The sequence below is a fragment of the Bradyrhizobium sp. WBAH42 genome, assembly GCF_024585265.1.
Taxonomy (GTDB): Bacteria; Pseudomonadota; Alphaproteobacteria; order Rhizobiales; family Xanthobacteraceae; genus Bradyrhizobium.
This window is the reverse complement of record NZ_CP036533.1, coordinates 4,648,869-4,868,984: the sequence shown is the minus strand read 5'-3', so window position 1 is coordinate 4,868,984 and position 220,116 is coordinate 4,648,869. Positions and strand designations below refer to the sequence as shown.

At 64.8% G+C, this 220,116-nt stretch carries 241 protein-coding genes and 3 pseudogenes (2 of these 244 running past the window's edge); 114 read left to right on the top strand and 130 right to left on the bottom strand.

The window, feature by feature from the left end; all coding sequences use genetic code 11:
• Positions 1–157 carry the final stretch of a calcium-binding protein gene (locus tag DCG74_RS22740; RefSeq protein ID WP_172788637.1) on the top strand. 1,046 nt of this gene lie to the left of the window's left edge, so the window shows 157 of its 1,203 coding nt (coding positions 1,047–1,203); its start codon lies beyond the left edge, outside the window; its stop codon occupies positions 155–157.
• Between the two features lie 21 nt (positions 158–178).
• Complete coding sequence (locus DCG74_RS22735; RefSeq protein WP_246709001.1) at positions 179–1,027, top strand: phasin family protein; 849 nt, start codon at positions 179–181, stop codon at positions 1,025–1,027.
• 141 nt (positions 1,028–1,168) lie between these two features.
• On the opposite strand, the gene DCG74_RS22730 is transcribed toward DCG74_RS22735, so the two are convergent.
• The gene (locus tag DCG74_RS22730) at positions 1,169–1,459 is read right to left on the bottom strand and encodes a hypothetical protein (RefSeq protein ID WP_172788636.1); all 291 of its coding nucleotides are present in this window, start codon (positions 1,457–1,459) and stop codon (positions 1,169–1,171) included.
• 236 nt (positions 1,460–1,695) lie between these two features.
• Between DCG74_RS22730 and DCG74_RS22725 the strand changes: the two genes are divergently transcribed.
• The gene (locus DCG74_RS22725; RefSeq protein ID WP_246709000.1) at positions 1,696–2,730 is read left to right on the top strand and encodes a hypothetical protein; all 1,035 of its coding nucleotides are present in this window, start codon (positions 1,696–1,698) and stop codon (positions 2,728–2,730) included.
• A 189-nt stretch (positions 2,731–2,919) separates the two neighbouring features.
• Here the strand turns inward: DCG74_RS22725 and DCG74_RS22720 are convergent, their stop codons facing one another.
• The 5 genes from DCG74_RS22720 to DCG74_RS22700 all read right to left on the bottom strand — a co-directional run bounded on the left by DCG74_RS22720 (position 2,920) and on the right by DCG74_RS22700 (position 6,093).
• A complete protein-coding gene (locus DCG74_RS22720; protein ID WP_172788635.1) occupies positions 2,920–3,426 on the bottom strand; it encodes a hypothetical protein in 507 nt (168 codons plus the stop codon).
• A gap of 321 nt (positions 3,427–3,747) precedes the next feature.
• Positions 3,748–4,029, bottom strand: a complete 282-nt coding sequence (locus DCG74_RS22715; RefSeq protein WP_172788634.1) for a hypothetical protein — start codon at positions 4,027–4,029, stop codon at positions 3,748–3,750.
• Positions 4,030–4,272: 243 nt separating this feature from the next.
• A complete protein-coding gene (locus DCG74_RS22710; protein ID WP_257187398.1) occupies positions 4,273–4,809 on the bottom strand; it encodes a helix-turn-helix domain-containing protein in 537 nt (178 codons plus the stop codon).
• Between the two features lie 128 nt (positions 4,810–4,937).
• On the bottom strand, positions 4,938–5,573 hold the full coding sequence (locus tag DCG74_RS22705; RefSeq protein WP_172788561.1) for a cell envelope biogenesis protein TolA: 636 nt from the start codon (positions 5,571–5,573) through the stop codon (positions 4,938–4,940).
• A 115-nt stretch (positions 5,574–5,688) separates the two neighbouring features.
• Positions 5,689–6,093, bottom strand: coding sequence for a VOC family protein (locus tag DCG74_RS22700; protein WP_172788560.1), 405 nt, complete (start codon positions 6,091–6,093; stop codon positions 5,689–5,691).
• Between the two features lie 402 nt (positions 6,094–6,495).
• On the opposite strand from DCG74_RS22700, the gene DCG74_RS22695 reads away from it, so the two are divergent.
• A complete protein-coding gene (locus DCG74_RS22695) occupies positions 6,496–6,846 on the top strand; it encodes a zinc ribbon domain-containing protein YjdM (RefSeq protein WP_100234511.1) in 351 nt (116 codons plus the stop codon).
• 22 nt (positions 6,847–6,868) lie between these two features.
• Here DCG74_RS22695 and DCG74_RS22690 read toward each other — a convergent pair whose 3' ends face one another.
• Positions 6,869–7,072: a hypothetical protein gene (locus DCG74_RS22690; RefSeq protein ID WP_172788559.1), complete on the bottom strand. Its 204-nt coding sequence runs from the start codon at positions 7,070–7,072 to the stop codon at positions 6,869–6,871.
• A gap of 243 nt (positions 7,073–7,315) precedes the next feature.
• Here DCG74_RS22690 and DCG74_RS22685 point away from each other — a divergent pair, with 243 nt between their 5' ends.
• Entirely contained in the window at positions 7,316–8,638 is a 1,323-nt protein-coding gene (locus tag DCG74_RS22685) for a hypothetical protein (protein WP_172788558.1), read from the top strand.
• A gap of 4 nt (positions 8,639–8,642) precedes the next feature.
• On the opposite strand, the gene pdxY is transcribed toward DCG74_RS22685, so the two are convergent.
• Complete coding sequence (gene pdxY / locus DCG74_RS22680; RefSeq protein WP_172788557.1) at positions 8,643–9,461, bottom strand: pyridoxal kinase; 819 nt, start codon at positions 9,459–9,461, stop codon at positions 8,643–8,645.
• A 58-nt stretch (positions 9,462–9,519) separates the two neighbouring features.
• Positions 9,520–10,152, bottom strand: a complete 633-nt coding sequence (locus tag DCG74_RS22675) for a TetR family transcriptional regulator (RefSeq protein WP_172788556.1) — start codon at positions 10,150–10,152, stop codon at positions 9,520–9,522.
• 98 nt (positions 10,153–10,250) lie between these two features.
• On the opposite strand from DCG74_RS22675, the gene DCG74_RS22670 reads away from it, so the two are divergent.
• Both DCG74_RS22670 and DCG74_RS22665 read left to right on the top strand, forming a co-directional pair.
• Positions 10,251–10,916: an O-methyltransferase gene (locus tag DCG74_RS22670; protein ID WP_172788555.1), complete on the top strand. Its 666-nt coding sequence runs from the start codon at positions 10,251–10,253 to the stop codon at positions 10,914–10,916.
• A 148-nt stretch (positions 10,917–11,064) separates the two neighbouring features.
• Positions 11,065–11,409 (top strand): multidrug efflux SMR transporter, encoded by a 345-nt coding sequence (locus DCG74_RS22665; RefSeq protein WP_025035970.1) that lies wholly within the window; start codon positions 11,065–11,067, stop codon positions 11,407–11,409.
• Positions 11,410–11,418: 9 nt separating this feature from the next.
• Here DCG74_RS22665 and DCG74_RS22660 read toward each other — a convergent pair whose 3' ends face one another.
• The 5 genes from DCG74_RS22660 to DCG74_RS22640 all read right to left on the bottom strand — a co-directional run bounded on the left by DCG74_RS22660 (position 11,419) and on the right by DCG74_RS22640 (position 15,649).
• Positions 11,419–11,718, bottom strand: a complete 300-nt coding sequence (locus tag DCG74_RS22660) for a hypothetical protein (protein WP_246708992.1) — start codon at positions 11,716–11,718, stop codon at positions 11,419–11,421.
• 47 nt (positions 11,719–11,765) lie between these two features.
• Complete coding sequence (locus DCG74_RS22655; RefSeq protein WP_018322958.1) at positions 11,766–11,972, bottom strand: hypothetical protein; 207 nt, start codon at positions 11,970–11,972, stop codon at positions 11,766–11,768.
• A 129-nt stretch (positions 11,973–12,101) separates the two neighbouring features.
• The gene (locus DCG74_RS22650; RefSeq protein ID WP_246571636.1) at positions 12,102–12,329 is read right to left on the bottom strand and encodes a hypothetical protein; all 228 of its coding nucleotides are present in this window, start codon (positions 12,327–12,329) and stop codon (positions 12,102–12,104) included.
• A 222-nt stretch (positions 12,330–12,551) separates the two neighbouring features.
• A complete protein-coding gene (locus tag DCG74_RS22645; protein WP_172788554.1) occupies positions 12,552–13,583 on the bottom strand; it encodes an SH3 domain-containing protein in 1,032 nt (343 codons plus the stop codon).
• A 143-nt stretch (positions 13,584–13,726) separates the two neighbouring features.
• Positions 13,727–15,649 (bottom strand): FAD-binding monooxygenase, encoded by a 1,923-nt coding sequence (locus DCG74_RS22640; protein WP_172788553.1) that lies wholly within the window; start codon positions 15,647–15,649, stop codon positions 13,727–13,729.
• Positions 15,650–15,752: 103 nt separating this feature from the next.
• Between DCG74_RS22640 and DCG74_RS22635 the strand changes: the two genes are divergently transcribed.
• Positions 15,753–16,217, top strand: coding sequence for a MarR family winged helix-turn-helix transcriptional regulator (locus DCG74_RS22635; protein WP_172788552.1), 465 nt, complete (start codon positions 15,753–15,755; stop codon positions 16,215–16,217).
• Between the two features lie 118 nt (positions 16,218–16,335).
• Positions 16,336–16,764 (top strand): hypothetical protein, encoded by a 429-nt coding sequence (locus DCG74_RS22630; RefSeq protein ID WP_172788551.1) that lies wholly within the window; start codon positions 16,336–16,338, stop codon positions 16,762–16,764.
• A gap of 47 nt (positions 16,765–16,811) precedes the next feature.
• Here DCG74_RS22630 and DCG74_RS22625 read toward each other — a convergent pair whose 3' ends face one another.
• A complete protein-coding gene (locus DCG74_RS22625) occupies positions 16,812–17,408 on the bottom strand; it encodes a L,D-transpeptidase (protein ID WP_172788550.1) in 597 nt (198 codons plus the stop codon).
• Positions 17,409–17,751: 343 nt separating this feature from the next.
• Between DCG74_RS22625 and DCG74_RS22620 the strand changes: the two genes are divergently transcribed.
• Together DCG74_RS22620 and DCG74_RS22615 are read left to right on the top strand one after the other, a co-directional pair.
• Complete coding sequence (locus tag DCG74_RS22620) at positions 17,752–18,813, top strand: hypothetical protein (protein ID WP_172788549.1); 1,062 nt, start codon at positions 17,752–17,754, stop codon at positions 18,811–18,813.
• 481 nt (positions 18,814–19,294) lie between these two features.
• On the top strand, positions 19,295–19,525 hold the full coding sequence (locus tag DCG74_RS22615; protein ID WP_025035960.1) for a hypothetical protein: 231 nt from the start codon (positions 19,295–19,297) through the stop codon (positions 19,523–19,525).
• Position 19,526: 1 nt separating this feature from the next.
• Here DCG74_RS22615 and DCG74_RS22610 read toward each other — a convergent pair whose 3' ends face one another.
• A complete protein-coding gene (locus tag DCG74_RS22610) occupies positions 19,527–20,309 on the bottom strand; it encodes an SDR family NAD(P)-dependent oxidoreductase (protein WP_172788548.1) in 783 nt (260 codons plus the stop codon).
• Between the two features lie 127 nt (positions 20,310–20,436).
• On the opposite strand from DCG74_RS22610, the gene DCG74_RS22605 reads away from it, so the two are divergent.
• Positions 20,437–20,829: a hypothetical protein gene (locus DCG74_RS22605; protein WP_172788547.1), complete on the top strand. Its 393-nt coding sequence runs from the start codon at positions 20,437–20,439 to the stop codon at positions 20,827–20,829.
• A 113-nt stretch (positions 20,830–20,942) separates the two neighbouring features.
• Complete coding sequence (locus DCG74_RS22600) at positions 20,943–21,221, top strand: hypothetical protein (protein WP_246708991.1); 279 nt, start codon at positions 20,943–20,945, stop codon at positions 21,219–21,221.
• On the opposite strand, the gene DCG74_RS22595 is transcribed toward DCG74_RS22600, so the two are convergent.
• The 5 genes from DCG74_RS22595 to DCG74_RS22575 form a co-directional block, all read right to left on the bottom strand.
• Complete coding sequence (locus DCG74_RS22595) at positions 21,212–21,397, bottom strand: hypothetical protein (RefSeq protein WP_172788546.1); 186 nt, start codon at positions 21,395–21,397, stop codon at positions 21,212–21,214. The two genes, DCG74_RS22600 and DCG74_RS22595, sit on opposite strands and share 10 nt — an antisense overlap.
• Positions 21,398–21,571: 174 nt before the next feature.
• Positions 21,572–21,853 carry a cell division topological specificity factor MinE gene (gene minE / locus DCG74_RS22590; protein ID WP_172788545.1) on the bottom strand — a complete coding sequence of 94 codons (282 nt, stop codon included), beginning with the start codon at positions 21,851–21,853 and terminating at the stop codon, positions 21,572–21,574.
• Positions 21,850–22,665 carry a septum site-determining protein MinD gene (gene minD / locus DCG74_RS22585; RefSeq protein WP_036022837.1) on the bottom strand — a complete coding sequence of 272 codons (816 nt, stop codon included), beginning with the start codon at positions 22,663–22,665 and terminating at the stop codon, positions 21,850–21,852. Before minD ends, minE begins: the two co-directional genes overlap by 4 nt.
• Positions 22,666–22,686: 21 nt before the next feature.
• Positions 22,687–23,385 (bottom strand): septum site-determining protein MinC, encoded by a 699-nt coding sequence (gene minC / locus DCG74_RS22580; protein WP_172788544.1) that lies wholly within the window; start codon positions 23,383–23,385, stop codon positions 22,687–22,689.
• 237 nt (positions 23,386–23,622) lie between these two features.
• Complete coding sequence (locus DCG74_RS22575) at positions 23,623–24,639, bottom strand: ABC transporter substrate-binding protein (RefSeq protein WP_172788543.1); 1,017 nt, start codon at positions 24,637–24,639, stop codon at positions 23,623–23,625.
• 100 nt (positions 24,640–24,739) lie between these two features.
• Here DCG74_RS22575 and DCG74_RS22570 point away from each other — a divergent pair, with 100 nt between their 5' ends.
• From DCG74_RS22570 to DCG74_RS22545, 6 genes are all read left to right on the top strand, one after another.
• Positions 24,740–25,387, top strand: coding sequence for a TetR/AcrR family transcriptional regulator (locus tag DCG74_RS22570; protein WP_172788542.1), 648 nt, complete (start codon positions 24,740–24,742; stop codon positions 25,385–25,387).
• 83 nt (positions 25,388–25,470) lie between these two features.
• Positions 25,471–26,241, top strand: a complete 771-nt coding sequence (locus DCG74_RS22565; protein WP_172788541.1) for an ABC transporter permease — start codon at positions 25,471–25,473, stop codon at positions 26,239–26,241.
• Positions 26,242–26,258: 17 nt separating this feature from the next.
• A complete protein-coding gene (locus DCG74_RS22560) occupies positions 26,259–27,296 on the top strand; it encodes an NAD(P)-dependent oxidoreductase (RefSeq protein ID WP_172788540.1) in 1,038 nt (345 codons plus the stop codon).
• Positions 27,283–28,104 (top strand): GNAT family N-acetyltransferase, encoded by an 822-nt coding sequence (locus tag DCG74_RS22555; RefSeq protein WP_172788539.1) that lies wholly within the window; start codon positions 27,283–27,285, stop codon positions 28,102–28,104. Before DCG74_RS22560 ends, DCG74_RS22555 begins: the two co-directional genes overlap by 14 nt.
• Before the next feature lie 6 nt (positions 28,105–28,110).
• Complete coding sequence (locus DCG74_RS22550; RefSeq protein WP_172788538.1) at positions 28,111–29,166, top strand: dihydrodipicolinate synthase family protein; 1,056 nt, start codon at positions 28,111–28,113, stop codon at positions 29,164–29,166.
• Positions 29,154–29,936, top strand: a complete 783-nt coding sequence (locus DCG74_RS22545) for an ABC transporter ATP-binding protein (RefSeq protein ID WP_172788537.1) — start codon at positions 29,154–29,156, stop codon at positions 29,934–29,936. The genes DCG74_RS22550 and DCG74_RS22545 overlap by 13 nt, the downstream gene beginning before the upstream one ends.
• A 131-nt stretch (positions 29,937–30,067) precedes the next feature.
• On the opposite strand, the gene DCG74_RS22540 is transcribed toward DCG74_RS22545, so the two are convergent.
• From DCG74_RS22540 to DCG74_RS22530, 3 genes are all read right to left on the bottom strand, one after another.
• Complete coding sequence (locus DCG74_RS22540) at positions 30,068–31,159, bottom strand: TRAP transporter substrate-binding protein (protein WP_172788536.1); 1,092 nt, start codon at positions 31,157–31,159, stop codon at positions 30,068–30,070.
• A gap of 121 nt (positions 31,160–31,280) precedes the next feature.
• Positions 31,281–31,538 carry a hypothetical protein gene (locus tag DCG74_RS22535; protein WP_172788535.1) on the bottom strand — a complete coding sequence of 86 codons (258 nt, stop codon included), beginning with the start codon at positions 31,536–31,538 and terminating at the stop codon, positions 31,281–31,283.
• Between the two features lie 66 nt (positions 31,539–31,604).
• Positions 31,605–32,555: a DUF2778 domain-containing protein gene (locus DCG74_RS22530; RefSeq protein WP_246708995.1), complete on the bottom strand. Its 951-nt coding sequence runs from the start codon at positions 32,553–32,555 to the stop codon at positions 31,605–31,607.
• Positions 32,556–32,748: 193 nt separating this feature from the next.
• Here DCG74_RS22530 and DCG74_RS22525 point away from each other — a divergent pair, with 193 nt between their 5' ends.
• Positions 32,749–33,189 (top strand): DUF1810 domain-containing protein, encoded by a 441-nt coding sequence (locus DCG74_RS22525; protein ID WP_172788533.1) that lies wholly within the window; start codon positions 32,749–32,751, stop codon positions 33,187–33,189.
• An 85-nt stretch (positions 33,190–33,274) separates the two neighbouring features.
• A complete protein-coding gene (locus DCG74_RS22520; RefSeq protein WP_172788532.1) occupies positions 33,275–35,356 on the top strand; it encodes a methyl-accepting chemotaxis protein in 2,082 nt (693 codons plus the stop codon).
• Positions 35,357–35,363: 7 nt separating this feature from the next.
• Here the strand turns inward: DCG74_RS22520 and DCG74_RS22515 are convergent, their stop codons facing one another.
• Positions 35,364–35,954 (bottom strand): NADPH-dependent FMN reductase, encoded by a 591-nt coding sequence (locus tag DCG74_RS22515; protein WP_172788531.1) that lies wholly within the window; start codon positions 35,952–35,954, stop codon positions 35,364–35,366.
• A 50-nt stretch (positions 35,955–36,004) separates the two neighbouring features.
• On the bottom strand, positions 36,005–36,952 hold the full coding sequence (locus DCG74_RS22510; RefSeq protein WP_172788530.1) for an AraC family transcriptional regulator: 948 nt from the start codon (positions 36,950–36,952) through the stop codon (positions 36,005–36,007).
• A 297-nt stretch (positions 36,953–37,249) separates the two neighbouring features.
• Here DCG74_RS22510 and DCG74_RS22505 point away from each other — a divergent pair, with 297 nt between their 5' ends.
• The 3 genes from DCG74_RS22505 to DCG74_RS22495 all read left to right on the top strand — a co-directional run bounded on the left by DCG74_RS22505 (position 37,250) and on the right by DCG74_RS22495 (position 39,878).
• Complete coding sequence (locus DCG74_RS22505; RefSeq protein WP_172788529.1) at positions 37,250–38,359, top strand: DUF2336 domain-containing protein; 1,110 nt, start codon at positions 37,250–37,252, stop codon at positions 38,357–38,359.
• Entirely contained in the window at positions 38,359–38,688 is a 330-nt protein-coding gene (locus DCG74_RS22500) for a PilZ domain-containing protein (RefSeq protein ID WP_172788528.1), read from the top strand. Before DCG74_RS22505 ends, DCG74_RS22500 begins: the two co-directional genes overlap by 1 nt.
• 68 nt (positions 38,689–38,756) lie before the next feature.
• A complete protein-coding gene (locus DCG74_RS22495; RefSeq protein WP_172788527.1) occupies positions 38,757–39,878 on the top strand; it encodes an HD-GYP domain-containing protein in 1,122 nt (373 codons plus the stop codon).
• Between the two features lie 27 nt (positions 39,879–39,905).
• Here the strand turns inward: DCG74_RS22495 and DCG74_RS22490 are convergent, their stop codons facing one another.
• A complete protein-coding gene (locus DCG74_RS22490; protein ID WP_257187392.1) occupies positions 39,906–40,064 on the bottom strand; it encodes a hypothetical protein in 159 nt (52 codons plus the stop codon).
• A 559-nt stretch (positions 40,065–40,623) separates the two neighbouring features.
• On the opposite strand from DCG74_RS22490, the gene DCG74_RS22485 reads away from it, so the two are divergent.
• Positions 40,624–41,586 carry an alpha/beta hydrolase gene (locus DCG74_RS22485; protein WP_172788526.1) on the top strand — a complete coding sequence of 321 codons (963 nt, stop codon included), beginning with the start codon at positions 40,624–40,626 and terminating at the stop codon, positions 41,584–41,586.
• A 6-nt stretch (positions 41,587–41,592) separates the two neighbouring features.
• Here DCG74_RS22485 and DCG74_RS22480 read toward each other — a convergent pair whose 3' ends face one another.
• The gene (locus DCG74_RS22480) at positions 41,593–42,057 is read right to left on the bottom strand and encodes a cupin domain-containing protein (protein ID WP_172788525.1); all 465 of its coding nucleotides are present in this window, start codon (positions 42,055–42,057) and stop codon (positions 41,593–41,595) included.
• A 203-nt stretch (positions 42,058–42,260) separates the two neighbouring features.
• On the opposite strand from DCG74_RS22480, the gene DCG74_RS22475 reads away from it, so the two are divergent.
• Complete coding sequence (locus DCG74_RS22475; protein ID WP_172788524.1) at positions 42,261–42,509, top strand: hypothetical protein; 249 nt, start codon at positions 42,261–42,263, stop codon at positions 42,507–42,509.
• Positions 42,510–42,533: 24 nt separating this feature from the next.
• Here DCG74_RS22475 and DCG74_RS22470 read toward each other — a convergent pair whose 3' ends face one another.
• Positions 42,534–42,893, bottom strand: a complete 360-nt coding sequence (locus tag DCG74_RS22470) for a hypothetical protein (protein WP_172788523.1) — start codon at positions 42,891–42,893, stop codon at positions 42,534–42,536.
• Between the two features lie 12 nt (positions 42,894–42,905).
• Between DCG74_RS22470 and DCG74_RS22465 the strand changes: the two genes are divergently transcribed.
• Positions 42,906–43,958 carry a type II asparaginase gene (locus DCG74_RS22465; protein ID WP_172788522.1) on the top strand — a complete coding sequence of 351 codons (1,053 nt, stop codon included), beginning with the start codon at positions 42,906–42,908 and terminating at the stop codon, positions 43,956–43,958.
• 255 nt (positions 43,959–44,213) lie between these two features.
• Here DCG74_RS22465 and DCG74_RS22460 read toward each other — a convergent pair whose 3' ends face one another.
• Positions 44,214–45,836, bottom strand: a complete 1,623-nt coding sequence (locus tag DCG74_RS22460) for an ABC-F family ATP-binding cassette domain-containing protein (RefSeq protein ID WP_172788521.1) — start codon at positions 45,834–45,836, stop codon at positions 44,214–44,216.
• A gap of 208 nt (positions 45,837–46,044) precedes the next feature.
• On the bottom strand, positions 46,045–47,049 hold the full coding sequence (gene pyrF / locus DCG74_RS22455; RefSeq protein WP_246708994.1) for an orotidine-5'-phosphate decarboxylase: 1,005 nt from the start codon (positions 47,047–47,049) through the stop codon (positions 46,045–46,047).
• 525 nt (positions 47,050–47,574) lie between these two features.
• Here pyrF and DCG74_RS22450 point away from each other — a divergent pair.
• Positions 47,575–47,847, top strand: a complete 273-nt coding sequence (locus DCG74_RS22450) for a hypothetical protein (RefSeq protein ID WP_172788520.1) — start codon at positions 47,575–47,577, stop codon at positions 47,845–47,847.
• Positions 47,848–48,024: 177 nt separating this feature from the next.
• Here DCG74_RS22450 and DCG74_RS22445 read toward each other — a convergent pair whose 3' ends face one another.
• Positions 48,025–48,267 (bottom strand): hypothetical protein, encoded by a 243-nt coding sequence (locus DCG74_RS22445; RefSeq protein ID WP_172788519.1) that lies wholly within the window; start codon positions 48,265–48,267, stop codon positions 48,025–48,027.
• Positions 48,268–48,397: 130 nt separating this feature from the next.
• Here DCG74_RS22445 and DCG74_RS22440 point away from each other — a divergent pair.
• Positions 48,398–49,128: pseudogene (locus DCG74_RS22440) on the top strand (DUF3750 domain-containing protein).
• Between the two features lie 106 nt (positions 49,129–49,234).
• Here DCG74_RS22440 and DCG74_RS22435 read toward each other — a convergent pair.
• The 3 genes from DCG74_RS22435 to DCG74_RS22425 form a co-directional block, all read right to left on the bottom strand.
• On the bottom strand, positions 49,235–50,065 hold the full coding sequence (locus tag DCG74_RS22435; RefSeq protein ID WP_246708990.1) for a hypothetical protein: 831 nt from the start codon (positions 50,063–50,065) through the stop codon (positions 49,235–49,237).
• A 336-nt stretch (positions 50,066–50,401) separates the two neighbouring features.
• The gene (locus DCG74_RS22430) at positions 50,402–51,682 is read right to left on the bottom strand and encodes an amidohydrolase family protein (protein WP_172788518.1); all 1,281 of its coding nucleotides are present in this window, start codon (positions 51,680–51,682) and stop codon (positions 50,402–50,404) included.
• Positions 51,683–52,638: 956 nt separating this feature from the next.
• The gene (locus tag DCG74_RS22425) at positions 52,639–52,989 is read right to left on the bottom strand and encodes a PilZ domain-containing protein (RefSeq protein ID WP_172788517.1); all 351 of its coding nucleotides are present in this window, start codon (positions 52,987–52,989) and stop codon (positions 52,639–52,641) included.
• A gap of 2,606 nt (positions 52,990–55,595) precedes the next feature.
• On the opposite strand from DCG74_RS22425, the gene DCG74_RS22420 reads away from it, so the two are divergent.
• Entirely contained in the window at positions 55,596–55,934 is a 339-nt protein-coding gene (locus DCG74_RS22420) for an H-NS family nucleoid-associated regulatory protein (RefSeq protein ID WP_172788516.1), read from the top strand.
• On the opposite strand, the gene DCG74_RS39025 is transcribed toward DCG74_RS22420, so the two are convergent.
• Positions 55,881–56,243 (bottom strand): hypothetical protein, encoded by a 363-nt coding sequence (locus tag DCG74_RS39025; RefSeq protein ID WP_172788473.1) that lies wholly within the window; start codon positions 56,241–56,243, stop codon positions 55,881–55,883. The genes DCG74_RS22420 and DCG74_RS39025 overlap by 54 nt on opposite strands.
• Positions 56,244–56,459: 216 nt before the next feature.
• Between DCG74_RS39025 and DCG74_RS22410 the strand changes: the two genes are divergently transcribed.
• The 9 genes from DCG74_RS22410 to DCG74_RS22370 all read left to right on the top strand — a co-directional run bounded on the left by DCG74_RS22410 (position 56,460) and on the right by DCG74_RS22370 (position 63,066).
• Positions 56,460–57,587 (top strand): TRAP transporter substrate-binding protein, encoded by a 1,128-nt coding sequence (locus DCG74_RS22410; protein ID WP_172788515.1) that lies wholly within the window; start codon positions 56,460–56,462, stop codon positions 57,585–57,587.
• A gap of 39 nt (positions 57,588–57,626) precedes the next feature.
• The gene (locus DCG74_RS22405) at positions 57,627–58,322 is read left to right on the top strand and encodes a TRAP transporter small permease subunit (RefSeq protein WP_306557873.1); all 696 of its coding nucleotides are present in this window, start codon (positions 57,627–57,629) and stop codon (positions 58,320–58,322) included.
• The gene (locus DCG74_RS22400) at positions 58,319–59,842 is read left to right on the top strand and encodes a TRAP transporter large permease subunit (RefSeq protein ID WP_172788514.1); all 1,524 of its coding nucleotides are present in this window, start codon (positions 58,319–58,321) and stop codon (positions 59,840–59,842) included. Before DCG74_RS22405 ends, DCG74_RS22400 begins: the two co-directional genes overlap by 4 nt.
• A 34-nt stretch (positions 59,843–59,876) precedes the next feature.
• Positions 59,877–61,262 carry an amidase gene (locus DCG74_RS22395; protein ID WP_172788513.1) on the top strand — a complete coding sequence of 462 codons (1,386 nt, stop codon included), beginning with the start codon at positions 59,877–59,879 and terminating at the stop codon, positions 61,260–61,262.
• The gene (locus DCG74_RS22390; protein ID WP_172788512.1) at positions 61,259–61,429 is read left to right on the top strand and encodes a hypothetical protein; all 171 of its coding nucleotides are present in this window, start codon (positions 61,259–61,261) and stop codon (positions 61,427–61,429) included. Before DCG74_RS22395 ends, DCG74_RS22390 begins: the two co-directional genes overlap by 4 nt.
• Before the next feature lie 270 nt (positions 61,430–61,699).
• A complete protein-coding gene (locus DCG74_RS22385; RefSeq protein WP_172788511.1) occupies positions 61,700–61,915 on the top strand; it encodes a dodecin family protein in 216 nt (71 codons plus the stop codon).
• A gap of 143 nt (positions 61,916–62,058) precedes the next feature.
• Entirely contained in the window at positions 62,059–62,370 is a 312-nt protein-coding gene (locus DCG74_RS22380; protein ID WP_172788510.1) for a hypothetical protein, read from the top strand.
• A 144-nt stretch (positions 62,371–62,514) separates the two neighbouring features.
• A complete protein-coding gene (locus tag DCG74_RS22375) occupies positions 62,515–62,700 on the top strand; it encodes a hypothetical protein (RefSeq protein ID WP_172788509.1) in 186 nt (61 codons plus the stop codon).
• Positions 62,701–62,739: 39 nt separating this feature from the next.
• Positions 62,740–63,066, top strand: a complete 327-nt coding sequence (locus tag DCG74_RS22370) for a GcrA family cell cycle regulator (RefSeq protein ID WP_172788508.1) — start codon at positions 62,740–62,742, stop codon at positions 63,064–63,066.
• A gap of 195 nt (positions 63,067–63,261) precedes the next feature.
• Here the strand turns inward: DCG74_RS22370 and DCG74_RS22365 are convergent, their stop codons facing one another.
• The 7 genes and pseudogenes from DCG74_RS22365 to DCG74_RS22340 form a co-directional block, all read right to left on the bottom strand.
• Positions 63,262–63,666 carry a VOC family protein gene (locus tag DCG74_RS22365; protein ID WP_172788507.1) on the bottom strand — a complete coding sequence of 135 codons (405 nt, stop codon included), beginning with the start codon at positions 63,664–63,666 and terminating at the stop codon, positions 63,262–63,264.
• 136 nt (positions 63,667–63,802) lie between these two features.
• Positions 63,803–64,111: pseudogene (locus DCG74_RS22360) on the bottom strand (GrlR family regulatory protein); the annotation flags it as partial.
• 63 nt (positions 64,112–64,174) lie between these two features.
• Positions 64,175–64,807 carry a hypothetical protein gene (locus DCG74_RS22355; RefSeq protein WP_172788472.1) on the bottom strand — a complete coding sequence of 211 codons (633 nt, stop codon included), beginning with the start codon at positions 64,805–64,807 and terminating at the stop codon, positions 64,175–64,177.
• 170 nt (positions 64,808–64,977) lie between these two features.
• Positions 64,978–65,301, bottom strand: coding sequence for a hypothetical protein (locus tag DCG74_RS22350; RefSeq protein WP_257187385.1), 324 nt, complete (start codon positions 65,299–65,301; stop codon positions 64,978–64,980).
• A 289-nt stretch (positions 65,302–65,590) separates the two neighbouring features.
• Positions 65,591–65,812, bottom strand: coding sequence for a hypothetical protein (locus tag DCG74_RS22345; RefSeq protein ID WP_172788506.1), 222 nt, complete (start codon positions 65,810–65,812; stop codon positions 65,591–65,593).
• Between the two features lie 27 nt (positions 65,813–65,839).
• Positions 65,840–66,100 carry a hypothetical protein gene (locus tag DCG74_RS39020; protein ID WP_373569492.1) on the bottom strand — a complete coding sequence of 87 codons (261 nt, stop codon included), beginning with the start codon at positions 66,098–66,100 and terminating at the stop codon, positions 65,840–65,842.
• A gap of 124 nt (positions 66,101–66,224) precedes the next feature.
• A complete protein-coding gene (locus DCG74_RS22340; RefSeq protein WP_175421754.1) occupies positions 66,225–66,383 on the bottom strand; it encodes a hypothetical protein in 159 nt (52 codons plus the stop codon).
• 528 nt (positions 66,384–66,911) lie between these two features.
• Between DCG74_RS22340 and DCG74_RS22335 the strand changes: the two genes are divergently transcribed.
• The gene (locus tag DCG74_RS22335) at positions 66,912–67,238 is read left to right on the top strand and encodes a hypothetical protein (RefSeq protein WP_172788505.1); all 327 of its coding nucleotides are present in this window, start codon (positions 66,912–66,914) and stop codon (positions 67,236–67,238) included.
• Between the two features lie 9 nt (positions 67,239–67,247).
• Here the strand turns inward: DCG74_RS22335 and DCG74_RS22330 are convergent, their stop codons facing one another.
• From DCG74_RS22330 to DCG74_RS22310, 5 genes are all read right to left on the bottom strand, one after another.
• A complete protein-coding gene (locus tag DCG74_RS22330; protein WP_172788504.1) occupies positions 67,248–67,952 on the bottom strand; it encodes a GrlR family regulatory protein in 705 nt (234 codons plus the stop codon).
• A 321-nt stretch (positions 67,953–68,273) separates the two neighbouring features.
• Positions 68,274–69,095 carry a tetratricopeptide repeat protein gene (locus tag DCG74_RS22325; RefSeq protein WP_172788503.1) on the bottom strand — a complete coding sequence of 274 codons (822 nt, stop codon included), beginning with the start codon at positions 69,093–69,095 and terminating at the stop codon, positions 68,274–68,276.
• A 32-nt stretch (positions 69,096–69,127) separates the two neighbouring features.
• The gene (locus DCG74_RS22320; RefSeq protein WP_172788502.1) at positions 69,128–69,811 is read right to left on the bottom strand and encodes a substrate-binding domain-containing protein; all 684 of its coding nucleotides are present in this window, start codon (positions 69,809–69,811) and stop codon (positions 69,128–69,130) included.
• Positions 69,812–69,829: 18 nt separating this feature from the next.
• Positions 69,830–70,531, bottom strand: coding sequence for a GrlR family regulatory protein (locus tag DCG74_RS22315; RefSeq protein ID WP_172788564.1), 702 nt, complete (start codon positions 70,529–70,531; stop codon positions 69,830–69,832).
• A 195-nt stretch (positions 70,532–70,726) separates the two neighbouring features.
• Positions 70,727–71,761 (bottom strand): glutamine synthetase beta-grasp domain-containing protein, encoded by a 1,035-nt coding sequence (locus DCG74_RS22310; RefSeq protein ID WP_172788501.1) that lies wholly within the window; start codon positions 71,759–71,761, stop codon positions 70,727–70,729.
• A gap of 539 nt (positions 71,762–72,300) precedes the next feature.
• Between DCG74_RS22310 and DCG74_RS22305 the strand changes: the two genes are divergently transcribed.
• Positions 72,301–72,504, top strand: a complete 204-nt coding sequence (locus DCG74_RS22305) for a DUF2735 domain-containing protein (protein ID WP_172788500.1) — start codon at positions 72,301–72,303, stop codon at positions 72,502–72,504.
• Between the two features lie 111 nt (positions 72,505–72,615).
• On the opposite strand, the gene DCG74_RS22300 is transcribed toward DCG74_RS22305, so the two are convergent.
• Positions 72,616–72,942, bottom strand: a complete 327-nt coding sequence (locus DCG74_RS22300) for an MliC family protein (protein ID WP_172788499.1) — start codon at positions 72,940–72,942, stop codon at positions 72,616–72,618.
• A 70-nt stretch (positions 72,943–73,012) separates the two neighbouring features.
• On the opposite strand from DCG74_RS22300, the gene DCG74_RS22295 reads away from it, so the two are divergent.
• Positions 73,013–73,771, top strand: coding sequence for a tyrosine-protein phosphatase (locus tag DCG74_RS22295; RefSeq protein ID WP_172788498.1), 759 nt, complete (start codon positions 73,013–73,015; stop codon positions 73,769–73,771).
• Positions 73,772–73,786: 15 nt separating this feature from the next.
• On the opposite strand, the gene DCG74_RS22290 is transcribed toward DCG74_RS22295, so the two are convergent.
• A complete protein-coding gene (locus DCG74_RS22290; RefSeq protein WP_257187383.1) occupies positions 73,787–74,407 on the bottom strand; it encodes an SGNH/GDSL hydrolase family protein in 621 nt (206 codons plus the stop codon).
• A gap of 218 nt (positions 74,408–74,625) precedes the next feature.
• On the opposite strand from DCG74_RS22290, the gene DCG74_RS22285 reads away from it, so the two are divergent.
• The 3 genes from DCG74_RS22285 to DCG74_RS22275 all read left to right on the top strand — a co-directional run bounded on the left by DCG74_RS22285 (position 74,626) and on the right by DCG74_RS22275 (position 76,485).
• Entirely contained in the window at positions 74,626–75,306 is a 681-nt protein-coding gene (locus DCG74_RS22285; RefSeq protein WP_172788497.1) for an SDR family oxidoreductase, read from the top strand.
• A 98-nt stretch (positions 75,307–75,404) separates the two neighbouring features.
• Positions 75,405–76,091, top strand: a complete 687-nt coding sequence (locus DCG74_RS22280) for a DUF2161 domain-containing phosphodiesterase (RefSeq protein WP_172788496.1) — start codon at positions 75,405–75,407, stop codon at positions 76,089–76,091.
• A gap of 94 nt (positions 76,092–76,185) precedes the next feature.
• The gene (locus tag DCG74_RS22275) at positions 76,186–76,485 is read left to right on the top strand and encodes a hypothetical protein (RefSeq protein ID WP_172788495.1); all 300 of its coding nucleotides are present in this window, start codon (positions 76,186–76,188) and stop codon (positions 76,483–76,485) included.
• 85 nt (positions 76,486–76,570) lie between these two features.
• On the opposite strand, the gene DCG74_RS22270 is transcribed toward DCG74_RS22275, so the two are convergent.
• From DCG74_RS22270 to DCG74_RS22240, 7 genes are all read right to left on the bottom strand, one after another.
• Positions 76,571–77,176 carry a GNAT family N-acetyltransferase gene (locus DCG74_RS22270; RefSeq protein WP_172788494.1) on the bottom strand — a complete coding sequence of 202 codons (606 nt, stop codon included), beginning with the start codon at positions 77,174–77,176 and terminating at the stop codon, positions 76,571–76,573.
• A 150-nt stretch (positions 77,177–77,326) separates the two neighbouring features.
• Positions 77,327–77,725, bottom strand: a complete 399-nt coding sequence (locus DCG74_RS22265; RefSeq protein ID WP_172788493.1) for a PaaI family thioesterase — start codon at positions 77,723–77,725, stop codon at positions 77,327–77,329.
• Between the two features lie 171 nt (positions 77,726–77,896).
• On the bottom strand, positions 77,897–79,099 hold the full coding sequence (gene kynU / locus DCG74_RS22260; RefSeq protein WP_172788492.1) for a kynureninase: 1,203 nt from the start codon (positions 79,097–79,099) through the stop codon (positions 77,897–77,899).
• An 8-nt stretch (positions 79,100–79,107) separates the two neighbouring features.
• Entirely contained in the window at positions 79,108–79,947 is an 840-nt protein-coding gene (gene kynA, locus DCG74_RS22255; RefSeq protein WP_172788491.1) for a tryptophan 2,3-dioxygenase, read from the bottom strand.
• 34 nt (positions 79,948–79,981) lie between these two features.
• Positions 79,982–80,791 (bottom strand): alpha/beta hydrolase, encoded by an 810-nt coding sequence (locus DCG74_RS22250; protein WP_172788490.1) that lies wholly within the window; start codon positions 80,789–80,791, stop codon positions 79,982–79,984.
• 346 nt (positions 80,792–81,137) lie between these two features.
• Positions 81,138–82,415, bottom strand: coding sequence for an ArgE/DapE family deacylase (locus DCG74_RS22245; RefSeq protein ID WP_172788489.1), 1,278 nt, complete (start codon positions 82,413–82,415; stop codon positions 81,138–81,140).
• A gap of 54 nt (positions 82,416–82,469) precedes the next feature.
• The gene (locus DCG74_RS22240; protein ID WP_172788488.1) at positions 82,470–83,195 is read right to left on the bottom strand and encodes a pyridoxamine 5'-phosphate oxidase family protein; all 726 of its coding nucleotides are present in this window, start codon (positions 83,193–83,195) and stop codon (positions 82,470–82,472) included.
• Positions 83,196–83,270: 75 nt separating this feature from the next.
• On the opposite strand from DCG74_RS22240, the gene DCG74_RS22235 reads away from it, so the two are divergent.
• Both DCG74_RS22235 and DCG74_RS22230 read left to right on the top strand, forming a co-directional pair.
• The gene (locus DCG74_RS22235; RefSeq protein ID WP_172788487.1) at positions 83,271–84,740 is read left to right on the top strand and encodes a PLP-dependent aminotransferase family protein; all 1,470 of its coding nucleotides are present in this window, start codon (positions 83,271–83,273) and stop codon (positions 84,738–84,740) included.
• 66 nt (positions 84,741–84,806) lie between these two features.
• Positions 84,807–85,052, top strand: coding sequence for a DUF6719 family protein (locus DCG74_RS22230; protein ID WP_172788486.1), 246 nt, complete (start codon positions 84,807–84,809; stop codon positions 85,050–85,052).
• A gap of 12 nt (positions 85,053–85,064) precedes the next feature.
• Here DCG74_RS22230 and DCG74_RS22225 read toward each other — a convergent pair whose 3' ends face one another.
• Both DCG74_RS22225 and DCG74_RS22220 read right to left on the bottom strand, forming a co-directional pair.
• The gene (locus DCG74_RS22225; protein ID WP_025035902.1) at positions 85,065–85,427 is read right to left on the bottom strand and encodes a hypothetical protein; all 363 of its coding nucleotides are present in this window, start codon (positions 85,425–85,427) and stop codon (positions 85,065–85,067) included.
• A 31-nt stretch (positions 85,428–85,458) separates the two neighbouring features.
• Entirely contained in the window at positions 85,459–85,623 is a 165-nt protein-coding gene (locus tag DCG74_RS22220) for a hypothetical protein (protein ID WP_172788485.1), read from the bottom strand.
• Between the two features lie 413 nt (positions 85,624–86,036).
• Between DCG74_RS22220 and DCG74_RS22215 the strand changes: the two genes are divergently transcribed.
• Positions 86,037–86,249 carry a hypothetical protein gene (locus DCG74_RS22215; protein ID WP_172788484.1) on the top strand — a complete coding sequence of 71 codons (213 nt, stop codon included), beginning with the start codon at positions 86,037–86,039 and terminating at the stop codon, positions 86,247–86,249.
• Positions 86,250–86,259: 10 nt separating this feature from the next.
• Here DCG74_RS22215 and DCG74_RS22210 read toward each other — a convergent pair whose 3' ends face one another.
• Complete coding sequence (locus tag DCG74_RS22210; RefSeq protein ID WP_172788483.1) at positions 86,260–86,808, bottom strand: CreA family protein; 549 nt, start codon at positions 86,806–86,808, stop codon at positions 86,260–86,262.
• A 209-nt stretch (positions 86,809–87,017) separates the two neighbouring features.
• On the opposite strand from DCG74_RS22210, the gene DCG74_RS22205 reads away from it, so the two are divergent.
• The 4 genes from DCG74_RS22205 (at position 87,018) to DCG74_RS22190 (ending at position 90,988) form a co-directional block, all read left to right on the top strand.
• The gene (locus DCG74_RS22205; protein WP_172788482.1) at positions 87,018–88,580 is read left to right on the top strand and encodes a L,D-transpeptidase; all 1,563 of its coding nucleotides are present in this window, start codon (positions 87,018–87,020) and stop codon (positions 88,578–88,580) included.
• Positions 88,581–88,670: 90 nt separating this feature from the next.
• A complete protein-coding gene (locus DCG74_RS22200) occupies positions 88,671–89,240 on the top strand; it encodes a glutathione peroxidase (RefSeq protein WP_172788481.1) in 570 nt (189 codons plus the stop codon).
• A gap of 166 nt (positions 89,241–89,406) precedes the next feature.
• On the top strand, positions 89,407–90,429 hold the full coding sequence (locus DCG74_RS22195) for a polysaccharide deacetylase family protein (RefSeq protein WP_172788480.1): 1,023 nt from the start codon (positions 89,407–89,409) through the stop codon (positions 90,427–90,429).
• A gap of 7 nt (positions 90,430–90,436) precedes the next feature.
• Positions 90,437–90,988, top strand: a complete 552-nt coding sequence (locus tag DCG74_RS22190) for a dihydrofolate reductase (protein WP_172788479.1) — start codon at positions 90,437–90,439, stop codon at positions 90,986–90,988.
• A 206-nt stretch (positions 90,989–91,194) separates the two neighbouring features.
• On the opposite strand, the gene DCG74_RS22185 is transcribed toward DCG74_RS22190, so the two are convergent.
• Positions 91,195–91,647 (bottom strand): DoxX family membrane protein, encoded by a 453-nt coding sequence (locus DCG74_RS22185; protein WP_172788478.1) that lies wholly within the window; start codon positions 91,645–91,647, stop codon positions 91,195–91,197.
• 356 nt (positions 91,648–92,003) lie between these two features.
• A complete protein-coding gene (locus DCG74_RS22180) occupies positions 92,004–94,313 on the bottom strand; it encodes an NADP-dependent malic enzyme (RefSeq protein WP_172788477.1) in 2,310 nt (769 codons plus the stop codon).
• A gap of 246 nt (positions 94,314–94,559) precedes the next feature.
• On the opposite strand from DCG74_RS22180, the gene DCG74_RS22175 reads away from it, so the two are divergent.
• Positions 94,560–96,533, top strand: coding sequence for a hypothetical protein (locus DCG74_RS22175; RefSeq protein ID WP_172788476.1), 1,974 nt, complete (start codon positions 94,560–94,562; stop codon positions 96,531–96,533).
• A gap of 138 nt (positions 96,534–96,671) precedes the next feature.
• Here the strand turns inward: DCG74_RS22175 and aspS are convergent, their stop codons facing one another.
• Positions 96,672–98,444 (bottom strand): aspartate--tRNA ligase, encoded by a 1,773-nt coding sequence (gene aspS, locus DCG74_RS22170; protein WP_172788475.1) that lies wholly within the window; start codon positions 98,442–98,444, stop codon positions 96,672–96,674.
• 197 nt (positions 98,445–98,641) lie between these two features.
• Between aspS and DCG74_RS22165 the strand changes: the two genes are divergently transcribed.
• A complete protein-coding gene (locus DCG74_RS22165; protein ID WP_172788474.1) occupies positions 98,642–100,114 on the top strand; it encodes a YdiU family protein in 1,473 nt (490 codons plus the stop codon).
• Between the two features lie 361 nt (positions 100,115–100,475).
• On the opposite strand, the gene DCG74_RS22160 is transcribed toward DCG74_RS22165, so the two are convergent.
• Positions 100,476–101,009, bottom strand: coding sequence for a transposase (locus DCG74_RS22160; RefSeq protein ID WP_172786499.1), 534 nt, complete (start codon positions 101,007–101,009; stop codon positions 100,476–100,478).
• 191 nt (positions 101,010–101,200) lie between these two features.
• On the opposite strand from DCG74_RS22160, the gene DCG74_RS22155 reads away from it, so the two are divergent.
• Genes DCG74_RS22155 through DCG74_RS22140 form a run of 4 tightly spaced genes read left to right on the top strand, consistent with a single transcriptional unit; the run spans position 101,201 to position 105,216 of the window.
• Positions 101,201–102,052 carry a phosphodiesterase gene (locus tag DCG74_RS22155; protein ID WP_172786498.1) on the top strand — a complete coding sequence of 284 codons (852 nt, stop codon included), beginning with the start codon at positions 101,201–101,203 and terminating at the stop codon, positions 102,050–102,052.
• A gap of 1 nt (position 102,053) precedes the next feature.
• Positions 102,054–103,004 carry a carbohydrate ABC transporter permease gene (locus DCG74_RS22150; protein ID WP_172786497.1) on the top strand — a complete coding sequence of 317 codons (951 nt, stop codon included), beginning with the start codon at positions 102,054–102,056 and terminating at the stop codon, positions 103,002–103,004.
• On the top strand, positions 103,001–103,870 hold the full coding sequence (locus DCG74_RS22145) for a carbohydrate ABC transporter permease (RefSeq protein WP_172786496.1): 870 nt from the start codon (positions 103,001–103,003) through the stop codon (positions 103,868–103,870). Before DCG74_RS22150 ends, DCG74_RS22145 begins: the two co-directional genes overlap by 4 nt.
• Before the next feature lie 11 nt (positions 103,871–103,881).
• Complete coding sequence (locus DCG74_RS22140) at positions 103,882–105,216, top strand: ABC transporter substrate-binding protein (protein ID WP_172786495.1); 1,335 nt, start codon at positions 103,882–103,884, stop codon at positions 105,214–105,216.
• A gap of 157 nt (positions 105,217–105,373) precedes the next feature.
• Here DCG74_RS22140 and DCG74_RS22135 read toward each other — a convergent pair whose 3' ends face one another.
• Complete coding sequence (locus DCG74_RS22135; RefSeq protein WP_172786494.1) at positions 105,374–106,363, bottom strand: zinc-dependent alcohol dehydrogenase family protein; 990 nt, start codon at positions 106,361–106,363, stop codon at positions 105,374–105,376.
• A 103-nt stretch (positions 106,364–106,466) separates the two neighbouring features.
• On the opposite strand from DCG74_RS22135, the gene DCG74_RS22130 reads away from it, so the two are divergent.
• Together DCG74_RS22130 and rnd are read left to right on the top strand one after the other, a co-directional pair.
• Complete coding sequence (locus tag DCG74_RS22130; RefSeq protein WP_172786493.1) at positions 106,467–107,366, top strand: LysR family transcriptional regulator; 900 nt, start codon at positions 106,467–106,469, stop codon at positions 107,364–107,366.
• Between the two features lie 356 nt (positions 107,367–107,722).
• Positions 107,723–108,871: a ribonuclease D gene (gene rnd / locus DCG74_RS22125; RefSeq protein WP_172786492.1), complete on the top strand. Its 1,149-nt coding sequence runs from the start codon at positions 107,723–107,725 to the stop codon at positions 108,869–108,871.
• A gap of 116 nt (positions 108,872–108,987) precedes the next feature.
• Here rnd and DCG74_RS22120 read toward each other — a convergent pair whose 3' ends face one another.
• The 5 genes from DCG74_RS22120 to DCG74_RS22100 form a co-directional block, all read right to left on the bottom strand.
• Entirely contained in the window at positions 108,988–110,370 is a 1,383-nt protein-coding gene (locus DCG74_RS22120) for an aspartate aminotransferase family protein (RefSeq protein ID WP_172786491.1), read from the bottom strand.
• A gap of 197 nt (positions 110,371–110,567) precedes the next feature.
• Complete coding sequence (locus tag DCG74_RS22115; RefSeq protein WP_172786490.1) at positions 110,568–110,738, bottom strand: hypothetical protein; 171 nt, start codon at positions 110,736–110,738, stop codon at positions 110,568–110,570.
• A 30-nt stretch (positions 110,739–110,768) separates the two neighbouring features.
• Entirely contained in the window at positions 110,769–111,332 is a 564-nt protein-coding gene (locus tag DCG74_RS22110) for an isochorismatase family protein (protein ID WP_172786489.1), read from the bottom strand.
• A 25-nt stretch (positions 111,333–111,357) separates the two neighbouring features.
• Positions 111,358–111,978, bottom strand: coding sequence for a GNAT family N-acetyltransferase (locus DCG74_RS22105; protein WP_172786488.1), 621 nt, complete (start codon positions 111,976–111,978; stop codon positions 111,358–111,360).
• A complete protein-coding gene (locus DCG74_RS22100; RefSeq protein WP_172786487.1) occupies positions 111,965–112,582 on the bottom strand; it encodes a hypothetical protein in 618 nt (205 codons plus the stop codon). Before DCG74_RS22100 ends, DCG74_RS22105 begins: the two co-directional genes overlap by 14 nt.
• Before the next feature lie 71 nt (positions 112,583–112,653).
• Between DCG74_RS22100 and DCG74_RS22095 the strand changes: the two genes are divergently transcribed.
• Complete coding sequence (locus DCG74_RS22095) at positions 112,654–113,694, top strand: LysR family transcriptional regulator (protein ID WP_172786486.1); 1,041 nt, start codon at positions 112,654–112,656, stop codon at positions 113,692–113,694.
• Positions 113,695–113,712: 18 nt separating this feature from the next.
• On the opposite strand, the gene DCG74_RS22090 is transcribed toward DCG74_RS22095, so the two are convergent.
• Positions 113,713–114,870, bottom strand: coding sequence for an autotransporter outer membrane beta-barrel domain-containing protein (locus DCG74_RS22090; RefSeq protein WP_172786485.1), 1,158 nt, complete (start codon positions 114,868–114,870; stop codon positions 113,713–113,715).
• Between the two features lie 379 nt (positions 114,871–115,249).
• On the opposite strand from DCG74_RS22090, the gene DCG74_RS22085 reads away from it, so the two are divergent.
• Positions 115,250–115,456 (top strand): cold-shock protein, encoded by a 207-nt coding sequence (locus tag DCG74_RS22085; RefSeq protein ID WP_024338088.1) that lies wholly within the window; start codon positions 115,250–115,252, stop codon positions 115,454–115,456.
• Positions 115,457–115,675: 219 nt separating this feature from the next.
• Here the strand turns inward: DCG74_RS22085 and purN are convergent, their stop codons facing one another.
• A complete protein-coding gene (purN, locus tag DCG74_RS22080) occupies positions 115,676–116,329 on the bottom strand; it encodes a phosphoribosylglycinamide formyltransferase (protein WP_172786484.1) in 654 nt (217 codons plus the stop codon).
• Entirely contained in the window at positions 116,329–117,402 is a 1,074-nt protein-coding gene (purM, locus tag DCG74_RS22075) for a phosphoribosylformylglycinamidine cyclo-ligase (RefSeq protein ID WP_172786483.1), read from the bottom strand. Before purM ends, purN begins: the two co-directional genes overlap by 1 nt.
• Positions 117,403–117,557: 155 nt before the next feature.
• Here purM and DCG74_RS22070 point away from each other — a divergent pair, with 155 nt between their 5' ends.
• From DCG74_RS22070 to ppx, 4 genes are all read left to right on the top strand, one after another.
• The gene (locus DCG74_RS22070) at positions 117,558–118,100 is read left to right on the top strand and encodes a CDP-alcohol phosphatidyltransferase family protein (RefSeq protein WP_172786482.1); all 543 of its coding nucleotides are present in this window, start codon (positions 117,558–117,560) and stop codon (positions 118,098–118,100) included.
• 91 nt (positions 118,101–118,191) lie between these two features.
• The gene (locus DCG74_RS22065; protein WP_172786481.1) at positions 118,192–118,869 is read left to right on the top strand and encodes a chromosomal replication initiator DnaA; all 678 of its coding nucleotides are present in this window, start codon (positions 118,192–118,194) and stop codon (positions 118,867–118,869) included.
• Between the two features lie 144 nt (positions 118,870–119,013).
• Positions 119,014–121,203, top strand: a complete 2,190-nt coding sequence (locus tag DCG74_RS22060; protein ID WP_172786517.1) for an RNA degradosome polyphosphate kinase — start codon at positions 119,014–119,016, stop codon at positions 121,201–121,203.
• Between the two features lie 15 nt (positions 121,204–121,218).
• The gene (gene ppx / locus DCG74_RS22055) at positions 121,219–122,721 is read left to right on the top strand and encodes an exopolyphosphatase (protein WP_172786480.1); all 1,503 of its coding nucleotides are present in this window, start codon (positions 121,219–121,221) and stop codon (positions 122,719–122,721) included.
• 61 nt (positions 122,722–122,782) lie between these two features.
• On the opposite strand, the gene DCG74_RS22050 is transcribed toward ppx, so the two are convergent.
• A complete protein-coding gene (locus DCG74_RS22050; RefSeq protein WP_172786479.1) occupies positions 122,783–123,643 on the bottom strand; it encodes a TerC family protein in 861 nt (286 codons plus the stop codon).
• Between the two features lie 41 nt (positions 123,644–123,684).
• On the bottom strand, positions 123,685–124,107 hold the full coding sequence (gene ndk, locus DCG74_RS22045) for a nucleoside-diphosphate kinase (RefSeq protein WP_025035862.1): 423 nt from the start codon (positions 124,105–124,107) through the stop codon (positions 123,685–123,687).
• A gap of 315 nt (positions 124,108–124,422) precedes the next feature.
• Here ndk and DCG74_RS22040 point away from each other — a divergent pair, with 315 nt between their 5' ends.
• The 3 genes from DCG74_RS22040 to DCG74_RS22030 all read left to right on the top strand — a co-directional run bounded on the left by DCG74_RS22040 (position 124,423) and on the right by DCG74_RS22030 (position 126,970).
• A complete protein-coding gene (locus tag DCG74_RS22040; protein WP_172786478.1) occupies positions 124,423–124,677 on the top strand; it encodes a sulfur globule protein precursor in 255 nt (84 codons plus the stop codon).
• Positions 124,678–124,890: 213 nt separating this feature from the next.
• Complete coding sequence (locus DCG74_RS22035) at positions 124,891–125,064, top strand: hypothetical protein (protein ID WP_172786477.1); 174 nt, start codon at positions 124,891–124,893, stop codon at positions 125,062–125,064.
• Positions 125,065–125,110: 46 nt separating this feature from the next.
• The gene (locus DCG74_RS22030) at positions 125,111–126,970 is read left to right on the top strand and encodes an ABC-F family ATP-binding cassette domain-containing protein (protein WP_172786476.1); all 1,860 of its coding nucleotides are present in this window, start codon (positions 125,111–125,113) and stop codon (positions 126,968–126,970) included.
• Between the two features lie 134 nt (positions 126,971–127,104).
• Here DCG74_RS22030 and DCG74_RS22025 read toward each other — a convergent pair whose 3' ends face one another.
• Both DCG74_RS22025 and DCG74_RS22020 read right to left on the bottom strand, forming a co-directional pair.
• Positions 127,105–128,070 carry a tripartite tricarboxylate transporter substrate-binding protein gene (locus DCG74_RS22025; protein ID WP_172786475.1) on the bottom strand — a complete coding sequence of 322 codons (966 nt, stop codon included), beginning with the start codon at positions 128,068–128,070 and terminating at the stop codon, positions 127,105–127,107.
• Positions 128,071–128,231: 161 nt separating this feature from the next.
• Positions 128,232–128,702, bottom strand: a complete 471-nt coding sequence (locus tag DCG74_RS22020) for a MarR family winged helix-turn-helix transcriptional regulator (RefSeq protein ID WP_172786474.1) — start codon at positions 128,700–128,702, stop codon at positions 128,232–128,234.
• A 97-nt stretch (positions 128,703–128,799) separates the two neighbouring features.
• Here DCG74_RS22020 and DCG74_RS22015 point away from each other — a divergent pair, with 97 nt between their 5' ends.
• The gene (locus DCG74_RS22015) at positions 128,800–129,168 is read left to right on the top strand and encodes an antibiotic biosynthesis monooxygenase (RefSeq protein ID WP_172786473.1); all 369 of its coding nucleotides are present in this window, start codon (positions 128,800–128,802) and stop codon (positions 129,166–129,168) included.
• Positions 129,169–129,192: 24 nt separating this feature from the next.
• Positions 129,193–129,666 carry a hypothetical protein gene (locus tag DCG74_RS22010; protein ID WP_172786472.1) on the top strand — a complete coding sequence of 158 codons (474 nt, stop codon included), beginning with the start codon at positions 129,193–129,195 and terminating at the stop codon, positions 129,664–129,666.
• A 93-nt stretch (positions 129,667–129,759) separates the two neighbouring features.
• Here the strand turns inward: DCG74_RS22010 and DCG74_RS22005 are convergent, their stop codons facing one another.
• The 3 genes from DCG74_RS22005 to DCG74_RS21995 all read right to left on the bottom strand — a co-directional run bounded on the left by DCG74_RS22005 (position 129,760) and on the right by DCG74_RS21995 (position 132,356).
• Entirely contained in the window at positions 129,760–130,248 is a 489-nt protein-coding gene (locus DCG74_RS22005) for a hypothetical protein (RefSeq protein ID WP_172786516.1), read from the bottom strand.
• Positions 130,249–130,397: 149 nt separating this feature from the next.
• Positions 130,398–130,850 (bottom strand): DNA polymerase III subunit chi, encoded by a 453-nt coding sequence (locus tag DCG74_RS22000; RefSeq protein WP_172786471.1) that lies wholly within the window; start codon positions 130,848–130,850, stop codon positions 130,398–130,400.
• A gap of 6 nt (positions 130,851–130,856) precedes the next feature.
• Positions 130,857–132,356, bottom strand: coding sequence for a leucyl aminopeptidase (locus DCG74_RS21995; protein WP_172786470.1), 1,500 nt, complete (start codon positions 132,354–132,356; stop codon positions 130,857–130,859).
• A 338-nt stretch (positions 132,357–132,694) separates the two neighbouring features.
• On the opposite strand from DCG74_RS21995, the gene lptF reads away from it, so the two are divergent.
• The 9 genes from lptF to DCG74_RS21950 all read left to right on the top strand — a co-directional run bounded on the left by lptF (position 132,695) and on the right by DCG74_RS21950 (position 142,604).
• A complete protein-coding gene (gene lptF / locus DCG74_RS21990; protein ID WP_172786469.1) occupies positions 132,695–133,861 on the top strand; it encodes an LPS export ABC transporter permease LptF in 1,167 nt (388 codons plus the stop codon).
• Entirely contained in the window at positions 133,858–134,955 is a 1,098-nt protein-coding gene (lptG, locus tag DCG74_RS21985) for an LPS export ABC transporter permease LptG (RefSeq protein ID WP_172786468.1), read from the top strand. Before lptF ends, lptG begins: the two co-directional genes overlap by 4 nt.
• A complete protein-coding gene (locus tag DCG74_RS21980; protein ID WP_172786467.1) occupies positions 134,955–137,441 on the top strand; it encodes an LPS-assembly protein LptD in 2,487 nt (828 codons plus the stop codon). The genes lptG and DCG74_RS21980 overlap by 1 nt, the downstream gene beginning before the upstream one ends.
• 61 nt (positions 137,442–137,502) lie before the next feature.
• Positions 137,503–138,438 carry a peptidylprolyl isomerase gene (locus tag DCG74_RS21975; RefSeq protein ID WP_172786466.1) on the top strand — a complete coding sequence of 312 codons (936 nt, stop codon included), beginning with the start codon at positions 137,503–137,505 and terminating at the stop codon, positions 138,436–138,438.
• Positions 138,438–139,475 (top strand): 4-hydroxythreonine-4-phosphate dehydrogenase PdxA, encoded by a 1,038-nt coding sequence (gene pdxA / locus DCG74_RS21970; RefSeq protein ID WP_172786465.1) that lies wholly within the window; start codon positions 138,438–138,440, stop codon positions 139,473–139,475. The genes DCG74_RS21975 and pdxA overlap by 1 nt, the downstream gene beginning before the upstream one ends.
• A complete protein-coding gene (rsmA, locus tag DCG74_RS21965) occupies positions 139,475–140,332 on the top strand; it encodes a 16S rRNA (adenine(1518)-N(6)/adenine(1519)-N(6))-dimethyltransferase RsmA (RefSeq protein WP_172786464.1) in 858 nt (285 codons plus the stop codon). The genes pdxA and rsmA overlap by 1 nt, the downstream gene beginning before the upstream one ends.
• Before the next feature lie 23 nt (positions 140,333–140,355).
• Positions 140,356–141,414, top strand: coding sequence for an alcohol dehydrogenase (locus DCG74_RS21960; protein WP_172786463.1), 1,059 nt, complete (start codon positions 140,356–140,358; stop codon positions 141,412–141,414).
• Between the two features lie 74 nt (positions 141,415–141,488).
• Entirely contained in the window at positions 141,489–141,725 is a 237-nt protein-coding gene (locus DCG74_RS21955) for a hypothetical protein (RefSeq protein WP_172786462.1), read from the top strand.
• A 159-nt stretch (positions 141,726–141,884) separates the two neighbouring features.
• Complete coding sequence (locus DCG74_RS21950; RefSeq protein WP_172786461.1) at positions 141,885–142,604, top strand: Crp/Fnr family transcriptional regulator; 720 nt, start codon at positions 141,885–141,887, stop codon at positions 142,602–142,604.
• 10 nt (positions 142,605–142,614) lie between these two features.
• On the opposite strand, the gene DCG74_RS21945 is transcribed toward DCG74_RS21950, so the two are convergent.
• A complete protein-coding gene (locus DCG74_RS21945; protein WP_172786460.1) occupies positions 142,615–143,352 on the bottom strand; it encodes a Crp/Fnr family transcriptional regulator in 738 nt (245 codons plus the stop codon).
• A 157-nt stretch (positions 143,353–143,509) separates the two neighbouring features.
• On the opposite strand from DCG74_RS21945, the gene DCG74_RS21940 reads away from it, so the two are divergent.
• Together DCG74_RS21940 and DCG74_RS21935 are read left to right on the top strand one after the other, a co-directional pair.
• Positions 143,510–143,749, top strand: coding sequence for a hypothetical protein (locus tag DCG74_RS21940; protein WP_172786459.1), 240 nt, complete (start codon positions 143,510–143,512; stop codon positions 143,747–143,749).
• Positions 143,750–143,766: 17 nt separating this feature from the next.
• A complete protein-coding gene (locus DCG74_RS21935; RefSeq protein ID WP_172786458.1) occupies positions 143,767–144,468 on the top strand; it encodes a Crp/Fnr family transcriptional regulator in 702 nt (233 codons plus the stop codon).
• Here DCG74_RS21935 and DCG74_RS21930 read toward each other — a convergent pair.
• The 3 genes from DCG74_RS21930 to DCG74_RS21920 all read right to left on the bottom strand — a co-directional run bounded on the left by DCG74_RS21930 (position 144,456) and on the right by DCG74_RS21920 (position 145,984).
• Positions 144,456–145,067: a cupin gene (locus DCG74_RS21930; protein ID WP_172786457.1), complete on the bottom strand. Its 612-nt coding sequence runs from the start codon at positions 145,065–145,067 to the stop codon at positions 144,456–144,458. The two genes, DCG74_RS21935 and DCG74_RS21930, sit on opposite strands and share 13 nt — an antisense overlap.
• Positions 145,068–145,184: 117 nt before the next feature.
• Positions 145,185–145,670, bottom strand: a complete 486-nt coding sequence (locus tag DCG74_RS21925; protein WP_172786456.1) for an SRPBCC family protein — start codon at positions 145,668–145,670, stop codon at positions 145,185–145,187.
• The gene (locus tag DCG74_RS21920) at positions 145,667–145,984 is read right to left on the bottom strand and encodes a helix-turn-helix transcriptional regulator (protein WP_172786455.1); all 318 of its coding nucleotides are present in this window, start codon (positions 145,982–145,984) and stop codon (positions 145,667–145,669) included. The genes DCG74_RS21925 and DCG74_RS21920 overlap by 4 nt, the downstream gene beginning before the upstream one ends.
• Positions 145,985–146,251: 267 nt before the next feature.
• Here DCG74_RS21920 and DCG74_RS21915 point away from each other — a divergent pair, with 267 nt between their 5' ends.
• Positions 146,252–147,475: a hypothetical protein gene (locus DCG74_RS21915; protein ID WP_172786454.1), complete on the top strand. Its 1,224-nt coding sequence runs from the start codon at positions 146,252–146,254 to the stop codon at positions 147,473–147,475.
• On the opposite strand, the gene gmk is transcribed toward DCG74_RS21915, so the two are convergent.
• From gmk to DCG74_RS21870, 9 genes are all read right to left on the bottom strand, one after another.
• A complete protein-coding gene (gene gmk / locus DCG74_RS21910) occupies positions 147,408–148,067 on the bottom strand; it encodes a guanylate kinase (RefSeq protein WP_172786453.1) in 660 nt (219 codons plus the stop codon). The two genes, DCG74_RS21915 and gmk, sit on opposite strands and share 68 nt — an antisense overlap.
• Positions 148,068–148,070: 3 nt before the next feature.
• The gene (locus tag DCG74_RS21905; protein WP_172786452.1) at positions 148,071–148,958 is read right to left on the bottom strand and encodes a YicC/YloC family endoribonuclease; all 888 of its coding nucleotides are present in this window, start codon (positions 148,956–148,958) and stop codon (positions 148,071–148,073) included.
• A 117-nt stretch (positions 148,959–149,075) separates the two neighbouring features.
• Complete coding sequence (gene mltG, locus DCG74_RS21900) at positions 149,076–150,359, bottom strand: endolytic transglycosylase MltG (RefSeq protein ID WP_172786451.1); 1,284 nt, start codon at positions 150,357–150,359, stop codon at positions 149,076–149,078.
• A 127-nt stretch (positions 150,360–150,486) separates the two neighbouring features.
• On the bottom strand, positions 150,487–151,752 hold the full coding sequence (fabF, locus tag DCG74_RS21895) for a beta-ketoacyl-ACP synthase II (protein ID WP_172786450.1): 1,266 nt from the start codon (positions 151,750–151,752) through the stop codon (positions 150,487–150,489).
• A gap of 107 nt (positions 151,753–151,859) precedes the next feature.
• A complete protein-coding gene (locus DCG74_RS21890; protein WP_008551805.1) occupies positions 151,860–152,099 on the bottom strand; it encodes an acyl carrier protein in 240 nt (79 codons plus the stop codon).
• A 311-nt stretch (positions 152,100–152,410) separates the two neighbouring features.
• Complete coding sequence (gene fabG, locus DCG74_RS21885) at positions 152,411–153,148, bottom strand: 3-oxoacyl-[acyl-carrier-protein] reductase (protein ID WP_172786449.1); 738 nt, start codon at positions 153,146–153,148, stop codon at positions 152,411–152,413.
• Between the two features lie 11 nt (positions 153,149–153,159).
• The gene (gene fabD / locus DCG74_RS21880) at positions 153,160–154,119 is read right to left on the bottom strand and encodes an ACP S-malonyltransferase (protein ID WP_172786448.1); all 960 of its coding nucleotides are present in this window, start codon (positions 154,117–154,119) and stop codon (positions 153,160–153,162) included.
• Between the two features lie 201 nt (positions 154,120–154,320).
• Complete coding sequence (locus DCG74_RS21875) at positions 154,321–155,346, bottom strand: fatty acid desaturase family protein (RefSeq protein WP_172786447.1); 1,026 nt, start codon at positions 155,344–155,346, stop codon at positions 154,321–154,323.
• A gap of 3 nt (positions 155,347–155,349) precedes the next feature.
• Entirely contained in the window at positions 155,350–156,054 is a 705-nt protein-coding gene (locus DCG74_RS21870) for a TetR/AcrR family transcriptional regulator C-terminal domain-containing protein (RefSeq protein WP_172786446.1), read from the bottom strand.
• Between the two features lie 332 nt (positions 156,055–156,386).
• On the opposite strand from DCG74_RS21870, the gene rpsF reads away from it, so the two are divergent.
• The 4 genes from rpsF to rplI all read left to right on the top strand — a co-directional run bounded on the left by rpsF (position 156,387) and on the right by rplI (position 158,859).
• On the top strand, positions 156,387–156,854 hold the full coding sequence (rpsF, locus tag DCG74_RS21865; RefSeq protein WP_025035823.1) for a 30S ribosomal protein S6: 468 nt from the start codon (positions 156,387–156,389) through the stop codon (positions 156,852–156,854).
• A gap of 5 nt (positions 156,855–156,859) precedes the next feature.
• A complete protein-coding gene (gene rpsR, locus DCG74_RS21860) occupies positions 156,860–157,099 on the top strand; it encodes a 30S ribosomal protein S18 (protein ID WP_007592020.1) in 240 nt (79 codons plus the stop codon).
• A gap of 131 nt (positions 157,100–157,230) precedes the next feature.
• Entirely contained in the window at positions 157,231–158,208 is a 978-nt protein-coding gene (locus DCG74_RS21855; protein ID WP_172786445.1) for a DUF2232 domain-containing protein, read from the top strand.
• Positions 158,209–158,259: 51 nt separating this feature from the next.
• Complete coding sequence (gene rplI / locus DCG74_RS21850; RefSeq protein ID WP_172786444.1) at positions 158,260–158,859, top strand: 50S ribosomal protein L9; 600 nt, start codon at positions 158,260–158,262, stop codon at positions 158,857–158,859.
• A gap of 74 nt (positions 158,860–158,933) precedes the next feature.
• On the opposite strand, the gene DCG74_RS21845 is transcribed toward rplI, so the two are convergent.
• From DCG74_RS21845 to DCG74_RS21835, 3 genes are all read right to left on the bottom strand, one after another.
• Positions 158,934–159,401, bottom strand: a complete 468-nt coding sequence (locus tag DCG74_RS21845) for a PaaI family thioesterase (protein ID WP_172786443.1) — start codon at positions 159,399–159,401, stop codon at positions 158,934–158,936.
• Positions 159,402–159,412: 11 nt separating this feature from the next.
• Positions 159,413–160,009 carry a TetR/AcrR family transcriptional regulator gene (locus tag DCG74_RS21840; protein WP_172786442.1) on the bottom strand — a complete coding sequence of 199 codons (597 nt, stop codon included), beginning with the start codon at positions 160,007–160,009 and terminating at the stop codon, positions 159,413–159,415.
• Between the two features lie 105 nt (positions 160,010–160,114).
• Complete coding sequence (locus DCG74_RS21835; protein WP_172786441.1) at positions 160,115–161,014, bottom strand: hypothetical protein; 900 nt, start codon at positions 161,012–161,014, stop codon at positions 160,115–160,117.
• A gap of 276 nt (positions 161,015–161,290) precedes the next feature.
• On the opposite strand from DCG74_RS21835, the gene DCG74_RS21830 reads away from it, so the two are divergent.
• On the top strand, positions 161,291–162,541 hold the full coding sequence (locus DCG74_RS21830) for a cyclopropane-fatty-acyl-phospholipid synthase family protein (RefSeq protein WP_172786440.1): 1,251 nt from the start codon (positions 161,291–161,293) through the stop codon (positions 162,539–162,541).
• A gap of 9 nt (positions 162,542–162,550) precedes the next feature.
• Here DCG74_RS21830 and DCG74_RS21825 read toward each other — a convergent pair whose 3' ends face one another.
• The gene (locus DCG74_RS21825) at positions 162,551–162,757 is read right to left on the bottom strand and encodes a transcriptional regulator (protein ID WP_175424030.1); all 207 of its coding nucleotides are present in this window, start codon (positions 162,755–162,757) and stop codon (positions 162,551–162,553) included.
• Positions 162,758–163,308: 551 nt separating this feature from the next.
• Between DCG74_RS21825 and DCG74_RS21820 the strand changes: the two genes are divergently transcribed.
• Together DCG74_RS21820 and alr are read left to right on the top strand one after the other, a co-directional pair.
• Complete coding sequence (locus DCG74_RS21820; RefSeq protein ID WP_061876691.1) at positions 163,309–164,820, top strand: replicative DNA helicase; 1,512 nt, start codon at positions 163,309–163,311, stop codon at positions 164,818–164,820.
• A gap of 46 nt (positions 164,821–164,866) precedes the next feature.
• Positions 164,867–166,141, top strand: coding sequence for an alanine racemase (gene alr, locus DCG74_RS21815; protein WP_172786515.1), 1,275 nt, complete (start codon positions 164,867–164,869; stop codon positions 166,139–166,141).
• A gap of 135 nt (positions 166,142–166,276) precedes the next feature.
• On the opposite strand, the gene DCG74_RS21810 is transcribed toward alr, so the two are convergent.
• Positions 166,277–166,492, bottom strand: coding sequence for a hypothetical protein (locus DCG74_RS21810; RefSeq protein ID WP_172786439.1), 216 nt, complete (start codon positions 166,490–166,492; stop codon positions 166,277–166,279).
• Positions 166,493–166,532: 40 nt separating this feature from the next.
• Between DCG74_RS21810 and DCG74_RS21805 the strand changes: the two genes are divergently transcribed.
• Positions 166,533–167,303, top strand: a complete 771-nt coding sequence (locus tag DCG74_RS21805; protein ID WP_172786438.1) for an exodeoxyribonuclease III — start codon at positions 166,533–166,535, stop codon at positions 167,301–167,303.
• 3 nt (positions 167,304–167,306) lie between these two features.
• On the opposite strand, the gene DCG74_RS21800 is transcribed toward DCG74_RS21805, so the two are convergent.
• Together DCG74_RS21800 and DCG74_RS21795 are read right to left on the bottom strand one after the other, a co-directional pair.
• The gene (locus DCG74_RS21800) at positions 167,307–167,675 is read right to left on the bottom strand and encodes a GFA family protein (RefSeq protein WP_172786437.1); all 369 of its coding nucleotides are present in this window, start codon (positions 167,673–167,675) and stop codon (positions 167,307–167,309) included.
• Between the two features lie 161 nt (positions 167,676–167,836).
• Positions 167,837–168,613 (bottom strand): potassium channel family protein, encoded by a 777-nt coding sequence (locus DCG74_RS21795; protein WP_172786514.1) that lies wholly within the window; start codon positions 168,611–168,613, stop codon positions 167,837–167,839.
• Positions 168,614–168,832: 219 nt separating this feature from the next.
• Between DCG74_RS21795 and DCG74_RS21790 the strand changes: the two genes are divergently transcribed.
• On the top strand, positions 168,833–169,558 hold the full coding sequence (locus tag DCG74_RS21790) for a sulfite exporter TauE/SafE family protein (RefSeq protein ID WP_172786436.1): 726 nt from the start codon (positions 168,833–168,835) through the stop codon (positions 169,556–169,558).
• A gap of 12 nt (positions 169,559–169,570) precedes the next feature.
• Here DCG74_RS21790 and DCG74_RS21785 read toward each other — a convergent pair whose 3' ends face one another.
• Positions 169,571–171,640, bottom strand: a complete 2,070-nt coding sequence (locus DCG74_RS21785; RefSeq protein ID WP_172786513.1) for a bifunctional diguanylate cyclase/phosphodiesterase — start codon at positions 171,638–171,640, stop codon at positions 169,571–169,573.
• The gene (locus DCG74_RS21780; RefSeq protein WP_172786435.1) at positions 171,640–172,788 is read right to left on the bottom strand and encodes an ABC transporter substrate-binding protein; all 1,149 of its coding nucleotides are present in this window, start codon (positions 172,786–172,788) and stop codon (positions 171,640–171,642) included. Before DCG74_RS21780 ends, DCG74_RS21785 begins: the two co-directional genes overlap by 1 nt.
• A gap of 190 nt (positions 172,789–172,978) precedes the next feature.
• Between DCG74_RS21780 and radA the strand changes: the two genes are divergently transcribed.
• The 5 genes from radA (at position 172,979) to DCG74_RS21755 (ending at position 179,143) form a co-directional block, all read left to right on the top strand.
• On the top strand, positions 172,979–174,424 hold the full coding sequence (radA, locus tag DCG74_RS21775; protein ID WP_172786434.1) for a DNA repair protein RadA: 1,446 nt from the start codon (positions 172,979–172,981) through the stop codon (positions 174,422–174,424).
• 167 nt (positions 174,425–174,591) lie between these two features.
• Positions 174,592–175,221, top strand: a complete 630-nt coding sequence (locus DCG74_RS21770) for a CvpA family protein (protein WP_172786433.1) — start codon at positions 174,592–174,594, stop codon at positions 175,219–175,221.
• Between the two features lie 28 nt (positions 175,222–175,249).
• Positions 175,250–176,770: an amidophosphoribosyltransferase gene (gene purF / locus DCG74_RS21765; RefSeq protein ID WP_172786432.1), complete on the top strand. Its 1,521-nt coding sequence runs from the start codon at positions 175,250–175,252 to the stop codon at positions 176,768–176,770.
• 141 nt (positions 176,771–176,911) lie between these two features.
• Positions 176,912–177,652 carry an SDR family NAD(P)-dependent oxidoreductase gene (locus DCG74_RS21760; RefSeq protein ID WP_172786431.1) on the top strand — a complete coding sequence of 247 codons (741 nt, stop codon included), beginning with the start codon at positions 176,912–176,914 and terminating at the stop codon, positions 177,650–177,652.
• Between the two features lie 267 nt (positions 177,653–177,919).
• Positions 177,920–179,143 carry an ABC transporter substrate-binding protein gene (locus DCG74_RS21755; protein ID WP_172786430.1) on the top strand — a complete coding sequence of 408 codons (1,224 nt, stop codon included), beginning with the start codon at positions 177,920–177,922 and terminating at the stop codon, positions 179,141–179,143.
• Positions 179,144–179,323: 180 nt separating this feature from the next.
• Here DCG74_RS21755 and DCG74_RS21750 read toward each other — a convergent pair whose 3' ends face one another.
• The 8 genes from DCG74_RS21750 to DCG74_RS21715 form a co-directional block, all read right to left on the bottom strand.
• A complete protein-coding gene (locus DCG74_RS21750; RefSeq protein WP_172786429.1) occupies positions 179,324–180,580 on the bottom strand; it encodes a TCR/Tet family MFS transporter in 1,257 nt (418 codons plus the stop codon).
• Positions 180,577–181,959, bottom strand: coding sequence for a ribosome biogenesis GTPase Der (gene der, locus DCG74_RS21745; protein WP_172786428.1), 1,383 nt, complete (start codon positions 181,957–181,959; stop codon positions 180,577–180,579). The genes DCG74_RS21750 and der overlap by 4 nt, the downstream gene beginning before the upstream one ends.
• 51 nt (positions 181,960–182,010) lie before the next feature.
• On the bottom strand, positions 182,011–182,550 hold the full coding sequence (locus DCG74_RS21740; RefSeq protein ID WP_172786427.1) for a hypothetical protein: 540 nt from the start codon (positions 182,548–182,550) through the stop codon (positions 182,011–182,013).
• A gap of 31 nt (positions 182,551–182,581) precedes the next feature.
• Positions 182,582–183,235 carry a tetratricopeptide repeat protein gene (locus tag DCG74_RS21735; RefSeq protein ID WP_172786426.1) on the bottom strand — a complete coding sequence of 218 codons (654 nt, stop codon included), beginning with the start codon at positions 183,233–183,235 and terminating at the stop codon, positions 182,582–182,584.
• Positions 183,236–183,400: 165 nt separating this feature from the next.
• Positions 183,401–184,993, bottom strand: a complete 1,593-nt coding sequence (locus tag DCG74_RS21730) for a class I adenylate-forming enzyme family protein (protein ID WP_172786425.1) — start codon at positions 184,991–184,993, stop codon at positions 183,401–183,403.
• Positions 184,994–185,136: 143 nt separating this feature from the next.
• Positions 185,137–185,721: an NnrU family protein gene (locus DCG74_RS21725; protein ID WP_172786424.1), complete on the bottom strand. Its 585-nt coding sequence runs from the start codon at positions 185,719–185,721 to the stop codon at positions 185,137–185,139.
• Between the two features lie 68 nt (positions 185,722–185,789).
• Positions 185,790–186,368 (bottom strand): hypothetical protein, encoded by a 579-nt coding sequence (locus tag DCG74_RS21720; RefSeq protein ID WP_172786512.1) that lies wholly within the window; start codon positions 186,366–186,368, stop codon positions 185,790–185,792.
• Between the two features lie 248 nt (positions 186,369–186,616).
• Positions 186,617–188,239, bottom strand: coding sequence for a peptide chain release factor 3 (locus DCG74_RS21715; protein WP_172786423.1), 1,623 nt, complete (start codon positions 188,237–188,239; stop codon positions 186,617–186,619).
• 174 nt (positions 188,240–188,413) lie between these two features.
• Here DCG74_RS21715 and sugE point away from each other — a divergent pair, with 174 nt between their 5' ends.
• Positions 188,414–188,728 carry a quaternary ammonium compound efflux SMR transporter SugE gene (sugE, locus tag DCG74_RS21710; protein WP_172786422.1) on the top strand — a complete coding sequence of 105 codons (315 nt, stop codon included), beginning with the start codon at positions 188,414–188,416 and terminating at the stop codon, positions 188,726–188,728.
• On the opposite strand, the gene DCG74_RS21705 is transcribed toward sugE, so the two are convergent.
• The 7 genes from DCG74_RS21705 to DCG74_RS21675 form a co-directional block, all read right to left on the bottom strand.
• A complete protein-coding gene (locus DCG74_RS21705) occupies positions 188,721–189,725 on the bottom strand; it encodes an inorganic phosphate transporter (protein ID WP_172786421.1) in 1,005 nt (334 codons plus the stop codon). The two genes, sugE and DCG74_RS21705, sit on opposite strands and share 8 nt — an antisense overlap.
• Before the next feature lie 9 nt (positions 189,726–189,734).
• Positions 189,735–190,379, bottom strand: a complete 645-nt coding sequence (locus DCG74_RS21700) for a DUF47 domain-containing protein (RefSeq protein WP_166816744.1) — start codon at positions 190,377–190,379, stop codon at positions 189,735–189,737.
• Positions 190,380–190,534: 155 nt separating this feature from the next.
• The gene (locus DCG74_RS21695; RefSeq protein ID WP_172786420.1) at positions 190,535–191,503 is read right to left on the bottom strand and encodes a branched-chain amino acid ABC transporter permease; all 969 of its coding nucleotides are present in this window, start codon (positions 191,501–191,503) and stop codon (positions 190,535–190,537) included.
• 1 nt (position 191,504) lies between these two features.
• Positions 191,505–192,368, bottom strand: a complete 864-nt coding sequence (locus DCG74_RS21690; RefSeq protein WP_036000843.1) for a branched-chain amino acid ABC transporter permease — start codon at positions 192,366–192,368, stop codon at positions 191,505–191,507.
• A gap of 75 nt (positions 192,369–192,443) precedes the next feature.
• Complete coding sequence (locus DCG74_RS21685) at positions 192,444–193,664, bottom strand: ABC transporter substrate-binding protein (RefSeq protein WP_172786419.1); 1,221 nt, start codon at positions 193,662–193,664, stop codon at positions 192,444–192,446.
• 55 nt (positions 193,665–193,719) lie between these two features.
• On the bottom strand, positions 193,720–194,466 hold the full coding sequence (locus DCG74_RS21680) for an ABC transporter ATP-binding protein (RefSeq protein ID WP_172786418.1): 747 nt from the start codon (positions 194,464–194,466) through the stop codon (positions 193,720–193,722).
• On the bottom strand, positions 194,459–195,214 hold the full coding sequence (locus DCG74_RS21675) for an ABC transporter ATP-binding protein (RefSeq protein ID WP_172786417.1): 756 nt from the start codon (positions 195,212–195,214) through the stop codon (positions 194,459–194,461). The genes DCG74_RS21680 and DCG74_RS21675 overlap by 8 nt, the downstream gene beginning before the upstream one ends.
• A gap of 339 nt (positions 195,215–195,553) precedes the next feature.
• On the opposite strand from DCG74_RS21675, the gene DCG74_RS21670 reads away from it, so the two are divergent.
• Positions 195,554–196,201 (top strand): hypothetical protein, encoded by a 648-nt coding sequence (locus DCG74_RS21670; RefSeq protein ID WP_172786416.1) that lies wholly within the window; start codon positions 195,554–195,556, stop codon positions 196,199–196,201.
• Positions 196,202–196,204: 3 nt separating this feature from the next.
• Here the strand turns inward: DCG74_RS21670 and DCG74_RS21665 are convergent, their stop codons facing one another.
• Positions 196,205–196,564 (bottom strand): ArsC family reductase, encoded by a 360-nt coding sequence (locus DCG74_RS21665; RefSeq protein ID WP_172786415.1) that lies wholly within the window; start codon positions 196,562–196,564, stop codon positions 196,205–196,207.
• A gap of 106 nt (positions 196,565–196,670) precedes the next feature.
• Here DCG74_RS21665 and DCG74_RS21660 point away from each other — a divergent pair, with 106 nt between their 5' ends.
• The gene (locus DCG74_RS21660) at positions 196,671–197,042 is read left to right on the top strand and encodes a tRNA-binding protein (protein ID WP_172786414.1); all 372 of its coding nucleotides are present in this window, start codon (positions 196,671–196,673) and stop codon (positions 197,040–197,042) included.
• A 7-nt stretch (positions 197,043–197,049) separates the two neighbouring features.
• Here DCG74_RS21660 and DCG74_RS21655 read toward each other — a convergent pair whose 3' ends face one another.
• Positions 197,050–197,754 carry a glutathione S-transferase family protein gene (locus DCG74_RS21655; protein ID WP_172786413.1) on the bottom strand — a complete coding sequence of 235 codons (705 nt, stop codon included), beginning with the start codon at positions 197,752–197,754 and terminating at the stop codon, positions 197,050–197,052.
• A 386-nt stretch (positions 197,755–198,140) separates the two neighbouring features.
• Here DCG74_RS21655 and DCG74_RS21650 point away from each other — a divergent pair, with 386 nt between their 5' ends.
• Positions 198,141–198,344 carry a hypothetical protein gene (locus DCG74_RS21650; RefSeq protein ID WP_172786412.1) on the top strand — a complete coding sequence of 68 codons (204 nt, stop codon included), beginning with the start codon at positions 198,141–198,143 and terminating at the stop codon, positions 198,342–198,344.
• Between the two features lie 6 nt (positions 198,345–198,350).
• On the opposite strand, the gene DCG74_RS21645 is transcribed toward DCG74_RS21650, so the two are convergent.
• Positions 198,351–199,022, bottom strand: coding sequence for a DUF429 domain-containing protein (locus tag DCG74_RS21645; protein WP_172786411.1), 672 nt, complete (start codon positions 199,020–199,022; stop codon positions 198,351–198,353).
• A 1,164-nt stretch (positions 199,023–200,186) separates the two neighbouring features.
• Between DCG74_RS21645 and DCG74_RS21640 the strand changes: the two genes are divergently transcribed.
• From DCG74_RS21640 to DCG74_RS21630, 3 genes are all read left to right on the top strand, one after another.
• Positions 200,187–201,512 carry a TROVE domain-containing protein gene (locus DCG74_RS21640; protein ID WP_172786410.1) on the top strand — a complete coding sequence of 442 codons (1,326 nt, stop codon included), beginning with the start codon at positions 200,187–200,189 and terminating at the stop codon, positions 201,510–201,512.
• A 108-nt stretch (positions 201,513–201,620) separates the two neighbouring features.
• A complete protein-coding gene (locus DCG74_RS21635; RefSeq protein WP_246708875.1) occupies positions 201,621–202,784 on the top strand; it encodes an RtcB family protein in 1,164 nt (387 codons plus the stop codon).
• A gap of 21 nt (positions 202,785–202,805) precedes the next feature.
• A complete protein-coding gene (locus DCG74_RS21630; protein WP_246708874.1) occupies positions 202,806–202,961 on the top strand; it encodes a hypothetical protein in 156 nt (51 codons plus the stop codon).
• Between the two features lie 70 nt (positions 202,962–203,031).
• Here DCG74_RS21630 and DCG74_RS21625 read toward each other — a convergent pair whose 3' ends face one another.
• From DCG74_RS21625 to DCG74_RS21595, 7 genes are all read right to left on the bottom strand, one after another.
• Positions 203,032–203,553 (bottom strand): RNA polymerase sigma factor, encoded by a 522-nt coding sequence (locus DCG74_RS21625; protein ID WP_172786409.1) that lies wholly within the window; start codon positions 203,551–203,553, stop codon positions 203,032–203,034.
• Positions 203,550–203,759 carry a DUF2892 domain-containing protein gene (locus DCG74_RS21620; RefSeq protein WP_172786408.1) on the bottom strand — a complete coding sequence of 70 codons (210 nt, stop codon included), beginning with the start codon at positions 203,757–203,759 and terminating at the stop codon, positions 203,550–203,552. The genes DCG74_RS21625 and DCG74_RS21620 overlap by 4 nt, the downstream gene beginning before the upstream one ends.
• 94 nt (positions 203,760–203,853) lie before the next feature.
• Positions 203,854–205,038 carry a serine hydrolase gene (locus DCG74_RS21615; protein ID WP_172786407.1) on the bottom strand — a complete coding sequence of 395 codons (1,185 nt, stop codon included), beginning with the start codon at positions 205,036–205,038 and terminating at the stop codon, positions 203,854–203,856.
• Between the two features lie 69 nt (positions 205,039–205,107).
• The gene (locus tag DCG74_RS21610) at positions 205,108–205,800 is read right to left on the bottom strand and encodes a GNAT family N-acetyltransferase (RefSeq protein ID WP_172786406.1); all 693 of its coding nucleotides are present in this window, start codon (positions 205,798–205,800) and stop codon (positions 205,108–205,110) included.
• 4 nt (positions 205,801–205,804) lie between these two features.
• Positions 205,805–206,152: a Lin0512 family protein gene (locus tag DCG74_RS21605; protein ID WP_172786405.1), complete on the bottom strand. Its 348-nt coding sequence runs from the start codon at positions 206,150–206,152 to the stop codon at positions 205,805–205,807.
• Between the two features lie 174 nt (positions 206,153–206,326).
• Positions 206,327–207,991: an acetolactate synthase large subunit gene (locus tag DCG74_RS21600; protein WP_172786404.1), complete on the bottom strand. Its 1,665-nt coding sequence runs from the start codon at positions 207,989–207,991 to the stop codon at positions 206,327–206,329.
• A 79-nt stretch (positions 207,992–208,070) separates the two neighbouring features.
• A complete protein-coding gene (locus DCG74_RS21595) occupies positions 208,071–208,283 on the bottom strand; it encodes a hypothetical protein (protein WP_172786403.1) in 213 nt (70 codons plus the stop codon).
• A 58-nt stretch (positions 208,284–208,341) separates the two neighbouring features.
• Between DCG74_RS21595 and DCG74_RS21590 the strand changes: the two genes are divergently transcribed.
• The 6 genes and pseudogenes from DCG74_RS21590 (at position 208,342) to DCG74_RS21565 (ending at position 215,647) form a co-directional block, all read left to right on the top strand.
• Complete coding sequence (locus DCG74_RS21590; RefSeq protein WP_172786402.1) at positions 208,342–209,730, top strand: SWIM zinc finger family protein; 1,389 nt, start codon at positions 208,342–208,344, stop codon at positions 209,728–209,730.
• Positions 209,723–211,153 (top strand): DUF5691 domain-containing protein, encoded by a 1,431-nt coding sequence (locus DCG74_RS21585; RefSeq protein ID WP_172786401.1) that lies wholly within the window; start codon positions 209,723–209,725, stop codon positions 211,151–211,153. Before DCG74_RS21590 ends, DCG74_RS21585 begins: the two co-directional genes overlap by 8 nt.
• Positions 211,150–212,226 carry an AAA family ATPase gene (locus DCG74_RS21580; RefSeq protein ID WP_172786400.1) on the top strand — a complete coding sequence of 359 codons (1,077 nt, stop codon included), beginning with the start codon at positions 211,150–211,152 and terminating at the stop codon, positions 212,224–212,226. Before DCG74_RS21585 ends, DCG74_RS21580 begins: the two co-directional genes overlap by 4 nt.
• Positions 212,227–212,242: 16 nt before the next feature.
• Positions 212,243–212,746: pseudogene (locus tag DCG74_RS21575) on the top strand (DUF5682 family protein); the annotation flags it as partial.
• Between the two features lie 61 nt (positions 212,747–212,807).
• A complete protein-coding gene (locus DCG74_RS21570; protein ID WP_246708873.1) occupies positions 212,808–214,469 on the top strand; it encodes a DUF5682 family protein in 1,662 nt (553 codons plus the stop codon).
• A complete protein-coding gene (locus tag DCG74_RS21565) occupies positions 214,466–215,647 on the top strand; it encodes a VWA domain-containing protein (RefSeq protein ID WP_172786399.1) in 1,182 nt (393 codons plus the stop codon). Before DCG74_RS21570 ends, DCG74_RS21565 begins: the two co-directional genes overlap by 4 nt.
• A gap of 53 nt (positions 215,648–215,700) precedes the next feature.
• Here DCG74_RS21565 and DCG74_RS21560 read toward each other — a convergent pair whose 3' ends face one another.
• Both DCG74_RS21560 and DCG74_RS21555 read right to left on the bottom strand, forming a co-directional pair.
• The gene (locus tag DCG74_RS21560; protein WP_257187375.1) at positions 215,701–216,444 is read right to left on the bottom strand and encodes a 2-keto-4-pentenoate hydratase; all 744 of its coding nucleotides are present in this window, start codon (positions 216,442–216,444) and stop codon (positions 215,701–215,703) included.
• An 80-nt stretch (positions 216,445–216,524) separates the two neighbouring features.
• The gene (locus DCG74_RS21555) at positions 216,525–216,983 is read right to left on the bottom strand and encodes a MarR family winged helix-turn-helix transcriptional regulator (protein ID WP_172786398.1); all 459 of its coding nucleotides are present in this window, start codon (positions 216,981–216,983) and stop codon (positions 216,525–216,527) included.
• Positions 216,984–217,131: 148 nt separating this feature from the next.
• Between DCG74_RS21555 and DCG74_RS21550 the strand changes: the two genes are divergently transcribed.
• The 4 genes from DCG74_RS21550 (at position 217,132) to DCG74_RS21535 (ending at position 219,390) form a co-directional block, all read left to right on the top strand.
• Positions 217,132–217,533 (top strand): Ohr family peroxiredoxin, encoded by a 402-nt coding sequence (locus tag DCG74_RS21550; protein WP_172786397.1) that lies wholly within the window; start codon positions 217,132–217,134, stop codon positions 217,531–217,533.
• 77 nt (positions 217,534–217,610) lie between these two features.
• Positions 217,611–218,024 (top strand): cupin domain-containing protein, encoded by a 414-nt coding sequence (locus DCG74_RS21545; RefSeq protein WP_172786396.1) that lies wholly within the window; start codon positions 217,611–217,613, stop codon positions 218,022–218,024.
• 54 nt (positions 218,025–218,078) lie between these two features.
• Positions 218,079–218,951: a bifunctional helix-turn-helix transcriptional regulator/GNAT family N-acetyltransferase gene (locus tag DCG74_RS21540; RefSeq protein ID WP_172786395.1), complete on the top strand. Its 873-nt coding sequence runs from the start codon at positions 218,079–218,081 to the stop codon at positions 218,949–218,951.
• Between the two features lie 52 nt (positions 218,952–219,003).
• Positions 219,004–219,390: an ester cyclase gene (locus DCG74_RS21535; protein ID WP_172786394.1), complete on the top strand. Its 387-nt coding sequence runs from the start codon at positions 219,004–219,006 to the stop codon at positions 219,388–219,390.
• A 21-nt stretch (positions 219,391–219,411) separates the two neighbouring features.
• On the opposite strand, the gene DCG74_RS21530 is transcribed toward DCG74_RS21535, so the two are convergent.
• Positions 219,412–220,116, bottom strand: partial view of an MFS transporter gene (locus tag DCG74_RS21530; protein WP_172786393.1) — the 3' portion only. The gene runs 519 nt beyond the window's last position; 705 of the gene's 1,224 nt are visible here — the last part of the coding sequence; its start codon lies off the right edge, out of view — the gene reads right to left on this strand; it ends in the stop codon at positions 219,412–219,414.

The window sequence follows — 220,116 nt, the reverse complement described above, 5'->3', positions numbered from 1 at the left end:
CGTGCACGATTACGGCTTTGCTGACTGGACGGCGCTGTCGAGCCAGATCAACGACAATGCCGCCGGCGATGCCGTGGTTCACCTCTCGGCGAACGACACCATCACCCTCGACGGCGTCCACGCTGCGAGCCTGCACGCGACCGACTTCCTCATCTGAGCGCGCAGGTTGGATTTCGCCATGCAGACGCGCGAAGCGCGTCTGCTCGGCGTAGCCCGCCTCCGCAGAAGCAAGAATGGTGGATTACGCGTTCGGCAAAAGAGCTCGTGGGATGTGGCAACAAAGGCGGCCATCCGCAGGTATCGCGATCGGCGACTCTTTGCCGGATGCACCAAAAATGCAGCGGCAAAATCTCACCACATGGCCGCCACGCAAGCGACAGCCCACAATCGCGATTTCAGCGCAAACGCGACGGAGGCTCGCGGCTTCATCGATATTCGGGAGCCATTTGCAATGTTGAGTGCGGTGGACAACAAGCCAAAAGGAAAATCCGGCCGGCGCGGCGGTAAGAAAAAGGCCGGACAACGGACCGGGGCCGGCGAGCAACGCGCAAGTTCAGCGCATCAATTGCCGGATGCCTCGGTGGAGGACCGGCAAGAGACCGAGCAAAAGATCGAGCAAGTGACCGAGCAAGAGCCGAGCCGACCGATCAGTGCGGAGATACCGTCGGCTGTAGCCCTGCCCGACGAGGCTTCCGGGATGCAGATCGCTGCAAGCCCGCCCGTCGCACCGGTCGAACCCTTGGAGGCCAGCACGCAGGCGATTGCCGACGCCTATAGCGACTACGTCAGGACGTCGCTCGAGCAAGCCTGGAACTTCCTGGGAAAGCTCGCGACGGCGCGCTCACCCGTCGAGGCGTTTGAGCTTCAGATGGCGTATGCGAAACAGGCATGCGACTCGTTTGTCGCCGAATCCCAGAAGATCACCGAGTTGCATGAACAATTGACCAGACAAAGGGTCATGCATCTTGAGGGGTTCGTGGCCAGGCTCACCCAGACGACGCTCGAAATCCGCGCGCTACGTCACTAAACGCTAGCTGCGTATTGCGGCGCCGGCGTAACCCTCCGGCTCTCCGCGCGCCGAGATGAATGAGGTGGGTTACGCTACGCGACTGCCCTTTGCGCCGTCGCGGAGCTAACCCACCCTACCCGCTTGAGGACGGCCTGGAGTTCAGTACCCCGACTTCGTGCCGGTGGTCGGCCTCGTGCTCGCGCCGGTGGTTTGACCTGTGGTTTGTCCTGGAGCGTAGCTCGACGCGCCGGGTTTGGTGCTCTTCGAGGCCTTCGCCTGATGCTTCTTCTTATGCCCAGGAGCGTAGCTGGAAGCGCCCGGCTCGCCCTTCTGGGAACCCATTTGCTGCATCTCCTGACCTGGCGTCTTGCTCGATACACCCTGAGCAAATACGGCTGGGGCTGTAGCCATGACAACGGCAGCCGAAAGCGCGATGATCCTTGCTTTCATGTTGTCCTCCTCGAACAAGCCCCCTCAAAGAAAACGGAATGGACCAGCGCCCGTTCCTCTCAGCGAACGCTCATGGTGAGACCAGCAAGGCGATCGCACGACACCGCCCTGTCGCGCATCATGTGCCGGGCCCGCCATAATTTCTCCTTTGCACACGCGTTGTGTCGGACAGCGGCGAGACCTATCCTTGATCGGACTGCCTCCCATTGACGCCCGACCGGATGGAGAGCGCATCGATGCCTGACACGAACGACCCCAAACCTGAGACCGGCAAGGCCGATGACGCCAAGCCCGATGCAGCGAAGCCGGACGAGACACGTGCCGACAGCGGGCTGACTCGGGCCTACGACCGGATCAAGAGCGCAGAAGAAGACCTTGCGCGGCTGGACCGGCTGGTTTCCGGAATGGAACGCAGCAGCGAAGCCCCGCGGACCTCGCACGCAAGCGCCGCCGCCACGGCAGCCGCCACGTCCGCAAACAAGGCGGCGGCGCCTGATGCCAAGCCGCCAAACACCAAGCCGCCAAACACCAAGCCTCTCAACACCAAGCCTCTAAGCACCAAGCCTCGCGATCAGGGCCTGAGGGGAGACAAGGCCATGATGCGCGCTTTGGTCATTCTCGTGCTGGCGATCGGCCTGCTCGGTGCCGCCGTCGCCTCGCAATATAGCGACGAGGCGACATCGATCGGCAAGTCGATCATGGCGCGATGGGCTCCGCCGGCCGCGAGCACACCCCCACAGGCGTCCGCGGCGGACAATCCGGCGCAGCCGGCGACGGTGCTGCTGGCGGCCGCGGATGAGTCGAGCCCGGTGCCCGCGCCGCCGGGGCCCAAGGACGCGGAAAGCACTTCCAGGCCTGCCGCCGCGGCGGCCGATCCGTCAGCGTCCGAGCTCGCGCAATCGCTCAAGACCATCACGAGCGAGCTTGCGAACATCAGCGGCAAGCTCGAGCAGCTGAAGAGCCGCAACGAGCAGACCCTGCGCGACCAGGCCGCCACCATCGAACAGCTCAGGGGCGCGCAGGAGAAAGATGCGGCGGACAATGCGCGCCTCGCCGCGCAGGTCCAGGCGCTGCAAACGCAACTGAGCGCGTCATCGGCGTCATCCGCCTCTGCGACCGCCAAGCCCGTCGTGCGCAGCGTCGTGAACAACGATGCGCGTGCCCGGGCGCACGTACCAGAGGCCGCGCCACGGCGCGCCAGGCCACCGCGAGGCCCCTGGATGCCGCCGCCTTATATGGCCGGCCCCTATTACGGCGATCCGGATTGGTGAGCCCGTTTCGCGAAGGGCGCGATTGGATTTGAAGTGCCGTAGGGTGGTTAGCCTGCGGCGGCGCGATGCGCAGTCCGCTGGCGTAACCCGCCTCCTTGATTTCCGCGGAGGCAGATGGGGTGGGTTACGCCGAGTGATTGCGCTTCGCGCAATCACAGGGCTAACCCACCCGACGGACCTACGCTCCCCTCACCGGACTTCGCTCATCGTCACCTTGGCCGCGATCCCCGTCAGCTCGGGCTCTTGCGGCGCCAGCTCCTCATCGGAAGATGGGCCGAACGAGACGTCAGTCATTCTGCGTTTGACCTGTTCGCAGGTCTTGCGAACGTCTTCGGTGAACAGCGCGCATTCTTCGATACGCTTGAAGATCTTCCGTCCCTCTTCACGATAGCCGGCCGCCGTTTCCCGCATGAAGGCGATCGCATCATGAACCTGCGCCGTCAGCGCCTCGCATTTTTGCGCGGCGTCGATCAACTCGGTGCCCATGGCCTCGATCTCTTTCGCAGCGGACTCATAGTCGCGAATGACCGCTTCGGCACTGAGCGCACCGACGCGCGACACGCCCGCGGTGTGCTCGACGTAATCAGGCAGATTAATTGAAGTAATGGAGCTTCCCGACCGGATCGAACTGATATCGGCTTCGAGTTGGACCAAGTTCACTCCGTCCCGTCTGTGCAATTGTTCGACACTTGCCATGACTGTTCTCCCAATACGCGCCCAGAACCCCAAGCAGCATTGGGTTTATTACGGGGATAAGTGCCGTTCTACCTCTATGTATTCTTGACAGTCTCCACTTTGCCATTTTTGCCCAATCGCAATCCCTGCACGCAGAGATGGGCAGGCATCAAACTTCAATTTGTCCGCGTACCAAATGACGTGGTGCCGTAGGGTGGGCAAAGGCGCCCTTGCGCCGTGCCCACGTACTCTCACCAATCACACGCAATGGTGGGCACGCTTCCGCCTTCGCTCTTCGAGCTACGGCGGACAAGTCGCTTTGCCCACCCTGCGAATCGTCGGCTACCACCAATACGGCCAGCGCCATCCCTCATAGCGCACGTAGGACGGCACGAAGGGCGGGCCGTAGGGATCGACCTTGTCGTCCTCGGGGCGATAGCGATAGCGCGGGACGATGTTGTAATCCCACGGCGTCGGCCTCAGCACGGGCGCCGTGACGATGAGCCGCTCTTGTGGGGCGCGAACGACGACGGCTTTCCGCGCCCTCGCCTCCGCACCCGATGTTGCAAGGCTGCTCAGCACGAGCGCCGTTCCGAGCGCAAAGGCGGCGGTCATCTTTGTCATGCGTTGGTCTCCTTCGCTCAAAGAGTGCAAAAGGATGCCACGCAAGGCAAGCAAATTTCGCGCGAGGTGCGGACATCATGGCTGTCGGCTTTGGCGCTCCGACCTCTCCCCGTCATTGCGAGGAGCTCTTGCGACGAAGCAATCCAGAAATATTTCCGCGGAGACAGTCTGGATTGCTTCGCTTCGCTCGCAATGACGGGGATAGAGCGGCGAGCGTAGCGCAGACGGCGCCGCCACGAAGCCCTACACCGCATCCACCTCCTCCGCCGCCGCCCCCGCCACCGGCCGGTAGAGGCCGACCATCAAGAGATCGGCGATGTGCATCAGCTGATACAGCGGAATGTCCGCCTCGCCCTGCTCGGCCGACGCCACGAAGGCCGGCGTGATACTGAGGTGCTCGGCGAGCTGGGCCGTGGTGTAGCCGCGGGCCTCGCGCGTAGCCTTGACGCGGGCGCCGATGCCGCGGCGGTGCCGGGCCTGCTCCTCCGTCGTCATCATCACCGCCTGCTCGTCCGCGCTCGCATAGCCGTCCGCGAACGCGCTGCCGATCAGCCGGCCCTTGCGCCAGGCGACGCGGCAGCCCTTGCGCAGGCCGCTCATGAAGATCAGCGTGAACTGCTCGGCGACCCACAGCGACGAATTGAGCTCCAGCCGCGCGCCGGTGCCAGAGACGTCGCGGATCGTGCAGGGCACGCTGACGGTGCCGCCGCTGCCATTGTCGAATTCGACGATGCCGGTCCTCAGCGTGTGATGCCTGACTGCGGCGCGATGATCACCCATGACGGCTCCCGAAGCGCAATTCCTATCGGGGCGAAGATAGCGCGGAATTTTGGCTCAACTCCTAAACGTCGGGCGAAACGGCGGGGACCGGACGGCATGGTAAAGAAATTCCTCCCCACCTGCGAAAGTCACTCGCGCGCGCGTCGCAGGGCCTCTCCCAGCTTCTTCCTCTGCTTGTCCCAGCGCTCCTGCTCGGCCTCGGCGCGCGCATCGAGCGCGGCGCGCTCGGCTTCGATCGCCTCGGCCTTAGCGTCGTGCTCGCGCCTTGCCTTGTCGAGCGCGGCTTCCGCAGCAGTAACCGCCTTGTCGCGGCGTGCGCGCTCCCTGGCGCGGGCGGCCTCTTCCTTGGCACGCTCTGCCTCGCGCCGTCGCTCCTCCTTCTCGAACGCCGCCGCGGCCTTGCGGGCCGCCGCATCATCGATCGCGCGCGATGCTGTCCGGGCCGCCTTGGCCGGACGCTTCTGCGATCCCGATTTGATCTTCGACTTTCTCCTGGGCCTCGTCTCGCCCTCGCCGAGATCGGCCGGCAGCTCCGCGCTTTCGGTGAACGGGCCATCCGAGCCGACCGGACGCCTGAGCACGACACCCGGCTTTGCCATGGTCGCGGCGACGATGTCTGGGTCGTCCGTCTCCTTCGCAACGCCCTGATGGAACAGATTGGAGCTGGCGCCCCAGGCGGCAAGCGCCGCCTTCATGGAGGGCGCGGCGATCGCCTGATCGTAGAAGCCGAGCGAGGTCTGGTAGGTCTTCAGTTTCTTTGGCATGTCGCTCCGATGCCGGCGCAGCTTTCCGCGCGCGAGCGTAACCCGGGTGGAGCAAAGTGCAATCCGGGCTGGCGCAGCACGCTCGGCCCCGGATTACGCTCACGCACTATCTGGGCTACTCACGTCCCAGCAGCGCATCATAGCCTTGCGCGCTGAACGCCAGCAGACAGAAGCCGTGCCCGAACGGATCGGCCAGCATCGCGATCCGGCCATAGGGCGCATCGCGCGCGCCCACCTCGAGGATCGCACCCGCAGCGAGCGCACGCGCGACGGCTGCGTCGACATCGTCGACGACGACGTCGATATGCACCGGCGTCCAGTGCCGCTCATAGCGGCGACGATCGCCGCCGGCGCCGACCGTGCCGGCCTGCTTGGTCAGGAGATACACCGGCGCCGGCCAGCCGTTGAGCTCGACGAAGTCGGCGCCGAAGCGACGGCCGACCGTGAGGCCAAAGGCTTCGGTGTAGAACGTCGTGGCTTTGGCCACGTCGGGAACATCGATGTTGAGAAGGAAGCTCATGAGGGGCTCGTCGCAGATTGCGAAGCGAGCCTAGCCCGGATGGAGCGCAAGCGTAATCCGGGATGGTGCCGCACCTGACGGCCCTGATGAATCCCCCCGCAACGGACGAACGCCACCATGGCATCATGCCATTGTTTTGCCCGACGGGTCAAATGTTCGTTCGGGATTACCGAATATAAACAAAGCCCCAGGATTCCAAAGGCATGTCTACTGTGCATGGGGTTGTTTTTCGAAAAACTTCTTGCTTGGCCGCGCCCTCACTCGCCACGTTCGTCGCGCGTTTCTCGGTGATATCGCACCGGCAGGTAACCCTCGGCCCACGCCGTTGGCAGCTTTTCCTTGCTTTCCCGGTTCCCGCCTCTACGGTCGCGCCGCGAACGAACCCGCGAGACAAGACCCGTCATGACCGACACGATGAAATGCCCGACCTGCAATTCCGAGCACGCCTATCAGGACCGCGATCTCTGGGTCTGCCCGGAATGCGGCCATGAATGGAGCGGCGCAGCGGAAGCGGCCGCAGACACGGCGCAGGATGCGGGCGTGCGCGATGCCAACGGCAATGTGCTTGCCGACGGCGACAGCGTCATCGTGATCAAGGATCTCAAGATCAAGGGCTCGTCCTCGGTCGTCAAGGGCGGCACCAAGGTGCGCAACATCCGCCTGCAGGACGCCAGCGATGGCCACAACATCGCCTGCAAGATCGACGGCATCGGCGCGATGAATCTGAAGTCGGAGTTCGTGAGGAAGGCGTAGCTCGCGCTCCAGCGGGCGGTGCTCAGCCACCGAGCACGTTGCCCCAGCCATCGAACAGATAGGTCTTCCAGGCCACGGTCCCATCCGCGCCGGGCCGGCTGGCGCGCCGGTAGTCCTCGGCCTGATCGGCGGTCCAGGTAATGATCGTGCCCGAAACACGATCGTGCAGGATGGCGGGCTCGGTGGGATCGAAGGCGTCCATGGGACGAAGCGAGGGATGCGTCATGGCGCCTCCAACGCACCAGCAGCAACAAAGTTGCGGCAATGCCGCATGGAACCGGGCGTTGCACCTGGGCAACACCTGCCTCGAAAAGCCCGCAACCGCCGATTTGCGCCATTGCGCCGCCACAACGTGGCCCGAACAATGGGCGTGCTGCGTGCCTTTCCGTGCAAGACTGTTTCGTCAGACTGTTTGCATCACCACTGTTCGAGCCAGATGCTTCGAACAGACCGTTTGGAGGCAGGGATCATGAACGATCGGCGGTCTCTTCTGGTGGCGGTGTCGTGTCCCTCGGCCGTTCTCGCCGGCTGGCTCGCATTGTCTCTCTCGGCCTATGCGCCTGCGCTGATCGAGAACAGCGGTGCCAATGCAGCCGCCATCTCGCGCGCCAAGGATCACGCCAAGGATCACGCCAAGGATCTCGGCCGCATCGACCTCGCCGACGTGCCGCGCGCTGCGACCATCGAGGATGGCCTCGCCTTGACCGCCGACATCGCTGCCGCCGTCGCTGCCACCCCTGCTACGCCAGCAGAGGCAACGCCCGAGCAGCCCGCCTCCACCGTCAAGCTTGCCTCGGCCGACCCGGTGCTGATCCTGCCGGCGGAACCTGCTCCCGCGCCGCAGATCTCCCCCGAACCGGAGCCGATCGTCAGCGAGATTGCCCCCGCCCCTCTGCCCGACCCCGTCAAGCTCGCATCCGCCGATCCCACCGAGATCGTGACGACGGACGCATTGTCGCCCGCGGCGATCGCGAGCGGTCCTGTCGCGCCTGCGAGCAAGGCGTCTCCGCCCGCCGACACCGTCGCCGTGCTCGACGAATGCTTCGTCATGGATACCTGCATCGACCGCTATCTCTGGGCGCTCTATCAGCGCACCGCCAAGGAAGACACGATCAAGGTTCAGGAGCGGCGCGCGGTCACCATCAAGCGCAAGGGCAAGACCGTCACGGTGATGCGCAGCTTCACCAAGCTGGTCGATCAGGACTTCACCTGGAAGGATCCGAACGCGGCCGAGCGCGCCGGCATGTCGATGATGGACTACGTCATCGGCGGCATGGACAAGAGCTTCAAGCAGAAGCTGTTCCGCATGATGCTCGCGGCCGAAGCCGCCGGCCTGTCGCCGGGCATCACCAGCGCGTTCCGCGACGATTATCGCCAGTCGATCGCAAGCGGCCTGAAGGCCGCGTCCAACCGCTCCTATCACGGCGGCAGCACGCGCGGCGGGTATGGCCACGGCATGGCCGCCGATATCGTCAGCACGCAAGGCAATAACCGGGCGCAGCGCTGGGTCTCGACCGAAATCCTGTGGAAGTGGGTCGATGCCAACGGCAAGGCGTTCGGCATCGGCAGGCCCTATCTCGGCCGCGATCCGCCGCATGTCGGCCCGATCGACGGCAAGGAATATATCTCGAAGCGCGGCACCTCCGATCGCAAGGACGTTGCCAGCGCCAAACCGAAGAAGCCGCGCGCCATCGCCAGCGCCAAGCCGCCGAAGGCCCACGCCGCGCGCGAGCAGAAGAGCCCGGCCAAGCCGCAGAAATCGGCGCAATCGGCCGTCAAGCGCGCGACCTGACGGTTTACGGCTTGCGCTCCGCCGTCGGCAGCGGCACCAGCCGCATCTCGGCCGAGCCGGCGTCCTGCGTCCGCACCAGCACCGCAAAAACCGTGTCGACCGCGCGCCGCACGGCCGAGCCCATCGCTTCGCCCTTGGCCAGATGCGCCGCGATCAGCCCGGTGAGGAGATCGCCGGTGCCGTAGGGGCGGATCGGCAGGCGCGGCGTCGCAAAGCGCGACAATCGCCCGTCGCTGCAGAGGATCGTCTCCACCTGCCCGGCCGCCGTGTCAGCGAGGGTGCAGCCGGTGGCGACGACGTCGGTGCGGCCCGCCCCTGCCAGCATCGCACACGCCGCACTCAGGCCCTCGGCATCTGCAATCGTCGCTCCAGAGAGCAGCTCGAGCTCGAACTGGTTCGGCGTCGTCAGGTTCGCCGCCGGCAGCAGCCGGTGCCGGACCACGTCCAAAATGCCGTCCGCGACATAGACGCGGCCGTCGTCACCGATCACGGGGTCGCAGAGATAGACGAGCTTCGCATTCCGCGTGCGCGCCCGCTCGACGAAATCGGCGATCACGGCGGCATTGCCGGGCGAGCCGAGATAGCCGGTGACGAGCACCGCAGCCTCGTCGACCAGGCCGCGCTCCTCGACACCCTTCAGGAGATCGGCGACCAGCTCGGTCTCCAGCACACGTCCGCGCAGGCTCGGATAGCGCGGATGGTTGGACAGCAGCGTCGTCGGCACCGCCGCAACGTTCACGCCCTCCGCCTGCATGGCATACGCGGCCGCGCTGTTGCCGACATGGCCGTGGACCACCTGGCTCTGGATCGAGATGACGAGCATGAAGGAGGTCCGTACGGACAAACGCGGGGCGATGCAAGTGTCGCCCGGATCTCGCGCTTCAGCGTCGGGCCAATTCCCCGAGATAGGCGCAGAACATGTCGGCCAGCCCGTCGGCATGGCGCGCAATCTCGGCCTCGCTGCGCCGGGTCTCCGAAAATCGCTTGCCGGCCTCGCTGAGCGTGGTCGTGATCAGCTCGCCGGCGAGGCCGCGCGTCGCATTGGAAGCTTTGGGCAGCGCCTCTCGCATGAAGACATCGACGATGCCCCTGCTGGCCGCCCGGGCCTCGCGCGCTTCGGGCGCGTCACGATAGAGCGGCGCGGCGTCGTTGAGGGCCGTGCGCATCGCAGCCTCCTCGCACTCGGAGCGGATGAAGGCATGGACCAGCGCGCGCAACCGCGCCGGTGGCGGCTTGGCGCGATCCGCGAGGATACCGCGCAGCAGCTCGCTCGTATGCCGCCACTCGTCGCTCTGGAGACGAAACAGGATCGCGGCCTTGTTTGGAAAATATTGATAGAGCGACCCGACGCTCACCCCGGCCCGCTCCGCCACCCGCGCCGTGGTGAAACGCTGCGCGCCCTCCTTCGCTAGAACCTGAACAGCCGCATCCAGAATGGCCGCCACCAGCTCCGTCGAGCGAGCTTGCTGCGGCTGTTTTCGTGAGGAAATTGAACGGCTTCGACGGTCGGCCATGGCTCGCTCGGGCAATGCGAATAGGAAACGCGACGAATTAGTCGTATTTCAATCGGCGCGCAAGCACGCGCTTCTTTCGCCAAACTCTGGAGACTTCGATGACCATCCCGACCATCACTTCGCTTGCGCCGCTGCTGGATCGTCTGTTCGGCGAAGCCGAGGCAGCAGGCGAAGCAACGGAAGCCGCAGTCGCAGACCTGTCCGACGCAGAGCGGGAGCGGATGATGCGGAGCAAGACCGAATATCGCAATCTCTATGGACGCCTGAAGGACGCACCGCTTCCGGTCTCGCGCGAGACCGGAGCGCTGCTCTACATCCTGACACGTAGCTCCCGCGCCCGGTCCATCGTCGAGTTCGGCACCTCGTTCGGCATCTCGACACTGCACCTTGCCGCAGGCCTGCGCGACAATGGCGGCGGCCGCCTCGTCACCAGCGAGTTCGAGCCGTCCAAGGTTGCCCGGGCGCGAGACAACCTCTCGGCCGGCGGCTTGATCGATCTCGTCGACATCCGCGAAGGCGACGCGCTGAAGACGCTCAGCACCGGCCTGCCCGAAACGATCGATCTCGTACTGCTCGACGGTGCCAAGGCGCTCTACCCCGAGATCCTGGATCTGGTCGAAGGCCGTCTGCGGCCGGGGGCGATCATCGTCGCCGACAATGCCGACGACAGCCCTGACTATCTGGCACGGGTGCGCGCGCCCGGCAGCGGCTATATGTCCACTCCCTTTGCCGAAGACGTCGAGCTCTCGCTACGGATCAGTTAGGGCCGGGTCGAAGAATCGGGCCATCTCGAGCCGCCGCACGATCGTCGCGCGGCGGCCTCCCGTCAGCCCGTCGGCCATGTCGCAGGTTCGTCATTCCCACGTGATATTCGCGACAGCCGCGCGGTATCTTCCTCACGCCGAGAGGCTCATGACCTCCGCCTTCAACGCCTATACGGCTCTCGCCCTCGCCATCGTGTTCGAGGTCACCGCGTCGGCGTTCCTGCAGCAATCCGCCCAGTTCACCCGTCCCTGGCCGACGCTGGCGATGGTGCTGTTCTACGTCGCCTCGTTCTATGCGCTCTCGGTGGCGATCCGGGTCATCCCGTTGAGCATCGCCTATGCGATCTGGGGCGGGGTCGGCATCATCCTGACCGCCACCGTTTCCTTCGTGCTGTTCCGTCAGATCCTGGACGCCGCAGCCTTCGTCGGCATTGCGCTGATCGTCTCAGGGGTCGTGATCATCAACCTGTTCTCGGAGACCACGGTGCGTTGACGCGCGCGGTTACCGGCTCGGGGCGGGCGTGGGCGGACGCGGGGCGGACCGGGGCGCCTTGGCACCGGGCTTGGCCGCCCCCCTGGGCGGCGGCTCATCAACCGATGCCAGGTAAGCGGCGAGCGCTTTCGCCGAATCGGAGCTGGTCACGTAATGATCCCTCAGAAACCAGGACAGCGTCAGGCTGAAGCGTCCCTTGGCCAAGCCGCGCGGGCTGCGGTGGCAGGTCGCGCAGCCTTCGGCGAACAGCTTCGCGGGCGACTTGCCGGCATCCAGATTTTGCGCGACGGCGGCCGTCGCCGGCAGCATGGCAGCCGCTAGAATGAGCAGAGGCGCAGTCAGGCCCCGCCCCACCATCACGCTGCGGACAGCTGATCGAATTCGGGTGGCGCGTAGGCCTTGCCATCCTGGTCGGTGATGACCACCCGCCATCCTTCGCTCGCCCACACTTTCGCCTTCGCCACGATGAGCAACCGGCTCTCGCGGGCGAAACTGTACTTCTCGTTGTCGCGTTCTGCGACCATCTTGTAGGCCAATTCGCATCCCCTTGCGTCGCCCTGCACCCGGCCTTCTCGTGGCAGCGGGCTTTGGCGGCAATTCGCCGGGAGCGTGGCAATTTGGTGCCGTCCACGAGGCCTGTGGCCGGCCCCGTGCCGTCGCAACAGAGCCGATCTCGTGACCTCGGATCGGCGCTAGTGCACGCGGATAATATGAGGGCGGCCGAGATTGATCAGGCCCTGCACCGCCGAGAGGCGGTCATTGAGGGCTGCGATGGTGAGCAGCAGATTGTTGCGACGCTCATCCAGTAGTCCCATTTCTGCGCCCGAGAGCTTGGCACCCGCCCGCTCCTTGTGGATCTCCTCGAGGGATTCCCGCAGTCCGGCAATCAAGCCGGCCAGCTGCTTGGCCTCCTTGGTCATCGACCGCTTCGCGACATTTTGCTGACGGCGCGTCTCCGCTTGGTTCTGTCTCATCGTCATCCTCCGGTGCCCCCGCTGCCCCGAGTGGATGCTTACAGCTTTGGATAGACATCTTACGATCGATGAAATCTGCCCGCGAAGAACTTTCTTAAATTGTACGCGCACGGAACCGGAGGGCGCGCAAGCGGAAAGCCCGGCACGAGGGCCGGGCTTTCGTGGGAGCTAGTGCTTCTGGTGCCCGCCGGGCCCGCCCGCCGGTGCACCGCCGCCATGCGGCGCGGCATTGACGCGCGGAGCGCCGCCACCGCCGTGCGGCATGGCAGGCGCAGCGGCACGCGGCGCCGGCGTCTGCGCATGCGCGTTCATCGGCGAACCATGGCTGACGCTCGGCTGCGCCGCATGCGGCATCGAGGGCCGCGCGGCCGGCGCGGCCGACACGCGCGGTGCTTCATGCGCGCGCGGCATCGGCTGGGTGCGGACGGCAGCACGGCCTGCAGCCTGCTCGTGCATCATGCGCGCCTGTGCATCGCGCGGATTGCGGCTCTGCACATTGACCCGCTCGTGCGCGATGCGCTCGCTGCTGCCGGCGCGCGTCCGGTCGGTTGCTACTCCAGCGTCGCGCTTGGCGATCGCAGCGTCGCGCCTTGCGATCGCGCCGTCGCGCTTTCCGATCGCAGCATCGCGTTTTGCGATCGCAGCGTCCGGCCGCGCGGTGACGGCGTCACGTCCGGAGATGGCGGCCTCGCCCTTGCCGCGCACGCCGCTGCGCTCGAGTGCGACAGCCGCATCGCGCGTCGCCGCGCGACCGATGCGGGCTGCGCGCGGATCGAGCGTCAGCCGCGTCGCAAAGCGCTCGTGCGAGCTCCAGTAATTATTCCAATAAGCGTGGCGGCGGTACCAGGGCCGTCCCGCATAGTAGCTCGACCAGTACGAGGTCAGCACGAACGGCACGACGGGCACGTCAATCTCGTCGACATAGTCGGGGAGATAGACGTAGCGATTGCGGTAGAGATATTCGAGATATTGCGACGACACCCAGCCGCGATCGTCGGAGAAGCTGACGTCGCACCAGGCCTTGCCGCGCAGGCAGCCATGGATGTTGACGCGGGCGCCTCCGGGGATGCGATCGACCAGGGGAAAGCCCGTGCCCGGCCCGGCCCGCAAGCCGGTCGAGACGGTCACTATGCCCGGCGCGGCCAGCGCGGCTGTCGGGACGAGTAGCAATGCGGCAACCAGAACGCTTCTGAATTTCATGGCGTGTTCCTCCTCTTTCGACGGAACGCGCAGGCGGAACGAGCGTTCCGCCCGTCATCATCGCATCAGCAGAAAGATTGAGAACGCGCGCACGCGCGAAGTTCAATATTCATCCATCGTTCATCGGCACGGCGCTTTCGGCGTCACTCCACCGGCAGCATGAAGGCGTCGAAGAAGGAAGCGAGCCCGGCAAAATCGTCGAGCCGCAGCACGGTCGCGACATACTGGTCGGGCCGCACCACGACCATGCAGCCGGCCGTCCGATCGATGCCGCGCATCGTGAAAACGTCGTGGCCGCTCTTGAGGTCAGGGCAGAACATCTTCTCGTAATCGTGCAAGCCGTAACGGCCTTTGCTCGGGAGCAACATCGCCGGCATCGCCTCGATGGCAAGCTCGCGATGGTCCTGCTGAAACACCGCGCGCAGATCGATCACGCTGTCGATGTCGGCTCCAACAGGAGTATACCGACGGATCGGTGATTTCCGGGACTCCGCGAGAAAATTGCACAAGGCGCGAATGGCCGAGCCCGACGCAACCGGGTTCTCAGCGGGCGAGAATGCGTAGATGCGGAAGCGTCCGTCGGCCTGCGCCGCGTGGCCGAGATGCACCGGCTTGGCGTCCGCCAGCCGGATCACCGGCGCGGAATGGAAGCGCTTGCCGACGATAAAGCCCTGCGCGAGATGCTGATGCGTGGCCGCGCCTGTCAGCACTGAAGGCCTGTAATGCGTTGCCGTACCCGCCGTGTAGCGTCCGTGCCGGACGAAATAGTCCTGCGTCTTGGCGGCATCGGCGCCGCCGGCCTTGGCGGCGGAGGCGAGGATCCCCGCCCACTCGCGATCGAAATCGATCAGCTCCTTCGCGACCGCCTGGCGCTCGGCCGAGTAGGAATGCAAGAGGCTCGGCGCACACTGTCTCCGCAGCACGGCCGCGAGCTTCCAGCCGAGATTGAAGGCATCCTGCATCGAGACGTTCATGCCCTGCCCCGCCTTCGGGCTGTGGGTGTGGCAGGCATCGCCGGCGATGAAGATGCGCGGCAGGCGCGCAGCGACCTCGCCTTCCGGCACGTCATCGAACTTGTCGGTGAGGCGCTGGCCGATCTCGTAGACCGACCACCAGGCGATTTCCTTCACCTCGAGCCGATGCGGCTTCAGGATCCGCTGCGCTTTCGCGATCACGTCGTCGGCCGTGATGTTGCGATTGGCAACGCGTTCGCCGGCATCAAGCTTGGCGAGCTCGACATAGATGCGGACCATGTAGCCGCCTTCGCGCGGAATGATCAGCAGGCTGCCGTCCTTCGCCGACTGGATCAGCGACTTGAAGCGGATGTCGGGAAAATCAGTCACCGCCAGCACGTCCATCACGCCCCAGGCGTGATTGGCGGAATCCCCGTGCAGCTCGCGACCGATTGATTTGCGCACCGTGCTGCGGGCGCCGTCGCAGCCGACGACGTAGCGGGCCCTGATCGTCTCGACATTGCCCTCGTTTGCGGCATCGACGCGTTCGAGGCGCACGGTCACGGCATGATCGTCGGCAGCGGCGGCGGGATCGACATTCAGATCAAGCACACGTCGGCTATAATACGGCGCGAGCTTCGCCGGCGATTTGCGCATGACGTCGAGAAAGCAATCATGGACGCGCGCCTGGTTCAGGATGAGGTGCGGGAATTCCGACAGCCCGTCCTCGACGTCCTGCACCCGGCCGCTGCGGACGATCTTCTCCGGCGTCCCTTCATCCGGCTTCCAGAACGTCGTCTCGTTGACCCAATAGGCCTCCTTCAGCACGCGCTCGCCGAAGCCATAGGCGTGGAACATCTCCATGGTGCGGCAGGCAATGCCGTCGGCCTGGCCGACCAGCAGGCGGTCCGGCTTCTGCTCGACGATGCACGTCTTGATGTCAGCGAATTGCGCGAGTTGGGCGGCGAGCGTCAGGCCCGCCGGCCCGCAGCCGACGATGAGGACATCGACCTCGCCAGGCACGGCGCCCGCCGCCCCCGATGCCTGAACGCGCGCGGCAGGATCGGCGATTTCAGGGTCGCCCGGCTGAAATCCATTGAGATGGAATTGCATGAGCACCTCTCCCGCCAGTTTCTGCTTGAATATTGCTCAGTATGCTGACTATCAGTATGCTTGTCAACGACCCGCGGCGCCCCTGCCCGCAGAGGAGATTTCGGTGAAAGACAACAACGACATGCCCGGCCATCTGGCGCGCCGCTTTCAGCAGATCGCAGTCGCGGTGTTCCTGGCCGAGGTCGGGGACGCCGGATTCGATCTCACGCCGGTGCAGTACGCTGCGCTTGCGACCATCAAGGCCAATCCGGGGCTCGACCAGGTGACGCTCGCCGGATTGATCGCCTACGATCGCACCACCATCACCGGCGTGATCGATCGCCTCGTCCAGAAGGGCCTCGTGGAGCGTCGTCCGTCCAGCCGCGACCGCCGCGCGCGCGAGCTCGAGATCACCGACGAGGGCCGGCGCACGCTGCGCAAGATCACCCCGGCCGTTGAATCTGCGCAGCGTATCATGCTGCGCGGCCTCAGCGCGAAAGAGGGCGAGGAGCTGATGCGGCTGCTGCGCAAGGCCATCGCCGCCGGCAACGAGCTCAGCCGGGCGCCGCTGCGCGATGCGCAGCTCTGATCTCGGACCATGTCCGTAATTGTCGCAGCGCACGAAACCAGGAACTAACCTTCGGCTGCTAACGTCGGCGCGCATTGGGCGCTTAACGCGCGATTAACTTTGCGGGGCGGAGTTTCGGATGTTCAGGTTCCTCGTTGTAGCCGCGGCCATCGCGCTCTCGACCGGTCACGCGCTCGCCAACGGCCATGGCGGCGGCGATGCCCCGCCGCCGAAGCCCGAGGCGACGACTGCGCCGGCGAAGGTGGTCCTGACCAAGCAAGGTCCCAAGCTCGTCGATCTCAAGGGTATGACGCTCTACTATTACGAGCGCGACACCACCGGAAAGACGTCGAACTGCAACGGCAAGTGCACCGAGAGCTGGGTCCCGCTGCCAGCGACCGCAGACGCCAAGGCCGTCGGCGATTTCACCGTGATCAGCCGCAACGACGGCAGCAAGATGTGGGCGTATCGCTATCGCCCGCTCTATACCTCGCCCGCCGACAAGGCGCCGGGCGACGCCAACGGCAATGCCACGACGCTGCAATGGCGGGTCGCCCGGCCTGAGTAGCCGCGCACAAACAATCCCCGAGAACGCGAGCAGCCGGTCGGGCGGCCTTACCCTCGCCAGCGTCCGCCCGCCTCGGCCTGCGCGCTCTGCCCCGGCGGCAGCACTACGACCATCGAATTGAGCTTCACCCGGTCGTAGAGATCGATGACGTCCTCATTACGCATCCGGATGCAGCCGGACGAGATCGCCTGCCCGATATATTCGGGTTGGTTGGTGCCGTGGATTCGATAGAGCGTGTCCTTGTTGCCGACAAAGAGATAGATGCCCCGCGCGCCCAGCGGATTGGCGGGACCGCCGGGAACGCGCGCCGGATACGGGCCGAGTCGCGCCTGGATATCCGCGGTCGGAACCCAGTCCGGCCATTCCGCGAGGCGACCGACCCGCGCCACGCCGGAGAACGCCATGGCTTCCTCGCCGACGGCAACGCCGTAGCGGATCGCCTTGCCCTCGGGCAGCACGTAATAGAGATAGCGCGCGTCGGTATCGACCAGGATCGTGCCCGGCTGCTCCTTGCGGTGGTAATCGACGATGTGACGCAGATATTGCTCAGGCACGTTCGCCTTCGCGTAAGGCGCGTGCGCGAGCAACTGACGGTCGCGCGGCGTCATGCTCGCATCCGTCGATGGCGAAAGTGTCGTCTGCATGCAGCCGCCCAGCGGCAACAGGGCTGCGACGAACAAAACGAGTAGAGATCTTGGCACCGCCGGCCCCCCAATAGCGGAACAACAGCGCCCCCAGCAGCGCCAGATATTGCCAAAATCATGCTGAAAACAAGGCGGTGCGGGAACACATGCGCGTGTTCGGCAAATTGGGTTCCATCACCACAAAGGGCGGAAGACTGTCGCATCATCTCCATCCCCTCGCCTTGCTTTGGTCAAACCCGGCTGGACTCGTGCGTCATGGGGACCGGCATGGGCTCACCTCGGATCAGCCCCGCGCCAATGCGGATGACTTAAACCTCGAACACTGCGCTTCAAAGGAGCTGCGATGCTCGCGACGCTGAACGCCAAGCAAATCGTCGATGAGATCGTGAAGGACACGGTCAAGGACAACGATCCGCACGACGCGGTCCAGATCTCGCCCGAGATCGTGCTCGCCTCACGCCCCACCAGCGTGTCGCCTGCGCTGGCGCCGGAGATCGCGCGGCGTCCGGAGCCCAAGTTTGCCCCGGAGCCCAAGCTCATGCCGAAATTCACGCTGGAGCCCCCGCGCGCGCCCGAGCCCACCATCAACGTCGTCTACGGAAAATCCGCCGCGGCCCCTTCGATCGATACAGCTGTCCGCATCACCTCCAGCGATGGTCCCGTGATGAAGAAGCGATCCTCGGTCCGCAAATGGCTGCGCGGCGCGTTCGTCACGTTCCTGCTTGCCGGCGCCAGTGTGGCCGCCAGCGTCGCCTGGGAGAAGCACGGCGACACGGCAAAGCAGTTGCTGGCCGAATGGACGCCGGCGCTGACCTCGCTGCTCCCGACGACCTCGTTGCTGTCTGCGACACCGCAGCAAAGCGCGCCGGTCGCCGCCGCCGAGGCCGCGCCGCCGGCAGCCCAAGCCACACCCAACCAAACGGCGGACCAAGCTGCGCCCCCGCCCGAGACTCAGCTTGCTGCGGCCGCGCCTGCAGCGACACAGCCTGTCGATGCAGCGCAGGTGCAATCGATGACACGCGATCTCGCCGCGATGGCGCAGCAGATCGAGCAGCTCAAGGCCAACATCGCCGAGTTGAAGGCCGGACAGGAGCAGATGGCGCGTGAGATGGCCAGGCCTCCTGCACCGAAGCCGGTCACCGAAGCGCGGCCGCCGGTCGATCCGCGCGCACGCGCAGCTGCACTGCCGCCGCAGCCTGCAGCGCCGCAGCCTGTCGTGCCGCCGGTTCGCAAGCCCAAGCCGCCTGTGACGCGGACCTACATGCCGGCCTCTTCGCCCTCGCCGCTCGCACCTCCGCCGCCGCCATCGCAGGCCGCTGCCGCGCCGCCGTCAGCTGCGCCGACGACGCAAGCCGTTGCCGATGACGACGGACCGATCGTGCGCCCGCCGATGCCGCTGCGTTAGAGCATGATCCGGACCCGAAGGGCCGCGTTAGCGCAAAGCGCGTAGCGGTTTTCCGAAGAGATCATGCTCAAACACTAACCTGAGGCGCGATGACGATTCATCGCATCGCGCTTTAGAGCAACGCCGCGGCCTCGCTGTCGTGCGCTCGCGTACGCTGTCCGAGTCGATGCGATGCGTTAACTCCGGGGAATTACGGGAAGCGATCTCACGCTCAAGAGAAAAGGCCGTCGGGATCTATGCCGGCGGCCTTCTCTTGCAGCTCCCGGTTCCCGGAGCCCGGTTCTGCTGCAATTCCATGCCTTAATGATTGCGCAGGCATATTTAATAAATTCCTAACGACCCCGCACACTGCACATCATTTCTGCGCCATAAGCTCAGAGATTGCGCGCTCTGTTCGTTCGATAGATATCGACTCAGTGGTATCATCCGATATGCGTTGAGACTTGCACTGAAGCTCAGATCGTCACACCGGGGAATTCGGATGCCCTACTACTATTTCGATCTCGTGGTTGGTGAAGAGTTCAAGAACCAGGGTGGAATCATCCTCGAAGACATCGAGGTTGCCTCCGATCGCGCCGATCAATTGGCTTGCGAGCTGTCGCAGGTGAAGCCGGAGCTGCAGCAGAAGGGCTGCGCGGTGCGCGTCACCGATCGCGATCACAACGAGCTGTATCGCACGCCGCTCGATCCGGTGCCGGCTTGGCAGCGCTAGGCTAATCCAGCGCCGGCGCCTCGAACCAGTTCGTCAGCGACAATCCACCGTCGACGACGAAGGCTGCGCCGGTGACGTAAGCGGACAGCTTGTTCGACAGCACCGTGAGCGCCATCGGTGCGAGGTCATTGGCCTCGCCGAGCCGCCCGAGCGGAATGTGCCGCGCCAGCGCGGGATCGGCGACGAACCCGCCGGCTGCGATCGCGCCGGGCACCAGTGCGTTGACGCGGATGTCGTAACGTCCGAGCGTCTTGGCCAGCTCCTTCGCCAGCATCGCCATGGCGGCCTTTGCCGTCGAATAATGCGGCAGGTTGCGCGGCGTGCCCGCATGCAGCGACGTCAGAAACAGGAACGAACCCGGCCGCTTCGCCGCGATCAGCCGCTTTGCCAGCGCGCGAGCGAGGTGAAAGCCGGCATCGAGATTGACGGCATGCATCTCCTGCCAGGTCTTGCGATCGACCGCGAGCGCATGATCGGCCTCGCGTCGCGGCGGCGAGGCGCTGTGGACGAAATGCGTGACCTCGCCGAGCGCGGCGTGTGCGGCCGTCAGCAGCTCATCGCAGGCCTCGAGGCTGGCGAGATCGCCGACCCAGGGCACGGCGAGACCAGGCCTCTCGCTCGCGCCGATCGCGGCGCGCACCCGCTCCGCGCTCACATCCGCGAACACGGTGCGGACGCCCTCGCCGACCAGGCCGAGCGCGATCGCGCGGCCGATGCCATTGCCCGCGCCGGTGACGAGCGCGGTGTCGCGTGCGGGATCGAACGGCGTGCTGAACAGGCTCATGTCGCGCTCCGATGCTGGGAAGCAGCAGGTTAGCCCACCGCCCCGACGGACGACAATCGCACCGCGCACCATTGCGGAGCGGCGCGCGGGACGCTAGCCTCTCGGAAAAACGGAGGAGGTCCCAAGGATGCGCACCGGTTTTCTGATGACGGCCCTGTTGCTGTTGGCCACGCCGGCCCTCGCGGGCGAGGCGCCACCGCGGGCGACCTATGTGACGATGGTGTTGCAGGCCTTCGCCGCCAAGGTCGAGTGCCCCAACACCGATCTCGTCTATCAGGACCTCGTGCAGAGGGCGCAGCAGATGCAACTGCCCGACGGCACCACCGAGAAGGTGCGCAAGGCGATCGCCTGGATGCACACCGGCGGCAAGATGGGCGAGAAGCAGGACGACGATCTGATGGCGGAAGTCGCGGTTGCGACCCAGGCGACCGACATGGACCAGCGCCGCCTCGGCATGTCCGGCTGGTGCGAAGCCCAGAAGACCAATCTCGCCGGCCTGATCCGGAGCAAGGGCGGCTAGCGCCCCGGCGTTGCCGCGTTAAGCACGCCGCGACGGAACCTCTGCCGCGGCCCAAAATCGTCACAATCCGCGAAAGCATGCGGCCTCTTTCCGAATTCGAACAGGAGGTCCTGATGCGGAATATCCATTTCGTTTTCGCCGGCGCGATTGCTGCCGCCGCGGTGCTGACTGCGCCCGCCCTGGCGAGGAATTCCGACGCCCAGAGGGCCGCGGAAAAGTCCACCTCGCCGTCCTGCAGTGCCTATCAGCAGGCGCCGGACGGCACGTGGGAACCGCTGCCTGCAGGGAATCGGGCGAGCGCGCGCAGCCACAGACACAAAATCGCACGTCGCAGCAAGGCGCCGATCGCGAGGAGCGTTGAAGACGTTCGCGCGTGCGAATGTCAGCTCTGATGCGGGCCGCGCATGATCTTCATGGCGTCCACGATGTGACGCCATTCCCTCGCCTCGTCGGCCTCGCCGCGGCCCTCGCAGGCCTGGGCCTGCTCCGCGGCCTTCGCGATCGCAGCAAAGCCGTGCTTTTCGAGCATCTGCCTGGCAACGGTATGGACCTGGACCTCGGACATCATGGGCGCTCTCCCGTTCTGACCGGCCGCGGTGCAACGCTGCCGCGGGTTGATACAACGGTCGAGGCGCGGGGCGCGTTCCGTCCCATCGATGTGAGCGGCAAGACAAAGGCGGCCCGCCATGCCCGGCGGACCGCCTTCTCACCCACCCCAAGACGGGAGGCTGCGGCCGCGTCCCTACGCGACCGCCACCTTTTTCCGCTCGATGTCGTTGGGCACCTCAATATCGACCTCGAGGGTCGAGACCTCGTCGCCGCGCTCGAGCCGGACGATGACCTTGGTCGGGTCCAGCGTCACATGCTTGGACACGACGGCGAGAATTTCCTCACGCAGCACACCGAGCAGATCGGGCTGGCCGCGCATTCCGCGTTCATGGGCAAGCAGGATCTGCAGGCGTTCGCGCGCGACGGGTGCCGAGGCCTTCTTGCCGCGGAGAAGTCGAAGCAGACCCATGCTCATGCAGCCCTCCGTCGCAGCAGGCGGTCCATAAATCCTCTGCGCTCGGCAGGAACGTGCATCGTCACGTTCTCGCCGCAGAGGCGCTTGGCCGCGTCCATATAGGCTCGTGCCGGCGCTCCATCGGCATTCGACAGAGTCACGGGCGTGCCGACGTTGGAGGCCTTCAACACGTCCTGGCTCTCGGGGATGATGCCGAGCAAGGGCGTGGCAAGGATCTCCAGGATGTCATCGATGGTCAGCATCTCGCCGCGCGCGGCGCGCGAGGGATCGTAGCGGGTGATCAGGATGTGCTTCTCGACGCGCTCGCCCTTCTCGGCCCGCACCGTCTTGGAATCGAGCATGCCGATGATGCGGTCGGAATCGCGCACCGAGGAGACTTCCGGATTGGTGACGATCACGGCCTCGTCGGCAAAGCGCATCGCCATGGAGGCGCCGCGCTCGATGCCGGCCGGGCTGTCGCAGATCACCCAGTCGAACCGGCTGCGCAACTCGGCGATGACCTTGCCGACGCCCTCTTCCGTCAGCGCGTCCTTATCGCGGGTTTGGGAAGCCGGCAGCAGCCATAAATTCTCCAGCCGCTTGTCCTTGATCAGCGCCTGCGGGAGTTTGGCGACGCCCTGCACGACGTTGATGAGATCGAACACGACGCGGCGTTCGGCCCCCATCACGAGGTCGAGGTTGCGCAGGCCGACGTCGAAATCGACGACGACGACCTTGTCGCCGCGCTGCGCCAAGGCAGCTCCCAGCGCGGCGGTCGTCGTGGTCTTGCCGACCCCGCCCTTGCCTGATGTCACGACCAGTACCTTACTCATCTGAAATGTCTCCTTTGCTGGTCAGTTCAGTGCTGTAATTCGCATGGTATTCCCCTGCAGCCAGGCCTGCGCCGGCTTGCCGCGCAAGGCGGCGTCGATGTCGTCCGCAGTCTGGTAAAACCCGTCGATTGCAAGCAGTTCGGCCTCGATCTTCTGGCAGTAGATGCGCGCGCTGGTGTGTCCGTTGACGCCGGCCATGGCGCGGCCGCGCAGCGCGCCGTAGACGTGGATGGAGCCGCCGGCGACGACCTCGGCGCCGGAGCCGACCGAGCCGAGGATGGTGACGTCGCCGTCCGGGAAGATCACGGTCTGGCCCGAGCGCACGGGGCTATCGAGCAGCAGGGAGGTCGGCTTGGTCTCGGCCTTCACGTCGGCCTTCTTCGGCGCGCTCGGCTCGACCACGCAGCTGCGCCCGCCCGACAGCAGCGGCGGCATCGTCGGGGTCAGCCTCGCCTCCTCTACGCCCTCGATGCCGAGCACGCGGATGTTGCGGTCCTGCAGACTGGTGAGCAGATGGCCGATACCGACCTGGCTGAGATCGACCGAGGACAGGTCGATCACCACGGGCCGGCCGGCGAAGAAGCCCGGCGAGCGCGCAATCGTGGCGTCAATCTCGTGCAGCCAGTCCTGGACCGGAACCGTCGGCGTGAACACGAAAGCCACATAGGAGCGCCCCCGCAGGCGCACCATTTGACGTTGGACCTTTGCTGCAGCCTCCATGGCGGCCGACTCGTTCCCTGTTATTGAATGGTTAACGATGCGGCGGATATGGTTAACGGCGGGTTAATTTCTCCGCGGGCTCACGGTATTAGGAGCGCGCTCCCCCCAGCACAGCCGTCATCGCCCGGCTTGACCGGGCGATCCAGTACTCGAGACCGTTGTGATTGAATCGATGGGCTGCGGCGTACTGGATGCCCCGGTCAAGCCGGGGCATGACTCCGTCCATGGGCAAACGCCCTACTTCTTCACCTTGCTCGCGTCCATCTTGATGCTCTGGTCCAGCATCCTAGTCGTGAACGCCGTCGTCACGTCGAACGGCTTCTCCATGCCGAGATAGGTCTGGACCAGCTCATAGTCCTTCTTCATCCGCTCGCCGTCGATCCAGCCGAGCCCCTTGCTCGTGGTGAACTCGTCGGTCATCAGGAACTTGATGCGCTCCCACTGGCGCTCCTGATTCTCCTTGTCGAGACCGGAGACCTGATCGAGCAGCGCCTTCAGGCATGGCGCGACGTCGGCGACACAGGCTGCAAAGGCCTTCTGCGTGACGCGCACGAAGTCTTCGACGACCTTCGGGTTCTTCTGCAAGTAAGCGCCGTTGACGATCAGCGAATTACCATAAGGGTTGAGCCCGATGTCCTTCCAGTTGACGTAGCCGAGGTCCTGGCCGAAATCGATGACCTTGAGGTCGTGCTCGTTGTAGAAGTCGCTGATGATGTCCACCGTATGGCTCTTCAGCGCTGCGATCTTCGCGGTCGGTCCGACATTGACGAAGCCGACGGAGTCGGGCGCAAGGCCTGCGGCCTTGGCGAAGGCAGGCCACATCACGCGCGAGGCATCGCCCGGCGGATTGCCGATCTTGTGCCCGGCAAAATCCTTCACCCCGTTCACGCCGTAGCTCTTCAGCCAATAGAAGGTCTGGCCGGTATTGGCATAGACGCTCATCACCGCAACGGCGTCGGCGCCCTTGCTCTTGGCCACCAGCATGGTGGCGAGATCGGCGACGCCGAACGGCGAGCCGCCCGAGCCGACCTTGGCGGCGGAGACGCCGGAGCCCTTGCCGGTCTCGATGGTGAGGTCGATGCCGGCCTTCTCGTACCAGCCCTGCGCCTTGGCAAAATAATAGGGCGAGTGGTCGGCCGTCGGCGTCCAGTTCAGGATCAGATTGACGGCTTCTCCCGCATGCGCGGGCGCGACCGACACACCGAGCCCCAAGGCCAAGATCAGGGCAGAGCCCGCCGCCTGCAAACGCTTCATCGCATCTCTCCTCGTTGCCGCGACCCGGCTTGTCGCTCTCCCCTTGTGAGGATACCAATGCAACAAGCCCGCCCTTCACTTGTCAACTGTTTGGTTGGAAATGCCCGCAAAACGATCTGGCGACACCGTGCCGCAGCGCCGCGACCCCGTCGCCACCCGCAGGAAGCTGCTGACCGCGGCGCGCCAGGAATTCGCCCGGCACGGATTTGCAGGCGCCCGCGTCGACGAGATCGCCGAGCGCGCCGGCGTCAACAAGCAGCTCGTCTATCATTATTTCGGCGACAAGGACGCTCTGTACCTCGCTGTGCTCGAATGGGTCTATGAGGACATCCGCGCGCAGGAGCGCAGACTCAATCTCGAGGGTCTGGCGCCGGAGAAGGCGATCCGCAAGCTGATCGAAGCTTCGTTCGATCACCTGGCGGCGAACCCTGATTTCATCGTGCTTTTGAACGACGAGAACCGCGGCGGCGCCCGCCACGTCCGCGGCTCGACCCGGCTGGAGGCGATGCACTCACCGCTCGTGAAGAGTGTTTCGCACATCCTCCACGAAGGGGTCCGCGTGGGCGTGTTCCGCAAGGGGATCGACCCCATCCAGCTCTATATCTCGATAGCGGGCCTCAGCTATTTCTTCTTCTCCAACACGCCGACGCTGTCGGCGATCTTCGGCAAGGACCTGTCGAGCCGCAGCGCACGGCGCGCCCGGCGACGGCATGTCGCGGATCTCGTGCTGCAGTCGCTCCGGCCATAATCAACCAACTGGTTGAAACTTCCCTGGAGGACGGCTAGGCTTGCAGCCGGCGGCAGGGTGACTGCCGACAACGGGAGCAATCGGTGGCAGGAGACAGCGCACGCAGCTGGCGCAGCTTTGCGATCATCCTGATCGTGCACCTCGCCGTGCTCGTGCTGTGGCAGGTCGCGGTCGACGCCTTCCACGTGCCCAAATTCATCCTGCCCTCCCCGCTCGCGACGATCCAAACATTGGGAACCACAGGCTATGCCTGGGGCGCCAACACGCTGGTGACGGCGATCGAGATCCTCGGCGGCTTCGCACTGGGTGCGTTCGTCGGCGTGGCGCTCGCGGTGATCTTCAGCTGGGCGCCGTTGCTGAGCCTCGTGCTGCTGCCGCTGTTCGTGACGCTGAACATGATTCCGAAGGTCGCGCTCGGCCCGCTCTTCATCGTCTGGTTCTCCTACGGCATTGTGCCGAACATCCTGATCGCCTTCAGCATCTGCTTTTTCCCGATCCTGCTCACCACCGCGCGCGGCCTGCGCGAGGTCGAGCCCGACCTGCTCGACCTCGTCAAATCGCTCCGCGGCTCGCGCTGGACGCTGTTCCGCAAGATCCAGCTGCCGGGATCGCTGCCTTACGTGTTCTCCGGCATGAAGGTCGGCGCCATCCTGGCGGTCGCAGGCGCCATCGTCGGCGAGTTCATCGCCTCCGAGCGCGGGCTCGGCTACCTCATGATCCAGGTGCAGTCCTCGCTCGACACGCCCGCGATGGTGATGGCGGTCGTGCTGCTGACGCTGCTCGGCGTCGCTCTCTACGGCCTCGTGCTCGCCCTCGAACGCATGTTCGTGGTCGGCGATGCGAGACAGACCTGAAGACCAAGGACGAATCCATGCTCCTGACCCGCCAGACGTTGCCGAAAACCATCCCCGATGTCGCAGCCCTCGACGATCTCCTGTGCCGGCCGAGCCAGGCGCTGATCGACGACCTCGCCAAGGTCGAGGGCGACATCATGATCCTCGGCGTCGCCGGCAAGATGGGTCCGACGCTGGCGGGGCTCGCGAAAGCCGCCGTGCCGGATCGCCGCATCATCGGCGTCGCCCGCTTTAGCGACGCGAGCGTCAAGGATTGGCTGCAGGCGCGCGGGGTCGAAACCATCAATTGCGACCTGATGGACGAGAAGGCGATCGCGGCGCTGCCGAAGGCGCCGAACATCGTCTTCATGGCAGGCCGCAAGTTCGGCGCCGAGGGCGATCTGTCGCTGACCTGGGCGATGAACGCGCATGTGCCGGCGCTGGTCGCGCAGGCGTTCCCGTCCTCGCGCATCGTCGCGTTCTCGACCGGCTGCATCTATCCGTTCGTTCCCGTCGACGGCCAGGGCTCGACCGAGGACATGGCGCCGAACCCGCCCGGCGAATACGCCCAGTCCTGCGTCGGCCGCGAGCGCATGTTCGAACATTTCTCCCGCAAATTCGGCACGCCGGGCCGCCTGTTCCGCCTCAATTACGCGATCGACATGCGCTACGGCGTGCTGCACGATATCGCCACAAGAGTGCTGACCGGCACGCCGATCGATGTCAGCCTGGGCCACGTCAACTTCATCTGGCAGGGCGATGCGTCCTCACAGGCGCTGCGCTGTCTCGCTTATTGCACGACGCCGACCTCGCCGATCAATGTCAGCGGTCACGAGATCCTGGCGGTACGCGATCTCGCCGAGAAATTCGGGGCAAGGTTCGGCTGCGCGCCGGTGCTGACGGGCAAGGAAGAGCCGACGGCGTGGCTGACCGACACGTCAAAGGCGGTCGAGCTGTTCGGCCTGCCCGTCGTCGATACCGAGCAGTTGATCGCCTGGACCGCGGATTGGGTCTCTCGTGCCATGCCGAGCCTCGGCAAGCCCACCAAATACGAGGTGCGCGATGGACGCTACTGACGCTCCACCCATCCTCAAGCTCGGCGTCCAGGATGCGATCGCCGCTCTGGCGCTCTCGACGGAAGCGCAGTGGAACCAGACCGAAGAGGACTGGCGCATCTTCCTGCGTGATGGTGTCGTGTTCGGCATCCGCGACGGCGCGCGATTGGTCGCCACCGCAGCACTGCTGCCCTATTCCGGCAACAACGCCTGGGTCAGCATGGTGCTGGTATCAGGCACGCACCGCCGCCGCGGCCTTGCAACGCGCCTGGTCGATGCCTGCCTGGAAACCGCGCGCAAGAACGGCCTGACGAGCTGGCTCGATGCCACGCCCGACGGCGCCGCCGTCTATGGACCGCTCGGGTTTACGCCGACGCTGCAATTGCGCCGCCTGAAGCTGGCGAGGCCCGGACGTGCCGAAGCGGCGCCATCGTCATCCGCAACACTCGATGCGCTTTGTGCGCGCGACCGGCGGGCCACCGGCTTCGACCGAACCGCCCTTCTTTCTGCCTTCGCCCAGCGTCCTGGCTCGCGCATCCTCGCCGCGAATGGCGCCATTGCGCTGGTCCGCGACGGCCGCACCGCCCGCCATATCGGCCCGCTATTGGCCGACGATGCCGCAGCAGCTCTGGCTCTGGTCGAGGCGATCATGCGCACCGAGACCGGCCCGCTGCTGCTCGATGCGGTCGCCTCGCAAACCGCGTTGCTGGACGGCTTGACCGCCTCCGGCTGGACCATCGAGCGCCCGTTTCAGCGCATGCGGTTCGGCCCCACTACCATCGCTGCGGACGAAACGCCGTTCGCCGTCGCCGGCCCCGAATTCGGATAGGACATCATGCACCACAGCCAGATCAATGGCGAAATCCGCAAGCTGATCGCCGAAGGCACCGTGCTGCCGGCACATCCCCTCGCGCTGACCGCCGAGCGCCAGCTCGACAAGACGCACCAGCGCGCGCTGACGCGCTATTACATCGACGCCGGGTCCGGTGGCCTTGCGGTCGGCGTGCACACCACGCAATTCGCGATCCGCGATGTCGGCCTCTACCGTCCCGTGCTCGAGCTCGCCGCCGAGACCGCCGCGAACTGGACCACGCGGCCGCTGGCGATGGTCGCCGGCCTCGCGGGTCCGACAAAGCAAGCGGTCAGCGAGGCCCGCACCGCGCGCGATATCGGTTACCACGCCGGCCTGCTCAGCCTCGCCGCGATGAAGAGCGCCTCCGAGGACGAGATCATCGCGCATTGCACGGCCGTTGCCGCAGAAATCCCGCTGGTCGGCTTCTACCTCCAGCCGGCGGTGGGCGGCGTCATCCTGTCCAGCCGGTTCTGGCAACGCTTTGCTTCGATCGACAATGTCATTGCCATCAAGGTCGCGCCGTTCAACCGCTACCGCACGCTCGATGTCCTGCGCGGCGTCGCGGCGGCGAGCGCGCTCGACCGCGTCGCGCTCTACACCGGCAATGACGATCACATCCTGCTCGACCTGGTGCTGCCGTTCGATCTTCGCGACAAAGGCGTGACCACCCGCACCTATTTCAAAGGCGGCCTGCTCGGCCATTGGTCAGTATGGACGGCCGAAGCGATCAAGCAGTTCGAGCGCTGCAAGGCGGCGCGGCACAAGGACAGCGTACCCGCCGACCTGCTCGCGCTCGATGCCCGCGTCACCGATTGCAACAGCGCCTTCTTCGATGTAGCCAACAATTTTCACGGCTGCATCGCCGGCTGCCACGAAGTCTTGCGGCGCCAGGGCCTGATGCGGAGCCTGTGGTGCCTCGATCCGAACGAGGGCCTCAGCCCAGGCCAGAAGGAGGAGATCGACCGCGTCACGCGCGAGCACGCCGACCTCAGCGATGATCAGTTCGTCGCCGCCAACTTGAACAAATGGCTGGCATGAGCTCAGACCCGTTCATCAGCCTGCAAGGCGTCCGCAAGGTCTATCGGAGCGGCGGCGCCGAATTTCTCGCCGTATCCGACGTCACCATGGACGTGGCTGAGGGTGAACTCGTCTCGTTGGTCGGCCCGTCCGGCTGCGGCAAGACCACGGTGATGAAGATCCTGGCCGGCCTGCATGGCGCCGACGGCGGCACCGTCAGGATAGGCAATGCCAACAGCCCGTTCGATCCGACGCGTGACATCGGCATGGTGTTCCAACAGGCGCTGCTGCTGAAGTGGCGGACGATCCTGGACAACGTGCTGCTGCCGGCCGAGATCGTCGGCCTGCCGATGAAGGCCGCGCGCGAGCGGGCGCGCGATCTGCTCAACCTCGTCGGGCTCGCCGGCTCCGAGCAGAAATATCCGCAGCAGCTGTCCGGCGGCATGCAGCAGCGCACCGCGATCGCGCGTGCCTTCATTCACGATCCAAAACTGATCCTGATGGACGAGCCGTTCGGCGCCCTGGACGCGCTGACGCGCGAGCAGATGAATCTGGAGATGCTGCGGATCTGGCGCGAGAGCGGCAAGACCATCATCTTCGTCACGCATTCGATACAGGAGGCGGTGTTCCTGTCGTCGCATTGCGCCGTGCTGACCGCGGGCCCGGCGAAGATGGCCGACTATTTCGCGATCGACCTGCCCTTCCCGCGCGACCTTCCGCTGAAGACCACGGACGCGTTCGGCGCCTATGCACGGCGAATCTATGCGAAGCTGGGCCTGGGCGCGGCGTAGGCCGCTCGCTCAGATCTCGTAGTCCCGTAGGGTGGGCAAAGCGAAGCGTGCCCACCACCTCTATCCGATTCCCGGAAAGATGGTGGGCACGGCGCAAGTGCGCCTTTGCCCACCCTACGAGAGCTGTACGCTCAGCTCTTGTTGCGCATCTTGCTCAGCAGATAAATGTCGTAAAAATTCTCCGCGATCTGCGTGTAGAACAACAACTCCTTCATATACGCGTCGTGACTGTCCTTGGTGCGCTTGAACAGGTCGCTCTTGGCGGCGAGCTCGTTCAGATGGTCCTGCGTCGCGTTGTAGCAGGCCTCCAGCACGGGTTGCGGGAACGCCTTCAGCTCCGCGCCGCCTGCGAGCAGGCGCTTGAGCGCCGCCGGATTCACACTGTCGTATTTTTCGAGCATCCAGGCCCCGGCCGCCGCGCCCGCCTGGTTGACGATCGCCTGATAGTGCTTGGGCAGCGAGGCCCATTTCTCGTCGTTGACGACCATGTGCAGCATCGCGCCGCCTTCCCACCAGCCGGGAAAGTAATAGTACTTGGCGACCTTGTGGAAACCGAGCTTCTCGTCGTCATAGGGACCGACGAATTCGGCGGCATCGATCGTGCCCTTCTCGAGGGCCGAATACACATCGCCACCGGCGATCTGCTGCGGCACGACGCCGAGCCTTGCCAGCACGTGGCCGCCCAAGCCTGCGATGCGGAATTTGAGACCCTTGAGGTCGTCGACGGTCTTGATCTCCTTGCGGAACCAGCCGCCCATCTGGGTGCCGGAATTGCCGCAGAGGATGGCGTGCGCCTTGAACGGCTTGAGCGCCTCGTTGGTGAGATCGGCGCCGCCGCCGAAATGCCACCACGATTCCTGGTGGCGATGGTTCATGCCGAACGGCGCGCCGGTGGCATAGGCCAGCGCCGGCTCCTTGCCGATGTAGAAATAGAGCGGCGTCTGCGCCATCTCCACCGAGGCGGTGCTGACCGCATCCAGCGCCTGCAGGCCGGGGACGATCTCGCCGGCGGCAAAAGTCTGGATCTGGAATTTGTTGTCGGTGGCCTCGGCAATATATTTCGCAAAGGTCTGCGCCGTGCCGTAGATGGTGTCGAGCGACTTCGGGAAGCTCGAGGTCAGGCGCCATTTGATCTCGGGCGCGCTCTGCGCGATCGCAGGTGCAGCAACCAGCGTCGTCGCGCCGGCAACCGCGCCGCCTTGCAGGAATGTACGGCGTTTCATGATGAGGACTCTCCCTTGAAGTAAGTTTCAAACATGCGGCTGCACGGCGACGGCCTTCGCGGACCGTTTGCCCGTTCCCAAAGCGGAGTTCAAGATGCGACAGAACGGCCTGTAGCTCGCTTCAAAGCAGCTTGGCGCTGACGAACAGCGCGCGCACGGCGTTGGTTGCCTGCACCGCCAGCATGGCGTTACCGGCAGCGCCTTCCAGGGCCGCGACGGCATCCTCGTGCAGCGAGCGAAATTCCATCCACTCGACCGACTTGAAGTTGGTGAGGAACTGATAGGCCTGGCCGACGGTCGCGATCGCCAACGTGTCGCCGTTCAGCTTGATCTTGAACGTCGTGCGCAGCGGGGTTTCGGAACTGGATGCATCACTCATGGGCTGCTTCTGGACGAGGACGGCTTAACGAAGGGGAAACGGCAGCCCCGCCGTCGCAGGCGAATTTCAGGAATCGGTGCTCGCGCGCTGCGAGGCGGTCGCCGCTCCGCGCAGGTTCGGCACCACGACCAGGCGGTTGAACTCGCCATTGTCGTAGGCCTTGATGAACCGATCATAGTCCTTGATCGAGACGCAGCCGTTGGAATCGCCGCGCGGCCCGAGCAAGTAGTTGTGGGTGAGCAGCCCGACGCGGCCGAGCGCGCTGGTGCCTTCGACCGGGGTCATGCGCAGCGCACGGACGCCGTGGAACGGCTTTTCGCGCGGCTTGAGGTCGTAGGTCGCCGGCGGCGTCGCGCCGACCATCCGGCGGTCGACATGTTCAGGGTCGTCCATCAGCGCGCCCAGGCCGGAATGGGCCTCCAACGCCACGCCGCTCGGCAGGTAAACCGCCTTGGCCGAGATGTCATAGACCGCCGTGCGCGAATCGTAGCCGAGAGCGGCGAGATCCGGCGCCTTGCTGAACAGGCCGTCGCCGGGCGTCAGCGAGGCCAGCCTGATCTTGTCGGTGAATTTTTCGAAGAAATTGCGGTTGTCGACCCTGAGGTTGGTGTCCGCATAGGCTTGGCTGGAGGCGATCTGGGCGGAGAAGTCCGCCTGGACCGGACGCGCGCGCGGCATCGGGATGGCGTCGGCGCGCTGCGAGGACCTCGCCTCCTCGGCCGCGGACCGGTCGTCCTCGGTCAGGATCGAGCGCCAGTCGTCGCCCTGGAGCTTCTGGGCGAGCATCGCCTTGGCGTCCCGCAGCTTGAGCTGGACCGCATTCACCGCCGAGCGCTCCAACACCCGCAGGCCGAGCTCGCGCGGCGACGAGTTGGCGGAGGCCGAAGCGAAACGGTCCTCGAATGAGGGGGCACTGGCCGGCGGCAACGCGGCGGAGACAAGCGGGGTCGAATCGCTGATGTCGGCGACCCACGCGGCGGCGCCAAGCGCCAGCGCGACCCCTGCCAGAGACAGCAGAATCGTTTCAGCCCGCCCGACACGGCGGCGCGACAACAGCCTTTCGGCGTGTGCTGCGTCGGAAACCATCAGATCCCCAAATCGACCCCCGGGGGACCCAACCCCCACCCGGAGAGACTCTATACCAGCTACCACATTGGGAGCCAAAAGTTAGGCATAATCGCGGCCGGTGAGACACCTCTGGGGGTATCCAATGACCGATACTTTCGACCTAGAACGGTTCGTCCAGGCCCAAAACCCGGTTTTTCGCGATGTCCTGGGCGAGCTGACCCGGGGCCGGAAGCAGACTCACTGGATGTGGTTCATTTTCCCCCAGGTCGCAGGTCTCGGCGCCAGCGCCATGTCGCAGCGTTACGCCATCAGCTCCCGCGCGGAGGCTGAGGCCTATCTCGCCCACCCCATCCTGGGCGGGCGCCTCATCGAATGCACCAGGCTGGTGCTCGCGGTCGAGGGCCGGACCATCAACGCGATCCTCGGCGCGCCGGATGACGCCAAATTCCGCTCGTCGATGACGCTGTTCGGCGCGGTATCCGACGAGCCCGTCTTCGATCAGGCGCTCGCCCGATATTTCGCAAGCGAGCCTGACGGCGCCACGCTGGAGATCCTTGCCAGGCTCGATCGGACATCCCCCTAAGCCGGCCAGGTAGCGTAAACCGCAGATTAACAGGACCACCCTATCGTCCGGGCAAAATAATTCTCCGTTATTTGCCGGACTGACCATGAAAATCGGTACGCTCCTGACCAGCGCCATCGTCTCGCTCTCGACCGTCGGGGGCGGCCTCGCCGTCTACGTCGCCGTGACGAAATACCAGACGATGGAGCGGATCACCGAGGCGCAGGGGCGGCTCGCGATCGTCCGTGCGGTCAGCGACATCCCGCGCTATCTCAATCCGGAGCGCGGCTATTCCACCAACATCCTGTACGGGCCTGCGGCCATCGACCCCGCGCTGCTGGCCGAGCAGGACAAGCTGCGCAAGCAGACCGACAGCGCCCGCGACAAGATGAACGCACTGCGCAAGGAGCTGCCCGGCCCGTTCGACGACGGCACCACGATCGGAAGCAACATCGACGGCATCAACGCGAAGTTCACCGGCTTGCGCGAGGCCATCGACAAGGCGCTGGCAGGTCCCGCCGAGGCGCGCAAAGACGCCGCCAAGAAGATCGTCGCAGACAATGCCGTGCTCAACGGCGGCGTGACCGCGCTGCTCAACGAGCAGGTCCGCCGCATGGCGATCCTGAACGGTGACGCCTACCGGCAGGCCAGCTACGCCAATATCGCGATGACGCTGCGCGACGTCGGCGGCTTCAACTCGAGCCTGCACAAGAATCTCGTTGGCGGGAAGAAGCCGGCGACCGATGCCGAGAAGGCCGACATCAGCCGCTCGCAGGGCCGCAACGACCAGCTCGTGATGGCGCTGCTGGAATTGCGCGGCAATCCGGCAACGCCCGCCAACGTCGCCGCGGCGCTGGAGAAGTTCAATTCGGTTTATGTCGAGGAGTTCGGCCGCGAGCTCAAGCTGGCGAAGGACGGCGCCGTCACCGGCAAGTACGAGCACGACGTGGATACCTACTACGCCGCCACTCAGCGCGGCCTGTCCACCGTCATCGCGGTCCGCGACGCCTTCTACGACAACGCGGAGCAGATCCTCGCCGGCGCCTCCTCCGCCGCGCGCACCAGCTTCACGATCGCCCTCGTCGGCCTCGTCGCCGTGCTGATGGCCAGCGTCGGCCTCATCGTGACGGTTCGCCGCCGCGTCTGCGCGCCGATCGTCGGCCTGACGACGCGGATGTCGCGGCTCGCCGACGGCGAGGTTGCGGAAGAGATTCCCGGCGCCGCGCGCTCCGACGAGATCGGCGCGATGGCCGCGGCCGTTCGGATCTTCAAGGACAACATGATCCGGGCCGACCGGCTCGCGGCCGAGAAGCAGGCCGAGAACGACGGCAAGATGCGCCGCGCCCAGGCGCTCGACGATCTCACCCGCGCCTTCGAGGCCAAGGTCACCGAGCTGGTCGGCGGCCTCTCGCGAGCCTCGGCGGCGATGGAAAGCACCGCGCAGTCGATGACCTCGACGGCTGCGCAGACCAACAGCCAGGCCGCCGTGGTCGCCGCCGCCTCCGAGCAGACCTCGACCAACGTGCAGACCGTCGCGAGCGCCACCGAAGAGCTGACCTCCTCGATCGCGGAGATCGGTCGTCAGGTCGCCCAAAGCACCGAGATCGCGGCCCGTGCCGTCGACAACGCCCGCCGCACTGGCGACACCGCGCGCACGCTCGCCGAGGGCGCCCAGAAGATCGGCGACGTCGTGACGCTGATCCAGAGCATCGCCGAGCAGACCAACCTGCTTGCGCTGAACGCGACCATCGAGGCTGCCCGTGCCGGCGAAGCCGGCCGCGGCTTTGCCGTGGTCGCCTCCGAAGTGAAGTCGCTGGCCGGCCAAACCGCCAAGGCCACGACCGAGATCTCCGAGCAGATCACCGCGATCCAGTCCGCGAGCGACGAGACGGTGGCGGCGATCCGCAACGTCGCCGACGTCATCGCCGAGATCGACCAGATCGGCACCGCGATCGCGGCGGCGATCGAGGAGCAGGGCTCGGCGACCAAGGAGATCGCCCGCAGCGTTCAGGAGGCCGCCCGCGGCACCCAGGAGGTCAACAGCAACATTTCCGGCGTGCAGCGCGCCGCCGACGACACCGGCGCCGCGGCGCGAGAGGTGCTGGGCGCGGCCGAGCAGCTCTCGACCCAGTCGCGCGATCTCGCCGGCCAGTTCGAGCGCTTTCTCGGCGAGGTCCGGACGGCGTAGCGCGACGTCAATACGGCGGTGCCTTGCGCGTCCGTTGTGCTTTCGCCGCCTCGATCCACCAGGCCAGATCGTCGGCGAAGCGCGGGAAGGAGCGCTCCAGGGCCTTGCCGCCGTCGCCGATCGGTTCGCCGGCCTCCGACAGCGTCTGCGCGATCGGGCCGACGCCGATGGTGCTCGACACCACCACCATGCCCATCTCCGAGAGCGTGCCGTGCCAGGCCGTCGCCGCACGGGCACCGGACAGCCGGCCGGCCGAATAGCTCACGATCGCGGCCGGGCGCCAGAACCATTCCTCCAGGAAGTGGTCGGTGAGGTTCTTCAGGCCGGGCTGGATGCCCCAATTGTACTCGCCGGTGACGAAGACGAATCCGTCGGCGTCGCGGATCTGCCCGGCCAGCTTCTCCAGCGCCTCCGGCGCCGAGCCCTTGGGATATTCCTTGTACATGCGGTCCAGCATCGGCAGCCCGATCGCCTTGGCGTCGATGAACTCGACGTCCTCGCCGCGGCCGCGCAGCCGGTCGATGACGAAATTCGCAAGGCGGATGCCCATGCGGTCGGAACGGTAGGAACCGTAGAGAACGAGAATGCGATTGCTCATGGCCGAACGGTAGCACGAAACCGGCGCCCAGCCCTACTCGATTTGTCGCGCTACCTTCTGCGACCGCGGTCCAGCGTTTGCGACGGCGTCTCGCCGAACTGGTCGCGATAGCCTCTGGAGAAATCGCTGAGATGCCAGAAGCCATACGCCAGCGCGACTGCCTTGACGCTGTCGGCGCCGGCGAGAAGGCGCCGGCGCACCAGCCACAGCCGGTGCAGACGCAAGTAGCGGTGCAGGCTCATGCCGCGGTAGCGGCGAACGATGTCGTGCATGGTGCGAACGGACAGCCCGAGCTTGCGCGCGATCTCATCGCTATAAATCGGCTCCGACAGGTCCTCAGACAGCAGTGCGCGGATGTCCTGGAACATCCTGAAATTCCGTCCGTCGTTGGGACCCAGGGTCCAGCGGGCCGAAACGATGGTTGCAAAGGCGTCGTCGACGGCTCCGAGCAGGGACTCCTTCATCGCCGCGCCCTTCAACAAGAGCTCCCGTGCGTCGACCGGGCCGGACGCCTCGGCCAGCACTTCGCGAACCACGCCGCGCAACCGCTGCAAGCCGACCGGGGAGATTTCAAAAATCTTGAAGCTCGAGAGCGTGAGCGGCCAACCACGATCCCTCACCTCGGGCCGGAAAATCACCGAGGCGATTTGCCGCTGCACCTCCTCGATGGTGGTGTAGGCCGCTCCGCCGTTGCCAATGACCACGACCGGTCGCGCACGTTGCGAGCCGTTGAAGCGAATCGGTACGTTGAGATCGTCCATCGTGAAGCCGATCGCAGTGCAATTCTCCACGAGTTGTGCGTCAACCACCCGCGGAAACGCGCGCGTCAAATTCACGTCGCAGCCGGGCAAGGCGAGGATTGTCTGCTCAGCCGAAATCTTCCGCACAAAAGGGGTGAATTCGAAGTTCAGCCCGCGTATGGCGTTTCGAAATTCGTCGACGTCTGAAAAGCGAAATGTTTTGAGTGCCGACCTCGGCACATCGTCAATGCTGTTCATGGAAACAAGAAAATGCCGCGCCGCTCTGGATCTGCGTCCGGCCGCGGGGTGCCGGTTCGCTTCCTCCTTCGATTATTTCGTCAGAATCGATCGTAACTGTGGCCTGATTAAATGGAGAGGGGTCGGTTGAAAGAACAATCCGGGACAACCCGGTCTCGCCGAATTTCGATAACGTTTCCTACAAGGCCGGCGGTGCGCCAATACCCGAGCCTTCGAGGATTAAAATTCAAATTAACGCCTTTGAGGCGGAATGACCGTCGTTTGATGGTTCAATTTATTTAATTTCAGGCTCCTGCCATGATGGCAAACTCGCCTGCTGATAGTCTGGTCGATCTGGAGAACGCGGTTGCAACATGTCCGCTGGACCGGTGTGCTCGCATCCTCTCAGGCATATTGCAACTGCTCACAAGCAGCCGCGACCGATCTCAGGAATTACTCGCCGACATGGCCGACGGCGTCCTGCTACGGCTGGTCGAGCGGGTTGAGGCCAGCACGCTGATTGATGTCAGCGCGGCGCTCGCAGAGCTCAAAGTGGCTCCGCCGAAGACCGTGCGACGTCTCGCCTCGCACCACGATCCGGAAGTCGCCTGCCCTGTCTTGCTCCGCTCGCAATCACTGTCCACGGCCGATCTCAAGTCGGTCGCAGCCGCGAGCGGCGAACGACAACAATGTGCGATCGCCGGCCGCGCGCCGATCGATCCACTGGTGATCGAGACGCTGATCAAGTGTGGCGCCCCCAGTGTTTGTCTCGCACTGATCGGCAACAGGGAGGCAAGATTCTCCGATGCCGCCTACGTTGCATTGATTGAGAAGTGCCTGTCGGATGACGAACTGACCAAAGCTCTGGCGCTCAGGCCGGACACGCCCGATAGGGTCATGCGGGAGTTGCTGTCGGCCTTGCCAGCGCCGAAATCTGGCACAGGGCCGAAGGCCATCGGCTCGCATCAGACCGCAACGGCCGCGCCGAACGTCGCGAGGCTGCCCTGCGCCGCCGCTTATGCACGCGCGCGGCCGGAAATCGTCGCGCTCAACCGCACCGGCAAGCTCAACGATTCCACGGTAAACCGCTTCGCCATTCGCGGCGAGACTGCCAACCTCGTTACGGCGCTGTCGGTGCTGTCGGGCACTCCCATCGAGATCGTCGAGCATGTCATCACCGACGAGGATTGCGAGGGTCTCGTCATGGCCTGCCGCGCCTCGCGGCTGAATTGGCAGACCACGCTCGCCATCCTGAGCAACCGCTGCGGCACGCGGCTTTCCTTCGCCGAGCGCGGACGCGCACAGCACATTTTCGAGACGTTGCTGCTGTCGACCAGCCAGTGGACGGTGCGTTGGGGCGAAATTGCCGCAAACGCCAAGGAGAGCGGTCGGGGTCATCGGGACGCAAAGAACATGGGGGTTAGCTGATGAAGTTCGACGGTCGAAAAGCCGCCCGCGTGAAGCTGGACCACAGGCAGCCGGTCAATCTCATGGGGTCCGACGGCACCTGGCGGCGCAGCTGCGTCCTGCTCGACGTATCGCAGACGGGCGCGAAGGTCGAGGTCGAGGGCACGCTCGACGTGCTCAAGGCCAAGGAATTCTTCATGGTGCTGTCGTCGACAGGCCTCGCCTACCGGCGCTGCGAGCTGGTCTGGATCGACGGCACCACCGCCGGCGTCCATTTCATTACCGTTGACGGCAAGAAGAAATCTGCCGGCGCACCAGCGCCCGGGCAGAACGCGGTCCAGGTCAAATAGAGGCAAATAGAATTCGAAGATTCCACCCGCAGTTTTCACATCCAGATAGTCGCAATCCAGGTCAGACCGTGCAAGACGCGCGAACCAGATCCGGCTCCGTCAATGGTGACGCCGGCATCCGAACGACGGCAACGGCTCGTCCCCTCCTGCACGTGCTGGCCGACACGTCCGACAAGCTCTCGGGCATCTGCTCGATCCTCCAGGAGAGGTTCGCCATTGCAGGCGAGCGGCTCGATGCCGATTCCAGGCTGTCGCAGACACCGGTCGCCATCGTCATTCGCGCGGAGCTGCGCGACGTCGACAATATCGCCGCCATCAAGCAGCGGGCTGCCAAGTTGGCGAAGGTCGGGAAGCGCATCTTCCTGCTCGAGCACACCTCCCACGTCTGCATTTCCCAGGCCTATGCGCTCGGGGCGACGCTGGTCCTTCCCAGCACGGTCGGCCGGACCAAGCTGCTGGCGGCACTGGCCGATCCGGCCGACGGGCCGTCCGCTTCGTCAGGCGATACGCTGCAATCCGACAACGCCGTCGAGACCGCAGCGACCGCGATCGCATCGATGTTCGCGGCTGTCACCTTGGGCCAGCCGCTCGATGTCGATGGTGCCAAGGAGGCCGGTCGCCAGATCGCCGAGCGCATCACCCGGCAGGGCCTGACCGAGTGGCTCATGACGGTGCGGCGCCACCACGAAGGAACCTATCAGCACTGCCTACTGGTGACCGGTCTCGCCATCGACTTCGGACTGAGCCTTGGCGTCGGCAGGGCCGACCTGGAACGTCTCTACTCGGCGGCCATGTTCCATGACATCGGCAAGGCGCAGATTCCGCTCGCGGTGCTCGACAAGCCTGGTCGCCTCGATGCCACGGAACGCGCGCTGATCGAAACGCATCCGGCCGCTGGCTACGACTTTCTCAAGGACCATGACGGAATCTCGCGGGAGATCCTCGATGCCGTTCGCCACCATCACGAGTATCTGGACGGGAGCGGCTATCCCGATGCGCTCTGCGGCGAGAGCATTTGCGATATCGTCAGGATTCTAACGATCTCGGACATCTTCGCAGCGCTGATCGAGCACCGGCACTACAAGCCGACCATGCCGCGCGCGGAGGCCTACGACGTTCTGTGCGGGATGAATGGCAAGCTGGAAAAGGCGCTGGTCCGCTCGTTCAAGCAGGTCGCGCTCACACGATGAGCGCTGTACCCCGTCTCGAACGCCGCCTCAATGCGTCGCACGATAGCTGGCGCGACGCGGGATGGAGCGGCAGGCCAGCCCGTCGGCCAGCAGCTTCATGTCCTCGTGCCGGCCGCTGCGAATCAGTCGGCCGAACTCTTCGGGTGTGAAAGGAAGACTTGGATCATCATCGATCTTGTGCCGCAATCGCGGACCGAAGAACCGCCGAACCAGGCTAGCCAGCCGCCGCATGTCAATTCCCTCGCGCCAGCAACAAACCTCTCAGTCCGCATATTGTTCCTCCCGCAACTTCGAGATTGCAAGAGGCCACTCGCGACGCCGCACCAAAAAAATTTCCGCCAGAGAATAATCTCCTCTTGCTCGCGCTAATCGGCAAAACCCACGTGACGCACGAACTCGTGGTTGTGCTCGCGGTCCGAGCGAACTGCGTTCGCGGCAAAGCTGTCGTCGGGATAGCCCATCGCGACGCTCATGATGACCTCGTCCTTCCCGGAATCTTGGCGACCTCGCGCACAATGTCGGAGCGCATGGCGATGTCGACCTGCCGGGTGCGATCACCGCGCGCGGCACCGGCGTGTTTTTGAAGCCACGCACGTTGCGGCGCGACTGGACCAGCGTCTCGAATTCCACCTCGTGAACCTCCCTGCCCGCTCGTCCGGCGTTGCGACAGACCACCGGTTGCCGATGCGGCGCGCAAAACCTATGCTAATGACCAAGCAAGACCAAGAACCCTGTGAGGAAGTCCATGGCCGCACCGCTCGATCCCGTCATCGCCCAGATCATTCCGCTCATGCCGATGCGCGATCCCACGGGCATGACGCCACAGAGCGCCCGCGATTCCTTGCGCGCACTCGCTGCCTCGCGCGCGGCCATTCCGCCGCCGCCCGTCGATAGCGTCGAGGATATCAAGGTGAAAGGCGGCGCCGGTCCGCTTCCTGCACGGGTCTACCGGAACGGCAGCCCGCCGGCACCGACCGTGGTGTTCTTCCATGGCGGCGGCTGGGTTGCGGGCGATCTCGAAACCCACGACCGGCAGGCGCGCAACCTTGCGATCGAGACCGGCGCGGTCGTCGTCTCCGTCGACTATCGACGTCCGCCCGAGACGCGCTTTCCCGGCGCCTTCGAGGATGCCTTCGCCGCGGTGAGCGACGTGTTTGGCCGCATCGCGGAATTTGGCGGTGACGCAAAGCGCTTCGGCGTTGCCGGCGACAGCGCCGGCGGCAATCTCGCTGCGACGACCGCGATCGCCTGCCGCGATGCCGGCATCAAGCTCGCCGCGCAGCTCCTGGTCTATCCGGTCACCGACGTCGTCGGCGCTTATGCCGATGCGGGCGAGAACGCACGCTATCCCTCGCGCGCGGAGAACGCCGACGGCTACTTCCTCACGCGCGCGACCATGGAATGGTTCTGCGGCCACTATCTCGCCGATCCCGCGCACGCCGGCGACTGGCGCGTCTCGCCGCTGCGGGCCGCATCGCTGGCCGGCGTCGCGCCGGCGGTCGTGACCACCGCGTGGTTCGATCCCCTGCGCGACGAAGGCGCGGCCTATGCGCGGGCGCTGGAAGCGGCCGGCATCCGCGTCAAGCATCATGAGGGCCCCGGCCTGATCCACGGCTATTTCGGCATGGGCGACGCCTCCGACGCCGCGCGCGCCGAAGCCCAGCGCGCGCGGGCCGACTTCAAGGCGCTGCTCGTGCGCGGCGTGTGAAGGCGATCAGGCGCTCTGCGCCCGCTGCGCCGCGGTGTGCCCCCAGACCTCGTCCCAATCCTGGCCGGCGGCATCGACCACGCGGCCGTCGGCCTCGAAGAACTTGTTCGGCACCTGGAAGATCGCCAGGATCAGCGCGCCGTCCGGGCACCAGGCGGCGTGCCGGCTGCCCGCCTCGCGCCAGATGAATTCGCCGGCCTTGCAGGCAATGCCCTTGGCCGGGCCCTCCTTGTCGACGAGCGCACCTTCGATGACCCAGCTCTGCTCGATGCCGACATGCTCGTGATCAGGCAGCACCGATCCCGGCGCAAAGCGCATCAAGGCGGTCATCAGCCCCGTGCCGCGATCGAACAGCAGCGTCTTGGCCTCGCAGCCCGGAAAGCGCGTCTTCTGCCAATCCATGTCATGGGGGCGAACCAGGTGCGAATGCCGCTCAGCGGCGCCCTGGTCGTGCGGGATCGCGGCGTCCATCACGATGCTTCCTCTCCATCTCGAGGGACCGACGCTAGCAGGATCGCCCGATGAGGTCAGCGAGCAGTGCAACAGAGGCGACATCTTCCGCGCTCGAAGCGCAAAAATCAGCGGGGCGAGCGGGCGGCCGGTGCTCATCCTGCTTGATTGCGCCACGATTTGCGGCTCCAATCTCCCGGCCATTTCTGGCTTAGGAGACCCCCATGATGAAGCGGATTTTCCTCGCTGCGATCGTTGCCAGCTTTGCAGCGGGCTCGGCCCTTGCGCAAGAAACCTGCGAAAGCAAGGCTGTCGGCAAGGACGGCAAGCCGCTGGCCGGCGCCGCCAAGACCTCGTTCCTGAAGAAGTGCAAGGAAGATGCCTGCGCCCCCAAGGCCGTCGGCTCCGACGGTAAGCCGCTCGCCGGCGCCGCCAAGAACAGCTTCATGAAGAAGTGCGAGACCAGCGCGTAAGCGCGCAGTCCGTTCCCGGCTTTTTCAGCGAGCCATCACAAACGAAATGCCGTCATGGCCGGGCAGAAGCGCGTCTTCGCGCGAGAGCATGATCCGGAAAAGTGCGAAGCGGCTTTCCGAGAAGATCATGCTCAAACAATAAGCTAAAGCGCGATGACGATTCATCCCGATCGCATCGCGCTTTAGACCTCCCGGCCATTTGGTTCTTGTGCCTTCCCCGCCGCCAGTTTTCTGGCACGCGCCGTGCGCGTAAAGCAAACTCCTCGCGACCCTAGACAGAACGCAGCGGCTGACGGATGATGCAACGCTGAGCGAACCGGGGCGCATCGACGAGGCTTCCAGCAAAGGATGGGCGAGATGTTGCAGTTCCGCGTGCGTGATCACATGATGGCGACCATGAGTGTGCTCTTTGCGCTGCTCATGATTGTTGACGTTGCCGACGCCAGAGGCCCTGGCCTGCCCAACGTCATGGTTCTCGCAACCGGCGGCACGATCGCCGGCAGCGGGGCGAGCAGCACCACAGTCGTCGGGTATACCGCAGCCACGGTGGGCATCGAGACCCTCTTGAACGCCGTCCCCGAGTTGAAAACGGTGGCCAACGTCAAGGGCGAGCAGGTCTTCCAGATCGCCAGCGAGAACATGAACAATGATTATTGGCTGAAGCTCGCCAAGCGCGTCAATACGCTCCTCGCACAGGACGACGTGGACGGGATCGTGATCACGCACGGGACCGATACGATCGAGGAAACCAGCTATTTCCTGAATCTGGTCGTCAAGAGCAAGAAGCCTGTGGTCGTCGTCGGCGCGATGCGGCCATCGACAGCGATCAGCGCGGACGGCCCGATCAACCTCTTCAATGCGGTGATCCTCGCAGGCAGTGAAGAAGCCGTCGGCAAGGGCGTGCTCGTCGCCCTCAACGATCAGATCAACGCCGCGCGCGACGTCACCAAGAACAACACGTCCACGGCAGACACCTTTCGCACGCCTGAACTCGGCTTTCTCGGCTACATGCAGGGCAACAAGCCGTATTTCTATCGGCAATCGACCCGCCGGCACACGGCGGATTCCGAATTTGACGTGTCCAACCTCGATGTCCTGCCTCAGGTCGACATCGTCTACGGCTACGCCAACATGAACCGGGTTGCGATCGACGCCTTTGTCGCCGCCGGCGCCAAGGGGGTCGTGCATGCCGGCGTGGGTGACGGCAGCCTGGCCCGCCCCGCGGTCGAGCCGGCGCTGGACGAAGCCCGCAAGAAGGGCGTTGTGATCGTTCGCAGCAGCCGTGTCGGCAACGGCATCGTCGCGCGCAATGGCGAGGCCAAGGACGATGAGCACGACTTCGTCGTCTCGGATACGCTCAATCCCCAGAAAGCGCGCATCTTGCTGATGCTGGCGTTGACCAAGACGACCGACACCAAGGACATTCAGCGGATGTTCTACGCCTATTAATTTAGAACCTCGGCTAGTCCCGCTTGAAGCAGCGGTCATCACAGACCGCACGGCGTCGATGGCGAAGTGCTGCGCGAGATCTTGCGGTAGGCGATCGCGCGAAATTCGGGCTACGCGGTCGGATCTCGTAGGGTGGGCAAAGCGGAGCGTGCCCACGATCTGCCGCAGATCAGAACGAGATGGTGGGCACGGCGCGATTTGCGCCTTTGCCCACCCTACCAGAGCTCCGTCATTGCAAGGTCCGCGGCCCCCTCACTAGCTCCGCAACCCCGGAGCCTCCTGCCCGGTGCGCGCGACATATTCGGTGTAGCCGCCGCCATATTGGTGGATGCCCTCCGGCGTCAGCTCCAGCACGCGGTTCGACAGCGTCGCCAAAAAATGCCGGTCGTGGGAGACGAACAGCATGGTGCCCTCGAAATCCGCCAGCGCGTTGATCAGCATTTCCTTGGTGGCGAGGTCGAGATGGTTGGTGGGCTCGTCCAGCACCAGGAAGTTCGGCGGATCGAACAGCATCTTGGCCATGACGAGGCGCGCCTTCTCGCCGCCCGAGAGCACGCGGCAGCGCTTCTCGACATCGTCGCCGGAGAAGCCGAAGCAGCCGGCGAGCGCACGCAAGGAGCCCTGCCCCGCGGTCGGAAACGCGTCCTCCAGCGACTGGAACACGGTGCGCTCGCCGTCGAGCAGATCCATCGCATGCTGGGCGAAATAGCCCATCTTGACGCTGCCTCCGAGCGCCACCGTGCCCTGGTCCGGCTCGCTCGCGCCGGCCACCAGCTTGAGCAGCGTCGACTTGCCGGCGCCGTTGACGCCCATCACGCACCAGCGCTCCCGACGGCGGATCATGAAGTCGAGCCCGTCATAGATGCGCTTTGAGCCATAGCCCTTGTGCACGTTCTTGAGCGCGACGACGTCCTCGCCCGAGCGCGGCGCCGGCAGGAAGTCGAACGCGACGCTCTGGCGGCGCCGCGGCGGCTCGACGCGCTCGATCTTGTCGAGCTTCTTGACCCGGCTCTGCACCTGCGCCGCATGCGAGGCGCGCGCCTTGAAGCGCTCGATGAACTTGATCTCCTTGGCGAGCATGGCCTGCTGGCGCTCGAACTGCGCCTGCTGCTGCTTCTCGTTCTGCGCCCGCTGCTGCTCGTAGAATTCGTAATCGCCGGTGTAGGTGGTGAGCGAGCCGGAATCGATCTCGATCACCTTGGAGATCACGCGGTTGATGAACTCGCGGTCGTGCGAGGTCATCAGCAGCGTGCCTTCGTAATCGTGCAGGAATTTTTCCAGCCAGATCAGGCTTTCGAGGTCGAGATGGTTGCTCGGCTCGTCGAGCAGCATGACGTCGGGGCGCATCAGGAGAATACGCGCCAGCGCCACGCGCATCTTCCAGCCGCCGGAGAGTTTGCCGACGTCCCCGTCCATCATCTCCTGGCTGAAGCCGAGGCCGGAGAGCGCTTCGCGCGCGCGGCCGTCGAGCGCATAGCCGTCCAGCTCCTCGAACCGGTGCTGCACCTCGCCATAGCGGGCGATGATCTCGTCCATCTGGTCGGCCTTGTCGGGGTCGGCCATATCGGCCTCGAGCGCGCGCAGCTCGGCCGCGACCTCGCTGACGGGACCAGCTCCGTTCATCACCTCGGCCACCGCGCTGCGGCCGGACATCTCGCCGACGTCCTGGTTGAAATAGCCGATGGTGATGCCGCGATCGGTCGAGACCTGCCCCTCGTCGGGCAGTTCCTCGCCGGCGATCATCCGGAACAGCGTGCTCTTGCCGGCGCCGTTCGGTCCGACGAGACCGATCTTCTCCCCCTTGTTGAGGGCCGCGGAGGCTTCGATGAACAGGATTTGGTGGCCGGCTTGCTTGCTGACGTTGTCGAGGCGGATCATGAGTGTCTTTGGGGGGATTTTTGCGTTGCAGCGTCATAGGGCATGCGGGGCGTGAGGGGAAGCCCGGCGGGGTACGGATCGGCGACCGGCTTCGGCCACCCACTCGCTATGGGCAAGAGCCTGCCGGCGCGCTGGTGGAGGCCTGGATGGCAGGTGGGGCGCGCGCTGCCGGCGTGAGGAACCGCGTGCGGACCTCCTCCCGTGGGCTTCAACCCGTTGCACTAAGCTTCGATGGAGCCGCGATCACGGCCTTGAACAGCTCAAGACGTTCTTTGATGAGTTGTTCGTATTCGTCCAGTGCAATAGACCGATCGTCCACCCGAAGCAGACCACGAGAGACCGGTACTAGAAGATCTCCCGGATGAGAGCCCCGCAATGCATTCAATGCTGTCACATCTCCTCCCTGCGGCCCGAGCCCTGGAGCTAGAATGATGGCGTTCGGCAGCAGGCTACGAAGCCGCTTTCCTTCTTGTGGAACTGTCGCGCCTATCACGGCCCCGACCGGATTGAGGCGCGCCCCCTGATTGCAATCCTTGCCGACAGTCGCGATCAAGTCAGCGAGCCGATCGGAAATAAAACGGTTTCCCGTCATCCGGTCTTGTAACCAGCCTGCACCGGGATTCGAGGTACGGCAGAGGACGAACAAGCCCTTGCCATACCTGCGAACACAATCGAGGAATGGCTCCAAAGTGTCTGGTCCCATCATCGGATTAACGGTTAGGCAATCCGCCTCAAAGTCGCCGCTGCCACCAGCAGTCCCAGGCGTGAGGTAGGCTCGCCCATACGCCGCGGCGGTCGATCCGATATCACCGCGCTTCGCATCAAGAATCACGCCCATACCCGCACTCCGAGCCCGCTTCATTGCCAACGACAAGGCATTGAGCCCTGCAAGGCCATATGCCTCGAAGTAGGCAGATTGGAATTTCACGAAGCCGACCCGACCAATGGTCCGGTCCAGGACGAAATCAAGGTATCGGGGCAGCCAATCGAGGCGCCCGCCCTCGCTCTCGAAAGCCGCGGGAACATCTGGCAGATATGGATCAATGCCTACGACGATGCCCCCGTAGCTCGACGCATTCGCTTGAACGATGTCAGTCCACGCCTCGGCTCGCATTCCGTCTTCCTCCACCCATTTGGCAACACATAGCCGATCAGCGATTGAGTATCCATCGCAGCCGAGACCTTCGAGCGCCGGCGCGTTGCCGCGGCGCATCCGCGCCACGATGGACTTCCTCGCAGCACGTCTGTCGGCCCTGCGGATATGAGTTGCGGCTCATGATGCAGGGCCGGCGATGCACCCGTGCATCACGATCGCCAACTCGATGACAACGGAGTTACGACGAGCAGCACCGCGCTCTACCCACCCTACGAGCTGAGCATAATAACGACGACAGCGAAGCTCTACGCCAATGATCATTGCGATGATCGAGATGGCATGAACATCGTCTTTCTCTAGTTGCGGTCTTTGCAGCTAAGCGATTGGACGTGCTTTACGAAAAAGACCGTCCAGACGACTATGCGCCTAGAGTGATCTGGATCTGGGAGCCCCCTGCACAAGATCCGGCAACGGAGCGGAAAACCCGAACATCCTGATGCTGTGCAGCAAGGGGTGGTCCATCAATTTTCCGGGTTGGCGTCCAGCTCCCTGAGAGGAGCGGACTGGGGCCGGTCACACTTGACATGCCACGACAACCTAAGGGAGCATCTGGCGTTTTTTCATCATTTGGAGATTGCCGCGATGACTACCATCCACATGGACTCGTCCGTAAGCCAGACTGTCACCCGCGCCGTTTTGAACGGGGGAGTTCTGGTCTGCACCAAGTCCAGCGACAAGGACGTTTACTCTCATTCGATTTGGGCGACCGAAAGCAACATTCGGCAGTTCACGATGCACGAAGGTGACAGTATCGTCATCCCACCGGGTTCGACATTGACCATCTGGATATTCCGCAAGCAGCCAGGAAATTCGACTTGGACCATGGATTTTGAACTCAAAGAAAAGGCTGCTTGATGCGCCTTACGAAAAGGCCGCTCTCGGGCAATCCGTGAGCGGTCCCTTGACCGGAGTCTCCGGCATTCTGGAAGGCGGCCCTCCCAGCGCCGCCATCCTCGCGATCATCTCGCCGCTTACCAGCCAGTCATAAATCGCCGCAGTCTCCTTGTCACGAAATGCGCAAGCTCACAGCTCCTACCGCCGGCGAGCGATCCACACTCCGGCCAGGAAGGCGACAAACAGCGACCGTAGAGGCGCTTTCATCGTGACCTCTCGCAACCGGTCAGCCCATCGCCTGGCGGAATCCAGCGAAGGCGAGTCGGGTTGTGGCTTGGCCGCTCCGGAACCTGGCCGCGGGCTTGAGATCTGCTCCAAGCCGTCCTGATTGGCTGCCAAGCCGGAGGCTTCCGTCATCGCCGCAGCTTCCTTCATGTCCATGCGCGTGCTCCAATCCTGCTGCGGTTGGGGAACAACCACCTGATCTCAGCGCCTTCGGCTCTGGCGGCGGCATTCATGCGAACTATATGGTTTGTCAAACGTCCGCCGCATCACTCCCTTGAAGAAGCCCTTGCTGATCTTTCTGTTCCTTGTCTTGGCACCGCTGGCCGCGTCGGCGGTGAGATATTTCTGGCTGGGCGATGGCCGCCAGAATTGGCAAACCGCCGATCGGTCGAGCGCAGGTCTTCTGCTTCCCGCTGCCGATCATCCCGAAGCCGTCATACGGGTGTTCGGGGCGCGAACGGTGCGGTGGCGCAGCATCTTCGCGGTTCACACCTGGATCGTCGTCAAGGAGAAAAATGCCCCGACCTACACCCGCTATGACTACACGGCGTGGGGCGAACCGATCCGCACCAACGGCTTCGCTCCGGACGGGCGGTGGTTTGGCGCTGCGCCAGAAACCATTGTGGCCGTCAACGGAGAGCGCGCCGAGGTGCTGATCCCAAAATCCGATACGTGATCGAAAACTACCAGTTTCGGTCCTATGGAGATTATAGCGTCTGGCCCGGTCCCAACTCGAACACCTTCGTGCAGGCGGCCCTCGATGCCGTCCCCGAGCTCAGGGCCGTGCTGCCGCCGACCGCGATCGGCAAGGACTTCCCGTACACGGGTAGGTGGGTCGGCCTGACGGCGTCCGGCACGGGTATCTATGCTTCGCTTGCCGGATATGTTGGCTTTTCCGTCGGCTGGGTCGAAGGCTTGGAGATCAATTTCTTCGGCGCCGTGCTCGGTCTCGATATCCGACGCCCGGCGCTCAAGCTGCCTGGGCTTGGCCGCTTCGGGGTGACGCCTGGGCTCTAGGAGGCAGAGATCCCATGATGCCTAACAAGCTGGCCATTTTTAGGAGCATCGAAACTCGCCAACGGATCATAAGCCGTCATTCGACACTAAGGCGGCCTCAATCCGTTCACGGCGGCAAAAATGCTGCGACTGATCCGACGACTTCGCTGCTAGCTGCCGGTTGATGGGATCGGACGAAAATGAAACGAGAGGTCACGGGTATATCCGCTTCGGCTCGACCATCCTGGCCGATTAGGATCAATCCGGCGCCGCCATTTGCCACATTCAGAATAATCGGCTCGCCGCTCCATGTCTTGATCGGCTCCATTCCGATGATGAGAAATTCGCCGACAGGTTGGTCGAAATATTGGATGCGCAATTGCGGGCCGACTTCGGCCGCAGCAAGCTTAAGGCCGACCTGCTGGGCGCGTGCGTATACGTTAGCCAGGGTCACGGTGTCGAAGGTAAACCCAAGCTGCGCAGGTGATAAATGGACGAGCTCGACATTTGTCTTCTGAGAGCTAACGGTGAACGCCGGCCGAGCAAGGATTTCTGCAGCCTGACCACCGACACTGCAGCCCTTGCTAGCGAGCTCGTTGCGCAAGGTAAGTGAGTTGGCGAAGGTACCTATCGTGATCGTCTTCCAGGTCGCAACGTCACGAGCGGACCTGATAGGCTGTTCGGACGCTGGGGCCGAGTGCGTCTTGGGCTTCAGCCGGTTCTGCAAGACATCGCGGGCTGCGCATTGCGCGGACGCGGTACTCGCGAAAGGAACGACGCAGGCGGCTTGGAGTATGCAAGCCAAAAAGTAGCTGCAAACTCGCCTTGCGCTTGAACGGCCACTACCTGCCGCGCACCGGGCTCGGCTTCTGAAAGTAGACATGGCGATGGCTTTTTCTAGTTGAACAAAAAAGCCCGCCTCCGAGTCAATGGGAAGAACGGAGGAAAATGACGTCAATCAACATTCTCCGGCCGACTTTGAAATGCGTCCGGAGGCGGGGCCTATGGCTAGAATATTCCAGTTTCCAAATTGGCAGGCGGCAGTCCGTAAGCCTGATAACCCGCCCGTCCCATCAGCCCTAAGGGCAATGATGTCGCTCGAACATAGCACCCGGAACAAATCGGCTCAACGCCAAAGTCGGCTATCGCTCAAGGCTGCCTCAGCAGTTCCGCCCCGGCGAAATCGAAACTGCCGCCGCCATGCCCGACGGCGAACAGTACGCCGCGCTGAGCGGCGGCTTCCCGTCCTCGACGTGCAGACATTTCCCGAAGCGGCTCGAGACCGGCGCCGACTCTATCTCACCGAGAACGGCGCCTGATAAGGCCGCCCGAAGGGCACGCCGTTGATGACGGTCTGGATCGGCTTGAGCTGGGCTTTCCCTTCCCTCCTGTTGTTGCGCGTGTCGACGAAGCTGACCGGTCCCTCCACCAGCTCCATGATCGCGACGTCGGCGGGCGCACCGACCTGCAGCGTTCCGATCTTCGGCGCGCGATTGATGATCTTCGCCGGCGCCGTCGTCGCCATTGCGACGACCTGCTCCAGCGTGAAGCCAAGCAGCATGAACTTGCTCATCACGTTGGGCAGGAAGGGAATGCCCGGCGAATTGCCGGAGAAGACGTGGATATCGGACGAGATGGTATCAGGAGCGCATCCGCCGGGGATCGCCACTTCCGCCACGGTGAAATCGAAGCTGCCGCCGCCATGTCCGACGTCGAACAGCACGCCACGCTGCTTGGCTGCCAGGGCCGCAGGCAGCAGCTTGCCGTCCTGGACGATATTCGTGAAGACGCTCGACATGTTCGGGGCACCCGAATAGGCGTGCGTCAGCACGTCGCCCGGGCGCATCAGGTCGAGGATCTGCGACATCAGCTCCTTGGACTCGACGCCGCCGATATGCACCATCATCTTCGCCGGCCAGCCGCACATCTCGCAGGCCTGGATGCCGCGCTTGAGCGGCTCGAGCCCGTGCTTGAAGATCACGTTTTCCGACATGCGCACTTTGACCCCGAGGAGGAAGTCCGAATTCTCGGCCAGCGCCATCGCGCAGGCTTCGGTCTGCGCGGTGTCGATGTTGTAGAGCTCGGCGACGGGGAACGCGGACAGGCCGTTATTGGCGATGTGGACGAAGGCGTACATCCGAGCCCGCGTCTGGGCCACGATGAAACGGCGCAACGCCGCCAGATTGTTGACGCCGGCATCGCCCGCCGACACGACGGTCGTCGTGCCCTGGAACTGGACCAGCTCGTCGGCGGGAATGCCGATGGCCGAGCCGTAGGGATAGACGTGACAATGCAGATCGATCAGGCCGGGCATCACGAGCTTGCCCGAGGCGTCGATGCTCTTCAACGCGCGCTCGGCGGGGATCGTCTCCTGGACGGCCTCGATCACGCCCCAGCGGATGCCGATATCGCGCCTGGCGCGCAGCGACTGGCTCGGGTCGAGCACCTCGCCGCCGCGGATCACCAGGTCGTACTTGTCGTTCGGCCCCATCGTCCCGCGCGCGGGCGCGGCGAGCCCGACGGCTGCGGCTGATGTCGAGAGTGCCAGGAAATCGCGGCGTGACAACGCAGGCATGATGGTCCCCCCTCTGTGCTTTTGTTGGTAAAGGCAAACCTTGACGCGCGGATCGGCGACCGGCGCCGCGTCCGAAACCAAAAAGGATGCCGTTGGAGCTCGGGCCTCGTCGCCCGGGTGATCCAATCCTATGACCACACTCCCGCGTTGAGGAGCTGCGAAATTTTTCTATCCTCAGATGAACCTTCTTCGACAAGCATCGACTAAGCGAGCGCTCGCACCGGGGCCTAGTCATTTCGTCGATCCGGCGGAGGTCAGGCATGGACCACGAGGCGACATGCAGGCGGATGTTACTCTATGAACAGCAGCCCCTCTTCTTATCGCCGTCAAACGCATTTACAGCGTCGAACAGCCGCTTCCCTGGACTAGCCATGGCTGGAAATCGAAAGTGACGTCGAGCACGAAACGAGGTCTTCGGCTTCGAAATAACCCAATGGTGTCCACTACCGGCACCCAATGTTTGAGCGCGACTGCTGATGCTTGCGCGGTGCCGTCGCTTCAAGCAGCAGCTCTACTCCATTCTGGCTGAGGCGGTCAGAAGCACTGGCTAAGAGCTCACCACGAATGTCCTTGCGCTCCCGTCAATCCCAAGGCCCCCTCGATGGGCTCGGCCCTCGGGTACCCTTCCAAGCCTTCGTCTGCTTCGGGTCGAAATCGGCGATACAGAGTCGCAGAAGTGTGTCTTCCGACTGGGGCCGAGGAGAGCTTAACCTGCATCAGGGAGTCTTCACCGGCGGTGGAACCCCGCAACCGTAGAGGAACGACGAGGAATACGCCTCATTGTCGGAGATCGATGGCGATCCTTGCTCTCCTCCCAAGTTGACTTACCCGGTCAGCACTGCTGGCCGGTTTTTTTCGGAGCCGAATATCCGCCGTGGTCACGAGCGGCGCCTTGGGACGATTGATCGAGACTAAGCCTTCTCAAGTCCGAAAGAGGCGTGCTGTGCAGCGCAACGCTAAAGGTGAGCGGAAACGGGCCCATTGCCGCACACCATCCGGGGGCCAAGTCGCGCTGCGAGTGCAGTGATGCTGGAATCATTCTCTAAGTTCGGCGAGCAGTGTCGCAGAAGAAAGCGGACCCCGCAAAGCGTCTCCTTCCTCCACACAACGCGACAGACGAATATCCCGGAGTGACTGTCGAACGACAGCGCAAATTCGTTCGCGAATATGTAGTACGGCGTGGAGATGCAGGCTCCCAAGGCGCTGATGTCCCGCACCATGCAGGGATGAGTCCCAATGATTTCACCGAATGACAGCCGCGCCGCCCGGTTGATCGCTATCCGCTTCATTGCACGACGTTCGATCATGGCGAGACTCCGAATGAAGAAGCCAACCTAAAATGCGCTTTCTCGCGCGACGTCGGGACCTGCAATTAAATCACATCCGGCTGACTTCGGCATTATTTAATTGATTAAATAATTTGTTGAGCCGCTCGCACTTGACCCGCGCAATGATGCGAGTTCCAATCTAAATGCTGATTTGTGATGAGTCGGGGATTGCCGTGGGTATTTACTTGCTCTCACTCGCGGCGTGCGTTGTCGGGGTTCTTCTGTTCATGGCATTCCATCGATAGGGCCGACAACGGACGCAAGCGTTACCGTGAATCCTCAGCCCAAAGCCGAAATTAATAATCTCGGCCGGTTGATTTTGACTGTGCACGAATGAGCGCGTTCAATTCCAGACATTGGAGGCGAACGTGTTATTCACTCTTTTGCTCGTCGTTCTCATCGGCGTCAGTGCAGCGGTCCTAATCGCCCATGCGATCGACGCCATGCGTTCGTGAGGTTGGGCTTGCGATTGGATCCCTCGCAGGTCCAAGTCAAACGGCTCGCGCGTGTCAAAGTCTCCGATTTCGCTGTCCAAATGGTTTCAGGCCATGGAGCAGTGGAACGCTTCCGCAAACCTCCGGACTCGGGATTTTCGGGAGGCTTCTGGCCAGGGCCGCTCTGGCGGCGTGGCATTGAGCTGACGAGGGTCGGCTAATTTGGAGTACTTTGTTCCGGTGCCCGACCTGAGGTCCCACTCTCCTCGCCTCGCCGCTGTCTGAGAACTCGCGCAGACCCGACCGATATTCTGATCAAACACAATTGTGTTGTTGCGCCACAGGCTCCTGACGAGCGCACAATCGCGTGGCGAGGCGCTTCAACTCGCAACGCGAACGCAGCACGTCGCATTCGAAACCGATCTGAACTCCGAACCGAAACAAATGCCCGTTAATTCGCCTGAGGAACCCTAGTTGACTGCCCTTAAACGATAATTTTGATTATGACCGATAATGATGATGACTCCAGCACAACATTAAACAATATGTTGAAAACAAAATATAATGGGAGGTTGGAATGGAAGTTGCCCGCCGGTTTCGCGCAATGGCGTTGCTTTGCCGACAGAGTGCCGCGCGCTATCCCGAGAGAAGCTGGAAGCTGCTCGCAGAGGCGGAGTATTGGGAACATTTGGCGGCCACTGCTCTGACTCACTGAACTTCGGCCGGCTGAATTTTGTCTTTTCTCTTTTTATGAACTGCCTCGAGGCGTGCCATGTCCAGTATGCGTCAAGTTTATACTTGTGCTGTTTTGAGCGAGCGACTCCACGCACTCGTGGCGGAGCTTAGAGAGGTTGAAAAGCTTCGAAGCAAGCTCCGACGCGTAGAGGCCAGAACACTCAGAAGGCGGCGTGTCGGACTAGGTCGCGGAGCAAGGGCCGCAAGCTAACTCGGCGGCGAGATCCGCCGTCTATTCAGGATGGAGCGGTCGTACGGATTCCCGTTCGACTTCGAACTCCTGAATTCATGGATCTCGTGACGGCGCGTCAGGTAACGTGCCCGGCGTATCGCACTCTCGGTGGGCGCAATCGCACCGCGTCCCGAAGTATGCGGCTCGAGCTTAAGACTGACAGGCCCCCCAGCGCCATCAGCAGCACGCCTAACCAGGGCAGCGCCGAGCTCCGCTCCTCCTCGACCACGCTGATCGCGATAGCCGGCGGATTCGACGAAGGCCCTGCGTCAGCGACGGGCCCCGCCGCGAGAGGCTGCTTTACATCGGCTTGGCCAGGCACTGAATGTTCGGGCGCAGCGAGCTCCGCGATGGAAGCCGCCCAGGTCGGGGCGGCGCGCGTACTGAGCTCCGAAGCGGCATCAGCTACCTTGAGTTCGAGCGCCGGCGGCGTCGCCGAAGTCCCCTCGGCCGGTGCCGACCTCGGTAACTCCGCGCGCGCATCAATCACCGGGCTTTGCCTGTGCCGCCCAGCCTCATTCCTGTCGGGACTGGCGCCGCCTTTCGCCGCGCGATCACGAACCGACTTTCGCACGACTGCGATGCCCTCGGCCAGGAACCAGCACTTGCGATGGCCGTCCCGCCGATACATCCAGCGCTGGCGTGGGCCAGACGAGTTGCCGGGCCGCAGCAAGCATTCTGGTTGCACCGGCGACGTTGCAGCGGGCTCGCGAGGACCAGTATTGAACAGGTCGGTGATGGGATTGGCGGACGCAGGTGCCGCCGAAACAGCTCCAACAAGAACCAAACTGGCAAAGCAGAATCGCAAATGACCGGACATCGAAAACTCCCGGTGTTGCCCCCATCCGGCACAAGCCTTCGCGGCAAGATGGGCTCTCATGCGGCTTAAATTGGGCGATGCGATGATTAATTTTGCGCTCGGCTATCCAAATTAATAGGTCGGTCCAGCTCTAGCAGGCTGCAAAAGCGACGAAATCGAGCCACCCGCGAGCGCCGAGCGTCGCCCGCGTCCTTGTCCTCACCCAATTAAATGTTCCGCCACGATATAACCGCCGTCGCGCCTTTCTCCCTGCTACCTCGCACTTTAATGTGGATTGTACGGCTAATTTTTAAATGTCGGGTTGTCTGTCCCTTCATTTTACGGCTTGTGTGACTGGCCTTCTCACCAGAACCGGATCTGTGCCATGAATGCCGCGCAATTCAACTCGCTCTCGCTTGACGAGCTCTGGATAGTTCACCAGCAGGTTACGGCCAGCCTTACTGAGAAAATCCTGGTGCAAAAAGCACGATTGGAGGAACGGCTCCACAAGATTGGACTCGCCAACGAGACCATACGGTTCGATCGTAAGCGTCGTCCCTACCCGCCGGTCCGGCCCAAATATCGTAATCCGAACAACCCCGCAGAAACGTGGTCGGGTCGCGGTAGGCCACCTCGCTGGCTGCAACCGCAGCTTCGATGCGGCCGGAAATTAGACGACTTCTTGATCGAGCGGTCTTCGCTCAAAGGCGGCAGACGAATTTAGCGCCGCGGTCTCGTGCGCTGAAAAACGGCTAGCGCAAAGAAGTACTGCTTCTTCAGCCTTGCGCCTCCGAAAGTCGCCTATCGACTTTCGGCCTTTAATGCGCCCAGCGTGCCCCAGCGCGTGCTGGACCTGATTTGCCGTGAGCGAGGCTGTCAGGCGCAAGCCTCGCTTCCCCGCGAGCGCGATGCCTTCGAGCTCGCCGCTGTCTTCATTGCAGGTTCCTGAAAATCCGATGCCGACCTCGAGGCCGCCGAACGCGGGGGTTCTCGCCTTTCGCCGGCCGCGCCAATGGCGGACGTCCGGCTGCATCTTTGCTGCGCTGCGACAAGCGCGAGGATATCGGCTGCCAACAGATCAAATGGAGCCGCCTAAGACCAATTGTGCGACACCGGTGCGCTTGTCGGACGCCGGCCATGCGTCCAAACTGTGATCAAAGTCGCTGGAATGCGGCATACCTCCAGCGGTTAACAACGACAAGCGCGCTGAAGCGCGTTCGAACAACCAGGCCGCCAGGGAGGGACGTCCATGAGCTCAAAGGCTGAGAAGACCAGATCCACTCGTCGCAAATTCTTGCTGACGGCCGGCGCGGCCGGCGCCGCCACCGTTGCCATGCCGCAAGTCAGTCGGGCGCAAACGGTGGCCCTGAAGATGCAGGGCTCGTGGGGCAAGGCCGATGTCTTCAACGAGATGGCCGAGGATTATGTGAAGCGCGTCAACGAGATGGCCGGAGGTCGGCTGCGCATCGACTATCTCGTCGGCGGTTCGGTCGTGCACCCGTTCCAGGTCTTCGATGGCGTTCATGGCGGCCAGCTCGACGCTGCACACACGGTCACTGTCTACTGGTACGGCAAGCACAAGGCCGCCTCGCTGTTCGGTACCGGCCCGGTGTTCGGCTTCAACGCCAACGAAGGCCTCGGCTGGATCCACAACGGCGGAGGCAAGGAGCTGTTCGAGGAGCTCCAGACCAAGATCATGAACGTCAACATCAAGAGCTTCTTCGCCATGCCGATGCCGACCCAGCCGCTCGGCTGGTTCAAGAAGCCCATCACCAGCGCCGATGACCTCAAGGGTTTGAAGTATCGCACGGTGGGCCTGGCCGCCGACCTCTTCCAGGCGATGGGTGCATCCGTCGCGCAGCTGCCCGGTGGCGAGATCGTGCCCGCGATGGAGCGTGGCGTGATCGACGGGTTCGAGTTCAACAATCCGACCTCCGACCGGCGCTTCGGCGCGCAGGATGTCGCCAAGAACTACATGATGGGCAGCCATCATCAGGCGACCGAATATTTCGAGATCATGTTCAACCGGACGAAGTTCAACGCGCTGCCGAAAGAACAGCAGGCGATCCTGCAATACGCCGCCGAAGCCGTGTCCTCCGCCAACGAATGGAAAGCCATGGATTACTATTCGAAGGACCTGCAGGAGCTGATCAACAAAGACAAGGTCAACGTCCAGCGGACGCCGAAGTCGGTGTTCGACGCCCAGATCAAGGCGTGGGACGGTCTGATCGCCCAGCTCGGCTCGGATCCGTTCATGAAGAAGGTCATGGACTCGCAGAAGGAATGGGTGCGCCGCGTGGTCTACTACAACATGAACAACGCGACGGACTACCGCGGCGCCTTCGAGCATCACTTCCCGGGGGTTCTCAAGGCGTGACGACCTCGGCGGCGCAGCACTGACGCTGCATGATGACGGGTGGCGCTGTGCAAGCGCCGCCCGGGCACCAAATTGGTTGGGGGACATCCGGATGTGCTACTCGCCGCGGGCCAAGCTCGCATGAGAAATTTCCTCTTCTTCATCGACGAACTCAGCACCTGGGTCGGCAAGGCATTCGCCTGGCTGATCCTCATTCTCAGCATGTCGGTAACCTACGAGGTCTTCGTCCGCTATGCCTTGAACGCACCCACCACATGGGCTTTCGATTTCAGCTACATCACCTATGGCGGTCTCTTCCTGATGTCGGGTGCCTATGCGCTGGCGCGCAACAATCACGTGCGCTGCGATTTCATCTACAGGACGTGGGCGCCACGCACCCAGGCGACGATCGATCTCGTTCTTTTCGTCCTGTTCTTTCTTCCGGGCGTTCTCGCGCTGGTCTATGCTGGCTTCAACTACGCCTCGATGTCGGTTCGCTTTCGCGAAGTGAGCGTCTTCAGTCCGGCTGGCATCCCGGTCTTTCCGCTCAAGGCACTGATCCCCCTCGCCGGCACGCTGCTCCTGATCCAGGGCGTCGCCGAGATCATCCGATGCATCCTTTGTATCCGCGACGGCCAATGGCCTCAGCGACTGCATGACGTCGAGGAAATGGAAACGGTCATCCTGCACCAACAGCAATATCTGGCCGAGCATGACCGGCAGGCTCCGTCCGTCCGCACAGGGGGCTCGGCATGACCGATCCCCAACTCGGCATTTCGATGCTGATCATCTTCATCTTTCTGATCGTGCTGGGATTCCCGATCGCCTTTACGCTGATGGCGATGGGCGTCAGCTTCGGTTTCTACGCCTACTACGTGCCAGGCCAGGAGCTCACGTCCAATCGCGTATTTACGCTGCTGGTGCAGAAGGCCTTCGAGGTTTCGTCGAACGACGTCCTGATCTCGGTCCCGGTCTTCACCTTCATGGGCTACATCATTGACCGGGCGAATATTCTCGATCGCATGTTCCGCGCCCTCCAGCTTGCGATCGGCGGTCTGCCCGGCTCGCTTGCCCTTGCGACCATGGTGGTATGCGCCCTATGGGGCATTGCCTCCGGAATCGTCGGTGCGGTGGTCGTGTTGATGGGCCTGCTGGCGATGCCGGCAATGCTGCGCGCAGGCTATGACAACAAGCTGGCGTCGGGCGTCATCTGCGCCGGCGGCACCCTGGGCATCCTGATTCCGCCGAGCGTGATGCTGATCCTGTATGCCGCAACCGCAGGCATTTCTCCCATCAAGCTCTATCTTGCCGCCTTCATTCCCGGCTTCGGCCTGACCGCCGCCTACCTCGTCTACATCATGGCACTTGCGACGTGGAAACCGGAGCTCGCGCCGAAATTGCCGAAGGAGGAGCGTAGCGCGCCGCTTGGCACCGTGCTTTACGAAGTGCTGGTATCGTTCATGCCGCTGACGATCCTGACTTTCGTCGTGCTCGCGGTGATCTTTGCAGGACTGGCCACTCCTACCGAATCGGCGGCGATCGGCGCCTTCGGCGCGCTGCTGCTCGCGATCGGCTATGGCGCTGACTATTCCAAGCGCCACAACCTGCTCATCCTGCGCAGCTACGCCGTGATCATGACGGCCGTTGTCGTCTGGCTGATCGGCGTTCGCTACTTCGGCCTGCCGCGCTTGAACGCAGTCCCTATCGCCGCCGCGGCCCTGACGATCCTCGTCATGTGCGCGCTGCTTCCGAACAACGCGTTTACCATGGATAAACTGCGGGAGTCGGTTTTCCTCACCGCCCGCACCACGGCAATGGTCTGCTGGCTGTTCGTCGGCTCGGCGATCTTCTCCTCGGCATTCGCGTTGCTGGGAGGGCAGGCCTATATCGAGCAATTTGTCGTCGGCCTCGGCCTTTCGGCGTGGCAGTTCATGCTGGTGGCCCAGCTGATCATCTTCTTGCTTGGCTGGCCACTGGAATGGACGGAGATCATCATCATCTTCTTGCCGATCTTCCTGCCGCTCCTGAAGCAGTTCGGCATCGATCCGCTGTTCTTCGGCGTCATGGTCGCGTTGAACCTGCAGACTTCGTTCCTGTCGCCGCCGGTGGCAATGGCACCGTTCTACCTGAAGGGTGTCGCGCCATCGCACGTAACGATCAACCAGATCTTCTCGGGCGTGATGCCCTACATCTGGATCGTGGTGGCGTTCATGGTGCTCATGTACATCTTTCCGGGCATGGCGCTTTGGCTGCCGAACTACTGGTCCCGGCTATGAGAACGAGCTTCCGCAGAATTGAGGACGAAGCGAGATGAGTCTCTGCGCACTGCGTCTCACCGAAGCTGCGGCCGGCATCCGCGACGGCCGGTTCAGCTCGGTGGAACTTGTCGGCGACTGCCTCAAGCGCATCGATGAGGTTGATCACGACATCCATGCGTGGGCGTTCCTCGATCGCGACCACGCGATGCGGCAGGCCGAGGCTGCCGACGATCATCGCAAGCACGGCAAGGCCGTAGGCCCGCTGCATGGCGTGCCCTTGGGCATCAAGGATATCTTCGACACTGGCGACATGCCGACGGAATTCGGATCGGACCTGTGGGCCGGACGCACGCCGCGTCGCGATGCGGCGGCCGTGGCGCGTCTGCGGGCGGCAGGAGCCGTGATCCTCGGCAAGACGGTGACCACCGAATACGCGTACTACAATCCCGGCAAGACGCGAAATCCGCACAATACGGCTCACACGCCGGGCGGATCGTCCTCGGGCTCCGCCGCGGCCGTTGCGGCGCTGATGGCACCAGGTGCCATCGGCTCGCAGACCAACGGCTCCGTGATCCGTCCTGCCGCCTTCTGTGGCGTGGTCGGCTTCAAGCCCACGCATGGCCTGATTCCGCGCAGCGGCGCGCTCGAATTGTCGCGCACGCTCGATCATGTCGGCGTGTTTGGGCGCAGCGTCGAGGACGTGGCCCTGCTCGCCGAGGTCCTGGTCGGCTTCGACCAGGAGGATCCGGACACCCGGCCCGTTGCGTGTCCGCCATTCACCGCCGTAGCGGCGAGCGAGCCGCCGTTACCGCCGCGATTTGCCTTCGTGCACTCTCCGGTCTGGGATCAGGCCGAGCCGGTGACGCGGGATGCCTTTGCCGAGCTCATCGAGATTTTGGGTGACGCGTCGAGCGAAGTCGAGCTTGGCCCTCGCTTCGCCAAGGCCGTCGATATGCATGGCATCATCATGGAAGTCGACATGGCGCACAATCTGCGGCGCGACTACGAACGAGGCGGCGACAGACTGAGCACCCGGCTGCGCCAGGCGATCGAGCGCGGCCGCACGCATCTCGCGGTGGATTATTGCAACGCACTGTCCGGGATTGCGCCGCTCAATCAGGCGCTGGACCATATCTTTGACGAATACGACGCCATCCTGACGCCCGCAGCCCCCGGCGCGGCGCCCGGAATTGAGACGACCGGCAACCCGATTTTCTGCACGCTCTGGACCTATCTCGGCGTGCCCGCCATCAGCCTGCCGTTGATGAGCTCCGAAACCGGCCTTCCGCTGGGCGTTCAGCTTGTCGGCCGCCGCGGAAACGATGCCCGCCTCTTGCGCACGGCGCACTGGCTTGTCAGGGCTAGTGGCACTCGGTGCAAGGTCCCGAGCGCCGGGGCGAAATCGGCTCCCGGTGCGGCGAAAAGGAAGATGCGATGACCAACGTGATCACCGGGATCATCGGCCTTGCGCTTGTCCTGGCGTTTCTTGGAATCCTGGTGGCCTGGATCAAGGCCATCCCGCTCATCATCATTGTTGTCAGCGTCATGGCGCTGGCAGTGATCGATTTCGTGCGATCCTTGCGGATGAACGGCGGTCTCCGCTGACTGCCGGTCTGGCCGGCGCGTAGGATGGTGGAGCGCCGGCGAAACCCATCGCTCCCACCATACGACGAAGCATGATGGGTTTCGCAAGGGCTCACCCCATCCTTCGAGCTGAAATGCGAACGCAATCCCCGACAGGACAACCCGAGTTCTTCCTTGGGTCGAACAGGAAAGTGACAGACAGTCGGACCTTTTCCGCGGCATCCCTTGGGCGTATCAGCGTCGATTTCCTGATGCTACACTTCCTGCTCCCTGCCGATTAGGAGGACGAACATGCCCGATAGCATCTACAAGGTCATTGAACTGATCGGTACCAGCACCGACTCATGGGAGAAGGCGGCCGCCAATGCGGTCGAGCAAGCTGCTAAATCTCTCCGGGATCTTCGCGTTGCAGAGGTCATCAAGCTCGATATGCAACTGGATGACAAGGGAAAGGTCGAGGCCTATCGCGCCAAGCTCAACGTATCGTTCAAGTTCGAGGGCTCCTGAGCCTCAGCACCGAGGATGGCTCGTTGGCAAGGCGCGTTGCGCGGTCCGCCCGGCCGGACGCGAGGTCCATCGCGGAAGTTGGCACTAGTCCGAGCGCGACCGAAATGCTTTGATGCGATTGGGCGTATGGCACGTGGTGCCCCATGTACATGGTCATTCGCAAGTACAGCAAGGTTCGTTCGGTAGCGGACGCCGCTCGTCGCGCAAAGAGCGGCGTTGGTGAGATCCTGAGGCAATCGCCGGGATTCAGATCTTACCATGTGCTGGATGCGGGCGACGGTGTCGGCATCGCCGTCATGATATTTGACGACCGCGAAAGCGCCAACGCAGCGAACGCCAAGATACTGGCATTTGTTCAAGCCAGTCTACCCGACCTCGATCTTGGAGTTCCCGAAATCTCTGCCGGCGAGGTTTTGGTGAACATAGAGCCCAATGGGTCCTCGGGCATCAAGTAGCCGAAAACGCTGCCGGCTAGCCTGACGCCCGCTGATGGTGCAATCAACCTGATCTGCATCGCGCTTGCGGCGATCGAGCCCTGCCACCTGAATGAGCCGGCCAAGAATTTGCGAGCGCACGTATTTGTCGAGGAGCACAAAGGCATGAAGCAACACACCTCCGAAGCAGTTTCCACCAGAGCGATCGGCTGGACACTACTCACGCTGATGCACATCGTGATGCCGCCCCGGGATCCCGATGAAGACGATGAAGACGATGAAGACGAGGACGACGAGGACGAAGACGATGATGATGGACCGGCGGTCGTGCGCGAGCCGGAAGAAGACTAGACTGGCCCGGGTCCGGCAGTCGGTGTTATAATATGTTTCATGGGATGGGATGCGAAAGACATAGCGCTTCTGAAAAGGCTCTGGTCCGCAGGACAGAGCGCGGCGCAGATTGCGCGCCATCTCGGCTGCAGTCGTAACGCGGTTTGCGGTATGCTGAATCGTCTGGGCCTGAAGCGCGGTCACAAGCCGCCCACAGCACGGCCCCAGATCAGGCCGGCCCCGAAGCTGAGGCCGTCGTCGGCAGCCTGCGCCCGTCCAATCGCGCAGAAGGTGTCATCGAATACAGCAGAGAGGAAGCAGACAAAGGAATTCAGCAGGCAGCAGCTTTACGCCGTTCTGGCTGAGGCGGTCAGAAACACTGGCTAAGAGCTCACCACGAAGTCCTTGCGCTCCCGTCAATCTCCGGCCCGCCGCAGCCACCAACGACGCGTTCTGCGAACGCTCGGATCAATACCCACCGCGAGATTGGCCAGGCTTGTTGGATAGGCCATCGCGCCCTTCGTTGAAGGCAGCGCTCGCGCTGCCGATCGCCTGGAGCGCCAGCGACGCCCCAGCCGCCCGTCAGGAACGTATTGGCTGACCGATCCCAAGAAGATTGCCTTCGCTGTCGCGGAACCACGCATCTCGCTCACCGGTGCCCTTGCTGGGGTAGTTCCCGGTTATTTGGGCAATCCCCTCGACCGTCTTCAGACCAGGCAGATCATATTCCTCGAATTTGACTCCTCGCGCGCGAAGCTCGCGCACTGTTGCTTTGATATCCTCGACTTCCCAGCCCATTTGCGTATGCGTGCCGGATTGCGTGCCAGCTGAGACGAATATCGCAAACTCGCCATTTGCGCAGACATAGCGCAATCCGCCTTCGCGCTGTTCGATCGGCTCAAGGCCGAGTTTTTCGGAATAGAACGCCCGAGCCCGATCCAGATCCTTGGCTGGAAGGCGGGCGGCCACTTTCGCTTTCAATAGCATCCTTCTCTCCTAAGCTCAGTCGATCTCTCAATTAGGCCGAACTTGGCATCGGACCGCTTGCTGACATTGGCGAGGGCGACCCATCAGGCCTGCTTCACCTCACGACGCCGGCATCCGACGTTCGTGAGCACTTGCCCTACGCCCGTCGCATCAGCTTGAGCGAGGCTGCCAGCCGCAAGCTTCGCTTCCCTGCGAGCGCGATGCCTTCGAGCTCGCCGCTGTCTTCCGTGCAGCTCCTGGAGACTCCGATGCCGACCTCGAGGCCGCCGAACACGGGGTTCTCGCCTTTCGCCGGCGTGTGCTCCAGGTTCAGCATCTCGCCCTTCCAGCGGCCATCCGCCGGGGAATAGGAGCCGAGGTAGTGGAAAAACGCATCGCCTCCCAGGATGCGCCCGTCGATCAGCAGCATCACGCCGGACAATCCGGCATCGACGCACCTGTTTAGGCGACGGGTAGGTCTCCCGAAACCTCAAAGGCACGATCAGCGTCAACAAACTCAGGGAGGGCTTCACGCGGGTTTTCGGAGCTGTCGTGAGGAAGCCATCTCGACCTCAGCCTCTTTTATTGTGTTGAGAACGTTTCTCACGGACGCTTCCCAATTAGATTCAAGATCGGGATCGGCTTCGATCCGCGGTGGACACAGTAAGTAGACGGGGCGAGCATCGTCGAGCCGTGCTTCGGAGCGACGCGTCGCAGCATAGGCCAACACGCGTCGGGCATCCTTATGGTGAAGGAGCAATGGGATACCAAGTGCGACGAGTGCCATCATCATCGCTACCAGGGCGTCGAGTGACAGCGTTGTCGACGCGTCGTACTGTTCAATAACGGAGGGCGGGTTGACTTGAGCGACATCCGCCGAGGCATCTACGAATGCCGCGCCGATCGTTTGCTCGCTTTCGCGCTCGATCGCGGCTGGCGGGGTGATCTTGACCACATCCGCCGACGCATCTACCGGCGCCGCCCCAGTCGTTTGCTCTTCCTTACGCTCGATCAAGGATGGCGGCGCTACCTGTACTTCGACTCGTGAACGATTTACCGGTCGGCGGGCAGCCGTCGCATCGCCCTCCCCGCGACGCGCGTCCAATGAGGTTCGCGTCCCGAACGATTGCACAGATTTCTGGCCCGACAGAATCTTCCGCATGTCGTGCGGCCCGACCCTTGTTCGCTGAGCCTTGTGAAGCCTGTGGAGGTCAGACACGGGCGCCGCGTGCCTCCACATATCCCACCGCAGCCGGGGCGCGGGTCCGCGGAACGGATAAAAAGTATCCTCACGAATCCAGCCACCACCAGACCGGGCCTTGCTCCTTTGAATCAGCTGCATGTTCGTGCCGAGCCGGCTGGAATAGGGCAAGCTGGATGCACCAGCATCATGATGGCCCCCGCCATAACTGCCACCAGCACCACCGGCACTACCGCCGCCAGCTCCAGCACCACCGGCGCCGCCGGCACCACCGCCGCCAGCTCCAGCACCACCAGCGCCGCCGGCACCACTGCCACCAGCTCCAGCACCCCCAGCGCCGCCGGCACCACTGCCCCCAGCTCCAGCACCACCAGCGCCACCGCCACCACTGCCACCAGCTCCAGCACCACCAGCGCCACCAGCCCCACCGGCACCACCGCCAGCTCCAGCGCCACCAGCACCACCGCCGGCGCCCCCGGCACCCCCCGGCACCACCGCCGCCACCACCACCACCACCGCTCCCGTGGCCAAAGGCCTGGGTGATGACCGGCGGGCCAATCAGGGTGATCAACAACGTTGCTATGACCGTAGACTTGATCACCGACCTGAGCATATCTGCCTCCAATGCGCCCTACTCTTTGGCGCGGCAACACTCTTCAGAGGCCAATAGGTCGCCAGAAGCTGAAAGTGGCCGAGTTCATTATGCGCTAAACGGCGCTTACTGATGCCCGGGCCAGCCTTTCATCAGATCAATTTCGGGTCGTGCTTCTGCTCAGCCTCAAGCACTCGTACGCGAAGCGCTTCCAGTTCGGCGAGCTGAGAAGCGAGCGCTTCGAAACGGTGACGAAGAAGAGCAGCAGCGGCAGCAGCATCCGCCCAGGGATTGCCCGCAGGCACCTTGGCCGATTTGAAGAGATCGGCCCGCGGGGCCGACGAGGAAGTCTGGATATGGTGGAGACCACCCATGGCCGGGTCCTCCGCGTGGCGACGTACCTAGGGTTCGACCCTGAGCACGTTCCCCACTGATTTCGTCGCGAGAAGAGATGGAGCGGCAAGCCGCGCCCCGGAGCGACCCTCAGCTAATCTCACCGTGTTTGTGATGATGGTGTTCGTGGGACCCCGCGCCCTCCCCGCCAGACGCCGCGACCGAGTTGATGTCGACATCAGCATGGTCACGGCAGGAGGAGTTACGGCGGCGAATTTTCCGCAGGTCTTCAAAAACTCGCGCCGGTCGTCGTGTTCGTATGAGGACATCGCGCCTCCTCATGACTCTTGCAATTAAACACGTCCGCCAATCTGAGTAAATTAAATAAAGTTAATCGAGTTCAATCACTAAATATAACAAACCCCGAGTCCCGCTAAAAACCGGCTTCGCGTCCTAGTGCTTCGCCGGGGAGTTCTTCGCCGGTTCGTTCGAGTTTGCTCCTTGGCCGAGCTGATCGAGCCGCCGTTCGAGCTCGCGCTTTTCTGCAACGAGTCTCGCCGCGAGGATCTGATCGACCTGCGTGTGCAGCGCCCACAATTCATCCATGGACAACGCGTCAAGGTATTCTCGATCCATGCCAGCCAGCTCCGTACGGATAGAACGAGTTTGGGCCCTAGGGCCCTTGCATGCGCAACGCCCTGGCCAAAAGTTCCTCGGGTATGCTCGTGATTTACCGTATTTAATATTTCCAATAATTAACCTGTATTAAATCTAGGATAATGAATTCTTCCCGTGAAGTGCTTTTGGGGCGAGAATTAAACCAACGAGCAGCCCGAAAAACGACGTGCTGGACAGAGAGGCGACGACAAAGGATGCCTTGCGGTGTGCATGACGCCACTGCTCACCTCGGAAGCGGACAATGCGACGAGCAGAGCGGAGGTCAGCCACCAGCCAAGGGGAGACGTCAGTTGATGGCTTCGGCGCTCACAAGGACGGACGGCGGGATGGTGATACCAAGCGCGCCCTAACCGAGAAAGTCCGCGCGACAGCAGAGCCGCAGGGGTCGGTGGTCTCTCCATGCAGGAAAAACCCGGTCAGCAGTGCTGGCCGGGTTAGTCGAGGGAGGGACATGTGTCATCGATGTCGGGCAACAAGGCTTATTCGGAGCCGTTCCTTGCGAACTGCTGCTTTCCTTCCATTCTTGAAGAGTTGCTGATGCAGGTTAATCGCCAGTCGAGCAAGGAATTGCCACTGCACTGGACCCTTGACCTTGAAAGAGCAGTTGCCTTCGATCGGCTTGCTGCCGTTGAGAACGACGCCGTTCTGAAAGCTGATCTAGCAGCTGATCTGGGACGCCAGGCAAGGCATACCGACAGCTTGCTGCGATACGGGCGGAAGGAATGGGTCTACCCGCACCTAGCCAACCCGAGGCATGCAGCTCACGAAGCGGACATCCGATGCCAATGAGTGTGCGCCCTACGCCCTTCGCATCAGCTTGAGCGAGGCTGCCAGCCGCAAGCTTCGCTTCCCTGCGAGCGCGATGCCTTCGAGCTCGCCGCTGTCTTCCGTGCAGGTCCCGGAGAATCCGATGCCGACCTCGAGGCCGCCGAACACGGGGTTCTCGCCTTTCGCCGGCGTGTGCTCCTGGTTCAGCATCTCGCCCTTCCAGCGGCCGTCCGCCGAGGAATAGGAGCCGAGATAGTAGAAGAACGCATCGCCCCCGAGGATGCGTCCGTCGATCAGCAGCATCACGCCGGACAATCCGGCATCGACGCCGTCGAGCGCGCTCAGCTTCATGCCATAGAGCCCGTTGGCGATGCCGCCCGGTCCGACCGCACCGCTCGGCGGCAAGCCCTCGTCGTCGAGGCGCGTGAGATTGGCCCAGAACCTGGCACCAGGCATGGTGTCCGCGCCGCCCTCGAGACGGATCTGGTTGCCGTAGAGCCGGCCGCGCGCCCGGATCGAGGCGACGTCGGCACCCATCAGCGGCTTGTAGCCGGGGTCCAGGTTGTGCCGCTCGGTGATGACCTGGGCGATGATCTCGCCGTCGCGCTCGACATAGGTGCCGAGATGCGCAAAGCCCGAATTGCCGCCCAGCATCTTGCCGTCATGCAAGCACATGATGCTGCAGCCGAACGCATCGTTGACGCCGTATTCAACCTTGTAGAGCCCGTCCAGCAATGCAATTCGCCCGCAAAATCAATATGGAATCGAGGGCTACCTAGCACCGCTGCCGCACCGATTCCATCCGGCCTTTCCGCGCAGGGGCCCTGCTCGAAAACGTCGGTGGCCATGATACTACTATACCCCTGTTTTGCCCGACGGGTCAAACGAACTTCGTAAAATCCGCAAGCGCGAATTTCGCTGTGATTTCAGCGGGGGCCCTACTGTGCATGGGGTTGTTTTCGGAGTTTTGTTTTTAGCGGCCCGGATGAGGGCCGATGTTCACCTGCCCGATGCGCGCCCATTGCGACTGGCCGCTCTTGAAGGGAGCGGGATCAATCAGAAGCACAGCGTGGTGACGAGCTTGCCCTGCTTGTCCTTGATCGCATAGGGACAGCGAATGCGCTCCAGCGCCTTCTTGGCGTCCTCGTCGCCGAGCGCGGCGGCGCGCTCGTAATAGGCCTTGGCGGCGTCCTTGTCCTTCGGACCGCCGCGGCCTTCCTGCGCGAAGGCCCCCATCCGCTCCAGCGCGCCGGGATGGTTTTGCGCCGCCGCCTTCTCGAACAGCGCGCGCGCCGCGACGTCGTCCTTTGCCCCGCCATCGCCTTCAGACAGCATCAGGCCGAGCTGGTACTGCGCCTCCGCATTGGTCTCGGCGGCCTTGCCGAGCAGCGCGCGGGCCTGGGCGGGGTCGGCCGGCGCCGCGCCGCCTGCACTGCCGAGCGCGGCAAGGTTGCTGACGCCGCGCGGGTTGCCGGCCTGCGCCGCCTTCTCGAACAGCTTTCGCGCCTGCGCCTCGTCCTTGGCGACACCGGCGCCGGTGCCGTAGAGCACGCCGAGCTCGACCATGGCCGCACTGGATCCCTTGTCGGCCGCCTTGCGCCAGGCGGCGATCGCCTCTGCCGTCTGCCGGTTGGCCGCGTAAGCGCGCCCGAGCTCGAACATCGCGCGACGCGAGGCGTTGGCCGCCTGCCTGCAGAATTTGACCGCGGTTGCGATGTCGGCGGACGCGATCTCCGCGACGCCCTTCACGTCGGCCGGCTTGTCGGGATCGCTGGGATCGGCGGCGAGACGGTCGCACAACACGAGATCGGCCGATTGCGCCTGCGCCGTCTGGGGCGCGGCGAAGGCCAGCAGCATGGCAAGGAGGAAAATCCGCATGATCGTCACGTTGCGTCTGTGGCTCGGCAAATTCAAGGCTCGAGTCCCGACTGGCGCAGGACGGGGGCGACCTCGGGCGATGCCAGATAGCGCAGCAAGCGGTCCGCGGCGCCGGCATGTTTCGCATTCGCCATGCGGCCAGCGGAGAACACGGCCGGCGTCTGCAGCTCGCGCGGGATCGGGCCGACCACCTCGATGCCGCCGACCTGCTTCAGCTCGCTGATCTGCTGCACGGCGAGGTCAGCTTCGCCCGTCACGAGCCGCTCGGCGGTAAAGCCCTGCTCGACGATGCTGGCCTTGGCGTTGATCTCTGCCGCGATGCCCATCCGCACGATCAGCTGGGCGAAGTACACGCCGCTTGCGCCGAGCCGCGAATAGGCGACGGACCGCGCGGCGAGCAACGCCTGGCGCAGCGCGGCTTCGTTGGCGACGTCGGGGTGCGCTTGCCCTGCCCGCACGGCGATGCCGACGAAGGAGCGCGCCAGATCCGCTGCGCTCGCGGCGACCACTTGGCCTTCGCCGATCATCTCGTCGAGGCCTTCGCGGGTGAGGATGACGAGGTCGGCGGCCTCGCCCGCGCGCAACCGCTTGAGCAGCGCCAGCGTCGGCGCGAAATCGGCATCGACATGGATGCCGCTGATGACCTCGAAGGCGGTGGACAGGCTCCGCATCGCGCCCATCAGGCCGAGCGTCGAGAGCATGCGGACATTTTCCATTGATAGCTCCCGACGCAATCAGGCGCGATGCATCAGCTTGAGCGCAGCGGTCAGACGCAAGGATCGCTTGCCGGCCAGCGCCGCTGCCTCCAGAACCGCCTGCTCCGCGTCGTAGCTGCCGGAGAAGCCGATTCCGACCTCGTGGCCGCCGAAGATCGGATCGTCCTTGGCCGGCGTGTGCTCCTGGTTGAGGATCTGGCCCTTCCAGCGGCCCTTCGCGGCGGTGTAGCTGCCGAGATAGTAGAAAGCCGCATCGCCGCCGAGGATGCGGCCCTGGTTGAGCAGCATCACCCCGGTGAGCCCGCCGTCGAGGCCGTCGAGCATGCGCAGGTGGATGGAGTAAAGACCGTCGCTGATGCCGGCTTCGCCGACGCCGCCCGCGATCGGCACCTCCTCCTCGGTGATCGGCGTCATGAGCGACTGGAACGGCACGCCCGGCAGCTCCTTGAGCTCGCCCTTGAAGCGATAGAGATCGCCGTCGGCCCAGCCCTTCGCGATCAGGGTCGCATCGTCGGTGCCGGCCATGGCGCGGTAGCTCGGATCGGGATTGTGGCGGACGGTCTTGATGACGACGTCGACGCCGCTGTCGGTCTTCTCGTAGCTGCCGATATGGGCGAAAGCCGAATTGCCGCCGAGCATCTTGCCATTGCCGGCATGCATCACGCTGCGGCCGACGGAATCGCCGAGCTGAAATCTCACCTTGTAGAAGCCTTCAAACACCAGCCGTGTCCCCGGCTCTGCGCGCATCCGGACGCACTCTATCCCGCTTTCGGCGGCGATGGACAAGTTTCGCGGCGCCGGGGCCGACAGGCAGAGGAACAGCTGTCATCACAATGCAAAAATCCGCCGGAGCTTGTCGCTCCGGCGGATTGAATGCCAACCCGGGCCAGCCCCCAAGCCCGGGCCGGGAGGATCTTAGGCCGCGGCCTTTTTGTCGGTCGGCACGGACGAGATCGTCTTCAGGATCTGCGAAGCGATCTGGTAGGGGTCGCCTTGCGAGTTCGGACGGCGGTCTTCCAGATAGCCCTTGTAGCCGTTGTTGACGAAGGAGTGCGGAACACGGATCGAAGCGCCGCGATCGGCAACGCCGTAGCTGAACTTGTTCCACGGCGCGGTCTCGTGCTTGCCGGTCAGACGCTTGTCGTTGTCCGGGCCGTAGACGGCGATGTGGTCCATCAGGTTCTTCTCGAAGGCGGCCATCAGCGCCTCGAAATACTCCTTGCCGCCGACTTCGCGCATATAGGCGGTCGAGAAGTTGGCGTGCATGCCCGAGCCGTTCCAGTCGGTATCGCCGAGCGGCTTGCAGTGGAATTCGATGTCGATGCCGTACTTCTCGGTCAGGCGCAGCATCAGGTAGCGGGCCATCCACATCTGGTCGGCAGCGGTCTTGGAGCCCTTGCCGAAGATCTGGAATTCCCACTGGCCCTTGGCGACTTCCGCGTTGATGCCTTCATGGTTGATACCGGCGGCCAAGCAGAGGTCGAGATGCTCTTCGACGATCTTGCGGGCGACGTCGCCCACATTCGAGAAGCCGACGCCGGTGTAGTACGGGCCCTGCGGCGCGGGATAGCCCGATGTCGGGAAGCCGAGCGGACGGCCGTCCTTGTAGAAGAAATACTCCTGCTCGAAGCCGAACCAGGCGCCGGCGTCGTCGAGGATGGTGGCGCGCTTGTTGGAGGCGTGCGGGGTCTTGCCATCGGGCATCATGACTTCGCACATCACCAGCACGCCGTTGGTGCGCGCACCGTCCGGGAACACGGCGACCGGCTTCAGCACGCAATCGGAGCTGTGGCCTTCGGCCTGCTGGGTCGAGGAGCCGTCGAAGCCCCAGAGCGGAAGCTGCTCGAGCGTCGGGAACGACGCGAATTCCTTGATCTGAGTTTTGCCGCGCAAATTCGGAGTCGGCGTATATCCGTCGAGCCAGATGTACTCGAGCTTGTACTTGGTCATTGAGCCTCTCTGTAGATGATGCGAAAGGTTGGGGGCCTGGCGGCCCCCGCACGTTTTGTACCCGGCCATCATCGGCCGGCCCTTCCCAAGCATTTTGCGTGCCAAAAGGCCGCAGAACGGGCTGTTTTCCACTGCTTCCGGCTCCTCCTCGCCGCGGGCGAGGCCTCCACGGCACCGTGCGTCATAGCCGCGCACCTTGACGTGAAGCTGCACTGCAAAAATCCCGCGGAAAACGCCCGATTCAGAAGCAGCTGACACCGCCCCGCGCGTTGCCGATGAAACGCGCATCAACGTCCGGTAACTTTCGCAAACTCCCCCACCCCTCCCCAGCAACCTTCGGAATGGCCCACGCGTTGGTCAGCGGCAGCGTGCCTTGGAGGATGCAGAAGGCTGCCTGCCTACAAATTGGGCGGAAACTGATTTCCTTTTCAGCACTTTCCAATCCGGGACGAGGGGCCGATATGGGGATTCCAGTAACCACAATCGAACGAGTCGGGCGCACCATGGAGGCCAAGGCGCTTCGACCAAGGAGAATCGCAATGATGAACAATGGTCTGAGTCACGGATCTGCAAAGATCTATCAATTCCCCGTCGGCGGCCGTGCGGCCCTCGCCGGACGCCGCTATGGCGAGACCCGCTTTCCCGCCGATCAGGCTTCGCTGCCAGCGAACGTCTCGATCTGCAGCGATAGCTGGTACCACCAGGACGCGGTCGACGAAGCCAAGCCCAAATGGGAACGCTGATGCCAGCGGCTGGTCCGACAGTGCCAGGCTCTCGCAACCGGCCGGCGACAGTTTGAACAAGGGTCGAAACAACGGCGTTTCGGCCCTTTTCGATTCCAGGCGGCCCCCGGGCTAGATCCCGGGCTTTTCGACCACCGCGCAGGCCGTAACCGGCCGCTTCAGGTGCTTGACCGTGGTGGGCCCGGACTTGGGAATCCTCAGCGTAACTCCCGCCCCCGAATAGCGCGCCCCCGAAACCGCCAGCCGCTTGGCGAGCGCGACCGGCTCGCCGTCGATCTGGAGAAAGGCGCGCTTGTCGCCGTCATAAAACCCGACGATGAACTGCGTACCATCGGCGCAGCGATAGGTTTGGAAGGTCTGCGCATCGGCCTGCCGCCCACCGAGCATTCCGCCCGCCAGCATGCTGACCGTCAAAACAATGGCCTTGTGCCGGCCCATGATCGCCCCCTGTAATAGACCGCAAGATGCCGAACGTGCATCCGGTGGAACCATAACCCAAGCTGATCCCATGCAAGACTCCTCTCTCAAGGACTCCCCTGCCCGTCATCTCGCCCTCCAGGGTGCCAGCAATTTCCGCGACCTCGGTGGCTACCCGACCGCCGATGGCCGCACCACGCGCTGGCGGCACATTTTCCGCTCCAACCATCTCGGCCAACTCACCGCGGCCGACGTCGAGATCGTCCGCGCGCTCGGCGTGCGCAGCGCCTTCGATTTCCGCGGTGTCGAGGAGCGCGCGGCCGGCATCTGCGTCGTGAACGAGATCACGGTGCATTCGCTGCCGATCGAGCCGACCGTCGTGGCCGCGCTGCGCGCCGAGCTCGCGAAGGGCACGCTGACCGCGGCCGTGGCGCTCGAGCTCATGCGCGAGTCCTACCGCAACTATGTCCGCCACAACACCCACAGTTACCGCGCGCTGTTCGGCCATCTGCTGGAAGACCGCGCGCCGCTCGTGATCCACTGCACCGCCGGCAAGGACCGCACCGGTTTTGCCAGCGCGCTGATCCTGCACGCGCTGGGCGTGGCGGACGATGTCATTGCGGACGATTACCTCTTGACCAACCGGCACTACAAGCGCGACCCGTCGAACGCCTCCGATCTGCCCGCCGATGTCCTTGACGCGATCGGCAGCGTCGAGGCCTCTTACCTGGCGGCCGCTTTCGAAGCGGTCGGCAGCGAATATGGCGATCTCGAAACCTATTTGCGCGACGGGCTCAAGCTCGGCACGGCAGAGCGCACCGCACTGAAGGAGCGTTATCTGCAGGCGTGACCCGCGGCGGTAGCCTCAGGCCATCGGCCCGAGGGCTTTGATGATGGCATTCTTGAGCGCCAAGGAAAGTTGTTGGGTGCTCCAATCGTTCTGGTGCAGCTTGTCGGGATCACTCGTGTCGATCAACTGATCGAACGAGACATTGTTCTGCACGTGCCAGTGCCGCATCAGCGACCAACGCCGAAACAAGTTCACACTTGCCTCATTGGCAGCTTCGCGGATCAGCCGGACCATCTTGTCAGCGAGCTCGGCGCGGTCATCCCAAAGCATCTTCGTCACGTATTGCGGATCGATCACCAGAACCTCGAAGCCGCGAGCGCGTAATTGCGCCAGGCCCTTCCTGATGTCCCCGGCAACGATATCCACGTCATACTTGTCGTTATGAAAGACCGCGTTGGTTCCGACCTGCCAGATGACCAATGCCGGATCATCACGAAAAATATCGACATCGAAGCGTCCAAGCTCTTCGGTTGCCTCTTCGCCGCCCTTGCCCCGGTTCAGGACGTCAATCCGGATGTCCGGCCGCGGCACCACATCCTTGAAATACTGCCGCAAATACATCTCCAGCCTATAGGGATACGGGACGACGTCGGCTCGTCCGGCTGTTGACGACGAGCCCATGGCGACGATGCGCACTGGTCCCTTGTCTCCCAACGCCTGTCGGAGCCGCATCAGCGGATATGTCAGGTCGACGATCGCAGCGGGAAATTCGACGGTTGGCAAAATTGTCAGACATGAAATGACCTCCTCAACGATCTAAAGTTGCATTTGTAGCCCAGTCTTGATGTTGCCGCCATTGCAAGCGCAATCCACCCCGCGCAATAGTCAGTGAAGGATAACGATGGAGAGCAATCGTGCAGGGGAAAGTAGTTGTCGTGACTGGCGCGCTCGGCGCACTCGGCAGAGTCGTCGCGGAGATGGCACGGTCCCGCGGCGCGCGGATCGCCGGCATCGATCATGCGCCCTCGCAATTGTCAGAGACACCCCAACGCATCGTGATGGGCGGTGTCGACCTGTCCGACGCGGGGCAAGCGAAGAATGCCGTCGATGCGGCGGCGAAGCATTTCGGCCGGCTCGACGCGTTGATCAACATCGCCGGCGGCTTCGCCTTCGAGACCGTCGGCGACGGCGACATCGCGACGTGGCAGCGCATGCACGCGCTGAACGTCCTGACGGCGCTCAACGCCTCGCGCGCGGCGCTGCCGCACCTTGCCAAGTCCCCGGCCGGCCGCATCGTCAATATCGGCGCCATGGGCGCGCTGCAGGCCGGCAGCGGCATGGGCCCCTATGCCGCGTCGAAAGCGGGCGTGCATCGCCTGACCGAGGCGCTCGCCACCGAGTGGAAGGGCAAGGTTACCGTCAACGCCGTGCTGCCCTCGATCATCGATACCGCGGCCAACCGCGCCGACATGCCGAAAGCCGACTTTTCCAAATGGGTGACGCCACAGGAACTCGCCGAAGTTATCCTGTTCCTCGCCAGCGATGCCGCCAGCGGCGTCACCGGCGCGCTGGTCCCGGTCGGCGGCCGGGTCTAATCGCGTTCCGATCCGACAGTTAGAGACATCGGCTCCGATTCAATAGGGGCCGAGAAGGCTCTAGACTGTCTGCAACTGATTCTCCGATCGGACGTCCCTTGGAAACCGCGCTTTACCTCCCCGTCAAACGCTTCCTCGAAGAGCTCGGCTTCACGGTCAAGGGCGAGATCGGCGGCTGCGATCTCGTCGGCCTCAGCGCCGGCGATCCACCCGTCGTGGTGATCGGCGAGCTCAAGCTTGCCTTCAATCTCGAGCTGATCCTGCAGGCGGTCGATCGCGCGCCGGCCGGCGACGAGGTCTGGATCGCAGCGAAGATGTCCGCGCGCGGCAAGGGGCGCGAGAGCGATGCGCGCTATCGCAATCTCTGCCGCCGCCTCGGCTTCGGCATGCTTGGCGTGACCGATCGCGGCCAGGTCGAAGTGCTAGTGAAGCCGCCGACCGCGGCGCCGCGCCGCGAGCCGAAGGTGCGCTCGCGTCTGGTTGCCGAGCATCAGCGCCGCCAGGGCGATCCCGTGCTTGGCGGCAGCACCCGCGCACCGATCATGACGGCCTATCGCCAGCAGGCGCTGGCCTGCGCGGCGGCGCTTGCCGAGGGGCCGAAACAGGTGCGCGCGCTGCGCGAACGCTGCCCCGATGCCGGCAAGATCTTGCTTAACAATGTGTATGGCTGGTTCGAACGCGCTGAGCGGGGAATCTACCGGCTCACCGAAGCCGGACACGCCGCCCTGAAGCGTTGGCCCCAGCAACGGGTGGAGGTCGGCGCAGGTGCTGCGTCACCGCTGTGACACCAGACCGGTGCATAGCTGAGATGCCACACCGATTCCATATTGCAATGCAACATTGGCGGCACTAGGTATCCGGCATCGAAATGAGGCCGTTATGAGCGCAGACTGGAATACCAAATATGGCACACGGCGCGTGCGCCACGATCCTCCGACCCTCGACGAGGCGATCTTCGCTGCGATCGGCATCACCGACGACCAGGCGCAGCAGGCCGAGATCGCCGCAGCCTTGATGGGGATGCCGCTCGACGTCGTCCAGGCCGAGGTGAAGAAGCAGGCCCGCGCCAACAGCCGCATCACGGCGACGCGCGTGATCGCCGGCGAACAGGGCGCGCAGCGCTCCGTGGTGGTCGAACGCCGCGTTGTCCGCCGCTTCGGCGCCGCCACACGCAGCTGAGCATCCATTTCATCTCATCGCACGGAACACGAAAGCGGACCGGCCTGGGCGGTCCGCTTTGTGATTCCTGTGCGCAATTTCCGGGCTATGCAGCCCGATTGCCGTACATGCTCGAGATCAGCTTCCAGCACGTGCTGTTGAAGCTGAGAAGAGCGCGTCCGGCCGTGAACGGCGAGGCCGCCAGATCGGCAAGCTCGGCCTCGGGCGTCTTGGCGAGGTCGATCGTGCCGGTCGATTCGCCGTGGCGGAAAGCCAGATGGGCCCCGAACTTCCTGGCGAGCGCCCGCATCGCGTGATTCTCGGCACCCGTCGTGATGCGCAGCCGCTTGTAGCCCTTCCAGCGCGCCTCCGCGATCAGGCGGCGGAACAGCACGGTGCCGACGCCCTGGCGGCGCGCGGAGGCTTCCACGCTGAAAGCGACCTCCGGCAAGGAATCGTCCTCCGGGGGATGCAACTCAGCCGCACCGCGCACCACGCCGTCGACCATATAGGCAACGATCACGGTGCCGTCCTCGGCGCAGCGGGCGGCGTAGCGCTCGATGAAGCTGTCGTCGAGAAAGCCGTTGAAACGGTCGTGCCGGCTGGCGGCATCGAGCCTCAGCAGGTGATCGCGCAGGAGCGGCAATTCTTCCTGCTGGATCAAGGTCCGTACATAGCCGGGAACGGTACGGACGGTGTCTTCAAGTACCACGTCAGAAACTCCTCTTGGTGTCCCTCGAGGAGGCGTTCGAATCCCTAGGCCCCCAATATTGTGCATCGCACCATGATTTTCAAGACGGGAACCTGCCCAAGATTCGGGCACCGACGCGACTAATTCGTTAATAAAATCAAAATGCTGTAGTCACAGTACCAGCTGCGTCTGGGTCACCACCGCAACCAGCTTGCCGTCCTGGGTTTCCAGCCGGGTGGTCCAGACCTGGGTCCGCCGGCCCCGGTGCACCGGGGTGGCAGTAGCGATGATTGTGGCCCCCTCCTTTGCCCCGCCGATGAAATTGGTTTTGCTCTCCAGCGTGGTCGTCCCCTTGGCGTCCTCGGGCAGATTGATCACGGTCGCCGCCGCGCCGACGGAATCGGCCAGCGCCATCACGGCCCCGCCGTGGATGGTGTGGTGCAGCGTGCAGAGATCGGCCCGGACGGTCATCCGCGCCACTACGCGGTCCTTCTCCGCCTCGACAAACTCGACGCCCTTGAGCTCGGCGAACGGCATCTTCATCGCTTTAAGTTTCTCGAGCGGCGTCATCGGAACTGCTCCCAATTGGTTGTTGCCTCAGCGTGAGTTGCCCCGCGCGGCGAAGCAATGACGTCCGAGGTAATGGCGGTGCTGACGTCCTCACGCAATGCCATACTCTCGTGTCCCGGACGCGCAGCAACGCGAAGCGTTGCTGCGCTGCGTCCGGGGCACGAGACCGCCTCACGTCACCGCGTTCACCACCTGGTACTCCGGCCGTCGCCACACCTCCCCTGAAATCACCTCTTCGATGATCTCCGCCGCCCGGATGATCTCATTCTCTCCGACATAGAGCGGCGTCAGGCCGAACCGCATGATGTCAGGCGCGCGGAAATCGCCGATGACACCACGGGCGATCAGGGCCTGCATCGCGGCGTAGCCGCCGTCGAAGGCGAACGAGACTTGCGAGCCGCGGCGCTCATGATCGCGCGGGGTGACGAGCTTGAGCTGCGGACAATGGCGCTCGACTTCACTGATCAGGAGATCACCCAGCGCCAGCGAACGCGCACGAACCTCCGCGATGTCGACTTTGTCCCAGATATCGAGCGAGGCCTCCAGCGCCGCCATGGCGAGCACCGGAGGGGTGCCAACGCGCATGCGTTCGACGCCGCCCGCGGCCGCATAGGCAAGCTCGAACGCAAACGGTTTTGCGTGGCCCATCCACCCCGACAGAGCGGCGCGAGCGCTGTCGGCATGACGCGGCGCGACGTAGAGGAAGGCCGGCGCTCCGGGACCCGCGTTGAGATATTTGTAGGTACACCCCGCGGCGAAATCGGCGCCGCTCCCGGCGAGATCGACCGGCAGCGCGCCGGCGGAATGGGCGAGATCCCAGAGGGTGACGATGCCGAGCGCGTGCGCTCTCGCGGTGAGCTTTGCCATGTCGTGGCGACGGCCGGTGCGGTAGTCGACCTCGGTGATGTACAGAACGGCGGTCTCGTCGGACAACGCGCCCTCGATCTCCTCAGGTGCCACCAGACGCAATTGATGGCCGCGCCCAAGCGTCGCGATCAGGCCCTCGGCCATGTAGAGGTCGGTCGGGAAGTTGCCGGTGTCCGACAGGACGATCTTGCGGGACGGGGTCATGTCGAGCGCGGCGGCGAGTGCCTGATAGACCTTCAGGGACAGCGTGTCTCCGACCATCACCGAGCCGGCCTCCGCACCGATCAGCCGCGCGATGCGATCGCCGACATGGCGCGGCTGGACATACCAGCCTGCGGTGTTCCAGGCGCGGATCAGCTCGTTGCCCCACTCCTCGGTGATCACGCGGTTGACGCGCTCGGCAACGCCCAGCGGCAGCGCACCGAGCGAATTGCCGTCGAGATAGATCAGGCCGTCAGGCAGATGGAACAACGCTTTGGTGTCGTCGTAGACGCGAAGCCTGGTCATGGACATCCCTACAGAATTGTACGCACGCGCCAGAGCTCGGGAAACAGCTCGACCTCGAGCATGCGCTTCAGATAGCTCACGCCGCCGGTGCCGCCGGTGCCGCGTTTGAAGCCGATGACCCGCTCGACCGTGGTGACGTGGTTGAAGCGCCAGCGCCGGAAATAGTCCTCGAAATCGACCAGCTTCTCGGCCAGCTCGTAGAGCATCCAGTGCGTCTCCGGCGCCTCGTAGACGATACGCCAGGCCTGCAGCACGCCTTCGTTGAAGCTGTGCGTCTCGCGAACGTCGCGCGCCAGCACCGCCGCAGGCATCTTGAGCCCGTTGCGGTCGGCGAGCCGCAGCACCTCGTCATAGAGGCTTGGCGTCGCGAGCTCGGCTTCGAGCAGCTTGACCGTCTCGGCATCGTGCGCGTGCGGCTTCAGCATGGCGTGGTTGCGGTTGCCGAGCAGGAATTCGATCAGTCGGTACTGGCGTGACTGGAACCCCGAGGATTGACCGAGCTGCGAGCGGAAGCGGGTATACTCGCTGGGCGTCATGGTCCGGAGTACGTCCCAGGCGTTGTTGAGCTGCTCGAAGATGCGCGACATCCGCGCCAGCATCTTCATCGCGGGGGCAACCTCGTCTTTGGCGATCGCGCGGCGCGCAGCGCTGAGCTCGTGGATGGCGAGCCGCATCCACAACTCCGTGGTCTGATGCTGGATGATGAACAGCATCTCGTCATGCGCCTCCGACAGCGGGTGCTGCGCGCCAAGAATCGCATCCAGCGCAAGGTAGTCGCCATAGGACATGCGCCGGGCGAAATCGGTCTCGGCGCCTTCGCTTGCAGGATCGTAATCGCGGGACGTCATGGCGGGTCCTTTCGATCGATCTTCCCGGCTTTGCTCAGTCGAGGCCGATCAGGCGGGCAGTGATCGGCGAGCACGGCTCCTTCAGCCCGTCAATCACGGTAAAATGGTTGAGACCGGGATCGATGACGAGGTGCGTCGGCACGTCGAAGCCGGTCCAGATATTGGCCATCAGATCGGACTGGCGGATGAATTCGGGCCGCTCGCTGCCGCCGACCCAGGCCGTTACGGGCGAATGCCCCCGCGGCAGATGCAGCGCCGCGCTTTCGAGGCTCGCCTCCTCCATGGTCATGCGCAGCGTGTCGTTCATCTTCGTCTTGAGCAGCGGACGCAGATCATGCAGGCCGCTGATCGAGAGCGTGCCGGCGATGCGGTTGAAGACAGCAGACTCGAGCCGGCTGTCGTCGCACAGCATGCGCGTGACGAGATGGCCGCCGGCGGAATGGCCGGCGAGCCGGATCGGCCCTGAGACCAGCGATGCGGCTTTGGCGATCGCGGCGGTGATTTCCGCGGTGATATCGGAGATGCGTGCAGCCGGCGCCAGCGTGTAGCTCGGCAGCACCACCGTCCAGCCATGATGCCGGGCACCTTCGGCGAGGTCGGTCCAGGCCGACTTGTCGAAGCGCATCCAGTAGCCGCCATGAACGAAGACGACCAGACCCTTGCTGTCGCCGTCAGGCAGGATCAGGTCGAGCTTTTGACGCTCGCCGGCGCCGTAGGCGATGTCGGGACGAAATTCCTTCAGCCCGGCGCGGTAGGCCGCCGCCCGCTCCGCCCACAGCGCCGGCATCTTGTCCGAGCCCGGGATATGGGCCGAATTGGCGTAAGCGTCATCCCAATCGCGCATCGTTGCTCCCGAGGACTCGTCCGACGAACCGGACGCCAGTCTGCCACCGGGACGCCCGCTATCCTAGTCTTTCTTTTAAGCTTAAAGGAGTTGGCGAAGCCCGTGTTTCGGGCACAGGGCGGCAAGATGTTTCTCCTCACCCTGAGGAGCTGCGAAGCGGCGTCTCGAAGGGCGAGGCCACCGGCCGTGCCTTCACCCTTCGAGACGCTTGCTCCGCAAGCTCCTCAGGATGAGGACCTAACCGCCGTTCCGTCATTGCGAGGAGCGCAGCGACGAAGCAATCCAGGCTGCCGCCGCCGAGAGATGCTGGATTGCTTCGCTGCGCTCGCAATGACGGCGGAGAGGCCTACGCCTCCTCCACGCCGCACCATTCCGCGATGAACAGCGCCATCGCCTTGGTCGCCTTCTTCAATGAATCCAGATCGACGAACTCGTTGAAGCCGTGCATCTCGCCTCCGCTGGCGCCAAAGCAGAGGCTCGGGATGTCGTGGTTGAGGCCGTAGAAGCGCGTGTCGGTCAGTGCCGTGAAGACGAGATCCTCTGGCGCGCCGCCATAGACCCTGTTGAAGGCCTTGCCGAACGCAGCCTCGGGCTCCCTAGCATTGGTCAGCTCATAGCCTTCCGACAGGAAGCCGGACCACTCGACCTGCGGCGGATTGTTGGCGAGGAAGCGGTGGTTGCGCGAAGCGGCGGCGACGCAGGCCATGATCTCCTTCTGGTGATCGGCGATCGACCAGCCCGGCAACACCGCAATCCGGCAGTCGACATCGCACCAGGCCGGCACGCTCGAGGCCCAGTCGCCGCCCTTGATGACGCCGGCGTTGAAGTTGACGGGATGGTCGATCGTCTTGAAGTGACGGTCGGCCTTGGCGCGCTCGTTCCATTCGATCTCGAGCTTCTGCAGCGCCTGGATCAGGTGATATGCCGCCATGATGGCGTTCGCGCCGGAGCCTGCGAAGGCAACGTGGGTCGGGTGTCCCTTCACGCGGAGGCGAAACCAGATCACGCCAACCTGCGATCGCACCATCTTGCCGCCGGTCGGCTCCGGAATGAAGCAGGCGTCCGCGCGATAGCCGCGCTGCAGGGTGGAGAGTGCGCCGACGCCGGTGCTCTCCTCCTCGATCACCGATTGAAAATGGATCCGCGCCGTCGGCCTGAAGCCAGCCGCCTTGATCGCGTCCAGCGCATAGAGCGCACCGATCGTCCCGGACTTCATGTCGCAGGCACCGCGGCCGAACATCTTGCCGTCCTTGATGACCGGCGAGAATGGCGGCGTATCCCACAATTCGAGCGGACCCGCCGGCACCACGTCGCAGTGCCCTTGCAGGATCAGCGACTTGCCGCCATTGGTTCGCGGGCGGTAAGTGCCAACCACGGATCGCGCCTTCGAAAAGTCGTGCTCGATCGGGCCGAAGCCGCGCAGATCTTTCAAATCCTCGACATCGATATGCCAGTCGTCGACCTCGTAGCCGCGTTCGCGCAGGAGATCGCCGATCATGTCCTGGCAGGGTCCCTCCGCCCCGCGGGTCGAAGGGATCGCGACGAAATCGCTTGTAGTTGCAAGCTGAGCTTCGAAGCCGTTGTCGACGGCGTCAAGAATCCTCTGCTGCGTTTCGGCATTCATTCGGGCGACTCCAGACATTCCAATGGTCCCAAGGAGCGCGCAAACTAGCCGATTTCAGCCGTTCGGGTACTCCAGAAAATATGCATCCCGCAATGCATCTTCGAGCAGCCGGCCTTCGGAATAGCCGTTCAGCGTCGCAGGCCGGCGCACACCATCGAGCAGGCGCGGACACGGTTCCGGGGCGCCGAGCACGGTGCGGACCGGAATGCGCTCCGCATAGATCGGCAACGCATAGTCCTCATCGTCGTCGGCGACACCCTTGCTCCGGATCTTGGCCGAAGCTTCCTCGATTTCCATTGCGATGAACGACGTTGCCTTGATTTCCTGTGTGGTGCTCTGTCGCAGGCCGGCGGTGCGATCCGGGAAGAAGCGATCGACCATCGCGATCACCGCCCGCTCCTTCTCATCGGGGTCGGTGACGAGATAGGCCGTGCCGAACGCCATGACGGCGCGGTAGTCGGCGGAATGGTTGAAGCCGCAGCGCGCCAGCACGAGGCTGTCGAGATGGGCGACCGTCAGGCAGACGCGCTCGCCCCTGCTCTGGTTGCGCAGCATGCGGCTGGCGCTCGATCCGTGCCAGTAGAGCTTGGTGCCCTGCCGCCAGAAGAAGGTCGGCGTGCAATAGGGCTGGCCGTCGATCGCGTAGGAGACGTGGCACAGCATCGAGGAATCCAGGATGCGATGAACCGTGTCGTGATCATAGAATCCGCGGTCGTGCCGGCGCTTCACCTGGTTGCGTGCCGATGTCGGATAGGAAGTCGAGGTCTCGGTCTGGCTCACGGCCGCTCCTGCTCGGATAGAAGAAAATCCGGAGCAGTTGTAGCGGCGCATTTGGTCTGCGATAGTTCCAATTCCATGCAAAAAATTCCGACCAATTCATCCTCCCGAGCCAAGCCCGAGCTTCCGCTCGATCTCGCCGGCCCTCATGTCACGGCCGGCGCATCCGCCGCGCACCGGCTCTATCAGGCGCTGTGCGAGATGATCGTCTCCGGTCTGGTCAAGCCGGGCGAGCCGCTGCCGCCGTCGCGGACGCTGGCCAGGCAGACCGGCTTCCGCCGCAACGCCGTCGTCACCGCCTATGAGCGCCTGATCGCCGACGGCTTTGCCGACGCAACGGTCGGCTCCGGAACGTTCGTCGCGGCGCGTATCCCCAAGCGCGCCGCCGAGCCCAACAAGCCGAAGGTGGTTCTCGAAGCGCCAAAGCAGGGCGCGTTTGCGCTCGGCTGTACCCATATCGACGAACGCGCCGTGCAGCGCTTTCGCGCTTTTGTCGGCCGCCGCATGCGGGCATTCGGATCGGAGCACCTGCATTATGGCGACCCTCGCGGCAGCCGCGAGCTGCGTGTGGCGATCGCCGACCATCTGTTGTCCGCGCGCGGATTGCGTTGCGATCCCGACCAGATCATGTTGACCTCTGGCACGCTCCACGCGCTGCGCATCGTGCTGAGCGCGATCCTGAAATCCAGCGACCAGGTCTGGTGCGAGGACCCGGGCTATCCCGCCGCCCGAAAAACCATCGCCCATTGCGGCTATCGCACCGTGCCTGTCCAGGTGGACGAGCACGGGATGCGCGTCGCCAAAGGCCGGATCGCGGCGCCGTCCGCACGCGCGGCCTACGTCACGCCATCGCACCAGTTTCCGCTTGGCGTGCAGATGTCGATGCCGCGGCGGCTCGAGCTTCTGGACTGGGCGAAGCAGGCCAGCGCATTCGTGCTCGAGGACGATTACGACAGCGAGTTCCGCTATGACGGCGCGCCGCTGATGTCGCTCGCCGGCATCGATCGCCTCCAGCGCGTGATCTATCTCGGCACATTTGCCAAGACGCTGTTTCCGGGCCTGCGCATCGGCTATTGCGCCCTGCCCGAACGTCTGATCGCAGACGTGACGGCAGCGCGCGCGGCGCTTGACCGCTTTCCCGGCACACTGATGGAGGGCGCGGTGGCGGACATGCTCAATTCCGGCGCCTTCGCCGCGAACCTGAAGCGCGTGCGAAAACTGTATCGCGAGGCGCGCGACGTGCTCGCCGGGACGCTGGAAGTCGCATCCGACGGCGCGCTTTCGGTGCCGGTACCGTCACAGGGCCTGCATCTTGTCGCCCGGTTCGATCCTGCCGTCGATCCGGCGGTTGCGGCGCATGCCAAGCAGGCGGCCGGCGCCGAAGGCTGGCTATTGGCCGACACCTATTCGCGCGGGCGTCCCCTCCCCGGCTTCGTGCTGGGATTTTCCGGACATCCCATGCCACAGCTCGTGGCCTCCGCCGAACGTCTCGCAAGGGAATCGCGCGCGGCATTGGGCGCAAGGGGAAAATCGGCCCGCCGCGCGTGACGAAGCTTCACTATCAGAATCGCCCGCCGCTCCCTAGATTGCGGCATCGATCCGGGACCTCACATCATGCCGCTGCGCCACGCGACCTGCCTTTCGTTGCTGATCGCCATCGCGCTTGCCTCGACCGCAAGCGCCGCCACCATCGGACGCGAGCAGGACATCGGCGATCTGAAGCTCGGCCAGCGTGTGCTCGTGGATGACGGAACCTGCCCCGCCGGCCAAGTCAGGGAAGTGCGCGGCGCGAAGATGACCGATAAGGGAGTCTCGCGCACGAGCTCCTGCGTGCCGCGGCACGGACCGAAAACGAAGTGAGGATCCGGGAAGCTATTTCGCCGGATCGAACATGCACTGCAGGGTCGGTTTGGCGATCTTGGTGAAGGTCGGGCCGATCTCGCTCTGCTTGGAGGCCGGCACCCAATCGGTCTCGATGGTGGGCACGCCGGTCTCGCTGATGCCCCGCAGCAGCGCTTCGCGCAGATCGCGATCCTCGACGGCCGCGGCGGCGTGATCGTGCAGGCAGCCACAGACCTCCTCCGGATGCTCCCAGCGGCCGAGCATGCGCGGCGCGCACTGGCGAACGAATTCGCCGCGCGGATCGGGTAGCCTGGAAGGTGAGCGGACCTGCGCCTGAACGGAGCTGATCGTCAGAAGGGACACGAACGCTGCGGCGCAGAGACGAAGCAACATGATGGGCTATGCCGGCTGTTGTTGTGTGCGGTCAGAAGCGCGCAGCTATCATGATCGGCTGAGCGGCCGGAACCGCAACGGGCGAGCCGCTGTACTGGAAGGTGCCGACACCGGGGAGATTGCCATCGGGCGCACCCGCCAATGAGGGGCCGGCGAGAACGAGACCGAAAGCAAGGATGAAGCTGAGCGCGCGCATGATGTGTGTTCCAATTCGGTGGCCGGCGGTGCGCCGTCGTCGTTATGAGCCTGATAACCATGGGCGGTTTCGCGCGTGATGCGCGAAAAGCTGAAAATGGTTTCGTCTTCGTGAGAATTGTTTCGTCCCGGGCGCGGCGACGAAACAAATCTCGGAAAATGCCAGTTATATCAGACAGGTCTCACGGCAGGTCAAAGTCGCCCGCTAAGTTCCGGTGCCGGTACCGATATGCGCCCCGCGCAGCTGTCGTCATGCCGCCGCCGCGCGCGCTTCACACGCATTTTACGTTTTTCTGGTGAAAGGACGGGCAAAAGAAGGCTGGATCCTGTTGAACCGGGGTTGGTTCAACGACGACCCAAGCCATCGAAACCGAGACGCCCGGATCATCGGGCGCATTCACGTGAGGGATGGCCATGATCGCGGGAAATCGCGCAACGCCGCGCGATGAAAATCCACCGACGGATCGCGGAGATCAACCAATCATTCGCGGCAGCGCCGGCGCAATGGCGCTGCAATCGAACCGGGGCTTCGAGGCGGCGCCGCAGACATTTGTGCGGCTGACCGGGTCGCGGCTTGCTGCGCCGCGCGATCGCCACCGGGTGAACGCGACCGCGTCACAGGAGTGAACGACGCGCGTCACTGCGTGAAGAACTCGCCGCACTTCTGGACGTTTGCGTCCGCCGGTCCCCAAGGCATGATCGGCACGGTCGAGGTCGAGTTCTTGGGCGAGCCTTCGATCAGCTTGTCCGAATAGACCATGTAGACCAGCACGTTGCGTTTGGTGTCGCAGCCCCGCACGATCTGCATCTTCTTGAAGAACAGCGACCGGCGCTGGCGGAACATGTCGTCGCCCTGCTCCATCTTGTGCTTGAACTTGATCGGACCGACCTGGCGACAGGCCAGCGAGATATCCGAGACCTCCTCGGCGAGCCCGAGCCAGCCCTTGAAGCCGCCCTTCTCCGGCACCGTGAAATGACAGGCGACGCCCTCGACCTCGGGATCGTCGAGACCATAGGTCGCGAGCTTGTCATTCGGGCTCACCCATTTGAACACGGTGGAACGGCGGAAGATCAGATCGGGCTCATCGGCCGCGGATGCCGACGCCGTTGGCGCGATCAAAGCCAGGAGGAATAAAGCGAGGGCTTTCAAGCGGATGCTGGAAAGACCGGGGAAACGAGATGACATGAAGGTCTCCGGTAACAAGTCCCCGCAATGTAGGAACGCAAACGGCGGTCAGGAAGGCGGCGGAGGGGCGGACGCGGCCGCCGTTTACCGCTCCGTGAGGCTTTTTTGCTACGCCTTGAACAAAAGTAGCTGATGGCAGAACCGCGCTGCTGGTGAACGCGTATCCCCTTTGCGAAGACTAACGTCTGATTTGGATTATGGATTCGAGGATGAACAGCGTGAACGGGTCGGGTTCTTCTGCCAAGCCGGTACGGCTGTGGCAGGTCGCCATTTTGACGGCGGCGGGCGCGATCGGCGCGACCAGCCAGGCAGACGCAGCATTTTATTATTGGACCGACTATTCCGACGGGTCCTACTACGCCCGGCAGGAGCGACTTCCCGAAATACCGCGCCAGAAGCCGCAAAAGCGCGGCGCCGCAAGCAAGAAGGAAGTCGTCGAGAAGGAAGCCGGCACCAAGCCGCAAGGCCCGCTCGTCATCGTCGTCTCGATCGAGCGGCAGAAGGTGACGGTCTACGACAAGACCGGCGTGTTCGCGGAATCACCGGTGTCGACGGGCATGAAGGGCCACTCGACGCCGATGGGCGTGTTCAGCGTCATCCAGAAGCACAAATTCCATCATTCCAACATCTATAGCGGCGCGCCGATGCCGTACATGCAGCGGATCACCTGGTCCGGCGTCGCGATGCATGCCGGCGTGCTGCCGGGCTATCCGGCCTCGCATGGCTGCATCCGCATGCCCATGGCGTTCGCGATGAAGATGTGGAACTGGACCAGGATGGGCGCGCGCGTGATCGTGGCGCCCGGCCAGATGTCGCCGCAAAGCTTCTCCCATCCCCTGCTCGCCTCCATGCGCGTGCCGCCGCAGCCCGCCGCGAGCCTCGCGCCGCAGACCAATGTCGCCGACAAGGCCGATAAAGGCACGGCCGAAGCCAAGCCGGTCGAGACCAAGACGGCCAGCGCCGAGAGCGTGCTCGAGCTGCGCACCTCCGTCGGCCACGCCGTGCTGTCGGACGTGACCGCCGGCAATGCGGCTGCGCACGAGGAAGCCGCCGCACCGGCCGCCGAGGTCAAGACGGCCGAAGCATCCGAAGCGGCCAAGCCCCAATCGGAAGAATCGGCCAAGCCGGCGAGCAACGACAAGCCCGCCGACAAGGTCGAGACCGTCAAGACCGAGCCGGCCAAGACCGAGGCGGTGGACCTCGCGAAGACGCCCAATCAGGCCAATGCACCGGCGCTCGCCGCCGCACCCGATGCGAAGAAGGACGAGGGCCGCGTTGCCGATCCTGCGGCGGCGGCGAAGACTGAGGCGCCCAAGCGGGCCGGCCAGATTGCCGTCTTCATCAGCCGCAAGGATTCCAAGCTCTATGTGCGGCAGAATTTTGCGCCGCTGTTCGAGGTGCCCGTCACGATTGCCGCGAGCGACCGGCCGCTCGGCACGCATGTGTTCACCGCCGAACTCGACAAGGCCGATGCCAACGCGCTGCGCTGGTCGGTGGTGTCACTGCCCGTCTCCGCCCGTTCCGCGGCGCGCGAGGACGACAGCCGCTTAGCGCGCCGCCAGCGCGGCGCAGCCGTGATCCCCGTTGCCGCAAAACCGGTGGTGACGCCGGACAGCCCGGCTGAAGCCCTCGACCGCATCTCGGTCCCCACCGAGACGATGGCGAAGATCAACGAGATGCTGACGTCAGGCGGCTCAATCATCGTTTCCGACCAGGGCATCAACCAGGGCGAGACCGGCGAAGGCACCGACTTCATCGTCCGCCTGTACTAGCCCGCACGCAGCGCTCGATAACGCGGTGTTGACGCGTGAGGTCGCAGTGGCGGAGTAATCTGCCCTCGGATCGTCTCGGGGGACGCCGTCATGATGAATCGCAGGACCGTGCTGAGCGTCACGCTTGCAGGCGCATTCGCGCCTGTCACGCGCGCCCTCGCTGATAGCGGGATGAGCCGGGTCTCGGCCTACGCATTCTCCTTTCCCGCTTTGTCAGGCGACGACATCCGCCTCGCAGCGTTCACCGGCAAACCGCTGCTGGTGGTGAACACGGCCTCGCTCTGTGGCTACACACCGCAATATGCCGGTTTGCAGGAGATCTGGAACGAGTTTCGCGGGCGCGGCCTCACCGTGATCGGCGTGCCCTCCAACGATTTCGGTGGCCAGGAGCCCGGCGGTAGCAGCGAGATCACGCAGACCGCGCACCACCAATATGGTGTTACCTTCCCGATCACGGCCAAGGCGACGGTGGTCGGTGCGAGAGCGCATCCCTTTTACAAATGGGCCGCCGAGGCTCGACCAAAGGAAGTTCCGCGCTGGAACTTCCACAAGTACCTGATCGGCCGCGACGGCTATATCGCCGAGGTGTTTCCATCCGCCGTCGAGCCGGCCGACACGCGGATCAAGACTGCCATTGCCAGAACCCTGGCCGACACGTGACGCAGGTGCACGCCATCCGGTTGGGCACAATTGCGGCGGGGCATCAAACAGCCGTTGCAATGGCGATGGCCCACCATCTAGGCTAGGATGGGTTTGGGGCAGGACGGTTTTGGCCGCAGGCGAAAAGCCGCGGCGGAACAACGGGATCAATCTCGAGGACAACACCATGCGTGTGGCGGCAGGACTGATTTTAGCAGGTGCGATGTCGGTTGCGATGACCGGCGCCGCATGGTCGCAGACGCCGGCCGCGAAGCCCGCAGCCGCGCCGCAAGCCGCGCCGGCGGCAACACCAGCGGCTGCGACGCCCCCTGCAGCTCCAGCGCCCGCTCCGGCGGCTGCGGCGCCAACGGGCTTCGTCAATCCACCCCCGCCGAAACAGGCGCCGCAGCCGGCCCGCGCGGCCTGCAACACACCGGGCGCGCTCGGCGTCGCCCGCACCGTCGAGATCGACACCACGGGCGGTCCCGGCTTCGGCTTCGAGCATTTCAAGGAGCTCGACTTCCTGCGCGACAAGGAGGTGGTGCTGACCTTCGACGACGGCCCCTGGCCGAAGAACACGCCCGCCGTACTGAAGGCACTCGCGGACGAATGCACCACCGGAATCTTCTTCACTATCGGCAAGCACGCGACCTATGAGCCGGAGATCCTGAAGCAGGTCTACGCGGCCGGTCACACCGTCGGCGCCCACACCTGGTCGCACGCCAACCTCAACAACAAGAAGCTCAACGACGCGCAGCGCAAGGACGAGATCGAGAAGGGCTTTGCGGCGGTGAAGTGGGCGCTCGGCGGCATCTCGCCTGCGCCGTTCTTCCGCTTCCCGGCGCTGCAGCATCCGCCGGAGATGGTCACCTATCTCGGCAACCGCAATGTCGGCATCTTCTCCTGTGACATCGACTCGTTCGACTTCAAGGCCTCCAAGCCCGAGAAGGTGGTCGAGACCGTGATGAAGAAGCTCGAGACCAGGGGCAAGGGCATCGTCCTGATGCACGATTTCCAGAAGCACACCGCGGAGGCGCTGCCCGAGCTGCTCAAGCGGCTGAAGGCCGGCGGTTACAAGGTGGTGGCGATGCGCGCCAAGTTCCCGGTCTCGACGCTGCCGGAATACGACCAGGAGCTGCTCAAGGACATCAAGCTGCCGACGGTGAGCCAGCGCCCGGTCAATTCCGTGGTGACGACCGTTTCCGAATAGAAGGCCATTGTCTTTCCGCTTCGAAGGCTACGTCATCGTCTCGGCGGACGGCATGCTTGCCGACGCCGGTCGCGTCATGCCCGACAGCCTGAAGTTCGAAGGCGACAAGCTGTTCTTCGAGCAGGCGCTGGATCGCGCCGCGCTGATCGTGCACGGCCGCAACTCGCACGAGCAGCAGCCGAATTCGGCCAAGCGCAAGCGGCTGATCCTGACCCGCAAGATCAGGGACCTCACCGTCGATCCGGAGATGCCGAACGCGACGCTGTGGAATCCGGCGCATGCGAGCTTCGAACAGGCCTGCGCCTTCGCCGACGTCGCCTCCGGCATGGTCGCCATCATCGGCGGCCCGGTCGTGTTCGACATGTTCATGGACCGCTACGACACGTTCTGGCTGTCGGAGGCGCCGCATGTGCGGCTGCCCGGCGGCGAAGGTTGCTTCGTCGGCGTGCCCCAGCGGACGCCGCATGACGTACTGGCTGCGCACGGGATGAAGCCGGGCGCGCCGTACCTTCTCGACGCGGCGCACGAGGTGACTGTGACTCCGTGGCGGCCGGGTTAGCCTCTCGGGATTACCCGACGTCGCTCACACCGAAGGCTCCGATTCAAACTGGCAAAACAACCCCATGCACAGTACCGGCAATAGAATACCATTGCGTACCTTGCTGCTTTCTTGTGCGGAATCAGCCGAGCCGCCGCCCCCCACCATATCGAGACCGCGTGCAGCGCCACACCCGCGCCGCGCGCCGCCGAGAGCGGATTTGACCGCTAGACGTCGCCGTAGGCCGCTTCGGCCGGACGCGTGGTGCGGCCGTAGCCGATGATCATGCACAGCGCGCCGATGATCGACAGGTTCTTGAGCGCGTCGACCAGCATCTTGGCGTTGTCGGGAGCCGCCATGTTCCAGAAATCGTAGAACAGGACGGTCGCGACGGCGACGTAGACGATCAGCAGCATGGCGAAGAAACGCGCGCCGAAATTCAGCGCGATCATCAGCCCTGCGATGATCTCGAGCCCGCCGATCGCGATCGCCAAGAGCTGCGGCGTCGTCATGGCGGTCGCCGTCTCGATCTGCTTGGCGTAAGGCGCGATGACGTCGGGCACCACGAGCTTGGCGGCGATGACGTCGGCGGTCGCTTGGATGGCAAAGAGCTTGGTCGCGCCCGTGTAGATGAACAGCACGGCGAACAGGATTCGCCCGAAAGTCACGAACGCTGGCATGATCGGCCTCTTGGCAAAGCGCTACCGCACGGAACGCTTAAGTCGATTATGAAGAGTCCGTTTGGGCTTTTCAAACGGGGAAATGGCGAGCTGAAAGGAATTCAAAGGTGGCGGTTTCTTCCCTTCTCCCCTTGCGGGAGAAGGTGGCTCGCCGCGAAGCGGCGAGACGGATGAGGGGTATCTATCAGCATGGGGAATCTCGCGAGATCCGGACTCGCGGAAACAACCCCTCATCCGGCGCCATAGCCGAAGCTTCGCTTCGGCGTTCTTGAGAACGGCGGCCGAAGGCCGCCTACGCCACCTTCTCCCGCAAGGGGAGAAGGGATTGCACCTCCAGCGCCGTGAGAGCCCGGCCCTTACGTGAACAACGTGGGCTGCTGCCGCGAGGCGCGTTCCTGCGCTTCCACCACGGCAACTGCGGTCATGTTGAGGATGCCGCGCGCCGTTACCGAGGGGGTGAGGATGTGCGCGGGGCGCGCCGGGCCGACCAGGATCGGGCCGACGGGCAGCGCGTCCGCCAGCGACTTGATCATCTGATAGGCGACGTTGGCGGTATCCAGGGTCGGCATGATCAGGATGTTGGCCTCACCCTCGAGCTTGGAGTGCGGCAGCACCATTCGTCGCGCAGTGGCGGAGAGCGCGGTGTCGCCCTGCATCTCGCCGTCGGCTTCGATCTCCGGATGCTTCTCTCTCAAGAGCTGCGTCGCCCGCCGCATCTTGCGCGAGGATTCGGTGTCGTAGCTGCCGAAATCCGAATGCGAGACGAAGGCGATCTTGGGCTTGATGGTGAAGCGCTGCACGTGGACCGCGGCGAGCGAGGCGATCTCGGCGAGCTCCTCCGCGCTCGGGTTGGGGCGAACCTGCGTGTCGGCGATGAAGAAGGCGCCCTTGCTGGTGATCAGCAGCGCCAGCGCCGCGTAGTCGCTGATCCCCGGCGAGAAGCCGACGATCTCGCGGACGTGGCGCAGATGGCTCATATAGCGGCCCTCGACGCCGCAGAGCATCGCGTCCGCCTCGCCGCGCGTCACCGCAAGCGCCGCGATGACCGTATTGTTGGTGCGGACCACCGTGCGCGCCGCATCCGGCGTCACGCCACGGCGGCCGGCGACCTCGACATAGGATTGCACGTAGGAGCGGTAGCGCGGATCGTCCTCGGGATTGACCAGGTCGAAATCCTTGCCCGCCCTGATCGAGAGGCCGAAGCGCTTGAGGCGCGCCTCCACGACCGAAGGACGGCCGACCAGGATCGGCCGCGCCAGCTTCTCCTCCAGCACGACTTGCGTGGCGCGCAGCACGCGCTCGTCCTCGCCTTCGGCATAGATCACGCGCACCGGCTGGGTCTTGGCCTTGGCGAACATCGGCTTCATGACGAGGCCGGAGCGGAAGGCGAAGCGCTCGAGCAGCGCCCTGTACTCGTCGAAATTGGTGATGGGCCGCGTCGCGACGCCCGATTCCATCGCCGCCTTCGCCACGGCCGGCGCGATGCGGAGGATCAGGCGCGGGTCAAACGGGCTCGGAATCAGCGAGCCCGGACCGAAGCCCTGCGTCTCGCCGGTGTCGAAGCCCTGCGCGACGGCATCCGACGGCGCTTCGCGCGCGAGCTGCGCGATGGCCTCGACGGCGGCGTGCTTCATCTCCTCGTTGATCGCGGTGGCGCCGACGTCGAGCGCCCCGCGGAAGATGAAGGGAAAGCAGAGGACGTTGTTGACCTGGTTCGGGTAGTCCGAGCGTCCGGTGCAGATCATGGCGTCGGGCCGCGCCTTGCGCGCCTCTTCCGGCATGATCTCCGGTGTCGGATTGGCGAGCGCCATGATCAGCGGCTTGTCGCCCATCGCCTTGGCCATCTCCGGCTTGAGCACGCCGGGTGCCGAGAGCCCGATGAAGATGTCGGCGCCGCCGATGACGTCGGCGAGCGTGCGCTTGTCGGTCTTCTGCGCATAGACCGCCTTCCAGCGGTCCATCGAGGTGTTGCGCCCTTCATGCACGAGGCCGTCGATGTCGCAGACCCAGATGTTCTTGCGCTGCGCGCCCATCGAGACCAGCAGGTTCAACGTCGCGATCGCGGCGGCCCCTGCCCCCGAGGCCACGATCTTGACGTCGGACAATTTCTTGCCGTTCAGCCTCAGACCATTTGTGATGGCGGCGGCAACGATGATGGCCGTGCCGTGCTGGTCGTCGTGGAAGACCGGAATCTTCATGCGCTCCTTCAGGCGCGCTTCGATCTCGAAGCATTCCGGTCCGCGGATGTCCTCCAGATTGATGCCGCCGAAGGTCGGTTCGAGCGCGGCCACGGTCTCGACCACGCGGTCGATGGTGTCGGCGGCGATCTCGATGTCGAACACGTCGATGCCGGCGAATTTCTTGAACAGGACCGCCTTGCCTTCCATCACCGGCTTGGAGGCCAGCGGACCGATATTGCCGAGGCCGAGCACCGCGGTGCCGTTGGAAACCACGGCAACCAGATTGGCGCGGGTGGTCAGCGTCGCGGCTTCAGCCGGGTTCTTGGCGATCTCGGTGCAGGCCGCGGCGACGCCCGGCGAATAGGCCAGCGCGAGGTCGCGCTGATTGGCAAGCGGCTTGCTTGCCTGGATCTCGAGCTTTCCAGGGCGCGGCAGACGATGGTAGGCGAGCGCCGCCTGGTGGAGATCATCAGAATAGGACGACATGCGGTGTCTCGCCTCGCGTTACCGGCCTCAAAATGCATGATCCGGGGCTGCTGTCCAAGCGAACCGTATTTCCGGGTCATGGAAGGGCGATGAAGCACGCCGGGCGCCTCGGTGGCAACATCCGATTGCGCCCCCATCAACAGGGCGCGCCGTCAAATATTTGAAAAGCATAGCTTTCCCTGGACCGCGCGACTTTTTCTGAATATGGCAGGTTGCGCGGTGCAAAATGAGCAACTGGAGCTGGGAATGAAGCGAATCCTGTTCGGCCTGATCGTGGCAGCCGTGCTCGGCGCGGGCGGATGGTTTGGCTTCAACCTCTATGTCCAGCATCGGGCGACCAGCGAGGTCGAGGCGGCGTTCGAGCAGATCCGCTCGGGCGGCGGCAAGGCGAGCCATGGCAAGATCACCTTCGAGCTCGCGACCCGGACGCTGACGATCGAGGACATCGCCATCACCCCCGCCGGCCAGCCGCAAGCGCAGATCAAGATTACTGGCATCAAGGGTACCGGCGTTCGCCTGATCGACGATACCAGCTTCTCGGCCGACATCATCGAGGTCGGCGGTTTCGAAGTCGCCCTGGACCAGGTCGGCGCCGCGAAGCTGAAGGCATCCTACAAGATCCCGCAGCTCACTCTGCGGGACTATGCCGGCCCCATTCGCGGCGGCAATCCGCCGACGGACCGCTCCCTGATCGACATTTATCGCTATGTGCTCAAACAATATTCGAGCATCACGGCATCATCCGTCACGGCTCCGACGCTGACGATGACCTTCGACGCGAGCGGCAGCGCCGCTGGAAGCGGCGAAATCACCTATTCCGGGCTGGCGGTCCAGACTCTCAAGCGCGGCAAGGTAGAGGCGATGAAGGCCGATCGCGCCGTCTTCACCATCGACGTGCCGCAGCCGGGCAAGCAGGACAAGCTGACCGGCGACCTCTCCAACATCATCATCAACGATTTCGACGCGACCGCGGTCGCCGCGGCGCTCGACCCGCAGAAGGCCGGCGACGACAGCCATCACCGCATCTATCGGCAGATTTCGGCCGGCCGTTATGTGCTCAAATCGACCCAGGGCCTACGGATGGAGATCGACGGGATCAATTTCGAGGACATCGCGGTGCAGCCCTCCAAATTCCGGCCGGCCGAGATCGTTGCACTTATGCCGACGGACCGGTCGGTCGTCGCGACCGCCGCGCAATCGCGCGAGATGATGGAGAAGCTCGCCGGATTCTATGAGGGTCTTCGCATTGGTCGGATCGAAATCGGCGCGACGTCGATGGGCCTTCCACAGGGAACGGCCAGGATCAAGGCGGTCAGATATAACGACGGCGAATTCGCAGTCGAAGGCGTCGACACGCCGTCTCCGCAAGGGCAGTTCAAGATGGAGCGCTTCGCGCTGAAATCGTTCAGCGCGGCAAACCTGATGCGCTGGGCGGCCGGCCTCAGCAAGCACGGTCAGCCGCCCTCGCCCGATCAGATGCTGGGCCTGTTCCGGGTGCTCGAAGGCGCCGAGATCAAGGGCGTGGTGGCTCCCCATAACAACGCGCGGCAGCCCATCACCATCGACACGATCAGCATGAACTGGGGCCAGCTGGTCGGATCGATCCCGAGCAGGGCCAGCCTAGTCGTGAAGATGGTCACGCCGACCGATCCCGCCAATCCTGCGCTGCAGCCGCTGATCGTGGCAGGCGTGGACAAGCTCGCGATCGACCTCGATCTCGGCGCGGCCTGGACGGAATCGTCGGGCGCGTTCGCGCTCGCCCCCGCCACGCTCGATCTCGGCAACCTCGCCAAGGCGCAGCTGAGCGTGGCCCTTGCCAAGGTGCCGCGCGACCTCTTCACCACGACGGACCCGTCCGAGGCTATGGAGCAGTTGGCGCAGGTCGAGACCGGCGCCATCGAGCTCTCCTTGCGCGATCGCGGCGTGGTCGATCTGGTCGTGGCCCAGTTCGCGCGCATGCAGAATGTCAGCCGCGACGCCGCGCGCAGCGCCATCGTCGCGATGATCCGGGCCCAGGGCGAGAAGATCGCGGCCTCCAATCTCGATGCCAAGGTCGCGGTCGATGCACTCGCCGGTTTCGTCGAGACCTCAGGGCAAACGCTGAGCATCAGGCTGACACCGCTCGGCAAGCTGCCGGTGCTTCAGCTGGTCGATGTCCTCGACCACGAACCGATCATCGCGCTGGCGCAGTTCAGGATCGAGGCCTCGACGGGGCTGTAGGAGAGAAGCGCAGCCCTCCGCGGAAAGATTCTGGATTTCTTCGCTGCGCTCGCAATGACGATGTGGAGAGGGCGTGGCCTCTCCCTGCATCCGCCTTCGCTGAAGCTTCGGCGGGACAAGCAGGGAGAGGTAAGAGCTTCACTTCTGCGGCAGGTTCACCCGGATGTGCAGCTCGCGGAGCTGCTTTGTCGTGGCTTCCGACGGGGCGCCCATCAAGAGGTCCATGGCCTGCTGGTTCATCGGGAACAGCGAGATCTCGCGCAGATTGGTGGTGCCGCAGAGCAGCATCACGATGCGGTCGACGCCCGCGGCCATGCCGCCATGTGGCGGCGCGCCGTACTGGAAGGCGCGGTACATGCCGCCGAAACGCTCGACCACTTCCTGCTCGCCGTAACCTGCGATCTCGAACGCCTTCACCATGGCTTCGGGCACATGGTTGCGGATGCCGCCCGAGGCGATCTCGTAGCCGTTGCAGGTGATGTCGTACTGGAACGCCTTGATGGTCAGCGGATCCTGCGACTTCAGCGCCTCCAGGCCGCCCTGCGGCATCGAGAACGGGTTGTGCGAGAAGTCGACCTTCTTGTCGTCCTCGTTGTACTCGTACATCGGGAAGTCGACGATCCAGGCGAGCTCGAACCGCTCCTTGTCGGTGAGGTTCAATTCCTCGCCGACCTTGTTGCGGGCAAGCCCTGAGAACTTCCAGAACTTGTCGGGATCGCCGGCGACGAAGAAGGCGGCATCGCCTTCCTTGACGCCGAGCTGTGCGCGGATCGCGGCGGTGCGCTCGGGCCCAATGTTGTTCGCAAGGGGACCGGCGCCCTCGCCGCCTTCGCGCCACATGATGTAGCCGAGGCCGGGCTGGCCCTCGCCTTGCGCCCACGAGTTCATGCGGTCGCAAAAGGCGCGGCTCCCGCCGCCCGGTGCCGGGATCGCCCAGACCTGGTTCTTGGGATCTTCGAGCATGCGCGCGAAGACCTTGAAGCCGGAGCCGCGGAAATGCTCGGAGACGTCCTGCATCTCGATCGGGTTGCGCAGGTCCGGCTTGTCGCTGCCGTACTTGCGCAGCGCCTCGGCGAACGGAATGCGGCGCCAGCCCTTGGTGACGGGCTTGCCCTTGGCAAACTCTTCAAAGATGCCCGTGATCACCGGCTCCATCGCCGCAAAGACGTCTTCCTGCGTGACAAAGCTCATCTCGACGTCGAGCTGGTAGAACTCGCCGGGCAGACGGTCGGCGCGCGGGTCCTCGTCGCGGAAGCAGGGCGCGATCTGGAAATAGCGGTCGAAGCCCGACATCATCAGCAGCTGCTTGTACTGCTGCGGCGCCTGCGGCAGCGCGTAGAACTTGCCGGGATGGATGCGCGACGGGACGAGGAAGTCGCGTGCGCCCTCCGGCGAGGACGCGGTCAGGATCGGGGTGTTGAACTCGAAGAAGCCCTGCCCCTCCATGCGCCGGCGCATCGACTTGATGATCTCGACGCGGGTCATGATGTTCTGGTGCAGCTTCTCACGACGCAGGTCGAGGAAGCGGTACTTCAGGCGGATGTCTTCGGGATATTCCTGGTCGCCGAACACAGGCAGCGGCAGGTCGCCGGCCGGTCCCAGCACCTCGATCTCGCTGACATAGACCTCGACCTTGCCGGTCGGCAGATCATCGTTGTCGGTGCCTTCGGGGCGGCGGCGGACCTTGCCGTCCATCTTGACCACGAATTCCGAGCGCAGCTTTTCGGCCAGCGAGAAAGCCGGCGAGTCCGGATCGACCACGCACTGGGTCAGGCCGTAATGGTCGCGCAAATCGATGAACAGTACGCCGCCATGGTCGCGGACGCGATGGACCCAGCCGGAGAGGCGGATGGTCTCGCCGATGTTGCTCTCGCGGAGCGCGCCGCATGTATGTGACCGGTAGCGATGCATGGTCGTCCCAAAATCGATGTCTGAAGGAAACGAATCGGACGGCCCGTGATGGCCGGTCCGAAGTTGCGGCAGGGTTTACCCCGGGAGGACGGGGGCGGCAACCAAGGGAACGCCCTGATTTGGACCTCAGGGGCCCATTTTTGGCTTATCGGGCCCGGAGCCTTTGCCGATGCCCGTTCCAGCCCTATCTTGAGGTCATGACGGTGCATTTCCCCTTCCAGAACTCCTATTCGGCGCTGCCGGAAAACTTCTTCGCGCGCGTCGCGCCGACCCCGGTCGCCGCCCCCCGGTTGATCAAGCTGAACCGGCCGCTGGCGGTCCAGCTCGGGCTGGATCCTGATCGGCTGGAGACCTCGGATGGTGCCGAGATCCTGGCCGGCAAGACGGTTCCCGCCGGAGCGGATCCCATTGCCATGGCCTATGCCGGCCACCAGTTCGGGCAGTTCGTGCCGCAGCTCGGCGACGGCCGCGCCATCCTGCTCGGCGAGGTCATCGACAAGGACGGCGTCCGCCGCGACATCCAGCTCAAGGGCTCGGGCCCCACCCCGTTCTCCCGCCGCGGCGATGGCCGCGCGGCGCTCGGGCCGGTGTTACGCGAATACATCGTCAGCGAAGCCATGTATGCGCTGGGCGTCCCGACCACGCGCTCGCTCGCCGCGGTGGTCACCGGCGAGCACGTCATCCGCGAGACCGCGCTGCCCGGCGCGGTGCTGACCCGCGTCGCCGCCAGCCACATCCGCGTCGGCACTTTCCAGTTCTTCGCCGTCCGCCGCGACACCGAGGCGATCCGCCGGCTCGCCGATCACGTCATCGCGCGACACTACCCGGACCTGCTGCATGCGGAGCGGCCCTATCACGACCTGCTCGCCGCAGTCGTCGGGCGCCAGGCCGAGCTCATCGCGCGCTGGCTGCTGGTCGGCTTCATCCATGGCGTGATGAACACCGACAACAGCTCGATCTCGGGCGAGACCATCGACTACGGCCCTTGCGCTTTCATGGACGCCTACAACCCGGCGCAGGTCTTTTCCTCGATCGACGAGATGGGCCGCTACGCCTATGCCAACCAGCCGCGCATCGGCCTGTGGAATCTGACGCGCCTCGCCGAATGCCTGCTGCCGCTGTTTTCGGACGAGCAGGAGAAGGCGGTCGCCGAAGCCCAGGACATCCTCGGCGCGTTCTCCGATCAGTTCAGCGCCGCCTATCAGGCCGGCCTGCGCAAAAAGGTCGGCCTGTTCACCGAGCGTGACGGCGACGAAGCGCTGATCCAGGACCTGCTGGATGCCATGGCCAAGAACCAGGCCGACTTCACCCTCACCTTCCGCAAGCTGGGTGATGCCGCCGGTGAGGAGGCTGCGGACGTGCGCGCCCAGTTCATGGAGCCCGCAGCCTTCGACGAATGGGCCGGCCGCTGGCGCGCGCGCATCGCGCTGGAGCCGCAAGGCGCCGCCGAGCGGCAAGCGGCCATGCACGCGGTCAATCCCATGTTCATCCCGCGCAACCACCGCGTCGAGGCCGTGATCCAGGCCGCCGTGAACGACGACGATTACGCGCCGTTCGAGGAGTTGGTGAAGGTGCTGGCGAGACCCTACGAGGATCAGCCAGAGTATGCGGCCTACGCCGATCCGCCGCTGCCGGACCAGCGGGTGCTGCAGACGTTCTGCGGGACGTAGCGACAAACTCGGTGCGTAGAGCCTGTGAGCCAATTCGTTTTGTTTCGGCTTCGGCATCAAGGGGTGGTATCGCCCCTTGATGGGGGAAGCCGGCGGCGTCAGGCTGTTGGTTATCTATGCTTTTGCGAGACGATGCCCTTGTCCGCCGGGGCGCGGTTCCTACGTCGGTGCTCGAGGCACAGGTGGACAAGGCTGCTCCCGGCGGATCGGCCCGGACGGCCAGTCTACATCCGAAGGCCGCCACGAACCCCACAAGGGTACAGGGTGGATTAGCCGAAGGCGTAATCCACCACATTCCCACCGAGCAGAAAGTGAAGAGGTGGATTACGCTTCACTAATCCACCCTACAGACTGACGCTGATCATGCCCTCTCACCGAACTCGCCTGCGATCCTGACGCCCCCGCCCCAATCCTCCGGAAACAATCCCGCCCGCACGTCGCGATGAAACGACGAGTACGGCCAGTCGCAAACCTTCGACACGTGCCCGTGCTTGACGGGATTGTAGTAGCAATACTCGACATGGCGAGCGAAGTCGGCCTCATCGCGAATGACATGCTCCCAGAACCGGCGTTGCCAGATACCGCGTTCGTTGCGCGCGGCACGGACTGCACTCCGACGCTCGGTCGCCGGGAGTGCTTTGACGAACCGTGCCTTGATCAATCGCCAACGCACAGAAAAATTGGCATCGCCCGGCGGCAGCTTCCAGATCGCGTGGAGATGATCCGGCAGGACCACGAAAGCATCGATCTCGAAAGGATAGCTCCGGCGGGTTGCGGCGACTGCGTCCAGCAAGCTCTCGATCTCCTCGGTCAAAAGAGATTTCCGCCGATCAAGCAAGTTCACGGTAAAGAACCAGCGTCCTCCGGGGATGAATGCGCGGCGATAGTCAGGCATCAACCATCGATAGCACAACTTGAGGTTGGCTCACAGTGGTGGATTACGCCTTCGGCCAATCCACCCTACGACACGGGCGCTTGTGGACACGGGAACCGCTGTCATCAAACTGAAACACACGCGCTCTAACGGGCTGACAGCGCCGTCTTGCCGGAGGCGCCATCCTCCAACCGTCCCGATTTAGGCGCGCCATGCCCTTCAAGTTCATCCACCTCACCGACACGCACCTCGCGAACCCCGGCTTGACGCTCTACGGGCTCGATCCGCGCGCCCGGCTGGATGCGGCGATTGCCGACATCAACAAGCACCAGTCCGACGCTGCGTTCGCCGTCGTGACCGGCGACCTCACCCATTGGGGCGAGGCTGAGTCCTACGCCAACTTCGCCGAGGCGATGGCGGCGCTGAAGATTCCCTACATCGCGATGGTCGGCAATCACGACAAGCGCGTCATCTGCCTCGACGCGCTGAAGGCCGCGCCGCGCGATGCCAACGGCTTCGTGCAGGGCACGCGCACCACCGAACATGGCCTGTTCGTCTTCCTGGACACGCTGGACGAGACCAGCCATGCCGGCGAGATGTGCGCAAAGCGCCTCGGCTGGCTGGCGAATACGCTCGCGGCCGCCCCCGCCGAGCAAGAATTCGTCGTGTTCATGCACCATCCGCCCTTCCCGGTCGGCGTCCACGCCATGGACGAGATCGCGCTGAAGCAGAGCGCCGAGTTCGCCGAGGTGATAGCGCCCTATCGCGCGCGCATCCGCCATCTCTTCTTCGGCCATGTGCACCGGCCGATCTTCGGCAGCTACGGCAAGATCCCGTTCTCGACGTTGCGCGGCACCAACCACCAGGTCTGGTTCGAGCTCGACGTTGCGGCCAGCGAGCATCTCGCCAGCCACGAGCCGCCGGCCTATGGCGTCGTGCTGATCGACGACGAGAACCTCGTCGTGCACAGCCACGATTTCCTCGACGAAAGTCTGCGCTTCCCCTTCGAACCACCGGCAGGAGTGGACGGCCGCGACTATGCACTCAATTTCCCGGCGCGATGAGATGAGCCTCGCTGAACCCGCGGCTCTCCCGGTCGCGACGTCGGCGGCACCGCGTCTCAACGTCCTGAAGCGGTTCATGGAGCGCTTCAAGACCTCGCTGCCGGCCTATCTGCTGCTGTTGCCCTCGCTGGTCTTCCTCGCGCTGTTCACCTATGGCGCGATGGGACGCGTCCTCATCGACGCGCTCTATCAGCGCGCCACGCCCAAGGCGCCGGTGCGTTTCGTCGGCCTCGACAATATCAGCGCCGTGCTCGCCGACCCCGCCTTCACCGGCGCCGTCGTCAACAATTTGATCTACGCCCTCGGCACGGCGGTGCCGAGCATCGCGCTTGCGCTGTTGTTCGCGCTGGCGCTGTCACGCACCCGCGCCGTGAACAGCGCACTGCGCGCCGCGCTGTTCCTGCCGGTGCTGATCCCGATGGTCGCGGCCTCCGCGCTGTTCCTGTTCATCTTCCTGCCCAATGTCGGCCTGCTCGATTATTACATCGGCCGGCTGCTGCCGGTGCTGCCGAACTGGCTCGGCGACCCCGACATCGCGCTCACCGCGATCATGGTCATCACGATCTGGAAGAATGCCGGCTATTACATGCTGTTTTTCCTCGCCGGCCTTCAGGCCGTGCCCGAGGATGTGATGGAGGCGGCGCATCTCGATGGGGCCGGGCCTTACATGCGCCTGCGCCACATCATCCTGCCGGAGCTCAAGCCCACCTTGCTGTTCGTCACCGTCATCGCCACGCTGAATGCGGTGACGCAGGTCGACCACGTCTTCGTTATGACCCAGGGCGGGCCGTCCAACGCGACCAACCTCGTGCTGTTCTACATCTACCAGCAGGCGGTCGAGCATTACGACATCGGCAAGGCCTCGGCGGCAACGCTGCTGACGCTCGCCGCGCTGATGGGCCTCACCGCGCTGTCCTTCCGCACGATGGCCAACCGCGAGGGCGGGCCATGAAGCTGATCGATACGCTGTGGAAGGACGCCCCGCTCGCCACCCGCGGCGAGATCACGCCCAAGCTCGGCTTTGCGCTGACAGTGCTGCTCGCGATGGTCTGGCTCATCCCGTTCCTGTGGATGGGCGTTGCGACGCTGCGCCCGGCCTCCGACGGCATCAACACGATGGCCGAACTGATGCCGAGCCTGAAGCCGACGCTCGACAATATCAGGGATGCCTGGGAGATCGGCGATTTCCCGCGCTACACGATCAACACCACGATCATCTGCACCGGCATCCTCTTGGTGCAGTTCGTCACGATCACGCTGGCCGGCTTTGCCTTCGCGCGCCTGGAATTCGCCGGCAAGACGCTGATCTTCTATTTGTTCCTGATGCAGCTGATGCTGGTGCCGGTGCTGCTGATCGTGCCGAACCTGTCGCTGGTGGCGCAGCTCGGGCTCTATGACACGCTCACCGGCGTGATGATGCCGTTCTTCGCCTCGGCCTTCGGCACTTTCCTGATGCGCCAGGCGTTCGAAGCCATTCCGACCGAGCTGGAAGACGCCGCCCTGATCGACGGCGCCGGCCTGTTCCAGCGCATCCGCCACATCTACGTGCCGCTGTCGATGCCGAGCTTCTCGGCCTTCGCCATCATCTCCGTGACCAGCCACTGGAACGACTTCCTGTGGCCGCTGATGGTGATCAATTCGCCGGACAAGCGGCCGCTCACGGTCGGCCTCTCCGTCTTCACCAAGACCGCCGAAGGCACGCAGGCCTGGGGCACCATCGCCGCGGGCACGCTGATGGTGATCGCGCCGCTGCTCGTCGCCTTCCTGATCTTCCAGAAACGCTTCATTAGCTCTTTCGTCACCTCAGGCATCAAATAGGAGATTTTCCGATGCTGTTCTCCCGCAGGATCGTGCTTGGCCTCGCCATGGCCGGCTCAATGGCAGGCGCCCTCGCCTTTCCGGCTCTCGCCGGCGAAGGTCCGACCGAGGTCGACCTGTTCTTCCCCGTCCCCGTCGACGGCAAGCTCGCCCGCGACATGGGCACCTTGATCAAGGAGTTCAACGAGACCCATCCCGACGTCAAGGCGACCGCGGTCTACACCGGCTCCTACGACGACACGCTGATCAAGACGCGCGCCGCGATCAAGGCCGGCAAGCCGCCGGCAGCCGTGATCATGTCGGCGAACTTCCTGCTCGACATGCAGATCGAGAACGAGCTCACCAACCTCGATGCGCTGATCAAGGCGGACGGCATCACCAAGGAGCAGTTCCTCGGCCAGTTCTTCCCGGCGCTGCAAGGCAACGCGGTGATCAACCGCTCGGTCTACGGCGTGCCGTTCCACAATTCGACGCCGCTGCTCTACATCAACGCCGACAAGGCCAAGGAAGCCGGCCTCGATCCGAGCAAGCCGCCGCAGACCTGGGCCGAGCTCACCGACTGGGCCAAGAAGCTGACCAAGCGCGAGGGCGACAAGGTGACCCAATGGGGCATCGCGATCCCCTGCGCCTACGACTATTGCGGCTGGATGATGGAAACGCTCACCATGAGCAATGGCGGGCGCTACTACAACGAGGAGTTCGGCGGCGAGGTCTATTACGACACGCCCTCGATGCTGGGCGCGCTCTCCTGGTGGAACGACCTGATCTATAAGCACAAGGTGCATACGCCCGGCGCCACGCCCGGCCCTGCCGTCAGCACCTCCTTCATCTCAGGCAATGCCGCGATGATGATGCTGTCGACGGGCTCGCTCACCTACGTGCGCGACAACGCCAAGTTCGCCTACAAGGTCGCCTTCATTCCGCGCAACGTCCGCAACGCGGTGCCGATCGGCGGCGCCTCGCTGATCATGCCGGCCGGCCTCGAGGCCGACAAGCAGAAGGCCGCCTGGACGCTGATCAAGTGGATGACCTCGCCGGAAAAGAGCGGCTGGTGGAGCCGCGCCACCGGCTATTTCGCGCCGAACATGGCCGCCTACAAGACGCCGGAGATGGTCGAATTCCTGGGCAAGAACCCGGACGCCAAGACCGCCGTCGAGCAGCTCGACGTCGCCAAGCCGTGGTTTGCGACCTACAAGACCGTGCCGGTCCGCAAGAACCTCGAGGACGAGGTGATGCTGGTCCTCAACGGCAAGAAGCAGCCGAAGGAAGCCCTCGCCGCCGCCCAGAAGGCCGCCGACGAGACGCTGAAGCCGTACAACGCGGAGACTTCGCTGAAGCTGCCGTAAGGGGCTTTGCAGCTCCAAGCCAAAGACGCAAATCTCGTAGGGTGGGCAGAGGCGCACAGCGCCGTGCCCACCATCTACCGCTCAACTCTGTCGATAGATGGTGGGCACGCTTCGCTTTGCCCACCCTACGGAGCCTTGGCTCCCGAAAAGCGCTTCATCAGATCGTCACCACGATCTTGCCGAACTGATCGTTCGACTCCAGGAAGCGATGCGCTTCGACGATGTCCTCGAACCGGAACGTCCTGGCGATGACCGGCTGCAACGTGCGATCCGACAGCCCGTCGAGAATGAACGCCTTTGCCTGCGCAAGGCGCACGGGATCGCGGGTGATCTCGTGTACGAGGTAGCCGCGCAACACCAGGCTCTTGGTCAACACGTTGAGAAGCGGAAACGGCGTCGGCTCGGAGCTCAATCCGCCGTATTCGATCAGGATTCCGCCCGGCGACATCGCCGCGGTCAGCGGCTCGAACGCGGGACCGCCGACGGCGTCGAAGACGACGCGGACCCCGTTTGATCCGGCGATCGCCTCCAGCCGCGCCCGAATATCGTCTTCGTCCGAGGCGACGACATGGGCAGCGCCGGCATCAAGCAAAGGCCCACTCTTGGCCGAGGTCCGTGTCAGCGCGACCGCCGTCGCGCCGACCCGGTTCGCAATCTGAATGGCCGCGATTCCGACGCTGCTGGATGCCGCGGTGATGGCAACGACGTCGCCTCGGCCAAGTCGGGCGATATCAACCAAAGCGCCGTAGGCCGTCAGATACTGCATCCACACGGCAGCCGCCGTTTCGAAGCCGAGCTCCGGCGGATGTTTCACGACGAGTTCGGCCGGAAACGTCGCGAGCTCGGCATAGGCCGGCCATCGCACCATCGACAGAGGCGGCACGATGCTCACGACATCTCCTGGCACAAAGCTGGTCACATCATCCCCGACCGCTTCGACGATGCCTGCCACCTCTAGGCCCAGCCCCGACGGAAAAGTCGCGCGCTCGATATAGGTCCCCCTTCGCAACAGGGCCTCGGCGCGGTTGAGGCCGAGTGCCCTGACCCTAATCTGCACCTCGCCCGATGCCGGCGGCGGGACATCGACGGTCTCGATGCGCAACACGTCGGGACCACCATGGTGATGAAAGCGAACGGCGCGGGCCATGGATGCACTCCAAAACAGTTGAACCGAAGGGAGCTATGCCGGTCCGCGCGAAAGGAATAAATCGCTCAAACAACTGAACCGTCGAAACCAGGAGTTTTCAATCATGGACCGCCTGACCAGCATGGCCGTGTTCGTCAGGGCCGTCGACCTCGGCTCTTTTGCGGCCGCGGCCGACGCCCTGGAGATGTCGGGGCCGATGGTGGGCAAGCACGTCCGTTTCCTCGAAGAACGCCTCGGTGCACGGCTCCTCAACCGCACCACGCGGCGCCAGAGCCTGACCGACGCCGGCCAGGCCTATTACGAACGCTGCCGCGCGGTGCTGAGCGAGGCCGAAGCCGCAGATAGCGTCGTTGCCGACCAGTTGTCGGAGCCGCGCGGCCGACTGCGTGTGACCATGCCGGCCCTGCTGGGACGGCACTGCATCGCGCCCTTGTTGATGAGGCTGGCGCGGAAACATTCGCATCTCGAGCTCGACCTCTCGTTCGGCGATCCGATCGCCGACATCGTCGAGGCCGGCTACGATCTGGCAATCCGCACCGGCGATCTCGACGACCAGTCCGGTCTGATCGCGCGGCGCATCGCAAGCCAGCGCATGGTGGTGTGTGGTGCGCGGTCGTATTTGCGCACGAGCGGCAAGCCGAAATCGCTCGACGATCTCGCCAACCATCAAGCGATCATCTATCGCGGCTCGGGGCGTGTCCGGCCGTGGCTGTTTCCGCAGGAGGGCGGCATTCCGCGCGAGATCATGCCATCGGGCCGGCTGAGGTTCGACGATCTGGAGGCGATTGCCGATGCCGCGGCGCAAGGCATGGGCCTCGCGTGGCTACCCTATTGGCTGGTCCGCGAGCGCCTCGACACTGGTGCGCTCGTCAGTCTCTTCAGCAGTCAGCCGCAATTCCTCTACGAGTGCCACGCGCTCTGGCCGCGCTCGCCCCGGCTGCCGCCGAAGGTGCGCGCGGCCGTGGACATACTCGCGGCCGGCCTGCCGAAGCTGATGGCGTGACCATGGCTGCGGCGCGCCATTAACCCTCCATCCACCATCCGCTCCCGGCCCGCCGCCGGTAACCATCGCAATTAACAGACCCTCAACGCAGCCCCGACAAATCTATCCATGTTTCTGGAGATATTTCGCCGTGGATCTGTTGGTTTTCGAGTTCCTGGGACTGGCGCTGGTCGCCATGTGCGTGATCGTGGTGGCGCTGCCCTGCGCGCGAAAACCCTCGCAGCGGGTCCGTTACGAATAGGAATTTGGTCGGAAAGGGTCGATTCCGGCCCGATGCAAGGCTCGAATTCGCTTAGAGCCCCTTGACATCACAGCACTTTCGGCAGAACGGCTGTATTCAGTGTCATGGGCCGTTCATGGATTTGATTACCACCACCGCTGACCTCGCGGCTGCCTGCAGCCGGCTGGCCAAGCACCCCGTCATCACAGTCGATACCGAGTTCCTGCGCGAGACCACTTATTACCCGCTGCTGTGCGTGGTGCAGATGGCCAGCGCCGAGGAAGCCGTGGTTATCGACGCCCTGGCCGAGGGGATCGATCTCAAGCCGTTCTTCGAGCTGATGGGCAACGAGGGCGTGCTGAAGGTGTTTCACGCCGCCCGCCAGGACATCGAGATCATCTGGCACCAGGCGGGCATCATCCCGCACCCGGTGTTCGACACCCAGGTCGCTGCGATGGTGCTCGGCTACGGCGACAGCATCGCCTATGACGCGCTGGTCGAGAAGGTCACCGGCCACCGCCCGGACAAGACCCACCGCTTCACCGACTGGTCACGCCGGCCGCTGACCAAGGAGCAGATGCATTACGCGGTGTCCGACGTCACCCATTTGCGCGACGTCTTCGCCGCGCTCGACGCCGACCTGAAGAAGCGCCGCCGCAGCGAATGGGTCTCCATCGAGATGGAGGTCCTGACCTCGCCCCGCACCTATGACTTCCACCCCGAGCGCGCCTGGGAACGGCTGAAGACGCGGGTCCGCAAGCCCAAGGACCTCGCGGTGCTGATGGAGGTCGCGGCCTGGCGCGAGCAGGAGGCGCAGAGCCGCGACGTGCCGCGCGGCCGCGTGCTGCGCGACGAAGCCGTCACCGACATCGCGACCCACGCGCCGACCACGCTGGAGAAGCTCGCGCATCTGCGCTCGGTGCCGAAGGGGTTCGAGAAGTCCAAATGGGGCGCGGACATCATCGCCGCGGTCGAGCGTGGGCTCGCGCGGGACTTCACGAAGCTGCCCAAGCTGGAGAAACCGCGCAACAATTCCAACGGCGCGGCCATCGTCGAGCTTTTGAAGGTGCTCTTGCGGATGACCGCCGAACGCCACGCAGTCGCAAGCAAGGTGATCGCGACCGTCGACGATCTCGAAGAGATCGCGGCGGACGATGAGGCCGACGTCCCCGCCTTGCGCGGCTGGCGCCGCGAGCTGTTCGGCGACGCCGCCTTGAAGCTCAAGCGCGGCGAGCTGGCGCTGGCGATCGAGAAGGGCCGCGTGATCGGGGTGCAGCGGGCGTAGGCGGCCGCTGTTTCCACAGCGTCATTGAGCGCAGCGAAGCAATCCAGAATCTTTCCGCAGTGGCAGTCTGGATTGCTTCGTCGCAAGGGCTCCTCGCAATGACGGGGAGAGAGCCCCTACGCCGGCGTCAGCTTCGCCACTTCGCTCTTCATGTCGTTCAGCACGCCTGAGATCGCGGTGACCAGCTCATCGATCTGAGCCTTGGTCGTGATCAGCGGCGGGCAGATGGCGATGGCATCGAGCATGTTGCGCGAGATTACGCCGCGCTCCTGGAGCATGCGGCTGGCGATGCCGCCGACGGCGCCCGGCGTGCTGGCGGCGGTCTTGCGCCCCTTGTCGAGCACGAGCTCAAGCGCGGCGATCATGCCGACGCCGCGGACCTCGCCGACCAGCGGGTGGCTCGTAAGCTCACGCAAGCGGCCCTGCATATAGGCGCCGAGCTCGGCCGCGTGCGCGACAAGGCCGCGCTCCTCGATGATCTTGAGGTTTTCCAGCGCAATCGCCGAGCCGACCGGATGGCCGCCGGCGGTGAAGCCGTGGCCGAGCACGCCGATCTTGTTGCTCTCGTCCGCGATCGGCTCGAACATGCGGTCGTTCAGGATGATCGCCGACAGCGGGAAATAGCTCGAGGTGATCTGCTTGGAGACCACCATCGCGTCCGGCTCGATGCCGTAAGTCTCGCAGCCGAACATCTTGCCGGTGCGGCCGAAGCCGCAGATTACCTCGTCGGCGACCAGGAGAATGTCGTACTTCTTCAGCACCTTCTGGATCTTGTCCCAGTAGGTCGCCGGCGGCACGACGACGCCGCCCGCCCCCATCACCGGCTCGCCGAAGAAGGCCGCGATCGTATCCGGCCCCTCCTTCTGGATCAGCGCGTCGAGCTCCTCGGCCCGGCGCGTGGCGAAGGCTTCCTCGCTCTCGCCGGGGGCACCGTCCTTATAAAAGTGCGGCGAGCCCGTATGCAGGATGTTCGGCAGCGGCAGGTCGAAGGAGCGGTGGTTGTTCGGCAGGCCCGTCAGGCTGGCGGATGCGATGGTGACGCCGTGATAGGCACGCAGGCGGCTGATCACCTTCTTGCGCTGGGGCTGGCCAAGCGCATTGGAGCGATAGGCGATCAGCTTCAACACCGTGTCGTTCGCTTCCGAGCCCGAATTGGTGAAGAACACCTTGCTCATCGGTACAGGCGCGAGCGCGACCAGCTTCTCGGCGAGGTCGATCGAGGGACCGTGCGATTTGGCGGAGAAGGTGTGGTAGAACGGCAGCGCCTGCATCTGCTTGTACGCCGCCTCGACCAGCCGCTTCTCGTTGAAGCCGAGCCCGACGCTCCACAGGCCCGCCATCGCTTCGAAATAGCGCTTGCCCGACGCGTCGAAGACATAGGGCCCCTCGCCGCGCTCGATCACCAGGGGACCGGCCTGCTGATGGGTGCGCGCATTGGTGTAGGGATGGAGCTGATAGGCTACATCCCGGGCCTCTTGCGAATTGGGCAGCATGGACATTTGCGAAGATCCTTGAAAGCGTCACGCCGCCGGCTCGGCCGGCGTCATCACTCGATGGCAAGTGCTTGTCTTAAGTACGTGGCTATTGCCACGACGCGAAACTTGCAACGCCAATTCGTCGGCGGCAAGCGCTCAGCAGGGATGCACAAAGCCGCACATGACGGCACCACGGATCGCAGAAGCCGGCCGGGCAGCTTTCACGCCGCGCCGTCGTCGTCCCCTTCGTCGGTGGCGGCAGCGGCTTCCCTCACCTCCATCAGCGCCATCGAGAGCAAGTAGACCGTCGTGGGCAGCCCCAGCCTGCGCGCCTTCTCGGCGGCATGCGACAGATCGCTCACCAGCTCCTTGAGCTCGTCTCCCCGCGACAATTCTCAACCCCATCGACCGGCCGCGGCCGCCTACACCGCGACGGCGCCGCTGGTTCTGATCAGTTCGGCGCTGGACTGGATTGTAGCAAAATTCGCGATGACATTCACTACCGCATGCCGGTAGGCGGCGGCATCGTCCGTGCCCGGCTGCCGGCAAGCCACGGCGTCATCGATCACATGGTAGCGATGGCTGCGGTGAAACCCCTCGACGGCGGTGGCCAGGATGGTCTCGTCCAGGGAAAAGCCGACCAGAATGCAGCGCATGGCGCCGATAGCGGACATGTGGCCGACAAACCGCGACGAGCTGTAGGCGGACGGCAGCGGGTGCTCGAACGTCATCTCGCCCGGCCGTGGCCTGGCCTCTGCGATCCAATCGGTCAGCCTGGATGACGGATTGAACCAGGCCGCCTGCGCGATGCGCTTCAGATGCATCACCGGCCACAGATTGCTGCGCCACAGCGTCAGAAGTTCCAGGCAGCGCGCCATCGTCGCATCGCCGTCACGGATGACGTGGCGGCGGCCGGGGGTCAGGTACTCGACCTGAAGATCCGCACAGACCAGGATCGGCGGATCATCGTGCATGGAAACCAGCATCGTGTTGCGCGCAGCTGCACCTATTTCAGCGGTCGGCGAGAGCGAGGTCCCGCAGCGGTGAGGTCACTGCCCGCCCGGCCGACGCATCGAGCACGCCAGGCCGGTCCCAATCGCCCTCGGGACGGATGATCACATAGGGATCGCTGTCGAGCGTGATGGCGTCCGGGCCCGGCTCGACCTCCAGCAGCATCTCCGTGTAGGAGAAATCCGAGAAGGTGATCTTGCGGTTGTGACCGAGCGGCTTGGCGCCGAAATGGGCCCAGAAATCGACCAGCCGGTCCTGCGCCTGGCCGTAGATCTTGCGAAAGCCCTTGCGCTTCACATAATCGACGCTGGCCTGCACCAGCTTGAAGGAGACGCGGGAGCGCCGATATTGGTGACGCACCGCAAGCCGCTCCACCTTGGCGAAATCGCCGAAGAAGCGCACCCGCAGGCAGCCCGCAGGCTCGTTGCCGACGAAGCCGATGAAATGCGCGGCGACCATGTCGTTGCCGTCGAACTCCTCCTCGAACGGACAATCCTGCTCGGCGAGATAGACCGCCGAGCGGATGGCGGTCACCAGCATGAGATCGCTTGGGTCGCGCGCGAGGCGGATGGTGATGGCGCGGGAACAGGGCGTGGCGACAGGAATCCTAGTACCGTGCATCTGCAAAGCTCCTTGATTGGATGATCGCACCCGGCATGCGCAGCGGCCGTCGATGCCAGGGCCGCTCGTAGCACCAAAGGTCGGGTTGAAAGCTCGGAACAGGTGCAAAGCCTGTCGCCTTCATGATGTCGCGTCCAGCCACCGTTGACGGCTGCGCATAGCAGTCCGCACTGCGAAACCTTATCTGCCGCAGATGCGCCGCGGCCTTGCCGAGACCGGCGATGCCGCGGCCCGTCGCCGCGATCGCCCAGATGTAGATGGCGGCGACGTCGTCGTCCGCCGCTGCGAGATAGCGCGTCTCCGGCGCAGCGAGGCAAATCTCGTCGAGCAGCAGCGCGTCGTGTCCGCGATCATTGAGGAACAGGAACGCCATGCCGCCGACGAGCTTGCCTTTGCGGCTGAATGTCAGGATGCTCTGGGGATCGAAAAGGTAATATTTGGCAAGCTCCGCCGTCCCGATCTGCACGCCCGGCACCAGCCGGTGCGCCATCTCCGAAAGCGCCCCAATTTCGGAAAATTGCGCACAGCGGACGTCGATGTCCGGGCTCAGAGGCAGGGCATCGAAATCGTGTCTTGCGGCAAACGAGCCCCTTTCCATACTCATATCACGCCTCTATCGTTCAAGGCTTTCATGCCCCGCTATGACGACGAGCTTAGCGGTTGGGGATCAGGAGTATGCAGCAGTTATTGCACCGGGGTGCTGCGATGATGCAGCACCGTGAAGAAGCCCTGGGCACGTCCTGGGATGATTTGAAGCTGTTTTTAGCGTGCGCAAAATATAAAAGTTTTCGGAATGCCGCCGAAGAGCTCGGCCTCACCTCCACAACGCTGATGCGCCGCGTCGACCGGCTCGAGGAGAGCATCGGCTGCAAGCTGTTCCTGCGCGACCAGAGCGGGCTTACGCTCAGCGATGAAGGCAACGCGATGATCGCCGACGTCACGCATATGGAGCGTCACGCCTTCAACGTCTTCCGACGCGCCGCCCGGACATCGAACGACACCTCGGGCACCGTGCGCGTCGCCGTGACGGAAGGCCCCGGCAATTTCTGGATCCTGCCGCGGCTGATCGATTTCCAGAAGACCTACCGCAAGATCACCGTCGATCTGCGCTGCGCAATGGAGCAGGCCGACGTCGCGCGGCTCGAATCCGACATCGCAATCCAGCTCGAGCCGCCGACCAATCCGGATCTGATCGTCGCCAGGCTCGGCCGCCTTCATATCTATCCCTTCGTCTCCAAGGAATATGAAAGCCTCTACGGCGTGCCGGCAACGCTCGCCGAATTGAACAACCACCGCATCATCAAGCAGAGCGCGCCGCAGGTCGACGACGGCGCCTATGCCCGCGTGCTCGGGCTGAAGTCGCTCGAGGGCATCGTCGGGATCAAGACCAATTCGTCGGTGGGCGTGCTCTATGCGGTGGAGCGCGGCGCCGGCATCGGCTTCCTGCCGACGGTGTCGACTGCGCTCGGCGCGCCGCTCGTTGCCGTCGACCTCGGCGTCAGCCACCACGCCGATCTCTGGCTCACCTATCACAAGGAGTTTCGCACCTCCGAGCGCCACAAGATCGTGGTCGACTGGCTGAAGAAGATCTTCGATCCCAGGACCTATCCCTGCTTCCGCGACGAGTTCATCCATCCGAACGCGCTGGTGCCGATGATGACGGCGGCGCGCGAGGGCTTTGGCTTGACCGGATATGTGGCGACGGCGCCGACCTGAACGCAGGCGAGCGTCAGCTCACCATTTGTATTCGAAGCCGATTGTGCCCTGGTGCGAGGTGAGCTCGTTGCGGAACTTGCCGTCGTAATTGACGTAGAGCCGAGCCACGTTGGTCAGGCTGAGCGAAGCCGAGGCACCGGCATCCGCGCCGTAACGGCTCTCGCCGATGCCGGGAACGATGATGTTCTGGGCGCCCAGGCTGACCTGGATGGATCCCAGGTCCTGGTGGAAATTGTCGACGAACTTGCCGTAGGCCGAGAGGTCCAGGATCTTCTGGTCGATAATGAAGTGGCGGCCGATCTCCGCCCCGATCATGATGCGCGCGCGCGAGAGCGCCGTCGCGCCGACGCTGAGCGGATCGAGCCCGCCGGACTCACTGAACGCGGCGCTGGTGGCGCGCACATATTCCAGCGCGCCCTTCGGCACGATGCGCATCTGGTCCTTGGTCCAGTAATAGCTGATCTCGGTCAGCGCGCCGTCGACGGCGGCGCGATAGCCCGCGGTCGCAAGGCCAAGGCCGGTGTCGCGGCTGGAATGGACCTTGCCGAAGCCGTGCACCACCGCAAAGGCCCAGGTCCACGGGCCCCTGTCGACCGAGCCGCTGAAGCCGAGCTGGGTCAGGTCGAGCGTTGCGGATTGCAGAGCCAGCGGCACGTCGATGTCGGTGTGGCTGTGGTCGACCGAGAATCCGATGTTGACGCCGGGTGCGAGCCGCGCGCCGAAACCGGCGACGCCGCCAAAGGTCTTGCGCTTGTCGCCGACGAAATCGCCTTGCGCATCGGTCCGGACCGAGAGGCCGTAGCCCTCGAACCAGGTGCGGTAGCGGGGATCTTCCGTGCCCGCCGAGGCACCGCCGCCGCCCGGATTGGTGCGGAACGCCCGGTTGACGCCGCCGGATGCCTGGTTGCCGAGCCGTTCCAGGAAGCCCGAGCCGAGATTGAGCGCGCTGTTGCCGGCTGACTGATCCTGATTGGTCGAGGTCGGCGACGGAATCGGCGTCGGCGACGGCGTGGGCGTCGGGGTGGGTGTCGGCGTCGGGCTTTGCGCAAAGCTCGGGCTAACGGCCGCCATCGTCACGACCAGCGCAAACGCCATCGCAAGCGCAGCGGCGATCCGGCGGACGCGGTCCAGCCCGATCGTCTGCCGTGTCCCGGAGAGCTGCGCGGCGCAGCGCATGACCATGAATCCCGTAGCGAAGTGGCGGCGCGCAAAAATGCAACACGGTCTGCGGCGCTAGCGGTGATTTGTGCCGAACTGCCACGAGGGGTCAACCGGTCGGCGCATGACGGCCAAGGCTATTGCACTGATTGTGGTTCTGCTGCCACAGGTCGCAAATTGCGCTTGAAGGCAGCTGGCCTGGTCTTGAAATCCCCGCGTGGCTTGCTAGGCGGCGATTTTCATGTTGCAATATCGGTCACAATCGGAATTGGCCGCTTGGCTGTGCGTTTCGCGACATTGCGCCTCAAGACTCGAACAGACTTCCGGAAGACCGTTTGTGGCGTGGCACGCGAAAAGCGGCCGCGTCTTTTTTTATATCTAGTGGAGGAGACGAGCGATGCCGCAAAAGGGCACCGTCAAATGGTTCAACCCGACCAAGGGCTATGGGTTCATCAAGCCGAACGGCGGCGACAAGGACGTGTTCGTCCACATCTCCGCGGTCGAGCGTGCCGGACTCTCCACCCTCAACGAGAACCAGGTGGTTGAATTCGACCTCGTGGAGAACCGCGGCAAGTCGTCCGCGGAGAACCTCAAGGTTTCCTGATGTCTCTCGCGGCAAGCGAGCGATCATGACGTTGCCCCCGGCTCTGCCGGGGGATCTTGTTTGGGGCTCGCCCGTTGCGCGTAGGTTCATGGTTCGGCTCGCACGCGCCACATATTCCGTCATTGCGAGCGAAGCGAAGCAATCCAGAATCTTTCCGCGGAGCGATTCTGGATTGCTTCGTCGCAAGAGCTCCTCGCAATGACGGGACGGGGCGGCTCTTCAGCGCACCACCGGCGCAACCAAGAAATTCTCCGACGCCGCGCTTCCCGCCGTCTTGCAGACATCGCCCTCGATCCGGACCTTGCCGGTCGCGAGCAGCCGCAGCGCCTCGGGATAGATGCGGTGCTCGACCTCGAGGATGCGTTCGGACAGCGTTTCCGCAGTGTCGTGGTCGCTGACGGGAACCGCGCCCTGCATCACGATCGGGCCGGCATCGGTCTCGGGGATGACGAAGTGCACCGTCGCGCCGGACAGCTTGACGCCCGCGCGCAGGGCCTGGCCGTGCGGGTCGAGGCCGGCGAACGACGGCAGCAGCGACGGATGGATGTTGAGCATCCGCCCATACCAGGCTTTTGTGAACTCGGCCGTGAACAGGCGCATGAAGCCGCCCAGACAAATCAGCTCGATGCCGTGCTTGTCGAGCGCGGCCTGCAGCACCTTCTCGAAGCCGGCGCGGTCCTTGCCGAACGGCTTGCTCTCGATCACCTCCGTGGTCACGCCGCCCGCCCGGGCACGTTCGAGGCCGAGCGCATCGGCCTTGTTGGAGATGACGAGCGATATCTCCGCCGGAAAATCGGCGGCAGCGGCTGCCCTGATCAAGGCGGCCATGTTGGAGCCGCGCCCGGAAATCAGGATGGCGACGCGGCGCTTCATCACAGCGCCATGTCGAGATGGCCGTTATAGACGACGCGGTGCTCGCCCTCGGCCGGAATCACGGTGCCGAGCTGCGCCACGGTCTCGCCGGCGTCGGTGAAGACCTCGATCACCTTGTCGACCTTGTCGGGCTCGACGATCGCGATCATGCCGATGCCGCAATTGAAGGTGCGCAGCATTTCCAGCTCGGCTATGCCGGCCTGCGCGGCCAGCCATTTGAACACCGGCAGCACCGGCAGGCGTGCCAGATCGATGCCGACGCCGAGGTGCTTGGGCAGCACGCGCGGGATGTTGTCGGTGAAGCCGCCGCCGGTGATGTGGGCGAGCCCCTTCACCGCGCCGGTCTCCCGGATAACGCGCAGGCAGGATTTGACGTACAGCCTGGTCGGCGTCAGCAGCGCGCCGCCGAGCGTCATCACCGGCGCGAACGGCGCCTGCGCCTCGAAGCTGAGGCCCGACTGCTCGACGATCTTGCGGACCAGCGAGAAGCCGTTGGAATGCACGCCGGACGAAGCGAGACCGATCACGGCATCGCCCGCGGCGATGTCCTTTCGCGGCAACAACGTACCGCGCTCGGCGGCGCCGACGGCAAAGCCGCCGAGGTCGTAGTCGCCGTCCTTGTAGAGGCCGGGCATCTCGGCGGTTTCCCCGCCGATCAGCGCGCAGCCGGATTCGCGGCATCCTTCTGCAACGCCTGCGACGATCGCCGCAGTGGCCTCGGGGTCGAGCTTGCCGCAGGCGAAATAGTCCAGGAAAAACAGCGGCTCGGCGCCCTGCACCACGAGGTCGTTGACGCTCATGGCGACGAGGTCGATGCCGATGCCGCCATGCAGCCCGGTCTCGATCGCGATCTTGACCTTGGTCCCGACGCCGTCGGTCGCGGCCACGAGGACCGGATCCTTGAAGCCGGCCGCCTTGAGGTCGAACAGGCCGCCGAAGCCGCCGATCTCGGCATCGGCGCCCGGCCGTGCGGTGGCGCGCACCATCGGCTTGATCAGGTCGACCAGGCGGTTGCCCGCGTCGATATCGACGCCTGAATCGGCGTAAGTGAGGCCGTTTTTGCGGTCGGTCATGCCCGATTTCCAGTGGGTTTGCGGCTGGTTACGTCGAATTCCGGGGACGCGCAATGGCTCGCATGGCGCTCCCCGCTATACTATGTAGACATATCAACCGGTTCAGCCTGCAACGGGCCGGATTTGAGGTCAGAACCGGTGCCGGGAAGCGCTGCGTGAGTATTCCAAACATCATTACCCTGGGCCGCATCATGCTGGTCCCGATCATCGTCTGGGCCATCGTATCGAGCCAAATGGAGGTCGCGTTCGCCGTCTTCCTCATCGCCGGCATCAGCGATGCCGTGGACGGGTTCTTGGCCAAGCGCTTCAACATGACGAGCGAGCTGGGCGCCCTGCTCGATCCGCTCGCCGACAAGGCGCTGCTGGTCTCGATCTACATGGCGCTCGGCATCTGGGGCGCGATCCCGCGCTGGATCGTGATCCTGGTGGTCTCGCGCGACATCATGATCGTCGCCGCCGTGATCGTGTCCTGGCTGTTCGACCGGCCGGTCGAGATGAAGCCGTCGAAAGTGTCCAAGCTCAACACGGTCGCGCAAGTGGCGTTCGCAGCCCTGGTGCTGGCGGCGCTTGCCTTCGGCTTCAAGCCCGCGCCCTATGATATCATCCTGATGGGTCTCGTCACGGTCCTCACGCTCTCCTCCGTGTCGCTCTATCTCGTCGAGTGGCTGCGGCACATGAGCACGATCGAGGCCAAATGAAAGTGGAAGCGGCCTCGTAAAGGCCATCTCCGCTCGATCAAATCGAATTCTCTTCGAACCGGCCGGCGCGCCGGCATGGAGCAAAGCAAGCGTGGCAGGCCGCGTTCATCCCCGACAATTGGCGTTTGCACTTCCGCATGCGGAGAGCCTCAGCCGGGACAACTTCCTCGAAGGCCCCGCCAACGCGGCCGGTCTCGGCCTGATCGACAGCTGGCCGGAATGGCCGAACCGGATCATGTGGCTGGCGGGCCCGGAGGGCAGCGGCAAGAGCCATCTCGCCGCGATCTGGGCCGAGGACGCTGGCGCCCGTTCGACCACCGCCAATGCGCTGACCGCGGCGGCCGTGCCCGGCGCGCTCGCCACCGGCGCGCTGGTGGTCGAGGATCTCAAGGCTGGGGACTTCGACGAGCGCGCCCTGTTTCACCTGATGAATCTCGGCCGCGAGGACGGCGCCTACGTCCTCTTCACCGGGCGCGAGGCACCGGCCGCGCTTCAGATCGAGCTTCGCGACCTGCGCTCGCGCCTGCGGGCCGTTCCGGTGGTCACGCTGCTGCTGCCCGACGACCAGCTGTTCCGCGGCCTCATCGTCAAGTTCTGCGCCGACCGCCAGCTCAATGTGGACGAGAGCGTGGTCGGCTACCTCGCCACCCGCCTGGAACGGTCCTCGGCCGCCGCCCGCCGGGCCATCGAGCTGCTCGACAGCGAAGCCCTGCGGCTCGGCCGTCCCGTCACCCGGGCACTGGCCGCCGAGCTGCTCCGGGACGCCTGACCGGCTCGCAGGCCTCCCTGAAGCCGGCTTGACGCGGGGCGGCGGCGGAACATCAATGTCATCGAAACGTCATCGCTCTAACACATGCTCCCGCCGATTTTGCGCTTAAGTCGCAATTGGGTGAACTGGATGGACCGACTTCTAATGGACTCTGCGCAAGCTCTTGAAACCAAAGAGAAAGCCCCGGAAACCGAGGGCCTCCCGGCAATCGCGTCCAGCCCCGAGCGGTTCATCAACCGCGAGCTGTCCTGGCTGCATTTCAACCGCCGCGTCCTGGAGGAATCGGTCAACCCCAGCCACCCCGTGCTGGAGCGGGTGCGATTCCTGTCGATTTCGGCGAATAACCTCGACGAGTTCTTCATGGTCCGCGTTGCCGGCATCAAGGCCCAGGTGCGCGAGGGCATTGCCGAACGCAGCCCCGACGGCCTGACGCCGTCCGAGCAGCTCGCGCTGATCAACCGCACCGTCTCCCAGCTCGCCTCCGACCAGCAGGCGATCTGGCGCGACCTGCGCGGCACGCTGGCCGATGTCGGCATCGTGCTGGTCGACGGCAAGGACGTCACCAAGGCTGAACGGACCTGGATCGAGGACTACTTCCTCAACAACGTGTTCCCGCTGCTGACGCCGCTGGCGATCGATCCGGCCCACCCCTTCCCGTTCATTCCGAGCCTCGGCTTCACCATCGCGCTGCACCTCACGCGCGCCGCCGACGGCAAGCAGATGAACGCGCTGATCCGCATGCCCGGCAAGATCGACCGCTTCATCCGCCTGCCGGCGGAGGGCACGGTGCGCCTGATCTCGCTGGAACAGGCCACTGCCCTATTCATCAATCGCCTGTTCCCCGGCTACAATCTGCACGGCCATGGCGCCTTCCGGATCATTCGCGACTCCGAGCTCGAAATCGAGGAAGAGGCCGAAGACCTCGTCCGCCTGTTCGAGACCGCGCTGAAGCGCCGCCGCCGCGGATCGGTGATCCGGCTCGAGATCGACGCCAAGATGCCGGAGGAGCTGCGCAGCTTCGTGCAGCACGCGCTCTCGGCCGCCGACGACGAGGTGTTCCTGGTCGACGGCGTGCAGGCGATGAACGAGCTCTCGCAGCTGACCCGGCTCGACCGCCCCGACCTCGAATTCACCCCTTACGTGCCGCGCCATCCCGAACGCGTGCGCGAGCATGGCGGCGACATCTTTGCCGCGATCCGGCAGAAGGACCTGATCGTCCATCATCCCTATGAGTCGTTCGACGTCGTCGTGCAGTTCCTGCAGCAGGCCACGCGCGACCCCGATGTCGTCGCGATCAAGCAGACCCTCTACCGCACCTCCAACAACTCACCGATCGTGCGCGCGCTCGCCGAAGCGGCCGAAGCCGGCAAATCCGTCACTGCACTGATCGAGCTGAAAGCGCGGTTCGACGAGGAAGCCAACATCCGCTGGGCGCGCGATCTCGAACGCGCCGGCGTGCAGGTCGTCTACGGCTTCCTCGAACTGAAGACGCACGCAAAGCTCTCGATGGTGGTGCGCCGCGAGGGCGGCAGCCTGACGACCTACGTCCACACCGGCACCGGCAACTATCACCCGGTCACCGCGCGCATCTACACCGACCTTTCCTACTTCACCTCGGACCCGACCATCGGCCGCGATGCCGCGCGCGTGTTCAATTTCATCACCGGCTATGCCGCGCCGAGCGATCTGGAAAAGATGGCCGTGTCGCCGCTGACCTTGCGCAAGCGCATCATCGAGCACATCCAGGGCGAGACCGCGCATGCGCGGCACGGCCGTCCGGGCGCGGTCTGGATGAAGATGAATGCGCTGGTCGACCCCGACATCATCGATGCGCTCTACGAGGCGTCCCAGGCCGGCGTCCAGGTCGAGCTCGTGGTGCGCGGTATCTGCTGCCTCAGGCCCGGCATTCCCGGCCTGTCGGAGAACATCCGCGTCAAGTCGATCATCGGCCGCTTCCTGGAACATGGCCGAATCTACTGCTTCGGCATGGGCCAGGGCCTGCCGAGCGCGAAAGCGGCTGTGTATATCTCCTCTGCCGACATGATGCCGCGAAACCTCGACCGCCGCGTCGAGGTGCTGTGTCCGCTGCAAAATCCGACGGTGCATCAGCAGGTTCTCGAACAGATCATGGTCGCGAACCTGAAGGACAATGAGCAGAGCTGGCAGTTGTTGCCGGATGGGTCTTCAACGCGTATGAAGACCGCGAAGGGCGAGGAGCCTTTCAACGTCCACAACTACTTCATGACGAATCCGAGTCTGTCTGGCCGTGGAAAGTCGCTCAAGGAATCCTCGCCGCGTCGTCTCACGCGCCGGAACGAACGCCATCAATCCTGATCGGGGATTTGCGACGTGAAGCGGCCGCGCAAGCGCGGCTCGAGCGTCGCGGTTATCGACATCGGCTCCAACTCGGTCCGCCTCGTCGTCTACGAGGCGCTGGCGCGCAGCCTCATCCCGATCTTCAACGAGAAGACGCTGTGCGGCCTCGGACGCGAGGTGCAGAGCACGGGCCTGCTTGCGCCCGACGCCGTCGACAAGGCCCTGACCTCGCTGAAACGGTTTCGCGCGCTCTGCCGGGTGATGCAGGTCGGACGCGTGTTCGCGATCGCGACCGCGGCGTGCCGCGACGCCTCCAACGGTCCCGATTTCATCGCCAAGGCCGAGCGCATCTGCGCGGTGAAGATCGAGATCCTGTCGGGCCCGCGGGAGGCGCGGCTCTCGGCGCTCGGCGTGATCTCCGGCATCCACCTCCCCGACGGCATCGTCGGCGACCTCGGCGGCGGCTCGCTCGAGCTGATCGACGTGCGCAGGAACGCGGTGCGCAGCGGCGTGACGTTGCCGCTCGGCGGTCTCGCGCTCCAGGATCTCGCGCACAAATCGCTCAAGCGTGCCGATCGCATCGTGCGCGAGGAGATCGACGAGGTGCCGCAGCTGACTGCAGGCCGCGGCCGCACCTTCTACGCCGTCGGCGGCACCTGGCGCGCGCTCGCGCGCATCCACATCATCCAGAGCGGCTATCCGCTCCAGGTGATGCACGGCTATTCCATCCCGGCTGCTGAAGCGCTCGACTTCTCGCGCCGCCTGCGGCGCCTCGCCGCCGCCAACATGCTTGCCGACATCGAGATCGTGGCCGATGCGCGGCGCCCTCTCCTCACCTATGCGGCGCTGGTGCTCGAGCACATCATCCGGGTCGCAAAACCCAAGACGATCGTGTTCTCGACCTTCGGCGTGCGCGAGGGCCTGTTGCACGAGAAGCTGTCGGAGTCCGAACGGACCAAGGACGGGCTGATCTGCGCGGCCGAGGAGCTGAACCAGCTGCTGTCGCGTTCAGCCAAACACGCGCGGGAGCTGATCGCCTGGACCGACCGCCTGGTGCGCGTCGTCAAGCTGCGCGAGACGGAAGAGGACCGTCGCCTCCGCCACACCGCGTGCCTGCTCTCCGACATCGGCTGGCGCGTGCATCCCGATCATCGCGGCGAACAGACGCTCAGCCTCGTCGTCAACGGCAATTTCGGCGCGATCACCCACACCGAACGCGCCTTCGTCGGCCTGTCGGTGTTCTATCGCTATGCCGGCCTCAGCGAGGAGAACCAGCCGCCGGCCACCATGCAGGAGCTGCTGACGCCGGCGCAACTCGAACGCGCGCGCCTCCTGGGCGCTGCATTCCGCGTCGCGCATCTGATCTCGGCTGCACGTCCCGGCGTGCTGCCCGCCACGCATTTCCGCAGCCAGGGCCGCAAATTGATGCTGGTGTTCGAGCACCGGCTCGGCGACCTCGTCGCCGATCGCGTCGGCAGCCGCTTCCGTCAGCTCGCCCGCCTGATCGGCCGCTCGGGATCGATCGTGCGGCGCTGACAATGGCGGCGAGTGCTCGCCTCTCCCTGCGGGAGAGCTGAACAGCAATCCTCGGAAAACTCTATTCCGCCGAAGCCTTGGCGTGCTGCTCGGAGGATGCCAGCGCGACGGCGGTCAGCCTGCGCCGGCGCCAGATGGTGCCGACCACCAGCACGACGAGGACGCCGAGTGCGGCGCAGAGAAATTCGGGGCCGGCCCCGCCATGGCCGAATTGCGGCGGGATGCGGAATACCCCCAGCATGGCGTCGAGCGAGGCGCCGAACGGGCCCTCGAACAGCGCGTGCAGTCGCGGCGCGACGCCGGGATCGGTCGCGATCACCTCGCCCGAGATCCAGCCGAGCAATGCCGCGCCAGCCCAGACCAGGACCGGCAGCTTTTCCAGCAGCGCCATGATCAGCGCCGCGCCGGCGACGATCAGCGGCACGCTGATGGCAAGGCCGAGGATCAGCAGAGGCACGCTGCCATTGGCCGCGGCGGCGACCGCAATGACGTTGTCGAGACTCATGACGATGTCGGCGACCACGACGATCTGGATCGCCTGCCAGAGATGCGCGGCAGCGTCGACGTCGTCATCGTCATCGTGTTCCGGCACCAGGAGCTTGGCCGCGATCACGATCAGCGCAAGGCCGCCGACCAGCTTGAGATACGGCAACTCCATCAGCGTGGCGACGATACCGGTGAAGATGATCCGCAGCATCACCGCTGCGCCGGCACCGAAGATCATGCCCCACAGCCGATGCCGCGGCGAGAGGCCGCGGCACGCGAGCGCGATCACCAGCGCATTGTCGCCGGAGAGCAGGATGTTGATCCAGATGATCTTGCCGACCGCGATCCAGAAGGTCGGCGCAGCCATCTCGTTGCGGAACTGGGTGAAGAATGCCCCGATCGTAGCGGGATCGAAGATCTGCCAGAGCCAGTCCACAATGAGTCCTTTCGCCCGTTGTTTCTAACCTGCCGGCTGGATCAGCCGACGATCTCGTTGCCCGAGAAGAACTGCGCGATCTCGATCGCGGCGGTCTCCGGCGCATCCGAACCGTGCACCGAGTTCTCGCCGATCGACTTGGCGTAGAGCTTGCGCACGGTGCCCTCGGCGGCCTTGGACGGATCGGTCGCGCCCATCACCTCGCGGTACTTGGCGATCGCGCCCTCGCCTTCCAGGACCTGAACCACGACCGGGCCGGAGGTCATGAACGCCACGAGTTCGCCGAAGAAGGGGCGCGCCTTGTGGACGGCGTAGAAGGTCTCGGCCTGCTCCTTGGTCATGCGGATGCGCTTCTGCGCCACGATGCGCAGGCCTGCCTTCTCGATCACGGCGTTGACCGCGCCGGTCAGGTTACGCTCGGTCGCGTCGGGCTTGATGATCGAGAACGTGCGTTCGATGGCCATAATATTGTCCTTGGGGAAGAAGGCGGGTGGTTGTCGAGTTGCGGGGCTTATATCGGCGCCTTTGCCGGACGGCAAGCGACCGCCGAAACGGCCTCACAGGCGCTTCGCCGCAGGCAGCCGGCGTCCGATTTCGGCTTGGATGACAACAATTTCACCCAGATGAACCCAATCTGAAACCGCCGTGAGGGTCCGGTTCAGCTTCGCCGGCGTAAGGTGGCTCCATCGAAACCGAAGCCTGATCGTCAGGCGGACCGTTTCGGAGGCCTTTCCATCGACGCGGATTCCCCCGCGCCGGGCAGTTTTGAGGAGATCACCATGTTGAGGAAACTTTCGCTTGCCGCTGTCGCCGCGGTTGCGCTCGGTGCCGCGCTGGCGCCGACCTCGGCCTCCGCTCATTGGCATGGCGGCGGCCCGGGCTGGCATGGCGGTGGCGGCTGGCACGGCGGCTACCGCTGGGGCGGTCCGCGCTACTATGCCCCCGTCTCCTACGGTTATGGCGGCTGCTATGTGCGCCGGCTGGTCCCGACCCCCTGGGGACCCCGCTGGCGGCTGATCAACCGCTGCTACTGAACCCGTCAGCACCTTTCGAAGGGTACCTAAGCCCCCCAAGGTACCTGCCAAGAGAAGCCCCGGCGCCCCCTCGCCGGGGCTTTGCCTTGAGCGGACAAGGCGCAGCTCATACAATTTTTACGAGAATGTCCGGCATTCCCTACAGCCGGCGAAACCATTTCGCCGGCAATGACTTGGTACCGTGTCTTTACTTCGAGAACACGGAACCTTGCGATGGCTGGGCCTTTTGCCAGTGACAGCGAACAGATCGACCGGCGCACCAGCCGCTCGATTTGCGATGCCGTGGGCGAACGGCTGCAACAGAGCCTCCGGCCCGAGCCGCGCCTTCCGACCCATCTCGAGCAGCTCCTGAACGAGCTGCGGCGGCGTGAACGCGAGACGCACTGACGGAAAAACGGGTTGCGTTCCACGCGCCTTGCGGTGACAAGGCCGCATGCTCGCCATCAACGACCTCTCCATCCGCCTCGCCGGACGCCTTTTGATCGACCAGAGTTCCGTGCAGATCACGCCCGGATCGCGCGTCGGCCTGGTCGGACGCAACGGCACCGGCAAGTCGACGTTGTTCAAGGTGATCCGCCGCGAACTTGCGGCCGAGCACGGCTCGGTGACCCTGCCGCCGCGCTGGCGCATCGGCAGCCTGGCGCAGGAAGCGCCGAACGGCCCCGAAAGCCTGATCTCGGTCGTGCTCAAGGCCGACCTCGAACGCGACGCGCTGCTCACCGAGGCCGAGCACGCGACCGATCCGCACCGCATCGCCGAGATCCAGACCCGCCTCGTCGACATCGACGCCCACTCGGCGCCGAGCCGCGCGGCCGCGATTCTCTCCGGCCTCGGCTTCTCCGCCGCCGATCAGCTCCGCCCCTGCGCCGAATTCTCCGGCGGCTGGCGCATGCGCGTCGCGCTCGCCGCAACGCTGTTCGCGGCGCCCGACCTTCTGCTGCTCGACGAGCCCACCAACTATCTCGACCTCGAAGGCACGCTGTGGCTGGAGGATCACCTCGCGCATTATCCGCGCACGGTGATCGTGATCAGCCACGACCGCGACCTCCTGGAAAGCTCGGTCGACCAGATCCTGCATCTGGAGCGCGGCAAGCTCACGCTCTACAAGGGGTCTTATTCCTCGTTCGAGGAGCAGCGCGCCGCGCGCGAGCTGCTCGATGCCAAGGCGGTCAAGCGCCAGGAGGCCGAGCGCGCCCGCCTCCAGGCCTTCGTCGACCGCTTCAAGGCCAAGGCATCGAAAGCCCGGCAGGCACAGTCTCGCGTGAAAATGCTGGAGCGGCTGAAGCCGATCACGGCGCTGGTCACCGAGGACGTGCGGGAGATCAGCTTCCCGGCGCCGGAGAAGATCTTGTCGCCGCCGATCATTGCCGTCGACAACGCCTCGGTCGGCTACGATCCGGCGAGCCCGGTGCTGGGCCGCGTCACCTTGCGCATCGACAATGACGACCGCATCGCGCTGCTGGGCGCCAACGGCAACGGCAAGTCGACGCTGGTGAAACTGCTCGCCGGACGGCTCGCGCCTTTCTCGGGAAAAGTGACGCGCGCCGACAAGCTGTCGATCGCCTATTTCGCGCAGCATCAGCTCGATGAGCTGAACGAAGACGCCTCTGCCTACGATCACGTCCGCAAGCTGATGGGCGATGCGCCCGAGGCCAAGGTGCGCGCCCGCGCCGGCGCGATCGGCTTCTCCGGCAAGGCCGCCGACACCAAGGCTGGTAAATTGTCAGGCGGCGAGAAGGCGCGCCTCCTCCTGGGGCTTGCGACCTTCTTCGGACCGAACATGATCATCCTGGACGAGCCGACCAACCATCTCGACATCGACAGCCGCGGCGCGCTTGCGGAAGCGATCAACGAGTTTCCCGGCGCGGTGATCATGGTCTCGCACGACCGCTATCTGATCGAGGCCTGCGCCGATCGGCTCTGGATCGTCGCCGATCGCACCGTCACCAATTACGACGGCGATCTCGACGAGTATCGCCGCCTGGTGCTGTCGACGCGCAACGCCGAAGCCCCGCGCGAGCGCAGCGCGCCAAGCGAGAAACTGCAGCGCCCGAAATCGGACAATCGCGGCTCGCTGAAGAAGCGCATCGCCGAAGCCGAGGCCGAGATCGCGCGCGTCAGCGAGATCATCGCCAAGATCGACACGGCGCTGGCCCTGCCCGACATTTTCACGCGCGATCCCAAGCAGGCGGCGCAGCTGTCGAAGGCGCGCGCGAACGCGGCCGACGCGCTGGCGCGCGCCGAGGAGCAATGGCTGGAGGCGAGCGCGCAATTCGACGAGGCGGCGGGTTAGCGCCTCCACCGCGCGCCAACCAAACGTGCAAAACAACCCCATGCACAGTACCGGCATTATGGCACCGGCGAACTAGCCTTTGAACAAGCTGCTTTTTACCCGCTCGGCCGGCAAGCCTAGCGGGGCGCAAAAGCTCAATCCGCGTATTGCCCGGCCGCCTTGATGATCGGGGCCCAGCGGTCGATCTCACTCGTCAGCATCGCACCTAACGCCTCCGGCGTCGCCTTGTCCTGCGGGACTGGCTCGGTGTTGATGTCGTTGAACCGGGCGATCAGCGCGGGATCCTTAAGCGCGGTCTGCAGCGCCGCGGTCAGCTTCTGAACGATCGCCGGCGGCGTGCCCTTGGGCGCATAGATGCCGTGCCAGACACCAAGCTCGAAACCCTTGAGGCCGGCCTCGTCGGCGGTCGGCAGATCCGGCAGGCTCTTCAGCCGTTCCTTGGTGGTGATCGCGTAGGCCTTGACCTGCTTGGCCGTGATCGGCCCCGTGGTGTTGGTCGCCTGATCGCAGGTGAGATCGATCTGCTTGCCGAGCAGATCGTTCATGATCGGGCCGTTACCCTTGTAAGGCACCGTGGTGAGCTGCTTCTGGATCGCGGTCATGAACAGCATGCCGCAGAGATGCGAGGCCGCACCCAAGCCGGCATTGGCATAGGTCAGCTTGTCGCCCTGCTGCTGGGCGTAGGCGACCAGGTCCTTGAGCGTATCGGCCGGGAAGTCGGGGCGCGCGATGATGGTCATCGGCGCGTTGGTGACGAGCCCGATCGGCGCAAAGGCCGTCTTGGTGTCGTAGCTGAGATTGCGGTAGAGCGTCGCGGCGGTCGAGATGCCGACGTGATGGATCAGTAGCGTGTAGCCGTCCGGCTGGGCGCGCGCGGCCCGGGTCGTGCCGATGGTGCCGCCGGCGCCGGTCGCGTTCTCGACGATGACCTGCTGTCCCAGGGATTTCGCCATGCCCGCCGCGGTCAGCCGGGCGATGGTGTCGGTCGGCCCGCCCGCGGCGAATGGCACCAGCATGGTGATGGGCCTGGTCGGATAGTCCTGGGCGAATGCTGCACCGAGCGGCAGAAGCAGCGCCGATACGAGGGCAATGAACCGCATAGTTTCCTCCGGATTGTTGTTTGCGCCATCAAAGCGCATTCAGGGGCGCGCGGCCATCACGAAAGCGACGTCAGCAGGAACCTTGCAGCGGTCGAGCGCGCGCCGAGGCCGACCACATCGCATTCGGTGCGACCGCGCGTGACCTTGGCGCTTGCCCAGCACTACGTCTGCGCCTCGGCTTCGCTCTCGAGCTTCGTCCGTAGTGCCGCGACGATGCGATGAACCGTTTGCAGATCCTTGACCGCAAGCCCTTCGGAAAGGCTGTTGACCCACGGCATCTGCAGGGCCATGGCGGCATCGAAAGCACGGCGCCCCTTGTCGGTCAGGACGACGAGCTGCGCTCGGCGGTGGTGCGGATTGGCCTCGAAAGCAACGAGGCCTTCCCCGTGGAGGTCGTTGACGATCCGCTGCACGTTTTGACGATTGCCGCCCAGATCGCGGGCGAGCCAGGCCACCGGCTGGGGCCGCTCCGCCTGCACGATGGCGCCGAGAATCTGCCAGCGGGCGCTGGTGAGCCCGAGCCGGGCCACCAAGCGGTCGCCAGCGGTCAAGAGCAGGCTGTTCAGCCGGAACAAGTCAAGCATGAGGTCGGTCAGAGCATCGCCGGCCGGCGTTCGTTGGGATTTTCGCATCCGTCACCATAGACAGTTATTGACATCATGATGTCAAATTACTAGATTATCCATAGTACCACATTGACATCATAAAACCATCTCGACGGAGTTCGTCATGGCGCGCCTACGCCCACTGGACCCTGACTGTCCCATCGAGCGCCAGCTCGGCATCGACACCGGCCCCGTGGTGCTGGTGAATCTGTTCACGCTCGACAAGGCCGATGAACAAAGCTTTCTCCGGATCTGGCAAGACGATGCCGCCTTCATGAAGCGGCAGCCGGGCTTCATCTCCACCCAGCTTCACCGAGCAATTGCCGAAAGCCCCACGTATCTGAACTATGCGGTTTGGCAGACGACCGCCGACTTCCGGGCTGCGTTCACGCACCCCGAGTTCAGGTCGAAGATCTCGGCCTACCCCGCATCCGCCGTCGCCTCCCCGCACCTATTCGAGAAGGTCGCGGTGCCCGGCATTTGCGTCGCGTAGCCCGCTTCGAGAACGGCAGACCCGATGACCAGGATCATCCACCCAATCGCGGGAGCGGTCGCACTGGCGATTATTGCGACCTTCTGGCTTTCCACGGCTCTCACCGAGCTATTTGCGTCACACCAGACCATCGCCATGGTGAAGACCGCCATACCGTGGGGCTTCCTGTTGCTCATTCCGATGCTCGCGGCGACGGGAGGTTCGGGATTCGTCTTGGCACAGCAGCGGCGCGCCGGCCTGATCGGTGCGAAGATCAAGCGCATGCCGTTCATCGCCGGCAACGGCATCCTGGTTCTGATTCCCGCCGCGTTGTTTCTTGCCTCCAAGGCGAAGGCTGCGGAGTTCGACACCACGTTCTACGCGGTGCAGACTCTCGAATTGTTTGCCGGCGCGATGAACATCGGCCTTCTCGGCCTCAACATGCGCGACGGCTTCAAGATGAAGGGCCGTTTCCGCGCTCGCCAGCCCGATCGCTTCAACACCAAGCCGATCCTCTGAGCGCGCCGCCAAGCCGGCTTTGCATCGGGTCCGCCCCGCTCACCTCCTGGATCGGAGACTCTTCCGTTTCACTGCGGCGCAGGCGATCCCCGACTACGCGTGCTTCTTCTTCGGCTTGGCCGCCTTCGGCATCGGCTGCGGGTCCGGATTGCCTTCGATCGAGGACAGACGTCCAGCGGTGAACGTGTAGACGCCCGCGCGCGGACCAGTCGTCCACGTGACCACGGCGACGCGGCGGCCGGCGGCATCGTTGGAGAGATTGATGCTCGAGGGCGCGCCGATGCCGCGCACCACGTCGCATTCGGTGTGGCCGAGCGCGACCGTGCCGCCCATCGGCGCGGTCGTCGAGGCATTGGCATCGGCCGGTCCGGGCGGCGGCGCCATGCCGGGACAGGCGCCGTCGGCGCTGACGAGATCCTCAGCTCCGACCGGCTTGTCCGGGGTCAGCGGCGGCGATTCGATCGAGATGTTCTTGATGAAGAGACGGCCGGGTTTCTGGAACCATTCGGCGTCCTTCGACAGCAGGTCGGTGCCGCCCGAGCAGCCCGCGACCAGCGGTGCTACGGCAACGAGCGCAATCATGAGCGAGCCGGGAAGCTTTTGATGTCGCACGATAAACTAATTCCCCGCGTGAAGGACCAGCCCTAAGCGTTTGTCCCAACATCCCTTTGCGGCACGAAGGTGGCCGAAGCCAGCATCGCCCGAAAAGTGCAAATTATCATTAATTGCGGCTAATTGCGTTTCTGCCACCGGCCCCGGTCGTCGGCCTGCCAATAGGTGACATCAAATCCCCGCGCCTTGCAATCCGTCCAGGCCGAGCGAGCGAGCGCAAGCGCGTCGGGATCGTCGCCGTTGAACAGCAGGACCATGCGCTCGTAGCCCTGTGCGTCCTCCGGCAGCGCGGCGTTGTCGACCAGGAAGCGGACATTGGCCCCATTGGGATTGCCGCCCTCGATCGCCAGCACGATCGGCTGGTCGGCAACATCGTTCACCCGCCATGTCGCGTGCGGCAGGAATGCATCGTCGCGATAGGTCCACAAATGCGAGTCGAGCGCGTCGGCGCGCTCCTCCGAGGTCGACTGCACCACGACGCGCCAGCCGCGCTCGAGCGACTTCTCGAGCAACGGCGGCAACACATTCTCCACCGTCATGTTTTGCAGATGGTAGAACAGCACTTCAGTCATGTCGGATCATTTGCGCTCGTAATGGTCGGCGACCAGGCGGTCGAGCAGGCGGACTCCGTAGCCGCTTCCCCAGCTCTGGTTGATGTCGGTCTTCGGCGCGCCCATCGCGGTGCCGGCGATGTCGAGATGGGCCCAGGGCACACCGTCGACGAAGCGCTGCAGGAATTGCGCGGCGGTTATCGAGCCGCCATGGCGGCCGCCGGTGTTCTTCATGTCGGCAAACTGGGAATCGATCAGCTTGTCGTATTCGGGGCCGAGCGGCATGCGCCAGACCTTCTCCCCGCTCTCGATGCCGGCCGTGAGCAGCCGGTCGGCCAATTCGTCGTTGTTGGAGAACATGCCGGCATGCTCGGTGCCGAGCGCCACCATGATCGCGCCGGTCAGCGTCGCCAGATCCACCATGAATTTAGGCTTCACCTTCTTGGCGACGTACCAGAGCACGTCGGCGAGCACGAGGCGGCCCTCCGCATCGGTGTTGATGATCTCGATGGTCTGGCCGGACATCGAGGTGACGATGTCGCCCGGCCGCTGCGCGTTGCCGTCGGGCATGTTCTCGACCAGGCCGATGGCGCCGACCGCGTTGACCTTCGCCTTGCGCGCCGCGAGCGCATGCATCAGGCCGACGACGCAGGCCGCCCCGCCCATGTCGCCCTTCATGTCCTCCATGCTGCCGGCCGGCTTGATCGAGATGCCGCCGGTGTCGAAGCAGACGCCCTTGCCGACGAAGGCGACCGGGGCCTCGCCCTTCTTGGCTCCGTCCCAGCGCATGACCACGGTGCGGCTCGGCCGCGCCGAGCCCTGGCCGACGCCGAGCAGCGCGCCCATGCCGAGCTTCTGCATCGCCTTGACGTCGAGCACCTCGACCTTGACGCCGAGCTTGCGCAGCTGACCGGCTCTGCGGGCGAATTCCTCCGGGAAAAGCACGTTCGGCGGCTCGTTGACGAGGTCGCGAGCGATGATCACGCCGTCGACGACGTGGCCGGCCGCAGCGAACGCCTTTTTCGCCGCACCGGCATCGCCGACCGCAAGCGAGACGTCGGCGCGCGCGCCGCCCTCCTCGCCGTCCTTCTTCCTGGTCTTGTAGCGATCGAACTTGTAAGCGCGTAAGCGCAGGCCCGAGGCGATCGCAACCGCCTGCTCGCTCGTCATAGAGCCACCCGGCAGTTCCGCGAGGACGGTCATGGCGCTGGTGCCGACGGGCAGCTTGCTGGCGGCCACCCCGCCGAACTTGAGGAAATCATTCGCCTTGAGGCCGGTCGCCTTGCCGGCGCCGATCACGATCAGCCGGGTCGCCTTCACCCCCTCCGGTGCCAGAATGTCCAACGCGGCCCCGCTTTTGCCCTTGAAGGCGGCCGCGGCCGCCGCGCGCTTCACGATGTCGGCAGCGCCACCCAGCGCCTTGGCCGTCGCCGGGCCGAGCTTCAGGCCGTCGTCGCAAAACACGACCAGGATGCCACGGGGGGCGGCAGACAACGGGACAAAGCCGACCTTGATGGCATCGGACATGGATAACTCCTCCAAAACATGGGGTTTTTCGTCGTTCGGGGGTCCGAGCACAAGCCGGAGCTGAACGGCGATTCACTGAGGCTTCCCCCACTATGGGCCAGCGGCCAGCCCGATGCCAAGCGCCGCCGTGGCCGCGGGGCCACAACGCCCGAAATATTAACCATATAATGAGGGTGCCACGGGGCAGCCATTTTGTTGACGGATCAAAGGGATGGTAGTGAGAGAATGAACCGCCGGAAGAGCTGTCGGCCGACCTTGGGGATCCCCTGACGGGGATTGGTTGGACCGCCGGAATTCTGGTCGACATTGGGGACTTGGGTGGGTTCGTGCGGTAGCGCATGGGGTCGATCGATAGGTATATCTTCCGCACGACGCTGGCGTCGTTTGCGCTGGTCCTGGTCAGCCTCACCGGCGTGATCTGGATTACGCAGGCGTTGCGCGGCATCGACCTGATGACGAGCCAGGGTCAGACCATTCTCACCTTCCTCGGCATCACCAGCCTCGTGATCCCGGCCCTGGTCCTGATCATCTCGCCGATCGCGCTGATGATCGCGATCTCGCACACGCTGAACAAGCTCGCGACCGATTCCGAGATCATCGTGATGAATGCCGCCGGCTTCTCGCCGTTCCGGCTGTTCTATCCGTTCTTCTACGCCACCTGCGTGGTGGCCCTGCTGGTCGCCTTCATCGCGGCCTATCTCGCCCCGGACGGCATGCGGCGGATCAAGCAGTGGGATGCCGAGATCACCGCCGACGTGCTCACCAACATCCTGCAGCCCGGCCGCTTCGCCCGGCTCGACGAGAACCTCACGATTCGGATTCGCGAACGCCAGCCGGGCGGCATCCTTGCCGGCATCTTCATCGACGACCGGCGCGATCGCAACGAGCGCGTCTCGATCGTCGCCGAGCGCGGCGAGGTCGTGAAGAACGAGACCGGCTCGTTCCTGGTGCTGGAGACCGGCAATCTCCAGCGCTTCGAGGCGGGCAAGCGCGATCCGGCGCTGGTGGCCTTCGGCCGCTACGGCTTCGACATGTCGAAATTCTCGAAGGGCCGCGACGTCACCCTCGGCATTCGCGAGCGCTATCTCTGGGAGCTGCTCTGGCCATCCGAGACCGATCCCGTCTACAAGGAGATTCCCGGGCAGTTCCGCGCGGCCCTGCACGACAGCCTGCTCGCGCCGATCTATCCCTTCGCCTTTGCGGTGCTGACCTTTGCCTTCCTCGGAGCGCCGCGCACCACCCGCCAGAGCCGCAACTTCTCGATCGCCTCGTCGATCGTCGCGGTGTTCGGCCTGCGCATGGCCGGCTTTGCCTGCTCGGTGATGGCGGTGAAGTCACCGAGCCCGGTGCTGGTCCAATATGCGATGGTCTTCGGCGCGATCGGCGCTGGGCTGTGGATGATCATCGGCGGCGTCGTGGTCGAAGCGCCTCCCGGCCTGATGGAGGCCATCAACAGGTCGAACGCACGGATCGCGCGGCTGTTCGGACGTCCGGCCACCGCATGAGCATGCTCACCAACACACTCGGGCGCTATTTCGCCGGCCGCTTCGTGGTCGCCGCGCTCGGCGTCTTCGGCGGCATTTTCCTGCTGCTGGTGCTGGTCGATTACATCGAGATGGTGCGCAAGACCTCAGGGCTCGCCTCCGCCTCCGCGATCATGGTGGCCGAGACCTCGCTGTTCCGGGTACCACAGCTTTTGGAGAAGCTGACGCCGTTCTGCATGCTGATCGGCGCCATGACCTGCTATCTCGCCCTCTCCCGCCGGCTCGAGCTCGTGGTGGCGCGCGCCGCGGGCATCTCCGCCTGGCAGTTCATCTCGCCGGCGCTCGGCAGTGCGCTGCTGATCGGGGTGATCGCCACCGTCGCCTACAATCCGATGTCGGCCAATTTGCGCGAGCTGTCCAAGCGCATGGAGGCCGAGCTGTTCGGCTCGGCGCCCGGCGGCGGCATTCAGGACGCCTCCGGCTTCTGGCTCAACCAGCTCACCAACGACGGCCAGACCATCATCAATGCGGCGCGCAGCGAGCAGCAGGGCATCCGGCTCACCGGGCTGACGCTGTTCCGGTTCGACCAGGACCAGCACTTCAAGGAGCGGGTCGAGGCGCGCGAGGCGACGCTGGAGTCGGGCCGCTGGCTGTTCAAGAGCGTCCGCCGCTTCTCGCTGGACGGACCGCCGATCGACCAGCCCGTTCTTGAGATACCGACCACGCTGACCGAGGCGCAGGTCCGCAACAGCTTTTCCACCCCCGAGACTGTGTCCTTTTGGCAACTACCGAGCTACATCCGCTCCTCCGAGAGCTCGGGCTTCGCGACAGCCGGATACCGACTCCAGTATCAGAAGCTTCTGGCACAGCCGTTTTTGCTCGCAGCCATGGTGATGCTCGCGGCCTCCGTGTCGTTGCGCTTCTTCCGGATGGGCGGCGTGCAGAAGATGGTTTTGAGTGGCGTGGGCGCAGGCTTTCTGCTCTACGTTCTGTCGAAAGTAACTGAGGACTTGAGCAAGGCTGAGTTGATGCATCCGATCGCTGCGGCGTGGTTGCCCGTTGTGGTGGGCGGCCTCACCGGCTTTTTGGCCTTGCTCTATCAGGAGGACGGATAGTGACTGCCGTCCGCCGAGGGCTCGTGTCTCGTTTGACGCGGCGCACATTGGTGCGCGCGAACGGGTGCGGCTTGTCCGTCCGCAGGCTCCTGCTTGCCGTCGTCGCGGCTGCCTCGCTGGGCGGCTTGATCGACGCTGCCGTGGCGCCGGCTAAGGCCCAGAGCTTCACCTACAATCCGCTGCCGCCGCGTCCGAAGCCGCCGAGGGCCCCCAACGACAACCAGATGCTGGTTCAGGCCACCGAGGTCGACTACGACTACAACAATTCGCGCGTCTCCGCCGTCGGTAACGTGCAGCTGTTCTACAACGGCACGAGCGTCGAGGCCGACCGGGTCATCTACGACCAGAAGACCAAGCGGCTGCACGCCGAAGGCAACATCCGCATGACGGATGCCGACGGCAAGATCACCTATGCCGAGATCATGGATCTCTCCGACGATTACCGCGACGGTTTCGTCGATTCGCTGCGCGTGGACACGGCCGATCAAACCCGTATGGCCGCGAGCCGCGCCGACCGCTCCAGCGGCAATTACACGGTGTTCGAGAACGGCGTCTACACGGCCTGCGCGCCGTGTAAGGAGGATCCGAAGAAGCCGCCGCTGTGGCAGGTCAAGGGTGCCCGCATCATCCACGATCAGCAGGAGAAGATGCTGTATTTCGAGACGGCGCAGCTCGAATTCTTCGGCGTGCCGCTCGCCTACATGCCCTATTTCTCGACCCCCGACCCCACCGTGAAGCGCAAATCCGGCTTCCTGATGCCGGGTTATATTTCCGGCACGACGAACACGGGCTATGGCGTCGAGGTTCCCTATTACTGGGCGATCGCGCCCGACATGGACGCAACCATCACCCCGCGCTTCTTGTCGCGGCAAGGCGCGCTGCTGCAGGGCGAATTCCGCCAGCGCCTGATCGACGGCGCCTACCAGATCCGCGCCTACGGCATCTACCAGCTCGATCCCGGAGCATTCGCCGGGCAGCCCGGCGACCGCGAGTTCCGCGGCGCCATCGACACCAAGGGTCAGTTCGCGCTGAACGACAAATGGGTCTGGGGCTGGGACGGCGTCCTGATGTCCGACTATTATTTCTTCTCGGACTACCGGCTCTATCAGTACCGCGATCCGCTCGGCTCGTTCCTGCTGCTGCCGACGGAAGCGCTGTCGCAGCTCTATTTGACCGGCGTCGGCAACCGCAGCTTCTTCGATGCGCGCACGATGTACTGGCTGAGCTATTCGGGCAACCAGAGCCAGGTGCCGATCGTCTACCCGGTGATCGACTACTCCAACGTGCTCAACTATCCCGTCTTCGGCGGCGAGTTCAGCTACAAGACCAATTTCGTGAACCTGTCGCGCGACGATGCGGTGTTCGACCCGATCACGACGCTCGCCAACACCAACGGCCTGTGCACCACGGCATCGGCCGATCCGCTGGCGCGGATGCTCTCGCAGTGCCTGTTGCGCGGCTTCCCCGGCACCTACACCCGCCTCTCGGCGGAAGCGCAGTGGCGCAAGTCCTTCACCGACCCGTTCGGCCAGATCTGGACGCCGTTCGCGAGCCTGCGCGCAGACGCGATCAAATCCTCGGTCTCCAACCAGCCCGGCGTGTCGAACTACCTGCCCGTCGGCGACACCGAGGCGTTCCGCCTGATGCCGACCGTGGGCCTCGAGTACCGCTATCCGTTCATCAACGTTCAGCCCTGGGGCTCGACCACGCTCGAGCCGATCGCGCAGATCATCATCCGCCCGAACGAGACCTATGCCGGCAGGCTGCCGAACGAGGACGCCCAGAGCCTGGTGTTCGACGCCGCGAACCTGTTCAACGTCGACAAGTTCTCCGGCTACGACCGTGTCGAGGGCGGAGGCCGCGCCAATGTCGGCGTGCAGTCCACCACGCAGTTCGACAGGGGCGGCGCCGTCAAGGTGCTGTTCGGCCAGTCCTACCACCTGTTCGGCCTGAACTCCTTCGCGGTCCAGGATGCCATCAATACCGGCCTGAACTCCGGCCTCGACAAGCCGCGGTCCGATTACGTCACCAGCGCCAGCTACTCGCCGAACAGCACCTACACGTTCAGCGTCCGCTCCCGCATGGACGAGCAGACCTGGAACGTGCAGCGCTTCGAGGCGGAAGGCCGCGCCAACTTCAATCGCTGGTCGGTCAGCGTGCTGTACGGCAATTACGCAGCCCAGCCGGAATTGGGCTATCTGACCCGCCGCGAGGGCATCCTGACGACGGGCTCGCTGAAGGTCGCGACCAACTGGGTGGTGTCGGGCTCGGCGCGCTGGGACCTCGAGGCCAACAAGATCAACCAATATGTGCTCGGTGCCGGCTATGTCGACGATTGCTTCGTGCTGGCGGCGAATTACGTAACTTCGTATAGCTATTCCGCGGGCACCGCACCGCCCACGCTGAGCCACGCGTTCATGTTCCAAATCGGCCTGCGCACGCTGGCGAACTCGTCGACGAGCAGCAGTTCCGCCGGCCTCCAGTGAACAGTTTAAAGTGTCGGCCGCGTTTGCCCTATCTCAACGCGGTCGACATGCGAGCGACATCATGACGACGCCATTGCCTATCTTCCGCCTCCTTCTCGCCATCGGTGCCGGACTGATGTTGGCCGCCCTGCCCTCACCGTCGCGCGCGCAAAACATCGTCGTGATGGTCAACGGCGATCCCATCACCGATTTCGACATCGAGCAGCGCACCAAGCTCGACCAGCTGACGACGCAGAAGACCCCGAGCCGGCAGGAGGTCATCAACGAGCTGATCGACGACAAGGTGAAGATCAAGGAAGGCAAGAAGTACGGCGTAGATCCCGGCGTGTCCGACATCAACCAGTCCTATGACGGCATGGCGCAGCGCATGCGCATCACACCGGACCAGCTCACCAAGACGCTCGAAACCAAGGGTGTCCGCTCGGAGACGCTGAAGAGCCGCATGAGGGCCGAGATGGTCTGGGGCAGCCTCGTGCGCGGCCGCTTCAAGGAGAAGCTGCTGGTCGGCGAGCGCGACGTCGCGCAGGCCGTGCAGGCGCAGACCGGCGATAAGCTCCAGGTCGAGGGCATCGAGTACAAGATGCAGCCGATCGTGCTGATCGTGCCGCGCGGCTCGTCGGCGGCGTTCCTGGAAACCCGGAAGAAAGAAGCCGAGTCCTATCGCGCCCGCGTCGGGAGCTGCGAGGAGGCCAATTCGCTGTTCCGCTCGACCCCGAACGCCACCATCCGCGACGCCGTCACCAAGACCACCGCCGAGCTGCCCGAGCCGCTGCGCAAGGTGCTCGACGACACCGCGATCGGCCATCTGACCGCGCCCGAGATGACCAAGAACGGCATCGAGATGGTGGTGCTGTGCTCGCGCAAGCCGACCATGATCGACACGCCGAAGAAGCGTGAGGTCCGCGAGAAGATGTATCAGGAGAAGTACGAGAAGACGCAGAAGGCCTATCTCGACGAGCTCCGCAAGGCGGCGATGATCGAATATCGCAACCGCTGATGGCCAAGCCCCACCCAGAGCCCTCCACCAGGTCCGCCGCCAAGCCCCTTGCCCTCACCCTGGGAGAGCCCGCGGGCATCGGTCCCGACATCACGATCGCAGCCTGGCGCAGCCGGGGCGAGCTGAACCTGCCCGCCTTCTATCTGCTCGGCGACGAGGCGCTGATCGCGCGCCGCGCCAAGGCACTCGGCACCGACATCAGGATCGCCACGGTGAGCCCCGGAGAGGCGACGTCCGCCTTCAAGGATGCCCTGCCCGTGGTCGCGACCGGCGAGCGCGCCACCGCCGAGCCCGGCAAGCCCGATTCATCCAGCGCGCCGGCCGCACTCGCCTCGATCCGGCAGGCGGTCATCGACGTGCGCGCAGGCCGTGCCGGCGCCGTCGTCACCAACCCGATCGCCAAGAGCGTGCTCTACCGCGCCGGCTTCCGTCATCCCGGCCACACCGAATTCCTCGCCGAGCTCGCCGCGGAGAGCGGCCGCGTGCCGCAGCCGGTGATGATGCTGTGGTCGCCGCAGCTCGCCGTCGTGCCGGTGACCATCCACGTCTCGCTGCGCGATGCGCTGGGAGAGCTCACCAGCGAGCTGATCGTCTCGACCGTCCGCATCGTCGCCGCCGAGCTGAAATCCCGCTTCGGCATCGCAACGCCGCGCATCGCGATCTCCGGCCTCAATCCCCACGCCGGCGAGGACGGGTCGCTCGGCCACGAGGAGCAGACCGTCATCGCCCCGGCGCTGAAAGTGCTGCGCAACGACGGCATCGAGGCCAGGGGTCCGCTGCCCGCCGACACCATGTTCCACGAGGCGGCGCGACGAACCTATGATTGCGCGGTCTGCATGTATCACGACCAGGCGCTGATCCCGATCAAGACCGTCGCCTTCGACGACGCCGTCAACGTCACGCTCGGACTGCCCTTCATCCGCACCTCGCCCGATCACGGCACCGCCTTCGACATCGCCGGCACCGGCAAGGCCAATCCGGCGAGCCTGATCGCCGCGCTCAAGCTTGCGAGCCGCATGGCGGCGTCGCAAAGCTGATGAGCGCGATCGACGACCTCCCGCCGCTGCGCGAGGTCATTCGCCAGCACGCACTGTCGGCGCGCAAATCGCTCGGCCAGAATTTTCTGCTCGACCTCAATCTCACCGCCCGCATCGCGCGCGCGGCGGCACCGCTGGAAGATTCCACGATCGTCGAGATCGGCCCAGGTCCCGGCGGGCTGACGCGCGCGCTGCTCGCGCTCGGCGCGAAACGCGTCATTGCCATCGAGCATGACGAGCGCGCGATCCCGGCCTTGGAGGATATTGCCGCGCGCTATCCTGACCGGCTCGAAATCGTGCATGGCGATGCCATGACCTTCGATCCGCGCCCGCTGCTCTCGGGCGAACGCGCCAAGATCGTCGCCAACCTGCCCTACAACATCGCGACCCAGCTTCTGATCAATTGGCTAACCACCGAGCCCTGGCCGCCCTGGTACGAGATGATGGTGCTGATGTTCCAGCGCGAGGTCGGCGAGCGCATCGTCGCGCGCGAGGACGAGGAGGCCTATGGCCGGCTCGGCGTGCTCGCCAATTGGCGCTGCGAGACCAAGATCCTGTTCGACATTGCGCCGTCGGCCTTCGTGCCGCCGCCGAAGGTCACCTCCTCCGTCGTGCGCCTCAAGCCGCGGCCGGAGCCGCTGCCGTGTGATCGCAGGCTGCTCGAGCAGGTCGCCGCCGCCGCGTTCGGCCAGCGCCGGAAGATGCTGCGGCAAAGCCTCAAATCGCTCGGCGTCGATCCGGCGCGGCTAGCACAAGCCGCCGGCGTCGATGCGACGCGGCGCGCCGAGACCATTCCCATCTCCGGCTTTGTTGCCATGGCCCGTGAATTGGCGGATATACGCAGCGAAGCCGAGTAACCAAGAATTCCGGAGGAAAGAAAATGGCGTTGATGCGTCGGCAGTCCCTGGTCAAGTTCGATGCGCCCTTGTGCGAGACCATCGTCGACACGCCGAAGCCGAAAGGCGCCGAGGTTCTGGTCCGCATCGAGCGCTGCGGCCTCTGCCACTCCGATCTCCACATCCAGGACGGCTATGCCGATCTCGGCGGCGGCAGGAAGCTCGACACCACGCGCGGCATGACGCTGCCCTTCACGCTCGGCCACGAGATCGCCGGCGTCGTGGACGAGGTCGGCCCCGATGTTCCCTCCAGCCTCGTCGGCGCCAAAAAAGCGGTATTCCCGTGGATCGGCTGCGGTCAGTGCCGCGATTGCGCCAATGGCGACGAGAACCTCTGCGTCAAGCAGCGCTTCCTCGGCGTCTCCATCGACGGCGGCTTCGCCACCCACGTTCTGGTCCCCGACGCAAAGTACCTGCTCGACTACGATCCCCTGCCCGTCAACCAGGCCGCGACCTTGATGTGCTCCGGCGTCACCGCCTATGGCGCGCTCAAGCGCCTGGTCGACCGGCCACGCCAACGCAATTTGCTGCTGATCGGCCTCGGCGGCGTCGGCATGATGGGCCTGTCGTTCGCGCAGGCGATGTTCAAGCAGCCGATCACGGTCGCCGACCTCTCGCCGGCCGCGCGCGAGACCGCACTCAAGAACGGTGCCGCGGTGGCCTACGATCCGGCCGAGCCCGACGTCATCAAGCGCATCCTGAAGGAGACCGAGGGCGGCTTCGACGAGATCGTCGATTTCGCCGGCAACGAGAAGTCGATGGCCTTTGCCGTCGCGGTTGCCGCGCGCGGCGGCAAGATCGTGGTGTCCGGCCTGATGGGCGGCCAGTTCACGCTGCCGATGGTGCAATGGGTCTACAAGCGCATGACGATCGAAGGTTTCATGGTCGGCACGCTCGCCGAAGCCCACGAGCTGATGGCGCTCGCCCGCGCCGGCAAGATCAAGCCGACGCCGATGCGCGAGGAGCCGATGGGCGACGTGCAGAAATGGATCGACGAATTGCGCGCCGGCAAGGTCGTCGGCCGCATCGTGCTGAAGAACTGACAACAGCGCGGCGGGTCCGACGCAAGTCTCGCCCGCCGCACGGAACGCCTGCGGCCGCGCCGCGTTGGCTGCGCATGTCGATCCGTTGCACCGTCGAAAGCGCGTTCTTCATCGCCTGGAGCTGCCTGGAGAAGAGCGGCGAGCTCGGGCCGCCGGACGCGAGCGCGAACTTCCTGCTCGACGCCATCGAGGCCCAGCTTCGAACCGGTGAGCGCCGGCAATTGATGCTCGCCAACAAGGCAATCGACGCTTACCGCGCGGCTGCGGCACAAGGCCGACTGGCGGGGGATCGCGAAGTCCGCTGCGGCTGACGATCCTCGCTGCCGTCCAGCCAGCTGAAGCACACGACGTCGTGCTGTAGTTTTCAACGCCCGACCGCCCGTTGTGTGCACTTTGGAACCGTCGGTTCCGCCGCGGAAACGTAGGTTTGCCGCTGGCGCCGATTCCCGGCCCGCCCAAGAGAACACGATGTGACCGGTCGGCCCCAGAACGATCTGCTCCGGCAGCTCAATGATCCGGATTTCGAGCTGCTCGCGCCTCACCTCCAGCCGGTCGAACTCGAGGCGAGCCACGTCCTGCATCACGCCGGCGACGATGTCGCCGCGGTCCATTTTCCATGCGGGCCCGCGCTGGTGTCGTTCGCCGTGCCGGTCGAGGACGATCGCGAGGTGGAAAGCCTGCTGGTGGGGCGCGAGGGCGCGGTGGGGATCGCCGCCGGCCGCAGCCCTTCGCTCGCCTATTCGCGCATGATCGTGAAGCTTGGCGGCACCCTGGTGCGGCTGCCGCTGCGCGCGCTCGAGCAGGCGCAGCAGAGGTCGGCGACACTCCAGGAGGCCTTCGCGCGCTATGCCGACTGCCAGTTCGCGCAGCTGCTGCAGACCGCGGCCTGCAACGCTGCACATTCGATCGAGCAGCGTGCCGCCAAGTGGATCATCTCCGCGCATGAACATATCGGCGGAGCCGAGATTCCCCTCACGCACGAGCAGCTCGCCGGCATGCTGGGCGTCTCCCGCAGCTATGCCAGCCGCGTTATCCAGATGTTCAAGGCGCGGCGCATCCTCGCGACCCGCCGCGGCGCCATCCTGATCCTCGATGCAGCAGCGCTCGAAGCAAGGGCCTGCTGCTGCAACGATTGGGTGAAGAAGCATTTTGACGAGGTGTGCGGTGGAGCGGCAACCGCGGAGGGTTGACGCCTCCGACTCACCCAAGCGGCGGCGACTGCCGCTTCAGATGCAGATAGGCCGGACTGAAATCGCCGAGCCGCTGCAGCTCGCGCCATTTCAGCACGACCAGTTCGCCGTCACGAAGATCCATCGCTCCGCTGCGCCTGAGATCGCCGAGGGTCCGGTTCACCGTCGCGATCGCCATGCCGAGCGTCTCGCCGAGTTGCGCGAGGCTGATCGGCACGCGGCAACGATTGCCGCGCACCAGCTGCGCCGCGCGGGCGCGGTAGAACAGCTCGCAAAACAGGTGCGCCATGCGCGCCTGCATCGGCCGGGCGCTGTTGTTGGTGATGGCCTCGCGAAAGATCGCGGCATCGCGCAGAGTCTCGCGCCAGACGGCGAGGCTGAAGGTCGGCCGCCGCCGGAACGCGATGAACAATTCGCGGTGCGGGATGAACGCGACCGACGCCGGCCCGAGCGCACTGAGCCCGTGATCCATCTGGTCGATGAACAGCCCCTGCGCGTCCGGGAGATCGCCGGTGAGATGGAACGCCAGATATTGCCGCCGCCCGCTGCCGAGCAGGTGGTAGCGGGCGACCATGCCGGAGACGACCAAAGCGGAATGCTCGGGTTCGTCGCCTTGGCGGATGAAATCCTCGTTGGGCGCGAAATCGCGCAGCAACAAGGTCAGCGCGCGAATCTCGGCCATATCCTCATCTGCGAGCGCGGTGTGCTCGCCGAGGTTCCGTATCAGCACGTCGTGAGCTTTTTCCATGGGGCCGCCAATAATCGCGCCGGTTCTATCAAATGATACGTCCGGCTTGCGTTCAGCGGACTAGAACGCAGATCGGAAGCACAGGTTGCTAACCGGCTTGCGACGCGCCGATCGCAGCCACACCAATCCCCCCGATTTCGGACGAGCCGGCCTTCTCATGAAAAGTACCACTCTGCTGGAGCGCATCCGCCGCCTGTTCGCATCCGAGGCGGGCGAGCATCTGGACAGCATCAACGATGCCTTGCTGAAGGGAAGGCTGAAGGAGCCGGTCCGGCCGATGTCGGATCAGGAGCTCGCCCGCGCCATCCTCGAGTTCCGATCCGCGCCGGTTTCCGACGGGACACTTGCGAAACTGTCGCGTCGCTTGGCCGAGGCGCCGGGGCCGCGGGACGGCTGAAGCGGCACGCGAGGCCCATGCCGCATCCGAAGTTCATCGCCCGTCTGCAAGCGATCGAAGGCCTGTCCGAGGACGAGCGCCGACAGATCGCGGGCTTGCCGTCCACGCTGCGCCAGGTCTCGGATGGCGAGATCGTGCTGCGCCAGGGCGAGGCCGCGACCCGCTGCGTCTTCGTCGTCAGCGGCTTCCTGTACCAGTCGCGCATCGTCGGTGATCGCAGCCAGACCCTCGCCTTCCATGTTCCCGGCGACATGCCGTGCCTGCACACGCTGCTGGTCTCGCCGACGGACGCGGACCTCGTGGGCCTTGGCCCGACCATCGTCGGCACCGTCGCCCACAGCCAGCTCCGCCAGCTACTCGACAGCTCGATCCACCTGACCCGCGCCTTCTGGCGCGAGACGCTGGTCGACGCGGCGATCTCCCGGCAATGGATCGCCCGCCTCGGCGCGCAGGCGGCGTTGCCCAAGGTCGCGCACCTCATCTGCGAGCTGGCCGCAAGGCTGGCGGTCGTCGGCCTCGTCAAAGGGAACGGTTTCCAGATGCCGATGACGCAACGGCACGTCGCGGACGCCTGCGGACTGTCGATCGTCCACGTCAATCGCACCATCCAGGAGCTGAGGCATCGCGGGTTCATCGCCTGGGAAGGCAGCGAGATCGAGCTGCTGCAGCCCGACGAGTTGCGCAGACTGGCGGATTTCACGCCGGATTATCTGAGCTGAGCGCTCCGCCACGCGGCGAGCAGCGGCCCGTCGCTCCCCAGCACGGGATCCGTCTTCGGCTTGCGGACCTTGGCGATGCGCTTGACCGCGTCAGGACGCTGGCGCGTGTCGGTGCACTCGTCATAGGTGCCGTCCTGCGGGTAGGCTCCGACGACCAGAAAGTCCCGGCTGGACTCGATCAGCCGGTGGCCGGTGCCCGCGGGCAGGACCAGAACGTCGCCGGCTTTCACATTCAGGATGCGGCCCTTGATCCCGCCGCACTCGATCCGCGCCGCACCGCGCGCCACCCCCATCACTTCATGGATCTGCGAATGATAGTGGACGAAGTCGTACACGGTGTCGCGCCACGACCGGCCCCAGCCGTTCGTGTCGAACAGCGTGTCGATGACGACCTCCGGCGGAAAGCGCCGGCCGTTCAGCTTCACCGCCCGGCGATAGAGCAGCGCCGGGAAGCGCGGATTGTTCGGCACGATGCCGTCGTCGCGAAAGTGCATGGCGGTCGGCTTTCGGGCACGCACCACCGCCCGCAGGGTCGCCGCATCGGGCTGCTCCTCCACCAGCTTCTTGGCGAAATTCTTGATCTGATCCTTGACCGGCATGACGTCTCCTCAGCCGCGACATAACGGCTGCGGAGGTGAGAAGTTTCCAGGCCCAATCGGGGGCAAGGCTCGATAGGGCCTCTCCAGCTCATCATGACGCGGCGTTGGAAAGGCGCGTCAACCCTTGCCGGCAATCAGCTCGGCAAACTGCCGCAGATAGAGCGGCCAACCCTGATCACTGTCAACGCCGCTGCGGACGCCTTCCCAGCCCTCGCCATGCCGATCGAGGTGACGGTGCTCCAGCTCCAAGCGGGTCCGACTTGGTGTCTCCGCAATGAACCGGACCTCCCATTCACTCGTCTTGGCGGGATCTGTTTCGATTTGCCAGCGCGGGCTGATGTCCCAGCTCAAGAGGACTCGGTTGGGTGGTTCAAACGCCAACACGCGTGCCCAGCGGCATTCGCTGCCGTCGATCCCCCGATCATAGATGCTTCCGCCCACGTGAGGCTCGAATACAGTCTCCGCAATGGGAACGGCGAGTAGAGTGTGCTCGCGCGGCTTGAAGCTGCCGAAGTCTTCGGTGAAGACCTTGAACGCGCGCTCGATCGGCGCCTCGACGACGATGGAATGTTTTACGGGCGCAGCCGATACACGTGTGTTCATTTGGATCCCTCCGATGGTTTTTCGACGGCTAGTTTGTAGGCTGCCAGCGTGTCGCTCCAGAACCGGTCGAGCCACGCGCGCATCTGGCCGAGCCCCGCTGGATCGACGTGATAGACGTTGCTGGCGCCCTTCGGCTCCGCACGAACCAAGCGAGATTCGCGCAGCACCTTGAGATGTTGTGAGACGGCCGACTGGGACACGGTCAGCTGTCGCGTGATCTCAGCGACGGTGCGTGGCCGTGCACCGACAAGCTCGAAGATCCGCCTGCGGGTCGGATCGCCGAGAGCAGCCAGTTGTGCGCTGTCTTTAGCCATAGAAACTCGCCGCCCGATGCCACGCCCGTTCGACCTATAATAAGCCGTAACTAATGATTAGTATAAACTAATTATCAAGTCAACCGGCGGAGGTCGCGCCGTGGAACTCTGATCCTGGTGTTGAAGAGTCTCATCCGGCGGCGGAACGAACGCCGCGCAGGCCCGATTCAAGCCACATCCTCTCCGGATTTGCGGCTCATTGCCACCCAAGTCTTTGATGACAAAGGGGTGGTTAAGAGTTGCGTCATGCGTAACCGGGAGACCAGGATGGGCAACCGCACCGCAAAATTCGTATCCGCGCTGGTTGGCAGCATCCTTGCCGGCGCGCCATTAGCCGCCGTGTCGCAGAACGCGCCTGCACCATCGAGCACCGCCAACGCGGCCCCCGACTGCCTGGCTTCGCCGAAGGATGCCGCGCCGCAGGGCCAGCACTGGTACTATCGCCTGGATCGCACGACGAAGCGGAAATGCTGGTATCTGCGCGCCGCCGGTGAGAAGGAGAGCGCAAGGACCGCGCAGGCCGCCCCGGCCGTGAGCGATCCATCGACCGCGGACGCGCCGGCGCCGCAGCAGAACCCGGTGCAGGACGCGCGCGCCGAATATCCGACGCCGCGCGGAACTGCTGCTGCCAAGACGGCGAACGTGCCGATGCAAGCCGCCGCTGCGGCGCCGGTGCAACAATCCGCGGACCAGGCCGCTGACGGCAACGCGCAGCAACCCGCTGGCGCCGCACCCTGGCCCGATGTCTCCACTGCATCCGCTCCCCCCGCGTCGTCGCCGGCACCGACCGCTGTCGCGGCAGCCGCGCAGCCGAGCGCAAAGCCGTCGAAATCCTCCTCGCCCGTGGCGCTCGCTGCGGCAGACAACAGCACGACTGAGAAGCCGACCGGCTCGCTGCAGATGCTGCTGCTCGTGATCGGCGGCGCGCTCGCGCTCGCTGGAATCCTGGCCAGCCTCATCTACCGCTTCGCCGGCGCGCGCGTCCGGCTCCGGTCGGCGGACCGTCACGGGCGTTGGGACGATTGGCAGGCGCAGACCCAGGAGGGAAGCCGTGCGCCCTGGCGCGATTCACCGCCGGCCGCCGCCCAGCCGCCGCGCCCGATCGACTTCGATGCGGCACGTCCGCAACCGACAAGACAAGCGACGAAGCTTGCCGCGATCGGCCGCGAGATCGAGCTGATCGACGCGCGCAGACAACGTGCCGCCGCTCCGGCCGCAGAACCCGTCGAGACCAGAAGCAACAAGGTCGAGATGGTCGAGAAGATATTCCAGCCCGTCGCCGCAGCGCCCAAGCTCGCCGCTGGCGAGATCGGCAAGGATCACGATGACGCGTCGGCAGGTCGTGACGCCGATGCCGTCGACGTCGACGGCATCACGACGATGCTGGAACAGCTGGCCAAGCAAGGGCCGCGACTGTCGCGGCCTAACCTTGAAGCTGACCTTGCAAACTTCGAACGAAGCCTACGAGGCCGATCCGCCGCTCGCGCTTGAGGCGCTCGGCCTTCAGGATCGACTGCACCTCCGCGAACGCCTCGTCGACCGCGTGGTTGATCACGATGTAGTCGTACTCGGCCCAGTGACTCATCTCGTCGCTGGCGCGACTCATGCGCTTGCGGATCACCTCGTCGGAATCCTGCGCGCGCGAGTGCAGGCGCTTCTCGAGATCGGCCGCCGAGGGCGGCAGGATGAAGACGCTGACGACGTCGGCGCGCGCCTTCTGCTTCAACTGCTGAGTCCCTTGCCAGTCGATGTCGAACAGCACATCCTGGCCTGCCGACAGAGCCGCCTCGACAGGGCCGCGCGGCGTGCCGTAGCTGTTGTCGAACACGGTCGCCCATTCCAGCAGTTCGTCGGCCTTGACCATCGCATCGAACGTCGCCTTGTCGACGAACGTGTAATCCTTGCCGTTGACCTCACCGGGGCGCATCGGCCGCGTGGTCGCCGAGACCGACATTTTCAGGCCGGGCATCCGCTCGATCAAAAGACGCGACAGCGTCGTCTTGCCCGCGCCTGATGGCGAGGACAGCACGAACATCAATCCGCGCCGTTCGACACCGTCAGTTCCGTGACCGCCCGTCGTCATCGATCACTCCAGATTCTGGACCTGCTCGCGGAACTGCTCGACCACGTTCTTCATGGCGAGGCCCGTATTGGTCAGCTCGATGTCGTTCGACTTCGAGCAGCAGGTGTTGACCTCGCGGTGAAACTCCTGCGCCAGGAAATCGAGCTTGCGGCCGATCGGGCCGCCCTTGCCGATCAGCTCGCGCGCCTGCGCGATGTGCGAGGCGATCCGGTCGAGCTCCTCGCGGATGTCGGCCTTGGTCGCGATCAGGATCGCCTCCTGCATCAGGCGGTCGGAATCGAAACGGTCGGAGGTGTCGAGCAGCGCTGCGATCTGTTCAGTGAGCTTCGCCTTGATCGCCTCCGGCTTGCGGCCGGGCGCAGCTTCCGCTCTTCTCGCCAGCTGCTCGATCTCGTCGACGCGCTGGGTCAGGATCTGGCCGAGCGAGGTACCCTCGCGCTTGCGCATCGCGACGAGCTCGTCGAGCGCCTTGTCGAAGGCCTCGGCGGCCGCGGCGCGCGCGGCCTTGTCCTCCTCCTCGTCGCCCTCGGGCTCGGCGACCTCGACGACGCCCTTGATGGCGAGCAGGCCATCGATGCTCGGCGCCACCGCGTCGACCTTCCCCGAGATCAGCGCGGCGGCCTTCAGCACGGCGTTGAGCACGTCCTCGTTGACGCGCACCGTGGCGGCGGCGTTGGTGCGCTTGACGTTGAGGTTGGCGTAGACGGTGCCGCGCGAGAGCAGCTCGCCGGCGCGCTTCTTGGCATGGGCCTCGAGCTCGTCAAAGCCCTGCGGCAGCCGCACGCGCAAGTCGAAGCCCTTGGCGTTGACCGACTTCAACTCCCATTCGAACGTATACGGCCCGCTCGCGCCGTGGCATCTCGCAAAGCCGGTCATGGACGACAGCGCCATCAGTTCAGATTCTCCAGGAACACGGGATTCGCGAGGCCATCAAGCCACGCGAATCTTAAGACTATTTTGCCGGAAAGTGGAATCAGCAATGCCCGGCAGCTGGTCTGCGCGCGGGCTTTAGCGCTGGACCACCGGCGGCGAGCCCTGCACTGCGCCCTGTCGGGCCGGTGCGGGATTGGCTGGGCCAGCCGGGCGTGCCGCCGGCGGCTTCTTCTGCTGATTGGGCCGCGCCGGCGTGGTCGCGGTCGGCGCGTCGGCAGCGCCGGACCCGGCAGCCGCCGGCGGCTGCGCGTCCTCGGCCGGCTCGACCGTGTCGTTCTGGATCTGCTTCTCCATCGCGCGCAGCTTGGCGACGTTCTTCTGGTGCGCGTCGTAGGTCTCGGTGAAGGCATGCCCGCCGGTGCCGTCGGCGACGAAGAACAGGTCGCGGGTGCGGGCCGGATTGGCGGCGGCTTCCAGCGAGGCGCGGCCGGGGTTGGCGATCGGGCCCGGCGGCAGGCCCTCGATCACATAGGTATTGTAGGGCGAGGGCTGCGTGATCTCGCTGCGCTTGATCGGCCGGCCCAGCGTGCCCTTGCCGCCGACGAGGCCGTAGATGATGGTCGGATCGGACTGCAGCTTGATCCGCTGCTTCAGCCGGTTGACGAACACCGCAGCGACGCGGCTGCGCTCGTCGGGCTTGCCGGTTTCCTTCTCGATGATGGACGCCAGCGTGACCAGCTGCTCCGGCGTCTTGACCGGAATGTCGGGATTGCGGCGTTCCCAGATCTCCGTCAGCACGCGCTTGTGCGCCTGCTGCATGCGCTGGACCACCTGCTCGCGCGGCGTGCCGCGCGGGAATTTGTAGGTCTCCGGAAGCAGCGTGCCTTCGCGCGGCAGCTCGCGCACGCTGCCGGTGAAGATGTCGTTGTCGGACAGCCGCGCCACGATCTGCTCGGAGGTCAACCCTTCCGGTATCGTGACCGCGTGCTGCACCACCTTGCCCTCGACGATGGTGCCGATGACGTCGCGCAGCGAGGCGTTCTTCTGGAACGAATACTCACCCGGCTTGAGGTCCGAGCTCGCCTTCAACGCGGCGACGCTGGCGATGAACACCCAGGGATTGACGTCGGTCACGCCTTCCCGGTTCAGCGTCTCGGCGATGTCGCGCTTGCCCGCACGCTGCGGGATGTTGACGATCTTGTCCTCCTTCAGCGGTCCGGGCGCCTCGAGCACCTGGCGGCCGTAATAATAGACGCCGCCGGCGCCGAGCATGGCGATCAGCAGAAGGGTGATGATGGCGTTGCCGACGATGACGAACGGATTGCGCGCACGGTCCGACCGCTTGGGCGGCGGCGGAAGTTGCTCGGGCTCGAGCGCGGCCCGCGGACTCCGGGGTGAAATGGGCGGCCTTTCACTCATCGAAACAACCTGAATCCTGCCGGTTCAATCGCGGCCCGACAATCGCTTGCCCTGCCAAAAACGCACGCGCCCACGTCCATGACTATCGCCGAATACGGCAAAACGGTGGATTCGTCTCAAACACAAACTAGCTGATAAGGCGCCGGACGATCACCGACGCATTGGTACCGCCAAAACCAAAAGAGTTCGACAACGCGACGTTGACCTCACGCTGCTTTGCCTTATGCGGCACGAGATCGATTGCAGTCTCGACCGATGGAGCGTCGAGATTGATCGTCGGCGGCACGACATTATCGCGAATCGCCAGAATCGCGAAGATCGCTTCGATGGCACCGGCCGCACCGAGCAGATGGCCGGTCGACGACTTGGTCGAGGACATCGCGACCTTGGAGGCGGCGTTGCCGAGCAGACGCTCGACCGCGCCGAGCTCGATCTCGTCGCCGAGCGGCGTCGAGGTCCCGTGCGCGTTGATGTAGTCGAGATCGGACGGCGTCAGCCCGGCGCGCTTGAGCGCGGCCGACATGCTGCGGAAGCCGCCATCGCCATCGGGCGACGGCGACGTGATGTGATAGGCATCGCCCGAAAGACCGTAGCCGATCACCTCGGCATAGATCTTCGCGCCGCGCCGCCTGGCGTGTTCCAATTCTTCCAGCACCAGGACGCCGGCGCCCTCGCCCATCACAAAGCCGTCACGGTCCTTGTCGTAGGGACGCGAGGCCTTCTCGGGCGTCTCATTGAAACCGGTCGAAAGCGCGCGCGCGGCGTTGAAGCCGGCAATGCCGATGCGGCTGATCGGCGACTCGGCGCCGCCCGCGACCATCACGTCGGCATCGCCGAGCGCGATCAGGCGGGCGGCATCGCCGACCGCATGCGCGCCGGTCGAGCAGGCGGTGACCACCGAATGGTTCGGTCCCTTGAGCCCGTGCGCGATCGAGACGTAGCCGGAGGCGAGATTGATCAGGCGGCCCGGAATGAAGAACGGCGACACCCGGCGCGGTCCGCGCTCCTTCAGCAGGATCGCGGTGTCGGCAATGCCGTTGAGGCCGCCGATGCCGGAGCCGATCATGGTGCCGGTCGCACACTTGTCCTCTTCGGTCTCGGGATGCCAGTTGGCGTCGTCGAGGGCCTGGCCGGCCGCGGCCATGCCGAAGATGATGAAGTCGTCGACCTTGCGCTGGTCCTTCGGCTCCATCCATTTGTCCGGATTGAAGCTGTCGTTCGACCCGTCGCCGCGCACGACCGTGCAGGCGATCTTGGTCTGCAGATCGGAGACATCGAAGCTCTCGATCCTGCGCGCACCGCTTTCGCCGTTGAGGATGCGCTTCCAGGTCGGCTCGACGCCACAGCCGAGTGGCGAGACCATGCCGAGACCCGTGACGACAACCCGCCTCATATCCGAAAACTCCGCATCGAAAGATTCACGGCCAATAACAAGAAACCGGCTGGCCGCTGCGAAGCGGCCCGTCCGGTTTCAATGCTGTCCCCGCGAAATGAAGAGCCTTAGCTCTTCGCGTTCTTCTCGAGAAACTTCGTGGCGTCGCCGACGGTGAGAATCGTTTCCGCAGCGTCGTCCGGAATCTCGCAACCGAATTCCTCTTCGAACGCCATCACCAGCTCGACGGTATCCAGACTGTCGGCGCCGAGGTCGTCGATGAAGCTCGCGTTGTCGACAACCTTCTCGGGTTCAACACCAAGGTGTTCGACCACGATCTTCTTAACCCGCTCGCCAATGTCACTCATTGCTTAACCTCGTGTTGTTCCCTGTAGACCCGACCCCCCGGGACGATACGAGCCGTCGTGGTCGTTTGACTGCCTTCGCTTACGAACTTGATTTGGCCCATCCTAACCGATGGAGGCCCCGGCGAACGACGGCCAAAGGCTCCGCATCGCCAATATACAGGGTTTCAAAAACCTGCAATGGCGTTCTTTGCCCATCCGTTGAAGGTCCGGTTATCATACTTCAATTGCCTTGACTACAAGCCTCATTTCGCTCCGGAAACGGCCGTTTGCCGCATGCCGCACCGCCCTGACGGGCGCTGCGGCACGAGACATCAGATCATGGCCATGCCGCCGTTGACGTGGATGGTCTGCCCGGTGACATAGGCTGCTTCGTTCGAGCTCAGATAGACGGCGGCCGCCGCGATGTCCTCGGGCGTTCCCAGGCGGGCGGCCGGAACCTTGGTCAGAATCGTTTCGCGCTGCTTGTCGTTGAGCGCATCGGTCATCGGCGTCTTGATGAAGCCGGGCGCGATGCAGTTCGCGGTCACGCCGCGCTTGGCGTATTCGGCCCCCAACGTCTTGATCATGCCGATCAGGCCGGCCTTCGACGCCGTATAATTGCCCTGCCCGGGATTGCCGGTGACGCCGACCACCGAGGTGATGGCGACGATGCGGCCGAAGCGCTTGCGCATCATCAGCTTGGTCGCGGCGCGCGCCAGGCGGAAGGTCGCGGTCAGATTGACGTTGATGACCTCGTCCCAGTCCTCGTCGCGAAGCTGCACGAAGAGATTGTCGCGCGTGATGCCGGCATTGGCGACGAGAATGTCGACCTGGCCCATCGCCGCTTCCGCAGCCGGCACCAGCGCCTCGACCTCATCGGCCTTGGAGAGATTGCAGGGCAGCACATGGGCGCGCTCGCCGAGCTTGCCGGCCAGCTCGTCCAGCACCTCCTTGCGCGTCCCTGATATGGCGACGGTGGCGCCCTGCGCGTGCAACGCCTGCGCGATCGCGCCGCCGATGCCGCCGGTCGCGCCGGTGACGAGCGCCTTTCGGCCAGTCAGATCGAACATTGATGACTCCCTTAAGCCTGCTTCGCAGCGGCCAATGCATCCTTGGCGGCGGCAATGTCGTTCGGGCCGCCGACCGCAATGCCGACCGCGCCGTCCGCGATGCGCTTGACGAGACCGGTCAGCACCTTGCCGGCACCGATCTCGAAGAAGCGGGTGACGCCCTGCCCGGCCATATAGGCCACCGACTCGCGCCAGCGCACCGTGCCGGTGACCTGCTCGACCAGGCGGCGGCGGATCTCGTCGGGATCGGTGATGGCGCTCGCCAGCACGTTCGAGACCAGCGGTGCCGCCGGCGCCTTGATCGTGACCTTCGAGAGCGCCTCCGCCATCGCATCCGCAGCCGGCTGCATCAGCTTGCAATGGAACGGGGCGGACACCGGCAGCAGCATCGCACGCTTGGCGCCCTTGGCCTTGGCGATCTCGACGGCGCGATCGACCGCGGCCTTGTCGCCGGAGACGACGACCTGGCCGCCGCCATTGTCGTTGGCGGCCTGGCAGACCTGCCCCTGCGCCGCCTCGCCGGCGACCTCCATGGCGGCCTCGTAATCGAGACCGAGCAGCGCGGCCATCGCGCCGGCGCCGACCGGGACCGCCTTTTGCATTGCGAGACCGCGGGTGCGAAGCAGACGCGCAGTATCCGACACCGTCAGGCTGCCGGCCGCTGCCAGCGCCGAATATTCACCGAGCGAGTGGCCGGCGACGAAGGCCGCGTCTCGTCCCACGGAAAAACCAGCCTCAGCCTCGAGCACGCGCAAAGTCGCGACAGATACCGCCATCAGCGCCGGCTGGGCGTTCTCGGTGAGCTGGAGGGTTTCGGCCGGACCTTCCCAGATGATGGCCGTCAGCTTCTCGCCGAGCGCGGCATCGACCTCGTCGAACACGGCGCGCGCCACCGGAAAGGCCTCGGCCAGGGCTTTGCCCATGCCGACCGCCTGGGAACCCTGCCCAGGAAATGTGAATGCAGCCGTCATCGGCGCTCCCTGCTTGTCAGGCATGATCCCTTTCGAGAACCGGCAGCCGATTACGCGCGGCCTGGTCCGTGGTTCCTTGGCCATGGTTCCTTGGGCCATGGTTCCGGATCATGCTCCAAAGGGGGCCGTAGACACCGTCCGGGGCCGCACTGTCAAGCCGAGACGGGAACCTGGAGCAGCATTCAACGGGGAATGGGCCCCTCAAAACCCGCCGGCGGTCTGGTTGGCATCGACGTCCGCCCCGGCCTGCGCGCGGCGCGCGCTGTTGACGAGTTGCCCGGGCCGATCCTCGCGGTTCGGCTTTGCGGTGGCCAGCCGCAGCACCGAAACGTAGTTCGGCTGCACTTCCATGCGGCCCGCGTACCGGCTCGCGCTCAGCAGCCGGTGCACCTTCGGCAAATTGTAGCAGGGCACGTAGAACAAGAGATGATGCTCGAGGTGATAGTTCACGTAATACGGCGCGATGAACAGGCGCTCGAGAAAATTGGCATGCGTCGTGCGCGTGTTGCGCAAGGGGTCACTGCTGTCGGGGACGACGGCGTGCTCGGCGATGTTGCGGATGCGGGTGATGACCATCATCCAGGTCAGCAGCGGCACCAGCCAGAGCAGCGGATAGGCCCACCACACGCCGGCCGCGGCGAGCGCGGCCAACATGATCCCGTTGACCACACATTGCGGGCCGAGCATCTCCCAGAAATGCGCCGCACGCTGCCGCCATGACCAGTCCCTTGGCCCGAGCGCGTTGAGCAGCTGCGCCTTGCGCTGCTGATAGCCGGTCTGCCCGGTGATGTCGCGGATGAACTTGCGGCGATAGCTCAGCCCGGTGATCGGAAACGGCGCCGACAGCACCAGATCCGGGTCGTCCTCCTGCTGGGTGCGCGCATGATGCTGAAGGTGATAGCGCCGGTAGCTGCGCGTCTCCGCAAACAGCGGATAGGCGCAGAACCACTGGCTCAGCGCCAGATTGGTTTTCTCGTCGGCGGACAGGCAGCCATGCGCACCGTCATGCATCAGGATCGCAAGACCGAGCTGGCGGGAGCCGATGACGGCGACAGCGAAGATATAGGTGAGCGGATTGGGCCACCACGCCACCAGCGCGATGGCTCCAATGATCAGGGCCCAGGCGTGCGCGATCAGCGCAGCGCCTTTCCACGTCGCGCGCTGGCGCACCTCGGCCAATTGATCATCGGTCAGGAAATCGCGGGCACGCATGCGAAGCGCGGTCATGGCCTAGCCCTCTCCATTCGATTTGTCGGATGCTTCACGCGCCTCGACGAGACGCAGGCGCCCGGTGTCTTCAGTGGATTTCGCCTGCTCGCCCAGCACGCGCAGCATCTCGGCACAGAGCGCCTCGGGCGAACGGCCCATCGCATAGCCTTCGAGCATGACGCCGATGGCGACGGCCCAGAAGCGCCGCGAGCTTTCATCGGGCGCGCGCAGCGAGCGCCAGCCGTGCCGCTCGACCTGCCCTGCATAAGCGCGCGCACCCTCGCTGTGCAGGCGCTCGATGGTCCGCTCCACCAGAGGCGCGAGATCCTGGCGCCGCCGCGTCAGCGTCAGCGCTTCGGCAAAGAAGGCGACCGAATCGCTCGCCGTCACGGTCTCGGCCAGCGCGCGGGTGTATTCCCGGGGCGTCTTCGCCTTCAGCGCCGCCTGCTCGGTGGCACGCGCCAGGTACAAGAGATCGCGGCAGGCGCATTCGACGAACAGCGCCTCCTTGGTGCGGAAGTAATAGGTGATCTGGCTCGGGAATGCGTCCGCGGCGGCCGCGATGTCGGTGATCGCCGTGCCGGACAGCCCCCGCTCCCGAAACAGCGGGCTCGCAGCATCCAGAAGCAGCGACCGCATCTTGCGGCCGGCCGAGCGCGTCGCGCGCGCGGCGTGCTTGGGGTCGCCTGCCGCCTCGAGCGGCGCATCGGCCGACGTTTCCGCCATGGGATCCTCTCCGCTGATTTATTTGTATGTCATACAAACAAATAGATCAAGCGAATCTTGGTATTGGAGGATAGGTCCTGCCGGTGTGGGAAGGGAGGACAGCCCCTCCAACCTTGCAAAGCCGGCCAAAATCCGTATAAGGCGCCCATCCGCAGACCCCGGCCGGGAGCTGAACGGACGGTCTCAGCAAATCATTCGTGATTTTGGTGTGGCAGGGCCAGTCGGCCCGTCGTCCCGTGTTTCCGCCTTCTGAGCTTGATCCCAGAGTCCTTTCCGAAGGCCTCTTAAGGGTTTGACGCCGGGCGATGCGCCAACATGAGGAAAGGACGACCATGCCTCTTTACGAGCATGTTTTTCTCGCGCGTCAGGACGCGAGCCCGCAGCAGGTCGAAGAGCTGACTGCGCAGATGACCGGTATCGTCGAGGGTCTCGGCGGCAAGATCACCAAGACCGAGAATTGGGGCGTGCGGTCCCTCACCTACCGCATGAACAAGAACCGCAAGGCGCACTTCGTGCTGCTCAACATCGACGCGCCCTCCGCGGCGATCGCCGAGATCGAGCGCCAGGAGCGCATCAGCGAGGACGTGATCCGCTATCTCAGCGTCCGCGTCGAGGAGCTCGAGGAAGGCCCGTCTGCGATGATGCGCAAGGCCGATCGCGACCGCGAGCGTGACGATCGTGGCGGCGGCTTCCGCGGTGAGCGCGAAGGCGGCTTCCGTGGCGACCGCGAGGGCGGTTTCCGCGGCGATCGCGGCCCGCGCCGCCCGCGTGACGAAGCTGAAACCACGGATGGGGAGTAAGAATCATGGCTGAAGCTGGTGCACGCCGCCCGTTTTTCCGTCGTCGCAAGAGCTGCCCGTTCACGGGCGCCAATGCTCCGAAGATCGACTACAAGGACTCCAAGCTCTTGATGCGTTACGTCTCCGAGCGCGGCAAGATCGTGCCGAGCCGCATCACCGCGGTGTCCGCGAAGAAGCAGCGTGAGCTCGCCCGCGCCATCAAGCGCGCGCGCTTCCTGGGCCTCTTGCCCTACGTCATTCGCTGATACGACCAATTCGACCGGCGGCCGCTCAGCCGCCGGTCGCGACTTCGAACTCATAAGGCTTCCGGGTCGTCCGGTCGCCGATGGTTGGGGCAAACGATGCCTCTAACCGCTCGAAGGGAGCGGGACAGCTGATGATGGCCTTTGGACTGATAGCCCTGATCGCCGGCGCTGCGTCGGCCCTGATGTTCGCCTCGATCATTTCGGGCGCGCTGATCTCGCTCGTCCTGTTCTATCTCGCTCCGCTCCCTCTGATGGTCGCCGCGATCGGCTGGGGCCCGCTTTGCGCGAGCCTCGGCGGCATCGCTGCCGCGATCGGCCTTGGCGCCCTGTTCGGCCTGCCCTACTGCATCGCCTTCGCCGTCACCGTCGCGTTGCCGGCGTGGTGGCTCGGCCATCTGGTCCTGCTCGGGCGTCAGGTGGGAAGCACAGCGCCTGCGACCGGCACGGCGCCCGCCGCGGAGCCGGACATCGAGTGGTACCCGGTCGGCCGCATCCTGCTCTGGATTGCAGGCTTCGCCACGCTGACCACGATGGCCGCTCTGCTCACGCTTGGGACCGACGCGGAGACCATCACCGGCACGTTGCGCCGTGGCCTGATGCGCCTCCTGCGCGCCACCGACCCGCAAACTTCGGGTGAAGCCAGTCAGTTCGTCGACGCCTTGGTGCGCATCGCACCGGCCGCCGCCACCATCGCTGCGACGATGACGCTAACTCTCAACCTCTGGCTCAGCGCCAAGGTGACCGCGACATCGGGCCGGCTGCGCCGTCCCTGGCCGGATCTCAAGGCCACCGAGCTGCCGCAGATGACGCTGGTTGTGCTGTGCATCTCGCTTGCCTTCTGCTTCACCGGTGGGCTGCTGGCCATCGTGGCGCAGATCGCCACCGCTGCGCTGATGATGAGCTATGCGCTGGCGGGTTTCGCCGTGCTGCATACGCTGACGCTCGCGCTGAACGGCCGCACGTTCTGGCTCGGCTCGACCTACGCCGCCGTCGTCGTGTTCGGGTGGCCCGTGATCGCGATGGTGATCCTCGGCCTTGCGGACGCCGTGTTCGGCTTCCGCGAGCGCTTCCTGCGCAGCCGGCAGCCGCCACCACTGCCTACCCCCTGAGTTCAACCCCGAAACTGAAACCCTACAGAGCACTTCAAAAGGAGAACGAATATGGAAGTCATTTTGCTGGAACGCGTCAACAAGCTCGGCCAGATGGGCGAAGTCGTGAAAGTTCGCGACGGCTACGCTCGCAATTTCCTGCTCAAGCGCGGCAAGGCGCTGCGCGCCACCGCCGACAACCGGGCCAAGTATGACGGCATGAAGGCCGAGCTCGAAGCGCGCAATCTCGCCTCGAAGGCCGAGGCGTCCAAGGTCGCCGAGAAGATCGAGGGCAAGAACATCATCGTGATCCGTCAGGCGTCGGAAGCCGGCCAGCTGTTCGGCTCGGTCAACGTGCGCGACATCGTGATCGCGTTCGAAGCCGACGGCGTTTCGCTCGCCCGTCCGCAGATCCAGCTCGACGCGCCGATCAAGACCATCGGCAAGCACTCGATCACCGTTGCCGTTCACCCCGAGGTCGAGGTCGAGATCACCGTGACCGTCGCACGCAGCCAGGACGAGGCCGAGCGCATCAACCGCGGCGAGGACATCTCGACCCGCAACGAGGATCGCGATGCGGCTGCCGAAGCGATCGCCGCCGCCGGCGAGTTCTTCGATCCGGAAGCCCAGCACGACGACGTCGCGCCGGCGCCGGCCGCGGAAGAGAAGTAACTCCGATCACGTCATTCCGGGATGGTCCGAAGGACCAGACCCGGAAGCCCGAGATATGGATCAGCCCGGTCGCCTCACGCGGCCGGGCTTTTCGTTTTTGCAGCGACGTCCTCGCTCAGCATCGCGATCGATGCCAGCGCGGTGGCCGTATGCTTCTCGACGCCGTCGCTGACGCAGAACACGTCAGCCGCGACCACCGCGACCTGGCGGCCGGGCTTGATCACCCTGGCACGGCAGATCAGCTTCTCGCCAACCGCGGGCGACAACAGATTGAGCTTGTATTCCGCCGTCAGCGCCGGCTGGCCGCGCGAGGTGGCGGCCGCAATCGTCGTGGCGTTGTCGACCAGGAAGGCGGTGACGCCGCCATGGAAGAAGCCGTGCTGCTGCAAGAGCTCCGGCCGTCGCTGTACGGCGATGGTGCAGGTGCCGCGCGACAATTCGGAGAGCTCGGCGCCGACCAGGTTCATGAAACCCTGCCGGCCGACATTGGCGTGAATGCGCTCGGCAATCGGCGCAAATTCCGGATCAGCGTCGGCCCGCATGCGGTCTCCCCTTATTGCTTGTTGATGCGATCGAACGGCCTCAGCGCGCGATTGGCGCAGGCGATCAGCGTGTCCGCCTCGGTGCGCGGATCGGTGCGGTCGCGCCCCGACAGGAAGGCGCGGCAGAAGATCTGCGCCGGACCGATCAGCTGGCTGATGAACATTGCCGGCGTCATCGGCAGAAGCTCGCCGCTTGCGACCAGCGGCGCGCGCCAGCGCTCGATGCCTTCGGCAAGCCGCGCATTCTGCGCCCGCTGGGCGTCGCGCACGTCCTCGCCCCATTCGCTGCGCGAGATCTCGAAGAGGTAGCGCGCCTCGCGCCGGCTGGTGACGACCCAGTCGAGATGCGCCCGGATCAGGCGATCGATGCCGTGCTCGGCATCGGGCACGGGATCGAGCGCGGCCAGCACCGCGGCGTGATAGTGCCGCAGAACCTCCAGAAACAACGCACCGGCGAGCTCCTTCTTCGAGCCGAAGACGTGGAAGAAGCTGCCATTGGAGGCGCGCGCCCGGCTGCGGATCGCGGCCACCGTCGCGGCCTCGAAGCCGACGCGGTCGAACACCATCAGCCCGGCCGCCAACAGATCGTCTCGCACGCTCGCCGCCATCGCGCCTCCTGGAGTATTACTCTAGAGCAAAACTCTAGAACTGGTCAATACGGAGCGGAGGTCGCCATGAAGGCGGCCTCCGCTCGTCTGTCTAAGCTAAGGGACTTACCGCGAGATCGGCGGTGCCGGCGGACCGGAGGACTCGGCCGGCGCCGCGGGCGGGGCCGGCTGCGGCCTGGCCGCCGGCTCGGAGCTGGCTGCGGGCGCGGCCGGCCTGGAAGCAGCCTCTTCGGCCGGCTTTGGCGCCGCCGGCTCGGCAGGCTTCGCGGCGGCAGGTGCAGCCGGCGTCACCTGCGGGACCGGGTCGGGTCGCGAGGCCGGAGCGTCGCTGCGCGGCTCGACCTTCGCGGTATCAGGCTTAGCGCTATCAGGCTTGGCCTCGACTGGCTTCTCGGATGCCGGCTCGACCTTGGCACTGTCAGGCTTGACGGCGTCCGGCTTCGGCTCGCTCTTCTTGTCGTCAGTCGCCGGTGCGGCCGCATCGACCTTCGGGGCTTCCTCGGTCCCGGGCTTGGCGCGGCGCTTGCCCTTGCGTCCCTCGGGCGCAGCCTGTCCCTCGGGCTTCGCGCCGTCATCGGCCGGCCGTGCGGCACGCTTCTGGCGCGTGCCCTCGGCGGCCGGAGTGGCGCCCTCGCCCTCGGGCCTGGCGGCCTCCTGCGCGCGCGGGCGTCGGCCCTGCTGCTCCGGCGAAGCGCCGTCCTTCTTGCCGTCCTTGGCCTGGTAGCGGGTGTCGGTGGCCCCATTGGAGACCAGATAGGCGGAGAGGACGCCCGCCATGTCCGAGCTCGTGGTGTAGTGCTGGCGCAGGAAACCGGGCAGCGAGCCGGGCGACACGGACTTCAGCAGTCCGCGCGGGCTCTTGTGGCAGGCATTGCAGGTTTGCGCGAACAGCTGGGACGGGGACTTGCCGGCCTCGAGGTTCGTCGCCTGCGCAAGGACGGAATCGGCCGCACCGAAGCCAATCAGAAGCATCACCGTCGCGAGGCTGAGCGCTCGGCTCGACATTCCCATGATCTCCGTTGAATTTTACTGCGAAGCAGCCGGCATCCGGTGCGGCGGCGGTCACCTTTTAACCGATTGAGCCGCGAATGGAAGCAGGTCCACGCGCAAGGATGTGGTTAAGCGGTTTTCGAATATCTACTTTGAATACAGTGCAATAGCGCGGCCGGAACCGGCTCGCTAGATTTAGATGCAAACGCATAGGAACCGCTGCGGCGCCTGGGCGTCAGATATGAAGGCCGGGTTAGTCGCATCTTTCGGGTTCGCTCGAGAGGAGTGCCGATGGACCGTCTGTTGCGTCGATTCCTGTCTCAATTCATCCGCCGCGGCTCGCTGACGGTGACCGGCGCCAGCGGATCGAAGTTCACCGTCGGCGACGGCTCCGGCGAGCCGGTCGCGGTCCGCTTCGTCACCGCGGACGCCGAGCGGAGGGTCCTCATCAATCCCGAGCTGGGGCTTGGCGAGGCCTACATGAACGGCGAGTTCGTGGTCGAGCGTGGCAGCATAGCTGATGCCCTCGCGATCCTGCTCGATCAACCCGACCTATTGCCGCAGTGGGCAAAGCCGTGGTGGCACCTGCGTTACCTGACGCGGCACCTCAAGCAGTTCAATCCCCGCCCCCGCTCCCGTCAAAACGTTGCGCATCACTACGATCTCGACGGCCGGCTCTATTCGCTCTTTCTCGACGCCGACAAGCAATATAGCTGCGCCTATTTCGAGACGCCCGAGATGTCGCTGGACGACGCGCAGCTTGCCAAAAAAAGGCACATCGCCGCGAAGCTTCTCGTCAGGGACGGCCAGCGCGTGCTCGACATCGGCTCCGGCTGGGGCGGCCTCGGGCTCTATTTCGCCGAGATTGCAGGCGCCGACGTCACCGGCGTGACGCTGTCGACCGAACAGCTGCAGGTCGCCAATGCGCGCGCCGCCGAAAAGGGCGTGGCGGGCTCGGCCAGATTCCTGCTCCAGGATTATCGCGACGTCGACGGTACGTTCGACCGCATCGTCTCCGTCGGTATGTTCGAGCATGTCGGGGCAAGGTTTTACGACGCCTACTTCCAGCGCTGCGCCGAGCTGCTGAAGGAAGACGGCGTCATGCTGCTGCATTCGATCGGCCGTTCGCAGGGCCCGGATTCGACCAATCCCTGGATCGCCAAATACATCTTCCCCGGCGGCTACATCCCCGCGCTGTCGGAGGTGCTGCCGGCGATCGAGCGTGCGGGCCTCCTTGTCTGCGACATCGAGATTCTGCGCCTGCACTATGCCGAGACGCTGAGGGCTTGGCGCGAGCGCTTCATGGCGCGGCGCGAGGAAGCCGTGCAGCTCTACGACGAGCGCTTCGCCCTGATGTGGGAATTCTACCTGGCGGCCTGCGAGATGACGTTCCGCAAGCAAGCCATGATGAACTTCCAGATCCAGATCACCCGTCGCCAGGGCGTGGTGCCGATGACCCGCGACTACGTCCCGCGGGAGGAAGCCCGGCTGCGGGCGCGGGAGGGCGCGGCCACGCCAAGGCTCAAGCTGGCTGGCGAATAGGTCCGGATCCTAGTGACGAAGCGTCGAAGTCCCGGATGTCCGGAAAGACGCCGTTAACGTCAATTGCGCCCGCAATTCCAGCAGGATTTCGGGGGCGACCGACTGGCGACGCACCTCGGGCCGCTCCGCATGCTTCATGGCGGCGACCAACCCGGACAGCCAAAGCCGGCTGCCTGCCTCGCTTCGCCAGTTCTGGTGCTGCCGTTCTGGCTGCATCGCTCGCCTCGTATCCCTGTCGGCGGGGAATGAGATAATCCCCTGCCCCTCCGCCTGTTCCGGCATGACCCCGAAAGAATCCGGGGAGATGTGATCTGTTTCACATAAGTCTGGTCGGGCCTGGCTTAGACCGTCGCCATGAGCAAAGAGACCCAAACCTCATTCGACGTGCAGGACGACCTCCGCACCGATTACGCCCTGATCGTCACCGGCGTCGGGGCGGCCCTGGTTGCGCTGGTCTACCTCCTGCTGGTCTAAAGCCGAGCCGAATGCAGCTGCGCTGCGTCATTTCGCGCGCCTCCCCATAGGTCTGCGCGCCAGCCGACAGGGTTCATGGGTTTCAGGATTTTTCCAAGGCGCGACCGCGGCCCCTTTCGGACGAGCGAGCTCCGCCAAAATCCAGTCAAGCGCGGCGCATGCTGCGGCTGCTAATCATCCACCATTTTAACTGAGCGGTTGATAGCGGTCAGCTTTCGCTTCCGCTTTGCACCGAGGCGGCGCTTTATCCCGGCCCCGCATCCGCCCAAGAAAATTGCTAAGCACGTCCGACCATGGCACTGACTGATTCGAACGTTCTCAAACTCGCGCCCGATGCCGGAACTCCCGCCTATCGGAGCGCGCCGCACAATATCGAGGCGGAACAGAGCCTTCTGGGCGCGATCCTGGTCAACAACGACGCCTTCTACCGCGTCTCCGACTTCCTCGAGGCGAAGCACTTCTTCGAGCCGCTGCACCAGACCATCTTCGAGACCGCCGGCAGCCTGATCCGGATGGGCAAGATCGCCACCCCGGTCACGCTGAAGACGTTCCTGCCGGCCGATACCGACGTCGGCGGCATGACCATCGGCCAATATCTGGCGCGGCTAGCGGCCGAAGCGACCACCATCATCAACGCCCAGGATTATGGCCGCACCATCTACGATCTGTCGTTGCGCCGCGACCTGATCGGCATCGGCGAGGACATGGTCAACGTCGCCTATGACGCGCCGGTCGACTTCCAGCCGCGGGCACAGATCGAGGACGCCGAGCGAAAGCTGTACGAACTAGCCGAATCCGGCCGCTATGACGGCGGCTTCCAGAAGTTCTCGCAGGCGCTGGCGGTCGCGGTCGATCTCGCGGCCAAGGCGTTCCAGCGCGACGGAAAACTGTCGGGCATCTCGACGGGCATGCGCGACCTCGACACCAAGATGGGCGGCCTGCAGCACTCCGACCTCATCATCGTCGCGGGCCGTCCCGGCATGGGCAAGACCTCGCTCGCCACCAACATCGCCTACAATGTCGCACGAGCCTACGTTCCGGAACTCCAGGCCGACGGCACCACGAAGGCCGCCAATGGCGGCGTGATCGGCTTTTTCTCCTGCGAAATGTCGGCCGACCAGCTCGCCACGCGTATCGTGGCCGAGCGCACCGGTGTTCCCTCCTCCCACATCCGCCGCGGCGGCATCTCGGAAGCCGATTTCGAGAAGATCCGGGAGGTCTCGATCGAGCTGCAATCGCTGCCGTTCTATGTCGACGCCACCGGCGGCCTGTCGATCGCGCAGCTGATGGCGCGCGCGCGCCGGCTGAAGCGCCAGAAGGGTCTCGATCTCCTGGTGATCGACTACATCCAGCTGCTCTCGGGTTCGAGCAAACGCGCCAGCGACAGCCGCGTGCAGGAAATCACGGAGATCACGACCAGCCTTAAGGCGCTCGCCAAGGAGCTCAACGTTCCCGTGATCGCGCTGTCCCAGCTATCGCGCCAAGTCGAGTCCCGCGACGACAAACGGCCGCAGCTCTCAGACTTGCGTGAATCCGGATCAATCGAGCAGGACGCCGACGTTGTGCTGTTCGTTTACCGCGAGGAATATTACCTCGCCATGAAGGAACCCCGCCCAGGCACGCCTGAACACGAGAAGTGGCAGCTCGACATGAGTCTTGCGCACGGAAAGGCCGAGGTCATCATCGGCAAGCAGCGCCATGGCCCGACCGGCACCGTCGATTTGGCGTTCGAAGCCTCGGTCACGCGGTTCGGCGACCTGGCACCCGACAGTCAGCTGCCGGCTCGCAGCGACAACGACTACTGACTTCCTTGAACCGGACCTACCTCTTGCGTAAAACGGCGCCATGACAATGGCGTCCGCCCCGAAATCGATCCCGCAATCCGGCCCACTCTCCGCGGAGGCCAACCAGGCCGCCGCGCTCGCGGCCTATGGCGGCGTGCTGACCGTCGATCTCGACGCGATCATCGCCAATTGGCGCAAGCTCGAGAAGACGGCGGTGCCGGCCGAATGTTCGGCGGTGATCAAGGCCGATGCCTATGGCTGCGGCGCCGAGCAGGTGTCGCGAGCCCTCAGCAAAGCCGGCTGCAAGACCTTCTTCGTCGCCACCATCGAGGAAGCGCGCAAGGTGCGCGCCGCCGTTCCCGAGCCCACGATCTACGTGCTCGGCGGCTACTTCCAGAACACCGGCGAGCACTACGCCAAGATCAATTGCCGTCCGGTGATCGGCGATCTCCACGAGCTCGCCGAATGGGACGTGTTCTGCCGCCGCACCGGCTGGAACGGGGGCGCTGCCATTCACATCGACACCGGCATGAACCGGCTCGGGCTGACGCTGTCGGAAGCGCAGGCCATCATCCCCCGCATCAATGCCGGCGATCACGGCATCACGCTGGTGATGAGCCATCTGGTCTCGGCCGAGCAGCTCAACAGCCCGATCAATGCCAGACAGCTCGCGGCCTTCCGCAGCATCGCCAGTGAGTTCACAGGCGTGCCGGCGGCACTCGCCAACTCCTCCGGCATCTTCCTCGGCGCGCCGTTCCAGTTCGACCTGGTGCGGCCGGGAGCTGCGCTCTACGGCGTCAACCCGACGCCGGAGGCCGACAATCCCATGCAGCAGGTGGTCGACCTCAAGGCGCGCATCGTGCAGATCCGCACCATCGATCGCGGCGAGACCGTCGGCTATGGCGGCACCTGGACCGCGCGGCGTCCGACGAAACTCGCGATCATCGCGGTCGGTTACGCCGACGGCTATTTCCGTGCTGCGAGCTCCAATGACGGCACCCGCGGCGCCGATGTCATCGTGGCCGGCAAGCGCTGCCCTATCGCGGGCCGCATCTCCATGGACCTGATCGCGATCGACATCACCGATCTGGCGCCGAACGCGGTGCGGCGCGGCCACATGGTGACGCTGCTCGGCGAAGGCATCACCGTCGACGAGCTCGCGCACCATTTCGGCACGATCGGCTATGAGGTGCTGACCAGCCTCGGCCACCGCTATGCCCGCGTCTACAAGGGCGGCAATGTCGAGGAGCCGCTGACGAAGCCGGAGCCCGCGTCGAACGCCGGGCAGCCGCCCGCCCCGCCAATCGAGCAGCCGCCGGCGTTGCCGCCGCTGCCAAGTTAAGCGACGCTCTCGTGCCCCGGACGCAGTGCAGCGCTCCTTCAGCGCTCCGCTGCAGAGCCGGGGCCCATCTCTCGACAGTGTGCCGTGTCGCCTTCTGGATCCCGGCTCGCGCTCCGCGCGTCCGGGACACGAGGGCTACTTCTTCTTTCTGCTGTCCAGCGCTGTCTTGCAGGTGGCGCTGAGCTGGTCGCGCTTGGCGTTGAGACAGGCGACGATGCCGCCGCCCGGCGCGATGCCGGCGCAGAATTTGTCATAGTCCGCCTTGCACGCGCCGCGCGTTTCGGCTGACTGTGCCGTGGCCCCGGAGAACGCGACGACGAAGGCAGTAGCGGCAAAGCTCAATTTGAACATTGTATCTCCGAGGACGGAAGGCAGGAGCCGGTAGCTCTACATGAAGATCGCGACATTCAACATCAACAACATCAACCGCCGCCTGCCCAATCTGTTGGCATGGCTGCGCGCGGCGAAGCCCGATGTCGTCGCGCTTCAGGAGTTGAAGGCAAGTGATGGCGAATTTCCGGCGGCCGCCATCGAAAAGGTCGGCTATGGCGCGGTGTGGCGTGGACAAAAGACATGGAACGGCGTTGCCATCCTCGCCCGCAACGCCGAGCCTGTGCTGACGCGCGACCGGTTGCCGGGAAAGCCCGCCGATCTCGAAGCGCGCTACATCGAGGCCGCCGTGCGCGGCGTCATCGTCACCAGCATCTACCTGCCCAACGGCAATCCGCAGCCGGGGCCGAAATTCGATTACAAGCTCGACTGGTTCGCGCGGCTGCGGCGCCACGCCAAGACCTTCATCAAGCAGGACCTGCCGGTGGTGCTCGCCGGCGACTACAACGTCGCGCCCACGGAGATCGACATCTATCCGACGCGCTCATGGGACAAGGATGCGCTGATCCAGCCGAAGAGCCGCGCGGCCTTTGCCGCGCTGGTCGAGCAAGGCTGGTGCGACGCGATCCGCGAATTGCATCCTGACAAGCGCATCTACACGTTCTGGGACTACATGCGGAACCGCTGGCCGCGCGATGCGGGCCTGCGGCTCGACCATCTCCTGCTCAGCCCGGCCCTCGCCCCGCGTCTCGCCAAAGCCGGCGTCGACAAGAAGATCCGCGGCGAGGATGGCGCGAGCGACCACGCGCCGACGTGGGTGGTGTTGCGGTGACCCTCACCACAAATTCCTGCCGTCGATCACGTTCACCGGCACGGCCTCCAGATCGAAATCGTCGAACAGGCGCGCGTTGACGGCAACCTTGGGATTGTCGAAATCGGGCTTGCCGGTCGACCAGTCCGGCGACTCCGAATAGGTGCCGCAGCCACAAGTCGCGCAAAAATGGTGTTTGACGGTGCGGCTGCCCCAGAGATAGGTCGCCACGTTCTCCGGCGGCGACAGCAATCGGAACTGCGCCGGCTTGTAATAGGCCCACAGCGCGCCGCGCTTGGCGCAGAGCGTGCAGGTGCAGCGCGTCACGCTCGAAGGCCCCTCCGTCACCTCGAACACCGTCTCACCGCAATGACAGCTTGCCTCGATCGGCATGATCCGCTCCCGTTTTGTCAGGAGCGCGGTCGTAGCCGGCCGCTGCTGCCAACATGCTGTCAGCAGCGGCACGGTCAAAACAAAAAGGCGAAAACAACCCCATGCACAGTAGGAGACCTCAGTCCGGTCACACAGCGCACCGCGCCGGCGTGAGAGGCTCTTCAGGTGGCCCCCTCATCGGGAATATTGAGAACATTGCCGCAGGCCTTACAATGGACGGCGTCGGCATCATGCCTCTGGAGTCCGCAAGTCGGGCACGGAAATCGCACCTTGTGCGGACTGAGCAGTGCGCGGGCGAGATTGAAGAACAGCGTGACGCCGAAAATCATGATCACGACGGTGATCAAGCGGCCGACCGTGCCCGGCAGGGTAATGTCGCCGAAGCCGGTCGTCGTCAGTGCCGTGACGGTGAAATACAGGGCATCGGCATAGTTCCGGATCTCATCGTTCCGAAACTTCTGGGTCTCGTAAACGATGCCGGTCATGACGAAGATGAAGACCGCCAGATTCGTGACGGCGAAGATGACGTCTTCATTGCGACGAAAGAATGGAGAATCGAGGCGGAGCCTCACCAGCATCTGGTAGTCGCGAAGCAGCCCCAACGTCCGCAGGATCCGGAGAAAGCCGCCCGCTTCGCCGGCAAGCGGCGCCAGGAAGGACACGATCGCGACCATGTCTGCCCAGGTCGCGAGCTGGGTGAACTTCCGAAGCGGATGCCGATCGACCAGGAGCCGAGCCGAGAAGTCGGCAAGCAGTATGGCGCCGAACAGAACATCGAGCGTCTCGACGATGCCACTGGGCTGCAGGAACGAGGTTGCAATGATGAACAGCACCGTCACGATATCGAAGACGAGCAGCGCATAGCGGAAGCGCACGCCGTCCGGCGTTGCGCCCTCGTAAAGGCGGCGGACCTTGCTTCGGAGAGACGTTATGGTCACGGCACCATGATCGCGGTTCGCACGAATGATGCCAACTCGGAACGGGTGCCGCAAGGTCCGCCCCAATCGCGCTGTTTCTGCCGGAGCAGCAGAACGTTGCCGCCCCCGAAAGAATGGCGCGCGCAATTCAGGAACGAGGAGAACGAGGCAGCACTCGAGACAATGTTCGCCCTCTCCGGTCCCTCCGGCTAGACTGCTCCGATTCCCGGAGCGCTCCTCTTGGCCTTTCTCTTCGTCCTCACCGTCGGTCTCGCCGCCGGCACCATCTCAGGCATCGTCGGCACCGGCTCGTCGATCATGCTGATGCCGGTGCTGGTCTATGCCTACGGGCCGAAGGAGGCCGTGCCGATCATGGCGGTGGCCTCCGTGATGGCGAACTTCTCCCGGATCCTGGCGTGGTGGCGCGAGGTCGATTGGCGGGCCTGTGCGGCCTATTCGGTTACGGGCATTCCGGCGGCGGCGCTCGGCGCGCGGACGTTGCTGGCACTGCCCGCGCATGCCGTCGATCTCGCCATCGGCCTCTTCCTGATCGCGATGGTGCCGGTGCGGCACTGGCTGGCGCGGCACGACCTCAAGGCCAATCTCTGGCATCTTGCGATCGGCGGCGCGGTGATCGGCTATCTCACCGGCATCGTGGTCTCGACCGGGCCGCTCAGCGTGCCGCTGTTCCTGTTCTACGGCCTGTCCAAGGGCGCCTTCCTCGCCACGGAGGCGGCCTCCTCGCTTGGCCTCTATTTCGCGAAGTCAGTGACGTTCGAACGTTTCGGCGCGCTGACTGGCGAGGTCTTCATCAAGGGACTGATCGCGGGCTCCTCGCTGATGTCGGGCGCCTTCATCGCCAAGCGCTTCGTGCTGCACCTGAAGCCGGACGTGTTCCGCCTGGTGATGGACGCGATCATGATCGCCGCCGGGCTCTCGATGCTCTGGAACGCAGCGCAGCCGTAACCCGGCCACGGCTCAGGCGGCGAATTCCGGGGTGATCGATGGGCTGTCAGCCATGACGCGGCTCGCCGCCGCCGGCTGGCCATCGAGCCATTGCAGCACGGCCTCGAGCGGCTGCGGCCGCTGGTAGAGGAATCCCTGTCCGAGCCGCACGCCCATCTCGCGCATGGCCGCGGCCTGCTCGGCGCGCTCGATGCCTTCGGCGACCAATGTCAGTCCCAACGTGGCGGCGAGTGATGCGATGACGCCGACGATCGCCTTGTCCTCCGCGCTGCCGGGAATTTCGCTGATGAATGCCTTGTCGATCTTCACCTTGTCGAGCGGAAACCGGCGCAGATGGGCGAGCGAAGAGTAGCCGGTGCCGAAATCGTCGAGCGCGATCGTGGCGCCCAGGCGCCGCAGGCGATGCAGCGTTTCGGAGGCGCTGGCGATGTTGTTGATCAGCGATCCCTCGGTGATCTCGAGCTCGAGCATCGATGCCGCGACACCGAAGCGCGCGCAGGTCGCGCGCAGCTCGGCGGCGAGCGAATGGTCGGCAAGCTCGGACGGCGGCAGATTGATCGCGATCCGGATCTGCGGCCTGCCCGCAGCCGCCAATTGCTGCAAGGCCCGGCAGGCATCTGTCAGCACGTACCGGGTCAGCCGCGCATTGTTGCCGCTGCGCTCGATCAGCGGCAGGAATTCGCCGGGGCCGATCACGCCGTGCTCGGGATGGCGCCAGCGGATCAGCGCTTCCAGGCCGACGACCTCATGGCTGTCGAGATCGACCTGGCTCTGGTACCAGACCTCGAACTGGCCCTCGGCAAAGCCGGTGGGAATGGCGAGCTCGAGTTCCCTGCGGCGGCGATAGTCGCGCTGGAGCGCTTCGTCCAGCACAGCGACCGTGCCGGGCGCCTTGCTCTTGGCATGATAGAGCGCGATGTCGGCGAGCGTCGGCAGATGCGACAGCTCCGGATCGTCGGCGTGGCGCACGGCAAGGCCGATGCTGGCGCGCGGCACCACCTGCTTGTCGTGGAGGCGGATCGGCTCGGAAATGGCATCGAGCACGCGTTGAGCGAATGCGTGCGCGGCCTGTTCGTCGCGCACCTCGGGGCGAATGACGACGAACTCGTCGCCGCCGAGCCGGGCAACCCAGTCCTCGGCTTCGACCGCGCGACGAAGGCGCTGCGAGATCTGGACCAGGAACGCATCGCCGGCCTCGTGTCCGAAGGTATCGTTGATGCCCTTGAAGTCGTCGAGATCGATGAAGCAGAACGCGACCGGCGTATCCGCCGCGCCTCCATTCTGGCTCGTCACGGCGAGGCGCTCGGTCAGGGAGCGCCGGTTCGGCAACCCGGTCAGCGGATCGTGCGTCGCCATGTGCCCGAGCCGGTCCAGCGCGCCTGACGTCGTGTGCTGCATGGCGTTGAAGGCGCGCGCGAGCTGGCCGAATTCGTTCGAAGACGTGACATCAGCCGGATAGGCCCGGCCGTCCTGCTTGCTGCGCTGGATCGCCGACATCATGGCCGCGAGCGGCCTGCCGATGAAGATGTTGGCGGAGATCCGCATGGCGATCAGGGTCGCGAAGGTTGCGAGCAGCCCGACGACGAGCAGCAGCATCAGGCGGCTGCCCGCATCCGCGTAGAGCGCCGTACGCGAATAGGCGATGGCGATGCGGCCGGCCTGAACGGCCATATTGCCGTTGCTGTAGCGGATCGGGTGCGAGACCTCAGCAACCGACTGGCCTTCCGAGCGCGCGACCACACGGGCGATCGCGGCGCCTGTATCGTCATAGACGGCCGCCGCCGCGATGGTCTCGTCATGCATGATCTCGTTGAGCACGCCCGTGACCTGGTCGTAACGCATCTTCCAGAGCGGCTCGGCGATCAGCTCGGCGCGGCTCTCGGCGACGCGGGCCATGCGGGCGTCGAGCTGCCTCAGCTGCGACCAGAAGCTCGATGCCTCGACGCCGGCGGAGGCGAGCAATTGCACCAGCAGCAGAACGGGCACGGTGGCCCAGATCATCGCGTGGACGACCGAGCGCAAGCGCGGTGGCGCTGCCTGCTGCTTGCGATCCGGATCGGTCATCGCCTCACCCTTGCGCATCAATCCGCAACGCCTTCGGCAAGCGGCAGCGACGAGATGAGCGCACCGAGGGAGAAGTCATATTGGCCGCAGCGCCCGGCCTGCGCCCGGAACCGCGTGAAGTCGATCCGGTCGAACGCCCGGGTCCTGATGAGGTCGCCGACAGACGCGAGATTGTCGCGGGTGATCGCCGACGTCTTGACCTCGACGCGGGGCGAAACGGCGGCGAAATCGCAGCCGTCGGCATAGTCGCGCAGCAGAACGACGGACCAGCCGCCGAGCAGGAAATGCCCGCCATCGGTCAGGAGCATGCGGCCGGCCTTGATCTCGCGCATCGCATCCTCCGACCAGTTGAGGCCGACCACCTGGATGTTCTGGCCGGGCACGAGGCCCGCGGCGATTGCCGCACGCAGCGCGCCGAGCGCCATCGGATCGTTTCCAGCCCAGATCCCGGCAGGCCGGATTTCCTTGCGTGCGGCCCAGCTCAGATAGTTTGCCGTAACCCGCTCGGCCTCGGACTGCGTCCAGTTGGCGAACAGCATGCGGTCCACCACGACGTCGGACGCAGCATCCGCCGCGAGCTTGAGGCCGGCATTGCGGGCGATCGAGGCGGGCGTCGTCTCGTCGCCACCGATGCCGAGAATGTGGATCTTGCCATCGGGGCTCTGCCATTTCTCGGCACGCGCGGCCGTGATCAGCGCATCGGCCATCCGCGCGCCCGCAATCTGAAGATCGGTCGTGATGTCGCCGAGCCAGGTCTTGAGCTTGTGCCTCGGCGGTCCAAGACGCACCGCGTCCTCGCCGATCAGCGTGTTCGAAAGCAGCAGCGTCTTGACGCCCGCGGCTTCGGCGGCCTCCAGGATGGGAACGGCGGCGGATTCCTCGTTCGACAGGATGAGGAAGTCCGGCTTGTCGGCACGGGCCACCACGCCGAAGCCGAGCTCCTGCATGGTGCGGTAGTTCCGCTCGCTGGTCAGCACCTCGACATGCGCGTCGAGCTTGCGGCCGGCGGCCTGCATGGTCTGCGCGACCATGTCCCAATAGACCTCGCCGGACTTGCCGGGATTGACGAAGACGATGTTGAGGGGCTTGGCAAGGCTGCGGCCAGCGGACCCGAAAACGCCGCAGGCCACGCCCGCCGCGAGCAATATTCGCAGAAATCTCGTCATCTTCGCCGCCCCCGTTGGTTCCGAGATTGGGCCCCCGTCCGCTAAGAATTGGCAAAATCCAGCCGGGCACGGCGGCACAGAGCTAACGAAGGGTATATCTCCGGTGCCAAATTGAGATATTCGAAGCTCCGGCGATCGGCCCGCCATTCCGTGCTATCAGCACATCCGAAACCCGCGACTCGCTGTCCCCATGGCCAAATCCACGCTGTCCTTCGTCTGCCAGAACTGCGGCGCGGCCTATAACCGCTGGCAGGGCAAGTGCGAGTCCTGCGGCGAGTGGAATACGCTCGCGGAAGAAGACACCAGCGGCAGCGTGCCGGTGTCGATCCGCTCCAAACGCAAGGGCCGAACGTTTGCGCTGGAGAGCCTTGCCGGCAAGAGCCCGGACGCGCCGCGCCTGTCCTCGGGGATGACCGAGCTCGACCGTGTCACCGGCGGCGGCTTCGTGCGCGGCTCGGTGCTGCTGGTCGGCGGCGATCCCGGCATCGGCAAGTCGACGCTGCTGACGCAGGCGACCAGTCTCCTGGCGCGCGCCGGCCACCGCGTCGTCTACATCTCCGGCGAAGAGGCGGTCGCCCAGGTGCGCCTGCGCGCCGAGCGGCTCGGGCTGTCGGACGCGCCGGTGCAGCTCGCGGCCGAGACCTCGGTCGAGGACATCGTCTCGACGCTGTCGGAGGGCGCAGTGCCCCGGCTGATCGTGATCGACTCGATCCAGACCATGTGGACCGACACGGTGGAATCGGCGCCCGGCACGGTGACGCAGGTGCGCGCTTCGGCGCAGGCGCTGATCCGCTTCGCCAAGAAGACCGGAGCCGCCATCATCCTGGTCGGCCATGTCACCAAGGACGGCCAGATCGCCGGCCCCCGCGTGGTCGAGCACATGGTCGATGCGGTGATGTCGTTCGAGGGCGAAGGCTCGCAGCAATTCCGCATCCTGCGCGCGGTGAAGAACCGCTTCGGTCCGACCGACGAGATCGGCGTGTTCGAGATGACGGGCCTTGGTCTGCGCGAGGTCACCAACCCGTCGGAGCTGTTCCTGTCCGAGCGCGATCTCGGTACGCCCGGCACCGCGGTCTTCGCCGGCATCGAGGGCACGAGGCCCGTTCTGGTCGAATTGCAGGCACTGGTGGCCCCAACCTCGCTCGGCACCCCGCGCCGGGCCGTGGTCGGCTGGGATCCGAGCCGGCTCTCGATGGTGCTGGCCGTGCTGGAGGCCCATTGCGGGGTCAAGCTGTCCGGCCACGACGTCTATCTGAACGTTGCCGGCGGCCTGCGCATCCACGAGCCCGCGGCCGATCTCGCCGCCGCCGCGGCCCTGGTGTCATCGCTGGTTAATGCGCAGTTACCCACCGATGCCGTCTATTTCGGCGAAATCTCGCTGTCGGGCGTGGTGCGCCCGGTGGCGCAGACCCCGGCCCGGCTGAAGGAGGCGGCAAAGCTCGGCTTCCAGCGCGCGGTGCTGCCCGAATCGGCACGGGGCGATGCGGGCGGCGACGCCGGACTGTCCCTGAACACGGTGAACAGCCTGACGACATTGGTCGCCGAGATCGCAGCCCGGGGCTCCCGCCGGGGCGAATCCAGCGCGCAGCCAGAGAAAAATGCCACACCGGCAAGATTCCGCCGCGGAGAGGGTTAGGTGGAGGTGACGCCGGAGGCCCTCGCCGCTATACAGCCGTCACAAAAGCAGCATGGGATTGCGTGGTTGCGGCCTTGCCGGGAACGCCGTCTGCCCTTCTTTTAGGGCAGCGGCCAAACACCGATTCGCTAGAGCACCTTTGAAGTACGAGCGGACCAGACCAGCCGATGCCAGTAACACTCCTCGACCTGATCCTGCTCGGTGTGATGCTGATCTCGGGCCTGCTCGCCATGGTCCGCGGCTTCATGCGCGAAATCCTGTCGATCGCGGCCTGGGGTGCGGCGGCGATCGTGACGCTGTATTCCTTCTCGAAGCTGCTGCCGACCGCCAAGAGCTATTTCAACAACGACACGGTCGCGAGCGTGGTCGTGGTCGCGGGCGTGTTCGTCGGCACCCTGGTCGTGGTCTCCGTCATCACGGTCCGGATCTCCGACATGATCCTGGATTCGCGGATCGGCGCGCTGGATCGCACCCTCGGCTTCCTGTTTGGGCTGGCTCGCGGGCTTTTGATCGTGGTGGTTGCCTTCCTGTTCTTCACCTGGCTGGTGCCGGACAAGCAGCGGCCGGACTGGGTCACCGGGGCCAAGTCCCGCGTCGTGCTCCAGGGAACCGGCGATTGGCTGATGGCCCTCTTGCCTGACGACCCCGAGAACACCATCTTGAAGAGATTCAAGAAAAACAAACCAGATGATGATCAAGCTGAATCCGAGCAGCAGCCTTCGGGCAGTGGCGACGGATACAGTAAATCGGCTCGTGACGGCATGAAAAAGCTGATCGAGAAACCTGCGGCGCGTTGATACAGCCCTAGAGAGAGGCGAGAACGAGATGCGACACCCTGACCAGGACGCCATTGATCTCGATCCAAACGCCGGTCCAGGCCCGGCCGCACTCGAGCTTCAGGACGATCTGGAAGGCGATACGCTGCGCGAGGAATGCGGCGTCTTCGGCATCTACGGTCACCCTGATGCGGCGGCCATCACCGCGCTCGGCCTTCACGCCCTGCAGCACCGCGGCCAGGAGGCCGCCGGCATCGTCTCCTACGACGGCAGCCGCTTTCATTCAGAACGACGCCTCGGCCTCGTCGGCGACACCTTCTCCCGCCGCGAGGTGATCGACCGCCTGCCCGGCAGTGTCGCGGTCGGCCATGTCCGCTACGCCACGACCGGCGCCACCATCCTGCGCAACGTGCAGCCGCTGTTCGCCGAGCTCAATGCCGGTGGCCTTGCGGTCGCCCACAACGGCAACCTCTCCAACGGCCTGACGCTGCGCCGCGAACTCGTCAAGAACGGCGCGATGATGCAGTCGACCTCCGACACCGAGGTGATCCTGCATCTGGTGGCGCGCTCGAGGCGCAGCCGCTTCATCGAGCGCTATATCGACGCGCTGCGCGAGATCGAAGGCGCCTATGCGCTGGTCTCGCTGACCAACAAGAAGCTGGTCGGCGCGCGCGATCCGCGCGGCATCCGCCCGCTGGTGCTCGGCGAGCTCGACGGCTGCCCGATCCTGACGTCTGAGACCTGCGCGCTCGACATCATCGGCGCCCGCTTCGTGCGCGACATCGAGCCCGGCGAGGTCATCGTGTTCGACGAGAACGGCCAGGACATCCACAAGCCGTTCCCGCCGATGGCGCCGCGCCCCTGCATCTTCGAATACATCTACTTCTCGCGGCCGGATTCCATCGTCCACGGCCGCTCGGTCTACGAGGTGCGCAAGAATTTCGGCGCGCAGCTCGCACGCGAGAGCCATGTGCCTGTCGACGTCGTCGTGCCGGTGCCGGATTCCGGCGTGCCCGCGGCGGTCGGCTACAGCCAGCATTCGGGCGTGCCGTTCGAGCTCGGCATCATCCGCAACCATTATGTCGGCCGCACCTTCATCCAACCGACGCAGGCGATCCGCGAATCCGGCGTGCGCATGAAGCACTCGGCCAACCGCGCCGCGATCGAAGGCAAGCGCATCATCCTGATCGACGACTCCCTGGTGCGCGGCACCACCTCGAAGAAGATCGTGCGCATGATGCGCGATGCCGGCGCCAAGGAGGTGCATTTCCGTCTCGCCTCGCCACCGATCCTCTACCCTGACTATTACGGCATCGACCTGCCCGACCGCGGCGGCCTGCTGGCAGCGACGCATTCGCTGGAGGAGATGCGCGAGCTCATCGGCGCGGACTCACTCGCCTTCCTGTCGATCGACGGCATGTACCGCGCCATGGGCGAGCCCGGCCGCGATCCCGCCAATCCAAAGTTCGCGGATCACTGCTTCACCGGCGTCTATCCAACCCATCTTACCGACCAGACCCAGACCGAGCCGCAGCCGCGGCAGCTGTCGCTGCTGGCGGAGGCGAGCTGACGAAGGATCGTTCCCCCCGGGCCTCATCAGAGACTTCTTTTCGTCATGGCCGGGCTTGTCCCGGCCATCCACGTCTGCAATACCCGCCGCAAAGAACGTGGATGCCCGGGACAAGCCCGGGCATGACGGATGTATCCAACGATGACCACCCCCCTCGCTGACCGTATCGCTCTCGTCACCGGCGCCTCGCGCGGCATCGGCTATGCCACCGCTATCGCACTGGCCAAAGCCGGGGCGCATATCGTTGCCACCGCGCGTACGCAAGGCGGGCTCGAAGAGCTCGACGACGAGATCCGGAAAGAGGGTGGCAGTGCCACCCTGGTGCCGCTCAACCTCACCGATTCCGACGGCATCGCGCGTCTCGGCGCCGGCCTGCACGAGCGCTACGGCAAGCTCGACATCCTCGTCGGCAATGCCGGCGTGCTCGGCCCTTCCTCGCCGATCGGCCATATCGAGCTGAAGACCTTCAACGAGGTGATGGCGGTGAACGTCTCCGCGAATTTCCAGCTGATCCGCTGCATGGAGCCGCTGCTGAAGCAGTCCGAGGCCGGCCGCGCCGTGTTCATCACCTCGGGTGCCGCCAACAAGGCCACCGCCTACGTCAGCCCCTACGCGGCGTCCAAGGCCGCACTGGAGACGCTGGCACGCGCCTGGGCACAGGAAACCGCAAACACGAAGCTGCGTGTCAATCTGTTCAATCCCGGCCCGGTGCGCACCCGCATGCGCGCAACGCTGATGCCCGGCGAGGATCCGGCGACGCTCGACACGCCCGAGCAGGTTGCCGAATTCATCGTGCCGCTGTGTGCGCCCGACTGGACCGAGACCGGCAAGTTCTACGACTACAAGACCCGCACCCTGATGAGCTTCCGCGCTCCGGCCTGATTGCCTTCGGACGCCATGCCCGGGGCATGGCCATACCGCCGAAGTCGGTGCCGGAAAGCGCAATCAGAAATTCACGCTGAAATCGCACGCGCTGAAATAGCGTCTCAACGCATTTTGCCCAAAAGTTAACCGAAGGATGACGCTAGGACGCAGCGTCATCCGGCTTTAGGTGCATTGCCGTCGGCCGTGGGACACGGTAGAGCGATCACTTGGAACAAGGCTCCCAAAGAGAGCCGTTCGCATATTTGACAATGGAGGAAGCCTTTTATGACGATGCCCGCACGCCGCACTGCGGCTCTTCTGGCCTGTGCCGCTTTCGGCTTTGCCACATCCGCCTTCGCGCAGGACAAGACCATCAAGATCGGCGTGCTCAACGACATGTCGAGCCTCTATGCCGACATCGGCGGCCCGAACTCGGTCGCGGCAGTGAAGATGGCGGTCGAGGATTCCGGCCTGAAGGCGAAGGGCTGGACCATCGAGGTGCTCTCCGGCGATCACCAGAACAAGCCCGACATCGGCGTCAACATCGCCCGGCAATGGATCGACGCCGACAAGGTCGACGCCATCGCCGACACGCCGAGCTCCGGCGTGGCGCTCGCGGTGAGCAATCTCGTCAAGGAAAAGAACGCGGTGCTGCTCAATTCAGGTGCGGCCACCGCCGACCTCACCGGCAAGGCCTGCACGCCCAACACCGTGTCCTTCACCTACGACACCTACATGCTCGCCAACGGCACCGGCAAGGCGCTGACCAAGGCGGGCGGCGACAGCTGGTTCTTCCTCACCGCGGATTACGCGTTCGGCCATGCGCTGGAGCGTGACACCGGCGCGGTCGTCACGGCGACCGGCGGCAAGGTGCTCGGCGGCGTCAAGCACCCGCTGAACACGGCGGACTTCTCCTCCTTCCTGCTGCAGGCGCAGTCCTCCAAGGCCAAGATCATCGGCCTTGCCAACGCGGGCGGCGACACCACCAACGCGATCAAGCAGGCCGCCGAATTCGGCATCGTCCAGGGCGGACAGAAGCTCGCCGCGCTGCTGCTGTTCATCAACGACGTGCACTCGCTCGGCCTGAAGACGGCGCAGGGCCTGACCTTCACCGAATCCTTCTACTGGGACCTCAACGACCAGACCCGCGAATGGTCGAAGCGCTTCCAGAAGGTCTCGCCCAAGGGCTCGATGCCCTCGATGACGGTTGCGGGGCTCTACGCCGAGATCCTGCATTACCTGAAGGCAATGGAAGCGCTCGGCAGCAATCCGCATGACGGCGCCAAGGTCGTCGCCAAGATGAAGGAGCTGCCGACCGACGATCCGCTGTTCGGCAAGGGCCCGCTGCGCCAGGACGGACGCCGCCTCATCCCCGCCTATCTGTTCGAGGTGAAGAAGCCCGAGGAGTCGAAGGGACCGTGGGACTATTACAAGCTGGTCGCCACCATCGCGCCGGAGGATGCGGCCAAGCCGCTCAAGGACAGCGACTGCCCGCTGGTGAAGAAGTGACCGTGTAGCGGTCATCCCGGGATGGTGCGCACGGGACCGCGAAGCGCGGCCCGCAGCACCAGACCCGGGATCTCGCGCGACAAGCGGCACTGCCGTAGGGTGGGCAAAGCGAAGCGTGCCCTCCATTTCTCGATATCGCATAAAGATGGTGGGCACGGCGCTTACGCGCCTTTGCCCACCCTACGAGACCGTCTTCGTAACGCCCAGCGAGCGCACCGCGATCGCAACGCACGCCACCATCAGCACCGCTGCGAGCAGGAACGGCGCGCCGGGCAGATGCAGCGGTGCGCTGGCGCCGATGAAGTAGGAAAACGTCAGCGTGAACAGGAACGGGCCGACGAGCTGCGACACGCTCTGCACGCTCGCGGTCGCGCCCTGCAGCTGGCCCTGCTGCTCCGGCGCGACGAGCCGCGTCATCAGCGCTTGCGAGGCAGCACCGGAGATGCCCCACAGCGCCAGAACGGGAATCCCGAGCCACGACAGCGGTCCGGTCGGCGCAGCGCCGAGCACCACGAAGCCGACCGCGCCACAGCAGAGGCCGAGCAGCAGCGCGTTCCGCTCGCCAAGCGCGCGCACGATGGGGCCGATCGCAAACCCCTGCACCACCATGGCGCAGATGCCGACCATGGCGAGCGTCAAGCCCACCGTCTTGGAATCCCAGCCATAGCGGTAGGTCGCATAGAGCACGAAGGTCGAGGGCAGCACGACGTGGGCGACCTGCGCGATGAAGTTGACGATCGACAAGGCGGCCAGCGCCGCGTTGGAGCGCAGCAGCTGCAGCGCCCCGAGCGGATTGGCGCTGCGCCAGTGGAACGGCGCGCGCTTGTCGGGCGCAAGCGACTCCGGCAGCACGAACAGGCCATAGAGCGCGTTGGCGAAGCTCAGGGCCGCCGAGGCCCAGAACGGCAGGCGCGGATCGATATCGCCGAGCAGGCCGCCAAGCGCCGGCCCTAAGATGAAGCCGGCGCCGAAGGCCGCCCCAATCCGGCCGAAGACCGCCGCACGCCGTTCCGGCGGTGTGATGTCGGCGATATAGGCGAAGGCGGTCGAGATGCTCGCCGAGGTGATGCCGGAGATGACGCGGCCGACGAACAGCCACGCAAGCGACGGCGCCAGCGCCATCAAGACGTAATCGGCCGCGAGCCCGAAATTCGACAGCAGCACCACCGGCCGCCGTCCGAAACGATCCGACAGCGCCCCTAACACCGGCGAGAACACGAACTGCATCAAGGCCCAGGCGGTGCCGAACACGCCGAATATGCGCGCGGCATGTGCGGTGTCGTTGTCGACGAAACTTTCGATCAGCTTCGGCAGGATCGGCATGATCACGCCGAGCGCGAGCATGTCGAGGAGGATGGTGACGAAGATGAAAGCGACGGCGCCGCCCCTGGCCGGCGCTGCGCCGTGCACCACCGCTTCGCCCGTGCCGTCGCTCACGACGGCCGCTTGCGCTTGTGCGCGAAGGGATTGGCCTTCTCGCGCAGCGTGATGCGCACCGGCGTGCCCGGCAGCTCGAAGGTCTCGCGCATCGAATTGGTGAGATAGCGCAAGTAGGATTGCGGCACGGCGTCCGCGCGCGAGCAGAACAGCACGAAGCTCGGCGGGCGCGCCTTGGTCTGGGTGATGTAGTTCAGCTTCAGCCTGCGGCCGGAGACCGCGGGCGGCGGGTTGGCCTGGATCGCCTGCTCGAACCAGCGATTGAGTGCTGAGGTCGGCACGCGCCGGTTCCAGATCGCATAGGCGTCCTGGATCGCCTGCATCAGGCGGTCGATGCCCTCGCCCATCAAGCCCGAGACGGCGACGATGGGCACGCCCTTGAGCTGCGGCAGCCAATGATCGGCATCGCGGCGCAGGCCCGAGATCGCGCCGCCGCCCTTGGTCTCCATCAGATCCCATTTGTTGACGGCCAGCACCACCGCCCGTCCCTCGCGCTCGATCAGGTCGGCAATGCGCAGGTCCTGCTCCTCGAAGCGGTTCTGCGTGTCCATCATCAGCACGACCACTTCGGCAAAGCGCACCGCGCGCAGCGCGTCGGCGACCGAGAGTTTCTCCAGCTTCTCCTCGATGCGCGAGCGCCGGCGCAGGCCCGCGGTGTCGAACACGCGAAAGTCGCGGCCCTTCCAGTTGATCTCGACGGCGATGGAGTCGCGCGTCGTGCCGGCCTCGGGGCTGGTCAGCAGGCGCTCCTCGCCGAGCAGATGGTTGATCAGCGTCGACTTGCCGGCATTGGGCCGGCCGACGATGGCGACGCGGATCGGGCGCGTCGCGGCCTCCTCCTCGGTGAGCGGCGCGTCGTCCTCATCCTCGTCTTCCTCGACGGGCTCCGGCATCAGCCCGGCGAGCGCGTCGTAGAGCTCGCCCATGCCCTCGCCGTGCTCGGCGGAGATCTGGATGGGATCGCCGAGGCCGAGCGCGAACGCTTCCATCGCGCCGGCATCGCCGTGCTTGCCCTCGCTCTTGTTGGCGACGAGCAGCACCGGCTTGTTGGCCTTGCGGGCGAAATCGGCGAAGGCGCGTTCGGTCGGCGTCAGGCCGATGCGGGCGTCGACGACGAAGAACAGCGCGTCGGCCTGCGCGATCGCGGTCTCGGTCTGCTCCTGCATGCGCGCGGTCAGCGATCCCTTGGCGCCCTCGTCGAGGCCGGCGGTATCGATGATGGTGAAGCGGAGGTCGCCGAGCCTGGCCTCGCCTTCGCGGCGGTCGCGGGTGACGCCAGGCAGATCATCGACGAGCGCGAGCTTCTGCCCAACCAGGCGGTTGAACAGCGTCGATTTGCCGACATTGGGCCGGCCGATGATGGCGATCGTGAAGGACATCGGTCATTCGTGCGCTGCCGGGGCTGCGCCTGTCAATGCAACGGGAAAATATCAGCGCGAGAAGCTGCCGCTCGGCAGCGGCGCCGGGAAGGCGCTCTGCGATTGCTGCTGCGTGGCCGGGGCGGGTTGCGCCGGCTGGGCCGGCTGATCCGGCGCGGTGGTGCGCCTGCGGACGATCTTGTGCTTGGGCGGCGGAGCGGACGTCGCTGGCGCGGCCTCCGGCTGGGCCTCGCCATCGACCTCGCCGGCGGGTGCTGCGGCTGGCGCGGCCGCCGTGGCGGGCTGCTTGGTATGCTTTGCCTTGGCCCCCTTCGCCGGCTTGGCCGGCTCCGGCTCCGCGGGCAATGCCGCCACGGCAGGTGCGTTCGGGTCGGGTTGCTGCTGCTGCGCGCCCTTGTACAGATCCCTCGGCACGCCCTGCTCGAGCCCCGGCACGCCTTCGGGGAAGACCGGCTTGCGGTCGCCCGGCAGCTTCTTCTTGGTATCGAGGAAGTCGAGCAGGTCGCTCGGATCGAAGCTGGAGCAGCCGCCCAGGGCGCCGGTGAAGGCGATCAGGACGGCGGCTGCGATCAAGCGGGGCGTGCGGCGCATCTTGGTGTCTCGTTACGTCAGAGAACCGTCGTCAGCTTTTGGCGACGGGTGGCAACAAAGCCTGGAGCGCCTCGGCGCGCGAGCGCAGGCCGGGCGGCGTTTCGCCGTCTCCGTCAATCGCCTCGAGCCATTTGCGGGCTGCGGTCATGTCGTTGTTGCGCCAGGCCGACAGCGCCAGCATCTCGCGGGCGCTGTGGCGGAAGGTCGATTTGGGCGCGGCGGAAGCTTCCAGCCGCTGCTGCATGTCGGCGTAGCTGGCGCTGTCGAGCACGAGGCCGGCGGCGCGGATCTTGGCCAGATCCTGCCACTCACCGCCAATGCTGCGGTCGGCGGCAATGTCGTCATACATCTTCGCGCCCGCCTTGGGATCGCGGCTCGCGGCCTCGGCCGCAGCGCGCAGCCGCGCCAGGGTGCGATAGCCGGACGGCGCCTTGGCAGCGAGCTCGGTGAACGCCTTCTCGGCGTCCTCGTGCTTGCCCTGCTCGGACAGCTCGACGGCCTTCTCGAAGACGGCGCCGGCCTCGGCGGCCTTCCTGGCCTCGAAATATTGATAGGCGCGCCAGCCGCCGACGGCGGCCACGACCAGCACCATCAGGGCGATGAAGTAGATCGAATATTTGTCCCACAGCTTTTTGAGCTGTTCGCGACGTACTTCCTCGTCGACTTCGTTAAAGAATTCAGACACTTATGCTAATCCCATGCCCGTCCGGGTGCGCGCGCCAAGGCGTTCGCGTCAGGAATCCCGTCCCCGCGTGGCGGCGAGGTAGCCTAACGATATGGCGGTGGCAAGGCAAAGCGAGCCCGATCAAGGCGTTAACCACCCGGGACAGCCCGGATGCCGCTGCCCGGCTCAAGCTCCCAGCAGCTCCCGCAGCTGCCGCTTCAGCACCTTGCCGTTGGCGTTGCGCGGCAGCGGGTCTGCCGTGATCGCGATGGTTTCGGGAACCTTGTAGTCGGACAGGCGCTCGGCGCACCAGGCGCGCAGGTCCGTATCGGCCACCGGCTGTCGCGTCACCACCACGGCGTGGACGCGCTCGCCCAGCACCGGGCATGCCCTGGCGATGATCGCACTCTCGACCACGGCGGGATGGCCGGCCAGCACCGATTCGACCTCGGCCGAATAGATCTTCAGGCCGCCGCGATTGATCATGTCCTTCTGCCGGTCGAACACGCGAACGAACCCTTCCGCATCGACCGAGCCGAGATCGCCCGAATGCCAGAATCCGCCCGTGAAGCTTTCGGCGGTGGCCTTCGGATTATTCCAGTAGCCCTTGATGACGGAGGCGCTCTGGATCCAGAGCTCGCCGATCTCGCCGGGCGGCAGCTCGCGTCCGTCCGGGCCCATCACCACGATGCGCGCGCCGGGGCACGGCAGGCCGACGCTGTCGATGTGGCTCTCGGTCAGCTCGCCCGGCATGATCGTCGAGGGCGAGGTCGTCTCGGTCGCGCCGTAGCAGTTCATCAGCTTCAGGCCGGGAATGTTCGCCTTGAGCTTCTCGATGGTGGCGACCGGCATCGGTGCGCCGCCGAAGCCGCCGATGCGCCAGCTCGACAGATCGTAGCCGTCGAAATCGGGCTTGAGCAGGCAGAGATTGTACATCGCCGGCACCATCACCGTGTAGGTCACGCGCTCGCGCGCGGCGAGCTTGAGGTAATCGGCGGCCTTGAACTCGGGCATGATGATCAGCGTCCCGCCGCAGCGGATCATGGTGGTGATGTTGGCGACGACGCCCGTGACATGGCCGAGCGGCACCGCTGCGATCGAGCGATCGGCCTCCGTCAATTGCAGGCAGGACACGAACACCATGGAGGAATGGACGATGTTGCAATGGGCCAGCATCGCGCCCTTCGGCTTGCCCGTGGTGCCGGAGGTGTAGAGGATCATCGCGGTGTCCTCCTCGCCCACCTCGATCGGTGCCACGGCGGGCGGGTTGTCGGCGAGCCCTGCGAAACGCGACAGAGCCGGATCATCGGCGACGGCGATGCGATGGATCACATCGGGCACATCATGCGCATCGGGCAGCCGCTCGGCGAGCGCGGCTTCGTGGATCAGGATCTTGGCACCGCAATCGGCGAGCACATAGGCGATCTCCGGCTTCTGCTGGCGTGTGCTGAGCAGCACGGTGACCAGCCCCTCATGCGCGGCGGCAAACAGCAGCAGCGGAAATTCGATGCGATTGCCGAGCAGGATCGCAACACGATCGCCGCGCTGCAATCCAAGCTTGCGAAATCCCGCAGCGATCCGCGCGGCCTGCTCCACCGCGTGGCCCCAGCTCAGGCGGACATTGCCGCAGATCAACGCTTCGCCCTCGGCATTGCGGGCGCAGGCGTCCGCGATCATCGCCCAGAGGCTCGATGGCCGATCGCAAAACGCCGGCACTACTCGATCGCCAAAGCGCGCCACGAGCCGCATCGGCGGGATCTGAGATTGCGACCAGTCCATCGGGATGCCCTCGGCTTGTTGCTCTTGTTATCTTCTTATCTTCCGCGCATGGACATCCGGGTTTCGTCTTGTGCTGACCAGCTGACTTAATTCTTGCGCATGATCTTATCGGAAAACCGTTGCACACTTTTCCGGATCATGCGCTAGACCCCGATCACGGGCACACCGATCACCACCGGATGGAACGCGAAGGCCAGGGCCAGATAGGCGACCACGCCGACCGCGACCGCGATCAGATCGTTGGTGACGCCGCCGACCGGAATCGGCGGGCCGCCGGCGTCGGTGCGAGCTTTAAGCGAGATGCGGTCATAGACCGCCCAGCCCAGGAACGAGCCGAACAGGATGATGGAGCCGAGATCGCCGTTGGCCAAAAGATGCGCCGCGGCCCACAGCTTGATGCCGGCCAGCATTGGATGCTTCAGCGTCGCGTAGATGCGGCCACGCATGTAGGACGCCACCACGAGGATGATTGCAGGCAGCATCAAGGCCAGCGTGATGTGCTTCATCGCCTTCGGCGGATACCAGACGTCGATCCAGCCGGAGCTGCGGTAGTGGGCATAGCCCCAGATGATCAGCGCCAGCCCTGCCAGCGAGACCGCCGAATAGAGCAGCTTGTAGGTCCCCTCGCCCAGCCTCGCGATCGCCTGCGCGCGTGCCTCTCGTTTGGTTGTGAAAATATGGGATGCAAAAAACAGCACCAGCCCCAGGATCATGACCAGCAGACCCACGACACCCTCCCCGCAAAGCAGCCCCCGGCTCTGAGGTATCATCGATTGGCTGCCGCTCGCAACTCGCGCTACTTGCCGAGCTCCCGATTGTCGACATAACGGATGGCGATGGGTCGCCCGGCCAACGCCCCGCCAAGACCGCTCGTGAACTTCAGCGGCAGGCAGGCCTTCAGCGATGAATTGATCGCGTTGAGATAGGTGGTTCGGATATCCGCCGGCACACCCGCAGTCGCGTATGTGAGGCGCGGCGGGCCGATCAGGCCGCCGGCCTTGTTGAAGCTGAAACGCACCGACATCTGCATGCCCGTGCGCGCACGGTCCGATGGCGGCGACCAGCAGCTGCGCAGCGCGGCGAAGAGGTCGCCGATCGTATCGAGGTCGTGATCGGGCTTTTGATATTTGGCGCGATCAGCTTCCGCCGGCACGCTTTCGACGGTGAGTTGGAGGTTCTGGCCGTAAGGGTAATCGATCTCGGGAATGCATGGCCCGGGTTCGAGCGGGCTGCAATAGGACGGCGTGCAGGGCTCGCCGTCGAGCACGCTGCAGGGCTCGTGCGCGAACGGGATCGGATTGATCTGGCGCGGCCGTGCGTCGACGACGATCGTTGAGATCGTCAGCAGGGTCAGAACGAGAATGCCGCGCCACATGGAGTGAGCTCGCAAGGTCACGAGAAAAGTGGCGCTGTCCATGAACGCGTCAAGTCCGCGCGCGTTCACATGCTCGCGTTCAGGCACGCTGTAGTCGCCCGGCTTGACCGGGCGACCCAGTACTCCGAGACGGTAGTGGCTGAATCGACAGGCCGCGGCGTACTGGATGCCCGGTCAAGCCGGGGCATGACAGCGGAGGGTGTGCTTGCGCAGCGGGTATGTGGCCGCCCAGTGGAGGGCGCGCCGCCCTACCCCTTCTTCTTGACGTCCTTGACGTTGCTGAACTCGATGCCCTCGGCCCGCTCCCGGGTGTAGCCGAGATAGAACTCGTTGCGGGCGAGATAGACGGGATCGCCGTCGACGTCGTCGGCTATGCTCGAGGTGTTGGCGGCGATGAAGGTGTCGAGCTTCTTGCGGTCCTCCGAGGAGACCCAGCGCGCCAGCTGGAACTCGCTGACCTCGAACTCGACCGGCAGCGAATATTCCGCCTCGAGCCGCGCCTTGAGCACGTCGAGCTGCAGCGCGCCGACCACGCCGACCAGCGCCGGGGCGCCATCGCGGGGGCGGAACACCTGCACGACGCCCTCTTCCGACATCTGCTGCAGCGCTTCCTTCAGCTTCTTCGCCTTCATTGCGTCGGTGAGACGGACGCGGCGCACGATTTCCGGCGCAAAGCTCGGCACGCCGACGAAGTTGAATTCCTCGCCTTCCGTCAGCGTGTCGCCGATGCGCAGCGTGCCGTGGTTGGGAATGCCGACGACGTCGCCGGCGAAGGCCTCGTCCGCGACCGAGCGATCCTGCGCGAAGAAGAATTGCGGGCTCGACAGCGGCATGCTCTTGCCGGTGCGCACCAGCTTCGCCTTCATGCCGCGGCTGAGCTTGCCCGAGCAGAGGCGCGCAAACGCGATGCGGTCGCGGTGGTTGGGATCCATGTTGGCCTGGATCTTGAACACGAAGGCGCTCATGCGAGGATCGGTGGCCTCGACCTTGCGCTGGTCGCTGTCCTGCGCGCGCGGCTCGGGCGCGAACTTGCCGAGACCTTCCAGCAGATCGCCGACGCCGAAATTGCGCAGCGCGCTACCGAAATAGACCGGCGTCAGATGGCCCTCGCGGAACGCTTCCAGCTCGAACGGCTTCGACGCCGCGGTGACGAGCTCGAGCTCGTCCTTCACGGCGGAGACGTCGAGATTGGCGTTGAGCTTGGCCAATTCCTCGATCGCGATCTGCTGCGCCGCGCCGGTCTTGGCGCCGCCGCCTTCGAGCAGGCGCACGCCGCCATTGACGACGTCATAGGTGCCGAGGAAGTCGCGTCCACGGCCGACCGGCCAGGTCATCGGCGTGGTGTCGAGCGCCAGCGTCTTCTCGATCTCGTCGAGCAGCTCGAACACGTCGCGGCTCTCGCGGTCCATCTTGTTGATGAAGGTGATGATCGGGATGTCGCGCAGCCGGCACACCTCGAACAGTTTTCGGGTGCGCGCCTCGATGCCCTTGGCCGCGTCGATCACCATCACGGCGGAATCGACCGCCGTCAGCGTGCGATAGGTGTCCTCCGAAAAGTCCTCGTGGCCCGGCGTGTCCAGCAGGTTGAAGACGAGGCCCTCGAACTCGAAGGTCATCACCGAGGTCACGACCGAGATGCCGCGCTCGCGCTCGATCTTCATCCAGTCCGAGCGCGTGTTGCGCCGCTCGCCCTTGGCCTTGACCTGGCCGGCGAGGTTGATGGCGCCGCCGAACAGCAGCAGCTTCTCGGTCAGCGTGGTCTTGCCGGCGTCGGGGTGGGAGATGATCGCAAAGGTCCGCCGCCGCGCCACCTCAGCGGCAAGCGGGGAACGGGCCGGCGATTCGGCTGTGGTGGTGGCGATGTCGGACATGGCGGGAGCGTGTGGCAGGGAAAACGGGCCTGATCAAGCCTCATTTGGTGATTGCGGGGACTTCCGGCCAGCCCCATATCGACGCTTGGTTATATCAGTCTTGGGGGAGGACGGCCTTCCCCGCCCATCAGCACCTCAGCCGCGGGGACGACCCTGCCTTGATGGAGGGTCGTCATGGCCTGGAGCATCCTGTTCGTCGCCGGTCTTCTCGAGATCACCTGGGCGATCGGCCTGAAATACACCGAAGGTTTCAGCAAGCTTGTTCCGTCCGCGGTCACGCTGGCGGCCATGGCCGGCAGCGTCATCCTGCTCGGACTTGCGCTCAAATCGTTGCCCGTCGGAACCGCCTATGCGGTCTGGACCGGCATCGGCGCGGTCGGCACGGCGACGCTCGGCATTGTCCTGTTCGGCGAGCCGGCCACGGCCTTCCGCCTCGCCAGCATCGGCCTGATCGTCGCCGGCATCATCGGACTGAAGCTCGTTACCTGACGAGCTGGACCACCCACCAGGTCAGCGCGGCCACGATGGCCGAGGCCGGGATCGTGATCACCCAGGCATAGACGATCGAGCTGGCGACGTTCCAGCGCACCGCCGAGACGCGGCGGGCGGCGCCGACGCCGACGATGGCGCCTGTGATGGTGTGGGTGGTCGAGACGGGAACCCCGAGATAGGTCGCCATGAACAGCGTTGCCGCGCCCCCCGTCTCGGCGCAAAAGCCCTGCATCGGCGTCAGCTTGGTGATGCGCAGGCCCATGGTGCGGACGATGCGCCAGCCGCCCATCAGCGTGCCCAGCGCCATCGCCGCCTGGCAGGACAGCATCACCCAGAACGGCACCGAGAAGTCGCTGCCGAGATGGCCCTGCGAATAGAGCAGCACCGCGATGATGCCCATGGTCTTCTGCGCGTCGTTGCCGCCATGGCCGAGCGAATAGAGCGAGGCGGAGGCGAATTGCAGGATGCGGAAGGCGCGGTCGACCGCGAACGGCGTCGAGCGCACCGAGGCCCAGGACACGATCGCCACCAGCAACATCGCGAGCAGGAAGCCGACCAGCGGCGACAGCACGATCGCAAGCACGGTCTTGGAGAGGCCGCTCCACACCGCGGCCGAGATGCCGGCCTTGGCCATGCCGCCGCCGACCAGCCCGCCGATCAGTGCGTGCGAGGACGAGGACGGAATGCCGAGCGCCCAGGTCACGAGATTCCAGACGATGGCGCCGACGAGCGCTGCGAAGATCACCTGGGCGTCGACGACCGCGGGATCGATGATGCCGGTGCCGATGGTCTGGGCGACGTGCAGCCCGAACACCAGGAAGGCGATGAAATTGAAGAAGGCGGCCCAGAACACCGCGAATTGCGGCCGCAGAACGCGGGTCGAGACGATGGTCGCGATCGAATTGGCGGCGTCGTGCAGGCCGTTCAGGAAGTCGAACAGCAGCGCGACGGCGATCAAGCCGACCAGGACGGGAAGACCCAACGCGGCATCCACGGCGAGGCCCTATACCTGCTCGATGACGATGCTGTTGATTTCGTTCGCAACGTCATCGAAGCGGTCCGCCACCTTCTCGAGATGGTCGTAGATCTCGACCCCGACGATGAAATCCATCGCATTGCCGTCGCGATGCTTGAGGAACAGCTCCTTCAGCCCGATATCGTGGAGATCGTCGACCCGGCCCTCCAGCTTGCCGAGCTCTTCCGTGATCGCGGTCAGCATGGCGACGTTCGGACCGATCGACTGCATCAAAGGCAGCGCGCGTCCCACCAGATTGGCGCATTCGATCAGGAGTCCGCCGATCTCGCGCATCGGCGGCTCGAAGGCGCGCACCTCGAACAGCATCACGGCCTTGGCTGTCTGCTGCATCTGGTCGATGGCATCGTCCAGAGAGGTGATCAGGTTCTTGATGTCGCCGCGGTCGAACGGGGTGATGAAGGTGCGGCGCACCGCCGTCAGCACCTCGCGGGTGATGTTATCCGCGTCGTTCTCGAACTGGTTGACGCGCTGGCAATAGACCGGCGTCTCCTCACCCCCATTGAGCATGCCCTGCAGGGCGATTGCGCCCTGGATCACGGTCTGGGCATGTCGGTCGAACAGGTCGAAGAACCGTTCTTCCTTGGGCAGGAACGCACGAAACCATCGCATCATGGGGATTGGCTACCGGTTGAAAATGGTCAGGCCCGCGAGGGGCTGTCATAAAACTGTCATAGACCATTTTCGATCCGCGCGCGTCATCTCACGCCCGCGGAGCCGGATCATCCACCGCTTTCCTGCACCAATGAAATTGGTGCAATATCAGCCGCTTAGAGCGAACGCCGGAAGTAATGCGCGATTTCGCCGATGACGCCGCGGCGGAAGGTGAGCACGCAGACCACGAAGATCGCGCCCTGGATCACCGTCACCCACTGGCCGAAACCCGCCAGATATTGCTGCATGGCGATGATCACGAAGGCGCCGACCACGGGACCGAAAATGGTGCCTAGCCCCCCGACCAGGGTCATCAGCACGACCTCGCCCGACATCGACCAGTGCACGTCGGTGAGCGAGGCGTTCTGCGCCACGAACACCTTCAGCGCGCCGGCAAAGCCGGCGAGCGTCCCCGACAGGACGAAGGCCAGGAACTTGTACTGGTCGGTGCGGTAGCCGAGGGAGATCGCGCGCTGCTCGTTCTCGCGGATCGACTTCAGCACCTCGCCGAACGGCGAGTTGATGATGCGGAAGATCAGGAGGAAGCCGGCGAGGAAGCCGACCAGCACGACATAGTACAGCACCGTCGGCTTGGAGAGATCGAGCAGGCCGAACATGCGTCCTTGCGGGATGCCCTGGATGCCGTCCTCACCATGGGTGAACGGGGCCTGGAGATAGATGAAGTACAACAGCTGCGACAGCGCCAGCGTGATCATCGAGAAATAGATGCCCTGGCGGCGGATTGAGATGTAGCCCGTGATGATCGAGAGCACGAACGCCGCGGCCACGCCGACGAGAATGCCGAGCTCCGGCGGCAGCGCCCACACCTTCAGCGCATGCGCGCTGCAATAGCCGGCTGTCCCCAAGAACATGGCGTGGCCGAACGACAGCAGGCCGCCATAGCCGACCAGCAGGTTGAACGCGCAGGCGAGCAGCGCAAAGCACAGCGCCTGCATCACGAAGAACGGGTAGAGGCCCGTGAACGGCACCGCTGCCAGCAGCAGCGCCATCGCCACGAACACGGTCATCTCGTCGCGCATCGCGCGCGGGGTTGTCGGCAGCGTGTCGTCCGTCAGGGTTGTCATCTCAGGCCGCCCTTCCCGTCAATCCCGTTGGCTTCACCAGGAGCACCAGCACCATCAGCACGAACACGACGGTGTTGGAGGCCTCGGGGTAGAAATACTTGGTCAGGCCCTCGATCACACCGAGCGCGAAGCCGGTGATGATGGAGCCCATGATCGAACCCATGCCGCCGATCACGACCACCGCGAACACGACGATGATGAGGTCGGCGCCCATCAGCGGCCGCACCTGGTTGATCGGTGCCGAGAGCACGCCGGCGAGCGCGGCAAGACCGACGCCGAGACCGTAAGTGAGCGTGATCATGCGCGGCACGTTGATGCCAAAGGCGCGCACCAGCGTCGGATTTTCGGTGGCGGCGCGCAAGTAAGCGCCGAGCTGCGTCTTCTCGATCAGGAACCAGGTCGCAAGGCACACCGCCAGCGAGAACACGACGACCCAGCCGCGGTAGATCGGCAGGAACATGAAGCCGAGATTCATGCCGCCCCTGAGCTGGTCGGGAATGGCGTAAGGCAGACCCGAGGAGCCGAAATAGTTCTGGAACACGCCCTGCACGATCAGCGCGATGCCGAAGGTCAGGAGCAGGCCGTAGAGATGATCGAGTCCGGTCAGCCATTGCAGCATGGTCCGTTCCAGGATCATGCCGAAGATGCCGACGATGATCGGCGCCAGCAGCAGCGCCCACCAATAATTGATGCCGCCGAGGTTCAACAGGAAATAGGCGACGAAGGCGCCCATCATGTAGAGCGCGCCGTGGGCGAAATTGATGATGTTGAGCATGCCGAAGATGACGGCAAGCCCGAGGCTGAGCAGCGCGTAGAACGAGCCGTTGATCAGTCCCACCAGTAGCTGAGCGTAAAGAGCCTGCATCGATCCCGCACCCGGTCCCTTTTATTCCTCAACAACAGGCCGGCGCCGTTGCGCACCGGCCTGCATCGTTCACCGTTACTTCTTCACCAGAGGACAGGCGCTTTCCGACAGCGGCCGGAAGGCCTGGTCGCCGGGGGTCGTGCCGATCAGCTTGTAATAGTCCCAGGGCGCCTTGGATTCCTCGGGCTTTTTGACCTCGAACAGATAGGCGGGATGTAGCTTGCGGCCGTCCGCACGGATCGTTCCCTTGCCGAACAGCGGATCCTCCGTCGGCATCTCCTTCATCTTGGCGACCACCTTGGCCCCGTCATGCGGGTTGCCGCCCATCGCCTCCAGCGTTTTGAAATAGTGCAGCAGACCCGAGTAGACGCCGGCCTGCACCATCGAGGGCATCGCCTTGTTCTTCATGCGCTCGGAAAAGCGCTTGGAGAACGCGCGCGTACCGTCGTTCATGTCCCAATAGAAGGTCTCGGTGAAGTTCAGGCCCTGCGCCACCTTCAGACCGAGCGAGTGCACGTCGGTGATGAAGAGCAGCAGGCCCGCAAGCTTCTGGCCGCCGGAGACGATGCCGAACTCCGCTGCCTGCTTGATGGTGTTGGTGGTGTCGCCGCCGGCATTCGCCATGCCGATGATCTTGGCTTTGGAGGCCTGCGCCTGAAGCAGGAACGACGAGAAGTCGGCAGTATTCAGCGGATGCTTGACATTGCCGATCACCTTGCCGCCCGACTTCACCACGACCGCGGCGGTGTCGCGCTCGAGGGCATGGCCAAAGGCGTAGTCCGCGGTGAGGAAATACCAGGTGTCGCCGCCCGCCTTCACCAGCGCCTGCCCGGTGCTGTTGGCCAGCATATAGGTATCATAGACCCAGTGGACCGTGTTCGGCGAGCATTGCGCGTTGGTGAGATCCGACGTCGCCGCACCTGTGTTGATCAGGATGGAGTTCTTCTCTTTGACGATGTTGTTCACCGCCAGCGCAACGCCGGAGTTCAGCACATCCATGAAGATGTCGACCTTCTCGACGTCGATCCATTGCCGAGCAATCGTGGAGCCGATATCGGGCTTGTTCTGATGGTCGGCGGAGATCAGGTCGAGCTTCCAGCCCTTGGCAGCGAGCCCGGAATCCTCGATCGCCATCTGTGCGGCGACGGTCGAGCCAGCGCCACCGAGGTCGGCATAAAGTCCCGAATTGTCGGTCAGCACGCCGATCTTGATGTTCTTGTCCTGCGCGACTGCGCCACCTGCCGCGCCGAGCGCCAGGGCCGTCCCGAGCAACATTGCCGAAATGCCGTGCTTCATAATCAGCCTCCCAATATTCCTTTGATAGTTACTCTCGATCGTCCGGCCTGCTCGGCTACACACCGAGATAGGTGTGGAGCTTGTCCATGTTGGCGGCAAGCTCGGAATTGGAAAATCCGTCAATGATCTTGCCGTGTTCGACCACGTAATAGCGGTCGGCGACGGTGGAGGCGAAGCGGAAATTCTGCTCGACCAGAAGGATGGTGAAGCCCTCCTTCTTGAGCCGCGCAATGGTGTGGCCGATCTGCTGGATGATGACGGGCGCGAGGCCCTCGGTGGGCTCGTCCAGCATCAGGAAGCTCGCGCCGGTGCGCAGGATGCGCGCGATCGCGAGCATCTGCTGCTCGCCGCCCGAGAGCTTGGTGCCCTGGCTGTTCAGCCGCTCCTTCAGGTTCGGGAACAACTCGAAGATCTGCTCGAGCGACAATCCGCCTTCACGGATCACCGGCGGCAGCATCAAGTTCTCGCGGACGTCGAGACTGGAGAATATGCCCCGCTCTTCCGGGCAGAAGGCGATGCCCATACGCGCGATCCTATCGGAGGTCGCGCGGATGATCTCCTGGTTGTTGAACTTCACCGAACCGGCACGCTTGCCGATGATGCCCATGATCGACTTCAGCGTCGTGGTCTTGCCGGCGCCGTTACGCCCGAGCAGGGTGACGACCTCGCCCGCATTCACGTCGAAGTTGATCCCGTGCAGGATGTGGGACTCGCCGTACCAGGCTTCGAGGTTGCGGACTTGCAGGATGTTCCCGCCGGTCGCAGTCTTGGCCGGAGCCTCGGCGATCGCAGTGTCAGGCATGACCGGCTCCCAAGTAAGCTTCCTTGACGCGCTCGTCCTTGGTGAGCTCGGAGTAATGGCCCTGCGCGAGCACCTGCCCGCGCGTCAGCACGGTGATGATGTCGGAGAGGTTGGCCACGACGCTCAAGTTATGCTCGACCATCAGGATGGTGTATTTCGCGGAGATGCGCTTGATCAGCGCCGCGATCTTGTCGATGTCCTCGTGGCCCATGCCGGCCATCGGCTCGTCGAGCAGCATCATCTCCGGGTCGAGCGCGAGCGTGGTTGCGATCTCGAGCGCCCGCTTGCGCCCATAGGGCATCTCGACCGCGGGCGTATTGGCAAACTCGCTGAGGCCGACGTCGCTCAAAAGCTCGCGCGCGCGATCGTTGAAGCGGTTGAGCACCGACTTGGAGCGCCAGAAGTCGAACGAGGAGCCATGCTGGCGCTGCAGCGCGACGCGGACGTTCTCCAGCGCGGTGAGATGGGGAAACACCGCCGAAATCTGGAACGAACGGACCAGCCCCATGCGGGCCACATCCGCCGGCGCCATCGCGGTGATGTCCTGCCCCTTGTACAGGATTTTCCCGGCCGACGGCTTGAGGAACTTGGTCAAGAGATTGAAGCAGGTCGTCTTGCCGGCCCCGTTCGGGCCGATCAACGCATGAATGCTCCCACGGCGAACCTTGAGCGCAACGTCGCGGACGGCGAAGAAGCCCGCGAACTCCTTGGTCAAGCCTTCCGTTTCGAGAATGAACTCATCGGCCAAACAGTTTTCCCCCTGCCCGCGCGGCGCGTGGCTGTCCTTGTTGCTTCGGCTGTCCGGAGGACTTGCAGCCCACCGGGGCGCCGCCTCCGGGCGCGGAATATGCCGGAGGTGACGGGGGTTAGGCAAGGCGGAAAGCTGAGCAGGTCAGGCCTTCGGCTGGGATACAAATGCTCCCTTAGTCGCAGAGGTCGATGTCGTGCCTGCCCGGCCTTCCCGGTTCGCAAGGCACCGGCCATCAAGCCGTCGTTAACGGTCTTTCGTCTCCCGCGCCAGCCTTCATCAATAATTTCCCCGCAAGCCCGATCATGCGCGGGTTTTTCACGTGCGGAGAATATTGCTTTGGATTTTGCAAGCGCGGCTCCCTCCGTCGTCAAGTCGATCCGGCAGCGCGATCTCCTGAACACGTGGCTGCGACTTTATGCGCGTCAGCAGATCGCTCCGGCGATCTGGGAGTATCAGCCCGCACGGCTCGAGGAGGAGCTGTCGGATCTGATCTACTATACGGTGGAGCTTTCGACGCCGACGCCGCGTCTCGTCATCCAGAGCGAAGGCACGCGCATCTCGCGCGCCTATGGGCATACCGGCAAGGGCGTTTCGCTCGATGACTATGTCGGACCTCTGCTCGCACCCTACGTGGTGCCGGTCTATCTCGAATGCGTCGCGCGCGGCCTTCCGGTCTACAGCGTTGCCGACGTCGACGACACCTATGGCCGCATCGTCGCGTATGAGCGGCTGCTGCTGCCGTTCCTGACCGACGGCAGGGTCAGCCACGTCATCGCGTCAGTGAAGACGTTCTGCGAGGACGGCGGCTTCGAGATCAAGAATCTGATGCGCGGAAATGACGCGCTGCCGCGCCCGAAGCTGCGGGCCGTGATCGACCGCGAGCTGTTTCATCGCGCCCCCGGCCGCATCGCACCCGCCGAGACGGTCGAGTTCGCGGACCAGCCGGGCCCCGCTATTTCCAACGAGATCATCGAGCTGAACTAGCCGTCAGCGCGCCTTGCCACCGACCTCCTTGGCATAGATATCCGGCTTGAAGCCGACCAGCAGCTTGCTGCCGATTTCGAGCACCGGCCGCTTGATCATCGATGGTTGCGCTAGCATCAATGCCAGCGCCTTCTTCTCGGTGAGGCCTTCCTTGTCAGAATCGGGGAGCTTCTTGAAGGTCGTCCCGGCGCGATTGAGCAGGGTCTCCCAACCGACCTTGTCGGTCCACTGCTCGAGCCTGTCCTTCTCCACACCCGCGGCCTTGTAGTCGTGAAACGCGTACGCCACGCCATGGGCATCGAGCCAGGCGCGGGCCTTCTTCATGGTGTCGCAGTTCTTGATGCCGTAGATGATGGTGGGCAAGACAGTCCTCGCGCATGGCGTATCGGTGATGTGCGTGGCGTTGTACGAAACTCCGCGTCGCGCGACAATATTGCGGCACGCGCCAACTCTTTAAACGGACATCACCATGCACGTCACCCACGATCCCGCCGCAGCCGCCGCACCGACCATCGATTTCGACACTTTTCTCGCGGTCGACGTCCGTGTCGGCACCATCGTCGACGCAAAACCGTTTCCGGAAGCGCGCAAGCCGGCGTGGCGGCTGTGGATCGATTTCGGCCCCGCCATCGGCGTGCGCAAGAGCTCGGCCCAGATCACCGAAAACCACCCGCTCGAAACCCTCGTGGGGCAACAGGTCGCGGCCGTCGTCAATTTCCCGCCGCGCCAGATCGGCCCGGTCGTCTCCGAGGTGCTGACGCTCGGCTTCCCCGATGCCAACGGCAAGGTCGTGCTGGTGCAGCCGAGCAAGCCGGTGCCGAACGGCGGGCGCCTGTTCTAGGGATGGCCTACGGCCGCTGCGGAATGTTCAATCCGCGTCGCACCGCCGGACGCGCAAGCCCGCGCTCGAGCCAGTCACCGACCGCCCTGAACTGGGTGAACTCGACGAGATCGCCGGCGCCATAAAAGCCGATGAGATTGCGCACCCAGCCGAGCATGGAGATGTCGGCGATGGTGTAGTCATCGTCCATGAACCATTGCCGGCCGGCGAGATGCACATCCATCACGCCGAGCAGGCGCTTGGCTTCGGCGACGTAGCGGTAGCGGGGCCGTTTGTCCTCGTAATCCTTGCCGGCGAATTTGTGGAAGAAGCCGACCTGGCCGAACATCGGCCCGACGCCGCCCATCTGGAAGTGCAGCCACTGAAGCGTCTGGTAACGCCGCGCGGCATCCTGCGGCAGCAGCTTTCCGGTCTTTTCGGCGAGGTATTGCAGGATCGCCCCGGATTCGAACAGCGGCAGCGGCCTGCCGCCGGGGCCGTTCGGATCGAGGATCGCCGGGATCTTGCCGTTCGGATTGAGCGAGAGGAATTCGGCCGTCTTCTGATCGTCCTTGCCGAAATCGACGAGGTGGACTTCGTAAGGAAGCCCGATCTCCTCCAGCATGATCGAGACCTTGACGCCGTTCGGCGTCGGCAACGAATAGAGCTGGAGTCGTTCGGGATGCTTGGCTGGCCAACGCTTGGTGATGGGGAAGACGGACAGATCGGACATCGGGACCTTTGCATGGACTGAGGCGTGCTCAATCTAGGCAAGATACCGCAGTGCGCAAGTGACTTCCGGCTGTGCTTAGGGCGGCAGCGTCGCCATCGCTACGATCGGGGGCTTTGCTTCACGCTGCAGCCGAGATTCGATGAACCGTTGACCCGTGATCAACAGCAGGGCCGTAAAGGCGATCGCGAGCATCGCGGTCGCCAATTGGCACACGTCGTACATCGTATTATGTCCCTCGACAGCCTCTGGCGTAGAACGTCGGCTCAGGCGCCACGTTCCAGGCGGCACTAAAATATTGCTATTTTTTCCCGATCTCGCTGCGAAGCGATCGTGCTGTTCCGGCGGCTTGCGCAGGGACCAATGGCCCCCTCGCGCGTTGTCGCTCGATGAACATCGAGAAACGCGCCCTGCTCGACCACGCTGAACGCTGTCGCCGCGTCGCGAACGATCTCGAGCACAGCAAAGCCGCGCAACGGTTGCGGACGATGGCCGACGAGTACGAATCGCGAGCAACGAGACTGGACGACGAGGGCGGCTCATATCCAGACCCCGACAGCCGCGGTCAGCTCGAAGGCGAAGTCGAGGGCTGATCGCCGTCAGAAGTTGATCTCCATCCGCAATCCGCGCGGATCGGTCCTGCCGTCGCCAACGGATTGCGCGCTGTCGCGCGCTGCGACGGCGCAGGCACAGGCGTCGATGAGGTCGTCGCGACCGATCCCGGTGCCGTGGCGAAGCGTGAGCCATCTCTCGACCTCAGTGAAGCCGCGGTCTCCCAGCAACGCGATACGCTGCTCTCGCCCCCGCGGCGAGGTCTTCGGTTCGAGCCGCACGCGCCCTGCCAGATTCCAGAAGATCAATTCCGGATGCGCTTCGCCGATCGTCGCCTGCCGCGCCGGCGTCATGGCCTCATCGACTTCCCTGATCTTGTCCCTGATATTCCAGAGCTGCGCCGACACGCCCCTGCCCTCGCCTTCGTGCTTCCAGTAATGGCGATTGGCCGCCGCCAGGTCCGGAAAGGTCCAGAGGTCGCGGCGCGCGCCCAGAAACACGGCAGGGCCGATCAGCTCCCGTGCGCGCAAATCGCAGGCACGATAGCCGCTCACGTTCAGTCCGATCGGCATGTCGATCATCGCGCGGGCGTGCGGCAATGCGAGCAGACGCGTCAGGCTAGGCGAATAATCGAAGCCGTGATCGCCGCGCGCGTCGATCCACGCTGCGACCCAGCCGAAACGAAATCCGTCGAGCCCCAAATAATTTTGGCAAGTCATGCGTCCGTCAATTTCAGTTTCCGCACGCGTCTCGCTTGACATCCGCAAGTTGCGGGCGTATGTCCCGCGCCCTCGCAAGCACTTCCGTTTGCGACAGACACCATGAACCGAGCGATGTCGTACCGCTACGAAAGAAATGTCCGCACGCCGAATAGCCACAAGCTATTCGATTGCGCATGCCCGGCTCATGGGAGCGATCTTGCCTGACCGCAAGATCGACAGTCCGCTTCTCACGGACCCTCCCGAGCCTGCCGCTCCGGAGGGTTTTTTGTTGCCCGCCGCGCGGCCCAACCGAACAACCCGGCAATGGCCGGAACGGGAGACCCGGATCCCGGGCTCGCGCTGAGAAGGCGCGTGTCCAAGTGCGCGGGGCCTGCCGGAGGGAACGAGGCGATGAGCCGGACACCGATGGCAGAGCGAACCCTTCAGGGTTCGCAACATGCGGCGCGTCGACAGCGCCGCGATCGAATGTAACTCGGTTTGCCGCGAGTGGTCGCGGCTCAACCGACGCTGGTGGTGAGGATATCGAATACTTCACACGATGGAAGAGCGGGCTCGAACTTCGCCTTTGACTTACGCGCTCTGCGCTATTGTCACAGGTGGAGGACACTTGGTTGCCATCCCAACAAGGCGATATCGCCCGTTCCCCAGCGTACCTATCAACGGCCGATGCGAAGGCGTCGGCCTGGCGGTGGTGAAGATGTCTGTTACTTCGTGGTGAAGGCGCGAAAGCGCCGAGCAGGTTCGAACCCTGCGCGCCGAAAGGCGGATCGCCCGCAAGGGCAGCAACAGCATCGCCCGTTCCCCGCCAACCCCATCACGGTCCGTGGTGAAGATTTCTGTTACTTCGCCTGCAACGCGAGAGGTCGCGGGTTCGAATCCCGCCCGGTGTCCCATGCACCGGTAGCTCAGAGGATAGAGCGCTTTCCGGCGAGCTTCGGCTCGCTGGGTACAGCAATCGCCTGTTCCCGGATCGTGTCCCCTTAACCACCGCCGGTGGTGAAGAGTGCTGTTACTTCGTGATCACACTGTCGGAGGTTCGACTCCTTCCTGACGAAAGTCCGTAGCTCAGCGGTAGAGCATGTGGAGCCCCTCGTGGGCAGGACAGCCTCGCCTGTTCCCCGGCACCGTTTCATGTCCCCGTCAACCCAAGAGGAGGCCGTCATGGTCAGGCTCAACAAGATCGTTCGCGCCTTCACGCGGGAGGGCGCGCGTGCAAGGCGCTTCACGCCCGAGATGGAGCTGAAGCGGGCACTGATGAACTGCCTCCTGTGGGAGGACCAGTTCTATGAGGACGGCGTTGCGATCGCCGACCGCATCAAGGCCCTCGTGCCCAAGGTGGCGCCGGAGCGCGTCGCGCAGCTCGCGATCGAGGCCCGCGAGGTGATGAAGCTGCGGCACGCACCGCTCCTCGTCATCCGCGAGATGGCGCGGAACGAGAAGCACCGCGGCCTCGTCGCGGACACGCTCGCTCAGGTGATCCAGCGTCCCGACGAGATGACGGAGCTGCTCGCGATCTACTGGGCGGATGCGCTGGGGCCAATGCAGCAGCGCAAGCGGCAGCCGGTGTCGGCGCAGGTGAAGAAGGGTCTTGCCCGGGCGCTGACCAAGTTCGACGCCTACCAGCTCGCCAAGTGGGACCGCGACGGTGCGGTGCGGATCAGGGACGTCTTGTTCCTCGTGCACGCCAAGCCCAGGGATGCCGAACAGGCGAAGGTGTGGAAGCAGCTCGTCGACGGCGAGCTCGCCTCCCCCGACACCTGGGAGGTTTCACTCTCGGCCGGCAAGGACAAGCGCGAGACCTTCGAGCGGCTGATCGCCGAGCGAAAGCTCGGCGGCCTCGCGCTGCTGCGCAATCTGCGGCTGATGCAGACTGCGCAGGTCCCGCGCGAGACCATCGCAGGCGCGATCGATGCGATGCGGACGGATCGTATCCTTCCCTATCGCTTCATCACGGCGGCACGCTATGCGCCGGACTTCGAGCCCGAGCTCGAGGCAGCGATGCTCAAGTCGGTCAAGGACCATGTGCGGCTTCCGGGCCGTACCCGGCTCCTGATCGACGTGTCGGGCTCGATGTTCGCGACGCTCTCCGCTCAGTCGGAAATGACGCGCGCGGAGGCGGCGTGTGGCCTTGCCATCCTCGCGCGCGAGATCTGCGACGAGGTCGAGATCTTCACCTTCTCCGACAGGGTGGTGAAGGTCCCTCCCCGCCGCGGCTTCGCGCTTCGAGATGCGATCATCGACTCGCAGCCGCATAGCGGAACCTGGCTCGGCAAGGCGGTGGCGGAGATCGACCGCAAGGGCGATCGCCTGATCGTCTTCACCGACGAGCAGAGCCATGACCAGGTGCCCGAGCCCAAAGCGCGCGGCACGATGGTGAACGTGGCCTCGTATCAGCACGGTGTCGGCCACGGCGCCTGGACCCGCGTCAACGGCTTCTCTGAGGCCGTGGTCGCGTGGATCGCGGCGTCGGAGACGGCGTTGAACTGAGCGCAACGACAATGGCCCCGGACGCGAGCCGCGCCCGGGGCCAGCAAATCTCTGAAATGATCCGCCCGCCCCGTTATGGCGCGCGCGGAATGACAAGGACCTAGGACCATGCGACGACCCGATCCCTACATGGAACGCGCCCGCGAGCTCTGCCTCGCCGCCGGTGTCGATCCCGACTCGCGCGTCGGCGAAGGACGCGGCCAGCCGGCCTGGTGCCTGTACAAGGAGGCCGCGCGCAAGGAGCATCTTGCCCGCGAGGCCAATGCGACCGCGAGCTCGATCGCCGAGTTCCGGACGCAGGACGCCCGCTTCCAGAACGCGCCCCTGAAGGTGTTCGGCCCGCACGAGGATGCGACGATCGCGCAGATGCGCAACTGCATGGCGATCGGCAACGTCGTCTCCGGCGTGATCTGCGCCGACGGCCATCTCGGCTACGCCCAGCCAGTCGGCGGGGTCATCGCCTACGAGAAGCAGATCAGCATCTCCGGCGTCGGCTTCGACATCGGCTGCGGCAACATGGCGGCCCGGCTCGACACCCGCTTCGACGACATTGCGGAGATCGCTCCCACGATCATCCGCGACGTCGCCAAGGTGATCTCGTTCGGCGTCGGACGTGCCAACGCGGAACGGGCCGAGCACGACCTGTTCGACGACGGCGATGCCTGGCGCGAAAGCGACATGGAGGACTACCGTCAGAAGGCGGTGAAGCAGCTCGGCACGGTCGGATCGGGCAACCACTATGTCGACCTCATGCGCGACGAAGAAGGCTTCGTCTGGATCGGCGTCCATTTCGGCAGCCGCGGTCTCGGACACACCTCCGCGACGCGCTACCTCAAGGCCGCCGGCGGCAAGGACGGCATGAACGTCCCGCCCGCCGTGGTCGACGAGGACAGCGAGCTCGGCCGCCGCTACATCGCGGCGATGCAGCTCGCCGGGCGTTACGCCTATGCGGGCCGCGAGTGGGTCGTCGAGCGGGTCCGCCGGATCATCGGCGGCAACGTCACCGAGAGCGTGCACAATCACCACAATTACGCCTGGCGTGAGACCCACGGCGGCAAGGATTTGTGGGTGGTGCGCAAGGGCGCGACCGCGGCGTTTCCCGGCCAGAAGGGATTCGTCGGCGGCTCGATGGGCGACGACGCCGTCATCCTCGAAGGCATCGACAGCCCGGAAGCCAAGGCTTCGCTCTACTCGACGGTGCACGGCGCCGGCCGCCTGTTCGGACGACGTGAGGCGAAGCGGCGCTTCTCGCGCGAGGAGATGGACCGTTAGCTGAACGAGCGCGGCGTCACCTTGATCGGTGCCGACCTCGACGAGAGCCCGATGGCCTATCGCCGCCTGCCGGACGTGCTGGCCCAGCACGCCGGCACCGTGCGGGTGCTGCACACGCTGCGGCCGTTCGCCGTCGCCATGGCCGGCGAAGGCGAGTTCGATCCGTGGAAGGATTGAAGCGAAACCGTGGCCGGGACGCGATGTCTCCCCCCACGTCACTTCATATTTTTCTGAATTCGATCGTCTCTCATCTCGTCAGATATTCGCGCATCAACGCGCGGGCGCGATGCAGCCGCGCCTTCACGGTCTGCCTGGTCGCGCCGAGCGCGGCGGCAATCTCATCGATCGTCATCTCCTTGACGTCGCGCATCAGCGCAACATCGCGATAGTGCGGCGGCAGCGCCTCGAACGCCGCCGCGACGTCGAGCCGCAGATCGGCCTCAGGGCGCAACAGCAGTGCGGCCTCCGCCTCGCCCTCATCGACCGCCGGCATAAGGCCGGCCCGGCGCGCGAGCCGCAGGCATTCGCGCCGGACAACACTGAACAACCAGGCCGACAATGCCAGCAGCGAACGAATCGTGCCGACGTGACGGAACAGAATCCACAACGCCTCCTGCGTCGCATCCTCGGCGTCCGCCGAGCTGCGGCAGGTCGCGCGCGCGTAGCGGCGGATGTCCGGCTGTGCCGTCTCGAGCAGGCGCGCGATCGCCCTGATATCGCCGAGCCGTGCGGCCTCGAACAGACTTGGCGAGATCGCCGCCGCACTCACGACATCCCTCCCTTGCCGATGCCCGCCATCGCGCACATCGGGCAATAACCGACGAGACCGGTCAGCGCGAAGCCGGCGCCACCGAGCGCGACCAGCCATGCCGCCGCACCGGCAAGATAAACGAACGCCGCAACCGCGACCGCGATACCCAGGACGACCCGCACCGCCTGATGCAGTCCGCCGATGTTCTTTCGATAGAATCCCATCACATCCTCCGACATGGGCCGAGACCGATTGCCTCGACCATCGAGAGGACGCGACGGCCAAAAAGGATTCGCGCTGACGGAAGATTCTTTGCGATCAGCTTCCGACAGCCTGATAGGCCAGGCGCTTGAACTCGAAGAAGAACGGATTCCAGAAGCCCATATAGCGCTGGGCCATCAGGACGCCGGCCGTATTGGCCTCCGGGCAGATCCACCAATGGGTGCCGGCCAAGCCGCCCCATTGGAATTCGCCGGTCGAGCTCGGCGGATCGAACGGCGTCGGCGCGAAGGTGACGGCGCCGCCGAGGCCAAAACCCTTGCCGGGGATCGGCCCGAGATTGGCGAAGCGGATGGTTTGCCCTGCCGGGAGCTGGTTCGTCATCATCTGCCGCAGCGTCTCCGGCTTGAGCAGCGCGTCAGACCCGGGCAACAATGCTCGGACCAGCGCGAGCATGTCCGGCAGGGTCGAGACCAGACCACCGCCGCCCGAGAGCCGCGGGAACGGCCGTCGATAGGCTTGTGGAAACGGCAGATTGTCCGCGCGCGTCAGGCCGGGCTTCATGGGATCGAGCACATCGGCGCCATTGTAGAGCGCGACCAGCCTGCCCTGCCGGGCCTCGGGGACATAAAAGCCGGTGTCGGTCATGCCGAGCGAATCGAAGATGCGCGCCTTCAGGAAGGCATCGAGCGGCTGGCCGGAGACGACCTCGACGATCCGGCCGAGCACGTCGGTCGCCACCGAATATTCCCAGGCCGTGCCGGGGTGATAAGACAGCGGCAGGCCGGCGAGCTTGTCGATCATGTCGCTGAGCGGCGTCAGCGGATTGAGCACGCGCGCTTCGTTGTAGCCTTTGAACAGCACCGTGCCGGGATCGAAGATGCCGTAGCTGAGGCCGGAGGTGTGGGTCAGGAGCTGGCGGATCGTGATCGGGCTCTTTGCCGGCTCGACATCGGCGAGGCTTGAAGCGCCCTGCTTGAGCACCTTGCGATTGCCGAGCTGCGGCAGGAATTTTTCGACCGGGTCATCGAGCCCGATGCGGCCTTGCTCGACCAGCAGCATGATCGCGCAGGTGACGAAGATCTTGGTGTTGGAGAACGCGCGGAAGATGTGGTCGGGCCGCAGCGCAGTGTTGGCCTCGCGGTCGGTAAAGCCGACGCATTGCTGATCGACCACCTCGCGGCCGCGCAGCACGGCCCAGGACACGCCCGGAATGATCTCCTGATCGACGTAGCGTTGCATCGCCGTCCGTACGGCGGAAAAATCAGGCGTTCTGGCGTCCATGTGCTCCCCCCAATTGTGGTTGGAATCGATATAGCGCGATTTGCCGGGATATGAAGCCCACCGCGCAGCTCAGACCTGCTTCATCAGCACGGTGACGTGCAGGCGCCGCCGAATCCGCATGCCCTGCCGCTGGTACAGCGCAATGGCCAACGTATTGTTCGAGAACACGTGCAGGAACGGAATTTCCCCGCGCGCCTCGATCTGGCGCGCGATGGCGGCGAGCAACGCCTGCGCGTAACCGCGACCGCGATGATCGGGATGCACGCAGACCGCCGTCATCTCGGTGAAATTGCCGGGCTTCATCCGCTCGCCGGCCATGGCGACCAGCTCGCCGTGCGCGCGGATGCCGAGGAAGGTGCCGAGCTCGTGTGTCCGCGCCGCGAACGGCCCGGGCTTGGTCAGCTCGATCAGCGCCATCATGGCGGGAACGTCGGCCGCGCCCAGGCGGACGATCTCGGCATTACGCAGCGACGTGTCGGCAGGCGAGCCGATCATCTGCTCGCCGGTCTCGGCGAGCAGCACCTTGAAGCCGGCGGGAATTTCGACCGGCTCGGGCGTGAACAGCACCGCGACTTGCGAGCCCGACATGAGTTCGCCGAGCGCCGCAAAGCTTGCGGCGGACATATCTGGCATATCGGCAAACGGCGTCATGTCCACGGGATAGCGCAGAGCCTGCGGGCCGCCCTCCGCCAGATGCTTGTGGCTCGTCGTCAACGCGCTCCAGATCGGGCGATCCAGCAGCGCCTCATTGCTCGCCGACATCGGCCTAGTCCCTGTCGAAGCTAACGATGACGGCGGCATTGGCAATGAGGATGGGATCGTTGGCCACTTCCGTGGCCGAGGGAATCTCCAGCCCGCCCTTGACCGCGGTCACGGTCACCGTGCCGTAAGGCAACTCCTTGGCGACAGCCTCCTTGTCGACGGCTTCGGGATTTGGAACCCCGATCGTGACGTCCACGAACATGTCGTTCGCGGTCTTGCCGATCATCCGGAAGAAGCCGAGGCTGGAATGCCTGATGGCATCCGACACCGCCCGCTTCGCCGCCTTGGTGGCGTCCCGGCCGTGGACGTCGACGCCCATGCCCATCTCGGTGACACAACGAATGCGGGTCATTTCATAGTCCTGTGGTTGGTTGCATTGACGCAAATTGTTATCGCATTCGCGCTGATCGGCATACTTCGCCATTGCGAGGAGCGAAGCGACGAAGCAATCCAGACTGCCTCTGCGGAACGATTCTGGATTGCTTCGCTGCGCTCGCAACGACGGGTGTGGCAAGAGTATCCGGAATCACTCTTTCGCCTTCTCGTGTGCCCGGAGCTCATCGACCAGTACGCGCACGTTCTCCGAATAGTCGACCGGGATCGAGACCAGATGCACGCCGCCTTCCCTGAAGGCGGCGTCGAGCGTCGGGCCGAAGCTGTCGATCGTCTCGATGCGATGACCCTTGGCGCCATAGGCTTTCGCGTAGAGGACGAAGTCGGGATTGCCAAAAGTCATGCCGTAATCGGCGAAATGATCCACCGCCTGCTTCCAGCGGATCATGCCGTAGGCGTTGTCCTCCAGCACCAGCACGACCAGGTTGAGCTTGAGGCGGACCGCCGTCTCCATCTCCTGGCTGTTCATCATGAAGCCGCCGTCGCCGGCAACCGCAAGCACGCGGCGGTCGGGATAGAGCATCGCAGCCATCATCGCCGACGGCAGGCCGGCGCCCATGGTCGCCAGTGCATTGTCGAGCAGCAGCGTGTTGGCGACGCGGGTGCGGTAATTGCGCGCGAACCAGATCTTGTACATACCGTTGTCGAGCGCGACGATGCCGTTCTCGGGAATCACCTGGCGGATGTCGTGCACGATGCGCTGCGGAGTCGGCGGCCAGCGCGCCTCGGTGGCGCGGTCGGCGATGTGCTTCAGGATCTCTTCGCGCAGCGGGAGCAGCGCCGCGGCCTGCGGCAGCTTGCCCTCGAGCCGGTCCGCCAGCAGTTCCAGGCTCGGGCCGACGTCGCCGACGACTTCGGCATCGGGGAAATAGACCTGCTCGACGCTCGCCGGCGTGTAGCTGACGTGAATCACCTTTGGCCCTGAAGGCCCCATGATGAAAGGCGGCTTCTCGACCGGGTCGTGACCGATCGCGACAATCAGGTCGGCGGCATCGATCGCGTCGTGAACGTAATCGCGTTCCGACAGCGCCGCAGTGCCCATGTAGAGATTGGTGCCGCCGGGCACGGTCCCCTTCCCCATCTGCGTGGTGAAGAACGGAATGCCGGTCCGCCGCACGAAGCTTGCGATGCCATGCGTCGACCGCGGCCGGCTGGTCGCAGCGCCCATCATCACCAGCGGGCGCCTTGCGGCCATGATCATCTCGGCGGCGCGGTCGAGCGCGGCGCGATGGGCGACCGGGATTTCAATCGGGTGAACGGGGATCACCGGGACATCGGGCACCTCGTCGCCGGCGATGTCCTCGGGCAGCTCGAGATGCACCGGACCCGGACGCTCCTCCATCGCCGCGCGGAACGCATCGCGCACCACGGTCGGGATGCTCGAGGCGCTGACGATCTGCCGCGACAGTTTCGTGAGCGGCTTCATGGTCGCGACCACGTCCACGATCTGGAAGCGCGCCTGCCGGCTGCTCATGATCGGCTTCTGGCCGGTGATCAGGATCATCGGCATGGCACCGAGATGCGCATAGGCCGCGCCCGTGGACAGGTTGAGTGCACCGGGGCCGAGCGTCGACAGACAAACGCCGGGCTTGCCGGTCAGCCGCCCATGGGTGGCGGCCATGAAGGCAGCGGCCTGCTCGTGGCGGGTCAGGACCAGCTCGATCCTGGAGGCGCGCAGCGATTCGACCAGATCGAGATTCTCTTCGCCGGGAATGCCGAAGATGCGGTCGACACCTTCATTCTCCAGTGCCGCGACGAACAGGTCCGATCCCTTCGCTTTGCGTTGCTGGCCGCTCATGTCGCCTCCGCTCATTGTGCTTGGCTCTCGAGTTCCAGTAGAGCCGGCGCATGGTAGCGGTCCGCGGCTCCGGCACAACTCACAAAGAGCGGCAGCACATCAACTTCGCTGTTGCCATGCGAGCAACAGCACCCTGCCGGACGCCGAGCTCACGACCTAACTCATGCAGGCGCATGCGCTGATCGCGGCAAAGCTCTCGCGGAAGGTCCGCCATGAGCTTGAGCTCGACTTGGCGGAAGCCGAGCGACACCACCATCCCCGCGTGCAGCACCTGGATCGCTCGCGGCGACATTGAGCTTTCATCCTGTACCGATATACTGCCGCTCCTGGATTCGATTTGGGACAGCGGCGTGGCGATTGATCTGAAAGCGGTCGAGCAACTCGCTACCGATCAATCCTCGCTCAAGGCGGCGGCTGGCCTCGCCAAGCCCGCCAAATGGTCCGGCGTCGGCGCAAGCCAGGATGGCGCGCTGATCTGGGGCGAATGCGCGGGCTCCGGCGCCAATCCGTACCGCGTGATGGCCGACTTGCGCGATCTCGGCAACAAGTGCACCTGCCCTTCGCGCAAATTCCCCTGCAAGCACGTGCTCGGCCTGTTGTGGCTGAATGCAGAAGCGATCGTGCCGTTCGTGCCCGCGGAAACACCGGCCTGGGTCAGCGATTGGCTGGGCCGCCGGCGCGGCACGTCCGCGGCAAAGCCCGGGAGCAATGCGCCGCCCGCCGGCGACAAGGATTTGCGCGCCGCGCGCGCGGCCGAGCCCGAAGTGGCCGAGGATCCAAAGGATATAGCGCGGCGCGAGGCCCAAGCCGCCAGACGCAGCGAGGAGACCGAGCGGGCCATTCTCGACGCGCTGGATGCGCTCGAGCAATGGATCGGCGATCAATTGCGGCTGGGATTGTCGGGCTTCATCGACGATGCCACCTCGCGATGCCGGAGGATCGCGGCACGGCTGGTCGACGGCAAGGCCGCGGTGCTCGCCGGCCGGATCGACGAACTGCCGTCCCGCCTGCTCGCACTTGCCGCAGGCGACCGGCCACGTGCCGCCGTGGTCGAGCTCGGCAAGCTGGTCCTGCTCGCGCGCGCCTTCCGTGCCGCGCCGCGCGATGCCGAGATCAGGCGCGCCGTCGCCGCATCGGAAACGCGCGAGACCGTGCTGAGCGATCCGCAAGCGCTGCGGGTCGATGCGCGCTGGGAGGTCCTGGCCGAGCAGGTGCAGACGCGCCGCGACGGATTGGTGTCGCAAACGACCTGGCTGCTCAATCTGGCTCCGAACGGTCCGCGCTTTGCGATGCTGCTCGACTTCTTCCCGGCGAGTGCCGGACGACGCGGCTCGGTCTTCACACCCGGCGACCGATTCCAGGCTGAGCTCGTCTTCTATCCGTCGCAGCAGCCGCTGCGCGCCCTGCTCGTGCGGCGCGATGCGAGCGAAGAGACACCTGCCTTGGAATGGCCGGCTGCAGACACCGCGCTCGGCGACGCCTTGACACGCCCCCTGCTCGCAGAGCCGTGGGTGATCGAAATGCCGCTGCTGCTGCCGCAGGGGCGGATCGCGCGCGACGAGACAGGGGGTGCCTGGTGGCGCGCCGCCGACGGCACCGCCACGCTGCCCGTCGCCGGCAACACGGAGGGCCTGCTGGTCGGAACAGCGCTGATGCGCACAGCCGCGATCTGGTCGGGCAACCGGCTCACGATCCTGGCCGCACAGACCTCCTGGGGACGGATCGGCAGCGATGAGTGATGTCATCAAGGCCGAGACGATCTACGACGCGATGGGTGCGGTGCTCACGCGCTGGACCATGGGATCACCAGCCGCGCCAGCAGCCTCGTTCTGGCGTGCCGAGCTCGGCGACGATGCGGTCGAGGCCGAGTTGCGGCTGCTTGCACTTTCGGGTCAGTTTCTCGGCACCGCGTTGACGATGGAGCCCTCCTCATCGCTTCGCATTCTGCCCGACATTCCCGCGCTTGCATTGCCGACTGTGCCCGAGACCTTGCGTCCGCTGGTGCGCCGGATCCTGACCACGAAGAAGCAGGGCAAGGTCAAGACCGACCTCGTCCACTTCCTCGCGGCGCGCGGCTGGACGATGCATCCTGCCGACTGGATGCCCCAAGCCGATGATGACGATGTGCCCGATCTCTACGCCGGGTGGCGCGACTGGGCGGCGATTGCAGCGTCCGATAGCGCCACACGGCGGCAGACGGACGACCGACTCAGCGCCGAGAATTGGGACGATTTCTGGCCGGCAGCGCGCAAGGTCGCCTTGGCCGAGCTCAGGAGGCGCGATCCCTCTGCGGCGCGCGCAGTGCTGGAAGCTAAGCTTGCCGGTGAGACGGCCGACACGCGGTGGCGCCTGTTGTCTTTGCTGTCGGAACGGCTGTCCGATGAGGATCTCGCCTTTCTCGAAGGCGTCGCGGCGAACGATCGTGCCCCCAAGGTCAAGGCGCTTGCGACCTCGCTGCTCGCACGCCTTGGCCGCGGCCCTGCTGCGGGCGAGGACACGGCGGAGCTCGCCGGATTTTTCGCAGTAAAGACCAAGGGCCTGTTGCGCCGCTCGCGCGTGGTCCAGGCCGAGCCTCTCAAGACGGCGGCACAATCGCTGCGCCGAAAGGCGCTGTTCGATGGCGCCGACCTGACATCGTTCGCCGGCGCGCTGGGCCTTGCACCGCAGGAGCTGATCGCGGCCTGGGACTGGAACACAGACCAGACCGCCGATGCGGCGCTGGTCGATCTGATCGTGGCCACGGGAGCCGATGCGCAAGTCTCGCAAGCGGCCGACGCGGTCAGCGAACACGATGCGACTGGCCTCATCATATCGCTGGCTGCCCGGCTTGCGCCCGCCGAGCGCGCAAGGCACGCCGAGGCGGCCTTGAACGCGCGCGGCATCCGTTTCGAGCTGGCGCAACTGATCGCGGGAACGGCTGCGCGGCTCCGAGATCCACTGTCCGCACCTGCGGGCAAGACGCTGCTTGCGGCGCTCCAGCGGGACGATGCGAGGCCCTCCGACGACGCTGAGGAATTTCATGCGCTCGGCCTGATTACCTCACGCGAGGGCGCGCGAGGCGCGCTGAATGGTCTAGCCGGTGCAGGCCTGCTGCAAGGCGACCCGCGCCTCGACATGCTGCGGCTCAACGCCGCGTTGGACGACAAGGGAGCAAAACCATGAGCGAGAAACTGCGCCTGCCCGCCGAGGAGAGCTATGCGGCGGAGCTGAAGGCGCTTGCGACGGGCGATCAGCATCGCCCACCGGGCTGGGCACTCGCACCGCGGCAGGTCGTAACCTATCTGATGGGCGGCAAGGCGGTTGATGGCACGGTGATCACGCCCAAGTATGTCGGAGACCGGCGTCTGATCGAGACCGCCGTTGCGACGCTCGCGACCGATCGCGCGCTGTTGCTGCTGGGCGTACCGGGCACGGCGAAGTCATGGGTCTCCGAGCACCTCGCCGCGGGCATCACCGGCGACTCCACCCTGGTGATCCAGTGCACGGCTGGCACTGACGAGAACCAGATCCGCTACGGCTGGAATTATGCTCAATTGCTCGCACACGGTCCGCGCCGCGAAGCCCTGGTGCCTACTCCGCTGATGCGCGCGATGGAGAGCGGCAAGCTTTGCCGTTTCGAAGAGCTGACGCGAATGGGCAGCGACGTGCAGGACACGCTGATCACGGTGCTGTCGGAAAAGATGATGCCAATCCCCGAGCTCAACACCGCCGTGTACGCCCAGCGCGGCTTCAACATCATCGCGACCGCGAACAACCGCGACAAGGGCGTCAATGAACTGTCCTCGGCGCTCAAGCGCCGCTTCAACGTCGTCGTGCTGCCCTTGCCAGACAGCGCCGAGGAGGAAGTGGCGATCATCGTCAAGCGCGTCGGCGAGATGGCGCAGACTCTCGACCTGCCGGCGCCGAAGAACGTCGCCGACGAGGTGGCGCGGGTGGTGTCGATCTTCCGCGAGCTGCGCTCGGGCTCGACCGAGGACGGCAAGGTCGCGCTGAAGTCGCCCTCGGGGGGTTTGTCAACGGCCGAGGCAATCGCGGTGATGATCGGCGGGATCAGCCAGGCGACCTTCTTCAATGACGGCAAGCTGACGCCCGAAACGCTCGCCAGCAACATGATCGGCGCGGTGGTCAAGGACCCGGTGCAGGACACGGCCGTACTCGGCGAATATCTCGAGACCGTGCTGAAGAAGCGACGCGGCTTCGAAGGCTATTACGCGTCGCTGACCGACTTGATCTGACGGAGCGGCGCGAGCGATGGCGGGCCAGGTCTCTCTCTTCGGCATCCGGCATCACGGCCCCGGCTCTGCGCGGCGGCTGGTGGAAGCGCTCGACGCGCTGAAACCGGTGGCGGTGCTGATCGAAGGCCCGGCGGATGCATCCGAGCTGCTGCCGATGCTCGCCGATCCCGACATGGTAACGCCGGTGGCCCTCCTCACCTATGCCGAGGACAATCCGGCGAATGCCAGCTTCTTTCCCTTTGCCGATTATTCGCCGGAATACCAGGCCGCACGCTGGGCGGTGCGTCACGGCGCGACCCTGCGCTTCATCGACCTGCCGGCATCGGACCGGCTGGGTGCCAGCGATGGCGATATCGCGGAGGAGATCGCAGCAAGGGCCGAGGCCGACCCGGTCAGCCACGATCCGATCGGCGCGCTCGCAACTGCCGCAGGCTATGACGATGGCGAATCCTGGTGGTCCGACGTCATCGAGGAGAATCCCGCAACGGGCCCGATCTTCACGGCCGTTGCCGATGCGATGACCGCGCTGCGTGCGGACGAAAAATCACTGTCGGCGCGCGAGGCCGCGCGCGAAGCCCCATATGCGGATCGAGATCGCGAAGGCGGCCAAAGAATGCGACGGCGCCGTTGCGGTCGTCTGCGGCGCCTGGCACGTGCCGGCGCTCGCCGAGCGCCGCAGCCTTGCTGCGGATCGCGAATTGCTCAAGGGCCGGCCCAGGACCAAGATCAAGGCGACCTGGGCGCCATGGACCGCGCCGCGGCTGGCGCGCGCCAGCGGCTATGGCGCGGGCGTCGTGGCGCCGGGATGGTGCGCACATGTCTGGGACACGCGCGACCGCGATCGCGCTGCCGAGTGGCTTGCCAAGGTGACGCGCGCGCTGCGCGATCGCGGCCATTTCGTATCCACCGCCTCGGTGATCGAGGCGCAGCGGCTGGGGACGGCACTCGCGGCGCTGCGCGACCGGCCCGCGCCGGGCTTTGCAGAGCTGCGCGAGGCGGCGATCGCCTGCCTCTGCAACGGCGAGCGCGCCATGTGGGACGACATTTCGGCCGAACTCCTGATCGGCGCGGGCGTCGGTGCAATCCCAGCATCGACACCGCTCGCGCCGCTGCTCGAAGATCTCCAGCGTCAGCAGAAAGCGACGCGCCTCAAGCCGGAGGCGCTGGAGCGGGCGCTCACAATCGATCTGCGCAGCGAAAGCGGCTTGATGCGTTCCACGCTACTGCACCGGCTGAACGCGCTCGACGTGCCCTGGGGACGGTTGACGGATGCGGGGCGCAGCCGCGGGACGTTCCGCGAGAACTGGCAATTGCGCTGGGAGCCGGAATTCGCGGTCAGGCTGGTGGAAAATCTGCTCTACGGTTCGACCATCGCGGAAGCCGCGGGCGGGCGCCTGATGGAAGCGATGGGCAAGGAAGCCGAGCTTGGCCCGCTGGCGAGCCTGGTGCGCAATGCCATGATCGCCGACCTGGCGCGCGCCACCGAGTTCGGCATCGCCGCGCTGGAGACGAAGGCGGCACTGACGAGCGACGGCCCGTCGCTCCTTGCCGCACTGCCGCCGATGGCCGATATCCTGCGCTATGGCGAGGCGCGCACCGGCACGGTCGAGCATCTGACGGCGCTGATGCCGCGTATCGTGGTGCAGGCGGCACTTGCCTTGCCCTATGCTGCGCGCAATCTCGATGCGCCGGCGGCAGCCAAGCTGCGCGGTGCGCTCCTTGCGGCCGACGCCGCGATCCAGCTCGCCCAGATCGAGGCCGACATCGTGGCCGGCTGGCGCGATGCGCTGCGGGCACTGATGAATGACGATCACGCGACCCGCCTGATCGCCGGCACCGCCGCGCGGCTGCTCTACGAGGCCGAGCTGCTGACAGCCGATCATGCCGCGGACCTGCTGACCCGAATGCTCTCGCCCGGAACGCCGGTCGCGGAAGCGGCGGGATTCTTCGAAGGCTTCTTCGAGGGCGCCGGCCAACGGCTGATCCACGATGCGGCGCTACGGGGCGCGGTCGATGCCTGGTTGATGACGCTGGACGAGGAGGCCTTCACCGCCAGCCTGCCCTTGTTCCGCCGCGTCTTCTCGGCCCTGGACCGAACCGAGCGCCGGCGGCTGATGGATGCGCTCTTCGCGCGAAGCACCGCTGCTGCCAAAGGCTATCGGCTGATCGCCGGCGCAAACGAGATCTGGCCGGCGCATCAGGTCCGCGTACTCGAACTTGTCAAGGCGGGAGCGGCGCGATGAGCGAGGCCGATGAACGCAGCCGCCGCTGGACGCTCGCCCTCGGCGTCGACCCCGAAGGCGCCGAGAAAGGCCCTGCTCTGTCCGCCAGCGATCGCCGCATGTCCGAGGCGTTGACGGCGCTCTACGGCGACGGCGACGAAGCCCCGAAGAAAGGCCGCGGCGGGCTCGGCGGCTCGGCACCGCGCGTCGCCAAATGGCTCGGGGACATCAGGGAGTTCTTCCCCGCGCCGGTGGTCCAGGTGATCCAGAAGGATGCCTTCGAGCGCAAGGGCCTGCGCCAGATGCTGGTTGAGCCCGAATTCCTCGCGACCGTCGAGGCCGATGTCAGCCTCATCGCCGATCTGGTCGCGCTGCGCGGCGTGATGCCTGAGAAGACTAAGGACACCGCCCGCACTGTGATCGCCAAGGTGGTGGCCGAGCTGATGGAGCGGCTAGAGCGGCGCACCGCGGATGCGGTCGGCGGCGCCCTCAACCGCTCGCTGCGCACCAGTCGCCCACGCTTTGCCGATATCGACTGGCCGCGCACCATCAAGGCCAATCTGCGCCACTATCAGGCGGAGCATCGCACGATCGTGCCCGAACGGCTGATCGGTTTCCTGCGCCAGCAGCGCCGCATCGTCGATCTCGACGAGGTGATCCTGTGTGTCGACCAATCGGGGTCGATGGCAACCTCCGTCGTCTATGCCTCGATCTTCGCGGCGGTGATGGCTTCGCTTCCGGTGGTCGCAACCAAGCTCGTCTGTTTCGACACGGCGATCGTCGACCTGACGGAGGAGCTCGCCGATCCCGTCGAGGTGCTGTTCGGCGTCCAGCTAGGCGGTGGCACCGACATCAACCGCGCCGTCGCCTATTGCGAGGAGCGCATCGAACGGCCGTCGAAAGCGCATCTGGTCCTGATCACCGACCTCTATGAGGGCGGCAATGCAAATGAGCTGGTCGACCGGCTGGCGCGGCTCGCAACGCGCGGAGTCAATGTGATCGTGCTGCTGGCACTGACCGACACAGGGCATCCCTCCTATGATCCTGCGTTGTCGGCAAAGGTCGCAAGTCTCGGCATCCCCGTCTTCGCCTGCACGCCGGATCAGTTTCCGGATCTGATGGCGACCGCGCTGAAGCGCGAGGATGTCGCCGCGTGGGCAGCCGATCAGGACATCAAGTTGATCCGCCCCCAAAGCTGAGCGTGATGCGGAAAGCGCGTCGCGGCTCGCCGAAGCGAAGCAAGCCTCATTGCTCAGAAATCGACAGTAACTTCGCCGAAACCCACAAGGCGTGCACGGGCGCTGGTCCCCGCTTCTGCGAAGATCATGCCGATGCACGAACCGGTCGTGACGATCTGGCCCGGCAAGAGAGGCAGACCCCGGTCCGCACAATGACGGACGAGCCAGCGCAGCAGACGCCAGACGTCTCCTGCCGGATTGCCGCCAGTGGTTCGAGGGCTGATGTCTTCACCGATCGAGAGATCCGCCTCGACGGCCCTCAGATCGATGGCAGCAGGGCTGACTGTCGAGGCTGCTCCGATCAGCAACGCGCCGTGGCTCTGCAAATCCGCGAGCTGGGCCAGGGCGGCACTATTCGTCCAATCCTCGAGCCGCGTCTCGACGATCTCGATGGCGGGATAGACGGCGTCGAAGGCGCGTGCCAGCTCGCGATCGGGCAACGCGGCGTCGTCAGCCGCGAGCGCGCGCCCGACCCGGAGCGCAACCTCCACCTCGACACCCCGCAGGCGGAATTCAGGACCGAGCCGCGCGCCGGAGGCAAGCAGGCCGGATGCCGGCAGCGGCGCGCAGACGGGCTCGGCATCCGGGCCCGACGCCCCGACCTTCCAGCCGCCGAGCGGACCGAGCCGGGCAAGCGTGGCATCCTGGATGGCGTAGGCGCCCGCACGATCCGAAGGAAGGATGTCACGCCAGCCGACCGATCCGCCTTTGCTTCGGGCTGCGATCAACCGGTCCGCCGCTTCACTCGCGTTGCTCACGATGTCCTCCCGTAATGGGGCCCGGCCTCGGCGACGGGCGTGCCGCGGCGGGGACTCCCGATCTGTCCTGTCTCGATGTGCTAGTCATCGGCCTTGGTCGCACGCAGCAGATTGTCGCGCAATCTGCTCACCGTCTTCTGCACCACCGGAAAATCGTCGCCAAGACCTGTCGCCTCAATCAGCGCCCCGCCGAGATCCTGCTCGATCAGCTTGCGCCCCGCGGGCGTCAGGCTCAGGCGCACCTGCCGCTCGTCGGCAGGATCGCGGTGGCGCTTGATCAGCCCCATCTGCTCGAGCTTCTTCAGGATCGGAGTCAGTGTGTTGGATTCCAGGAACAGCTTCTCGCCCAGTGTGCTGACGGTCTGCTCATCCTCGTCCGACAGCGCCACCAGGACGATGTACTGGGTATAGGTCAGGCCGACCTTGTCCAGCAGGGGCTTATAGGCCCGGCCGAAAGCGAGATTGGCCGAATAGATCGCAAAGCAGAGGAAATTCGACAATTTCCGGTCTTTGCCGGCTGATTTGGGGGAACGGGCCACGGGAACCTCCGCAATTCGTGATCTGCCGACCAATATAAATCGTATCCGATTAAATCGGAAGAGCTTGACCGGTGGGTGCGGCGAGTATATTTCCATACGCATCCGATTAGATCGGATACGATTAATAATTCAACCGAAGGATACGACCATGACCTCCGCTGCAAAGGTTCTCTTCACCGGCAAGACCCACGTCACCTCGGGCGTCGACGGCACCGCGCACTCCAGTGACGGATTCCTGAACGTCAAGCTGGCCCAGCCGCACCCGGCGGCCGAAAACCTGTTCGCCGCCGCCTGGTCGGCCTGCTATCTCGGCGCGCTCGGGCTCGCCGCTGCCCAGCGCAAGGTCAAGCTGCCGAGCGAGCCGTCGGTCGACACCGCGATCGACCTGAACAACGCCGGCGGCGCCTTCTTCCTGCGTGCCCGTCTCGACGTCAGCGTTCCCGGCGTCGATCGCGCGGTGGCGCAGGAACTGATCGAGGCCGCACACGGCATCTGCCCCTACTCCAAGGCGGTGCACGGCAACATCGAGGTGACCACCACCCTCGTCTGAAGCGCCACGACGCGGACCGGCCGGCATCGGCCGGGCCCGCGCGGCGCGGACAATCTCGTGACCAAAAGGAGCCGACCATGAGCCATCGTCGTCTGCGAATCCTCCGCGTGCTGTCGAGCGCGGTGCTGCTCGCGGCAAACCTGTTCACACTGCCGGCCGCGGCGGCGCAGGCCGGCGTCACGCGCACCGACCTCCAGCGCCACGATCTCAGCGCGCCCGGGCGCGAGGCTGTGCAGGTGCGCGTCGACCTTGCCCCGGGCGTGGCGTTCCGCCGGCACACCCATCCGGGCGAAGAGATCATCTACGTGCTGGCGGGTGCGATCGAATACGACGTCGAGGGCAAGCCGCCGGTCACGCTGAGAGCCGGCGACGTGCTGTTCATCCCTGCCGGCGCGGTGCATGCGGCGAAGAATGTCGGCGGTGAGACCGCCAGCGAACTTGCCACCTATATCGTCGCCAAGGACAGGCCGCTGCTGACGCCGGCGAAGTGACGCCGGCGCTCCCCCGATTGACATGCGCGTGATATCTGACTAAAGTCAGACATCATGCTCGACGCCGTCTCCCGCGTTCGCCGCTTCAACCGCGCCGTCACCTCGGCCGTCGGAGCACTCGATACGTCGTTTCTCGGGCGCGGTCGGCCGCTCGGCGCGGCGCGCGTGCTCAATGCGATCGGGCACGGGCGTTCGGACGTCGCCGAGATCCGGGACTATCTCGGGCTCGATTCCGGGCTGATGAGCCGGCTGCTCCGCAGCCTCGAGGACGAAGGATTGGTCGAGACCACCGCGCATGCGGACGACGCCCGCCGCCGCGTGGCGCGGCTGACGCGCACGGGCCGGCGCGAGTTCGCAGCCTACGAGGCGCTCTCGAACGCGCAGGCCGAAGGCTTCCTCGCTCAGAATTCGCAAGCCGAGGCCTTGCTCGCGGCGATGGACCTGATCGCATCCGCATTGACGCGAGAGCGCGTTTCGCTGGATGAGATCGACCCTCAGTCCGAACCGGCACGCTATTGCCTCGGCGAGTACTATGCCGAACTCGGCCGCCGCTTCAAACAAGGCTTTGACGTCTCGCTGTCGCGCGATCCCGACGCCAAGGACATGCGCCGACCGCGCGGCACCTTCATCGTCGCGATGTCGGACACGCTGCCGATCGGCTGCGTGGGCTTGAAGGGAACCGATCACGGCTACGCCGAGATCAAGCGGCTCTGGGTCGTCCCGGCCGCGCGCGGGCTGCGGCTCGGCCGGCGCCTGATGGACGCGACCGAGGCCGCAGCACGCGAGCTCGGCATCACGCTGCTGCGGCTCGACACCAACAGCGCGCTGCCCGAGGCCGCCCAGCTCTACCGCACCAGCGGCTGGCGCGAGATTCCCCGCTTCAATGACGATCCTTACCCGGACCTGTTCTTCGAGAAACGGCTCTGATGCCGGACCGGTTCGCGATCCTCGCGCGTTAGGTCGAAGTGGGAGCTTCGATATGACGAGAGACGACCTCGCCGACATCTACCGCGCCTACATCACCTGCCTGAATCGGCGGGATTGGCCGGCACTCGGACAATTCGTGCATGATGAGGTCGCTCACAACGCGCGGCCGCTTGGGCTTGAGGGCTATCGCGCGATGCTGGAGCAGGATGTTCGGCAGATACCCGACCTGCAGTTCCACATCGAGATGCTGATCTCAGATCCTCCCCGCATCGCCGCCCGATTGAAGTTTGACTGCACGCCGGCTGGACCGTTCCTTGGTCTTGCCGTCAACGGGCGGCGCGTGTCCTTCTGCGAAAACGTGTTCTACGAATTTCGCGACGGAAAGATCCGTCGGGTCTGGTCGGTCATCGACAAGGCCGCGATCGAGGCGCAGCTCTGACGCCGCGCCTCGATCGCGAATTCACGCCGCCGCCGGCGCCACCTCGCCTTGCGGCTTTGCGAACGGGCGGAACGTCATCGCCATCAGGAAGGCACCGAGGCCCATCGCCCAGGAGGCGATGTAGAGCCAGGCATAGCTGGAGAAGGCATCATAGATCAGGCCGCCGGCGAGCGGGCCGGTCGCCATGCCGAGGCTGCCGGCCATCGCCGTGCCGCCGATCACCGTGCCCATCATCTTGAGCGGGAAGTTCTCGCGGATGAGCACGGCGTAGAGCGGCATGGTGCCGGCATAGATGAAGCCGAAGATGGCGCCGACCGCATAGAACGTCGTGAGCTGTTGCGCGAAGACATAGGCGAGCGCACCGAAGGCCTGCAGCAGCAGGCCCGAGACCAGCACGCGCTTGGCGCCGAAGCGGTCGCCCATCAGGCCGAAGGCGATGCGCCCGCCGAGGCCGGCAAACCCCTCGATGCTGTAGATCGTCACCGCCGCGACCAGCGGGATGCCGCAGCTCACGGCATAGCTGACGGTGTGGATGATCGGGCCGGAATGCGTCGCGCAGCAGAAGAAGTTGGTGGCGAGCAGGATCAGGAATTGCGGCGAACGCAGCGCCTCACCCATCGACATCTCGTTTTGTCCGGCGGCGGCTTCGCCCACGGGCGCGGCCGGGCCTTGCGCGAGCGCCGGCGGACGGCGCACCAGGAACGAGACCGGGATCATGATGGCGCC

Bases quoted from the DNA above. Each gene is read 5' to 3' on its own strand.
- DCG74_RS22390 (WP_172788512.1), top strand. From the start codon at position 61,259: ATGACCAACGTGATCACCGGGATCATCGGCCTTGCGCTTGTCCTGGCG.
- DCG74_RS22030 (WP_172786476.1), top strand. From the start codon at position 125,111: ATGCTCGCCATCAACGACCTCTCCATCCGCCTCGCCGGACGCCTTTTG.
- DCG74_RS22355 (WP_172788472.1), bottom strand. From the start codon at position 64,807: ATGCGGAAGATTCTGTCGGGCCAGAAATCTGTGCAATCGTTCGGGACG.
- aspS (WP_172788475.1), bottom strand. From the start codon at position 98,444: ATGCATCGCTACCGGTCACATACATGCGGCGCGCTCCGCGAGAGCAAC.
- DCG74_RS22345 (WP_172788506.1), bottom strand. From the start codon at position 65,812: ATGGGTGGTCTCCACCATATCCAGACTTCCTCGTCGGCCCCGCGGGCC.
- rnd (WP_172786492.1), top strand. From the start codon at position 107,723: ATGGATTTGATTACCACCACCGCTGACCTCGCGGCTGCCTGCAGCCGG.
- DCG74_RS21810 (WP_172786439.1), bottom strand. From the start codon at position 166,492: ATGTTCAAATTGAGCTTTGCCGCTACTGCCTTCGTCGTCGCGTTCTCC.
- DCG74_RS22535 (WP_172788535.1), bottom strand. From the start codon at position 31,538: ATGAGTGATGCATCCAGTTCCGAAACCCCGCTGCGCACGACGTTCAAG.
- DCG74_RS22160 (WP_172786499.1), bottom strand. From the start codon at position 101,009: ATGCCTGACTATCGCCGCGCATTCATCCCCGGAGGACGCTGGTTCTTT.
- DCG74_RS22515 (WP_172788531.1), bottom strand. From the start codon at position 35,954: ATGAGCAATCGCATTCTCGTTCTCTACGGTTCCTACCGTTCCGACCGC.
- DCG74_RS22605 (WP_172788547.1), top strand. From the start codon at position 20,437: ATGCGCACCGGTTTTCTGATGACGGCCCTGTTGCTGTTGGCCACGCCG.
- DCG74_RS21935 (WP_172786458.1), top strand. From the start codon at position 143,767: ATGCCGCATCCGAAGTTCATCGCCCGTCTGCAAGCGATCGAAGGCCTG.
- DCG74_RS22165 (WP_172788474.1), top strand. From the start codon at position 98,642: ATGACGGTGCATTTCCCCTTCCAGAACTCCTATTCGGCGCTGCCGGAA.
- DCG74_RS21785 (WP_172786513.1), bottom strand. From the start codon at position 171,640: ATGCGCAAGGGTGAGGCGATGACCGATCCGGATCGCAAGCAGCAGGCA.
- DCG74_RS21640 (WP_172786410.1), top strand. From the start codon at position 200,187: ATGGTCAGGCTCAACAAGATCGTTCGCGCCTTCACGCGGGAGGGCGCG.
- DCG74_RS21695 (WP_172786420.1), bottom strand. From the start codon at position 191,503: ATGACAACCCTGACGGACGACACGCTGCCGACAACCCCGCGCGCGATG.
- DCG74_RS22185 (WP_172788478.1), bottom strand. From the start codon at position 91,647: ATGCCAGCGTTCGTGACTTTCGGGCGAATCCTGTTCGCCGTGCTGTTC.
- rpsF (WP_025035823.1), top strand. From the start codon at position 156,387: ATGCCTCTTTACGAGCATGTTTTTCTCGCGCGTCAGGACGCGAGCCCG.
- DCG74_RS22335 (WP_172788505.1), top strand. From the start codon at position 66,912: ATGTCGGGCAACAAGGCTTATTCGGAGCCGTTCCTTGCGAACTGCTGC.
- DCG74_RS21920 (WP_172786455.1), bottom strand. From the start codon at position 145,984: ATGGCTAAAGACAGCGCACAACTGGCTGCTCTCGGCGATCCGACCCGC.
- lptG (WP_172786468.1), top strand. From the start codon at position 133,858: ATGAGCATGCTCACCAACACACTCGGGCGCTATTTCGCCGGCCGCTTC.
- DCG74_RS22015 (WP_172786473.1), top strand. From the start codon at position 128,800: ATGGCGCGCCTACGCCCACTGGACCCTGACTGTCCCATCGAGCGCCAG.
- rplI (WP_172786444.1), top strand. From the start codon at position 158,260: ATGGAAGTCATTTTGCTGGAACGCGTCAACAAGCTCGGCCAGATGGGC.
- DCG74_RS22265 (WP_172788493.1), bottom strand. From the start codon at position 77,725: ATGACGCCGCTCGAGAAACTTAAAGCGATGAAGATGCCGTTCGCCGAG.
- DCG74_RS22640 (WP_172788553.1), bottom strand. From the start codon at position 15,649: ATGCAATTCCATCTCAATGGATTTCAGCCGGGCGACCCTGAAATCGCC.
- DCG74_RS22725 (WP_246709000.1), top strand. From the start codon at position 1,696: ATGCCTGACACGAACGACCCCAAACCTGAGACCGGCAAGGCCGATGAC.
- DCG74_RS21655 (WP_172786413.1), bottom strand. From the start codon at position 197,754: ATGTCCGATCTGTCCGTCTTCCCCATCACCAAGCGTTGGCCAGCCAAG.
- fabD (WP_172786448.1), bottom strand. From the start codon at position 154,119: ATGACGGCTGCATTCACATTTCCTGGGCAGGGTTCCCAGGCGGTCGGC.
- DCG74_RS22670 (WP_172788555.1), top strand. From the start codon at position 10,251: ATGACCATCCCGACCATCACTTCGCTTGCGCCGCTGCTGGATCGTCTG.
- DCG74_RS21940 (WP_172786459.1), top strand. From the start codon at position 143,510: ATGAAAAGTACCACTCTGCTGGAGCGCATCCGCCGCCTGTTCGCATCC.
- DCG74_RS22005 (WP_172786516.1), bottom strand. From the start codon at position 130,248: ATGATTGCGCTCGTTGCCGTAGCACCGCTGGTCGCGGGCTGCTCGGGC.
- purN (WP_172786484.1), bottom strand. From the start codon at position 116,329: ATGAAGCGCCGCGTCGCCATCCTGATTTCCGGGCGCGGCTCCAACATG.
- minC (WP_172788544.1), bottom strand. From the start codon at position 23,385: ATGGAGGCTGCAGCAAAGGTCCAACGTCAAATGGTGCGCCTGCGGGGG.
- DCG74_RS22295 (WP_172788498.1), top strand. From the start codon at position 73,013: ATGCAAGACTCCTCTCTCAAGGACTCCCCTGCCCGTCATCTCGCCCTC.
- DCG74_RS22245 (WP_172788489.1), bottom strand. From the start codon at position 82,415: ATGAATGCCGAAACGCAGCAGAGGATTCTTGACGCCGTCGACAACGGC.
- DCG74_RS22715 (WP_172788634.1), bottom strand. From the start codon at position 4,029: ATGACAAAGATGACCGCCGCCTTTGCGCTCGGAACGGCGCTCGTGCTG.
- DCG74_RS22520 (WP_172788532.1), top strand. From the start codon at position 33,275: ATGAAAATCGGTACGCTCCTGACCAGCGCCATCGTCTCGCTCTCGACC.
- DCG74_RS39020 (WP_373569492.1), bottom strand. From the start codon at position 66,100: ATGTCCTCATACGAACACGACGACCGGCGCGAGTTTTTGAAGACCTGC.
- DCG74_RS22145 (WP_172786496.1), top strand. From the start codon at position 103,001: ATGAAGCTGATCGATACGCTGTGGAAGGACGCCCCGCTCGCCACCCGC.
- DCG74_RS22445 (WP_172788519.1), bottom strand. From the start codon at position 48,267: ATGGACATGAAGGAAGCTGCGGCGATGACGGAAGCCTCCGGCTTGGCA.
- DCG74_RS22485 (WP_172788526.1), top strand. From the start codon at position 40,624: ATGGCCGCACCGCTCGATCCCGTCATCGCCCAGATCATTCCGCTCATG.
- DCG74_RS21580 (WP_172786400.1), top strand. From the start codon at position 211,150: ATGAGCGAGAAACTGCGCCTGCCCGCCGAGGAGAGCTATGCGGCGGAG.
- DCG74_RS22645 (WP_172788554.1), bottom strand. From the start codon at position 13,583: ATGAAATTCAGAAGCGTTCTGGTTGCCGCATTGCTACTCGTCCCGACA.
- DCG74_RS21535 (WP_172786394.1), top strand. From the start codon at position 219,004: ATGACGAGAGACGACCTCGCCGACATCTACCGCGCCTACATCACCTGC.
- DCG74_RS22735 (WP_246709001.1), top strand. From the start codon at position 179: ATGCAGACGCGCGAAGCGCGTCTGCTCGGCGTAGCCCGCCTCCGCAGA.
- DCG74_RS22545 (WP_172788537.1), top strand. From the start codon at position 29,154: ATGGCTGGCATGAGCTCAGACCCGTTCATCAGCCTGCAAGGCGTCCGC.
- DCG74_RS22090 (WP_172786485.1), bottom strand. From the start codon at position 114,870: ATGCGCTGCGCCGCGCAGCTCTCCGGGACACGGCAGACGATCGGGCTG.
- fabF (WP_172786450.1), bottom strand. From the start codon at position 151,752: ATGAGGCGGGTTGTCGTCACGGGTCTCGGCATGGTCTCGCCACTCGGC.
- DCG74_RS22615 (WP_025035960.1), top strand. From the start codon at position 19,295: ATGCCCTACTACTATTTCGATCTCGTGGTTGGTGAAGAGTTCAAGAAC.
- DCG74_RS22000 (WP_172786471.1), bottom strand. From the start codon at position 130,850: ATGACTGAAGTGCTGTTCTACCATCTGCAAAACATGACGGTGGAGAAT.
- DCG74_RS21545 (WP_172786396.1), top strand. From the start codon at position 217,611: ATGAGCCATCGTCGTCTGCGAATCCTCCGCGTGCTGTCGAGCGCGGTG.
- DCG74_RS22720 (WP_172788635.1), bottom strand. From the start codon at position 3,426: ATGGCAAGTGTCGAACAATTGCACAGACGGGACGGAGTGAACTTGGTC.
- DCG74_RS21830 (WP_172786440.1), top strand. From the start codon at position 161,291: ATGGACCGTCTGTTGCGTCGATTCCTGTCTCAATTCATCCGCCGCGGC.
- DCG74_RS22420 (WP_172788516.1), top strand. From the start codon at position 55,596: ATGAATGCCGCGCAATTCAACTCGCTCTCGCTTGACGAGCTCTGGATA.
- DCG74_RS22695 (WP_100234511.1), top strand. From the start codon at position 6,496: ATGACCGACACGATGAAATGCCCGACCTGCAATTCCGAGCACGCCTAT.
- DCG74_RS22475 (WP_172788524.1), top strand. From the start codon at position 42,261: ATGATGAAGCGGATTTTCCTCGCTGCGATCGTTGCCAGCTTTGCAGCG.
- DCG74_RS21840 (WP_172786442.1), bottom strand. From the start codon at position 160,009: ATGGCGGCGAGCGTGCGAGACGATCTGTTGGCGGCCGGGCTGATGGTG.
- DCG74_RS22035 (WP_172786477.1), top strand. From the start codon at position 124,891: ATGGCTGGGCCTTTTGCCAGTGACAGCGAACAGATCGACCGGCGCACC.
- DCG74_RS22690 (WP_172788559.1), bottom strand. From the start codon at position 7,072: ATGACGCATCCCTCGCTTCGTCCCATGGACGCCTTCGATCCCACCGAG.
- DCG74_RS22385 (WP_172788511.1), top strand. From the start codon at position 61,700: ATGCCCGATAGCATCTACAAGGTCATTGAACTGATCGGTACCAGCACC.
- DCG74_RS21595 (WP_172786403.1), bottom strand. From the start codon at position 208,283: ATGTCGCCGCGAGCGATCCAGGTGCTGCACGCGGGGATGGTGGTGTCG.
- pyrF (WP_246708994.1), bottom strand. From the start codon at position 47,049: ATGCGCCGCGGCAACGCGCCGGCGCTCGAAGGTCTCGGCTGCGATGGA.
- DCG74_RS21730 (WP_172786425.1), bottom strand. From the start codon at position 184,993: ATGGACTGGTCGCAATCTCAGATCCCGCCGATGCGGCTCGTGGCGCGC.
- DCG74_RS21960 (WP_172786463.1), top strand. From the start codon at position 140,356: ATGGCGTTGATGCGTCGGCAGTCCCTGGTCAAGTTCGATGCGCCCTTG.
- DCG74_RS22710 (WP_257187398.1), bottom strand. From the start codon at position 4,809: ATGGGTGATCATCGCGCCGCAGTCAGGCATCACACGCTGAGGACCGGC.
- DCG74_RS21605 (WP_172786405.1), bottom strand. From the start codon at position 206,152: ATGACCCGCATTCGTTGTGTCACCGAGATGGGCATGGGCGTCGACGTC.
- DCG74_RS22505 (WP_172788529.1), top strand. From the start codon at position 37,250: ATGATGGCAAACTCGCCTGCTGATAGTCTGGTCGATCTGGAGAACGCG.
- DCG74_RS22210 (WP_172788483.1), bottom strand. From the start codon at position 86,808: ATGTCATCTCGTTTCCCCGGTCTTTCCAGCATCCGCTTGAAAGCCCTC.
- DCG74_RS22085 (WP_024338088.1), top strand. From the start codon at position 115,250: ATGCCGCAAAAGGGCACCGTCAAATGGTTCAACCCGACCAAGGGCTAT.
- DCG74_RS21870 (WP_172786446.1), bottom strand. From the start codon at position 156,054: ATGGCGGAAACGTCGGCCGATGCGCCGCTCGAGGCGGCAGGCGACCCC.
- DCG74_RS22595 (WP_172788546.1), bottom strand. From the start codon at position 21,397: ATGATGTCCGAGGTCCAGGTCCATACCGTTGCCAGGCAGATGCTCGAA.
- DCG74_RS21945 (WP_172786460.1), bottom strand. From the start codon at position 143,352: ATGGAAAAAGCTCACGACGTGCTGATACGGAACCTCGGCGAGCACACC.
- DCG74_RS21660 (WP_172786414.1), top strand. From the start codon at position 196,671: ATGCACGTCACCCACGATCCCGCCGCAGCCGCCGCACCGACCATCGAT.
- DCG74_RS22675 (WP_172788556.1), bottom strand. From the start codon at position 10,152: ATGGCCGACCGTCGAAGCCGTTCAATTTCCTCACGAAAACAGCCGCAG.
- der (WP_172786428.1), bottom strand. From the start codon at position 181,959: ATGTCCTTCACGATCGCCATCATCGGCCGGCCCAATGTCGGCAAATCG.
- DCG74_RS22555 (WP_172788539.1), top strand. From the start codon at position 27,283: ATGGACGCTACTGACGCTCCACCCATCCTCAAGCTCGGCGTCCAGGAT.
- DCG74_RS21995 (WP_172786470.1), bottom strand. From the start codon at position 132,356: ATGTCCGATGCCATCAAGGTCGGCTTTGTCCCGTTGTCTGCCGCCCCC.
- DCG74_RS21540 (WP_172786395.1), top strand. From the start codon at position 218,079: ATGCTCGACGCCGTCTCCCGCGTTCGCCGCTTCAACCGCGCCGTCACC.
- DCG74_RS22300 (WP_172788499.1), bottom strand. From the start codon at position 72,942: ATGGGCCGGCACAAGGCCATTGTTTTGACGGTCAGCATGCTGGCGGGC.
- DCG74_RS21740 (WP_172786427.1), bottom strand. From the start codon at position 182,550: ATGCGCCGCACGCCCCGCTTGATCGCAGCCGCCGTCCTGATCGCCTTC.
- DCG74_RS21680 (WP_172786418.1), bottom strand. From the start codon at position 194,466: ATGCCTGACACTGCGATCGCCGAGGCTCCGGCCAAGACTGCGACCGGC.
- DCG74_RS22610 (WP_172788548.1), bottom strand. From the start codon at position 20,309: ATGAGCCTGTTCAGCACGCCGTTCGATCCCGCACGCGACACCGCGCTC.
- rpsR (WP_007592020.1), top strand. From the start codon at position 156,860: ATGGCTGAAGCTGGTGCACGCCGCCCGTTTTTCCGTCGTCGCAAGAGC.
- DCG74_RS22600 (WP_246708991.1), top strand. From the start codon at position 20,943: ATGCGGAATATCCATTTCGTTTTCGCCGGCGCGATTGCTGCCGCCGCG.
- DCG74_RS22630 (WP_172788551.1), top strand. From the start codon at position 16,336: ATGTTCAGGTTCCTCGTTGTAGCCGCGGCCATCGCGCTCTCGACCGGT.
- DCG74_RS21905 (WP_172786452.1), bottom strand. From the start codon at position 148,958: ATGGCGCTGTCGTCCATGACCGGCTTTGCGAGATGCCACGGCGCGAGC.
- DCG74_RS22010 (WP_172786472.1), top strand. From the start codon at position 129,193: ATGACCAGGATCATCCACCCAATCGCGGGAGCGGTCGCACTGGCGATT.
- DCG74_RS22375 (WP_172788509.1), top strand. From the start codon at position 62,515: ATGAAGCAACACACCTCCGAAGCAGTTTCCACCAGAGCGATCGGCTGG.
- DCG74_RS21875 (WP_172786447.1), bottom strand. From the start codon at position 155,346: ATGACCGCGCTTCGCATGCGTGCCCGCGATTTCCTGACCGATGATCAA.
- sugE (WP_172786422.1), top strand. From the start codon at position 188,414: ATGGCCTGGAGCATCCTGTTCGTCGCCGGTCTTCTCGAGATCACCTGG.
- DCG74_RS21915 (WP_172786454.1), top strand. From the start codon at position 146,252: ATGGGCAACCGCACCGCAAAATTCGTATCCGCGCTGGTTGGCAGCATC.
- DCG74_RS22200 (WP_172788481.1), top strand. From the start codon at position 88,671: ATGATGAATCGCAGGACCGTGCTGAGCGTCACGCTTGCAGGCGCATTC.
- DCG74_RS22570 (WP_172788542.1), top strand. From the start codon at position 24,740: ATGCCCGCAAAACGATCTGGCGACACCGTGCCGCAGCGCCGCGACCCC.
- DCG74_RS22110 (WP_172786489.1), bottom strand. From the start codon at position 111,332: ATGCTGGTTTCCATGCACGATGATCCGCCGATCCTGGTCTGTGCGGAT.
- DCG74_RS21955 (WP_172786462.1), top strand. From the start codon at position 141,489: ATGTCGATCCGTTGCACCGTCGAAAGCGCGTTCTTCATCGCCTGGAGC.
- alr (WP_172786515.1), top strand. From the start codon at position 164,867: ATGGCGTCCGCCCCGAAATCGATCCCGCAATCCGGCCCACTCTCCGCG.
- DCG74_RS22195 (WP_172788480.1), top strand. From the start codon at position 89,407: ATGCGTGTGGCGGCAGGACTGATTTTAGCAGGTGCGATGTCGGTTGCG.
- pdxY (WP_172788557.1), bottom strand. From the start codon at position 9,461: ATGCTCGTCATCTCGATCCAGAGCCAGGTGGTCCACGGCCATGTCGGC.
- DCG74_RS22660 (WP_246708992.1), bottom strand. From the start codon at position 11,718: ATGCTGCCGGCGACGGCCGCCGTCGCGCAAAATCTGGATGCCGGCAAG.
- DCG74_RS21855 (WP_172786445.1), top strand. From the start codon at position 157,231: ATGATGGCCTTTGGACTGATAGCCCTGATCGCCGGCGCTGCGTCGGCC.
- DCG74_RS21570 (WP_246708873.1), top strand. From the start codon at position 212,808: ATGCGGATCGAGATCGCGAAGGCGGCCAAAGAATGCGACGGCGCCGTT.
- mltG (WP_172786451.1), bottom strand. From the start codon at position 150,359: ATGAGTGAAAGGCCGCCCATTTCACCCCGGAGTCCGCGGGCCGCGCTC.
- minE (WP_172788545.1), bottom strand. From the start codon at position 21,853: ATGAGCATGGGTCTGCTTCGACTTCTCCGCGGCAAGAAGGCCTCGGCA.
- DCG74_RS22140 (WP_172786495.1), top strand. From the start codon at position 103,882: ATGCTGTTCTCCCGCAGGATCGTGCTTGGCCTCGCCATGGCCGGCTCA.
- DCG74_RS22025 (WP_172786475.1), bottom strand. From the start codon at position 128,070: ATGCGGTTCATTGCCCTCGTATCGGCGCTGCTTCTGCCGCTCGGTGCA.
- DCG74_RS21805 (WP_172786438.1), top strand. From the start codon at position 166,533: ATGAAGATCGCGACATTCAACATCAACAACATCAACCGCCGCCTGCCC.
- DCG74_RS22625 (WP_172788550.1), bottom strand. From the start codon at position 17,408: ATGCAGACGACACTTTCGCCATCGACGGATGCGAGCATGACGCCGCGC.
- DCG74_RS22060 (WP_172786517.1), top strand. From the start codon at position 119,014: ATGGACTCTGCGCAAGCTCTTGAAACCAAAGAGAAAGCCCCGGAAACC.
- purF (WP_172786432.1), top strand. From the start codon at position 175,250: ATGCGACACCCTGACCAGGACGCCATTGATCTCGATCCAAACGCCGGT.
- DCG74_RS22130 (WP_172786493.1), top strand. From the start codon at position 106,467: ATGGACCGCCTGACCAGCATGGCCGTGTTCGTCAGGGCCGTCGACCTC.
- DCG74_RS22150 (WP_172786497.1), top strand. From the start codon at position 102,054: ATGAGCCTCGCTGAACCCGCGGCTCTCCCGGTCGCGACGTCGGCGGCA.
- DCG74_RS22095 (WP_172786486.1), top strand. From the start codon at position 112,654: ATGCAGCAGTTATTGCACCGGGGTGCTGCGATGATGCAGCACCGTGAA.
- DCG74_RS22620 (WP_172788549.1), top strand. From the start codon at position 17,752: ATGCTCGCGACGCTGAACGCCAAGCAAATCGTCGATGAGATCGTGAAG.
- DCG74_RS22480 (WP_172788525.1), bottom strand. From the start codon at position 42,057: ATGGACGCCGCGATCCCGCACGACCAGGGCGCCGCTGAGCGGCATTCG.
- DCG74_RS22325 (WP_172788503.1), bottom strand. From the start codon at position 69,095: ATGCGGATTTTCCTCCTTGCCATGCTGCTGGCCTTCGCCGCGCCCCAG.
- DCG74_RS22175 (WP_172788476.1), top strand. From the start codon at position 94,560: ATGAAGCGAATCCTGTTCGGCCTGATCGTGGCAGCCGTGCTCGGCGCG.
- DCG74_RS21925 (WP_172786456.1), bottom strand. From the start codon at position 145,670: ATGAACACACGTGTATCGGCTGCGCCCGTAAAACATTCCATCGTCGTC.
- DCG74_RS21820 (WP_061876691.1), top strand. From the start codon at position 163,309: ATGGCACTGACTGATTCGAACGTTCTCAAACTCGCGCCCGATGCCGGA.
- DCG74_RS21845 (WP_172786443.1), bottom strand. From the start codon at position 159,401: ATGCGGGCCGACGCTGATCCGGAATTTGCGCCGATTGCCGAGCGCATT.
- DCG74_RS22665 (WP_025035970.1), top strand. From the start codon at position 11,065: ATGACCTCCGCCTTCAACGCCTATACGGCTCTCGCCCTCGCCATCGTG.
- DCG74_RS22685 (WP_172788558.1), top strand. From the start codon at position 7,316: ATGAACGATCGGCGGTCTCTTCTGGTGGCGGTGTCGTGTCCCTCGGCC.
- DCG74_RS21715 (WP_172786423.1), bottom strand. From the start codon at position 188,239: ATGTCCGACATCGCCACCACCACAGCCGAATCGCCGGCCCGTTCCCCG.
- DCG74_RS22235 (WP_172788487.1), top strand. From the start codon at position 83,271: ATGCAAAAAATTCCGACCAATTCATCCTCCCGAGCCAAGCCCGAGCTT.
- DCG74_RS21930 (WP_172786457.1), bottom strand. From the start codon at position 145,067: ATGCCGGTCAAGGATCAGATCAAGAATTTCGCCAAGAAGCTGGTGGAG.
- DCG74_RS22230 (WP_172788486.1), top strand. From the start codon at position 84,807: ATGCCGCTGCGCCACGCGACCTGCCTTTCGTTGCTGATCGCCATCGCG.
- DCG74_RS22500 (WP_172788528.1), top strand. From the start codon at position 38,359: ATGAAGTTCGACGGTCGAAAAGCCGCCCGCGTGAAGCTGGACCACAGG.
- DCG74_RS22100 (WP_172786487.1), bottom strand. From the start codon at position 112,582: ATGAGTATGGAAAGGGGCTCGTTTGCCGCAAGACACGATTTCGATGCC.
- DCG74_RS22700 (WP_172788560.1), bottom strand. From the start codon at position 6,093: ATGAGCTTCCTTCTCAACATCGATGTTCCCGACGTGGCCAAAGCCACG.
- DCG74_RS22310 (WP_172788501.1), bottom strand. From the start codon at position 71,761: ATGACCAAGTACAAGCTCGAGTACATCTGGCTCGACGGATATACGCCG.
- DCG74_RS21620 (WP_172786408.1), bottom strand. From the start codon at position 203,759: ATGGGATTCTATCGAAAGAACATCGGCGGACTGCATCAGGCGGTGCGG.
- DCG74_RS22155 (WP_172786498.1), top strand. From the start codon at position 101,201: ATGCCCTTCAAGTTCATCCACCTCACCGACACGCACCTCGCGAACCCC.
- DCG74_RS22560 (WP_172788540.1), top strand. From the start codon at position 26,259: ATGCTCCTGACCCGCCAGACGTTGCCGAAAACCATCCCCGATGTCGCA.
- DCG74_RS22205 (WP_172788482.1), top strand. From the start codon at position 87,018: ATGAACAGCGTGAACGGGTCGGGTTCTTCTGCCAAGCCGGTACGGCTG.
- DCG74_RS22575 (WP_172788543.1), bottom strand. From the start codon at position 24,639: ATGAAGCGTTTGCAGGCGGCGGGCTCTGCCCTGATCTTGGCCTTGGGG.
- DCG74_RS39025 (WP_172788473.1), bottom strand. From the start codon at position 56,243: ATGCAGCCGGACGTCCGCCATTGGCGCGGCCGGCGAAAGGCGAGAACC.
- DCG74_RS21690 (WP_036000843.1), bottom strand. From the start codon at position 192,368: ATGCAGGCTCTTTACGCTCAGCTACTGGTGGGACTGATCAACGGCTCG.
- DCG74_RS22525 (WP_172788533.1), top strand. From the start codon at position 32,749: ATGACCGATACTTTCGACCTAGAACGGTTCGTCCAGGCCCAAAACCCG.
- DCG74_RS21610 (WP_172786406.1), bottom strand. From the start codon at position 205,800: ATGTCGGCGAGCAATGAGGCGCTGCTGGATCGCCCGATCTGGAGCGCG.
- DCG74_RS21835 (WP_172786441.1), bottom strand. From the start codon at position 161,014: ATGTCGAGCCGAGCGCTCAGCCTCGCGACGGTGATGCTTCTGATTGGC.
- DCG74_RS22410 (WP_172788515.1), top strand. From the start codon at position 56,460: ATGAGCTCAAAGGCTGAGAAGACCAGATCCACTCGTCGCAAATTCTTG.
- DCG74_RS22365 (WP_172788507.1), bottom strand. From the start codon at position 63,666: ATGCTATTGAAAGCGAAAGTGGCCGCCCGCCTTCCAGCCAAGGATCTG.
- DCG74_RS21565 (WP_172786399.1), top strand. From the start codon at position 214,466: ATGAGCGAGGCCGATGAACGCAGCCGCCGCTGGACGCTCGCCCTCGGC.
- gmk (WP_172786453.1), bottom strand. From the start codon at position 148,067: ATGACGACGGGCGGTCACGGAACTGACGGTGTCGAACGGCGCGGATTG.
- DCG74_RS22275 (WP_172788495.1), top strand. From the start codon at position 76,186: ATGAGCGCAGACTGGAATACCAAATATGGCACACGGCGCGTGCGCCAC.
- DCG74_RS22730 (WP_172788636.1), bottom strand. From the start codon at position 1,459: ATGAAAGCAAGGATCATCGCGCTTTCGGCTGCCGTTGTCATGGCTACA.
- DCG74_RS21585 (WP_172786401.1), top strand. From the start codon at position 209,723: ATGAGTGATGTCATCAAGGCCGAGACGATCTACGACGCGATGGGTGCG.
- DCG74_RS21770 (WP_172786433.1), top strand. From the start codon at position 174,592: ATGCCAGTAACACTCCTCGACCTGATCCTGCTCGGTGTGATGCTGATC.
- DCG74_RS22510 (WP_172788530.1), bottom strand. From the start codon at position 36,952: ATGAACAGCATTGACGATGTGCCGAGGTCGGCACTCAAAACATTTCGC.
- DCG74_RS21650 (WP_172786412.1), top strand. From the start codon at position 198,141: ATGAACATCGAGAAACGCGCCCTGCTCGACCACGCTGAACGCTGTCGC.
- pdxA (WP_172786465.1), top strand. From the start codon at position 138,438: ATGGCCAAGCCCCACCCAGAGCCCTCCACCAGGTCCGCCGCCAAGCCC.
- purM (WP_172786483.1), bottom strand. From the start codon at position 117,402: ATGACCGACCGCAAAAACGGCCTCACTTACGCCGATTCAGGCGTCGAT.
- DCG74_RS21600 (WP_172786404.1), bottom strand. From the start codon at position 207,991: ATGAGCGGCCAGCAACGCAAAGCGAAGGGATCGGACCTGTTCGTCGCG.
- DCG74_RS22120 (WP_172786491.1), bottom strand. From the start codon at position 110,370: ATGTCCATGCTGCCCAATTCGCAAGAGGCCCGGGATGTAGCCTATCAG.
- DCG74_RS22395 (WP_172788513.1), top strand. From the start codon at position 59,877: ATGAGTCTCTGCGCACTGCGTCTCACCGAAGCTGCGGCCGGCATCCGC.
- radA (WP_172786434.1), top strand. From the start codon at position 172,979: ATGGCCAAATCCACGCTGTCCTTCGTCTGCCAGAACTGCGGCGCGGCC.
- lptF (WP_172786469.1), top strand. From the start codon at position 132,695: ATGGGGTCGATCGATAGGTATATCTTCCGCACGACGCTGGCGTCGTTT.
- DCG74_RS21685 (WP_172786419.1), bottom strand. From the start codon at position 193,664: ATGAAGCACGGCATTTCGGCAATGTTGCTCGGGACGGCCCTGGCGCTC.
- DCG74_RS22105 (WP_172786488.1), bottom strand. From the start codon at position 111,978: ATGCACGGTACTAGGATTCCTGTCGCCACGCCCTGTTCCCGCGCCATC.
- DCG74_RS22305 (WP_172788500.1), top strand. From the start codon at position 72,301: ATGATGAACAATGGTCTGAGTCACGGATCTGCAAAGATCTATCAATTC.
- DCG74_RS22020 (WP_172786474.1), bottom strand. From the start codon at position 128,702: ATGCGAAAATCCCAACGAACGCCGGCCGGCGATGCTCTGACCGACCTC.
- DCG74_RS22400 (WP_172788514.1), top strand. From the start codon at position 58,319: ATGACCGATCCCCAACTCGGCATTTCGATGCTGATCATCTTCATCTTT.
- DCG74_RS22040 (WP_172786478.1), top strand. From the start codon at position 124,423: ATGTTGAGGAAACTTTCGCTTGCCGCTGTCGCCGCGGTTGCGCTCGGT.
- DCG74_RS21800 (WP_172786437.1), bottom strand. From the start codon at position 167,675: ATGCCGATCGAGGCAAGCTGTCATTGCGGTGAGACGGTGTTCGAGGTG.
- DCG74_RS22250 (WP_172788490.1), bottom strand. From the start codon at position 80,791: ATGCGCGATTGGGATGACGCTTACGCCAATTCGGCCCATATCCCGGGC.
- ndk (WP_025035862.1), bottom strand. From the start codon at position 124,107: ATGGCCATCGAACGCACGTTCTCGATCATCAAGCCCGACGCGACCGAG.
- rsmA (WP_172786464.1), top strand. From the start codon at position 139,475: ATGAGCGCGATCGACGACCTCCCGCCGCTGCGCGAGGTCATTCGCCAG.
- DCG74_RS22705 (WP_172788561.1), bottom strand. From the start codon at position 5,573: ATGCCAAAGAAACTGAAGACCTACCAGACCTCGCTCGGCTTCTACGAT.
- DCG74_RS21550 (WP_172786397.1), top strand. From the start codon at position 217,132: ATGACCTCCGCTGCAAAGGTTCTCTTCACCGGCAAGACCCACGTCACC.
- DCG74_RS21720 (WP_172786512.1), bottom strand. From the start codon at position 186,368: ATGTGGCGCGGCATTCTCGTTCTGACCCTGCTGACGATCTCAACGATC.
- DCG74_RS22320 (WP_172788502.1), bottom strand. From the start codon at position 69,811: ATGGAAAATGTCCGCATGCTCTCGACGCTCGGCCTGATGGGCGCGATG.
- DCG74_RS22215 (WP_172788484.1), top strand. From the start codon at position 86,037: ATGATCGCGGGAAATCGCGCAACGCCGCGCGATGAAAATCCACCGACG.
- DCG74_RS22465 (WP_172788522.1), top strand. From the start codon at position 42,906: ATGAGTGTGCTCTTTGCGCTGCTCATGATTGTTGACGTTGCCGACGCC.
- DCG74_RS22425 (WP_172788517.1), bottom strand. From the start codon at position 52,989: ATGATCGAACGTCGTGCAATGAAGCGGATAGCGATCAACCGGGCGGCG.
- DCG74_RS21825 (WP_175424030.1), bottom strand. From the start codon at position 162,757: ATGCAGCCAGAACGGCAGCACCAGAACTGGCGAAGCGAGGCAGGCAGC.
- DCG74_RS22540 (WP_172788536.1), bottom strand. From the start codon at position 31,159: ATGAAACGCCGTACATTCCTGCAAGGCGGCGCGGTTGCCGGCGCGACG.
- DCG74_RS21780 (WP_172786435.1), bottom strand. From the start codon at position 172,788: ATGACGAGATTTCTGCGAATATTGCTCGCGGCGGGCGTGGCCTGCGGC.
- DCG74_RS21755 (WP_172786430.1), top strand. From the start codon at position 177,920: ATGACGATGCCCGCACGCCGCACTGCGGCTCTTCTGGCCTGTGCCGCT.
- DCG74_RS21890 (WP_008551805.1), bottom strand. From the start codon at position 152,099: ATGAGTGACATTGGCGAGCGGGTTAAGAAGATCGTGGTCGAACACCTT.
- DCG74_RS22220 (WP_172788485.1), bottom strand. From the start codon at position 85,623: ATGCGCGCGCTCAGCTTCATCCTTGCTTTCGGTCTCGTTCTCGCCGGC.
- DCG74_RS21975 (WP_172786466.1), top strand. From the start codon at position 137,503: ATGACGACGCCATTGCCTATCTTCCGCCTCCTTCTCGCCATCGGTGCC.
- DCG74_RS21615 (WP_172786407.1), bottom strand. From the start codon at position 205,038: ATGGACGCCAGAACGCCTGATTTTTCCGCCGTACGGACGGCGATGCAA.
- DCG74_RS22650 (WP_246571636.1), bottom strand. From the start codon at position 12,329: ATGACCAAGGAGGCCAAGCAGCTGGCCGGCTTGATTGCCGGACTGCGG.
- DCG74_RS22450 (WP_172788520.1), top strand. From the start codon at position 47,575: ATGACTACCATCCACATGGACTCGTCCGTAAGCCAGACTGTCACCCGC.
- minD (WP_036022837.1), bottom strand. From the start codon at position 22,665: ATGAGTAAGGTACTGGTCGTGACATCAGGCAAGGGCGGGGTCGGCAAG.
- DCG74_RS21700 (WP_166816744.1), bottom strand. From the start codon at position 190,379: ATGATGCGATGGTTTCGTGCGTTCCTGCCCAAGGAAGAACGGTTCTTC.
- kynA (WP_172788491.1), bottom strand. From the start codon at position 79,947: ATGACGTCCCGCGATTACGATCCTGCAAGCGAAGGCGCCGAGACCGAT.
- DCG74_RS22380 (WP_172788510.1), top strand. From the start codon at position 62,059: ATGTACATGGTCATTCGCAAGTACAGCAAGGTTCGTTCGGTAGCGGAC.
- DCG74_RS22430 (WP_172788518.1), bottom strand. From the start codon at position 51,682: ATGCCTGCGTTGTCACGCCGCGATTTCCTGGCACTCTCGACATCAGCC.
- DCG74_RS21635 (WP_246708875.1), top strand. From the start codon at position 201,621: ATGCGACGACCCGATCCCTACATGGAACGCGCCCGCGAGCTCTGCCTC.
- DCG74_RS21760 (WP_172786431.1), top strand. From the start codon at position 176,912: ATGACCACCCCCCTCGCTGACCGTATCGCTCTCGTCACCGGCGCCTCG.
- kynU (WP_172788492.1), bottom strand. From the start codon at position 79,099: ATGACCAGGCTTCGCGTCTACGACGACACCAAAGCGTTGTTCCATCTG.
- DCG74_RS22225 (WP_025035902.1), bottom strand. From the start codon at position 85,427: ATGTTGCTTCGTCTCTGCGCCGCAGCGTTCGTGTCCCTTCTGACGATC.
- DCG74_RS22460 (WP_172788521.1), bottom strand. From the start codon at position 45,836: ATGATCCGCCTCGACAACGTCAGCAAGCAAGCCGGCCACCAAATCCTG.
- fabG (WP_172786449.1), bottom strand. From the start codon at position 153,148: ATGTTCGATCTGACTGGCCGAAAGGCGCTCGTCACCGGCGCGACCGGC.
- DCG74_RS22135 (WP_172786494.1), bottom strand. From the start codon at position 106,363: ATGGCCCGCGCCGTTCGCTTTCATCACCATGGTGGTCCCGACGTGTTG.
- DCG74_RS21645 (WP_172786411.1), bottom strand. From the start codon at position 199,022: ATGACTTGCCAAAATTATTTGGGGCTCGACGGATTTCGTTTCGGCTGG.
- DCG74_RS22370 (WP_172788508.1), top strand. From the start codon at position 62,740: ATGGGATGGGATGCGAAAGACATAGCGCTTCTGAAAAGGCTCTGGTCC.
- DCG74_RS22180 (WP_172788477.1), bottom strand. From the start codon at position 94,313: ATGTCGTCCTATTCTGATGATCTCCACCAGGCGGCGCTCGCCTACCAT.
- DCG74_RS22550 (WP_172788538.1), top strand. From the start codon at position 28,111: ATGCACCACAGCCAGATCAATGGCGAAATCCGCAAGCTGATCGCCGAA.